Raw genomic sequence first — 230,686 nt, forward strand, 5'->3', positions numbered from 1 at the left:
TAAAAGACAGATTTTTTTACAATCATACGCTTATCTTCATAAACAGAAGCAAAAAAGTACAAATCTTTTCCTCTATAGTCAATAGGAAAAGAGTGAAGTGCATACCTGCCTAGTTTCTTTTGTATAACATCTAAATCGCTTCCATTAACTTTTTCACGTATATTTAAGGTTGTATTTTTGTACTCTTTATAAACATGTTCCTTTTGAGGAAGGGATGAATAGAATTCATCTACAGATTTTTCCTTTGCATTTACAATTGAAGAGATGTTCAAACAAGCGAAAAATATTAACAATATTAAATATAGCTTGAGTTTCAAGATATTCACTTCCTTTAGATTATTCACTTTCTAATTTTATAATGCCTTACTAATAAGAATTCATGCATATAGATAAAGGTTAAAATATGTCAATCCTGATTATGCAGCAACCTATTTTTTTATTTGAGAGAAAACAAGAGAATAGTATAAAAGAAATAAATACTTCAAAGGAGCTGGATATTATTAAAAGAATAAAAATAGTTTCTATAAGTATTTTGTATACATTAAGTCTATTATTATTTGGATGCTCTACAGAGGATAAAACAAATTGGACAGAATCACCAACTTTTAAATATGATCAGATGACAATGTATGGTACAGAAGGAAAGTTTGGAATTGTTAAGGCTAATGGAGAAAAAGATGAACCAGAATTTCCGGCTAAACAAGGTCGATTATATGATATCTATTTTCTAGATTCTTCTAAAGGAGTTCACGAAAATGATGGAAAAAAATATAAAATGACTGCTACCCATCAAAATAGTACAGAAACAGTGACTCTCTATGAATGGGACATCTGGAGTAATAAGAGTGGAGCAAAATTCGGCTTTGATAAAGAGGGGCTATGGAAAATAAACGTTACGATAGATGATAAGCCTATTACGAATTTCATAATAAAGGCAGAAGAGCTTAAATAATTTGATATATTATCTAAATGCTAGAATTCTGAAAATTAGAAGAACCATTAATAAGGTGGTAAAAGAAATGGAAATCTTATTAGAAAGATTAAATATTAGAGATGCTGAGAACTTATTTAACTTTGAAAGTGAAAACAAAGATTTTTTTGAAATATCAATACCGTCAAGAGGTAACGATTACTATAATTATGCAGTATTTTTGGATAGATTGAATTCATTATTAGATGAACAAACAAAAGGAATATCATATTATTATTTAATAAAAGATAAGAATGGTTCTATTCTGGGAAGGATCAATGTAGTAGATATTGAACAATCAAATGGACATGGATATCTCGGTTATAGAATAGGCCAATCATATACTGGAAAAGGAGTCGCGAGCAAAGCTTTGAAGTTACTTAAAGAGATAATTCTTGATGAAGGAATTGCAAATCAGTTGTCTGCGAAAACAACTATTAATAATATAGGTTCCCAAAAGGTCTTAGAAAAGAATGGTTTTAATCTTGTAAACAAAAATGATGAATCAACAGTATTGATTAATGGACAGAGCTTTAATTTTATTCATTATTACTGGGAAGTTCATAATTAGTATATTAATATGAAAGTTTGTTGAATTATTAGATATAATTTCTTGGGAGGGTATTAGTAATACTCCGTGAATCACAACATTTAGAAAGAAGGATCATCATGAAGAAATACATAGGGGAAATACTTTTGTTTATAACTGCTATTATATGGGGAAGCGGATATATTGGGATGGCAATTGGGCTAGAACATCTAACGGTATTCCAAATAATGGCGGGGCGTTTTATAGTTGCGAGCATTTTATTAACTTTAATTTTCTGGAAGAAATTAAAGTTGATAAGTAAATCAGTTTTATGGAAAGGAGCAATACTTGGAGGAATTCTATTTACTGCATTTACCGTGCAAACAATGGGGCTTGTCTATACAACACCGTCAAAAAATGCATTTTTGACGGCAATTAACGTAATTATCGTACCTGTAATTGCCTATATTATCTATAAAAGAAAATTTGATCGTTTTGAAATACTAGCGGCTGTGTTGGCTGTTGTAGGGATTGGTTTTTTATCATTACAAGGTTCAATGACGATTAATGTTGGGGATTTCCTATCTGTGTTGAGTGCAATTGGATTTGCTTTTGATATTTTTTATACAAATGTGTTTGTGAAAACAGAAGATGCATTAGCATTAACAATTGTTCAGTTATTAACAGCTTCAATATTAAGTATCTCAGCAGCCATACTATTAGGAGAGGTACCAACAACTATATCAACAGTAGAAATATCTGTCATATTTTACTTAGGCGTATTTTGTACGACCATTGCGTATGTTTGCCAAAATATCGGAATGCAGTATGCTAACCCAACGAAATCAGCCCTTCTTTTATCAACAGAGGCACTTTTTGGGACAATTTTCTCTGTCATGATCCTACATGAAATTTTAACAGGACGTATGATTATTGGAGGCATTTTAATTTTAGTGGCGATACTTGTTGCTGAATTAAAGCCGAGATTTAGACATCAAAAGAGTTTAGAAGGTAAAGTGCATGGCCAATGAATACAAACCAGCTAAAAGTAAAATGGGATGTTATGTAAGCTAGTTTAAGTTATAGTAGGAGCAAGACAGTTTAAAACGAAATAGAACTCTCACCACTATAGGTTTCTTGTTTTATATATACGAATACTGAAATGAAGAATGTGAAAAAGGAACTTATACGAAAGAAGCAGGCAAAAATATGCGGATGAAGCGTATTATAATAATTATGATAGATAACGATTCATCAGAAAAAGGCTGTTAAGGGGTAATTACGTAATCAAAACTAAATGTATATTTGTTTCATTTAAATAAAAAGACGCTTCAAATCCTTTAGTTAAAGGATTTGAAGCGTTTTTTGTTAAGTAATAGAAAGGTATATAAGATTAATAAGAAATCAGTGTTTTTTTACAAACTTAACATCAAATACTAAACGGAAAGTTTCTTTAAAAGTAGGGGAATCAATTAGCTATAAAATGGAGCATGTGACTTTATGGTTGATGTATATAAAGAGATTGAATATAGAAGCTCTTTATGGGAAAAGATTTCTGAAAGTGGAGTATTTAATGAATACGATATTTTTTGAATAGTATTCATCTTAGTATATTGACTAATGAAAAGGAGTAAAGTTATGTCATTTATTGCACAAAAAAAAGATGTGCCTATTTATTTTGAGGTAGCATGCGTAATTCTCGGAACATTAATTTCAGCATTCGCTTTGAACATGATTATTATTCCAGCAGGACTTCTATCAGGTGGAGTAACAGGGATTTCTCAAATTATTAAACATTTCATTCCCATAAATGTAGGGTATTTTTATTTTATATTAAATATACCACTCATGATTTTGGGATATAAATTTCTAGGGAAAAAATTCAGTATTTATACTATACTTTCCATTACATTAGTCTCTGTTTTCCTGGTTTTTATTCCTATTCGCCCCATCTTAACAAATAATATCTTACTTTCAGCTATTTTCGGAGGTGTGATTAACATGATTGGAAGTGCCATTTGCCTTCGTTTCGGCGGTTCGCAGGGTGGCTTAGATATACCTTCAAGAATCATTGCTAAATATAAAAATATTTCTGTTGGAAAAATAAACTTAATTATTAATATAGTGATTGTTACGATTTCTGGGTTTATATTCGGGAGTGAAATCGCCTTATATACTATTATTTCGATGACATTTTCTATGAAAACATCAGATCTTATTTTAAACCACGTTAATCGTATTACTTTATTGATTATTACAGATAAAGGAGACGAAGTAGCAGAATTAATAACCCATGATATACATCGTGGTACTACCTCTTGGCAAGCTAGTGGTGGTTATACCCATAAAGAAAAAACTGTTTTATTTTGTGTTATTGTTAAAGGAGAGTTAGCTCAATTAAAAAATATTGTAAAGAAAGCTGATCCACATGCTTTTGTCAGTGTGATTACAACGCAAAACGTCATTGGTCGCTTCCATCAGATTTGGTGAAGAATGACCTGTTATTTTTAAATTATTTGTGTATAATGTTGAAGTGTACTAAAAAATTATAATTATTGTTTATGAACTGGAAAATTGTAGATAGGGTTCCGCTATTTATATAGGACTGAGACCGAGGTCTACATCTTTTACGAATGTAAAAGGCACCTATTGACATAAAAGGTCCGAGGGGAAAGGTTCAGCGTATTTGTTATGCGTTGAAATCTTTCCACTCGGACTTTTTTTATTTTAAGGAGGATTTATAGGATGAAGAAAATTGATGAATTAGGCGCTGGTGTTGCTGTTATTATTTTTAATGAGGAGAATCAAGTTTTATTACAGAAAAGAGCGGATGTTGGGTTATGGGGTATTCCTTCAGGACATATAGAAATAGGGGAAACCGTTTCTGAAGCAGCAATTAGGGAAATAAAAGAGGAAACCAATTTAGATATTAAGATTAAAAAACTAATTGGTGTATACTCTGATCCAAATTCTCAAGTATTTGAATATCCAAATGGTCAGGTAGTACATTTTATAACAACTTGTTTCCTTGCTGAAATTATCGGTGGAGAACTTAAATGTAATTTAGAGGAATCACTAGAAATAAAGTTCTTTGACCAACAAAATCTTCCTCAAGATTTATTAAAAATGCATCCTCGATGGTTAGAGGATGCTCTTGCTGATCAAGAGTTAGCTTTTATTCGTTAATTTGGTTAAAAATGTATAAGAGTATTTACGAAAGTTAATGTATAATATGGTAAATTATTGTATCCTTTTATTGAAGGAGGGATAAAATGAGCAATACAAATACTAAATCGATAGCATCACTCATAATGGGCATATTATCTATATTTATACCTTTAGCAGGCCTAATTCTGGGTATTGTAGGAATTATCTTATCAAATATAAGTTTAAAAGAGATGAAAGTTTCAAGTGAAAATGGAAAAGGTTTGGCTATATCAGGTATGGTTTGTAGTATCGTAGGAGTCTTAATACAGATTATTCTAATTGGATTTATCATTTTAGGAGCATTAACATTTTCACAATTTAATGATACTGGATTTTAATAAGATATTATTAGAAATTTTTCTACAATATTAGTGCGTCTTTACAAAAATGTAGAGACGCTTTTACATTAATAAAAATACGTGAGCGAAGAAAGCATTTGTTTATCGAGGTGAAAAAACAAGATACAAATACTAGACTTGTAATACATATAATGGGGTGTTATGAGACATTCTGATGCTTATTCTAATTGGTGTAAATAATATACAAAAAATGAAAAGAGGGAATATAAATGGATAAGATTAGTATTGAAGAATATCGAGCAGATTATCAACAAGAAGTAGTAGAATTAATTCTACAAATTCAACAACAAGAATATGGTATTCAAATTACAAAAGAGGATCAACCCGATCTATTTGAAATCGAAAGTTTTTACCAAAAAGGAAATGGTAATTTCTTTGTTGCGATAAGGAATAATGAAGTTATTGGTACAATCAGTCTTCTAGACATAGAAAACGATCAAGTTGCACTTCGAAAAATGTTTGTAAAAAAAGAATATCGAGGCACATTATATAAAACAGCATCTTTTTTATTAACAAGAGCAATGGATTATGCGAGTGAAAAGGGCATAAATCAAATTTATTTAGGTACAACACCAGAATTTCTGGCAGCACATCGTTTTTATGAGAAAAACGGCTTTATACAAATTTATCAGGAAAAACTGCCATCTAAATTTCCTCTAGTAAAAGTAGACAGACTTTTTTATCAATATACGTTTTAATTGGTTGTTGTTTTTTTCTATTATAGTTGGTGATGTATAAAATCATTCCAGTAGAGGTGTATTATGAAATCATTCAGTCTTGGGTCGATCGGCTTAATAATTTTAGGATTACTTATTTGGGGATTAAATTGGATAAATGAGGGTTATTCTGAGGCTATTGTATTTATAGGTTTAATTTTATTATTAATGGGTACTGGATTTAGTTTAATCGCTATCGCTAAAAAAGAAAATGGTAGTATAAAATTTATATCTCTCACTTCTTTTTTACTTATCCTATTTTTAGTAACTTTGTTTGAACCGTTCCAAGTTATTCGTATAATAACATGGCTTAAAAATATTTCTTAACCTAGTTGCGATTGGTATTAATCAGGAGCACTGATAACAGCCCGCTTGAGATATGAAGTTATCTAGGTTCCTCACATTCTATTTTTATAAGTTTAGAATTTCTAAATTGAATCAATTTCATATTTCAAAGATTTAATAAAATACACGAACATAAAATGGGGCATTGTTATATGCCATCTCAATTAGAAAATTGTCTATCAAGCGGAAGATGGCGACTCCTGCGGGAAAGCGAGACAGGTGAGACCCCGCAGTGAAGCACGGTACGGGCTTCCGAGGAGGCTCAACGCTCGCCCGCGGAAAGCGTCATCTGGAGCGGCTTACTAAGTACATACCGTGGATGGAATATTATCGGAATTATTGAGTTGTTTATTTAGAAAATAATCGTATTTTGTAATTGCAAAAGCATTTATGAAATTGATTCAATTGTGAATAAAGGAATTTAGATAATTACTAACGAACTTTAAGAATAATGCTCTTCATTATAGAAAGTGGGGAAATTAATGCAGCTATCGATTATAAATACTTTTACAGAACAGCCCTTTAAAGGAAATCCAGCGGCTGTTTGCTATTTAAGTGAAGAAAAAGAAAGTAACTGGATGCAGCAAATTGCAAAAGAGATCAATTTACCAACTACAGCTTTCATCAATTTTTTAAATAATAAGTATTATCTTCGATGGTTTACTCCTACCACCGAAATACCAATTTGCGGGCACGCAACACTGGCAAGTTCATATTTTTTATGGGAAAAGGGATTATTTGATAAAGAGAAATCTATTACTTTTCAAACTAAAAGTGGAGTACTCGAAGCGCAGTTAATCGATGATTGGGTTCAATTGCAGTTTCCTACAATGATTCAAGAAAGGACAATTGCTCCTGATTTATTAATAAGGGCTCTGGGAGTTAATCCTACTTATGTTGGTAAAAACAAACTTGATTATTTAGTCGAAGTGGAATCAGAAGATGTTGTTAGAAATTTGAAACCGAATATAGATTTGATTACTCAATTAGGAGTTCGAGGTGTGATTATAACTAGTAAATCTAATACAAATGAATTCGACTTTGTTTCACGTTTCTTTTCTCCATCTCAAGGGATAAATGAGGACTTTGTAAATGGCTCATCACATTGCTGTTTAGGACCTTATTGGAAAGATAAATTCAAAAAAAATGATTTGACAGCATTCCAAGCTTCTGAAAGAGGGGGAATATTAAAACTTAGAGTATTAGATGACGAAGTTTTAGTATCTGGTAAGGCAGTAACTATTTTTGAAGGAAAGCTAACAGTTTAATATTAAATTCTTTGAAATCGGGGGATGGTAGTATGACGAGTTCTACATTAGAAAATATTTTAGAGTTAACAACTACTCAGGAGTGGGTAGAGGCTTTTCCTATTATGAACCAATTGAGAACCGACTTAACCGAAGAGAGTTATTTGGCTTTACTTCAAAATATGAAGGAAGAAGGATACAAGCTATACGCATTGTATACAGAAAATAAAATGGTATCCGTAGCTGGGGTGTGTTGGAGAACTAATTTTTACAATAAACGCCATGTTTTTATTTATGATTTAGTAACAGATATTTCATATCGTTCATATGGTTATGGTGAAAGATTATTGAACTATATACACGACTTGGCTCGTGAAAATGGAGCAGAGTATGTTGCATTAGAGTCAGGACTTCAAAGAGTCGATGCTCATCGATTTTATGAAGAAAAATTAGAATACGATAAATGGTGTTATTCATTTAGGAAATCATTGTAATTGATTTTTTGATTGTTAATTATTTTATTTACTCAACTAATGGGTGCCTCTCTACAAAGAGGCACTTTTTTTCATAAGAAAGTAAAAGATTCGTTTGAATATAGAATACATGATAAAATGATGACAATTGAAGAAAAAAGTACAAACTTAATATTGATAAATATTAAGGATATAGAAAGAAAGGAGCGGGAGTACATGGACATAGAAGTAACTCACAAGATGATCAAAGAAATGTGCGGTACCGTTGCCTTCAAAAGAGGAGACTCTTTTTATCGATCAAATAAAGTTACGTTTAATGAATTTAGAAATGATTACTGTGATGTAATAGTAAATGGAACGGAAGATTTTCAAGTCACGATAGAAAATGATTCAGCGGGCAAAATGAAAACATCATGCAGCTGTCCTAAGTTAGAGAATTTTCAAAAAAGTTGTCAACACATAGCTGCTGTTTTATTAGCTATTTGTGATTTTCAACGACTTGGAACAAGTCCGATAAATGCAAATAAAAAACAATTTAAAAATAGTGAAATTACAGAAGACTTCATTAAAATCTTTAATCATCCAACAAAAAGAACTAGCGGACATCAACGTCATTTTGAAAATAGAGAAGTACTGGATCTCCTGTTTATACTTAAACCATTATCTATTAGTAAGGATCAGCATTTGTTTGGATTAGAACTGAATATTGGGCATTTGAAGGTGCAAAACATTCGAGCATTCTTGCAAGATGTAAAACAAGGAAAACCTAGTAGGTTATCTCCTACAACTTGTTATGATCCAAACATACATTGCTTTATAAACAAATCAGATGAAGTGATTCAACAACTTATCGAGATCTTAGAGGATGAAAAAACCTTTTTTAATTCATTTCCAAACGATTTTGATTGGGGAGGTAGTAATAAAACATTACTGATTCCGCCATCTATTTGGGACGGATTCATCAGATTAATCGAATATGCCCCAATCAAACTTGAATATAATGGGCAATCTTTTGAGCGTTTGCAAGTACTGAATGGACCTCTTCCACTTCAATTTACTTTAGAAGAAATAAAAAGTAATGGTTATCAACTTACGATAAAAGGTTTTGAACAACTGACCATAATGGCTGCTTATAAATGTGTATTATATGAAGGGAATGTATACTGTTTAGAAGATAATGATTCAGAACGATTAATTGAACTTAAGAGAATGTTACCATCTATAGATTCAAATCACATTTCGATTTCACATGAACAGATTGATTTCTTTCTAAACAAGATAGTACCTGGCTTAAAAAAAATTGGCGAAGTACAAGTGTCTAAAAAAGTTACCCAGAAGATCTTGGAAGAACCATTAATTGCCAAGTTGTACTTGGATCGAGTGCACAATCGCTTACTAGCAGGATTAGAGTTCCATTATGAAAATGCCATGATTCAACCACTAGAAAGCCGTGATTTTACAACAGGACCAATGATAATTAGGGATTTAGAAAAAGAAGAAAAAATACTTGAACTCATGGAGAACAGCAGTTTTTCTAAAACAGAAGGCGGCTATTATATGCAAAATGAGGAACTAGAGTATGAATTTTTATATCATGTTGTTCCAGAGCTTCAACAATTGGTACAAATTTATGCGACAACAGCTGTTCGGAATCGTATCGTTACAAAGAATGCCTTCCCTAAGATTAGAGTTAAGCATCAAAAAGACCGAATGAATTGGTTGGAATTTAAATTAGAGATGAATGGTATTGCTGATGACCAGATTCGAGAGATATTAGCGGCACTTGAAGAAAAACGAAAATTTTATCGCCTACGTGATGGATCACTATTATCGCTTGAAACAAAAGAAATGGAAGAACTGCATCGTTTTCTAAATGAAGTACCTATGCAGGAAGATGGTTTTGAAGAAAGTCTTAATCTGCCTGTTACTCAAGGTCTTAAATTCCTTGATATTCTGGATGGGGAAATCTTCACTATAGAGGAATCCTTCCGCCAGTTTATTGATCAATTAGTTCATCCAAGTTCATTGGATATAGAAGTTCCACAAAGTTTAAATAATGTATTAAGAGACTATCAAAAAGATGGATATAAATGGTTGAAGACACTTGCTAGCTATGGTTTTGGTGGAATTTTAGCAGACGATATGGGGCTTGGAAAAACTGTTCAAAGTATTACATACATTGTTTCTGAACTTTCAAGCATTCGTGATAAAAGTCTCCCTGTTCTAATCGTGTGTCCTTCATCTCTAACTTATAATTGGTTACATGAAATAATGAAATTTGCCCCTGAAGTTCAAGTGATTGTAATGGATGGAAATAAAGTGGATCGAGAACATCTTCAAAAGAATATCAAAGGTGTAGATGTCATTATTACATCCTACCCTTTACTTCGGCAAGAAATAAAGTGGTATGAGAATCAAAAATTTCATACTGTATTCTTTGATGAAGCACAGGCTTTTAAAAATCCGACAACACAAACGGCGCGTGCCGCTAAAAAAATAAAAGCAGATCATCTTCTCGGTTTAACTGGTACACCAATTGAAAATTCACTTGAAGAACTATGGTCAATATACCATATTGTCTTTCCACAACTTTTCCAAGGGCTAAGGGAATATAGCTACCTTTCCAATAAAGCAGTTGCCAGAAGAGTACGTCCGTTTATGTTACGAAGATTAAAAGAAGACGTGTTAGCAGAGTTGCCCCCCAAAATTGAGTCTCTTGAATCATCAGAACTATTACCTGAACAGAAGAAACTTTATGCAGCCTATTTAGCGAAGCTCCGTCATAAGACTTTAAAACACCTTGATAAAGAAACTATTCGCAAGAATCGTATTAAAATTTTAGCGGGATTGACAAGGTTAAGACAAATTTGTTGCCACCCAGCATTGTTTGTAGAAGGCTATAAGGGAAGCTCGGCAAAATTCGAACAGCTTCTGAAAATTGTAGAGGAAGCTAAAGTTTCTGGAAGAAGAGTACTGATCTTTTCTCAATTTACGAAAATGCTGAAGATAATAGGGGAAGAACTTACAATGCGAGGTCAGACGTTCTTCTATCTAGATGGACAAACGCCTTCAGAAGAGCGAGTAGAAATATGCAATCGATTTAATAATTACGAGCGAGACATATTTCTTATCTCCTTAAAAGCAGGAGGTACTGGGTTAAATTTAACAGGTGCGGATACAGTTATCTTATATGATCTTTGGTGGAATCCTGCTGTAGAGGAACAAGCTGCTGACCGAGTCCATCGAATTGGGCAGAAAAAAGAAGTTCAAGTGATTAAGCTCATGGCACGTGGCACAATTGAAGAAAAGATGAATGAATTACAAGAAAAAAAGAGAGATCTCGTTTCAAATATTATTGATGGGGATGAAAAAATTTCAGCAACACTAACTGAAGAGGATATTCGAGAAATTTTGATGATTTAAAATAAGCCAAGTTCTCTGTAATATTGAAAAAAGAGGCACAACTGTAGAGTTGTGCCTCTTTACTTGTTTATTTTGAATTAAGGATACTGTTATTTTGAATTTTAGTCATATATAGTGTTAATCAATTAAAGGAAAATTAAATTAATGGAAAGGGAAATTTACATTGATTAAATTGAGGGAAAATGTTAAATTAGTATAGAAACACTTTTGTTTTAAAAGAGTGCATATTTTATCCAATTTAATTATACAATAAATATTCTCTTTTGTCAAATTAAACTTTTCATTTTTAAGGAGTGAATGGTATGAACACAGATCTTCGTCAGGAGCAGGAACGATTGGATAGTGTAATGGAGACGATCAAGGAGCAAATCATCAAGATCAAAGATGATACAGGCAATCGTCGAAAAGAAGTGGTAAATATCCGAAAACATTTTTGGGATGAAGTCAAGGTTAACACTGATTCTTTTGATGATTATCTCGAAACAATTATTGGCTTAAGACAACAGGCTCAAAACTTGTCCGTAAGTCAAAGTATCCACAGACACTCCTTCGATAAATTGAATATATTGAATCGCATGAAAGAATTACCGTATTTTGGAAGAATTGATTTTCTCGAAAAAGGAACTTCTGAAGTAGAAAGTATCTATATCGGAGTCTCTACGCTAATGGATACAGTTGGAGAAAATTTTCTAATCTACGACTGGCGGGCGCCTATATCAAGCGTTTACTACGATTATTCACCTGGTCCAGCCTCTTATGTTACACCAGGAGGAGTCGTTCATGGCTTGTTGGATCAAAAGTGGCAATATATCATCAGTGGAGGAATTATCGAATCAATGTTTGATACGAATCTGACTATTGGAGATGAGATTTTACAGCAGGTACTTGGTAAAGGTACAAACAAACATATGCAAAGTATTGTAGCCACCATTCAACAGGAGCAAAATCTGATCATTCGACATGATCATGACCGACTACTTATTGTTCAAGGTGCTGCTGGCAGTGGCAAGACTTCCTCAGCCTTACAGCGAATTGCTTACTTGCTATACAAGTATCGAAATAAATTGAAAGCTGATCAAATCATTCTTTTTTCACCGAATTCTATGTTTAATAGTTATGTATCCCATGTATTGCCGGAACTCGGTGAAGAAAATATGCAACAGGTAACATTCCAAGAATACGTAGATCAACGGTTGAGCAGTTCATTCCAAGTTGAAGATCCTTATAAACAATTGGAATATGTGTTAACCGGAATGGATGATCCCTACTACCAGACTAGAATCTCAAGTATTGAATTCAAGGCATCGAACAGTTTTTTTGAAACAATTAAAAGATATAGACAGTCTCTTGAAATATCCGGCATGTTATTTAAGGGAATAAAATTCAGAGGTATAACAATTGTCTCAGCCAAACAAATCATGGATAGGTTTTATAGCAGCAACACCTCTCTATTATTTCAAAACAGGCTTGAGAAATTAAAAGAATGGTTAAAAATACGAATTGATGAAATCGAAAAGCTCGAGTTAACAAAGCCATGGGTTCAAGAAGAGATGGAATTGCTTAGCAAAGACGAGTATCAAAAGGCATTTACTTATTTACAGAAAAAAAGAGGTATTACTGAAGACTCGTTAGATTATTATGAAAACGAAAGCAAATTATTAAGACAAATGATTGTTCGTAAGAAGTTAAAGCCTCTCCGCAAATGGATACAAACTTTTCGTTTTGTCAATTTTATAGGAATATACAAACAGCTTTTCACTGATCCTACAAGCATCGAATTGTGGAATCCCGAGAAAATACCCGAAGAGTGGGAAGATATTTGCACTTTGACAATGAAGACGCTGAATGATGGGGAACTGTATTACGAAGATGCTACTCCGTTTTTACTTCTTAAAGAGTTGATTCAAGGGTTTGAAACAAATCGAGCAATTAAGCATGTACTTGTAGACGAAGCGCAAGATTACTCATTATTTCAATTTGAGTTTTTGAAGCAATTGTTTCCTGCTGCAAAAATGACTGTACTTGGAGATTTTAATCAGGCAATATTTGCACATGCTAGTGAAATGGTTGATTTCCATACACTTTCAAGTATATATGGAAAGGATGAAACGGATACGTTTAACTTGAGCGTAAGCTACAGATCCACAAAATCTATCACTGAATTTACACGTGGACTTATACCTGGTGGTGAACGGATTTCCGCATTTGAACGTGGTGGTGAGCTTCCAGTTCTTACTTTAGTATCCAACATTACTGTATTACACAACTCTATTGTTGCCAAAGTCGAAGAGCTACTGAAACAGGAGTATAATACGATAGCAATCATATGTAAATCTGCTGCCGAAAGCACTGTCGCATATGATGCCCTCAGTGACATCGATAATATTAAACTCGTGAAGACAGGATCAATTGAATATGAACAAGGTGTTGTTGTCATACCGGCATATTTAGCAAAAGGCATCGAATTCGACGCAGTCATCATATATGATGCATCGGCACAAGTATATGGAGATGAAAGTCTTCGTAGGCTGTTTTATACTGCCTGCACGAGAGCTATGCATTATTTGCAGCTATATAGTATAGGTGAACCGAGCCTCTTTTTGCAAAACGTTGCACCGGAAAATGTGGTAATTCAAAATTAATGATATAAATAAAACAATTCTTTTTGAAGATGAATAAAAAGCGGCACTACTTTATTTAAAGTAGTGCCGCTTTTAAGTGTGAAGAGGATTTATATGATAGAGATTAAATCGAATTTCTTTCCGACATCTTGTATGTAGAGATGATGCTTCTTTTTACCTGAGTATTTCAGTTGTATTTCTAATATAGTTAAATTGTGGTATATTAAGAAATGAATATTTGGTAATATTTGTGGTACTTAATTTAATTCTGATGTTTTTAAGCATTAATAGGGCAGACAAAATTTAATATAGAATTAAATTGAATTTGGACGTGAGAGGATATAAATAATATGAATAAATTTATGTTTTATTTCTGGATATTCGGTATTGCATTTATTGCATTTTTCACAGGAGAAATTGCAACGGTTATGATGTTGTACTTAATTTTAATTACTTTAAATGCAATACATACAACCATTAAAGATTTTTATAATGAATGGAAAAGGAAAAGTAATTATTAACATTGGGACGCTATTTTCTTTTTTCTTTATATAACTATGGTGGAATCTTAAATATTTTGAAAACTGGATTGGGAAGAGTCGAAAAAATATATTGGAATAAGAGGTGATTTAATATCTCACAAAAATATCTTTTATAGGTTTTAATTGAAGGAATATTGTCCATATTTATATGGATAACTTTGTCATCAATAATCCAAATTTAGCAGGTCTATTGCCATATTCATTTTCTTATTATTTCTTCCAGCATGAGGCAAATACACGAACATTAAATGGACCATTATTATGAGACATATTAAATTAGAACACTGTCAATGAAGCGGAAGATGACCAGTTCTGCGGAAAAGCGAAGATACTCGTCAGTTCGCCCGCGGAAAGCGCAATCTAAAGAGGTATAATGCGTATTAGAAAAGTAAATGATTAATAGACTTAATTTCTATTCAGGTTCATAAATTTTATAAAAATGATTAAATAATTTAAAAGAATGGAGAGGAGGAGTTTTTTATGGATAATTTAAATGTTTTTGGTCCAGCGAATTGGATTGGATTACTTTCATCAGTATTTATTATATTATGCTTATATTTTACATTAACTTTCTTTCAAAAACTAAAAGCTGAGGATGAGCGGGGAATAAAGCAAAACAAATTTGCCGCAATAATTTGCCTAGCTTTTGCTATTCTTATGCCGGCTCTTTATAATCTTTACATTTTTTCGCAAATGATGGAATAAGAGGAGCAAAAAATAGATAGAGGTGAGGTAATGCAATATAAAAAGATTATTATTTATCTGTTTGTTATTTCTATCTTTTTAATTGGATGCGGGAACAAGGTGAAGACTACTGAGCATAAGACTCCAGCACCATCGGCAGAAGAAGAATTAAAATTAGATAAAAATGCTGATATTTTTATGTTGGGTGATAGAGTCTATAAAACCGATATTGACTGGGTAAATCAATTAAAACTTACAAAAAAGAACGAAATAGGCGAAATTGAAAGTAAATATTCAATATCTTCAGACGAACCATTCAAAAATAAGATGGCTACTAAACTGCCTGCTGGAAGTAAAATATTCTCAACGAATGAGAGAGAAGATGTTTTGATTGTTCAATATAAAGGAATTGAAAAAAAATATTACGTATTATCGGAAGGGTAATAATAATCAATCAGTATTATTCCAGCATATTTCATATCAGGTACTATCAATTTAAGGAGATGATTTCTTTGCTTGGCTTACCTAGAGGCGAGGTGTTTTTAATTCCTTGGACTAGTGAGTGGGAAAAAGAATTCTTAGTAGAAAAAAGACAAATCGAAAATATTATTGGTCAACATACTGTAGCAATTCACCATATTGGTAGTACTTCGGTGTCTGGATTAAGTGCAAAACCAATAATTGATATAGCGATTGAAATAGAAACATTTGAAGAAGGCTTAGCGTGTGTTACAGGGTTAAAAACACTAGGCTATAAATATAGAGGAACTGCTGTATTACCTGAAAGACATTACTTTAATAAGGGAGAACCAAGAACCCACCGAATTCATATGTATGAAAGTGGCAACAAATACTTGGTGGAGCAGCTACAGTTTAGAGATTATTTAAGAAATAATAAAACTGCAAGAATAGAATATGAAAAATTGAAACAAGAGCTTTCACAAATGAATATACATGATAAACATCAATATGCAGAGGATAAATCAAATTTTGTAATGTCAATTCTAAATAGAATAAATAAAAAGATGTAAATTATTCAATTTTGAAGCTTTAGCTCAGATGTGGTAGTTAGAGGGTGGAAAATATTAATAACAGTTTTAAAGCTATATGGTTAAGTAGTGCAACTTCTGAACTGGGAGGTGCATTTTTTACATTTTGTAATTCTGTATTAATTTATAAATTAACGGGTTCGCCTACAAAACTAGGATTAGTATGGTTAATCTATTATGTCCCATCATTTTTCATGCAACTTTTTATTGGTCCCTATATCGATCGTTGGAGTCGAAAACGGACAATGATTATTTGTCATTTGATACGAGCTTTTCTTGCTTTAACATTGTCTGTTTCTTTAATAGGAGAATTTTTTTCAATCAGTTTAATATTCTTGGTTCAAGTTATTGTTGGAATCGTAATGCCAATCTTTACACCAGCAAATCAAGCTATTTTGCCAACAATTATTGAAAAAGAACAGCTAGGCAAGGCAAATGCTACCCTTGAAAGTATCCGGCAAGTGATGGCAATTATGGGGCCGATCCTTGCAGGAATAGCTGTTGAGTTTATTGAAGTAAAGTGGTTGTTACTTGTAATTGGTTTTGCCTTTTTAATTAGTACATATGCTTTATCAAAAATTAGCGAAAATTTTAACCCACAGCAAATTAGAAAACCATGGCTTACAGATTTTAAGGAAGGATTGCATTCGTATTTTGATCATCCACTAATTGTATGGCTTGGAGTCTTTTTTGGATTTGTTCAATTTGGAGTAGGGGTTACAACTGTTACAACATTACCATTTATCACTACTGTTTTAGACTTACCCTATACAGCGTATGGGTTGTTTATGGCTGGATTTCCAGTAGGTTATATTCTTGGCGCTTTATTAAACTCTAAACTATCAAAAAATAAAGATTTTGGAATATTGTTCAGTTCTTTATTTATAGGTGGCTGTACATACATTTCATTAAGTTTAACACCATGGTATTTTCTCGCTATTATAACAGAATGTATTGCAGGCATTGTTATTGCTATATTCAATATTAATAATATTACTCTTATCCAGCAATCCATTCCCAATCATGTTATGGGAAAAGTAACATCTGTTCGATTATTGATTATGCGAATAATGCTTCCTTTAGGAATTCTATGTGCATCGTTCTGTGTAGAGTTTATAACTATAAGGGGACTGTATTTCATAATTGGGACTATTATTTGTGGAACATCTGTTTTTGGGTATCTATATTTGAGACATAAATCTATTAAATCATATTGTTGATTGTCTTATTTTTACTATCTATGCTCATCTAAAAAAGATTTTATAAAATTTACATAGAATTTAGTACATGTAAAAAGTAGGTTTTAAGCACAAGTTGATACGGATGTTTATTATTGATTAGAAATAAATTATTTATTTAGAAGGAGGTAGAATCTTATCTATAAGTTAATCGTTCAAATAGTCTTTGCATTTCTAATGTTTTTTGGATCATCGTTAATTGCTTTCTACGAAGGTAGCGGTATTGTTGATAATCCTTGGGAATGGGCATATTCAACACCATTTTCGCATTTTATAGGCGGGGGAGTTCAGCAAGCTTCTGATATTTCAATATTCGATTATTTTGTGTATGCAGCAAAATTCCATCCTGCTTATCCATTAATGATGATGTTAAGTATAATTTATCTATTTATTTTACTCGGGGTCATCTTATCTAAAAGAAAAAAGAGCATCACACCTTTATATTTTGGCCTATTTAGTTTTATAATGCTTGCATTGGCGTTTGTACTGCTTAATGCATCAACACTTGGAGGAAAAGTATTTTCGTATCTCTTTTTAGCAGTTGGAATTGCTTTACTTGTCTTCTCCTTGATTGTTAAGAAGAAATTGGTAGAACAAATTTAGTTAGAATAGGATATAAAAAATAAGTTTCGAATAATAACAAATTAATCGAACAATCTCTTTTAATGATATAGCACAATAATTAGAAAATCTTGAATGCAAAAAGACTTGATTCTACACCTATACATGTAGATCCAAGTCTTTTAATTTTCACAAAATACGAACAGACATCCAAAATGAGATGTAAAACTTTAATTAGAAAATCATTTTACTGAATTAGCAATTTCAATTAAATTTTCCATAGTGATCTTTTTTTCACTTTCTTGATCCATACTTAAGATATATTGCCAACCATTCTTTTCGAAAACTAAAGTATTGAAATCTGTAAATGTTTTGCTAAAAACAGCTTCACTTCCATCTTTAAGCTTCACTTTTTGCTTAATATGTTTTTCTTCAAAAGGCAGTTTATGTGCGATTGGGTTGATGAGAATTTTGTAATGATTGTGTGGTGAATTTTCATTTATAAATTCGAATTCTAATCCATCATTTTCTTCGCCTTCCAAATCGTTAAGTCTACCAAATGCATGTGTAAAAGATACTTCAGGTAATTGTGATGGTAGAGATATATTCGTTTTATAATGTTTATTGCTATCTAATAAGGCATTAGAAATATCTTTATATCCGATATCGTAGTAAAACTTTTCAAAATCATTCTTTGAAGCATTCGCAATATATGTGTTTATTTGGAGTAACAATAATAAAGAAAATATGGTTATGATAAATTTTTTCATCTAAAATCATCCTTATATTAATTATTTACACTAATAGGTTGATTCAAAATAAAATTTTTATGCATAAAATCATATTATATATACCTCGATAGTCTATATAAAAAAATCAAAACATGGCAATAAAGAAATTAAAACATTGACTAGTTTCTTAAAAATACTAAATCATTTTAAAGATATTTGAATTGATTATTAGTATTAAGTTGTTTGAAAGGTAAATACTATTGTTGAAGGTGGTGGAATAATTGATAAAAAATCTATTATTAATTTTGCTGACGACTACATTGCTATTGAATATTGCACCTGCTGCACTTGCAAAGAATTCACAAATTGATGAGTTCTACAAATATTTAACTGATGAGAAGATCTATAAAGAATATAAAGATGCTACTATAAATGTTCGAAAGAAAATGAAAATAACTGCATATAAGGATATAGAAAAAGAATTAGGGAAGTACTCATTTGACGTTGGATTTTTACCAAATAGTATTCCAAAAAACGATGTGTATTTTTTTGCATCCATTATTGAGGATAATAACCGAATTGTAAAAAAATTTGCGATTTATCAACTAGACGGTGAGCTGTTTACATCTGGATATAGTAGTAGAACGAAAGGAACAACCGGATTAGACGACGATTTTAGTTCTTTGAAAAGCTCAATCGTAAAAGAAGAACTTGCGAGTGATAAGCCTTAAGGATATATAATTTCCTTTCTTGAATTAGAAGACATCTTTCAGTAAAAAAATCTGAAGCTGTTTTTTAAAATTATAGTTCTGATTAACTTGATTGGAATATCTTCAAATTAATAAGCATATTCGAGTATTATTTCGAATATGCTTATTTTTTCGAGTGGCGAATAAGTATGAGTATGTCACCTTTTGAGCATCTATGTAATATTTTTATCAAACAATTCATTCCAAAATTTTGAGCAATTCTTTTACTGTAGTTCCACTTACAAGTTCATATTCACGACCATTAATATTCATAAGTCCATCTTGAGTAACTCGTATATTGAAAGTTTCGATAGTTTCGCCATTATAGTAAAAATCAAATTTATAAGTAAATTTATAAGCGTCTTCACTGTAATTAATGTTTTTAAATGTTCTCCTCACCTTCCAAAGAACTGCCTTTTTCTAAACTAAAACTTTCAAAGCATTACAATGAACACAGTAAAGACCATTCTTCGCCTTTTTTAGTTTACTTTTTGAAAAAAAGGGCGAGTATCGTAAATGGGCATTAATAATAATTGAAAATGTAATAACACATGAAACCTTATCCATCGTAGATAATTACATTACAATATTTGTATTTAATACCAAATATAATTTATAATTCAATTATATAGATGATTTATAAGGGGGCATTATTTGAGGAGTTCATGTTTTGTCTTTATTTTATTAGTTATAATGGTTAGCTGTTTTGGGTGCACTCAAAGCAATTCAAAAACTAATACCAATTCTCAAAACAAACCTTATACTTCTGAAGAAGCTATTAAAAGAGGGGATGTGGTTCAAACTAGTATTTCGGTTAATAATTTTGACCGGTTTATAAATTTTTTTAGTAACTATAATGATGAAAAAGCAGACAAAATAAGAATAACTGGATATACCATTGAAGGAGATCCAATCTTTACTGATTTGAATTACGATGGAAAAAAGATTCTCTATACCGAAGATAATTCTAATGATGCTTACGGGGCAAAGGAAATTATTAAGGATGTATGCAATAAGATTATAGAGGAAAAGAAAGAACAACGTACAATTTGGTACTCATTAAGTAGTTGTTCTAAAGACAAGTCATATTTACTTATTAGTATAGATCAGAATGATTTTCAATATAAACAAGAATAGTAACTAAAATTGAATACAGAATGATAAGAGAGCATGAAAATAGATTTGAATAAAGCTAAAACAATACAAAAAATGTAGGAGCGTGAATGTATGAGTCTTGCAATGTGTATGATTTCTATTAAGGTTAATGATATTGAAAAGGCTAAACGTTTTTATTGTGAGGGCTTAGACCTTCAATTGGAAAAAGTTTATAGTGAAAGTATAGTAGAGCTAAACTTTGATGGACTCCCAATCATACTTGAGAAAGTATCTGAATTGAATACATTAGATTATTACGATAATTCTCAAATAGTTATGGGTTTGCAAACAAAGGATTTAGTTTCTGAAATGGAAATACTTCAGGATAAGGGGATTGAATTATTATTTGAAGAGCCTCAAAAATGTCCACCGGGCTTGTTTAATGTAATTAAAGATCCTTTTGGAAACTTTATAGAAATATTAGAGTTTCAGTAAATAATGTCATACTATTTGTATGTGAATAAATTTCTGATTTTCTAATGTTCTTGGAAACCATTTTGAGTAAATATAAATCAAATGGTTTCTTTTTATTTTTAGTTTTTGAATTAATTTCATAGTGCAAAATTAAGTGCGAATAAATGAGAAAACATTTTCTTGTTTTTCATAAAGGAGAAACTAAAGATGAAAGCAGTTATTCAAAATGAATTCGGGAATTCTAGTGTTTTAAAATATACGAACATAGAGAAACCGAAAATTGAAGAAAATGAAGTATTAATTCGTACAGCTTATACAAGCGTAAATTATGCGGACATAAAAAATCGCTCTGGCAATAAAGCTAAAGGGAAGTTCCCGATGATATTAGGTTTAGATATGGCTGGTACTGTTGAAGAGGTCGATGAAAATAGTCCTTTTTCTATTGGGGATCGCGTTATTGCATTTCCTAAATATGGATCCTATGCAGAATATGCTGTTGCGAAAGAATCACTTGTTTATAAAATTCCAGATTCAGTATCTTTTGAGGATGCTGCAGCATTTCCAACTGTTGCGATCTTATCGTATATTTTAATCCATGAAATTGGACAAGTGAAAGAAACAGATACAATCGTTATACATAGTGCAGCTGGCGGCGTTGGCTCAATGCTTGTACAATTAGCAAAGTTAGCCAAAGTAAAGCAAATAATAGGTGTTGTTGGAGACATCAACAAAGCTACATATGTGAAAGAGCTTGGTGCTGATGAAGTCGTTACATATGATACATTTATTGAAACCGTGTTGAAAATGACTAATGAAGAAGGTGCAAATGTAATATTCGATTCGGTTGCTGGTGATGTAACGAGTCAAAGCTTAGATTGTTTAGCGCTTTATGGGACCTTAGTCCAATTTGGTAACAGTAGTGGGAAAGCTGGCAACTTCAAAACGAGTGATGTGCATTCAAGCTGCCGAAGTGTAAAAGGTTTTAGCTTAGGTACAACAAGAAAACATTATCCAGAAAGATTAGCTCCAGTGGCTGAGATGGTATGTAAGTTTTTTGCTGAGGGAAAATTGGAACTTCCCGAGGTACATGTATTTGAATTAAGTGATGTAGCAAAAGCGCATGATTTAATGGAAAGTAGGAAATATCAAGGCAAGATATTGTTGAAAGTGTAAAACCTCTAAAGAACCATACGACGAATAAAAGCTCATACTACGTTAACGTAGTGTGAGCCACTATGGTTTTTATGCAATTTATTATTATGGTTTATTCCAAAGTAAGGTCATCACAACAAATAAAACAATAACGACTAAGGATATGAATACTAGCCCAACTAAAGAAACTTTTTTCCATATTCCTTTTTCAGATAGTAGAGCTAATAACCATGCCACGATATACGTAATAATCATTATTTGCAGCATATAATCTGCGAAAAAAGGAATATATTTCGCAAAATATATTGTACTTACACCAAATAATAAGAATAAGATTGATAGAATCCCGCTGTATTTTCTCATCCATTTCCCCCTAATCGTAAATCATAAATGGCTCTATTTAGTATATTCAATTATTATAGTACATTAAACATATATATTTACATTAATATGGTGAAATGATGATTCGATATTTGAGATAGTATATGTATGAATCAATTTAACTTTGAATGATGCGATGGAAGAAGTTAATTAGACCGAGATGATAATTAATCAACTAACAAAGGTCTACTATACAAGGGGGATCATAATGTCTGTTTTAGGTGTGAATCATTTTCTATTTTCTGTATCAAACTTAGACAAATCAATTGAATTTTATCAGGAAGTATTCGAAGCTAAATTATTGGTAAAAGGACGTAGCACAGCGTATTTTGACTTAAATGGACTTTGGCTCGCATTAAATGAAGAGAAAGATATTCCTAGAAATGAAATACATGAGTCCTACACACATTTTGCTTTTACAATTGAAATATACAAATATGATGAGATGCTAAAGAAACTACAGGATTTAAAAGTAAACATTCTCCCTAGTCGACCAAGAGATGAAAAAGATAAGCAATCCATCTATTTTACGGATCCTGATGGACATAAATTTGAGTTTCATACCGGTACTTTACAAGATAGATTAGAATATTATAAACAAGATAAAAAACATATGACGTTTTATGAGTAATATTAGATTATTTGATTGTAGAAATTTGAAATAAATTCTTATTGTGGTGCTTAGCTTGCTGGTACTCTGGATAATAATATAACTTTATAAGCGTTTTGGTTAGGCTAAAGAGGAAGAATATTCTTCTGTAATCTTACATTCAAGGTACTTGTGTCTTATTGTTTTATTGATTATAGCGGAGGATTGATCGACTCCCGCGGGAAAAGCGTGGCAGCTGAGACCCTGCACGTAGCGTAGCGAAGGAAGCGGCTCAGCGCACGCCCGCAGGAAAGCGAGCAATCCGTAGCGGGTATCGGTTGATCATCCATTTTTTAATAAATAAAACTGGATGATCGACGCGTATGATTATTTTATTCAAAGTCTCTATTTTGAAGCAGCCGATGAAAAAAATAAAACCCGCTGATTCATTTCTCGTGTGATCATTTATTTTTTTAAAATCAAATGCTATTTCTCCATAAACTTCGCAATCGCTTCATTCGCAAATTTTGTTTGAATTACATCTGACATTGGTGGGTTGTACAGACCAGCACGAACATTTAAGAAATAGCGGTGCATTGGATTTGATTCGGATAATGCTCTTGCACCTACAATTTGCATAGCAAGGTCGACTACCTTCATTGCTGCGTTTGTTACTTCAATTTTTGTTACATCCAGTGGTTCTTTAAATGCTGTTTTGTCTTCGCAATGTTCATAACGTTCAACTGTTCCATATAACATATGTCTTGCAGTAGTTAGAGTAAGTTCCATTTCACCAATCAATTGTTTAATATTGGGTGCTTCAGCAATTGGTTTACCAAGTGATGAAGGAATATAAGACGTCGCAAAGTTTAAAGCATAATTTCGTGCTGCTTTTGCTATACCGATGTAACATGCAGGGATATGCAATAGCCAACCTTTTGCTGCATTTAGTTGAGGTGATCTTGTTTGCAATACGTATGTATCTGGCACACGAACATGATCCAGAATCACCGTTTGACTAGCTGTACCCCTCATCGCTAGGGAATCCCATGTATCTTTTAAAGAAACACCTTTTGTGTTACTAGGTACTAAAATCATTTCAATTTCCTTTTTTTCATTTGTCGCAGTAATGATGAAATGAGTTAATGCTGGAGCAGCAGTTGTGAAGATTTTTTCTCCTGTTATAACAAGATCATCACCATCACGTACAACAGACGTTGTTGGAATTGCGCCTCGTGTAGGACTTCCGGCATTATTTTCGGATGAAGCCGTATTAATAAGTCCTCCATTTGCAATCGCTTTTAATACAACTTTGGCTGCTTCAGAATTCCAATGATGACTTTCTACATATTCTAAAATCGTACCGTTCGTCCACCCAATTGACAAAGCTGTTGAACCGCAGCCTACAGCGATTGTTTCTTGAGCTAATATATATTCATATAAGCCTAGACCTTGACCACCAAATTCAGTAGGTAATGTTAGTTTGGTATAATTAATTTTTTTTAAATCTTCAATGTTATCAAAAGGGAATGAACCAGGAGCATCTAATTGTGGTTCTCGTTTTTGAAAAACTGGAATTAGTTCTTCTATTTTAGCGAGTAGTTTGCGTTGTTTTTCTGTACGAATAAAACTTTCCATTCTAACGCCTCCATATCTTTATCCATATCATACATCTAATTCCTACTGATTTTCTATGACAAAACTGAAATTTGTCGAAATCGAGAAAGCTTATTGGGAGTTTAGAAAATAGTATGGTATCATAAAATGAATTTATCTCGAAAGGAAGATATTATGAATTCTCCATTTACATTTATACATTCAGCTCCTAAGAATATGGAGCATGGCAAATTATATCCAGCAGTTTTCCTTATGCATGGCATGGGAAGCAACGAACAAGATTTACCAGGATTACTTGATGAAATAAAAGATCAATGCCACATCTTTAGCCTGCAAGGACCTATTATTCAACCACCTGGTTATGCATTTTTCACAATCGAAGAATTTGGCAAACCACATCGTAATGTATTTGATCAAGTCATTATTCATATTATGAATTTTATAGAAGAAGCCATCACCGAATACCCAATTGATGCAGAGAAAATCTTTTTGATGGGCTTTAGCCAAGGAGCAATCTTATCAAAATCTTTAGCTGTAGCGATGGGTAAAGAAAAACTAGCAGGAATCGTTGCTTTAAGCGGTTATACTCCTGATTTTGTAAAAAATCAATACCAAAAACACTCTGTTCAGGACATGCCTGTTTTCATCTCACATGGCACAATGGACATGGCTCTTCCATATCAATGGGGGGAAGCTAGTCGTGATTTCTTCACTGAACAAGGTTCGAATGTAACATTTAAAAGTTTCGAAGATGGACATGGTGTAACACCTGAAGTTCAGGAATCGTTAATTGCATTTTTAAAAGAGAACATGTAGAAAGCTAATATCTAAAAAACTATTTTCTCAGAAGGAAAATAGTTTTTATTTTTGCCATAAATATCTACTTGATTAATACCAATTTAATTGTTATATACATAAAATTACATGATAATAGTGCTATACTATTATTTGTAATAGATTTAAAAGTATTTAGGAGGAAGAAATAACAATGTTTTTAAATAAACTAATGAAAACAATAGTTGTAGGGAGTATCGCATTTTCAGCGGTTTCTTTTACAACTCATTTTGAAAATGAACCTCTACATGCGAAAGCAGCATCTGCAATCTATGAAACAACAGATAAGGTGAATTTGAGAAAAGGACCTGGCGTTGATAAAGAGTTAATTACAACTTTAAAAAAAGGAAATAAAGTTACTTTAATTACAACTAAAAAAGTCAATAATGTAAAATGGGCAAAAATTAAGTGGAATAATACAATAGGGTGGATTTCATCAACTTATTTGAAAGTAAGTAAAGATAATAGCCCTGTTGTCCAAGATAAAGTCACAATAGAAAATGTTAACGAAAAATATATAACAACCGCTAATGTGAATATGCGAAAATCAACTTCAATGAAAGCAACAATTTTATCAACATTACCAAAAGATGCAACTGTAACAATAACTAAGATCAAATCAATCAATTATGTCAAATGGGCATATGGAAGTTATAATGGGCAAAAAGGTTGGATTTCATATGCTTACTTAAAGAAAGTGAATGAAAAAACAACAAAACCGGAAAAGCCTGCTACCACTTTAGATAGTATCATTTTAGATGAAGATACAGATTTATATCCCAATGCAAATGATAGTGAAGAAGTTGTAGCAATAATTCCAGCTGGGATTGAACTACAAATCGAAAAAACAGTAATAGTTAAGAAAGTTAAATGGGCAAAGGTACAAAATGAATACGTACGAGGTTGGATTGTTGTTCCATCAGTTGATGAATAATCCAAATAAATAAAAACATAAATGATTTCAAATAATCGTTGACATTTGTAATTATTATCTTTAAGATTACAATAAATAAAAGGTTCGAAGAGGTAGCAGCTTCGGTAGCGAAGTTGGCCTTATGAGTTGAGATTAGAAATGATGAGCATAGCCGAGAAATTGAAGAATAAGAGCAGTAGCATATTGAACATTGCTAAGAGAGTCAGCGGTTGGTGCAAGCTGATCAATGTCTTATGTGAATGGACTTATGAGAGCATCCGTCAACACATTGTTAGTAGCGGATGACGACTAATCCTCGTTACGGATAGTTAAGCGGAAGTTTTTTAAACTTCAACTTGAGGTGGCAACGCGGTCTATATCGTCCTCATGAAAGAATTCTCTTTCATGAGGGCTTTTTTTATTTAGGCTCTATAATTTGATATTGTTAAATTTCTTTGGCTTCTTACTTGTGCAAAAAGCAACGATACGTGCGAGAATGTGACGAGGAAAGCGTCCGCCTGTAACGAAAGCGAAAAGGTTGAAATAGAAACAGTATTGTATTTTCTCAACAATCGACCTAATTAGGAGATGATTAATTGATGATAGAACAAACAAGTTTCCGTACAACAATTAAGAAGATTAATGGTGATTTGTTGACACCTATTTTGATTTTTCAAAGATTAAAAGGAAAACGAAAATTTTTACTTGAGTCAGATTCAAAGTTTAAAGATTCAGGTAGATACTCAATGATTGGTGTAAATCCAATTAAATCGTATAGTGGCAGTGGCAATACATTAATCGAAAAACAGTTCAATACAGAAAAAGAGTATCACTACGATGGTGATTTATTGACATTGTTAAAAAGAGTAATGCCTAGGATTACTGGGCCAACAGAATTTCCGTTTGCTGGTGGTGCAGTTGGATATATTTCATATGGTGCATCAGTAAAATCACGACATCCAAATACTTTGCAAATTCCAAATGTACATTTTTATATTTATGAAACAATTTTAGTATTTGATCATTTACAAGATGAAGTAACGATTATTCATACGGAAGTAAATCCTGAACAGCAAAAAGTAGATTTAGATAAGATTATTAATGAAATTCAAACACAACCGTCAGATATTGAGGATGAAGATTATCAACTTACGCAGTTTTCAAGTGAATTGTCAAAAGAGACTTTTGTCGATCAAGTTGAGAAAGCAAAGGAATATATCAATGATGGCACAGTCGATCAAATCGTATTATCTAGACCGCAACAGGCTACTTATAGTGGAAATCCATTTTCTATATACAGAAAATTAAGAAAACAAAATCCGTCTCCATATATGTATTATATGGATTTCGATGACCATATCATTTTGGGTACATCACCAGAAAGTCTTATTAAAGTAACAGATGAAGCTATCACGATAAATCCAATTGGTGGAACAAGGAAAAGAGGGGCAACGGAAGAAGAAGATCAACTATTAGCAAAGGAACTTCTAAATAGCACAAAAGAGCAACAAGAACATGCCATGATAGTAGAAGTTGCAAAAGAGGATTTAATGGAAGTAGCCCAGCCAGGAACTTTGCAACTGCAACAATACATGAAACTTGAACGATTTGAACATGTTATGCATTTGGTTTCTTCCATTCAAGGAAAGCTTTCACCTGTTTATCATTCTTTAGATGTACTAATGTCTGCATTTCCAGCTGGAGCAATCACAGGCTTACCTAAAGCAAAGGCGATTAATTTAATTGATGAAATTGAAACATCTCATCGGAATATATTTGGTGGAGCGATTGGTTATATCGGTTTTAACGGCAATGTAGATTTTGCAATAACCATTCGTTCTATGCTTTTAAAAGATGGTATCGCGCACATTCAATCAGGTGCTGGAATTGTGGAAGATTCAATTGCAGTTAGAGAATTTGATGAGACCCTTGAAAAAACAAATTCTTTAACTGCATTAGCAAATATTGAGTAGAGCTAAGAGATGAGATAGGAGAGATGAGCATGAAACTAGCAATTGAGAAAGTAATAAATAAGAAGCATTTATATTATGAGGAAATGTTAGATGCCTCTATTAAAATGTTCCAAGACAATACACCTCTTGAAGAAATAGAAGAGTTTTTGTTCGCGTTATCTAAAAAAGGTGAGACGGCACAAGAAGTTGCAGCGCTTGCCACAGTCATGAAATCTTTTGCAATAGAGGTACCTGCACCAGGAGAACGCTATATGGATAATTGTGGTACAGGTGGGGATGGATGCAATAGCTTTAATATCAGTACAACTTCAGCACTTGTATTAGCCGCAGCTGGCGCGAAGGTTACAAAACACGGTAACCGCAAAATCTCAAGTGCAGCTGGTAGTTCGGATGTATTGGAAGCATTAGGAATCCATACTGATTTCACTATTCCGGAAACACTTGAATTATTGGAAAAAGAAAACGTCACGTTCCTATACGCACCAAATGTGCATCCAAAATTAAAACGAATCGGTCAAGTTAGAAGAAAGATTGGAAAACCGACAATCTTTAATCTAGTTGGACCTTTAACGAATCCTGTTGATTTAGAAACTCAATTCACAGGTATTTATCGGAGGGATTTTCTAATGGAATATGCAAACGTTATGAAAATGCTTGGCCGTAAAAGAGGAATTGTCGTAACCGGTTCAGGAGGTATGGATGAGGCATCACTTGCAGGTCAAAATCAGTTTGTACTAGTTGATCATGATGACTTGATTCCGTTTTCATTGCGTCCAGAAGATGTTGGTTTAAACGAAGCACCACTTGAAGCGATTAGAGGCGGGAATCCAGATGAAAATGCCATTATTTTAAGAAAATTATTAGCAGGTAAACGAGATGCCTATTTTGATGCAGTGGCATTAAATACAGGAATTGGCCTATTTTCATATGGCAAAGTTGATAGAATTCAAGATGGCGTGGAATTGGCAATTGATACTATCTTATCTGGAAAAGCTCTCGATAAATTGGATGCAGTGATTGCTTATAGTGAAGCACATCGAAAGGAGAAAATTTCATGACAACAATCTTAGATAAAATCTTAGCTGAAAAAGAAAATGAGGTTCAAAGATTGAAAGGATTAACCTTGCAACAAAGCTTTGAACCAGAAAAGAGACCTTCACTTTATGAAAAGCTTAAAGGGGCTAATCATTTACAAATCATTTCAGAAATTAAACGAGCTTCTCCCTCAAAAGGCATTATTAATAATGGGGTAAACCCTGTAGATCAAGCTTTACAATATGAAAAAGCTGGAGCAGCGTGCATTTCTGTTTTAACAGATACACCATTTTTTAAAGGAACGTTTGAAGATTTAAAAGAAGTAACGCAAGCTGTTCAAATCCCTGTACTTTGCAAAGATTTTATCATTTCTGAAATTCAAATAGATTATGCAAAAGTAAATGGAGCATCCGTCATCTTATTGATTGTAGCTGCACTATCAAAAGAGAAATTAGTATCCCTTTATCAATACGCAACGAAACATGATCTCGAAATATTAGTTGAAGTACATGATGAACAAGAACTTCAAATAGCTTTAGAGATTGATGCCAGAATTATCGGAATTAACAATCGAAATTTAAAAACATTTGAAGTCGATTTACAACATACCGCAACAATTGCACAACATTTCCCATTTCATGAAAATCGCGTGTTGATCAGTGAAAGTGGTATTAAAACAACAGATGATGCAACATATGTTGCTGGTCTAGGGGCAAGTGCAATCCTAGTTGGAGAAACATTAATGCGTAGCGGTGATATTGAAAGAACAATGCAATCTTTACAAGTTCAAAAAGGTGTTGTGACGCCATGACTAAAGTAAAAATATGCGGTTTGATGAAAAAGGAGAATGTAAAAGCTGCAGTAGATTCAGGTGCCGATGCCATAGGATTTGTTTTTGCCAAAAGTAAGAGGGAAGTTTCAATAGAAACGGCTCATCAATTAGCAAAACAAATTCCTCAACAAATAATGAAAATTGGTGTTTTTGTTGATGCTCCTGTTGAAATCATTTTGAAAGCTTATAGGGAAGTGCCCCTAGATTTGGTCCAGTTACATGGACATGAAACGAACGAAGAAATAAAGAAAATGGGAGTTCCTACTATTAAGGCATGTTCAGTAAAAAATGAAGAAGATATCAAATGGGCATTGTCCTATGATACAGATTATTTATTACTAGATGCCCCTGGTATCCAATTTGCGGGTGGAAGTGGTCAGACATTCGATTGGCGTTTATTAGACCATCCAAAATTAAAAAAACGAAAAGTTATTCTAGCAGGTGGATTAAATCCATCAAATGTTGAAAATGCAATCGAAATTGCACAACCCTATATGGTGGATGTCTCTAGTGGAGTAGAAAACAAAGGGCAAAAAGACAATAAACTTATCACTAACTTTATAGATACTGTAAAAAGGAGTGTTTTATAAATGGTAAAAGAATTCAATGAACAAAAACCAGGTCGTTATGGTAAATTTGGGGGCCAGTTCGTACCTGAAACCCTAATGAAAGCCTTAAATGAATTGGAAAAGGCTTATGACAAAGCAATTGTTGATCCTGAATTTCATAAAGAACTACAATACTATCTAAAAGATTACGTAGGACGTGAGAATCCGCTATATTATGCAGAACGTTTAACGAAACAATTAGGTGGAGCAAAAATTTACTTAAAGCGTGAAGATTTGAATCATACGGGCGCACATAAGATTAACAATGCTTTAGGGCAAGCACTTCTTGCAATAAGAATGGGGAAAAAGAAAATTGTTGCTGAAACAGGAGCAGGTCAACATGGTGTAGCAACCGCAACTGTTTGTGCTCTTTTTAATTTAGAATGTGTTGTCTTTATGGGTAAGGAAGATGTTAAAAGACAAGCATTGAACGTATTTCGCATGGAATTATTAGGTGCAACCGTTGTTTCTGTAGATCAAGGAGGTGGTACGCTAAAAGATGCCGTGAATGAAGCGCTTCGTTACTGGGTGACAAATGTTGAAGATACACATTATATTTTGGGATCGGCGCTTGGTCCACATCCTTTCCCAAGAATTGTACGAGATTTTCAACGAATCATTGGTGTAGAAACTAGAAAACAGATACTTGAAAAGGAAGGTAGACTACCAGATGCTATAGTCGCATGCCTTGGAGGCGGTAGTAACGCAATTGGTATGTTCCACCCATTTGTCGAAGATCAATCTGTCAAATTATTTGGAGTAGAAGCTGCAGGAAAAGGTATTCAAACTGGACTTCATGCAGCAGCATTTGCTGATTTAAAAGAAGGTGTCTTACATGGTGCATATATGTATTTACTGCAAGATGATAATGGTTTTATACAAGAAGCACATTCTATTTCGGCAGGGCTCGATTATCCAGCAATAGGACCTGAACATTGCTATTTACATGATATTGGCCGTGTTAAATATTCTTCAGTTACAGATGATGAAGCTTTAGAAGGATTGAAATTATTATCTCGTGCAGAGGGGATCATTCCAGCTTTAGAAAGTGCTCATGCAATTTATCGTGCTGCTGAAATCGCAAAAGAAATGCAACCAGAAGAAATACTTGTGATTTGCTTATCTGGTCGTGGAGATAAAGATGTTGAGACAGTAAGAGCTGCACTAGGAGGCGAAAAAAATGACGACTAAACCATTACAACTAGCAATTGAAGAGAAAGTAAAAACAGGGCAAAAGGCATTTATTCCTTACATAATGGCAGGGGATGGGGGACTTAAAGCCATTCGTAAGCAAATCTTTTTCTTACAGCAAGTTGGTGTAACTGCAATTGAATTGGGAATTCCATTCACAGATCCAGTAGCTGATGGTCCAGTTATTCAAGATGCAGGAAATCGTGCGTTAAAAGAAGGAGTAAACTTAAAAGCGATACTAGATGAAATTGAGCAATTTAAAAAAGAAGTTCATGTTCCTTTAGTGATCATGAGTTATTTAAATCCAATTCTAGCTTTTGGTATAGAAAAATTCATAGCAAAATGCGAAAATGTAGGCATCGCTGGTTTGATTATTCCAGACTTACCAATTGAAGAAGCAGATATTATCCAATCCAAACTCACAAAATCATCAATTGCACTCGTTCAACTTATTTCATTAACTAGCCCAATAGATCGTATTGAACGAATTGCAAAAACGGCAGAAGGGTTTATATATGCTGTAACTGTGAATGGAATTACTGGTGTCCGAAATGAATTTGGCCAATCTTTAGATGAACATTTACACAATCTCAAAGAAATCAGTGATATTCCTGTTTTAGCTGGTTTTGGTATTTCAACACCTGAACAAGTAGATGAACTTAGTACGATGGCAGATGGGGTAATTGTCGGAAGTGCAATCGTAAAAGCCTTTCACGAAGGTAAAGAAGAATCTATTAAGAATTTATTGCCTAAAGTGACAGTTGGAGAATAATAACTTTTTTGCAGAAAAGGAACTTTCTAATATGCTCTTAACATGGTTGAAGAAATTAATTTAGCACTCCCGCCGTGTATAAAGGTGGCCTCTGAAAAAGTCAATACAATACAATTTTGTGATGCAATTTTTGTTGAAGTGGAATTAGCGAAGACTCCTGCGGGAAAGCGAGCCAGAGAGGCCCCACAGCGAGATTTTCTCTGCGACGAAGCTAGCGAAGCGATGCAGGAGCACAAGCGAGGAGGCTCGTCGGTTCGCCCGCGGAAAGCGAAGCTGATACCACTTCATATTAAAGAACATTTATATTATAAAAATTAGGGTTAAAATCGTTTTTCAGTGCACTTTGCGGTGGTGCCTAGCAGAATAAATAGCAGAATTTTTTTTAAGTAAGAAGGCTGTTCAAAGATGAATTATTAATTCACCTTTTGAACAGCCCTTTTAAACTTGAATTAGAAGCTATTGGGTAACTTTCATTTCAAGTATGCTATTAAATTTTCTTTATCTCTTGGAAAATCTTCAATTTTATCAATTACATTTTTAGATTGTAATACCTGAGCCAATTCAAATACCCAAGGCTTTTCTAAATGAGATTTTAATAACAGTTGCTCTTGCTCAAAAATACCAAAAGGATCCCCATGATAGATAACTTCTCCACCACTCATAACAATGATTTCATCCGCCCATTCATATGCAAAATTCACATCATGAGTAGAAAGAATAATGGTTTTATCAAGCTCATGAATTGTATTAAGCAATTGCAAAATTTGCTTTGCATAATAGGGATCTAGTCCTGCAGAAGGTTCATCTAAAATAAACACGTCAGGATTCATTGCCAACACACCAGCAATTGAAACCCTTTTTTTCTGGCCAATACTTAAGAAATGAATGGGTTTATCTTGTAAAGTAGACACTTCTGTTTCAGACATTGCCCATTCAACCATTTCAGTTACTTTTTCAATGGACCATCCGAGATTTATAGGACCAAACGATATATCTTGACGAACATTACCAGCAAAAAGTTGAGAATCAGGATCTTGAAAAACAATCCCTACATGGGAGCGTAATGCCAGCAATGATTTGCGGTTATATTTCATCGGTTGATTTTGAAAGAGAATTTGCCCGGAAGTCGGTTTCAGAATTCCATTTAAGTGCTGAAATAATGTAGATTTTCCAGCACCATTATTCCCGAGCAACGCAATCTTCTTACCTTTAGCAATTTTCAAAGATAAATTATTTAAAGCTACAGTCCCATCAGCATAACGATGTGTTAAATTTTGAATTTCAAAGAATAAATCATTCAAACTAGAATGCCCCCAAACTGAATGTAGACCGCAATGATTAACAAAATGATAATAAAAATGATCGCCCAATTTCTAGCAGAATATTGGTAAGGATCCTCAAGATAAACCATGGATTCATCGTAACCACGAGAATTCATAGCCATTGATAATTCCTTAGAACGCTGAAAAACATGGACAAATAAAGAAGAAATAAGCATTCCTAAAGAATGCAACCCTCTTTTAATTGAAAGATATCCAAGTCTTGAATTTTGTGATTGGAAAATTTCAAATGATTTCTCTAAAAAAACGAATATGAATCTATACGTAAGTTCGATTAATTCGATTAATAATTGAGGTACTCTACATTTTTTTAATACTTGCATTAAATCATGTACCGGTGTTGTTAAAGTTAAAAAATATAAACAACTTATACTGCTTAACACAGAAAAGAATAACTGAATGCTCATTTTGACACTTTGTGATGAAATATAAACAGACCAATCGAACAATTGAAATTGCCAAATTGCAGTATGAATAAGCTCAGGGTGTCGGGTAAACGATAGTAAAATACCAATCATACTACTTATCAGGAAAACGCCAGGGATACATAACATTTTCAAATAATATTGCCATGGAATTTTAGCTACCAATATTGTAAGTGAACTCATAACAAAAAATGTGATGAGTGAGATGAGCGCATCTTTTACGGTTAATGAAAATAATAATAGAAAAAAGGATAAAACGATTTTTTCTACTGGATGCGTCTTTACTAGGCGATTGATATAAGCATATTGATCAATGAGTAACATGCTTACCTTTGCCTTCTTTACTATCTTCTTTTTTGTGTCTTCCACGTGAGAAGCCGATGAAATAGCCGATAAAACCAGCACCTATAGCAGCTTGTAAACAAAATAATAAACTTTCAATTTCGCCACTTGGCGGTTCCCAAATGCTTGAGAACCAAGGTTTATAGGAAGAATCAATTTTCGTAATTGCTGCTTCAGCCTGATCATCCGATCCACCAAATTCCGCCCCTTTTTGGAAGAACAGTGGCAGAACAGCCAATATAACTACCATCGCGATTAATATTATATTTTTTTTCATGATTGTTCAGCACCTTTTTTAAAGACTTTCAAAGCTTTTAATTCTGCTAAATTGTATTTTTGTAAGAAGTTCATAATCACAACTGTAAGAATACCTTCACTAATTGCTAAAGGAATTTGAGTGAGAGCGAAAATACTGCTAAATTTAGTGAATGAAGCAAAGAAACCACCAACTTCAGATGGGAAAGCAAGTGCTAATTGGATAGATGTTACAACATAGGTACCCAAATCGCCAAGTGCAGCAGCTAAAAACACTGCCCAAGAAAATGAGAATCCTATTTTGGTAACACCCTTAAATACACCATATGAAATAAGTGGTCCTACGATTGCCATTGAAAAAGCATTAGCACCTAAAGTAGTTAGTCCACCGTGAGCTAGCAACAAAGCTTGGAATAAAAGTACTATAAAACCTACAATACTCATTGCAAACGGCCCAAATAAAACAGTACCAAGGCCAACACCAGTAGGATGAGAGCAGCTTCCTGTAACAGACGGAATTTTCAATGCAGATAATACGAATGCAAAAGCGCCTGATAAGCCTAACATCATTTTTGTTTCTGGGTTTTCTGCAATCGTTTTTCTAATAGAACGGAATCCAATTATTAAAAACGGAATGGTAACAGCCCACCAGAAAATTACCCATTCAACGGGTAAAAAACCTTCCATAATGTGCATGGCGAATGCAGGTTTTGGTATGATCAACAGTGCTAATAGGAAATATATTAGCTTCCAGTTTACTAAGTTCTTAAACTTAATCATTTAATCTTTCCTCCATTTTTATATTCAATTGTTCGTGAATTAACGAGATACACCTCCTAATAAACCAAACAGGACATAAAAAAACACTTCTTCCAACAGAAGAAGTGTTAACGAATAGTAAAACAATGCTTTGCAAAAAAGCATAGCTATACTCACACCTATCCTCGTAGGCTGATACAAATCCACACTTTATGGCAGGTCTCCTGGCTTAGAGTCTTCATTATGTTTTTACCTTCCCATCGTTGACAGTGGCATAGAAAAACATAACTCGTCTTTACAGTGGCGGGACCGCGTTTGTATTTCACAAACTTCCCTTTTCAGCTAAATCTCAATATTTAGCACCATAAAGTTTATTGAATTGTTAGATTACTAATCTAGTGTAGCATGGTTATATTTCCAATACTACTATATTTTTTACAAAGAAATTTTGCAAAAGAAAGATTGTCTTAAAAAAGATAAACTAATATAGTATTTAGAAATATTGTGCATAAATTTCAACAGTAACGTTCTGTAAAATGGACTTGAATAAAAAAATCTATTTCAAATTGTCTGGAAATAGTATATGATTATGTCAGTTTTTAATTTTACTATATTATACAATTTCATATTATTTTAAAAGTGCCCTTGTAATTTCACAAAGGGATAATAGGGAAATCGGTTAGAATCCGATGCAGCCCCCGCTACTGTAACATGGATGAAATGATACATACTCACTGGTCGAAGAAGACTGGGAAGAGATCAGAGTAAGATGAAGTGTAAGCCAGGAAACCTGCTTTTAAAAACAGAAGTACGATACTTTTCGGAGGGAAAGGTAAAGACTATAAGAGCAGAATGTCATTTTATATTTGGCTATTTTTCTGAATTATCTAGTTTTTAAACCTTAATTCTTGGAATTAAGGTTTTTTATTTTCCTTTTTTCTCCATCTTATTTTAATTAATTGGAGGTTGAATATGACAACTTGGAATTTATCTGGGATGAAAAGTCATTTATTCATTTGTAATGGAAGTTCTTGCATGAAGAAAGGTGCAGAAGAAATTACGCTAGCAATTCGTGAAGAAATTGCACAACTAGGTATGGATGAACAAATCCATACCACTAGAACACGATGTAATGGCCGTTGTAAAGATGCATGCATTGTAATTGCTTATCCACAAGGGAGTTGGTACAAAGCATCAACAACTGATATTGGCCGTGGGATTGTAAAAGATTGTATAGAGCAACAAAATGAACAACATACAATTTATCGTATGGAAAATGGTGAAATGATATTAAATCCAGAGGTCGCGTCCATTACAGGAATCGATAAAAACAAATAATTTGTAAAGGAGAGGTTTGCATGACATCACAAGGGAAACTTTATGTCGTTGGTTTTGGTCCTGGGGATTTTAAACATATTACAACGAGAGCAGTGGAAGCGCTTCAGGATAGTGATTTTATCATCGGTTACAAAACTTATGTAGAACTGATCCAAGATTTAATCACAAATGACACATCAGTGATTAGTACAGGAATGACAGAGGAAGTTTCAAGAGCTCAGGAAGCTGTCCGCCAAGCAGAAGCCGGAAAAAAAGTTGCAGTTATTTCAAGTGGCGATGCCGGTGTTTATGGTATGGCTGGTCTAGTCTATGAAGTTTTAATCGAAAAAGATTGGACTGAAGCAAATGGGGTACCAATTGAGATTATCCCAGGTATTTCAGCCATCAATTCATGTGGATCATTGTTGGGTGCTCCTATTATGCATGATTCTTGTACGATAAGTTTGAGTGACCACCTAACACCATGGGATTTAATCGCTAAAAGAGTGGAAGCTGCCGCAATGGCTGATTTTGTCATTGCACTCTATAATCCTCGCAGTGGACGTAGAACTCGCCAAATTGTAGAGGCACAACGTATTCTTCTACAATACAGATCACCTGATACACCGGTTGGCCTTGTAAAAAGTGCATATCGTGATCGTCAACATATCATTATTACAAATCTAAAAGAAATGCTAGATCATGATATCGGTATGTTGACGACAGTCATCATTGGGAACTCTTCAACTTTCCTTTATGACAATAAAATGATTACTCCACGAGGTTATCAAAGAAAATATACATTAAATAGCGAGAAGCAAGCATTAAAACCACATCAACGTTTGAGAGAAGAAGCGGAACCTTGGGCTATGGATCAAATGACTGGTGTTCAACGAGTACAATCTTCAGTAAATGAAAAAATTGAAAAAGATGAGAAGCACCAAATAGTTGAGTACATACGACCTCAATCACCTAAAGTAAGCTCATATAATATGGCAATGGAAGCGTTAAAACGTGTTACTGGTAAACAACCAAAAACCACAAATTATGTTCATCAAGATTTTGAAGAAATTTTCGAATTAGCAGTTAGTCCTGGTGTTGCAAATAAAAAATTCACACCTGAACAAATGATGACTTTAGCAATGGTTGTTGGCGAAAAAGGTACCATGGAATATACGCCGAACCATCAAATCGTATTGAAGATTCCAACTTCTAATCCTGATGCGATTACAGCAAAACTAAATGGTGTTGGATTTTTACTTTCACCTATTGGAGATGTCTTAACTTTAAAGGCTTGTGATTTCTGTGACGGCGAAAAAACAGGTGGCATTCCTTATGCTGAGGAGATCCAAGAAAAATTAGGTGGTCTTCAGTTACCGAAAGAATTAACAATTGGATTCAATGGTTGTGGTATGGCTTGTTACAAAGCCGTTACTGAAGATATCGGAATTATTTATCGTAAAGGGAAATTTGATTTGTTCCTAGGTGCTAAGCCTGTTGGAAGAACAGCTCATGCAGGACAACCTGTGGCAGAAGGCATTGAGCCAGAGAAAATAGTTGATGTTATTACGAATATTATTCAAGAATATAAACAAAATGCGCATCCAAATGAGCGACTATTTAAATATTTTAAAAGAGTGAAACAAATACAAGGATTTGTGTACAAAGATATTGCACCCAAAATTAACATAGAACCCGCACCATGTGGGGACTGATTATAGGAGGAAAAATATGAAGGCCATTTTATTTGTAGGTCATGGTAGTAGATTAGTAGCAGGTAATGAGGAAGTAACAAAATTTATAGAACAGTTGAAACCAACTTTAGATCAAGATTTATTAGTTGAAAGTTGTTTTCTAGAATTTGCAGCACCAGATATTGCTCAAGGTATTGACAATTGCGTTGCAAAGGGAGCAACAGAAATTCATGTAGTTCCTATTATTTTATTGCAAGCAGGCCATTCTAAAATACATATACCTGCGGCAATCGATGAAGGTAAAGCAAAATACCCGAATGTGAATATCGTATATGCTAGACCTCTTGGGGTCCATGAAGGAATTTTTGATATTTTGAAAGAACGACTTACCGATACAGGATTTGCTATCGAGGAAAAAAATGAAGATACTGCCATTCTATTAATCGGACGTGGTGGTAGTGATGTAGACGCAAATAGTGATTTCTACAAAATCTCTCGTATGCTCTGGGAACAACTTGATGTACTATCAGTTGAATGTGCATTTATGGGCGTTACATACCCAACAGTTGATGAAGGTATCGAGCGTTGTGTGAAACTGGGTGCAAAGAATATCATCATGCTTCCTTATTTCTTATTTACAGGGATTTTAATGGAAAGAATGCAAGGTATGCGTGAGGGATATGCCTCAACATACCCAGAGGTTGAAGTAAAATTAGCGAACTATTTCGGCTATCATCCAGCACTTAAAACTGTGTTAAAAGATCGTATTGCTGAATCTTTGCAAGGTGAAGTGAAGATGAATTGCGATACTTGCCAATATCGTCTAAATGCGGCTGAATTTGTAGAGCATCACCATCATCACGACCATCACGACCATGACCATGACCACAGTCACGAACATCATGATCATGACCACCACGATCATCTAGTTGGTGCTGAAAAATGATCTTCATGTTAGCCGGTACAAGTGATGCAAGGGAGCTAGCAATAAAATTAGAAGAAAATGGTCGTAAGGTAATAGCAACTGTCGTAACTGAATCTGCTGCTAAAAGTTTAAGTGAAGCTGGTATAAAAACAAATATCGGTCGTTTAACTACAGAGCAAATGACGGATTTTATCAAAGAAAATCAATTTCAAGCAATCGTAGATGCTAGCCATCCTTTTGCTGAAGAAGCTTCAAAAAATGCACTGTCTGCAGCAGAGGCTTCTGGTATTCCATATATTCGCTATGAAAGAGCGAGTCAAACTTTTAGTAACCCGCTAGTAACTATGGTTCAAGACTATGAGGAAGCAGCAAAATTAGCTAGAGAAAAACGTGGCGTTATTATGCTGACAACTGGTAGTAAAACGTTAGGGATTTTCACAAAACATTTATTAGGTTTAGAAAATACAAGAGTGGTTGCTCGTATGCTACCAAGACTTGACAATATGGAAAAATGTCAAGCTTTAGGTGTAGAACAAAAAGATATTATTGCAATGCAAGGACCATTCTCGAAAGAGCTAAATATCGCACTTATTCATCAATACAAAGTCACGTTAATGATTACAAAAGAAAGTGGCAAAGTAGGATCAGTCGATGAAAAATTAGAGGCTGCACTAGCGTGTGGTATTGAAACGATCATGATTGCAAGACCGAAAATACAATATGAAAATATGCATTCTAGTTTTGAGGGAGTTATAGAAGATTTAACTTCAAAACTAACTATCTAGGAGGAAATAAAATGGATTTTAAAACAGACTTCAAACCACTTACAGTTGACCCAGATAAAATTTATGAACATAGCTTTGAAACAATCGCAGAAGAATATGGCCCACATGATTTTACTGAAGATGAGTGGAAGATCATTCGTCGTATTATTCATGCTTCAGCAGATTTTGATTTAGGTCGTAGTGTGATGATTCATCCAGATGCTATTGCAGCTGGGATTAAAGCCATCCGTGCAGGAAAACCAGTTATTGCAGATGTACAAATGATTCAAGTGGGTACCGGTCATAAACGTTTCCAAAAATATGGTGGTGATGTTTATTGCTATATTTCTGATGAAGATGTATCTAAGGCTGCAAAAGAAGCAGGAGCTACTCGTGCCATTATGTCAATACAAAAAGCAGCTCATTTACATGATGGCGGGATTTATGCAATTGGTAATGCACCAACTGCACTTTTAGAACTTATTCGATTAATTAAAGAAGGCGAAGTAAAACCAGATCTAATCATCGGTATGCCTGTAGGCTTCGTTTCAGCTGCTGAATCTAAAGATGAATTGGCAAAAGTTACAGAGGTACCATTTATCACTAATTTAGGTCGTAAAGGTGGAAGTACAGTAACTGTAGCAGCATTAAATGCCATTTCCATATTAGCTGATCAAGCTTAATGCAAAAGAAAAATAAAAAAGACCCATCGCAAATGCGTCATGGCTACACAACAGGCGCTTGTGCGACAGCCTGCACAAAAGCTGCGTTAACGGCCCTAATTACTGGTGAGGCACAAGAAACAGCTACGATACATTTACCAATTGGGCGAGATGAAACATTTACAATTGAAAAGAATTCATTTACTGACAAAGAAGTAAGTTGTGAAACAATCAAAGATGGTGGAGATGATCCAGATGCTACGCATGGTGCTTTAATTATTTCAACTGTTAGTTGGCAAGATGAACCTGGTATTTGTTTGGACGGAGGGATTGGTGTTGGTCGCGTGACAAAACCCGGTTTACCGGTAGCAGTTGGTGAAGCAGCGATTAACCCTGTACCTCGCAAAATGCTCTATTCAACAGTAGAAGAAACATTAGCCGAGTTCAAAATAACCCGTGGTGTTAAAGTGATTATCTCAGTTCCAGATGGAGAGGAAATCGCTAAGAGCACATTAAATGGGCGACTTGGAATCATCGGTGGAATTTCAATCTTAGGTACAAGAGGAACGGTTGTACCATTTTCAAGTTCAGCGTATATGGCAAGCATAGAAGAAGCCATTAGCGTAGCGCATGCAACAGGTAACGATCATGTAGTCATGACAACAGGTGGTAGAAGTGAAAAATATGCTATGCAACAATACGAAGGTTTACCTGAGGAAGCCTTTATAGAAATGGGCGACTTTGTAGGTTTCGCCGTAAAACATTGTAAAAGACTGGGCATTAAAAGAGTTTCTCTTGTAGGAATGATGGGGAAATTTTCAAAAGTAGCACAGGGTGTGATGATGGTCCATTCAAAAAGTGCTCCTATTAACTTCGAATTTTTAGCACAATTAGCAGAAGACGTTGGAGCAACTAGTGAAATCGTTCAACAGGTTTCTGCTGCCAACACAGCTTCACAGGTCGGAGAGATTATGCTTGAGACTGGTAATAAGCGGTTCTTCGATCATTTATGTGAAGCGTGTTGTACATCCTCATTAAATCATGTAAAAGGTGGCCTCGTGATGGATACCGCTATTTACTCGATGAAGGGTGAATTATTAGGAAGGGCTGATGGAATTGACACAATCGATTAAATTAATCGGTATAGGAGACAATGGCCTAGCAAGTTTATTGCCCCAATATGCTACGTGGATAGAAGAAAGTGAAGTCCTCATTGGTGGCGAAAGATTGTTAGAGTTCTTTCCTTATTATATAGGTGAAAAAATCACGGTAAAAAGCAGTTTAAAGAAACTTGTCGAAATTATCCAAAATGAAACAAGAAATATCGTCATATTAGCTTCAGGAGATCCACTGTTCTATGGACTTGGGAGCTATCTATCAAAAAAAATCCAATTAGAAGTATATCCGCATGTAAGTTCTATACAATTGGCATTTTCTAAAATCGGGGAAAGCTGGCAAGATGCCTATATTACAAGTGTTCATGGTCGATCAATGAAAGGATTAATTCAAAAGATTGATGGCCACGACAAAATTGCGTTATTAACGGATGCTGAAAATAATCCTAGTGCTATTGCCGACTATTTAATTCAGTTTGGCATGACTGAATATAAAGCTTTTGTTGCAGAAAACTTACAAGGTGAGCACGAAAAAACAGGCTGGTATTCATTGGAAGATATGAAAGAAAGTACTTTCGCTCCTTTAAATGTTGTGATTTTAAAACGAATTGCACCATCTACTAAATGGTCTCTCGGAATTGCAGATGATGAATTTTCTCAACGACGTCCTGATAAAGGCTTAATCACCAAAAAGGAAATTCGTGTGCTAAGTCTTCATGCAATGCATTTAGAAAAAGACAGTACTGTATGGGATATCGGAACATGCACCGGTTCGATGGCAATAGAAGCTGCAAAAATTGCTCGTGATGGACAAGTATTTGCAATCGAAAAAAATGAAGGTGACCTAGCAAATTGTATTGAAAATCAACATAAATTCCGAACAGACATCACTGCAATTCATGGCAAAGCACCAGAAGGTTTAGAAACTTTTCCAAATCCAGATGCAATTTTCATCGGTGGAACTGGCGGCAATATGAAAGACCTATTGCAAGTTTGTTGTGATCGATTAAATCAAGGTGGTCTAATCGTTTTAAATGCAGCAACTATTGAAAATTTATATAAAGCTCTTGAATGCTTTAAAGAATTGAACTTTGAAACAAGCATCTTACATGCACAATTGTCTCATAACAAACCTATATTAGGGATGAATCGATTTTCACCATTAAACCCAATTTATATCATTACAGCAGTGCGAAAGGAAGAGAAGAATGACTAATATCGGCACATTATATGGTCTCGGAGTGGGGCCTGGGGATCCCGAGCTTATCACTGTAAAGGCTTTTCGAATAATTCAAGAAACACCAGTAATTGCGTACCCTCGAAAAAGAAAAGGAAGTAAAAGCTACGCACAACGAATTGTTGATGTTTACATTCAGCCGGGTGAAAAAGAAATGCTTGGTTTAGTTTTTCCAATGACGAAAGACCAAGCAATCTTAGATGCAGAGTGGCGCAATACAGTAGACGTAGTTTATAGCAAATTACAAGAAGGCAAAGATGTTGCATTTGTAACGGAAGGTGATCCTCTCTTATATAGTACATTCATTCATATGATGAAATTAATGCAAGAACTTCACCCACATGTAGACGTAAAAACAGTTCCAGGTATCTCAAGTTTTAATGGTTCTGCATCTAGATTAGGTATTGCATTAGCAGATGGAGATGACCATGTTGCAATTATTCCAGCACGTGATGACTATGCTGAAATGCGTAAAGCGATTGAAGACCATGATGCAGTCGTGTTTATCAAAGTAGCAAAAGTAATTGACTTAATGATTGTAGTACTCAAAGACTTAAATCTACTAGATAAAGCATCAGTAGTGACAAAAGTAACTTCTGAAGAGGAAGTCATTTGGTCAATGGATGAGTTAGATGGAGTAGAGTTAGAATACTTAACATTAATGGTGGTGCGTAAATAATGAAGAAAATTTATATCGTCGGTGCAGGTCCTGGAGATCCAGATTTAATCACAGTTAAAGGATTACATATTTTACAAACAGCTGATGTTGTTATGTATACTGATTCACTAGTAAATGCAGAGTTGATTGCTAAAGCTAAGCCTGATGCTGAAGTTATAAAAACAGCAGGTATGCATTTAGAAGAAATGGTAGAAACCATCATTGATCGAGTCAATGAAGGAAAAACTGTTGCACGTATCCATACTGGAGATCCAGCCATGTATGGAGCGATTATGGAACAAATGGCATTACTAAAAAAAGAAGATATCCATGCAGAAATTATACCTGGCGTTAGCTCTGTATTCGCATCTGCAGCAGCAGTTGGTGCTGAATTAACCATTCCTGATTTAACACAAACATTGATTCTAACTCGCGCAGAAGGTCGTACTCCAGTACCAGAATTCGAAAAATTACGTGACTTGGCAAGCCACCATTGTACAATTGCGCTATTTTTAAGTGCTACTTTAACGAAGAAAATCGTGAAAGAATTACAGGATGCTGGTTGGACAGATGATACACCAGTAGCTGTTGTGCAAAGAGCTTCATGGCCAGATCAAAAAATCGTTCGAACAACATTAGCTAATTTAGATGAAGATATGCGTAAAAATGGTATTCGGAAACATGCAATGATTTTAGCTGGTTGGGCATTAGATCCATCTATCCATGACAAGGATGAGTACCGTTCAAAATTATATGATGCTACATTTACACATGGTTTTAGAAAAGGCGTGAAACCACAATGATCGAGTTACAAGAAGGTATCATTCCGGAAATTGAACAGCAAAATCCATATGCAATTGTGGCCATTACAAAACATGGTGTGCAACTTGCACGGAAACTAAATAGTTCCTTTATCCATTCAGATGTTTACTATATGAGTAAATTCGAACAAGGAGATGAAGAAGCAAAGCACATTCAATTATTTTCAGGTAGTGTTCGAATGCTTCTACCATCTCTTTTCAAACAGTATAAAGGTATCATACTTATCATTTCACTTGGTGCAGTAGTTCGAATGATAGCACCAATCTTAAAGGATAAAAAGACAGACCCTGCTGTTGTTGTAATAGATGATCGTGGTGAAAATGTAATTAGTGTGCTTTCAGGTCATTTAGGTGGAGCGAACCAATTAACACATGAAGTTGCTCATGTCTTAGACGCTCGTGCTATTATCACCACAGCTTCAGATGTACAAAAAACAATTCCGGTTGATTTATTTGGTTCACGATTTGGATGGGAATGGGATTCTGATGAAAAACTAACTCCTGTTAGTGCATCGGTGGTAAATGAGGAGCCCGTTGCTATTGTACAAGAATCTGGTGAAACAAATTGGTGGCATTTGGATAGCTCTATGCCTGAAAATTTAAAAACTTATGCATCCATTCAAGAAGCATTAAACGCAAAGCCAAATGCAGCTCTCGTTATTACTCATCGAATTTTATCGAAAGAAGAAGAACAAATTCTTAAAAATGGTGTACTTTACCGTCCTAAAAATGTTGTAATTGGTATGGGATGTAATCGAGGAACTTCTGCCGAAGAAATTGAACAAGTTATTCAAAATACGTTAAATGAACTTCAAATTTCGATGAAAAGTGTTAAAGCACTTTGTACAATTGAATTGAAAAAAGATGAAGTTGGTTTATTAGAAGTAGTTTCAAAATATGGTTGGGAGTTTGTTTATTATAAACCAGAAGAGTTAAACGCACAGAATATCGAAGCACCTTCAGATACTGTATTTAAATATACAGGCGCTTACGGTGTAAGTGAACCGGCCGTAAGAATTTATACTGGTGCAGAAAATCTAGAGCTAGTTAAGAAAAAATCTGGCAATACTACGATTTCTGTTGCATTAATGAAACGAGTTTAGGAGGAAATAAGATGTCAGCACATAGATTAGTAATTGCTGGTACTGGTAGTGGTGTCGGTAAAACAACATTTACAATTGGATTAATGGCTGCATTACAACAAAAAGGTTATCAAGTACAAGGATTCAAATGTGGACCAGATTATATTGATCCCACATTCCATACTGCAGTTACAGGTAGACCTTCTCGTAATTTGGATAGTTGGATGTTTGATGATAAAACGGTTATAGATATTTTGGAAAGAAACAGCAGAGATGTAGATATTTCTATTATTGAAGGCGTAATGGGTTTCTATGATGGAAAATCTCCTTTAGAAGATCGAGGTTCAACAGCTGAAATAAGCATCTTAACGAAAAGTCCTGTATTACTAATTGTCAATTGTGCAAGTATGGCTCGTAGCGTAGCTGCTATTGTAAAAGGTTTTCAACTATTAAACGAAAACGTCAATATAGTAGGTGTTATTGCTAATCAGGTTGGAAGTGAAGGACATTATAAAATAGTGAAAGCTGCTGTTGAACAAGAATGTGGTATTCCAGTAGTTGGCTATTTAAAAAAAGAACAGAATATCCATATGCCAAGTCGCCATTTAGGGTTAATTCCTGCAATCGAACGAGGAGAATTACAGCCTTACTTCCAAGAACTAGGTGATTTAATCAGTGCAACCGTCGATGTAGAAAAAATTTATCAACTATCATCTACTAGTCATCTATCAACCATTCAGCCAAGTATGTTCGAACAAAAAATGAATAAACAAGTTAAAATTGCAGTAGCTAAAGACGCAGCATTTAACTTTTACTATGAGGAAAATATCGAATTACTACAAGCGAATGGGGCAACAATTGAGTATTTCGCACCGTTAAAAGGGGAAGAAGTACCTTCTGATGCAAATGGGCTTTATATTGGTGGAGGTTTTCCAGAAGAGTTTGCGAACGAACTATCACTACAAACTGCAGTGAAAGAATCAATACATAACGCAATTTCGAAAGGTGTTCCAACATTAGCTGAATGTGGAGGTTTTATGTTCTTAACGGAGGCAATTTTCACTACTGATGGAAAACGCTTTGAAATGGTTGGCGCTATACCAGGAACAATAGAGATGCAAACCAAAAGAGTTGCATTAGGATATCGTGAAATTTTTGGTGTAAAAGGGAATTTCTTAATCGCAGAAGGTCAAGAAGCAAAGGGGCACGAATTTCATTATTCTACCTATTCACAACCAGAAGACATCAACTATGCCTATGAAACAAAAAGCCGTTTTAAAAAACAAGGTGAAGGTTATATGCATGAAAACTTAGTCGCAGGATATACACATTTCCACTTCGCTTCCAATCCACAATTAGTTGTTCAATGGATTGAGCAGTGTAAAAACTATCAGAAGAAAGCTGTGGATTTAAATGGCTAATTATTATCCAATGATGTTGAATATTGAAAATCGCCCTGTTGTAGTTGTTGGCGGAGGAACAGTTGCTTCACGTAAGGTTGTAAGTCTATTAAAAGCTCAAGCACATGTGACTGTTATTAGCCCGGAATTATCGCCAAAACTCCAAATCTTAGCTGAAGAAAACACAATTCAATGGAGAAAGAAAACCTTTACACCAGATGATTTAAACGATGCATTCTTGATCATTGCTGCTACCAATTCTTCTAAAACAAATGAACTGGTAGCTAAATCAGCTAATAAACATCAGCTTTGTAATATCGTTGATCATGAAGAGCTTAGTCAATTTATTGTGCCATCAGTGGTTCAACGTGGTCCATTGACAATTGCTGTTTCTACATCAGGTGCAAATCCAAAACTCGCAAAAGAGATAAAAAAAGAATTAGAAGCGCAGTATGACGATTCTTATGAAGATTATATATTATTCTTGCAAAAGGCAAGACGTCAAATTATTGATGAAGTAAAGGATCCGAAACTTAAAAGTGAACTCTTAAAAGAACTCCTAGATTCACAGTTTTTAACATTGACTAAAACAAAACAAATAGAAGAACGTGAACAACTATTTGAGAAATTAATACAAAAGGGGACAATTCAATGACTACAGGAAAAGTCTATTTAGTAGGTGCAGGCCCAGGAGATCCTAAACTAATTACTGTATATGGCCTAGAGTGCATTCAAAAAGCAGATGTCATAGCATATGATCGTCTAGTGAATCCATCATTATTGGAACATGCAAAAGAAGGCGCAGAACTTATTTTTTGTGGTAAATCCCCAGGAAAACATCATTTCATCCAAGATCAAATTCATGATTTGTTAGTTGAAAAAGCACTTGAAGGTAAAATTGTTACACGCTTAAAAGGTGGAGATCCATGCGTTTTTGGCCGAGGCGCGGAAGAAGCAGAAGTGTTAGTTGAACATGGTATTGAATATGAAATTGTTCCTGGAATTACAGCAGGTATTGCGGCACCAGCTTATGCAGGTATTCCTGTTACTCATAGAGAGTTTGCTTCAAGTTTTGCGATTGTAACTGGACATGGCCGTGAAGAGAAAGGGCAAGATCACTTAAACTGGGATGCATTAGCAAATGGGATTGATACGATTGCTTTTTATATGAGTGTTGGAAATCTTGAGCATATTAGTAAAAAGCTTATTGAAAATGGCAAACGTGCAACTACGCCTGTTGCGGTAATTGAATGGGGAACAACAGAACATCAACGTACGATAACAGGAACTTTGGAAACAATTCACGAACTTGTTGTTCAAGAAGAATTTCATAATCCATCGATGGTATTAGTTGGGGAAGTTGTTCAACTACGAGAAAAAATTCAATGGTATGAAAAGCAAATTTTTTTAATTTAAGGAGAAACAAATATGACGATTATTGAAGCTATTCAAGAGCGCAGAGCAATTCGAAATTACGCAGATCGACCTGTTGAAAAAGAAAAAATTGAAAAACTGTTAGAAGTAGCTACATATGCACCAAATGATCGATTACGTCAGCCATGGCATTTCTATGTGATACAAGGCGAGGCAATGAAACGTTATGAAGAAATGGCGACGGAATACTTACAACATCGCTTTCCAACAAAACCACATTTAGTAGAAAGTTCTTTAAAAGTAGTAACTACTACACCCGTTGCAATTGTTGTTACTTCCTCATTAATTCCAGATAAACCGGATGATTCAGAAGATAATATTTTCGCAACTTGCTGTGCAATCCATTCGATGTGGTTAGCAGCACAAGAATTAGATTTAGGCTTTGTATGGAGAACCAGAGGAGTAGGCTTAGTCCATGATCAACGCATGCATGATTTTATCGGAACACCAGAAAATGAAAAAGTAATTGGTACAATTTTCATTGGTTATCCCGAAGAAGGCACAGAAGTTCCTGCAACTGCAAGAGTTCCATTTGAAGAGAAAACTACTTGGTTATAAAAAAGGAGAATGGAAAATGGCACGTCAAGGATTATTTTTAATCTACACAGGTGATGGAAAAGGAAAAACAACTTCATCACTTGGTGTTACATTACGAGCAATCGGTAGAGGTTTACATGTAAAATATATGCAATTTATCAAATCACCTGAACGTACATATGGTGAAGCATTAGCCCTTCGAAAACTCGGTGTAGAAATGGAACAAATGGGCATTGGTTTTACTTGGACTAAGACACCAGAAGAACATCGTAAAGCTTTACAATTAGCCTGGCAAAAAGCTAAGACTGCACTAGCAGATCCTTCTATTGATTTACTAGTTCTTGATGAATTAAATAATGCTTTATCTATTGATAAATTCCTAATCGATGATGTTCTTCCATTGCAAGAAGTAATTGAGGCGATTCAAAATCGTCCTTCAACTATGCACCTTGTCATCACGGGTAGAAATGCAAAAAATGAACTGAAAGACTTAGCTGATTTAGTATCAACGATAGATGCAACAAAGCATTATTACGAAAGAGGAATACCAGCAGTAAAAGGGTTAGAATTTTAAGGGAAGAAGGTTAGCTTATGACTGCAAAAGCACTAATGATTCAAGGTACCGCTTCAGATGTTGGTAAAAGTATGATATGTACCGCATTTTGCCGCATTTTTTCTGATGATGGATTGAAAGTTGTTCCCTTTAAATCTCAAAATATGGCACTCAATTCGTTTGTTACAATTGATGGTGGCGAAATTGGTCGTGCGCAGGGTGTACAGGCTGAAGCTGCTAGAGTCATAGCAACTACAGATATGAACCCCATTTTACTGAAACCAAAACAAGATATGGTCTCAGAAGTCATCGTACATGGTAAGCATTTTATGGATATGAGTGCGACAAGTTATCGAAATAATTTTGTTGAACAAGCGATGCCGATTGTAGAACAATCAATACATAAATTACAAAATGAATATGACCTTATTGTATTAGAAGGTGCTGGAAGTCCTGCTGAAATTAACTTAAAGGATCGAGATATAGCCAATATGCGTATGGCTCACGCTACAGATGCTGCAGTGATATTAGTTGCAGATATAGAGCGAGGAGGTATGTTCGCATCAATCATAGGAACATTAGCACTTCTTGATGATTCAGAAAGAGCACGAGTTAAAGGAATCATTATTAATAAGTTTAGAGGAATGCGTGAGTTACTAGATGATGGTGTAGAATGGCTTGAAAAAGAGACCGGGATTCCTGTTCTCGGTATCATTCCTTACATTGATATTAATATTGAGGCAGAAGATTCCTTAGCATTATCCTCTTTACGTTTTAAAAAGCCAAAACAAGATGAATTTGAAATCGATATAGCAATGATTCGTTTACCACGTATTTCTAATTTCACTGATGTTGATCCATTTTTTGATGAGCCAGAAGTAGGCGTTCGCTTAGTTCGTAATATAAAAGAGCTAGGTAATCCAGATTTGTTGATAATACCAGGTACAAAAAATACAATTGAAGATTTACAGTGGTTAAAGGATGAAGGATTTGAAACGGTTATCCATAAACTCGTCGAAAAAGGAACGCGTATTTTCGGAATATGTGGTGGCTTTCAAATGCTAGGACACTCACTTCAAGATCCTCATGCAGTAGAAGGGGATGGAGGAAATGCAGTAGGCCTTTCATTATTACCCGTAACAACCATATTTAATAAAGTGAAAAAGACCGTACAAATGACAGGGAAAGTTTCTGTAGATGTCTTCGAAAAAGATATGGAATTAACAGGTTATGAAATACATCTTGGAAAAACAGTTATAGAAAATGAAAATTGTTCACCCTTTTTAGCGTTATCAGATGGGCGAAATGATGGAGCCGTTACAAAGAATGGACAAATAATTGGGACATACTTTCATGGTATCTTTAATAATCGAGAGTTTACTAGAAAAATAGTGAATGAACTACGATTTAAAAAGGGACTTGATCCAATTGATCAGAAAGTAAAGACAGATGCTGAAAGACGAGAAGCTGCCTATCAATTATTAGCTGATCATGTGAGACAAAATATTGATTTGGAAAAAGTATATAGGATGCTTCAAACCACTATCTAATCAATTTAACAAAAAATGAGAAAGACAGAATCCATAAAGATTCTGTCTTTTTAATTATTTTCTAAAGAGGGAAACAGATTTAACAGAAAAAGAAATGTATATTCTGTATCAAAAATATTAAACATTAAATGACTTTCTATTAATATGATAGAAATTGAATGAACCAATTAGACAAAAATGGAAAGTTCGTTTCATTTAAGAGTGAGAACAGCATACAAATAGTAAGTTAGACTCGATAGTGGTCATGTCTTTTACCTAGACTTCTACCGCCGTCGTTTTCCCAACGATCAATGTCCCCTCCATAATCGTCCCGGACGTCGGGTATTTCTCCGCCTCTAGGAAGGGGAACAGTTCTTGCTATTGAAATACTCACAATATCATCAATGACATTTTATATATCATCCTTTTTTTATAAATATTTCATATCAATATCTATATTATGCAATGTATATGTGGTGGATGCCTGCACAGTTCATGAATATCTTCGATTGCTGTACGCTTTCTATATTTCTTTAAAATTTTTGGTGAATTACTTAATTGCTTTACAAAAAATTAATATCGTTGTACAGTTGAATAGTCGAGTATACAAGTGAACATATATATGAATTCGGAGGTGAAACGTTGAAGCCATCATTAGATGAAAATCAACCACTTTTTCAACAAATTGCACAAATCATATTAAATGACATCGTAGAAGGGCATTTAAAAGAAGGAGAACAATTGCCCTCCGAGAATGAATTGTCTCGCTTTTACAATATTAATCGTGCAACAGTAAGAAAAGGGCTTCAATCTTTAGTGGATGATGCTTTTGTTTATAAAAAAAGAGGTATCGGAATGTTTGTGAGTGAAGGAGCTTATCTAAAAATAATAGATGAACGGCAGAAACAATATCGTCAGAATTATATAATCCCTCTATTAGAAGAAGGAGCTCGTTTAGGGATGGATGTCCAAAAGATTATCCAACTAATTAAAAAGGAGGATCAATCATGATAGAAATCAATCAGGTTCACTTTAGTTATGATACAACCAAAATATTGGATGACTTTAATCTGTCCGAGAGAGAAAAAATCATTGTTGGACTTTGGGGGCGAAATGGAACTGGGAAAACAACCTTTATGAAGTTGTTAGCTGGGCATTTAAAACCTGATCAGGGTGAGATAAACATAATGGGATTTAATCCTTATAACCATCATCAAACATCTAATCATTTATGTTATATGCAAGAAGAGCATCCATTCAGTGTAATTTGGAAGGTAAAAGATGCGTTACGCTTTGGTAGTTATTACAATCCAAATTTTGATATGGATTTCGCTAAAGGGCTTTTAACTGTTTTTAATTTGGATGAAAGCAAAACTGTGACTAAGCTCTCTAAAGGTATGAAATCAGCACTGCAATTTATTATAGGTATTGCTAGTAATGCTGAGATAACAATACTTGACGAACCGACCAATGGCTTAGATGCAGGTATGCGTAAGAAATTTTACAAAGTATTAATGGAGAGTTATGAAGAAAACCCGAGACTTATTTTTTTATCCTCCCATCATATCGAAGAAATTCAAACACTATGTGATGCGTTGGTGGTGATTCATGATGGTAGGGTAGTTCTCCATGAAACAATGGAAACGATGAGGGAAAAAGGTATTTGGTTAAGTGGGGAGAAGACTTTTTTATTAAATATAATCCAGTCGCATACTGTGTTAGAGCAACAAGAAATGGGTACTAAAATGAAAGTCATGCTTGATGAACCTTATACTGACGAATGGAAGCATATTGCTCAGACCAATGGCATATCAATTGAACCAGCATCCCTACATGATTATTTATTAAATCGAACGGAAGAACGAAATGAGGTGAGCATATGAACTTAAACAGTGGGACATTTAGGTTGGTTTATGAGAATGCATTATTTACGTTCGGGAAGATGATTTTACTATATTTCACAATCCCATTATTTTTGTTATGGTTATTCATTGGCTATTTCTTCACCTTGGGAGAAGATGTTGTAGCCGCCATCTCAGGACCAGCTTATGTTATTATTTCTTTGTTTGCAATTACAGGATTCAAAAATATATTCCCTGTAGCAATAGGGATGGGAAGTACAAGAACTAATTTGTTAAAAACCTTTTCTATGGTGAGTTTAGTAAGTGTCCTAGTCACCGTATTTTTTTTAAACATCTTTCAATGGATGCTCTTAACGCTTTATGAGCGCTGGAATGTAGCTGCTAATATATTGCATCCAGCAATCTTATTTAAACAGGAATATTCATTTATTTCTTATTTTCTAATAGATCTTATGTTTGTAACATTTATCTTTTCCATCACCTTCCTATTATTCACTATTTATTATAGATTAGGATTAAAGAAGAGTGTAATTTGGTTAATGGTTTTGTTAATTATCGGTACGTTGCTAAATTACAGTGGAGTAGTTAATTTTTCATTATATAGTTGGTTAACAACTAAGGATTTAAATGTTACAATTTTGTTTACTTTTATCACTATAATAAGTTTAATAGCGCTATTAATGACGTATCCAATTATGCGAAATGCTCCATTACAACCAAAATCCAAGAAAGATTAATGTTTGCAATAAAGACAGTCGGTGATTTTTTGGAAACCTTAAAGAGAATGCTTACATTGGGCAATCCCTTATGTTTATGGATTTTTTGATAGGTACCCATATAAATAACAATTGAATGAAGGAAAAATTTATTGACCGAAACTTTTAGTTTAAATTTATTGGGCAGATCATTTTGTAGCGAGTTTTCTTAAAACAACAACTAAAAAAACTTAGAATGGGGTATCTTCAAGAAAATGCGGGTAGACAACGCTAAGCAAATTACGGCATAGAAAAAAATCGATTCCTTTTATTTTTTGGAACCGATTTTTTAATTTGGCTTATTAAGCTAACGCCCTCGTTAGTTTAAGTGGAAATTCACAATTTTCCCTTTCTGGATCTTCCCTCTACTAAATTTATATTTTTCATCACATTCTTATACCCGCTTTTTATAAGAACTCATTGCAAAGATATAAGCCACTATCATAATCCCAACACACCAAGCAAGAGCAATCCATATATCATTACCCACTGGCTGACTTGACAACAACGCACGAATGGATTCAACTATCGAGGTTACCGGTTGATTTTCGGCAAATGCGCGAACTGCCGACGGCATAGAATCAGTTGGTACAAACGCTGAACTGATAAACGGCAGGAAGAGTAACGGATAGGAAAAGGCGCTTGCACCTTCCACCGATTTTGCAGACAGTCCAGCAATCGCCGCGATCCAAGTCAGGGCGAGTGTAAACAGCACGAGTATTCCGGCTACGGCAAGCCATGACAGCACCCCCGCCGATGATCGAAAGCCCATAATGAGCCCAACGAGAATGATAACGACAATAGAAATGGCGTTGGATACAAGCGAGGTTAACACATGCCCCCACAGCACGGTGGAACGCGAAATCGGCATGGAGTGAAACCTCTCAAATATACCCCTTTGCTTATCTAAAAACAGGCGGTAAGCCGTATAAGAAATACCACTCGCAATCGCTATTAGCAATATGCCGGGCATCAGGTAGTTCACATAGTTATCTGTACCGGTTTTGATTGCACCACCAAACACATAGACGAACAGTAGCATAAGTGCAATCGGCATGATAGTGACCGTAATGATAGTGTCTATGCTTCGCAGAATATGGCGCATGGAACGTCCAAGCATAACGCTCATGTCGCTGAAAAAATGTTTATTCATTGTTACTTTTCCTCCTTTTTATTGATGATTGTGAGGAATATCTCCTCCAATGAAGGTTGTTTTTCCACATACTCCACCTTTGCAGGTGGAAATAGTTTTTTCAGTTCCTCAAGCGTGCCATTGGCAATAATCCTACCTTCATGCAGAATAGCAATTCTATCAGCAAGCTGTTCAGCTTCCTCCAAATACTGAGTAGTCAAGAATACCGTCGTGCCGCTGTCAGCAAGTTCTTTGACTACCTTCCAAACCTCGATTCGAGCCTCGGGATCTAGCCCGGTAGTCGGTTCGTCGAGGAAAATGAGCTGCGGTTTTCCCACAAGACTCATGGCGATATCGAGCCTGCGACGCATACCGCCTGAATAAGTAGAAGTCCTGCGATCAGCGGCCTCAATCAAACCGAAGCGTTTTAACAACTCATCCGCAATTTGGCTTGGATGTTTAAGGTGCCGCAGCTTGGCAATCATTATAAGATTTTCCCTCCCGGTCAAAACCTCATCCACAGCGGTGAATTGCCCGGTGAGGCTGATCGACTGCCGTACATTATCGTCCATTGACACAACCTCGAATCCGTTTACGAAGGCAGTCCCTCCATCCGGTTTCAGCAGGGTGGAGAGGATTTTGACAATCGTTGTCTTACCGGCACCGTTAGAGCCAAGCAGAGCAAAAATATTTCCCTTTTCCACCTCGAAATCTACACCCTTTAGGACCTGAAGCTTCTTGTAGGATTTTTGCAAACCTTTTACTTCAATTGACATTTTTCGCATATTCATCTCCTCCTTATATAACAGTAACGTTTGATAAATCTACTTCCATTCCTTTTAGCGCAGCGTAGGTCAGTTTATCCATCATTGCGCCATCAAAACAGATGGATTTAATAGCACGGTAATATTTCTTAGATAAGGTAAACCCTGAAATGAAAGACACATTTTTGAGTGTTGCGCCTTTGAATGAAACTTCTTTTAACGCCGCCTTGTCAAACTTAACGCCGATAAATGTCTGACCATCTAAACAAAGCCCTGTCAGGTCAGAATATTTGAAGTCCACACCGTCAAAGATACAATTTTCAAAGATTGTTTTTCTTAGGTCGGTCATGGTTAACTTAACGTCGGTCAGTTTTACATCTATAAATTTTGTTCCGACCAGCCACGACTTGCTGAAGTCGGTACGTACAAGAGTGGATTTATTGAAGCTCGAATCCGCAAGGTCAATAGCAGATAGGTTGCAATCAGTCAGATTTGCATTGTCAAAATTGGCTTCACGCACATCACTTGCTTTAAATAAGCTGCCGGTCAGGTCTGCGCCGGAAAAGTCGGAACCGTGCAATGCACTTGCCACAAATTTTCCTTTATGTGCGGTAACACCCACGAAGTCACTATTTGGTAAATTGCTTGCGCTGAAGTTTGTTAGTACCTGACGCTCCAATGAGCGGGAGAGGTTGGCAACCTCCTGTACCGTTTGTTCGATGTCGCCGATGCTATAAATAGTCATCTCAAAGGCTGTATCATCGGCCTTACCTTCTTTTTTTAGTTCACTAAACCGCTCCTGTAGATCGGAGAGTAGATCAACTTTTAGTTCGTCAACACTTTTTACCCCATTATATGGAGCAAAAACACCATTCACGTATTGGGTTAATTTCTCGTTCATCACATCACATCTCCTTACAATAATTTTTCTAGTACATGCTTTGCATACTCCCAATTGCTTTTGTTGTTGGCATAAGTAGATTTACCCTTTTCGGTAATCTTAAAATACTTACGCCGTCCTCCCTGAGATTCATCGCCCCAGTACCACTCGATATCGCTGTCTGCTTCAAGTCGCCGAACGCTTGAGTACATCGTGGCTTCCTTTAACTCATACTTGCCGCTAGAGCGTTCAGAAATCTGCTTAACAATCTCATATCCATAGCAATCAGCTTCAGATAAGAGCCGTAAAATCATCGTATCAGTATGGCCACGAAGCAGGTCGGATGTGATTTTGTTTTCGCTCATATAACCACCTCCATTCATATAATATGCAACACAGCAAACTACTGTGACTGTCAAGGTAATATAATAATCATAATAATTTAATTAAAGAGCCGTAAAATCATCGTATCAGTATGGCCACGCAGCAGGTCGGATGTGGATTTACACTTGCTCATATAACCATCTCCAAACATATAATATGCAACACAGCAAACTACTGTGACTGTCAAGGTAATATAATAATGACAATAATTTGTTTTAAAGATTAATATTTGCAAATATACACTAAATCAATTTTGGTAATCATCTCTAAATGGTCAGTTCTTATTCGTTTGTTTAGACAAAAAAAGACCCCAAATCCTTTAACCGGGAGGGCCATTAAATACCTTTATTACTATATACATATACATTTTTAATTGAACCTCATAAAAATCTTTACACCATATCAGAATAATTACGTGAGATGGGACAAATAGAAAAAACAATCTTTATTCTTAATTATAAATCGGATGAATATTTAAGAAGGAAAATATGAAAGGTTTGAATAAAGGAGAAGCCATGGATGGACTGGCAAGAGCTATTTTCTTCTGAAAACAAGGGGAACTTCGGGAGCAAACCATACAGCATAAATCGCAAAGGGCTTTCTAAAAGGTATTAAAAGAAGGATAGTAAAGCAAAAAAAATATTTGCATTAATCTATCCTTTTTTAAAATTTTTAATGACCTCATACTACTACAATATCAAAGTATGATCACAACAAATATTAAACCCCATAAATTAACTTCTTATTTAATAAACTCTTTTAGAATAATGTCTTTGCAGTTTATTTCAGAAAGCAATTCATCTAAATCAATTATTTCAAATGGGAAGACTATGCCATTTAGTTTTTTATGTACTGTAACTTTTGCCAATACGGCTGTAACCATTGCGGTTGTATGATAATCAGAAAAGGTAGATAAGGTTAATGTCTTTATCCTTTCTTTATTGTCGATTGTTCCTTTTACCTCAACAGTAATAAGAGCCTTTTCATTTTTAGAAGGATTATGTTTAACAATTTTTGAAAGGAACTTATTGTTATCTAACTTAACTATAGTATTAATTATCCCAAGATTTTTAAGTAAGGAGATTAGTTTATTAAAAAAATAATTATTCCAGGAAGTCCAATAGTTTATTTTTTCAACCTTTATTTTTTGTTTTAGAAAATTCTTTTCAGCATGATCTATTAATCTTACTTCTTTATCATTGTAATGTTCAAAATGCATTATTCTTTTTTTGTTGAATCCTAATAAGTTTACTATTTTGTCATCTTCGTAATAATCAACATCTTGAGAAATGATCTTTAACATATCTAAAATACCAGAGACTCCAACTTTTGCGTTCGTATTTTGCAGTAATCCAATATTCACTTCTGTTACTTCTTGAAAATTTGAAACGGCTTTTTTAACCATTATTCCAGATAATCCAGGAAAGAATCCAGACATTACAATCGAACCAGCCTTATTTTTTTCTGAATCTTGATATAATGATTGTATTTTCTTTGCAAAATCAGAGAACGGAGTTACATCTATACAATTAATATTATTATCAATACAAGCTCTTTGAATATCTGGGTCTTGTTGTTTTAATACAACGACTACAACATCAATATTTTTAATTACCCTTGATATATTCTCTTTATTTGTTATATCTAAATATTGAAATATAACTTCCTGATTAAAAGACTTTGCTAATTTCTTTCCTCGTTCCTCTTGATAATCTGTTACTACTAAAGTTACTTGATTATTAAATATTCGAAGTACCTCCTTACAAACTAACCTACCAAGAACCCCGGAGGCTCCAACGACCATTACTTTTTGCATAATAATAACCCCTCATTACAAATTTTCTATATATGTACAGCAAAAAAAGCTATCGATTTAGTAAATTATACCATAGACATATTTATTAAAAGCTCTATTCATTCATTTTTAGGAGGGGCAGGGGTAAACGGAAACATCACCTTTTCTTAATATACAATCCTTTTACATTGCGTTAATGTGGGTTTTACAATGTGGATTTATACTGAAACAGTAAACAATCAACACAAAACAACACCAATTGGAGGAAAATGTTAATGAATCAAAAATGGAGCAAGAAATCTATTCGATCTATTCAAGCAGCGGTGTTAGGGATAAGTTTACTAGGCTTAGCTGGATGTGGAGCCAAAGAAGATTCTGCTGCTCCAGTTATTAGTGACCCAAATAAGTTAACAATCGGAGAAATTGAAGCAAAAGCAAAAAAAGAGGGGGAAATTAATAGTGCTGGTATGCCTGACTCATGGGCAAACTGGGGACAAACTTGGGGCGACATTACCAAAAAATACAATTTAAAACACGCTGATACTGATTTGTCCAGTGCCGAAGAGATTGCCAAATTTGAAGCAGAAAAACAGAATGCAACAGCTGATATCGGTGACATGGGGATGTCTTTTGCTCCAATTGCAGTAGAAAAAGGATTGGCTCTACCGTATAAAACTTCTCATTGGAATGATGTACCTTCATGGGCGAAAGATGATAAAGGGAATTGGGTCGTTGGATACCAAGGTACGATTTCCTTTTTAACAAATAAAAACTTGGTAAAAAACCCTCCAAAATCCTGGGATGACATATTAAAGGGAAATTATAAAGTATCGATTGGAGATGTTCTGAACGGAGCACAGAATCAGATGGGTGTGCTTGCTGCAGCAATGGCTTACGGTGGTAGTGAATCAAATATTCAACCTGGGATCGACTTTTTTGCGAAGCTTGCCAAACAAGGACGTTTAAGTCTAACAGATGCAAAACCGGCCAATATTGAAAAAGGTGAGGTACCAGTTGCAATTGTTTGGGATTTCAATGCGCTAGGTTATGCTAACCAAATCAACCGTAATCAATTTGATGTAAGCATTCCAAAAGAAGGTTCCGTAGTAAGTGGCTACACGACTATTATTAATAAATATGCAAAACATCCATATGCTGCGATGGCGACTAGAGAATATATCCTTAGTGACCAAGGACAAATTAACTTGGCGAAAGGATATGCTCGTCCAATTCGTGATGATGTAAAACTTCCAAAAGATGTTGAAAACAAATTAATTCCAAAAGCAGAATACAAAAATGCAACACCTATTAAAGACCCTAAAGCTTGGGAAAAAACGGCTAAAACGTTACCACAATTATGGCAAGAGGAGGTAGTAGTAAATGTCAAATAAAGTTATAGCGATTGTTGTTGATGGCATGCGATACGATAAGGGGTGTGAAACATTTGGATTTGTTCAGCACCTGGTTGAAACGAATCAAGCGGCACTTTATAAAGTAAAGTCAGAGCTTCCTAGTCTTTCTCGCCCATTATATGAAGTGTTACTGACTGGTACACCTGCATCAATGAATGGTATTACATCAAATCTAGCTGTTCGTCTTTCTTCACAGAAAAGTATTTTCCATCTTACTAAAGAAAATGGCCTAAGAAATGCAACGGCATCTTATTACTGGGTAAGCGAGCTTTATAATCGTGCTCCATTCAATTATATTGAAGACCGTCATCAAGATGACGAGTCTAAACCAATTCAACATGGATCATTTTATTGGGATGATGATTATGCAGATAGTCATGTCCTAATGGATGCAGAAGCATTACGTAGAAAGCACGATCCACACTTTTTATACATTCACACATTGGGAGTTGATGTAAAAGGTGAAATTTTCGGATCAGAATCAAAAGAATACCGTGAACAAATTTTAAAAGTGGCAAGCTTGTTAGCACAGCTTTTACCTACTTGGATCTCAGAAGGTTACCATATATTAATTACATCTGACCATGGTATGAGTGAAACAGGTAACCATGGAGGCATCACTGATGGTGAACGTGACGTACCGCTTTTCATCATCAGCCCAAGAATTGAAACTGGTATTCACGAGGAAGTCGTTCCACAATTGGCCTTTGCACCTCTTGTTTGTGAACTCTTAGGTATTGAACAAACCGAAAAAATGATTACTTATCCATTCCCTGGGTTGAAAGAAGAGATCGTCCATTAAAAATTACAGATTATCTATTATACGATTAAGGAGCTAAACTTTGTAAAATATGCTTTTATGTCTTCTGTACTTTCAGAAGGGAATTCCCCAAATATTGTTTGAATCGATTTAGCATATTTAGCTAAATCGATTCAAATAAATTGCTAGCACAATAGAGGAGAGAAAAATCTTGCTCAAAATAAAAAAACAAAAGCTGTTTTTATTAGCTCTTTTACTGCCATTTTTCATTCTGGTAATTGGCTTTGAAATTGGACCGTTAATTTCCATGGTGAAAGATAGCTTCTATGCAGACGATGGAATCAAATTTTCATTGGATCAATATATAACTATATTCAAAAGTAAATTTTACTTACAAGGGATTCAAAACAGTGTTCTTATTTCAATATTTTCTGCAATAACTTCTATCATTGTGGCGATTGTTTTGGCTTATTCCTTTACAAAATTCTCAAAGAAAGCTCAAAACCGGCTACTCATGATTGCTAATATGACTTCTAATTTTGAAGGAATTCCTCTTTCATTTTCATACATTATTTTACTCGGAAACAATGGGCTATTTACTTTACTCTTCGCCAAACTTGGAATGGATGTTTTTGCCCACTTTAATTTATATTCCTGGACAGGATTAATTCTCGTTTACGTTTACTTTCAAATACCATTGGCTATTATGCTTCTTTATCCCTCCTTTCAGGGGATTAAACACCAATGGAATGAAGCTGCAGCGTTATTAGGAGCTTCTAAACTTAAGTTTTGGATTCATATCGGACTACCAGTTTTGTTACCTAGTATTGTTGGTATATTCAGTATTTTGTTTGCGAATGCCATGGGGGCTTATGCAACAGCCTATGCCTTAGTCGGAAGCAACTATAATCTATTATCATTGCAAATAGCAAATCTTGTTTCTAGTGAAGTTACATTAAATCCACATCTAGGTAGTGCACTGGGTGTTCTATTAGCATCAACTATGATCGTAGCAATGTGGTTTAATCAGCGAATGATGCGTCGAGTTAGGAGAGATTTACGATGAAGTCTTCTATGAAATTTCATAAATCTGCCGTAGGGTTATTAATCATTTATTTGTTAATTCCGTTACTGGGTACATTTTTATTTTCCATAGCTGGTACTTGGGATCATACCATTTTACCTGAGTCTTGGACAATGAAATGGTATATTGAATTATTTCAAGATCCACGATATTTTGCTGCATTTCTACGAACGCTATTTCTGATTGTTATGACAGTAGGACTCAGTATGTTAATCATGATACCTACCATTTTTATCATAAATGTCTATTTACCTAAATTGGAAGGATTGCTTCAAACCCTAGCCATGCTTCCTTATGGAATTCCCTCAATTGTTGGGGCTGTTGGGTTAATTAAGTTATATTCCAATGGACCGATTCAAATTTCCGGTACACCGTGGATTTTGATTGGTGCTTATTTTGTAACGATTTTACCATTCATGTATCAGGGGATTAGCAATAGTCTTCGGACCATAAATGCAGTAGAACTTGTTGACGCCGCTGAATTACTGGGGGCAACAAAATTTCAAGCCTTTCGATCAGCAGTGTTACCCAATATTTTATCTGGTATTTTAGTATCTACTCTTTTATCCATTGCTCTTTTATTTGGTGAGTTTTCTTTTGCTAAGCTACTTGTTGGAGGGCAATTTGAAACTCTGCAAATTTATCTTTCTAACCAAATGATTAGTAGTGGCCATCTTTCAAGTGCAATTGTCATAACGTATTATTCAGTTATTATGATTTTAACATGGGTAATTTTAAAAATTACGTTTAAAGATCCAAAAAAGACTATTTCTACTAAATAAGAAATGAAGCTTAAGCAATATTCTAAAAAAATAACTTCTTTAGAAGGAGATAACTTATGACATATGTAACGATTGATCAAGTGACCAAAAAATATGATAATCAGGTGGTTTTAAATAATATTTCCTTAACATTACAAAAAGGCGAATTTGCTACCCTTCTCGGGCAAAGTGGATGTGGGAAAAGTACATTATTACGTTCGATAGCAGGACTTGAAGAAGTGGATGTAGGAAATATCTTAGTCGATCAAAAGAACATTACGAACTTATCATCACGCCAGCGTGAGGTTGGTATGGTGTTTCAGTCTTATGCTCTTTTCCCTAATATGAATGTTTTTGATAACATCGCATTTGGTCTTAAAATGAAAAAAGAGAAAAATATAAAATTAAAAGTGCAAAACATGATTGATATGGTTGATTTGACAGGTAAAGAAGGTTCCTATCCTCATCAATTATCTGGCGGACAACAGCAGAGGGTTGCACTTGCACGTGCACTTGTGATGGAACCGAAAGTATTACTTTTGGACGAACCATTAAGCGCGTTGGATGCAAAAATCAGAAAAAACCTACAAAAGGAATTAAGAAGAATACAAAGAGAATTGGATATTACAACAATCTTTGTTACCCATGATCAAGAAGAAGCGATGACGATGTCTGATAAAATCTTTATTATGAATCAAGGAAACATTGTTCAATCTGGTACACCTTCAGACATTTATGTTTCTCCGGTCAATACATTTGTTGCAAAATTTATCGGAAACTATAATGTTATGAACTTGAACGCTTTTAATCAGCTTGTCAGTGGTAGCGAATTGAAGGGACAGGATGTAGCAATTCGTCCGGAAGTTTTACAATTGGTACCTGCTGATCGCGAACTCCCTGCACAATCAGATAATTGGAAAGCCAAGGGATCTATTAAGGATATTTCCATGACAGGGAATGTGTTAAGATATGAAGTGGAAGTGGATAGTTCAATTTTCCACGTGGATTCGCTTCACCATCAAGGCGGAATTCTTGATAAAGGCACATCTGTTCAAATTCTTATACCCAAAAAAGATTGTATCGCTTTATAACTTATGAGTATTTAGGAGATATTAGGACTTATGACCATTTTACCCGAGGAAAGAAAGCATGAAATATTAAATTTACTTAAAAGAGATGGGAAAGTAAAAGTCGCTGATTTAGCTAAACAATTTAGTATTTCTGAGGAATCCATACGGCGCGATTTGACGATGCTTGAAGAGAAGGGGTCCCTAAAAAAGGTTTATGGTGGGGCGATTGCAACCATCTTCCAATCAGGAGAGCCTCCATTTGAACAGCGAACAACAGTAAATCAAGCAGAAAAGATTATAATAGGAAAAAAGGCAGCAGAACTTATTTCCGATGGTGATGTTATTGCGATCGATGTCGGCACCACCACGCTTGAATTTGCACATTTTATTCAAAATCGAAAGAACTTGACCATTCTAACAAACTCTATTCCTGTCTCTACTGTATTAATGGAATCTCTCAATCAAAACAAATTTACAGGAGAGATCTTATTGCTGGGGGGACAAATTGACCCTAAACAGCAGTCTGTAAGTGGGCATCTAACCGAACAAATGTTGAACCAATTCAATATTGATAAGGCGTTCATTTCAGCCGGTGGTGTATCGATCCAGAATGGAGTAAGCAATTATCATTTAAACGAATCGTTCGTTTCTCGAATCATGGTCGAAGTGTCAAAACAAATCATTCTATTAGCTGATCATTCTAAATTAGGTGTGGATACCTTCAATAAAGTTTGCCCATTAAATAAAGTCGACATGATTGTCTGCGATCAGACATATCCATATACCTGGAAGGATGACTTAAAGGCTTACGAAACCGAATGGATTAAAGCATAGGAGGAGCCAAACAATATGAGTTTAATTGCAATCGATTTAGATGGAACACTATTAAACCATCAAAATGAAATTAGCAAAGAAAATTTAAGCGCCATCAAGAATGCTCAAGAAAATGGAATAGAAGTGGTCATATCAACAGGTCGAGCCTATTTTGATGTGAAAAATATTTGCAAAAAGGCCGGACTATCAACCTATGTAATCGGAACAAATGGTGCAACCATTCATTCAAAAGATGACAAGCGGATTGATGTCACTACGATAGATAAAAACAGTGTCCTTTCTATTCTCCAGTGGCTAGATGAACGTGAATATTACTATGAAGTTTTTACAGATAAAGCTATTTATGCTCTAAAAAAACACAGAGAGCATTTTCATAATGAAATTCAAATCCTAAAAAACAGTAATTTAGACGAAAAAATGAAGGAAATTGTTGATGTAGCCGAAAGGCAATTTGATCAATTTGGTTATGTTTTAGTTGAAAACTATCATGATATCTTAAATATAGAAGAAAACTTTTATAATATATTAGCATGTTCCTTTGATCAAAAGAAATTGATAGAAGCAAAAGAACTTATCAAAAGTATGGATGGTGTAATGGCCGTCTCATCAGCCGACCATAATATTGAAATAACAAATAATAACGCTTCAAAAGGAATTGCGCTTGAAAAATTAGCTACTTTATTGAAGCTTTCCCTTAATCGTTCAATGGCTATTGGTGACAGCAACAATGATTTATCCATGTTTAAGAAAGTTGGCTACAGTATTGCAATGGGAAATGCAAAAGATGAGATAAAAGAAATTTGCACCGCAACCACACTAACAAATGATAAAAATGGTGTAGCTCACGCTATTTACCTATACCTTGAAAATATCGTATTACAAAAATAACATGCTAATATGGTAGATTAATATCTTTATATGCATGACAATTGTGATTTTGAAAAGAAAAGCGGGCGAAAAAAAGGAAATTTGAGTTATATTTTTTGAATTTTTAAAAAATATAGGTAAATTTTCCGTATTAAAGAATCGTAAGCAATTAATAATGGAACTACAAAAGGAGATCCATCAGATGGCATGGATTTATTTGATCATTGCAGGATTATTAGAAATAGTGTGGGTTGTAGGCCTAAAATATTCACAAGGATTTACTGTACTAATCCCTAGTGTTTTAACGGTGGGAATCATTATTTTTAGTTTTTTCTTATTATCTAAAGCAATACATTCCATACCAATTGGAACTGGATATGCTATTTTTACAGGTTTAGGTACCATTGGAACTGCTGCAATTGGCGTCATTTTTTGGGGAGAACCCATCAATATGTTAAAAGTGTTCTTTATAATGTTAATGATTATTGGAATCATTGGATTGAAAGTTATACCAGAAGGTGTCAAGAGAAATGTACAGAGGTAGGTAAATAAAATGATGTCTTGGTTTTTACTTCTTATCGCCGGCTTAGCTGAGATAGGTAGTGTCATAAGCCTTAAGAAAGCTAATGGATTTACAAAATGGTTCCCTTCAATAACCTGTCTTTGTTTTGGAAGCTTAAGCTTTTATTTTCTTTCACTTTCCTTAAAAACACTCCCCATCGGGCCAGCATACGCAATTTGGACAGCCATTGGCTCTGTAGGAAGTGTACTATTTGGAATGATATTCTTCCAAGAATCTAGAGATAGGAAACGAATTGCTTTAATCATTTGCATTCTAATTGGAGCAATTGGTGTTAAAATAACCTCTGGACATTAAACCATTAGGACCCTCGAATTCCAATTTAAAAGGAGAAAAGTGATGAGTGCATTTCAGATAGATGGAAAAACAGTAGAAGATTTGAAAAATGAGCACCCTTTACTGAAAGAGTTAATAGCAACAAAGGAAATATTTTGGACAAATCCTAAATATGAGTTGTTTCAAAATGGAATGAAGAAAACAAAGCTAGATGAAGTAGATGTAAAAGGGGCGGAGGAGAGATTAAAACGATTTGCTCCTTACATTGCTAAAGTTTTTCCAGAAACAAGTAAGTCTAATGGAATTATAGAATCTCCAATAGTTAAAATTCCATCAATGAAACAACATTTAGAGCAAGTTCATGATCTTCAAATACCAGGAGAGTTTTTACTAAAATGTGACAGCCAGCTACCTATTTCAGGCTCTATAAAAGCAAGAGGTGGTATTTATGAAGTTCTAAAATATGCAGAAAAATTACTTCTAGAAAAAGAAATGATTACGATGAAAGATGATTATTCTTTAATTGATAATGAGGAATTCAGAAACTTCTTATCACAATACTCCATTGCAGTGGGATCAACTGGTAATTTAGGACTTAGCATTGGAATAATGAGTGCAAAAATGGGTTTTAGCGTAACAGTTCATATGTCTGCAGATGCAAAAAAATGGAAAAAAGATCTCCTTAGAACTAAAGGAGTAACCGTGATTGAATATAAAGAAGATTATAGTCAGGCAGTAGAAGAAGGGCGAAAGCACGCCAATAGTCAGCCAAACTGCTACTTCATTGATGATGAAAATTCTAGCGACTTATTTTTAGGTTATGCAGTGGCAGCTTCACGATTGCAAAGCCAACTAATCGACATGAACATAACTGTTGATGAAGACCATCCACTATTTGTATACCTGCCATGTGGAGTAGGGGGAGGTCCAGGTGGAGTGGCATTCGGTTTAAAATTAGCTTATCAAGATCATGTCCACTGTTTCTTTGCGGAACCGACCCATTCGCCTTGTATGTTACTTGGATTAGTAACGGGATTACATGATAAAGTTTCTGTTCAGGATATTGGTATAGACAACCTAACAGCGGCAGACGGGCTTGCAGTAGGAAGACCATCTGGTTTTGTTGGCCAAACAATGGAGCCATTTTTAAGTGGTTGTTATACGGTAAGTGATGATAATATGTATAAACTACTAAGTGCTATGATTGATTCAGAAAATATTCACCTTGAGCCATCTGCACTTACAAGTGTGTTTGGCCCAAGCCAATTACTTAAAGAAAAATCAGGACAAGAATATATCAAGGAACATAACTTAGAGGGCATATTGAAAAATGCCACACACATCATGTGGGCTACAGGCGGCAGTATGGTCCCTAAAGAAGTGATGGAAGAATATTATAAAAAGGGATTGGGTTGTTAAGATACACAATTAATTTTCTAGAGAGAAACAAGATACACATCTTTTATAAAAAGCATTACCTATATACATTTTCAAACATGACAAATTCAAAGTTCTTACTTAATAAACAAGGATAATGCCTCTATCAATGTCTAAATCCAAATACGCAAAATTATTAGACCCTAACAATATTATCATAATATGTTAGGGTCTTTATGTTTACTAATGTATATTAAACCGAATTTAGATAAAATTATCTCTAGATGGATTTTTTGATAAAAAGATATTATGAACTAAACAAAGCGGAGCATTTGTAGAATACATTAATTATTTTGATGTCACTCAAAAAATAAAATAGATAAAAATTGATAATAAAAAACTTATATATCTATCTATGTTGATGTGGAATTAGCGAAGACTCCTGCGGGAAAGCGAGACAGGTGAGACCCCGCAGTGAAGCACGGTACGGGCTTCCGAGGAGGCTCAACGCTCGCCCGCGGAAAGCGAAGCTAATTCCACATCATGCAAAATTAGAGATTAATAAATGTTCGTATATATATTATGAAATTGATTATATATATCTTTACAATTAAAAAAGTAGTTGGAAGGAAAGATATTCCCTCATCCAACTACTTCTTTATTTTTATTGCAAGCTAATTTTTATAAGTTTGGTTTTAAACCCGTATTTGCTTTAACTTCAACTTCAGCATATTTTTTAGCATCTGCTTTTTGGCCAACAAGTGAACCAATCCAACCTGCTAAGAAACCAAGTGGTACAGAAACAATTGCAGGATTTGTAAGAGGGAATAATGGTGTACCTGTTAGAATTGCGGCACCATCTGGATTCCAAATGTTAGGACTTAATGATACAAGTACTAAAGCAGAAACTAAACCTGTTACCATTGCAGAAACTGCACCAGTTGTATTGAATTTTTTGTAATAGATTGTGTAAATGATAACTGGTAAGTTCGCACTTGCTGCGATACAGAATGCAAGTGATACTAAGAACGCTACGTTTAAAGTTTGTGCACCTAAAGCAAGTATGATAGAGAATACTGCTACACCGATTGATGCAAAGCGAGCAGCTTTCATTTGTTGCTTTTCAGTAACATTGCCTTTTTTAATGATTTGTCCATAAATATCATGAGCGAATGCAGATGCACCTGATAGTACTAAACCTGCTACTACTGCAAGAATTGTTGCGAATGCAACAGCACAAACAAATGACATTAGTAAGTCGCCACCTAAAGCTTCAGCAAGTAGGGGAGCAGCCATGTTACCAGCAGGGTTTGCTGCTATAATTTTCTCAGCTCCAACAAATTTTGCTGCACCGAATCCTAAGAAAATAGTTAAGATATAGAAGATACCTACAATCCAAGTTGCAGTAACTACTGAACTACGTGCTGTTTTTGCATCTTTTACTGTGAAGAAACGCATTAAGATATGAGGAAGACCTGCAGTACCCAAAACTAATGCGATCATCATTGATAAAGTATCAACACCATTTGAATATTTTACGCCAGCATTCAAGTATGCTTCTCCATGAGGAGTTGCTGTTTTAACCGATGAGAACATTTCTAAAATATTGAAATTGAATTTCATTAATACAAGGAATGAGATAATGACAGTACCAATCATTAATAACACAGCTTTAATAATTTGTACCCAACTTGTTGCAGCCATACCACCCCAAAGAACATAGATTGTCATCATGATACCAACAAGTAAAACTGCTACCCAATAATCAATACCTAATAATAATTGAATAAGTGCGCCTGCACCAACTAACTGTGCAATCATGTAGAACAATACAATTACAATTGTGCTAACTGCTGCTGTCCCACGAACTTTTTTCTGATCAAAACGTGCAGTAATCATATCTGCTAAAGTATAACGTCCAAGATTTCGTAATGGTTCAGCCACAATATATAAAACTACTAAGTAAGCAACTAAATAACCAATACTATAGAAGAAACCATCAAATCCAAATAGAGCAATTGCACCAGCAATACCTAAGAATGAGGCTGCTGATAGATAGTCACCTGCAATGGCAATACCATTTTGCCAACCTGTAAGTCCACCACCTGCAGTATAGAATTCACTTGCAGAATTAGTTCGTTTAGAAGCAATATAAGTTACAACTAATGTTAAACCTACGATTGCTAGGAAGAATATGATTCCAACTGTGCTCATTAATAACCACCATCCTTAGCCTTTTCAATGATTTTATTTGCATCTTCATCAAATGAAGCTGCTTTTTTAACATACGTCATACATAAAATCCATGTCATGATGAATAGACCTAACGAATAAATCCATACCCATGTAATATCCCCAATTGCTTTCCCATCCAAAACTGAAGTAAAAGAAGTTAAAATAGGAAGTAAAATATAAAGTCCTAAAAATAAAATGGAAATAGGTAATATAAATCCGGTTTTCTTCTTTACAAGCGCTTTGAATTCAGAACTTTCTGAAATCGATACATACTCTTCAGGAGTATAATCTTTTTTAGTTCCTTTCCCCGATTGCCTTGTAGCTTTCTCTTGTCCCAAAGCATGATCTTTTTGTAACGTATTTGATAGATCTTGACTCATATCAAATCCCCCTTTGTTTATTCGTGACTTTGGAAGTGCTTCCAAATCCTTAAAATAATAATATTCAAATTTGACGAAAATAGCAACATTTTTTTTAGAAAAAATAATTATTTTTCTATTTTAAGTATAATATTTTCTCCTTAAAGTAAATAAATCCACCATCCTAATAATAAAGGATGGTGGATTTATTGAGGTTTATCACAATATTTGATATTTTTTGTTTGTATTAATAAGTAAATTGTATTACAAATAAAGTTAAAAAGCAATTTATCGTTTAATCGAGAAGAAATCTATTGTATTACAGATTGTTTTTCTTCGATTGTTGATGAATTAGTTGAGCGTATTGTACTGGTTGACCATTTGAAAATGATAATACCTAATGCAGTCAATCCTTCTGCAATTGGAAATGCTAGCCAGATACATTTACTATTGAACATTGAAGGTAAAATATAAAGTAAAGGTAAAAAAATCACTAAACTTCTCATGACAATTATAATCATGGATAGCTTTATTTTTTTAACTGCTTGATAGAATTCTGCTTGAATTAAATTAAAACTCATAAATAGATATCCAATAAAGAATAAGTAAATACCGTTTTTGGTGTATTCTATTACATCTGGTTCCGTTATACCAAATAATGCGATTAATTGATCTGCAAAAAACCAACCTATTAATAAAATTAATACACCAAAAATCATCCCAGTTTTAATCCCTAAATTTAATACTTGTTTAATTCGTTCTTTTAAACGTGCACCAAAGTTAAAGCTCACAATCGGTTGAATGGCTGCACCTACACCAATGAAAATCATAATGAAAACCGCATGTAAATAGTTTACAATTGCATAAGAAGAGACACCGATTTCACCAACAAAGTGACTAAATGCAATATTATAACCTATAACAACAATCGCTGTTGATCCTTCGGTTATAAAACTTGGAGAACCTATTTTAAGTATTTCTGAACAGGTAGCCATGTTAAAATGTAAGTGAGTAAATTTCAAATTACTCTTTTTGTTAATTAAATGATAGAGAAGTACAAGTAGTCCTACAACTGTTGATAAAGCAGTTGCATAAGCAGCACCTTTCACACCCATATTCATTTTAAAAATGAATATATAATTAAGGATAATATTTAGTACTGAGGTAGTGATTAATGCTATCATGGCTAATTTTGGATTACCATCATTTCGCACAAAAATACTTAAGATATTTTCTAATACATAAACAAGACCAAAAAGTAAGATGACATGTAAATAATCTTCTACATATGGAAGGACTTTTGGACTTGCACCAAACAAATTAGCAATCTGTTCTTGCTTCCATAAACAAAGTACAACCAAAATACTAACAATTGAAACTGTCATCATAACACTCTGTGTAAAGATTGATCTTGCTTTGTCAACATTGTTTTTTCCCATTTCGATTGAATATAAAGTTGCACCACCAATTCCAATCCATAAAGATATGGAAAGTAAAATGGAGAAAATCGGTACTGCAATATTAACACCTGCAAGCGCTAAAGCTCCAACACCGTTGCTAACAAATATTCCGTCCACCAAAATATTGATAGCCATTAAGACCATGCCTAATAAAGATGGAAATAAATACGATAAAAATAATTTGTGAATGGGGGTTTCCTGTAATTTTAATGTGGTTTCACTCATAATATTCTCCTTTTCGGAGCAACACGACCTTTCTTTTACATACAATTTATGTTCTAATTAAATTCTATAGTATATGGTTACCGTATAGTCAACAAAGATACTGCCAATATTTTAAATTAATTTTGAGGTGTAAAATGACACAGCCAATGCATAAATTTTTTACAACGGGTGAATTTGCCAAAATATGCCACGTTAAGAAACAAACATTGTTTCATTATGATGATATCGGTTTGCTTCAGCCCGAGATCAAAAAGGATAATGGTTATCGATACTATTCTTATCAGCAATACGAAGTTTTCATTGTCATTGAATTAATGAAGGATCTGAATATGCCTTTAAAAGAAATCCGTAATTTTTTAAGTAATAAAACGCCTGAAGAAGCTGTTCAATTATTGCAAAATCAATTGACACAAATTGAAAATAAAATTAAGAAATTGAATCATACAAAGACAATAGTCAAAACAAAAATGGAAAAGATTCAGAGCGCAATGAATATTGATATTGAAGGTATTACAGTGGAAGACTTAGAACAAAGTGTTCTGCTCATAAGTAATAATATATTGGACGTTTCAGACAAGGACTATTTAAATACAGTTTCAGATTTCATCGATTTGTGTAACAGAAATGAGTTATATACCGGCCATCCAATTGGTGCCATTCTTTCAAAAGAAGAAATGATTAAAAAACAATTTGGTAATTATAGTTATCTTTATACAATGATGCCACAAGATTTCTTCAGTCCTTCAACGATTGAGCAGCCTGCTGGAAAATATGTAATTGGATTTCATAAAGGGGATGATGAAAATATAGCATCATCATACATGCGAATTTTTGAATTCATTGAGCAGCAAAATTTAAAAATGAAAGATTTTTCATATGAAGAGTTTATATTTGATGAAATTTCAGTAAATGGGGAAGAGAATTACGTAACGAAAATAATGATTCAAGTGGAAAATGAAGAATCGTAAAAGTTTTTCAAGATTATCTTCTTTGAACACAATAAACGCTCGATATCATAGATAATTTCTGTTATTTTTAGAATTCCTTAAATAATGACATTTTGAGCGGTTTGCAATATAGTTATTCGTTAAAACGCGAAATTTAAATTACAAAAAATTGAAATGAAATAGGGGATTGGATTCTACAATTAGAATTTGATCCTTTTTTGTTTGGAACTAAGTATTATTTTTAAAAAGGTTCCCAAATGTATATTTGGGAACCTTTTTTATGCTAAAATAATAGTAATTGAGGTGGATATACGTATGAATCAACAAAAGCCAAAAATTTTACGTGATTTTCTTATTTATTTAACAGCAATCAAAGGTAAATCAAAACGCACAAGAGATGAGTATGATTATGATTTATCACTATTTTTCAAATTCAGCATTGCCGTTCAACAAGATTTAGATTTTGAACATATAGATACGATTGATATTCATGAAATTAATCAAAACTTTTTCAGAGAGATCTCATTAGAAGATATGTATTTGTTCTTGGAGTATTGTGAGGAACGAAGAAACAACTCCGCTTACACAAGAGCTCGAAAAGTCGCAACTTTAAAATCCTTTTTTAAATACTTAAAATCAAAACGACATATAATAGAAGAAAACCCTGCAGAAGATCTAGAAACACCAAAAGTAAGTAAAAGACAACCTATATATTTGAGTTTTGATGAAGCAAAGACTTTTATGACTGGTATTCAATCAAAAACTCATCACGATCGAGATTATTGCATGATGACCTTTTTCTTAAATCTAGGTATTCGCGTTAGTGAACTGTGTAATTTAAATTTAGATTCGATTCAAGAACGTTTTATGACTGTAAGGGGTAAAGGGGATAAAGAAAGAACCGTTTATCTAAATGATGCTTGTATGGCTACTTTAAAAGTGTATTTGGATAATGAAAGACCCCATATCAAGGATTCTGTTAATCACCAAGCATTATTCCTTTCTCAAAAAGGGACTCGGTTGACAAGACAGCGAGTAGCTAAAATCGTCAAGCAAATCAATCATACATCTGGTTTAGATAAGAAGAAATTATCTCCACACAAACTTAGACACACATCAGCAACTATGATGTATAAAAGTGGAGCGGATATTCGAAGCCTTCAACAAATACTAGGACATTCTAATGTATCGACAACGCAAATTTATACGCATGTCGAAGATAAAGAAATCCAACGCGTAATTGAAAATAATCCGTTTAATATTTAGTTTATAAATAACATTATTATGTAAACTAATTTAATATAATAATAATTTGCAAAATGTAGAAGTACTTTTTCGGAGCTACGTAAGGCTACCAAGTGAACTTAAAATAGGCTGTTCTTATTAAAAGAGCATGCCTATTTTTATATTCTATTATCGTTGAACTGCTGTTAGGAGAATAGGTATTGCAAAGAACATGATTGCATTACAATGACGTTTGTGGAAATTCCAATCCACAGCTGCTAAAAAGATTTAATAAGTATAAAGCTTAACCTTTTGACTAAATAATAAAAAGGCCACTAATTTACTTGATAATAGGAGAATAAAACTAATACCATTATGTCAAAAATAATTGACTGGACACCAAATAGTGTCATATAATAAAGGCACCAATTGGTGTCCGATTAATAAGGGGAGGGTGATTTTGAACGATAATAATCAAGAACGTGATGTTTATGTAGCCATTGCTGACCCAACAAGACGTAAATTGCTACGTTTGTTGGCAGATGCGGATGAGTTACCTCTTCACGAATTAACTTCTCAATTTCAAATGGGGCGTACAGCAGTTTCTAAACATTTGGCTATCCTTAAAGATGCTGATCTCGTAATTGCTCGAAGGGTTGGTAGAGAAACAAGGTATCGGTTGAATGCCAATCCACTAAAAGAAATTCAAGATTGGGTATCTTTTTACGAAGGATTCTGGAAACAAAGAATTGCTAAATTAAATCTTTTATTGGAGGAAGAAAAATGAAACCAGATGTATCATTAGATTTTCAATTTACAAGTTCAATTGAGCAGGTGTGGAACGCTTTAACAGATTCGGATACTCTTGCGAAATGGATATGGGAAAATGATTTTAAACCAGTCGTTGGACATAAATGTCAATTTCGGGCAAAGCCTTCCGAATGGTGGGATGGAATTGTAAATTGTGAGGTGCTAGTAGTAGACGAACCTCATACATTATCTTACACTTGGGTAAGTGCCGGAGAAAGCACTACTGTTACATGGACTTTGACAGAAGGTTCAGATGGAAATATCCATCTACATCTCGACCAAACTGGATTTAGCGAAGAAACAAAAGCCCGCGAAGGAGCTATCGAGGGAGCTAAATATGGTTGGACGAATATGGGTAATCAGCTCGAAAAAGTGTTAGCATAAATGGAAAAATAATTTCTTCATTCTCTAGGATGTTTGCCTTATAAGACCAACAATTTGAGTGGATCCTTTCTATAGATCAATCAAGTAGAGATTGATAAAAATTGTTTAAAACAAATTAACAATTCTTCAACAATAGGGCGCTTTTCCGGTACATGGAAAGCGTCATTTTTAATGAAATAAAGGATTAGTACTAATATCAAGTATTGTATTTTATCAAACGGTTGTAGAATCATTGAGTCTATTGATTTGAAAAAACACAATAAATCCAACTAAAGTTTTACTAATATGGCAATATTATTTTTAGAGAACGGAAAGGATATACTATGAAAATAAATCAATTAATTTCGAACAATATTAACAAATTAGATACAGTTCTACCAGTAGATAAATCGTTAGGAGTTGCTGGTTTGTCTGGATCTGGTAAAACAACTTTTTGTCAAACAATTGGTGAAGAATCCAAGAAGCGTCTCATTTCCTTATTGCCAAAGGCTGAATATCAGTATTTATTTCCTGCTATTATGGACACCAATTTCAGTGCCATCAAGATGGAAGAAATGCCTCTAGTACTTTTTCTCGGAAAATCATCAATTTCTTCCAATCCACGTTCAACAATTGGCACACATACGGGAGTGTTTACAGATATTCGTGTTACTCTTGCCGAAAAATATGGCCTTTCTCCGGAAGTTTTTTCGTTTAATAATCCATTAGGCTGGTGTCCGGGTTGTAAAGGGCGCGGAACAACAAAAAATGTCGAATGTAAAAAGTGTAAAGGGAAACGCTATAATCAAGAAGTTGAGCAGTATAAAATTGAATTATTTGATAATGCACAGGATATTACTGATATCAACGACTTAAGCATTGAAGCCATTTTGTCACTAGCAGAAGTTTTAAATATTAGTGAAGGTAAACAACATATTCTAAAGAATATGATCAATATGAATATTGGTTACTTAACATTAAATCGTATTATGGGTACATTGTCAGGTGGAGAATTAACACGACTTTACTTAGCAGAATTTATGGCAACAAGTGAAAATACGGTTATTATCATTGATGAAATCTCCGTGGGTCTTGATCACCAAACACTATTGAAAATATTAGAACAGATAAAACAATTGGGGAATAAGAATCAAATTTGGCTCATTGACCATTCTGACACGGTGTTAGACACAGCGGATGAGCCATTGTTCTTTGGACCTGGTAGTGGTAAATACGGCGGGAAAATTGTTGAAGAATCACCACGTCCAAAACCAATCACTTGGGAAAGAAATCAGGTACTAACAACTGAATACTACCAATTTCAAGACCTTTACTGTCGTAATATTCAAATGGCTGAAATTCAGATTCCAAAAAATAGGCTTGTAACTTTTACGGGTGAATCTGGATGTGGTAAATCTACACTTGTTAATGATTGTATGGCCAAAGATTTTCTGAAGAGATATCCAAAAGATAAACTAGTAATGGTTGGTCAAGATCGAAACCAATCCATTACCAGTCGGTCAACAGTAGCGACTTTTCTTGATATTAAAAAGAAAGTCACAAAATATAGTGAAGATATTGATGATATTTTTCATCGCTCGATTGAAGATATTATTGATGAACTCCCAGAAGAAGACATCGTTCATAAACGTTTAAGCTTATTAATCAAACTTGGCCTTGGTTATCTGACGTTGGAAAGAAAAACACAGTCTTTATCGACTGGTGAATTTCAATGTGTCCATTTAGTTTCAGAGCTTTTTTCCAACTCAAGAAACCCACATACGCTTTTTATTTTTGACGAGCCATCAAAAGGTTTATCACAAAATATATTAAATCAATTCATTGATAGTATCAGGGGCATTCTACAGGATGAATCTGTCTCGATGATCATGATTGAACATAATTCTTATATGCTAGAAAACTCTGATTTTATCGTTGATTTTGGCAAAAGACAGCTTACACCTGTGGAGCAACTTGATGTTGTCAGTCATGATGATTATTATCGTCAACAACCTCTTACTGATAGAGCTGTTCCAGTGCAAATTCCTTCAACGATTAATCAGCAAAATGGCATTCACTATTTAAAAGAAAATCATATTGCCTATTTTAAAAATGCAGAAAACGTTTATAAAGGTGGTATCTTAAAAAGTTTATCATCAATGGCTCGATTGATTTACGGTGAATACGAATCTGAAACCATTGCACCCGTCATCGCCATTGACCTCGAACGGCACTTGTATAGTCAATATAGTTTTCTCTATGAAATTGGTGGCTTGATCAACCATATTGTCGCAGCTCATCCAACCAATAAAGATACAAATAGCTTTGATTTCTATAATCAAGAAAATCATTGCCCATACTGTTCTGGTCGCCGGGTAATTGAAAAATTTGATATTGATGTTGTTATTCAGGATAAAACCGTACCTTTCTGGGATGGCTTATTACATGGGGAGGTAATGGAGGTATTAAAACACTATCAATATTCGAAATTACAATTTCTTTTTGATGAGATTAAGAATGAACTTGGTCAAGATATTAGTAAAAGCTACAATGAGATGACAGAAGCAGAGAAGCATACCTTTTTATATGGGTATTGGGAGACGTCATTCTATGATAAAGCAGGCAAGACACGGAGAACATGGGATGGTTTTAATAAAATCATTGGGATGTATATGGTCATTGCGAAATCGGTTATTAAAGAGCATATAAAAGAATCCAAAGAAATGATTACCTGTCCAATCTGTAGAGGAACCGTGTTAAATCATCATAAAAAGCTAACATTTGGCAACAAGGATATTCGTGAGATTATTCAACAGCCTCTAGATCAAGTCATGAAAATCGTTGGGAAGTTACCGGTACTAGAAAAAATGAAAGCCATAGTCGGTGGCAATATGGTTTTAACGGAAGATGTCTCTTTGTTACCTAGGGAAACACAAGTTGCGCTGAAAATGCTTGAACTAGAGCTAGCAAGCTTTGCCCACTATGAAATCGTTTTACAAAATGCCCTTCCATTCTGGGACAGTATTAGTGGCAATATTGAATCGATCTGTATGACTAATCGAATTACTATATGTGATTTTGACAATATCACAGAAACGAGAGAAACCATCATTGATAAGTATTTCACTAATGGAAAATACAAAAAACTGACTTATGTTTATGAAGCGTTGGGTTACAAAAAAATTGTCACCCAAATTAATAAGATTAAAAAAAGTCAGCCATGCCCATTCTGCAACGGGAAGAAAGTCATTTCAGAAGATAATATCCATGATGGCGTGTATAAATTATCCGTACCATGTGTTAGTTGCTATGCAAGTGGCATCAATGATGAAGGGCAAAAGGAAATCGTCGAAGGCATAGACGTGCATACATGGCTTACTGGCAAAGTAAGTGATGTTGTAACTGAAAGCTTAAATCTTGCAGCAGTTGCAGATATTCCAATTTTCAATCGTATTCGTGAGTTGAATAAACAAGAAATGATGGCGATTTACCAATTCCTTGAGGAAAATAATTAAATTAGAATTATTAAAACAAGTGATATTTAAGTATAGAGAGCTGTCATTCAATGAAGAAAACTCATTTGCTAAGGTAAATTGCAAATGAGTTTTTATGTTATTTTGAAGAAGTCATTGTTGTTTAAAAGAATAATAGAGTGTAAATCTAGATAGACGAAAGAACGGAGAAAATCAACCTACTATCATAGCACGCCAAACAAAATAAAAGACTTTATGAATGATTTCAATCAATTGTTATAAAAATTAATAGAGGAACGGACAAGCCCACTTTTTCTATTTTAATTTGCAGGAAGATGGAGTTTTAATTTGGAATCCCTATTAATACAAAATAATTATATTATGTTAACTAGATATAATAGATTCTCTAAAGGATATAATGTTTGTATTTTTTAACTAGAGAAGATTTTAGGAAATTGATTCAAACGAATTTAATATAACTATATTCTCGTGATAAAAATCTTGATGTTTTTCTATTCCTCTATCTACACACCAACCGATTGAAGCCATAGCGTTATAGAGAGTATAAAATGGTTGGAACAGTTCCAATTCGATCATTGGGCGAATGCTTTCATAACCTACTATGTAGCCTTCTTTCGTTGAAGGAAATACATTCCATACTTCTTGCTGCATTTTGACAAAATCAATTTCTGTTGAGGCAAATTTGGATGTTTCAAAATCAATGATGCCACTTATGTGATGATCTTCAATGATTAGATTGGCCAATCTGAAATCAAAATGTACAACACAAGGGCCATCAGGGGACGGCAAACTATTGAACAATTGATTGAAATGCTGATGAGCCAAATCACTTTGTTTTATATTTAGAAACGGTTGTGATTTTTCCAGTGCAATAACGAATTTTTCTTTTATATAGCTACGCCAATCATTATTTTTAAGTTTTTGAAAACCTTCCTCAGTTCTGTAACCATAATGTTGTGAAGTGTGAGAATGCATTAGCGCATGATATTTTCCGATTTCAAAAGCTAATGTAGAATCTATTTTCCCTGTTGCAGGTTTTCCAGGTAATTCAGATAACAGTAGGGCACCATTGAAATCAGCTTCACTTGGTAAAAAGTCTAGAATTTTAGGAACAGGCAGATTACCCTGAAGTAGGGTCAACATATCATGTTCACGCCATAACTTGTCTTTGTTATATGGGATTATCAAATAGGCATTTTCTCCATTTTTTAAATGTAGCAAAAACACTTCAGATCCATATGAGTTTTGTGGTATTTCATAAGACTCAATTTGTAATTTCATTTTATTTACTACTTCGTTTAAAGAACTAATAATTATCACTCCTCTAACACCGTATTGTCTTAATGAATATTGTATATTATTTCAATTAATTGAATCAATTTCATAATTCAAAAATTTGATAAAATACAAGAACATTAAATGTGCCTTTGTTTTATGCCATATCTATTAGAACATTGTCTATGCAGCGGAAGATGGCGAGTCCTCGAAAATGCATTCGCATTTCCTTCGTGCGATGTTAATTCAGGGAGGTACATTCAAAGTCCTGCGGGAAAGCGAGACAGGTGAGACCCCGCAGTGAAAATTCTTTTTGCTCTGCAAAAGCAAAAAGAATTTTCTGCGACGAAGCTAGCGTAGCTATGCAGGAGCAAAGGCTTCCGAGGAGGCTCAACGATCGCTTAGCACGGCGCCATCTGGAGCGGTATACTAAGTATAAAATTAATTTAATGAGGTAATAATTTTGAAACGATTTTGAAGATAGATAATTTTATTATGTAAACTAAGTGCTTTTAGTGATTATTCTTTTTCATTGACACTTTCCTTTTCTTTATCAAAAAAGTAAAATAGTAAAGTATTCGAATTGATTGAAGGGGAGTAAATATGAAAGATAAGCGTTTTAAAACAGCTCATCGCGAAGCCTTAATCGGTGTTGCATTAGTTATTATCAACTTTGCAATCTGGTTTGGATTTGCATATGGGCTTGGCTCAGGGGATCCGAAAGAGTATACATATGTTTTCGGCTTTCCAGCATGGTTCTTTTATAGCTGTATAGCTGGAACAATTTTTATGATTGTATTAATCTATGTTGTCATCAAATTCTTCTTTAAGGATGTACCGTTTGATGAAGAAGAGGATGGTGAAGATCGATGATGAATTGGCAAGTTATTATTCCACTTGTTATTTTTCTTGTTATCATCTTTTTAATTGGATTTTGGGCGAATAAGCATGTTATGCAGTCTGATTCTTTCTTACAAGAATATTTCCTTGGTGGTCGAGAGATGGGCGGCTTCTTGCTTGCGATGACGATGATGGCTACATATGGAAGTGCCTCTAGTTTTATTGGTGGCCCAGGGGTTGCATATAATACCGGTCTAGGATGGGTGCTATTATCAATGGCGCAATTACCTGCAGGGTATTTTGTTTTGATGATATTAGGTAAAAAATTTGCAATTATTGCACGAAAATATAAAACGATTACATTGATCGACTTTTTAAGAGAACGCTATCATAGTAATGTGGTTGTTATCGTTTCTGCAATTAGTATTATTATCTTTTTGTTTTCTTCAATGGCAGCACAATGGATTGGTGGCGCCCGATTAATCGAGTCATTGACAGGATTACATTATTCTACTGCACTATTTATCTTCGCGACTGTTGTACTTGTTTATGTTATTATCGGTGGCTTCCGAGCAGTAGCTTTGACAGACGCTGTGCAAGGTTCTGTCATGTTAGTAGGTAGTATCATCTTGCTAGTAGGTACAATTATAGCTGGTGGTGGCATTTCAAATATTATGTCCGACCTAGTAGCTGAAAATCCAAAACTTGTTTCACCTTTTGGAGCAGATGGAAGCTTAACACCGTTGTATGTATCTACATTTTGGATTTTAATTGGGATTGGTGTAATTGGTTTACCACAAATTGCAGTACGAGCAATGGCATACAAAAATTCTAAAAGTATGCATACAGCAATTATAATTGGAACAATTGCAATTGGTACCGTGATGTTCGGTATGCATTTAACGGGGGTATTAGCACACCCTGTGTTACCAGGTATTGAAATTGGTGATAAAGTTATGCCACTTCTAACACTTAAAGTACTGCCTCCGCTTTTAGCTGGTATCGTATTAGCTGCTCCAATGGCTGCTATTATGTCAACGGTAAATGCATTGTTAATGCTTGTGAGCTCAACAATTGTAAAAGACATTTACTTAAACTTTATCAAACCTAAGGCAACAGATAATGAAATTAAGAAAATTAGTTTCATTGTCACTGCAGTTATCGGTATTGCAGTCATTATCGTTGCTTTAAGACCACCAGATTTACTCGTGTGGCTGAACCTATTTTCATTTGGTGGCTTAGAATCTGTATTTGTATGGCCTGTTATTTTCGGTCTATATTGGAAAAAAGGCAATAAATACGGGGCAATTACATCGATGATTGTAGGCTTAACTAGTTATATTTTGATTAATCAGTATTGGCCGAATGTATTTGGAATGCATACAGTGACATTACCAATCTTATTATCGCTAATTAGTTATGTGATCATTAGTCTAATAACACATCGAAAATTTAAAGATTTTGAACATATTATATAAAGTAAAACCCAAACTTCTGTATTATAGGAGTTTGGGTTTTATTTATTGAAGTTAAATCTATTATATTTTCTTTACGAAAATGAAACATAAACTTCACCTTTTATGTTCATGAATGCAAGTTATTTTTAAGCCTCCTTCTCTAAAGATTTTACCATTCTTACTAACCAATACAACAATATCCAAGGGAGAATAAACTTTGTCGCCCATTCGATTACACTAAATAGTACGAAATATTGAATTCCGCAAAAATATAGAATAAGTTCAAATAAAACAAACAACACAACACCAATTATTAAATTTCTTATTTTAATCACCTCCATTAAGATTAGATTATACTGAAAATTAAAAGTTCCTTTTACATAACTATAGAAAAGATTCCCACTTTTTTGCAATTATTTTTAAATTGTTTTCTGACAATTCAGTTGACAGAATTTTATATCTGTTATATATTAATAACAACAAATAAATTTGTTATATAACAGGAGGAGATTTCATTGGATATGTATCGAGACGGTTATGAACGATATTGTAGCGCTTGTGAAGAATTTGGATTAGAATCGAGAGACTTTTACTTTTTTATTAACAATTTGACGGAAGAACAACTCAATGCATTCAAGGAGCATTCAAAAAGGAGCGAAGAATTAAATGCCTGATGTCGTCGCGAGTCACTTATAAAACCCCTACTAATCAAATTAATGATTGGTAGGGGTTTTATTGCGTTTACATCAATATCTATTTAAAAAGTGAAATAAGATTCATGTTGTGTAGTAATAATAATCTTGTAAACCAACACTTATTCAATAAAGTTATTTGTTGCTTTAGTTTATAACTTGTTCTTTAACAAGATTATTCACAGCTTTTATTTCTGAAACTAAGACAGATTATAAAGTTGTTTAATTCTTAGTGGAACTAATGCTATTTTTTAAATCAATAAGAATTCACGAATTCACTTGATGACTTGTTAAAAATACTTTTCCTTCGGTTATTTTAGAAGATTCGATTACATCAATAGCCTCTTTTACATTTAATAAGTCGTATTGAAAATCAGCCATCATCAAACTTAATTTTTTATCATTTATCAACCTTATCAGACAATTAAAAGTCTCTTGCCATATATGTGCTGATACATTTTTGTTCCAATGCCTTAAATGAAACATATTAGCATTCACTTTTGCTTTAGTTACAATGTCCTTCCAATTTACTTGTATCCCAGATAAAAGACCAATCGTTAGAAAATTGCCATTAGGATGTAAACAAAAAGCTATTTCATTACCATCAGAACCCCCAACAGCGTCAATAGCAGCATCAGCACCAATTCCATTCGTTAATTCCATAACCGTTTCATTTAGACGACTTTTAGATGTATCAATCACATAATAAGCTCCAAGATGAAGTAAATCCTCGGTATACTTATTATTTCTAGTAACTGCAATCAATCGAAATCCTAAAACTTTTGATAATTGAGCAAAAATGCGGCCAATAGAAGAACCACATGCATTAACCAATAAAACATCATTTGGTTTTAATTTTAAAACTTCCGTACAAACCACCCATGCTGTAATTGGATTGATATACATTTGAGAGGCTGTAAAATTATCAATAGAATCAGGTATTGGAACTGCAAATTCTGCTGACGTTTTAACAAACTCTTGCCATGTACCTTCCCCACGCAAAGGTAAAACACGTTTACCGATAAGATGTTGAGAAACTAATGGTCCCACATCTTCGACTATACCAACTCCTTCATAACCAGGTATATTTGGTAAGGAAATCCGATGAGAATAAGATCCTCTAATCGGTATTAAGTCAGAAGGATTAATAGGACGAGCTAGCATTCGAACAAGGACCTCATTATCTTTTGGTAGCTCGATGCTTTTAGATTCAACTCTTAATACATCTTTTGGGCTACCGAATTCGTAGAATTTAATACATTTTGCATTCAAAACTATAAGTCTCCTTAGTATATAAATTAGATTTATTTAAGTATGCTCCTTCATAATGGAATAACATGACTGACGTTTTAAACAACTTTATTATTTATTAAACAATTTTAATGTAATTTAAAGAACTTTATTTAAATACCTCACATCTTTATGCAGAATGGTGAAAAATTATCACGAATAAAAATAAAATATGGACACTTAGAAAAATAGTAGAAAAATACTGTTTTTTATGTTGAAATACATTTAAACGGTCTTTTTTCTATTATTTAGGGCATAATATAATATAAAACATCGTTTTATTATACTAGTATAAGTTTAAACTAATCTTTTAGATAGAAAAGGAGAGTGATTTCTTGATCAATTGGCAAATATTTATGAATTTAAAGATAAAAATATTATCATTCATATGTGTAACTAGTTGCTGTTTCATCTTACAAATACCTAGTGTAGATGCAAAAAAATCTACTGAATTAACCACAGATATGATGATTTCCTACAAAAATGATGCAGGAAAAAAGTATATTTTAAAGAATGTTACAAAGGTTGAGAAAGTATTAAATAACGTAGAAATGGTCAGAGCTTCTATCACAAAACAGCAATATGACCAATTAATAAATAATAAAAATATCGAATTTATCAATCAAAGCACAAAGAAAATGCTAGTATCAACTGAATCGGTAGTGAATACTGGTGGTCAAATTCCCGCATTTAAATCATACTGGAATTTAGATTATGTAAAAGCTCCAACTTATTGGAAAAACGCCTATCAAGGGAATGGTGTCAAAGTTGCGGTAATCGATACTGGAGTAAATGCTATTCCTGATTTAACAAATGTAGTGAAACGAGTATCTTTTGTTAAAGATAACCCAAATACAAAAAACATCGATGAATCAGATGAATGGGATCGAGGTAATTATGGTGAAGGCCATGGCACAAGCGTTGCAGCTGTTCTTGGGGCACAAATAGGCGGAGCAACATTTGATAATTCAATTTCGGATGTAATAGGCGTTGCTCCTAATGTTCAGATTTATTCTTTAAAATATGCTGATGGGACAAGGGATGGGCGTATTGCAGAAGTGATTGAAGCAATCAACTGGTCAATTAAACATAAAATGGATCTTATTAATATCTCGTCTAGTATTTACGAAGATGATGCTTCATTAAAAAAAGCAGTAGATCAAGCTGTTAAAGCAGGGATTATTATTGTCGCCTCTGCAGGCAATGATGGAAATTCAAATAAGCCGACTTATCCTGCACGATACAGTAATGTCATTGCTGTTTCATCTATAGGAAAAAACAAATTATGTAGTAGCTTCTCAAACACAGGTACTTCTATTGACTTTGCAGCGCCTGGTGATTACGTACCTACAATTAATAGTAAAGGGGAGCTATTTCATGCTTCAGGAACATCTTTTGCTGCTCCTCATGTAACTGGTCTACTCGCAATTTTAAAAGAAAGATATCCGTATAGTACATCAAGTGAAATTATTCAAAAACTGAGAAGTAGCGCCTTAGATTTAGGTACCAAAGGTAAGGATGATAAATACGGTTATGGACTAGCTCAATTACCTAAGTTTTCTATGGCAAAACCGAATGAGTTGAAAAGCGTTACCATATCTAAGATAAAAGATCATAATGCAACAATCTCTTTTAAGCTTCCAGTGGATACCTCTTTCAACAAAGTAGCGATTATTATCAATGATAAAACAATAAAATATACGACTCATTCGACATATACATTAAAGAATTTAGATTCTGATAGAGCATACAAAGTTATATTAAAAGTCATCAATAAAAACGGAGATAGTTCAGATGGAGTTCAACAATCTTTTCGAACATTAGAGGATATAACATCTCCAGCTGATATCGATGAATTAAAAATTAAAAACCTTAAAATAGATTCATTCAATCTATCATGGATTAATCCAATTGATGAAGATTTTAATGGAACACAAGTGTATCTTAACGATCAACTTGTAGAAACTACAAATAGTGAAGAATATTCATTTAATAATCTAAAACCAGATTCAGATTATCGATTGAAATTAATCACTGAAGATACCTCAGGGAATATATCTGAAGGTGTAGAATCTACCATTCATACACCGGTAGCAAAAAAGATAACAACACCAACTGTAGAAACTGTTACAACAAGCAGCCATACCATTTCCGGGAAAGCAACACATAATTCAAATATAGTAATTAAAAACGGTTCAAAAACGGTTGTTAAAGGACTTTCTAGTAAAGATGGTAAATTCCATCTAGATCTTCCATTTCAAGCTGTAGGTACAATCTTGAAAGTGACTGCAGAAGATTCAATAGGGAATATCAGTAAAGCTAAGGATGTAACTGTTAAACAATCTAAAACAACAGCACAACCAATTGTGGGCCAAGTTTATACAACAACAAAATATATCCGTGGGAAAGCAGAGCTTTCTTCTAAAGTCTCCGTTTATCGAGGCAAAACTTTATTAGTTTCCGATCAAGTAGATTCAAAAGGTCACTTTTTCTTATTTATGGGTAACCAACAGCGAGGTACGATCTTAACTGTTTATGTTACAAATAAACAAGGTGTGAAGAGTATACCCCTGAAAATTACAGTTAAATAATACTATTTGGGGAGTCTTATCGACAAAAAGTTGAAAACATACCCTAAGCAAATTTCAAGATAAAAAAGCCGAAGATCCTTACACTAAGGAAGCTTCGGCTTTTATGATTATTTGATATAGGACGAAGTGAATGTAAAATTGTTACAGCTAATGGAATTTATTTAATAAAAATAGAGAAAAGAAATAATGAAGAAAAATTAATTATTACATCTGAATTACCTTGATCGTAGTATTCACTCAATTTAATTATAATTTTCCGTAGTAATAAAGTAGATAATTCTTTGATAAATAAGGGATTGACTTTTATTGTTAGGTATTTCCATCTATTGTTTAACCGAAACATTAATGAATTACACCTAATTTTAATCAATATACCCTTTTATAAGTGATATAGATTTTTTTCAAGAGAATTAATGCTAAAAATTGAGTAGCATATTTCCACTATCTAGCAATATATTTGGTATAATATTGTTAATAGCCCAAAAGGAGGTTCATCATGAAAGAAAAGAATTTTCAACAATCAGTAGGCTTTAGCGTGAAAGACACTTTAGCACTTTATTGGCTTTATTCAACTCAAGATACGGAAAAGTACTCTGTAGAGATCCATCAACAGTTTCAAGATGAATTTCCAGGACGCAAAGTTGGCTATGAATATGTTGCACGAATCGCAAAACAGCTAGAAGCTGAAGGTGCATTATCATCCAGACAAATTCATAAAAAGGTGCTTTATACGAGTACAGAACTTGGTACAAATCGATTAAATCGTTATAATGAACTCTATTTTGAACGTTTCCATGAAATTGTCCTAGTATTAGACCGCTTCTATTATGAATTAACGAAAAACGGAGAGAAACCACCTAAGCCGGAACATCCATTACCAGAAGAGTTTCGGAGCTATTTTTCTAAACTCATTTCAGTCAAAGATGCTGTACGTTATCTCGCGTTAAAGCTTTCTCAAACTCGTTCCAGTTTTTATATGGCAGAAGTTGGCCAACAATTAGAAGATTTATTTGGTTGGTGTCCATCAAATGGTTATTTATATCAAATTGCATGGGAGCTTGAAGATAAAGACTATTTAGTTGGTTCATGGCCTGATGAAAAGAGAACTGTTCGAAATTTAAGAAGTACTGATGAAGGTGTATCATTCTATCAAACGATTGCTGCATCACTAGAAGAACGCATCACGACTATTCGTCGTTATTTACGCTATATGCTTAAGTTTTTTTCTAGAATACATGTTGAACAATAATTTATTGAATATTCCAGCATCATTCTTTATAATATGTAACATACTTACAATTTCAAATTGAAATCGTTGAACAGGAGTAGTAGATAAGCACAAAATGGTACAGAGAGTCGACACTAGTGGAAGTCGATCCATTTCCTTATTGAATGGACCTGTGAGTGATTACTTGAACAAAGTAGGGTAATCCGGCACATACCGTTATATGTGAGTGGTAGCTAATCGCTACAAGTAAGGTGGTACCGCGGATATCCGTCCTTCATAGAGTGTTTTCTCTATGGAGGACTTTTTTATTTAAGGTTGAGTGAAAGGCGACGTCTACTGCGGAAAAGCGAATGAGGAGAAACCACAAGCATAGGTTCATATGAGGTAAAGTAGCCGGTGAGAGTTGAGTAGAGCTTAGTAAAGGAGTTAAACAAATGACAGTTGAGACGAGAATGTATGAAATGAAGACAATCCAAGGTGATATGCTAACACCTATTTCGATTTACCACGCTTTAAATGGGAAGAAGAAAATGTTATTTGAATCATCCGCAAAGCATGAAGAAAGCGGTCGATATTCATTTATTGCAATCAATCCTATAGCAGAAATGGTTGCATCTAAAAATGACTATCAATTATTTAATAATGAGCATGAACTAGTTATTCATGGTGCAAATGCATTTCACAAGTTAAAATCATTGCTACCCACAGAGAACGCGAAACTGCCTTTTTCATTTTTCGGAGGAGCAATTGGCTATTTTGGTTATGAAACGGCGTTTTATCATGAAAAAATCGGTGACATATTAAAAGATAACCTACACATGCCTGATATGCATGTACTATTTTACGATACCTTCATAGTCGTAGATCATTTAATGCAAAACGTGCATATTGTAGCAGTTGATTTATTGAAAAAAGGACATTCGCAGCAAGAATTACGAAAGAGAATAAATGACATTGAGAAGCAGCTGAAAACGACTATTTTAACACAGGCTGAAGATGATTCAGACACGATTCAATTCCGATCTACTATCGAAAAAGAAGAATTCTGTGAGATGGTGAAACAAGCAAAACAGCATATAGAGCAAGGAGATATTTTTCAAGTTGTATTATCGCAACGATTTGAAGCAGATTTTACAGGGAATCCAATGAATCTTTATCGAAGACTTAGAACAACAAACCCTTCTCCATATATGTTTTATATGGATTTTGAAGAATATGTAATTTTAGGGACATCACCAGAAAGTCTAGTCAAAGTAGAGGGCCGCGTTGTCACAACAAATCCAATTGCAGGTACTAGACGACGTGGATATTCTGAGCAGGAAGACGAATCACTAGAACAAGAACTCCTACAAGATGAAAAGGAACTTGCTGAACATCGAATGCTCGTTGATTTAGGTCGAAATGATATAGGTAAGTTAAGTAAAGTTGGTTCCGTCAAGCTACCGAAATTTATGCAAATAGAGCGTTATAAACATGTGATGCATATTGTTTCTGAAGTGACGGGTGAGTTAAAAGACGACATTCATCCTCTGGATGTTTTAGCTACAGCTTTACCAGCAGGCACTGTATCTGGTGCTCCGAAAATTCGTGCGATGCAAATTATCAATGATTTGGAACACGATAAAAGAGGTGTATATGCTGGAGCAGTCGGCTATGTCTCGATAACCGGTGATATGGATATGGCACTTGCGATTCGAACAATGGTCATTACGAAGGGTAAAGCCTATGTTCAAGCTGGAGCCGGTATTGTATATCATTCCGATCCTGAGAAGGAATATGAAGAGACTCTGAACAAAGCTAAAGCATTGCTGGAGGTGCGCGCATGATTTTATTAATCGATAATTATGATTCATTTACTTATAACCTATTTCAACAAATAAGTAGTTTAGGTAAAGAAGTCAAAGTTGTTCGTAACAATGCTATTACAGTAGACGAGATTCGAAAAATGCAACCTGAAGCAATTGTCATTTCTCCGGGTCCTGGAACTCCTTCTGAAGCAGGGATTTCAATTGAGGTTATAAAAAACTTGTATACTGAATTCCCGATTTTAGGGATTTGCTTGGGTCATCAATCAATAGCAGAAGCATTTGGAGCGAAAATTATTAGAGCTCCACAAATTAAACACGGGTTATATTCAACCGTTAAACATACTCAAACAGGACTTTTTGAGAAATGTCCAGAATCTGTTTCCGTCATGCGTTATCACTCTCTAGTGATTGACAAAAAAACCCTTCATCCTGAATTGCAAATTATAGCGATTGCTGAAGATGATCATGAGATTATGGCCATTCAACATCAGGAATATCCGGTATTTGGGCTGCAATTTCATCCAGAGTCAATAGGTACAAAAGATGGAGACTTGATGATTCAGATGTTTTTAGATTCTTATTGTAAAGAAGTTGTTTAAGTAACTTCTAAAAATCACTGTATATAATAAAACCCTTGAGACTATAGACAAACTTGAAAAAATTCGAGTTTGTCTACAGTCTTTTTTCTATTAGAGGTACCGCCAACAACGTGCGGATTTTGTACGCTAAGCCCTGATTAACGAAAAAAACGCCGGTATCCTGTACGCTAAGGATTACCGGCTTAGTGGCAACAATGATTTTAGGCTGGCATTTCCGGCAATGACTTTTTCTCCTTGTTCTGAAATCACGTTTCCAATCAACTTGAGAACCTCCAAATTTTTGACTAACATTAGGGGACATGATAATCTCACCTTATCTTAGACATTAGCTGACATCAATGATTAAATTAAAATCTCCATCATGTCCACTAACACTATTTAGCGAACATTAGTCCAATGAGCCATTTTCATGATAGGCGCGGCAATGTTATCTGATTACATATTTAGAGAGAGGCACTTGATAACATTAGTTTGAGAAGATCTACTACCTAGTCATTTGCCTAAAAAAATCATCACATTAAGTGAGGGAGATATATGTTCACAATTAGCAGATTTTCTCAACTTTGCAAAATGAGTGCTCGTATGTTACGACACTATGACAAGGAAGAACTTTTGAAACCAGTACATATAGATGCAACGAATGGTTACAGATATTATGAGAAGAGTCAATTAGAAACAGCGTTACTAATCAAGAAACTGAAAGAATATAGATTTTCCTTGCCGGAGATAAGAACAATCCTTCAGACGTCAGACAGGAAATTGTTTATCGGATTCATAAACTCGAAAATAAATGAACTTACCAATGAGATGAATCGATATAGACAGATCATTACAGAGATGCAAGAGATGGTTGATAAAAAGGAGGATTTCAGTCAAGGAGAAAGAAGATCGTATGATATATTGCTCGGGATAAGAAACGAGATAAGTGTCGTATCTCAAAGATTGCAGATGAATATTGCTGACATGGACAGGCACATTGATTCCTTTTACGATAAGGCGGAAGAAAGTAATATTCAGTTTCTTGGTGTTCCGTCTGCCATTTTTTTTGATGAAGAGTTTACCCCTGACCACAGCGATATTGAATTAATGATCCCGATCATTCATAGGAATGACGAAAAAATATCAAGGGAATGGCAGATAAAAAAACTCCCCCAAAAGATTATTGCTACTACTTTACACATCGGAAGTTATGACTATATAGGATACGCACATATAGCACTTGAAGAGTGGGCCGAAAGCAACGGCTACTGCTTGGATGGTCCGCCTTATGAAACCTACTTGAAAGGTTCAGAATGTGACTGTCATGTAGAGGAGTATGTGACGCAAATTAGCTTTCCCGTCATCAAAAAAAGCAATGCAATAATTCCTTGACCTTGACACTATGTCAAAGCTTATTCTAATTCCAAGAGAAAGCTATCACAACATAAGGAGATTTTGCATATGAAAAAGATAATTGTGCTTTGCACAGGGACTATATTAACGGCTGGGATCATAATGGGGGGATGTAATCCAAGTAAAGTTGAGGGGAGTCAATTTGTGGAAAAACAATACGTAGGTAAGTACACAATGCCCGATGAAAGCAGCAAACATGAAGGCACGTGGTTGCAATGGCCTCATACCTTTACATATGGAAAAGGATATGAAGAAAAGGTTGAACCAATTTGGATCGAGATGACAGCTGCCCTGAGCGAAGGAGAAAATGTTCATATTATCGCATATGATAAATATGAAAAGAACTATATTTATAATTTGCTGTATGATGAGGGCATCAATATGGACAAAATTGATTTCTATATAGTTCCTACTGACGATGTATGGGCAAGAGATACTGCACCGATTTTTGTATACGACAAAGATAAAAATATGAAAATGATGGATTGGGGATTTAATGGGTGGGGTAAGAAAACTCCGTATAAAAAAGATGCATTAATGCCGAGCGTACTTAGTAAGCAGTTAGGTATGGATAGAATTGATCTAAATGCCGTGGTACTTGAAGGTGGAGCGTTTGAACTAGATGGAAATGGAACATTTTTATCGACACGTAGTGCAGTTCTTAATAAAAATAGAAATCCCAATATTACAGAAGCAGAATTTGAGAAGTATATAAAGGAATATCTTGATGCGACTAACTTCATTTGGTTAGATGGTGTTCCTGGTCTGGATATTACAGATTTTCATATTGATGGTTTTGCTAAATTTTATGATAAGTCTACAATTATTACAATGAAAGAAGATGATTTGGAAGATTGGGGTGTTTCAAATAAGGATATTAAAACATTAATGAATGCTAAGAATGCCTTTGACAAGCCTTATCAGTATGTGTATTTACCGCTTAGTAAAAACAATGTAATTTTAGATAATGGAAAGAATTTGAGATACAAAGGTTCATATATCAATTTTTATATTGGGAATACGGTTGTATTAGTTCCAAATTATAATGATCCTAACGACAAAATAGCAAACGATATTATCCAAAAACTATATCCCGATCGTGAAGTGATTGGAATAGATGTAAGAGAGCTTTATAAAAATGGTGGTATGATTCATTGTGTTACACAACAACAACCCGTCAGTTTAAAGTAATCGTGTTTGTTGCAGTGGATTTCAACAGATTCGAAAACTAAGTTGCAATTAAAATTCCATTTTTTCCTCATTGTTTATGAGGCAATAGAGCGATGTACATCGCTTCTACTTTTCCCCTTGGACAGTGAATGTAACCACCCATGGCCGGTATCCTTAGCGTACAAAAACCGCGTTTTGAAGGCGGTACCCCTATTAGGCTCTGTTTTACTTAATAGTAGAATATTCTCAAATCAATAAGCGTATTCGAAATGGATACGCTTATTTACTATTTCTTTAATCCAGATTTAGCAAATCCGAAATTATCTCTGCACTTCCATCTGTAAACATAAAAATTGACAATGATATACATAATAGTCCTACAAATACAAAACTAATTTTTTTAATTAACAAAGATGGCTTTATTATAAATAGTCCTTTAGTTATTAAAAACAATCCTAAAATTAAAATTAGGAAATACCAGAACCCCATTATTCCACCTCTTCTGTATTATTTTTAAATAAGACGTTATCTTTCGTGGAAGGTTCTTCCTTTTTGAATTAGTTTACAAGGAAATAAATGAATAAATTTTTTCAACGTTATCTTCAAATCAGATTCATATTTTTGTTGCAAAAAAGCAACATTATTTAAAGTGACATAAACCAATGTTTAAGTATTACAAAATATTCATTCTTAATTGATGAATAAATGCCACACAAAGATGAATATAGTGAACTAGCTAAAAAAGTGATCAAAAAACTTATCAAATATTCTATGAAAAACTGTTGCTTTTTTGCAATAAGAAAGGGGATAAGACATGACACAAATAGAAATCATACAACATTTTGGCAAATATCAGTTGCAACTACCCCTTCGAGAAATGATAAGCAATTTTGTGACTAACAAATATGATTATGCTGTTATTTTAAGTAACAAAAATTCAATTGAAGGATTTTTTACCAACCAAATACTATTAGATTATTGTTACAAACTTGGGTTTAGCCAAGTAAATGCCCTTGATTCACTTAGATCGTTCTCAAAAACATTAAACAAAAATTTTTCCTTACTTTCTGACATACCCACAAGCTTACACTTCTTCAATCATAAAACAGAGCTTTATTTCATTCGCGAAAATGAGAATATTATTGGACTTATTGATAATGCAGTTTTTCTGCAATATTTTTCTAAAAAAATGCAATCAGAAAAGCATCATTTTGACACTGTATTTAATGCTGTTCCTAGTGGCATCATGTCTGTCAATATTGAAGGCCATATAACCATGATGAACCCCGCAGCCGAGAAAATCTCAGGTGTAAAAAGAAACAAGGCTGTTGGAAAATTTATCACAGATGTTGTACCGCCTAGAGGGCTATTAAGGGTATTGCAAACAGGTAAAGGTCATGTTGAGAAATATCAAGTAGGAAAACGCTGGTATATTTCCAATAGAGAACCGATTTATGATGGAAAACAGCTAACTGGAGCAGTTGGAATATTTGATGATATATCCAAGATGGAAATGCTTTCAACTGAACTAGAAACTGTTAAACGATTGGCTAAAGAAAATGAAACCTTATTAGCAAATAGTTTAGATGGTGTTGCGATCATTGATGAAAAAGGAACTATATTACAACAAAACACTCGATTTCACGAGATGAATTTAACGATTCTGTTTAATAAGCAACAGCACTTAAAATTATTTGAATTACTTCAAGAAGCCTTAAGAACAAATACACACCACGTTTATGAGGAGTACATTATCAAAATTAATGCCATTTATCGGATTTCTTTTACTCCGATTAAAGAGGAACAAAATGAGCAACCATCACAAATATTCGTACGCATTCAAGAAATAACTGAGCAAAAGAAAGTAACAGAACAACTAAATAAATTACAAGAAATGAACGATTACTTTTTACAATTAAATCCAGATGAGTCTTTTATCTATTCATCAGATGAAATGAAAGCATTAGCAAACAACATTAAAAAAATTGTAAAAGTTAACGCACCGGTTCTTCTAAAAGGAGACGTCGGTTCCGGTCGTTCAACAATAGCACGTCAAATTATTCTTCAAAGTGGCAGAAGAAATGCACCTTTTCTTGAAATTGATTGTCGTGGTAAAAGTTATAAGGAATTAGAAAATCTATTATTTGATTTAACGTCAAATAGGCTATTAAGTGTGTTATCGGGTGGTACGATTTATTTCAAAAACATCGACTTTCTCCCACTACCTTTACAAATAAAATTGGCAGATTTATTGTCACATCCATCAGTAAGCAATCAACTTGATCAAAATGAAAGAGTAATCGATATTCGCCTCATTGCTTCAGTTAGAAAAGATATTCACCTATCTGGAGACATGCCAATTAGTGAACAACTCTATTACTTACTAAATGCTTTTACCATTGCTGTTCCTTCTCTAGATAGTCGTAGAGAAGACGTAAGGCTAATCATGGAACATTTTGTTGATGTGGTAAATGAAAAATACAATACAGAAACATTGATAACTGAAAATGCTTTAGATTTTATTTCACGCAAAAAATGGAAAGGTAATTTACTAGAAATTAAAGAAATTCTCGAACAAATGATGGTAATGAATCCCAATCAATTGATTGATGAGAGTTGTATCATCAATTTTCTACAAGAATCAGAGCAAAAATTAGATAAACCCATTATTGTAAATCAAATCATACCGCTTAAACAGGCAAAAGAAGTGGTAGAAAAAGAACTAATTGAAATGATGAGCGAGCAAAATATTTCGTATAGAAAAATGGCGAAAATACTTGAAGTGAATCCATCAACGATCATTAGAAAAGTTCAGAAAAATAAAATCCAACCTAACTAAAATGAGCAACAAAATGGTTCATAACATTAGTGTTGTTTGTTCATGAATTTTTGGGAGTAGCATTCCATTTAACTATTCACTAACACACTTTTCAAATAAATAGGAGGGACGCGATTGAATTATCAAGTTACTGAAGAAGTGGAAGAACTAAAAGCAATTGCCCGTAAATTTGTAAAGGAAAAAGTGGAACCTTTTGTTAACCAAATTGAAGAAGAAAATATAATCCCTTCACATATTGTGGAAATGTCAAAAGAATTAGGTTTTTTCGGCATCAGTATACCAGAAGAATATGGTGGTCTAGGACTCGATATGGTTGGTAAATGTCATCTGTTAGAAGAACTTGCAAAAACGCATAATGGCTATACCACGTTAATTTCATGTCATGTTGGTATTGGCTCCGTTGGAATTGTTGAATTTGGGAATGAAACACAAAAGAAAAAATACTTGCCTAAAATGTCTACTGGCGAATGGATTGGTGCATTTGCATTAACTGAGCCCAATGCTGGATCAAACGCAGCAAATTTAAAATCCACTGCAAAACGTCAAGGTGATAAATACATCTTAAATGGTATGAAGCACTATATTACAAATGCACATGATGCTCACGTATTTACTGTAATGGCCGTAACAGATCCTACTAAAGGTGGACGAGGCATTACATCATTCATTGTCGAAAAAGGAACACCTGGATTTAATATAGGTGCACCGGAGAAAAAACTTGGGCTAAGAGGTTCAAATTCAGCTGAGCTCTATTTTGATAATGTCGAAATCCCTATTGAAAATCGTTTAGGAAATGAAGGAGAAGGCTATATTAATGCACTAAAAATTTTAGCCAATGGCCGTGCAGGTATGGCAGCCCGTTGCTTAGGTTCATCAGAACGCTTACTTGAATATTCAATGCAATATTCGAAAGAACGGGTTCAGTTTGATCAACCAATCTTTGAATTTCAGATCATTCAACATATGTTAGCGGATATCGCTTTGCAAATCGAAACACTTCGAGCATTTACGTATAATGTTGCGTACAAAGTTGACCAAGGACAGCGTGTCGTAAAAGAAGCAGCAATGGTGAAATTATATGGTTCAGAAGTATACAACAAAGTGGCAGATCTCGCACTTCAAATCCATGGTGGTCTTGGTTATATGAAGGATTACCCAATAGAAAGGTATTTCCGAGATGCACGTATTACACGTATTTATGAAGGCACCTCTGAAATTCAACGTAACATAATTGCATCAGAACTAAACCGTGAATACGAAGCTAAAGGGTAACTGAAGTGCAAGATGTTTTTATTGTAGATATACAAGTGAATAGGACTAGTACAAGCTTCTATAAAAGCATTGAAGCAACAGGCCGGATTTCAGCTTTCAGATATCGATGTGATCGAGTTAATTGAAGCAATTGCTCTTGGACATTTAATTGGTGCAACAGGGACCATCTTAATGACGAAATTAATTTACGAATTACAGCTCAAGATCCGAGGTACGATTTAGTTACCTTCTGTATCGGTGGCGGGCAAGGGATTATATCCATAATTGAAAATTGCCAACAATAGAAGTAAAGAGGGGGAAACGAAATGTTAGATTACACATTTACAGAAGAACAAGATCAATTCCGTAAAATTCTACATGATTTCGCCAGAGACGAATTACTTCCAAACTATACAAAATGGGATCGAGAGACTACAACACCTCGTCACCTTTGGAAAAAGCTTGGCGATTTAGGTGTCAATGGCTTACGCATTCCTGAAGAATATGGTGGAAGCGGTGCAGATTGTGTAACAACAGGAATCGCTGCAGAGGAAATTGGGAGAGGAGACTTCAATTTAACATATGCTGTCATGTTGAATGGTCTTGTTGGTGAAATTTTGGCTAAACATGCAAGTTCAGCTATTAAGAATGAATGGTTACCTCAAATTGCTAGTGGAGATAAAATCGTAGGTATCGCGATTACCGAACCTTCTGCTGGTACTGATGCTGGAGGTATAACATCAACTGCTATAAGATACGGAGATTACTATATTTTAAATGGTGAAAAATCAGGTATTAGTGTAGCAACTTGCGGCGATGCATTCCTTATCTTTGCTAAAACAGATCCAACTCAAGGAAACCGTGGCATTAGTGCATTTCTCGTTCCTTCAAACTTAGATGGTTTATCAATAAAAGGTTATGAGGATATGGGCAATATTCCCGTTGGGCGTGGTTCAATTTATATGCATGATGTAAAAGTACCGGCAGCCTATCTTGTTGGTGAAGAAAATAAAGGCTTTTCGCAAGTAATGAACGGCTTTGATTTGAGTCGATTACTGATAGGGTTACAGTGTGTTGGTGCAGCAATGCAAAGTATTGATGAAACAATTGAACATGTAAAGTTACGTCATTCATTTGGAAAGCCACTTGCTACCTATCAAGGTGTTGCTTTTCCAATCGTCACACATCACACACAATTAGAGTTGATCAAGTGGCAAGCCTACCGAGGATTATGGCTTCGTGATCAAGGTATGAAGCATTCCCAAGTATCTTCAACAGTTAAATGGTTGGGACCCAAATATAGTGTAGATGCCATTCATGAGTGTTTATTACTTAATGGTCATTATGCATACACAAAGGAATTGCCACTAGAGCAACGTTTACGTGATGTTATTGGGCTAGAGATTGGCGATGGAACAGCACAAGCAAATCAGATGGTTATTGCAAAAGATATTATTGGAAAAGAATACCGTTCTTATTAAAAAGGAGGATTAACCATGGTACAACCTACTAATTATGTACTGACAAATAGTGGCGTAACACCTTTAACTGATATTTTATATGACAAGAATGATGGTATCGCTAAAATTACAATTAACCGTCCACAGGTTTACAATGCTTTTCGTGCGCAAACAATCCAAGAGCTTATTTTGGCTTTAAGAGATGCTTGGGATGATAACCGTATTGGTGCGGTCATTTTAACAGGTGCTGGGGATAAGGCATTTTGTGTTGGTGGTGATCAAAAGGAAAAGGGTAATGAAGGTGGCTATAACTACAACGGAGGTTTAGGTGGGGGAATTGGTTTAGAAATCGAAACACTTCATCAAACAATCCGTAATATTCCTAAGCCTGTCATTGCAGCAGTGAATGGATTTGCAATTGGTGGTGGACACGTCTTACATGTTATTTGTGATTTAACCATTGCTGCTGATACAGCAATGTTCGGACAAAGTGGACCAAAAGTTGGAAGCTATGACGCAGGATTTGGTTCTGCATATTTAGCACGGATTGTTGGAGAAAAGAAAGCTCGTGAAATTTGGTATTTATGTGAGCAATATACTGCACAAGAATGCAAAGAAATGGGCCTAGTCAATAAGGTAGTCCCAGCAGATGATTTACAAACAGCTGCGGAAGAATGGGCTAATAAAATTATTGAGAAAAGTCCTACTGCTATTAAAATGCTAAAATATTCATTTAATGCAGATAGTGCAAATATTCAAGGAATCTCATCATTGGCAATGGGAAGCCTGGCAATGTTTTATAACACACTAGAATCTAATGAAGGCAAAGAAGCATTTCTCGAAAAACGTCCAGTTAACTTCAAAAAATTCCGTGTAAATAAAGGGGGAACAATATGAAATTTGAAATGGCTATACAAGATTCTTATATTGAACAGAATCAAAGCCTTTGGCCAAATAAGACGATATTGAATTATTTAAATGATGCGATACAAAAATATCCAAATAAAGTAGCAATCATCGATAAGAAGAGTCGTTATACGTATGCAGAACTTGGCAAAATGGTTGATCGTGTTGCACTTGGATTATTAGAACTAGGCATTAAAAAGGATGACGTTATCTCTATTCAATTGCCAAATTGGAATGAATTTATCATACTTCATTATGCCATTACTAGAATTGGAGCGATCACAAATCCCCTTATTCCAATTTATCGCGAACGTGAAATTTCATATATGGTTAGTTTAGTAGAATCTAAAATGATTGTTATTCCAGATGAATTTAGAAATTTTGATTATACAAAAATGGTATCTGAATTAAGCCATCAATGGCCATTTTTACAACATGTTTTTGTAATCGGAGAAAATGTTCCGGATTCGATGCAGCCACTTAGCTATTTATTTAATACACCATGGGAAGAAAAACGAAATGTTTCAGAATTAGATAATATTAAACTTCAGCCGAATGATATAACAGAAATTATCTTCACATCTGGAACGACAGGTAAACCAAAGGGCGTAATGCACACACATAATACATTATGTGTATCAGCTGATTCTTTGATAGAACATTTACAACTAACAAATGATGATGTTCTGTTTATGGCTTCCACTTTTGCACATCAAACTGGATTTGGGTATGGTGTTCGCCTCCCGACACATCATGGTGGGACTGCTGTTTATCAAGATGTATGGCATCCAGAAGAGTTTTTCCAACTTGTTGAAAAAGAAAAGATTACGTATACAGCAGGGGCCACACCATTTTTACAAGATACCATTCAATTTCCTCATATTAAAAAATACAATTTAGAGTCACTCCGAGCATTTTTAGCGCTCGGTGCACCGATTCCAAGAATTCTTGTTAAGGAAGCAGCAAACGTAGTGAATTTTAATATTTTAGCTGGTTGGGGACAAACTGAAAATGGCCTTGTAACACTTACAAAATTGTATGATTCAGAAGCAAAATTAACAGGTACGGATGGCGTTCCATTAACAGATATGTTTGTAAAAGTTGTAGATGCAAATTTTGATGAAGTATCTCCTAATACGGAAGGAAATTTACTAGTTAAAGGACCCTCTCTATTTGTCGGATATTATAAACAAATTGAAGAAACACATGCAGAATTCCATGGCGATTGGTTTATTACTGGAGATCGTGCAGTTAAGGATGAAGATGGCTATATCAGAATTACAGGTCGCAACAAAGATATTATTATGAGAGGTGGTGAAAATATTCCGGTGGCTTATATTGAAAATGTGTTATATGAGCATCCAGATATTTTTGCTGCACAAATAGTTGCAATGCCCGATCCACGATTACAAGAAAAAGCATGTGCCTGTATTTGTTTAAAGCCTGAATCACCTGAATTAACTTTTGAAGCAATGCAACAATTTTTAGAAGAAAAAGGTGTCGCTAAACAATATTGGCCAGAGCGTTTAGAACTTTTTGAAGAATTCCCTCGAACGCCAAGTGGCAAAATTCAAAAGTTTAAATTAAGAGAAATCATTGGAGGTTAATTCTATATGACAAAAAAAGTTGCGTTCATTACAGGTGCAGGAAGAGGAATTGGGCGCGAAATCGCTCAGAAATTAGCTCATAAGGGCTTTGCAATCGTTGTTACTGATGTTCATTTAGAAAATGCAAATGAGACAGTCTCACGAATTGCGGAAATAGGTGGAGAAGCAGTTTCTGTATTATGTGATGTTACCAAATTAGAAAGTGTTGAAAATGCAGTACAAAACGCTGTAGAGAAATTTGGTAAAATTGATGTTTTAATCAATAATGCTGGTTGGGATAAGATTGAACCTTTTTTAAAAAGCGATCCTTCAACATGGGAACTTATCTTAAATATAAATTTAATGGGGCAAATTCATACATGTAAGACAATTTTGCCACTTATGATTGAGAATGGGTATGGCAAAGTAGTTAATATCGCATCTGATTCTGGTCGAGTAGGATCGAGTGGAGAAGCAGTGTATTCTGCAGCAAAAGGAGGAGTGATTGCCTTTACGAAAACGCTAGCACGTGAAATGGCACGTCACAAAATTAATATTAATAGCATTGCACCAGGTCCTGCTGATACTCCTTTATTTAAAGAAATTGGTGAGTATAACGAAGGGATTGCAACAGCTTTAGTAAAAGCTATCCCATTCCGACGTTTAGCACAGCCATCTGATATCGCAAATGCAGTAGCTTTCTTAGCATCAGATGAAGCTGAGTATATTACTGGACAAACTCTTTCTGTAAACGGTGGATTAGCAATGGTTTAACACTCTATTTAGCAGGGGCCTTCGGGTTTCCTGTTATTTTTGTATATATTAATTGGTAAATATTTTTCTATTTTAAGATATACTATAAACTAGTATTGAAGTTTGTTTTGGATGATATATTCTGGGGGATGAATATGTTTAAAATCAGATACATGAGAGAAAATGAGAAAGATTTTTTTATGAAGATGCTATACGAGTCTATTTTCATTGAAAAAGAGAAAAAACCACCTATTGATAAACTGCTTTATTCTGATGGTTTGAAGAAATATCATCAAAATTGGGGCAGAAAAGGGGATAAAGCGTTAATTGCTGTTGATCATACAGATACCCCAGTTGGTGCAGTTTGGTACAGATTATATAGCAGTAAAGAAAAAAGTTATGGCTATGTGAACGATGATACACCAGAATTAGGAATTGCTATTGAAGAAGCAGCAAGGAATAAAAGTCTTGGAACCAAATTAATGAATTCGATTCTAGAGGAAGCAAACAATGATGGATTTGAAGCTGTATCGTTAAGCGTAGATGCTGATAATACAGTTGCAGTAAATCTTTATCTTAGATTAGGTTTTATAGTAGTTGGGAAAGACGAAACATCTTACATTATGCTATTAAAGTTATAGATAATTTAAAAGAGCAATCAACATCTAATTTTAAGTTGTTGATTGCTCTTTTTTCATTTTTAACCTAATTAATCTAAATATTGATTCAGTTTGATAGAGCATTTTAAGAATATTGTGATTGTAAAATATTAGAATTTATTAATTTTAGGAAAGCGAAGCTAAAAGGTAAATAAAGATTTTTCGATAATATAATTATGTAAACTTAAATTTTATCCTTTTATTTTGGCTCTGTTTAAACATAATTATTGATTTTCATCAAATAAATAAGCGTATTCAAAATTAAATTTTCGAATTATTCAAGAGGTACAACTAATTTCAAATTCTAAGAAAAAACAAAAGGAGTTATCGCATGTAAATATTACATCGCAATAACTCCTGATAATTTCATTAAATTAGCCGCATCTTATAAAAATTACTTATTTGAATCAATTTCATAAATCCATTTTTAGTTTTTAAATGCGAACATTTTAACGCATTTACTTTTCTATATTCAGATGAGTATGTTCCGCTCCAGACGGCGCTTTCCACGGGCTTGGCTTCAATCTCCTCGTCACTACGTTCTTGCGGGGCTTTCAGCTCAAGCTTTTCCCGTAGGAGTTGCCGTCTTCCGCTCCACAATTAACAAAAATGGATATCATTAAATGTTCGTATATTTTTATGATATTTGCATTATGAAATTAATTCATTTAAAAATACAAATGTCCAACATCTAAACTAGCGAGATGGTCCCATTTGATCCAAGCAAGCGCAAGTTCTTTTCCAATTTGAATATAGAAAGTGGATTCTTGTTCTGTATAGTCGCTTTCGGTGCGATTATAAATAGCTAAAATTTCTGCTAAATCTTGATCACCTTTGAGATTAGCTGTGTAAATTTCTTTATATGCCACAAGTTCTGGTTCCTGATTTAATGCATTGTCGTCAAAATCAGCAATAGCGTGAGCTAAATGGCGCAATGTGTTCGTATCATAATAAATAATAAATGCACCCTTCACTGGTAAATCCTTTGTTAGTGCTTCAGGCAGCTGGTCATACATTTTTTGCGTTTCTTCATTCAAACCAAAATGTTCAATTTTGGCAATCTCAATATGTAATGCAGATAAATACGCAGATACAGCAAGTTTACTTTGTCCCATTAGATAAGCGATTTGACCAATTCCTCGATATAAATTGCTATTAGATGGTTCTTCCTTAATTGCAGCTGTATACATATTTATGGCTTGGTCGTATTGACCTAAGCTTTTTAACTCAAGAGCGTGATTAATCATTTTTTCAACATTCGACATAATTCTCAACCTTTCTCAGTGGATGTTACTATTATATATTATTTGAGATGAATAGGGGGAAATACACAAATTAGAACATTTGTTCTTTATTGTGAAAAATAGCATATTTAATAAAAATCACTTTTAACTTATGTTCTATATCATTTTTTTAATATATATTAAGTGATATGCGGTGTAATGAATGCCCCTTTTCAGCATATAGAACATTCGTTCTCACATAACTTTCCTTTATGGACATAACAAAATAGTTGAATTATCCTTAAGTTAAACATTTATTTTTTACATACTAACTATCCATTCGATTTAATCCTTTAAGAAAAATAGAAACGAACAGTTCTGCTTCTTTATTCAATTGAAAATCATTCCCGAAAGATAGCCAATCATATAGTGTTCCACGCATACATCTTGAAATAAGCATACCTGTCTTTTCAATGTTTGTAGTAGGCGGTAGCTCACCATTGCTAACAGCTTCTTGTACAAATGTATTTAAGATTTTATATAAACTCCGCTGTGAATTTGCAAAGAAGTTTTCTTCACTTTTGATCAAACCGCTTGTATAAACACTTCTCATTAAATCTTCACCTAAATCTTCTTTTAAGTACGTCATTTGTGCATTAAATAGTGCAATAATCTTGTCTTCAAATTTTAATTGAGGAGATAACGTTTGAACAAACGCTTCATAAAATGAATCTATTTCTTTGAATTTTTCTAAGAAAATATCGTATTTAGAAGTAAAGTGGCCATAAAAAGCCCCTTTAGAGCTTTTGCTTTTACGAACAATTTCATCGACGCTAACATGATTAAATCCCTTAGTTTCAAATAATTTCAATGCGGTAGTGTAGATTCTCTGTTTTGTTTCTTCTGCTTGTTGCTCTCTAGTTTTCTTTATCATGATCAACACCTACTTTTTATTCTTAATAACTAATTTAACATAGATCTATATAATTATTATTTTTTAAATTTACTAAATAGTCTGAAATTTATATTGACAAATAAAATTCAACTATATTATCTTATAGACTATAGTCTGTAAAGATGTAAGCGTTTAAACAAAGGGGTGTAGAGCAATGGATATTTTAGGTAATCGAACGTTACGTTCATTATTAGCGGATAAGGTCAAACAACACGGGGAGAAGTACTTTATTCACTTTGAGGATGCTAATGAGGAACGATTCCAAAAATCATATAAAGAGTTTCAAGCTGAAGTGAATAGATTAAGTAATGCTTTTATGAACTTAGGTCTTAAAAAAGGCGATCATGTTGTTTTACATTTGCCGAATAATATGGAATTTTTCACAACATGGTTTGCATTAGCAAACATTGGTGCCATTATGGTTCCTACAAATATTTTATCAACAGCGGATGAGATGAAGTATATTATTAATCATTCTGAAGCACTAGTTTTAATGACTGAAATTGAATACTTGGATAAATTTCAACAAATTCGCGAAGAAACTTCAACTATTCAAAAAATCATCGTTACAAGATGTACCTGTGCTATAGATCATGTACTAAATTTTGATGATTTATTAGCAAATGCATCTACTAACACGCTAGATTTACCTGAGATTGTTTCAGAAGATGTCGTAGCTATGCTTTACACTTCAGGAACAACGTCTAAACCTAAAGGTGTACAAGTAACAAACGCAAATTATATTTATGCTGGTGAACTATTATCTAAATCGATTAACTTGAGCGAGAATGATCGTCCATTCATAGTTTTACCTTTGTTCCATGGCAATGCACAATATTACTCAACTATGTCAGCACTTGTTGTAGGTGCTAGTATCGCAGTAACTGAGAAATTCAGCGCATCCCGATATTTCAAACAAGCAAAAGCATTAGGTGGAACAATTGGATCATTATTTGCTGCTCCTATACGAATGATACTTGCAAAAGAATATGACAACGCAGATCAAGATAATTCAATTCGTTTAATCCTATTTGCACAGTCAATAGCGGACTATCAAATAACTTCATTTGAAGAAAAATTCGATGTAAAGCTTTTACAAATGTACGGGATGACAGAAACAATCGGCGTCCCATTAATCAATCCAATCAACGATATTGCAAAAAATTTAAGCATCGGAAAACCTAGCATTGGCTATGAAGTAAAACTACTTGATGAAAATGGATATGAAGTAAACGATGGAGAAGTTGGCCAAATAGCTGTCAAAGGTATACGTGGTAGAACATTAATGAAGGGGTATTTTAAAAATGACGATGCAACAAAGCAAACATTCCAAGGGGATTGGTTATTAACAGGGGACAATGCACGCATCGGCGAAGATGGTTATTTCTATTTTGTTGATCGAATGAAGGATATGATCAAACGTTCAGGAGAGAACGTAGCAGCAAATGAAGTTGAAAGTGTTCTTGTAGAACATGAAGCAGTTTATGAAGTAGCTGTGATTGGTACTCCAGATGATATGCGTGATGAAGCGATTAAAGCCTATGTCATTTTAAATAAAAATGCAAAGGTAACTGAAAACGAACTAATCGAACACTGTAAAGAAAGATTGGCAAAGTTTAAAGTTCCGGATGTTATCGACTTTGTAGAGGATTTTCCACGAACACCTGTAGGGAAAATTCAGAAACATATTCTGCGAAATTCGATTTCAATATAAGAAAGAAGGGGATCATATGAAAAATTTTAGGGTTTTATTAGCAAGTGTAGCTGGTTCTATTATTGAATGGTATGACTTTTACCTTTATGGTACTGCAACAGGACTTGTATTTACTACATTATTCTTTCCTTCTTCGGATCCATCTGTATCCATATTAATTGCTTTTGCCACATTTGGTGCAGGTTACGCAGCGCGACCTCTAGGAAGTATTATTTTCGGCCACATGGGCGATAGGATAGGTAGAAAGGCATCGTTAATGCTGACATTGATTGGGATGGGCGGAAGTTCATTTTTAATTGGGTTACTTCCTACTTACGCACAAGTAGGGTTAGCCGCTCCCATCATGCTCGTAGTATTACGGTTACTACAAGGGATTGCACTCGGTGGTGAATGGGGAGGAGCTGTACTTCTTGCAACCGAAACTGCAACAAAAGGTGTTCGCGGATTTTTCGGTTCTATTCCACAATTAGGGGTACCAATTGGTTTAGTATTAGGAACTTTTAGTTTTACATTAATTAGTTCATTAACAACAGAAGCACAATTTATGTCTTGGGGTTGGCGATTACCGTTTTTATTTAGTGCCGTATTGATTATTTTAGCTGTTTGGATTCGTAGTGGTATTGAAGAAACGCCAGAATTCAAACGTAATAAAGAGCAAGGTGAGCTTGCAAAAGTACCTATTTTTGAGGCATTTAAATACAACAAAAAAGATATCTTTCGTTTAATCGGTTTAAAAGTAGGGGACGGACTTTTCAATGTTTTCCTTATGTCCTTTATCTTGGTTTACGCAACTACACATCTTGGATACAGCCGTGATGTGGCCTTATTTGCTTTGACAATTAGCTGTGCAACGATGATCATTTCAATTCCTTTAGTTGGCTATTTATCTGATTTTATCGGTCGAAAAACAATTTATATCAGTGGTATTGTTGCGATGTTATTATTAGCTATTCCATATTTCACAATGATTCCTCAAAGTACAACTTGGTTTTACGTAATGCAAGTTATCTTATTAGGTGTAATATGGGGTTCCATTTTCTCAACACAAGGAACACTTTTCTCAGAACTTTTCCCAGCAAATGTACGTTATACAGGACTTTCACTTGGATATCAAGTAGCTGCCGCCATCTGTGGATTTGGCCCAATGCTTTGGACTGAATTGGGAGCTAAATACGGTGCTTCACCATACTTGTTTGGTGGATTGATGATTGCTGGGTTATTGATTTCACTCACTTTAGCCATTTTCGCACCAGACACACGAAAAGTAACGCAATATGCAGATCAGCCAGAAGCTACTGAGATCTCGCAACAATCAATAGATAAAGTATCTGTTTAATCTTTTCAAATAATTTAAAAGTAGAGACATAGCCCTCTACTTTGTTACGGGGTGAGAATATGTTAAAACAAGTAGCCATAGTAACAGGCGCGGCAAGTGGCATTGGTCAAGGCATTGCCATAGCTTTAGATCAAAAAGACATTCAAATCGTATTAGTAGATAAGAATTCTTGCAATGACACGATGAAACTATTGCAAGGTGACGGGCATGTTGAACACTTAGGTGATATTAGAGAGGTAGAATTTATTAAACAAGTTGTGCAAGAAACGGCTAATACTTTTGGTCATATCGATATTTTAGTTAATAATGCTGGTACAGCTAGTCGATTAAATTTAGAAACAATGACAGTGGATGATTGGGAACGGGATATTAACACGAATTTATTAGCAACTTTCTTATTTACACAGGCGGTTGTTTATCCTTATATGAAAAATCAGGAAGCAGGTCGAATTGTTAATATTAGCTCTATTTCCGGCATGAACGGTGGCGCCAAATCTGGTGATGAAACAATCGGAAGATCTGGACCTGCCTATGCAGCATCAAAAGGTGGAGTTATTGCGCTAACGAAGTGGGTAGCGAGAGAAATTGGACAATACAATATCACCTGTAATTCCGTCGCACCAGGAGCTACGGAAACAGGTATTACAAAAGGTGTTCCATATGATACGATCCATCAATCCATTGATCGAATGGGACAACCCTTTGAAATCGCTTCAGCTGTTAGTTATCTAGTTTCAAAAGAAGCTAGTTATATTACCGGACAAGTCATTGTAGTCGATGGTGGCGCTTATATGTAACGTGAAGCATGCTAACTTATTTGCAAATTGGCAATACCATTTCCGTAAAAAATGTGCAGTTTGAAGAAATTACAGAAGTCAAGTAATCAAGACAAAGCTATAATTCAACAAGCCAATGAAGTTCTTAAAAGCTTCATTGGCTTGTTTTAATTTAACCTTTATTCACTCTAAATAAGTACTAGTAGAATACTCATTACCTTTTTCATCCATTACAATTCGGGGGGCAATGATTTGAAGCGTCATAGAGAAGTTTTCATCACCCGTAATATAAAAAGTATCGCCTTTTGTATTAATCTTAATATTTGAAATAACCTTTATGTTGTTTTTCAATCCAGCTAAGTCTTCTGTATCCATATTAGGCTTTATCGCGTTATATATTTCATTGTTAACAATCGTTAATTTTCCTTTTGAAAAATTTAACGTATTTCCTTTATGAATACGATCAACAAATTGAATTTCTTTTAAATATACTGCTTTTGCTTCATACGTGCCATTGACTGTATGTGAAGGCGGCGGAGTACTATTAAAATTAAGATAAAGAAAACCTGATAAAGTTACTAAAAATAAAGCCAAGACAATATAGGGTACTAGATTATAACGCCGTTTTTTTTGCAACTTGTTACGAATGTTGGATTTTTGAATAATTGTAAAATGACTTTCATTGAAGATATTTTTTTCTAAGGAACTCCGAATTTGCTTATAGTCGTTCATAATAATCACCTCTTTCTAATAATGTTTTTAGTTTTTCTCTACCACGGTTTAATCGAGTCTTTACTGTGTTCTCATTCATATTAATAAGCTCGCTTATTTCTTGAATAGATAGTTCTTCATAATAAAAGAGCATGATCATTTCGCGATATTTAAGAGGTAATTGCATAACAGCTTTTGCCAACTGTTTACTTGTTTCGTTACTTACTAAGTTTCGTTCAGGTGTTGATGTATTCGAAGTTAAATGTGCAAAGAGCTCATTTTGAACAATCACACGTTTAAACCAGGCTGATCGAAGAAAGTCTTTAGCTCGATTAATAGTAATTCGATAGATCCAAGCTTTATACGATTTAATTTTATGACGGCTTTTATATTGATGAAAACAGGTTATGAAAACATCCTGAACAATTTCTTCTGCTTTTCCCCAGTCTTTACAGTAACCATAGGCCAAATTCGTTAACTTCTCACCATATTCATCCATTAAATAGTTAAGCCACTCATATGAGTTAGAAAAATCCATCGTTTCTGCGTATGTATCCATTTTTTCACTCCTTTCTTTTTCCATTTCCCTAAAGACGAGTGAAAACCTCACTACGTTTCAAAAAATTGTAAATATACCATAACAATAAAATTCTGGAGATAAGGAGTTAAAATGCACTTTTCTTGGACATCATTCATTTCCTTTTTCAAGCAAGTCACAAAATTCTTCTACCAGTTTATTACATTATGATGCGTCATTAGATATATAGATACATAATTTTGTTGAGATAATGTAAATTATCGATAATATATTTTGATTCGCTATTTCTTTTTTTATAAAAATATTATATTATCTAATCTGTGTTAGAAAAAACAATGTAAACGCTTCCTAATTACATCATAGAACTGGAGAATATTATTATGTTAACGACAGAATTTCGTATTGAAAAAGATTTTTTAGGAGAAAAAGAAATTCCGAAAGATGCTTATTATGGTGTTCAAACAACAAGAGCAATTGAAAACTTTCCGATTACGGGATATCGAATTCATCCTGAACTAATTAAATCTTTAGGTATTGTGAAAAAAGCTGCAGCACTAGCAAATATGGAAGTGGGCATGCTGGAAAAAGAAATTGGACAATACATTATTCAAGCATGTGATGAAGTCATAGCAGGAAAATGGAATGACCAATTTATTGTAGATCCTATTCAAGGCGGAGCAGGTACATCTATTAACATGAATGCAAACGAAGTAATTGCAAATCGTGCGCTTGAATTGATGGGAGAAGAAAAAGGGAATTATAAATTAATTAGCCCAAATAGTCATATTAATATGTCTCAATCAACAAATGATGCTTTTCCAACTGCTACTCATATCGCAGTTTTAAGTTTATTAAATAAATTACTTGATGCTTCTAAAACAATGCAAAATGCATTTATTTCTAAAGCAAAAGAATTTGCAGGTATTATTAAAATGGGTCGTACACATCTTCAAGATGCTGTCCCAGTATTACTTGGTCAAGAATTTGAATCATATAGTCGTGTAGTTTCTCGTGACATTGATCGTATTTCACTGTCAAGACAACACCTATATGAAGTAAATATGGGAGCAACTGCCGTTGGTACAGGATTGAATGCAGATCCAATTTACATTGATGCAGTCGTTCGAAATCTTAGCGAATTAAGTGGCTTACCATTAAAAGGTGCAGAACATTTAGTTGATGCAACTCAAAATACGGATTGTTATACACAAGTTTCAGCAAATTTAAAAGTTTGTATGATTAATATGTCTAAAATCGCAAATGACTTACGTTTAATGGCTTCTGGACCACGTGATGGCTTATTTGAAATCGTACTACCAGCACGTCAACCAGGATCATCAATTATGCCTGGTAAAGTAAATCCTGTTATGGCTGAAGTCTTGAACCAAGTTGCTTTCCAAGTTATGGGTAATGATTTAACTATTTCAGCAGCTTCTGAAGCAGGTCAATTTGAATTAAATGTAATGGAACCTGTATTATTCTTTAATTTAATTCAATCGATTTCTACAATGAGTAATGTATTCACAGTATTTACAGAAAAATGTATCGTAGGTATTACAGCAAATGAAGAGCATCTAAAAGAATATGTTGAAAAGAGTGTTGGGATTATCACAGCGGTAAACCCACATATTGGATACGAATTAGCTGCACAAATTGCTAAAGAAGCTATAGCTACAGGTGCTTCTGTACGTGAACTTTGCATAAAATCTGGGGCTTTAACAGCAGAACAACTAGATAAGATTTTAGATCCTTATGCAATGACACAACCTGGTATTGCTGGTGGTAAATCTTTAGTTAAATAAGTGAGCTCTTTGTATAAAAGACTCTACTAAAATAAATTACAAAAAAAGTGAACGAAATGATTCGTTCACTTTTTTTGTGCATTATAGAGCTTTTTTCCAACTAAATGGGAAGTTTAGTTGGAAAAAAGAATGGAATACAATAGAATGATTTTTTGTAAATAAGATACTATATTGGTAGACTGCATATGAAACAATTAATTTTATTGTACGAAGGAGGATAACAATTTGGAGCAAACAATATGTTTAATTAGACATGGGGAAACAGTTTTTAATTCTCAAGGGAGATACCAAGGACAACTTGATTCACCATTAACTGATGATGGAATAGAACAAGTGAAAAATATATCAAAGTTATTAAAACTTGTAATTGATGAGCCTAGTGAATGGGAAATTATTTCGAGTCCATTAGGAAGGACTTTGCAAAGTACAGAAATTATTTGCGAAATATTGGGATATGACTTGAATAAAGTGACTACTGACAGTCGATTAAAAGAGGTTTCAGTAGGTTCTTGGGAGGGTTTAACCATACAAGAAATTGAATCTTCATGGCCTGAATTGCTTGAAAATACTGATACTTACAATTGGTATTTCAATTCTCCAGATGGGGAAAGCTATGATTCAGTTGTGATGAGAATATCAGAATGGTTAGAAAGTATAAAGGATAAAAAGAAAGTTATTGCTGTATCGCACGGACTAACAGGAAGAATAATTAGGGGAGTTTATCAAAATTTAAAAAAAGATCATTTATTAAGATTGGAGGTATCTCAAAATACCTTCTTTAAATTGAACAATAATAAAATTGAAAGATTTTGTTACGAATATGATGAATTCTGAGTGTAGATGTAACTAACGTGCTTTAATTGTATCTTGAAAAAGAAAGGTTTTCTAATAGTCGGCATACACTAGTTGATTGTATTAGAAGGGGGCGACTTCAGTCGAAACGAGTAAGTGAACGACATATCGTTCACTTACTTTGAAATCTCTTTGAGGACTTTTCAGTGCCCTCGAGCTTGACGAAGTATATAATCTTTGGGCACGATGATAATGCCCATCTCAAGTATTAAGAAAGTCAATTAATTAGACGTTTGTTGGTTTTTTCAGATCGTAGCGAATAATGTCTGATGGCATTTTAGGATGTGGGAATGTTAAATTGTTATAAACAGGAGCTTGTGAAATATCATTTACATAACATTCATCTACATTGCAGCCATCCTCTTTAAATTCTTTTAACATTTTTAAGAAGCCAAACATGCCAAATGCACCTGTCTCTCGAACACGGCGTACCTCTTCAAAATCAACGTAAATAAATGTAAAGGACTCTTGGATGTTTAATTCTTCGATAATACGTCCTTCAGGGTCAACTGCTACCGTATTTCCCATTCCGGCCGGTCCAGCTTGATTCACACTAATTACATAGCATTGATTTTCCACTGCTCGCGTAATGGCAATCGGTGTATGATTTCGTAACCCACCTATCCATTCACCTTGAAGAGTAGGTTTAATAATCAATTCTGCACCTTTCATTACTAAGTTACGTATTGATTCTGGATAATGTCCATCGGCACAAATGACAAATCCTACTTTTCCAACCCCAGGAATCTCGAATACAGGGAACTCATTTCCAGGTGATGAAACCTCTAATGGATATGGAATAAACACTTTTCGATATTTAAGCTTAATCTCACCCTCAGGAGAAATAAGTAATGTCGTATTATACAGTTTTCCATCATTCCCACGTTCAACAAGTGAACCTGGAACAATCCATTTCTGCACTTCTTTTGCTTTATTACATAACGCTTGAATCGTAGGTCCATTTGGAATTGGTTCAGCCATTTCATCCCAAATCGTTGAATCATAACCGTTTAAAAATAACTCAGGAAAAACAATCATATCAACCGTTGGATTCATGAAAACTAATTTCTCAATATTACTGAAAATCGTCTGCAAATTTGTATCCTTTGTTTTAGCACCATCCCCAGGTTCCATAAATGAAGCTACTTGAACAACCCCAATGTTTAATGAACTCATAAAACATTCCTCCTTTATACGATTAGTTCAATTGTAAAGTGAAAATAGTAGCAAATCTATTACCTTAAATGATAATATTTTAGATAATTCGGAATATTTGTAGGGGAGGTTTGAAAATGAACTTAAACATCGAAAAATTGAAATACATTTTACATGAACTTCACCATATCCATCAAATTGAAGATTTCCGTTCACAAGTTTTACAGCTATTTAACCAAGTATTCCATTTAGAGCAGTCAATATTTTGGCTGTGTAATGAGAAAGGGGAAATTACACAGCCTTTAATACTTAACCAAAATGAGAGTGATATTGAATTTTATCAGAAGAATTATATGTCCCAAGATTATTTGTTACCAATAAATGTGAAAGATCAAATAATCTCTAAAAATACTCTTAATTTACAAGATATTGTAACGACTTCAGAATATGAAAAAAGTGCGTATTATAATGAGTTTATGAGAACGAGAGGAATATATCACGAAATGGGGATGTATTTAAAATATGATGGCAAACTTATTGGTGGTATTTCATTCATTGGTGAAAAAGGTCATACTGCATTTTTGAATGATACAATACTTTATTTAGAGCTCCTTGCCTATAATATTGCATTACAATGCAAACATCTTCAGCCGAATATCTCGAAAAACTTGTTAACAAAATCGGAGAAAATAGTTTGCGAACTTATAGGGAAGGGTTATTCAAATTCCATCATTGCGCAAAAACTTTTTATAAGCGAAAACACAGTAAAAAAGCATATACAAAATATTTACAAAAAACTAAACGTAAATAACCGTGTTTCATTATTGAAAAAGATCGAATAAGGATAACGGATGAGTTTTATTTTATATTAAGGAGGGATAGTATGGTTGAAATTATTGATGTAGATGCTGAAAATGTTGATAAATACGGCTTTTTTTGTATGCGGAGTAAACCGAATTCTGATGGTTATCAGAAAAAACTTAATTGGGTAAAAGAAAGATTAAAAGAGGGATTAAAAATTAAAATAATCCAAGAGAATGGAAGGCAAAAAGGATTTATTGAATATATTCCTGGTGAATTTACGTGGAGAGCTATAAATGCTAAAGAATATATGGTTATTCATTGCTTTTGGATTGTTGGAAAGGGTCAGGGAAGAGGATTTGGCAGTCAACTATTGAATGGATGTATAGATGAAGCCAAACAATTAGGGCTATCGGGCGTTGCTTTAGTCACAAGTGAGCAAGGATGGTTACCTAATAAAAAGTTTTTTGAAAGAAAAGGCTTCAAAATGGTTGATAAAATTGATGAATTTGAACTTATGGCTCTTAGTTTCAATGAAAACTCTAAACCACAATTTTATGACTGGAATGAATCTGCAAAAGAATATAAAGAAGGAATTACTGTATTTAAGTCTGATCAATGCCCGTATATTCAAGATGCTGTTAGAAACATAATTGAGGCTTCTAAAGATTTAAGTATTAGTGTTCAAATAGTTGATATGGATAGTTATGATGTAGCTCAAAAAAAATCGCCTACACCATTTGGAGTGTTCACTGTTATATACAATGGAGAAATTATTACATATCACCCTGAAACAAAAAATAGATTTATAAAAATGATTAATAAAAAGAACTTATTAACAAATAGTTAGTACTTATTCAGCAATCTGGCGCGATTCTTGAATAGAATCGTGATATATACATAAAACTAGTGAAGATTGTTTGAGATAAACACATATCAGCGAACGATTTTATATTAACACAATTCGAACGTTCGTATTTAAATAACAAAAGTGCGATTCCTCCACTGGCTGGACACTTTAATAATTGAGTAAAACACGAACATTATATACAATCGTAATTTTTTGTGATAAAAGGTGTATACCTTAAATAATGCAGTGTTAAACGGGTGAGGGGAGGTCAGACTTTTTCAACATATATTTGAAAATGACATGCAAACCACGCTGATCAATACTTTATTGTTTTTATTCAGGAAAACAAGCTCACATCAATTCGAATTAATTCACTTACAAAACCAACTTGTTCTCATGTTAATGAAACGAGCTCAGAACGTCTTAAAACGGTCGTAGATAATAGTTAGACAATTACCTCATTTCGTGTCGCAAAACGTGAATGAGTGTGTTCTAGATAGCGAAATAACTGTTGTAGATCCGTCAAGGTCATATAGACAAGGAGTATACTATCGATTTTTGGTGATTTAATGTCGTGTATTGAATAAATTGAGTACTTGGTTCTAGGTAATCTCATTTAACAAGGTTGAACAGCCATGATCCGTCAAAAACGTTAAAAAGAGCTGCAAATCGTATTCATAGCTGGTGACTGTATGATAGTGAATAATTTTTTCAATCTCATAATACAAAACAACTTATCGATATCAGCATGTAGTTGCAAGAATAAAATCTTCAGATAAAATATTAAACATTCATCACATTATCGTAAAAGGAGAGTTATCGTTCACATGAATTATAAAGAACTTCACAATCGTAAATCGAAAAGTACAAATAATAATGGGGAATTGATGTAATCAAGCCCTCTTTCTTATTTTTCTTTTTAGTTTACATAATATAAATTCTAGGAAGTTACGTTTCATTGGATAAGTATACTTGAAACAGTGAGATATTTGAGATTTTTTCAAAGATATCATGATTTTTATGCATTAAAAAAACTTCAGCCTTGATAACTGAAGTTTTTAACGTTTTGCTGATCTAGTTGTTTGATTGTTAATACTGCGATTTGTTCTGTTATTTTTTGACTTTCTCAAATGATGCATTTTGTCCCACGATTCCTTCATTTTACGCTTCAATGATTTGCTACTATCTAATATTAATGTATATCCACTAATAAGTATTTTTTTTAGATATTTACTATTTAATTTTGTTTGTATTTTATTCCAATTTACTAATTTAAGTTTAGATAATCGTTGTTTTGTATTCATACGATTTTGAGCTTTGTTTGATAGTGTTTCTTCTGGTAATTCTAATGAACGAATTGCTAAATCATATTGAGTTTCTGATACCTTGATTTTTATATCAATTAACACCAATGGAATCAAGGCTAACGATAAAATAAGTGTGATAAAAACAAATATCAATTCTAACCCCCCTGTCCTTTGTTTCTACAACACACTATTCCCTATTTATATGCATTAAAAACATTTAAAGCACAAATTTATTTGAACATTTTGGCAATAATAAAAAGCAACCACAAAAATGGTTACTTTTTATACATCAGCTAGTATTTAACAGCCTTTCTAAGTTAAATTGACACTTTTATCGAATTGGCAAAAAAAGTAAATATGATATGTATCCACTTATTTTCCCCATACAGCAGCCATTTTATCGATTGTTTGGATAAAATCATGTTTTCCTTGTATGTACTTCTCGATATCAACTGGATTTTCTTGTGCTAATTTTTTCTTTAAAGCACCATATTGAAGTGCTTCATGATGATTTGCTATTAGAAAATCACGAAAAGCTAAATGTCTATTAATTTCTTTGTCTCCTGATTGGAACATATGGATATGATGTGTGCGATTTGATAAGGTTCCTTTAACAAAAAAACGTCTGCCTGGTATGCCATTCTCACCAAAAGCTCTATAACCATTGGTAGCAAGCCGCTCCGTGAAATCATCAATCTGTTGAATGTTCTTAACTTCCACAAGCACATCAATAATTGGTTTTGCAGGCATATCTGGTATCGCCGTACTACCAATATGATAAATCTCGATTATTTCCTCGGGTAATAGCTTTTGCAAATTCTCTGCTTCTAAATTAAACATTTCTGGCCAATTTTCATTGTAAGGAACAACCTTCACTTCACGCATCTTTTCATCTCCATTTCAATTATTTCTTCATTATCTTTACTAGTGAATTAATCGATATTGATTAACAGGTCTTCCGACTCCGCCATATTGAATATCGATTTTCACTTTATCTTGTTTTTCAAGATAATCCAAATAACGACGAGCAGTTACTCGAGCAAGACCAACGCCATTTGCCACCTCTTCAGCAGAAACAGATTGCTCTTGCGTACCGATAAATGTAACAATTTTCGCTAGTGTTGCAGCATTCAGACCTTTTGGTAAGTGTTCATCTGAAATTTGAGGTGAGCTTTGTTGCTTGTGTAAAAGAGTATCAAGCTCACTCTGAGTCATCTCATTCTTTTCTTCAATTTTCGCTTTAAAGAGTCGATAATTTTGTAATGTATGCTTCATTCGTTCAAATGAGAATGGCTTCATAATGTAATCAAATACACCGAGTTGTAGCATTTTCTGAATAGTTTTCATATCATTTGCTGCGGTAACAGCGATGACATCGACTTTTAAACCCTTTTCGCGTATCTTTTTTAATGTCTCGATACCGTCTTGCTCGGGCATAAATATGTCCATAAAGACAAGATCCGGTTTTAGCAGTTTAATTTGTTGAATGCCTTCAATGCCATTCTTAGCTGTACCAATTAGATGATATCCAGCTACTTGTTCGATAAATTGACGATTCACTTGTCGAACCATTGGATCATCTTCGACTAATAATACTTGAATCGGTTGCATATCATTCATCCCCTTTTATAAATAAAACGTAACAAACACGCTTGTCCCTTCTCCTGGGGAACTCGTTACATCAATTGTACCATCTAATTTTCTAACAATGTCTTGTATTAAATAAAGACCTATTCCATGATTTTCATTTCTCTTTGTGGTATAGCCATTTGCAAAGATACGCGAAATCACTTTTTCGGACATACCGACACCGTTATCTTCGACTAAGATAGATAAAGTCTCCTCGTCTTGATCGATACTAATTAGAACTTTCTTATCGTCTTTATCTATCAATTGAAGTGCATCAAAAGCATTTTCGATTAAATTCCCAATTATAACAACAAAATCATTAAAGTCTAATTGATCTGGTAAATACGTAAGTTGACTATTCATATCAATTTCTACATCGATTCCGAGTTCTTTTCCGTGATTAATCTTACTTAGTAACAGACCAGAGATGTTTTGATTCTTGATACGATCATTTAAAAAATTGGCAATCTCATCTTGCTTTTCTTTTACTTCCTCTATATAAGACAATGCCTGTTGATAATGACCAAGCTGTAATAACCCAGCTATTGTATGAATTTTGTTTTTGTGTTCGTGGTTTTGAATACGTAATGCCTGTACAAATTCTTTCACACCTGTAAGTTCTTCAGCTAGCTTTTTCACTTCTGTACGGTCTTGGAAAATAGCGATTGCACCAACTATTTCCCCATCAACCTCTATTGGTACACGATTACTCATAATATTGTGCTGGTTGATAAGTAGCTCTTTATTATAGATAGGGATATTATAATCTAAAATTTCAGGTAAACGAGTATCTGGTAAAATATCATAGATTTTTTTACCGATTAAATCTTGCTGATCTACACCTAATATTTGTTTTGCTTTCGTATTGAAAATAGTAACCGTAAAGTCATTATCAATAGCTATAATCCCCTCGTGCATGGCATTAAATGTTTCTGTTCGTTCTGTATACTGCTTAGCAATTTCATGTGGCTCTAAATCAAACATCTGTTTTTTCATATTTCTACCGAGCATCCATGCACCCCAAGCACCGAATAAGAGTGATAATAACGTTGCAACAAAGATTTCTTTACGAATACTATATAAAATTTCCATTATTGTCGGAAGACTGTACCCTACGATCACAACGCCAACTTGTTGATGCTTGTCATTCATAATCGGTACAAAAGCACGCATGGTTTTTCCGACCTCACCTTTTGCTTTAGACAAGTAATAGTGTTCAGCAAAAGCTGCATTTTCATCGCTCGTATTAGATTTCTTACCGATTAAGGCTTTTACAGGATGAGATAAACGTATATGATCCATATTTAATACAACAATATATTCTGCTTTGTTAATAATACGTATGCCTTCTATTGTTTCATTGATGACCTTTGCTTGATCCATAGGTTTTTTATCTGTTGATAGTTCTTTTTGAACTTCTGGAAGTTTTGCAACGGTTCTTGCAATAAGCATCGCTTGATTACCTAACTCTTTTTCCTTTGTGGACAGAATATTACCTAAAACAAAAATTCCTGCTACTAAAAATGAAAATACGATGATGAAGAAGGTGAGCAACATGATTTTGCCGTTCATTGACAGATGCTTCTTTTTCACCGTTCTTCCTCCTATCTGTTAGTATACGAATATTGTATCACTTGAAATTATGTTAGAATAGAAAGAAAATGTCAGAATGTTGGTGATTGCATGAAAGTCTATATTACAACCGCCATTTTAACAATTGTGCTGCTTCTAGGTGCCATTGGCTATAAGCAGCAATTTTGGCAAACAGCATCGTTACCGGTTGATCATGAACAGCAAGGGTTAAATCAACAAATTGTGATCAACTTTAGTCATGTAGTTGCAGAAGATACACCAAAGGGTCGTACAGCGATAAAATTTGCTGAGCTTTTAGAGCAAAAGACAAATGGTCGTATACATGTCATTATCTATCCAAATGGAATGCTTTATAACGATGATAACGAATTAAAAGCATTGCAAGATGGAGATGTACAGATGATTGCTCCAACTTTCTCTAAAATGACAAAAGTAATCCCCTCTTGGCAAGTATTAGATTTGCCATACTTGTTTCATACAGATGAAGATGTAAAGAAAATACTAAATGGTCGTGTAGGTGAACAATTACTTAACCAATTAGGTCATGTTGATATAAAAGGTCTAGCTTTCTGGAATAATGGCTTTAAACAAATGATTTCGGAGAAAAACCCATTAGTAAAGCTAGAAGACTTTCAAAACTTGAAAGTTCGTTCTATGCCAAGTAACGTATTACAATCACAATTTGAACTACTTGGGGCAAGTTCCATCACCACTTCATTTGATGAACTGTATTCTGAAATCGAAAATCATGAGATTGATGCGCAAGAAAATACAATTTCAAATATTTATTCAAAAGGTTTTTATAAAGTTCAAAATCATATTACATTATCGAATCATGGATTACTGGGGTATGCAGTTTTGATGAATGAAGACTTTTGGAATAGTCTTCCACCAGACCTACAAGAAGATGTGACAGAGGCTATGAGTGAAGCAACCGAATGGAATTTTCAAATGGCTAAAAAAATGAATAAAGTTGACTTAGAAAAATTAGAAAAAGAACCGAATATTGATATCACTTCCCTATCTGTTGCAGAACAGAAAAGATGGGAGCAGAAATTCCAACCGTTATATACATCTTATAAGGATGAAATCGGTTCCGTCTTCTTAAAAGAAATCCAATCTGAGGTTAATCATTAATATCTGTATTAGTACAAAAAGACCTTAATTCTTAAATTATCTAAAAATTTTTTAAACCGAGAATTTATTCTCGGTTTTTTCTTATTCAGCGCTATGACTGGCTTTGCGATACATTTGAGTACCCATCAAAGCTTTTTGACCAAAATGACCAAAAAGAGTTTTATCACCATAATAATGGTTTTCAGTTTTTATAGAGTATTATGTTCCATGTAAGCGATAACAATTTGCAGAAATAAACTTCACACAAAGAGGGTATGACTATGAGAATTAACTTTAAAAACTTAACCGTTCAAGTAATTTGTGCAATTATCCTGGGGATTATCGTTGGTGTCCTTTTCCCTAGTTTTGGTGCTCAATTAAAAGTATTGGCAGATATCTTTATTAAACTTATTAAGATGCTAATTGCTCCAATTATCTTCCTTACAGTTGTTACTGGTATAGGCGGAATGGGCAACTTAAAAAAAGTTGGTACAATTGGTGGTAAAGCACTTATTTACTTTGAAATCGTTTCTTCTATTGCTTTAGCAATCGGTTTAGTTGTTGTTAACATTATCCAACCTGGTAAGGGCTTAGATACTTCACATATTAAAGGTGGAGACATTTCACAATTTACAAAACAAGCTACTGAATCTGATCATGGTTTTGTAGCATTTATCTCGAATATTATTCCAGATAACTTTTTCGGATCACTTGCAAACGGCGAATTGTTGCCAGTATTATTCTGTGCAATTCTATTTGGGGTAGCCGCTGCATCAATTGGAGATCCAGTAAAACCAGTCATTAAACTTTGCGAACAAGTATCTGAAATCTTCTTCAAAATTATCGGAATGGTTATGAAACTATCTCCTATTGGGGCATTTGGCGCAATGGCATTCACAATTGGTAATTTTGGTTTAGGTTCATTAAAATCTTTAGGCTTACTAATGGCTTCTGTTTACATTACAATGTTTTTATTTGTTGTTATCGTATTAGGTCTAATCGCAAAATTCTTTGGATTTAACATTTTTAAATTCATTGCTTATATCAAAGATGAATTGTTCGTTGTGCTTGGTACTTCATCATCTGAATCAGCATTACCATCTATTATGCGAAAACTTGAACGATTCGGATGTTCAAAACAAGTAGTTGGTTTAGTCGTTCCAACTGGTTATTCATTTAACTTAGATGGTACATCTATCTACTTATCAATGGCAGCAATGTTCATTGCACAAGCTTACAATGTCGATTTATCAATATGGCAACAAATTTACTTGCTAGGGATTTTGATGATTACGTCAAAAGGTGCTGCAGGGGTAACTGGTTCAGGTTTCATCACATTAGCAGCGACAATTGCTGCATTCCCAATGATTCCTGTAGAAGGTATAGCATTACTTATAGGTGTTGACCGCTTCATGTCTGAAGCACGTGCCATCACAAACATCATTGGTAACTCAGTTGCTACAGTCGTAATCGCAAAAGTGGAAAAAGAATTCGATCCTGTTAAGCATAAGGAATTGGAAAAAGAAATTGCCTTAGCACATCAACAAACACACTCTCATTAATAGCAGAACGTCATAAAAGGAATTCGATCTCCTCGACAATGGCTTTCGATATAACCACCCGCTCTCCTCGTTGCGGGTGGTTTTTTATTCTTCTAGATTTGCTTTAAACTTAATTTTTGTAGCAACTCAGATAAATCGATTTCCGCCATAGAATTAATTCTCATTGCAACTTGATGATCAAAAACTAAATTTTGCGTTGCAGCATTTGGAACAACTACGCATGGAATATTAGCTCGAATAGCCGCAAGAGAACCATTTGGAGAATCCTCAAAGACAACTGCTTCATTTGGCTGAATTCCAAAGTGTTCTAAAACCTTTAAATAAAGCTCAGGATTTGGTTTCACCTCAGTTACATCATCCGCTGTATAAATTAAATCAAAATACTTTTCCAAATCAAGCATTTCTAAAAACCTATAAATCCATTTTTTAGTTGAGCTTGAAGCAAGCGCTACCTTTAATCCTAATTCCTTTGCCTGTTCAAAATAAAGAATCACACCATCTCGAGGAGATTTCTGTAATATTGAATCCTCAAAAATGGCTGTCCTTTCTTTACAGATTTCATTTTTGTCTAATTTAGTATCACTGTGTATAAGATTTTCGTAAGGATCGAAAACGAAATTAGTTCCGATTGACTCATACCATCGTTGCAATGGAAACTCTACATTATATTTTTTATAAATAATTTGATAAGATTCTAATTCGTATGTCTCCGTATCAAAAATTAATCCATCAAAATCGAAAATAACAGCTTTAATCATCGAATCTCTCCCCTATGTATACTTCTAAAAATATAACCATGATATAAAATTTTAATCCAATATTTGATATACATTCTAGACATATTTCAATAAACCCTTTTATTTTGAAATATTCAAAAGCCATTAAAGACTGACGAAATACTAAATACTAAATCCTTCTACGTATTAAAATAATCTGTATAGCCAAACATTTTTCTTTTGTTTTGAAAATACAATAGTAATTAAGTGAAAAAATATGCTATGGGAGATGATTAAATGTTAGTGACCACAACAAACAATCTTGATGGCAAAAGAATTCTAACCTATCATGGAATTGTTACAGGTGAAGCGATTATGGGTGCCAATATTGTACGTGATATCTTCGCTTCAATAACAGATGTCATTGGAGGACGAAGTTCAGCATATGAAGGCAAACTCGCTGAAGGACGTGAAATAGCTATATCTGAAATGACAGAGCGTGCTGAAAAACTAGGTGCTAACGCAGTAATCGGTGTGGATCTAGATTTCGAAACAATTCGGGATGGCATGTTAATGTGTGTCGCTACTGGTACGGCAGTCACTTATGCATAATACTGATATTTAACGTTCATCTACTAAAGTAGCATTATATTCGTTTAGAGAAGTATCCGCTCGACTCCAACAGAAAAAGTGAGACAGACGACGAGATCCTACTGGAGTGTAACGACGAAGCAGCTCAGAACGCTAATTTGATATAAATAAATAGACCTCATTTTGATTAAAGATTGATCAAAATGAGGTCTTCCTAATAAATTCATCATTACTTTTTATAAAAGGATTAATTATTATTTACTGCTCATATATATTTTCTATTCTTTCTGCATACATACCCTATTCCTTATGCATTCAATGGACTTATCTAACCTCAATCGAGTAAATACCTGGATGAAATCAAGATTACAACCAACTTTTTGCTAGTTGAGATACTCCTTTTATTATCTTTTCTTCACTTAAATTACCCAATCCAAGTTGAATGTGCGGATATTGTGGTTTATATTTCGAGAAATAGTTTGAGCAAGGATAAACTACAATTCCGTGTTCAAATGCTCTTTCAATTAGCATTTCTTCACTCATATTTGTTTTAACTTCAATAATAACGAAAATTCCAGAGCTACCACCTTTTATTTCAACATAATTCTTAAAGTGTTTTAGTAATTCTCTATTCAATAGATTCATTTTACGTTTATACAAAGCTTTCATCTTCCTTAAGTGTGAGTACCAATATCCTTCATTCATAAAGGCCGCCAGTGCCCTCTGATGAATAGATGAGGATGTTTGCTCAAGCAAAGGGAGTATCTTTTTATATTCACTTACTAGCCTCCTAGGTAAAACCATATAACTTACACGGATAGAAGGAAGCAATGCTTTTGAAAAAGTTCCTAAATAAACCACCCTATCATTAGAATCTAAACTTTGAAGAGACGGTATAGGTTGATGGATGTATCGAAATTCACTATCGTAATCATCCTCAATAATATATCCTTCCACCCTTTTTGCCCATTGAATTAACTTTAATCTTTCATTGACTGGGATCGTTACTCCATATGGAAAGTGGTGAGTAGGAGTGACATATAAAAGTCTAGAAGGCGACTTTAAAAGGCGATCAACTTGGATGCCATGTTCTTTTACCGGGATCGGATCAATGATAAATGACTGAAGAGCAAATAGTTCCCTTGCCACATTATATCCAGGGTCTTCAACTGCCAGATAATGATAGTCTTTCTTAAGCAACAGCGACAATAGTAATAACAAGTGTTGTGTGCTACTGCCAATAATAATCTGTTCAGCAGAAGTATTAACCCCTCTTGATTGAAACAAGTAATCTGCTAGTGCCTTTCTTAATTTAATATCGCCTTGTTTTTCTCCGTATGAAAACATGGTAGAGTCTTTAACGATTTTGTTTGTAAGCATTCTCCATTTTTTCAAAGGGAAGTTCTCTTGATCCACCGTTCCAATCTTAAAGTCGATAGTTTTTATGTCAGTTTGATTTCTTTCGTGATGCTGTTCTCTAATGGGTTCATAATTAAGCGTCTCATCCGATATAGTTGCCTCTACAAAAAATCCCTTTTTGATCTCACTTCGAATATATCCTTCCGATTGCAATTGTTCATAGGCTACCTGGCTTGTGTTTCTGCTGACCTCTAATTGGAGAGCAAGTTGTCTAATCGATGGCAACTTTGTATTCTTTTCTAATTTACCAGATAAAATCTGAGTACGTATGTATTGATAAACTTGTTGGTACATAGGAGTGTTACTTTCTCGATTAATATTAAATATTAGTTCATTCATCATTGAAGTACCTCATCTGTCATTTGTGTTTATTGTAAACTGTACCTTTTAGAAATGACAGTATAAATGAATAATGAATTTAGAAAAAATTTTGATCTGGGAGAGAACATATGACAATTTTTATGTACATATTTTGTTTGATTGTATGGGGACTCAACTTTATAGCAGTAAAAATTCAAGGAACTCCTGTCAGCTTGGAATTATCCTTAACTTATCGTTTAGTTATGACAGCCTTTTTATTTTTGATTCTTGTTTGGTTCCTTCACCCAAAAGGGAGGCCAACAAGAAAAGATATCCCATTTGTAATAGTTTTTGGTGTATGTAACTTTGCATTAAGCTACTTATGCCTTTATTACGCCACAACTTTGAGTTCTGCAGCAATCGTAACAATGGTTTTTTCATTAAAGGTGATTTTGACCCCGATTACTCTCCGGATTTTTTTAAAAGAAAAGTTACATTTACGCGTTTTGTTTGGGGGGATTTTAGGTGTATTAGGTGTATGTATTCTCATCTATCCGAATTTGAACAGCTTTCAAGGGTCCAATGACATAAAAGGAATTATGGTTGCAATCTTAGGTACGCTTCTTACAGCAGTAGGTGATGCCAGTTCAGCACGAAATGCAAGTCATAATGTGAATCCTATCTACGCAAATGCCATTGGATTTACAGTCGGCAGTTTATTGATGGGAGTAATTGTATTATTTCAAGGTCAAGAATTTATATTTCCAACATCGATTTCATACTTATCTGGGTTGCTATATTTAACTCTGGTTGCTTCATTTGTTGCATGGTTATTCTATTTGAAGCTTGTTGAAAAAATTGGAGGAGCTCAAAGTGGTTATATGGTTGCGCTTTTCCCGGTAATAGGAGGAATAGCTTCCGTACTAATCGGTGAGTCAAATCCATCATTGTTTTTGTTTGCTGGTTGCCTTTTTAGCTGTATTGGGGCTGCCATCGCATTAGGGTTTGGATCTTGGAGGCATAATGCGAAATTGCCTCTAAAAAGAGCTAATTAAGAAGGACTGAGTCTTGTGAACTTGGAAATAGAGATCATTTTTTTGATTCTCAGCTTGTTGACCAACAGCAATTCGGTGATTCCCATATTATTTTTTCACAAGTATTTTTGCAAATAAAATACAAAACACAATTTATAGATTCTTTAAAAAGGCTAAACAAGAAAAATAATTCTTATGCTTATTTTCAGATTTCGGTCAAACATCTAGTATAATAAGTTAATTAAGAAAATAAGGAAGGTAAACTAAATGAAAATTCTTGAAACAAATCGACTTATCCTTCGACTGCAAACAGCAGATGATGCGGCATTTATCCTTGAGCTTATGAACGATCCTTCCTGGTTGCGCTTCATAGGTGATCGTGGTGTAAGGACACTAGATGATGCAAGAGCTTATATTATGAATGGACCTGTTCAAATGTATGAACAATTCGGTTTCTGCCTTTATTTGGTGGAAAGAAAAGAAGATCATGCACCGATTGGAATATGTGGTTTGGTAAAAAGAGATTCCTTGGAAGATGTTGATATTGGATTTGCCTATCTCCCAAAGTATTGGTCAAAAGGATATGCTTATGAAGCAGCCTCCGCAGTAATGTCTTATGGAAAAGATAAATTAGGGTTAACTCGCATTGTGGCAATCACGTCTCAAGAGAATCAAGCTTCAGAAAGTCTGCTCAAAAAAATTGGTTTTCAGTTTGAGAAATTGATTCAGTTAGCCGATGACCCCGAAGAGCTTAAGCTTTTGATATTTGACAATACAGAAAACGCTATAAAAAAATAACAGGAAACCTAAGAAGCAAGTAGCTCGTGATTAATCATAGAAAGGGAGTGTTATATAAATTTTAATATAAAAGAAGCCATCGAGATTCTGGATCGTACACCACATACATTTGAGTGTTTTTTATCAGGTTTATCTGATGAATGGTTGCAATGCAATGAAGGTGAAGGGATATGGAATGTCTAAGAAGTAATTGAGCATCTTATTTTGGAAGAAAAAAATAATTGGATTCCAATGTTAGAAAATTAAAACTGTTGATATAAAAAGGACCACACATATCAAATATGTATGGTCCAATTCATTTTGTTGTTGAACTAACGCACCCTTTAGTTCGATAACAAAATTTATTATTATCCTATTCCTTCTCCCAAAGCTCTATACGTCTTCCCTCTGGATCTTCAATCCAAACAAACTTTCCAAATTCATGAATCGTCTTTTCCTTAGCAAGGGGAACACCTATTTTTTCTAGATGTTTGATACTGTCATCCAAATTTTCAACTTGAAAGTTTAACATCACTTGTTGTTCTGTTGGAAAATAGCGGTCATCTTCAGAAAAGAAGGAAAAGATAGTTTCATTTCCTGATTGTGGTGTAATAATGGTACCATTCCAATTTTCAATTTCTATATTTAGGACTTTACTGTACCATTTTTTTATATCTTCTAGATTTTTAGTCCTCCAAAAGATTCCTCCAAAACCCTTTATTTTCATAAGAATCTCCTTCCTATCCCATTAGTTATTTAATTAAATTCTAGTTTTGAAAGCGAATTCCTTCTTTCACTAAGCTTCCCGTTAGCTAGATAAGAAAACGCTCCTTGTTAAAGCGCGATTTATGAATGTTCATAGTAATATCCAAAGATAGCCAAAATAGCACATGCAAGAATTACGGCAATTGCTACTCTTATTGGAGAAATAGGTGCACGACCGCCAACTTTACCCGTCTGTCCATTCACCATAAATTGATAAACTTTGTTTTTATATTGAAATGATGATAGCCAAATAGGTAGCATCAAATATTTATACGTGATGTCATCATGTGTTGTAGAAAACTGGATACTTCCAACTTGATCTGCTCCACGTTCAAAGCGAATCTTTGATGATATTTGTTGTCGAATATGATTCTTTATATCTTGCTGTGCAATTTTCCATCCATCTTCTAAACCGATACTATATCGTTCTGCCAAGAATCCAGAAACATATTCAGGTTTATAGGATTTATTGTCCAGTAAATTAAAAGGTTCTATTTTCCTCATCATATCATGGTCATACCGTGTTGTTGCACTCACTAATTGATCATCTATAAATTCTTGATAAAACCCAGAGGTAGTATACCAATCTGTTTCGATATATGTATCCCCGTCTTTATCTCTCATGACACGGTTAATACCATAATTTGCTGTGTAATAGGATCCTGTATTTGTATCAAATGTCCAATAAGGTAAATAGACACCTTTAAAAGCATCAGGCTTAGCACTTAGTTTTGCAGCACGTGGTGAAAACCATCTTCCTTTAATCCAGCGTTGGAAATTTGAACCTGCTTCTTTATCAGTTACTTCAAATGTACAAACACCATTTGGAGCTAGTGTATCTACCGTCGCTGCTTCCATTACTTGATGTGAACCACAATAGGGACAGGTATCCGCAACTTGTAGCGCATCATAAATTGTCTCAGATGCACATTCACTACAGATAACTGTTTTCTTTTCAACACCCCAGTCAAAATTCCCACGTTTCTCAGCTGCAAAGAAATCCATTTCCTGTGCTACTTTGTCGTTTTCATCTTCTGGTTTTGCAATTTCTGTTTCATAACCACAATAGGGACAGCTTAACTTACCGTTTTTAGGATTAAATTCAATAGATGCACCACATGAGGGACATTCAGCATCAAAATCGATTTTTGCATCTTTTACAGTTTCGCTCACTGTATATCCCTCCTATTGTTTGTCATTATCATCAAAGAGGTCGCCACATTCAGGACAGAACTTTGGTGGGTTTGAAGGATCTTCTGGTTTCCAACCACATTTGTCACAAATATAGGTTGGTGTTCCTTCTGGTTTTTTCGATCCACAATTTGAACAGAATTTACCTTTGTTGAAAGAACCACATGTACAAGTCCATCCTTCATTTGTTGGTTTTGGTGTTCCACAGTTTGAACAGAATTTCCCCGTATTTGTTTGGCCACACGCACAATCCCACTTATTTGCAGATGTTTGATTGTTTTGAGGTACTTGCTCACTTTGTTGAGTTTGTGAAGCCATTTGGAAAAGTTGTCCTGCATTCACACCGCCAGCCTGTGAAGCCATATTCATCCCCATAAATCCACCAAGTGCTCCATTTTCATTTTCTGCAGCTTTAATCATAGCATCTGCTTGAGCTCCAGTAATTTGAGCAGCAGCCATTGATGTATTACGAAATACTGCATTTTTTTGCAATTGTTTAATCATTGCTTCATCTTCTTCTGAAGCTTTTAGCGAGCTAACACCAAAGGTACCCACAGCTAAACCACGTGATTCCAGCCATTTTTCTGATAATACTTGGTTCAATGCTGTTGCCAATTCGATTGTGTGCGCAGGAATTTCACTGTAACGAACACCTAGTGCTGAAATTTTGGCAAAAGCAGGTTGTAATGCTGTCATTAATTCGGTTTTTAATTGGCTATCAATTTCATCTCGATGATATTCTTGTACAACATTTCCACATACATTTTTGTAAAACAATAATGGATTGATGATACGATACGAATATTCACCATGACAGCGGATTGAAATATCAATATCTAAACCGATATTTCGGTCGATTACTCGAAATGGTACTGGACTTGGTGTACCGTATTTATTGCCCATAATTTCTTTTGTATTAAAGTAGTAAATACGTTGATCCTTAGGTGGCTCACCGCCGAAAGTAAAACGTTTCCCAATCTCCATAAATGTTTGAAGAATATTTTCTTTAAAATCTCCTTCGAACAAGATGCTCGGTTCAGTTGAAGTATCGTATACATATTCGCCTGCTTCGGCACTAACTTCTACCACTTTCCCCTGTTCAACGATCATCATGCATTGTCCTTCGTTTACTGCAATGATGGAGCCATTTGAAATAATATTGTCATTGCCTTTGTTTGAGCCTCGTTTTGTTTTTCGTCTGACACCTTTTGTAACCAGAACTTCCTTCGAAAGCCCTTCACAGTAAAAGTATTCGCGCCATTGATCCTCTAAAACGCCTTTTGCAGCGCCGATTCCCGCTTTAATTAAACCCATGAGTATCCCATCCTTTTTTATGTAATAAAATTTATTCTATCATTATGGGAATATAGAATGTAATTCACTTAACATATACGTTTTATACCTAAAAAAGTTTCATACTGTATAATGTATCCAGAATCATTATTCCAAATTCATAGTTCCTTAAACATTTGATTAAATATACTATCCCTTAATTATTATTAGATTTTTTATCAAACTCAATTCATAAGATTAATTTTGATAAAAGTATAAATATTATCAATCTGCATAAACAAAAAATAAAACGACATTCTTAAATGAACATCGTTTTATATGTTTTTATTTGGCTACAGAAACACTTCTATGGAGTAAAAGTATATTTCTTTTTCGTTCCATCAGAAAATTTAACATCTAACTCTACTTTTTTATAATTGGAATCGAGGTTAAATACTTTAAGAATTTGTTTCTTTACTTCTGCATCTGGTGTATTGACATCGAATTTTAACTGTTTGAATAATGGTTCAAGTTTTGTATAAGCTGCGTTACCTTCAATTTTCTGATTTTTACGTTGATCTTCCATTGAAGCATCTGCACCATTATTTCGATTTTCAAAATCAATCTCATATGATTGATTAGAACCATAGTCAGCGTCTAGTTTGAATTCAGAAAAATTAAAAGCTTTATTTTGTGTATTATCATTGGTTTTAGTCGTATCAGTTGATCTATTTGTTGAATCATACGCACTGCCTTCCGAAGTTGGAACATTACTTTTTACATTTGATGCATTATCAGATTTATTTCCACTTCCACAACCAACTAATATAACTGTTAGAATTGATACCGCTAAAAAAGTTGACCATCTCATCATTTTACAATCAATCCCCTTTCTAATAAGTATGGTTAGCATTCCCGATTCAAAAACATTAATTCCAAATTAATTTAAAAAAGATGAAATTTGAGATTAAAGAATTTTTAACTGATGAATTAAAAAAGCAGCATGCTCAATATTTGCATGCTGCTCCTGAACTCTATTCACTATATTTAAAATCTTGATTTAACGGCTTTAAACGAAACAAAGCTTTGGCACGGACTTCTTTATGGAAGTCAATTGTTCCAAAATCTCTAGAATCCATTGAATGGTTTCGGTTATCTCCCATTACGAAAATTTTACCTTTATCAACCTTTATATCTAAGTCATTTGTGTCCATTGGTTCCTTAATATAGGGCTCATCAACTGCTTTGCCATTTCGGTAAAGAACATTATCCTTAATCTGAATATGATCTCCAGGTAAGCCTATTACACGTTTAATAAACAAATCTTGTCCAGCTACGAGCTCTGCATCAAAGCTCACAATATCGTCGTAGTGAGGCTTTTGATACTTATATGCAAGTCTACTAGAAATTAAGTAATCCCTTTCATGTAAGCTGTTTTCCATACTATCCCCTATTACAATTTCAGGAGAAATAACAGCACGAAAGCTAATCGCTAAACAGATCATCACAATCAATATTAGAAAAAATTTTCGTAAATCCTTTAGTAAACTTGAATACTTGCCCATAAATTCACTCGCCTAATTTCTTTATATAATCATCTGAATCTATTATCTTAATAATCATATTTTTTATGGAACTTTGTCAATTCAAAAATGAATAAAACCTGCATTCTTTTATGAATGCAGGTTTTTGTATACCGATAAGTTTAATATAAATAAAGCAAAAAATGAAACTTACTGTCAGAATGATTTGAAATACCTTATTTCCATTCTTTCAACGTTTTCTCATACGTTACTTGATTCATTATTCGTTGAATCCCTCTTGATTTGTCGATTGCAAGTTGCATTTCTTCTTTATAGCGATCCAGTTTATGCTGCTTTTTTGCAATGACTGCTTCGATTGAGTGTGGCATCCAAGGTTGATAGAACGGATAATTTCTTGCATTACCGTATTTTCCTGATAATGCTTCAACATATGCCATATTATACGTTTTAAGCGGACCGTTTTTCATCGAATTTACGATTTCTCTAGCGCTAGCAAGCTCCCCTAAACGAACTGCCCGTTGAAATTTGTAATCTTGCTGTCCATCTGGTTGATTTTTGAACTTTTCGATTAGTCTGTCCAGTGCTGCAATTTCATCTTCCTTTGAACCTTCTTTAATCGCAAGAGCATAGGCGTATGTTGGATTTCTTTTTTGATTACGTACTTGGCGAAGTATCGCTTTTGTATTTTTTGAAGATGTCATTGTATAAGCATAGTAACCAACTATCGCTACTGCAAGAATTGTAAAAAATGCAACAGAAATACTAGTTGGTACTTTTAGCCAAATAAAAATTGCACCTATTACCAATACAACTAGGTAAAACATTAATAGTCTTAAAATATTCATATCAATTCTCCAATACTAATAAAGTGAAACTTTACACAGTGTGGGGTTCTTTATCCCTACTGTGTGTTAGTTGAACCAATCGGACATTTATGAACAGTTGATCTCCTAACCATAGTCAAGCGTTTTACTTGAGCTTTGAAGTGTGGGATCTTACTGCCATTAATGCAGGATAAAATGGTGGATAACCATCATTACTATATTAACAACGTCCTACGAAATGAGCAATGAATAGGGGTGACTAAGTTTAAAAACATTTTAGTACATTTCAATAAATGTACAAGAGTATAATTTTTCAATACATCTGGATGGGCTTTCTTATCTTTTCCTTGAAATATAAAAAGACGCTGTAGAAACAACAGCGTCCATAGTTTTATGCCTTTTCAGATTTTAAATCAACAATGATTTTCCCAACAGCCGTTTTTAAACGTACTTTTGGTAGACCATTTCCATATATATAATTTCGTCCTGATTGACCGAATACTTCAATTTTCCCCAAATCAGAATCAGCCTGTATATGACCATTTGTCAGAACTTGATCTGTTAACAGTTGAATACGCCCCATACTTGTTTCAAGATGAATAGTATCTTCGATTGTCGGTACATACATTTCAATGCGTCCATTATCCGTTTTGGCATCCACGTCACCGTGTAATGATTTCAATTCAATGCGTCCATTGTCTGTACGTAATTTAGAAAAAGTTGATCGCGAGTTTGTCATTTCAATACGGCCATTATCAGTCTCGGAATAGAATTTTGTGAATTGACATTGTTCAATCAAGATATCTCCATTATCCGTTTTGGCATTCGCTTCGTTTGCTAAAACCTTTTCGAGTTCGATACGTCCGTTATCTGTTTCTACTGTAACGACCTTAGATTGTTGGTTACTTAGTTTAATATAACCATTATCATTATCAATAGAAATCTGGTCATATATCCGTTCAGGTACTTGTATTGTAACCGTAGCATTTCCGCTTAATAGCATTCCTACTCGGAAAAATAGAAACTTACGGTAGCTCTCTTCTCTATCAATGGTAATATGTAATGTACCGTTAACATTTTTCATTTGAACTTTAGTCTTACTATCCTGATCTTTTATACTTGAATACACATTATGGTCAGGTGAAGGTTTAACAATCACATTTACATCCTTAACTTTAATTTGTACTTGTTGAAAATATTCAACATCTAATGGCTCTATTTGGTTATTTGCGACAAATTCATCTTCTGTATAAGCTTTTAATAATTCCACAGCTATTTCTTCTGCAGCGCCTAATGATGAAATGATTTCCTCATCGCTTTTACCTTCTTTTCTTCCATTTTCAAAATAATCTTTAAAATCTCGTAAAATATCTCGTCTTTCTGAAGGATTTAGTTTCTGTAAAGCAACCTCCAGTTGAATCAAATATTTTTGTTCAGTCATAAATTATCCCTCTTCTCTTTTTCTTTTAAACAAAATAGATAATTGATAGTTTCCCAACATATACTGCTTTGGAAAGAGAAAATCACAAAAATTGATTTAGATTATTCTTCATTCAACATAAATATATGCAACCATTAAAGTTACTCTTTCTGAATATGATTCAAAGGAGAACGCCATGAAAATTTCAGTAAATTATTCTGGAGACTACTCAGCGATTGTAACCACAGAGATAAAACATAAAATTCAGACAATTCATCATGGAATCTATACAAAGAAAGCTGTTGGAGCTGATTATTTAGGCTGGGTTGATTGGCCAAGCTCTCTACGCCAAGATTGGTTAAAGGAATTACACGATACCGCTAATGATATTCGAGAAAAATCAAATGTTTTAGTCGTAATTGGAATCGGTGGATCTTATTTAGGATCAAAAGCAGTGCTAGAGGCATTATCAAAAAATTTCCATCCCTATAATAAGTTAGAGGTGATTTTTGCTGGTCATCTAGTAAGTGGTTCTTATTTAAAACAGTTGATGCAATATTTGAACAGTAAAGAAGTCACCATCAATATTATTTCCAAATCCGGTACAACGACTGAACCCGCAATTGCCTCACGCTTCTTAATACAGTATATGGAAAAACGTTATGGAGAACAAGCTTCATCTAGAATAATTGTAACAACTGATGAAAACAAAGGGGCTTTACGCTCATTAGCAATTGAAAAGGGCTATAAACGATTGATCGTACCAGAGGATATTGGTGGCCGTTATTCCGTGTTCACAGCAGTTGGCCTATTACCGATTGTAGCTGCAGGTTATGATATAGCAGAATTTATTAATGGGGCGAAAATGGCTGAACAAGATTTTAGAACTTTAGATATTGAAAATAATCCTGCTATTAAATATGCCATAATTCGAAAACATTTATATGATTCGGGCTACCCTTTAGAAATTCTCGCTACTTTTGATGATAAATTAAAATATGTACAAGAGTGGTGGAAGCAGCTATTTGGTGAAAGTGAAGGGAAAGAAGGGAAAGGAATCTTCCCTACCTCTGTTCTCTACTCTACTGATTTGCATTCATTGGGTCAGTATATTCAAGATGGCAAGCGAATTTTATTTGAAACATTTCTATTAACTGAAAAAGCAGATGAAGATTTGACGGTTTTCGAATCCCCGCAAAATGGAGACGAATTGAATTATTTAAGTGGTTTAACGTTACATGAATTTAATCATGTGTGCTACGAAGCTACCTCAAATGCACATCTTCAAGGTGGGGTCCCACAAATTTCGATTACCATTGAGCAAGTAGATGAAAAACATCTAGGGTATCTCTTATATTTTTATATGATGGCGTGTGCTTTTAGTGCTTATCTACTTGATATTAATCCGTTTGATCAGCCAGGTGTGGAAGAATATAAAACGAATGTTTTTAAATTTTTGAAGAAGCCAGGATATTGTTGAAAGATTTGACAGTAAAATAAATGTATGTGCTATTCAAAACAACAAAATAATGTTGTTTTGTAAAAAGTATGAATAAAAGAATGCTACAAACATTGATTTTATATATAAAGGAATAACCCGCATTTTGAAAAGGAGATTGATCAAAATGTGGGTTTTATTTGTGTGATGAATTATATATCATGGAATACCCCAATATTGCGTGTGGGACAATGATTTTTGGTGTTCATTATTTAAAATAGCAAGCGTCAGACTAAATTACTTAAAAAAAGTCGTTAATTCTATCTTTTTAGTAGCAACAGCATTAACGAAATATTCATTATGGTCTACGCCAATCATTGTGGGTTGAAATTTCTCGATTGCATCTATCAACTGATTAATTACAAACATATCTAAATAATTGGTTACCTCGTCCCAAATAAATAACTCATTTTCACCTAATATTGCATTCGCTAAGAATACTTTTTTCTGTTCGCCAGCGCTCCAATTTTTACTTGATTTATCGGAAAAACTAGAACGTTCTATTCCTAATTGATATAAAAGATGCCAATATTCTTCTTTTGCTTCTTTCGTAGATAATTGATTTAGAAATGAGAAATAATTTACATCCTTTTGATTTTTTTGGCGCAGTATCGAAAGATGTTCAGGTAGATTTATTCGATACTCACCAATTGTTTCTAGCTGTTCTGTTCCAAGTATAAAATTTAATAGAGTAGATTTACCGACTCCATTTTTCCCATTAATAAAGAATCGATCAGTTGGATATACATCTATATTTATCGGTTCAAAGAGGGGTATCCCATCTCTTAAAATTGAAAAATCACGAAAGAATAAAACCGGTTTTCTTGGCTGTCCAACAATCATTTTAAGCTCAGAAACACTTTCGATATTATGAATAAGACTTTCCTTTTCTTCAATCATCGCCTCTGTTCGTTTTTTAATTGCTTTCCCTCTTTTCATTTGTTTCGCAGCTAGTCGCCTTTCTGCAGCATCTCTTGTACTATTCTCTCTTTTTAACCCCCAAGTATTCACTTGTCTTGCAACATCATGAAGCCGTTTAATTTCCGATTTGAGCTTTGCATTCTTTTCTTCTGAAAGCATATCTGCATTTACTTTTTCGTATTTCCACGTATCTACATTACCGTTAATCAAGTCAATTGATTCTTTATTGATTGCTAGAACATGATCGACGAATTGATTTAAAAAAGACTCATCATGGCTAATCACAATAAAACCTTTTTTCTTCTTTAAGTATTGCCCAACGATTTTTCTGCCATGTAAATCTAAATTATTAGTCGGTTCATCAATTAAAGGAAATGAATTTTCGTTCAAAAATAGCTCAATCAGTAAGAGTTTTGTTTGTTCCCCACCACTTAATACATTAAATTTTTTATATAAAATGTCTATCGATAAATCCATATAGGTTAACTCACGCTCAATTTGCCATGTATCGAAATGCGGATTTTGTTTCAGTAACACTTCTAAAACAGTTAAATCTTCATGAATACCTGGATATGATGGGAAGTATTTAAAATCTAATGTTGAGTGTATAGAACCTTCATATTCTATCTGGTTTAAAAGAAGTTTTAAAAATGTTGTTTTTCCTTGACCATTCCTTCCAACAATCCCTAATTTCCAACTTTCATTGATATTTATATTCACATTCTTAAAAATCGGTTGAATCATCGATGCATATTTAAATGTCATATTTTTTATAAGAATATTACCTGTCATTCAAATCACCTCTAATAAGGGAGGAAACAAAAAATCCCCCCATTAATTTGGAAGGATTAGTCAATTCATATATGTTTTCATTTAACATGACAAATAAACCTATTTTTAACGTATTAGGTTCTTCGAAATATGATAAATGAGTGGACTAATCCTATTTTGCAAGTAAATGCGTATACATTTTTACTAAAAATAGAATTAGTTTAACATTGTCCACTCATCATCCCTTCAAAATTATTATACAAAAAATATCATAAAGTGTATTTAATTGCCAATAAATACCCGATACATTTCAAAAATTCAATCAATAATTATTCTATATATAAAAGGACCAACTACATTGAGATGATCCTTTTTTGTTTATATCGTGTTATTTTTATATTGTATATATCCTTGCTTCATACGCCGTTAGCTCTAATGAAGTTTTATTTTCATGTTTTTCAACTTCTTTATTGGCTAACAAAAGGTTTTCACTCTTATAAAAAATTCCATCTGTCTTATCAACTAACGTAGTCTCACCTGAAAGATTACATAGAATCATCACTTTTTCATCGTTAAAAGTTCTTGTATAGGCATAAACAGAAGGATGTTCTTCAAATACCAGCTCATATTGTCCATATATGAAAACATCTTTCACATTCCGTAATTGAATCATTTTTTTATAGTGATTTAGTACGGAATTGGGGTCTTGTTGCTGTTTCTTTACATTGATTTCAATATAGTTTGGGTTTACACCAATCCACGGTGTTCCTGTTGTAAATCCTGCATTTTCTTCAGCGGACCATTGCATAGGTGTACGAGAATTACCACGACTTGTTTGCCAAGCAACTTCCATTAATTCTTCGTGAGACAGACCTTTTGAAAGACCTTCCATATAATTATTGCTCGTAGCAACATCTCTATAATCATCAATGGAACCGAAATGTACATTTGTCATCCCTAATTCTTGACCTTGATATATAAATGGAGTCCCCTGCATAAAGAAGTACATTGTTGCTAAAGCTGTAGCACTTTCCCGCCAATATTTTTGATCATCTCCTAAAGTTGAAACAACCCGAGATTTATCATGATTTTCTATAAATAAGGCATTCCATCCTTTATCCTCTAGCGCTTTTTGCCATCTAGATAAAATGCTTCGTAATTCGTTTACATCAAGTTTATTTTTCATGTTTTTTTCCCAAAGACTTAAATGTTCAAATTGAAAAATCATATTGAATACGCCATCTTTTTCACCGACCCATTCATCGACCTCATCGATTCCAACACCATTTGCTTCTCCGACTGTCATAATATCGTATTTTGCAAAGGCTTGTTGTTTTAGTTCCTGCAAAAAATTCGTAATTCCAGGTACATTCATATATTTTCCCCATGCTTGAACATATGGAAGGTTTAATGGATTGGGCATATTTAAATAAGATGTGTCCTTTTTTATGTGACTAATTGCATCGACCCTGAATCCATCAATTCCTTTATCGAGCCACCAATTGACCATTGAATAAAGTGCATTTCTTACATCTTTATTTTCCCAGTTTAAATCGGGCTGTTTTTTTGAAAATAAATGGAGGTAGAACTGATTGGTCTCTTGATCGAACTCCCAAGCAGAGCCCCCAAATATACTGCCCCAGTTGTTTGGTTCTTCACCATTTGGACCATCTCGCCAAATATACCAGTTTCTTTTATTATTTTCCCTTGATGAACGTGATTCAATAAACCAAGGATGCTCATCACTTGTATGATTGATCACTAAATCAATAATTAGTTTCATATTACGACGATGCACTTCTTCTAGCAATTCTTCGAAATCTTCCATCGTCCCCAATTCTTCTGAAATGGATTGATAATCACTAATATCATATCCATTATCATCATTTGGCGAACGATACATCGGACAAATCCAAATGACATCAATCCCTAAGTCTTCAAGATAGTCGAGTCTACTGATTAACCCCCGAAGATCCCCAATTCCATCGCCATTCGAATCTTGGAAACTTCGCGTATACACTTGATAAGCAACTGCTTCTTTCCACCATGCCTTTTTCATGATTCACCTCTATTACTTAATCGTTTCATTTCTTAACGCTTTTGTGGATTGTCGTTCAATTAATGTTGTAGGTATGAAGCGATTTTTGATTGGTGCTTGCGTGTTACATATTTTTTCAAATAGGTAGTTTGCCGCTTCTAGACCCAACTGAAAAATCGAAATATCAACAGTTGTTAAAGGCGGTTTTACAAATGCTGATAAAGCGTGGTTATTAAAACTAATGATTGAAATGTCATCAGGAACTCGGATAGACAGTGCCTCTAAATGCCGAATAATTTCATAAGCTACTGAGTCATCGTGAGCGATAAGAGCTGTTGGCGGGACTTCTAAATTCATCAGCTTTCTAATAGAGTCAATATCATTTGTCACTTGATTATGATGATGAATGATATATTCCTCAATATACTGGAGCCTCATATCTTTTAGAGCAGATTTGAACCCTTCTAAGCGATCTAATGAAACAATATATTCTAGATTCCCACCTATAAACGCAATTTGCTTGTGGCCCAAGTTAACAAGATAGTTCACTAATTCATAAGCAATTTTCCGATTATCGTTATCAATATATGTAATTTCATCTTCATATTGATATGGACGTCCTACCATCGTAAATGGAAAATCAGCTTCTTTTAAAAATGCTAATGTGCGATCATTCATTTTTGAGTAGAGTAAAATAATACCGTCCACCTTTTTACTTTGTACCATTGAAACAACTTCTTGATAGATTTCTTCTTCGGTACCTCCCGTTGAGAGATACATTCCATATTTGTTTGAATGTGCACTTGTACATATTCCCCGAATGACTTCTGGGAAAAAAGGATTTTGAAAAGCAAGAGAGGTGGAATGAGACATGATTACTCCTATTGTCTTTGTACTCTTTGCAGCTAAATTTCTCGCTTGGAAGTTTGGATGATAGTTTAATCGATCCATCACTTGTCTTACTTTTCGTTTTGTTCTTTCACTAATTCTTGGACTATCTGAAATAACCCGAGATACAGTCGATGGTGACACATTTGCTTCTCTTGCAACATCTATGATTGTAACTGCCAATGAGCATCCATCCTTCCATTGATTATTTAACGGCACCTTCAGATACACCTTTAATAATGGATTTCTGCGCAAAGAAGTATGCAATGATGACCGGAATGATAGCCAACGTTAAACCCGCTAATGCAAGATGCCACTGTTTTGTATACTCTCCGAAGAAAAAGAACATTTTTAATGGAATCGTCTCCATACCTTTTTGGTTAATCACTAATGATGGTAATAAATAATCGTTCCAAATCCAGATCGTATTCAAGATCCCAACTGTGACTGTTATTGGTTTAAGCATTGGGAAGATGATATACCAAAATATTTGAAATTTATTGGCTCCATCAATTGTTGCTGCTTCATCCAAGGATTTTGGAATCGAATTTAAAGCACCATGGTATAAGAAAATGGATAAACTTGCTCCGAATCCTAAATACATAAAAATTAGGCCTAAACGATTTAACATTTCAACTTTCCCGAAAATAGTAATAAGAGGAATCATGACAGACTGAAAAGGGATTAACATAGCAGCTACAAATAGAAAGAAGATTACAGTACTAGTACGACTCTTTACCCGAGATAATGCATAAGCTGCCATCGAAGAGAAAAAAATGATCAATGCGACACTAATCACGAGAATTAATAACGAATTTCCGAACGTTCTTAAGAAATCTAATTCTTTAAAAGCCTGCACATAGTTATCAAATGTAACTGAACCCGGTGGCTTTAATGTATCCTCGAAAATTTCACGTTTTGATTTTAACGAATTGACAAGCATTAGATAGAATGGAAGTAGCCAAATAACCCCTAATGTAATACCGATGATTTCAAGGGGAATTAAATAAGTTTTCCGCATTACATTTCCACCTCACGCTTCTTATTGATATAAACTTGAACTAAAGCGATAACTGCTACTATGATGAAGAAAATGACTGCTTTTGCTTGAGCATAGCCCATATCATATTTTGTAAATGCTGTATTAAAGATCTCCATTGCGACCATTTGTGTTGAGTTAAAAGGACCACCAGCTGTTAATGATAAATTTTGGTCGTACAGTTTAAAGGAATTGGATAGGGTTAAAAACATACTGACTGTAAAAGCGGGTGCAACTAGTGGAAATAGCACGTAACGGATCTTTTGTAATGCATTGGCACCATCTATTTCTGCAGCCTCTAGTAATTCCTTAGAAACCCCTTCAATGTGAGCAATATAAATAACCATAATATAACCAGCCATCTGCCAGCTCATTAATATAGCAAGGCCCCAAAAACCCGTACCTGGAGTAGATAACCAACCTTGTAAACTTTCCATACCGATTAGTTCCCCAAAGCTTGCAAAGACCTTTGTAAAAACAAATTGCCATATGAATCCGAGAATTAAACCTCCGATTAGATTCGGCATGAAGAAGATCGTACGTAATAAATGATTGGTTTTTAGTTTTGCCGTTACAAGTAGGGCAAGTCCAAGTCCAATTACGTTAATTAAAATTACTGAAACAATAGAGAATTTTATCGTGAACCAAAGTGAATCTAGGAATTTTTCATCTTGAAATAATGCTTTATAATTATCAAAGCCAATGAATTTATTTGTTTGAATACCATTCCAGTCTGTGAAAGAATAATAGACACCGACCAATAATGGCACAATAATCACTAAAGTTAAGGCTAATAAAACGGGTGCTAGAAAGATCCAATAGGATACATTTTTTATTCGCATTTACTCACCTCCGATTACATAAAGCAAAATGAGTTTTATCGATTCATTAAAATCAAAGCTGCTCAAAAAGTGATGGATTGTTTATTTTTGAGAACAGTATTTTTGTTATTAAGAAATTATAATTTTATGTCCATTTTTTGAGATGCCATGTCAGGTAGAATTTATCGAAAAAAATAAATATAACTGGTTTTTAAAGTAATTATTTTTTGTGACCATCCTATTTGAAGTGGAATTAGCGGAGACTCCTGTGGGAAAACGAGCTAGACGAGACCCCGGAGCGGAGCGAGGAGGCTCGTCAGTTCGCCCACGGAAAGCGGAGCTAATTCCACTTCATGTGTAATCTGTTTTTAGTATCCTCACTCAATTCAAAGTATCATTATTTCCGATCTTTTTCCCATGTTTTCTTCGTTGCGTCGATGACTTCATCCCATGATGCTTTTTTGCTTAAATATTTTTGAATTTGAACACCTAACTCATCCTGACCCCAACCTGTTGGGTATCCCATGAATGTCCAACCAATTGTTTTTCCTTCGCTAGCATATTCATAAACAGCTTTTGAAAGTGGATCTGAAATCTTAGATGAATCATAACCATTGTAAGCAGGGATAAATTTGAAATCATTTAACACCGTTTCTTTACCTTCATCAGATGTGTATAGCCAATCTAAGAATTTCTTGGATTCAGCAATCACTTTTTCATCTGCGTTACTGTTTACGCCCCAATACATTGGAATCCCAACCGGCACACTATCACCTTTATAGCCTTCAACAGGAATTGGTAGTAAACCAATACCATTGTTCGCAAAGTCTTCATCAATTCCAGCAATTGAACCATATACCCAGTTACCCTGTTGAATAATCGCTACTTTTTGAAGTGAGAATAATTCTTCAACTTGTTTGGAGTAGTCTAAACTTACTGTTGGTTGTACAGAGTATTGATTTTGTAAATCTAGCACTTTCTTAAATGCATCTTTATATTTGAAGTCTACTTTTTTCGAATTAAAAGCTGTTAATACGTTATTATCAAACTCTGGAGCCAGAAATGCATTTGATAGATGTAACCCAGTTACCCAAGTTTCTTTACCTGGTAAGGCAAATACAGCTTTTAGACCTAATTCTTTTTTCTTGCTATCTAATTCTTTTACAGCTTTTTCAAGAGAAGCGAAATCTGTAATGGTGGATGGATCAATTCCCGCCTTTTTGAAAACATTTTTATTATAGATAAAACCATAACCTTCTTGATTGTATGGAAGTCCTAGTACTTTACCATCAACTGAAACACCATCAAGTGTGCCATCTAAAGCAGCTTTTGCTGAAGCAGTATCGGATAAATCTGCAAGTTTATTGTTCCAGTCGGCTACATCCTGTGGTCCCCCGATATTATAAATTGCGGGTTCTTTGCCTGATGAGAACTTCGAGCGAAGTGCTGCACCATAGTCTTCACCACCACCAACTGTCGTGATATTAATTTTGACATTTTTATTTTCCTCTTCATATTTCTTCGCAACTGCTTCAAATTGATCTTTGAATTCTACCTTAAATTGAAAGACATCTAATGTTACTGGCTCCACTTTTTGTTCTTTCGGTTTTTCTGCTGTTTTCTCTTTGTCAGAAGCACCACAACCTGTTAATATTGCCGCTACACCTAAGGAAGCAGCAAGTATTCCTGCACGCCACATTTTTTTCATCTTTTCCCCTCCGAATTTTCAAATATCGTGCTTAGTGAAAACGTTTGCACAAAACTACGTGAAGCGTAAGCTAACATATGGTCTATATTATGAATTTTTTCACTGTATTCGTAATTCAGAATTTTTATCGAAAAAGTGAGCAAATTCTAATTGCATCGAGAAGTTCATTTGGTCATCAGGACGAAATGCCTCTTTTGAATCGATTTTCCCTACAAAAGATTGACCTTCGATGGATGAAAAAACCATTTGTTCAGAACCGGTTAATTCTGTCATTTCAACTTGCGATGCAAATGTAAATAGTTTGCTCTGAGCTGAATTAGGGATAGCTCTTGCAATATATTCTGAACGAATACCCATGACAATTTCTCTTCCAGTATGTGCATTTAGAATTGCATGGTGTACCTCTGGTAAGGGTATTTTTAATGCACCCATTTGGAAAATACCTGATTCATATGTTCCGTTAAAGAAATTCATAGAAGGTGAACCTATAAAACCTGCAACAAAAATATTGGCAGGAATATCATAGACTTCTCTTGGCGTGCCAATTTGTTGAATGACTCCATCCTTCATGATGACAATTCGAGTAGCCATTGTCATCGCTTCCGTTTGATCATGAGTAACATAAATCGTTGTTGTTTTTAAGCTATTGTGCAATTTAATTATTTCCGAACGCATTTGTACTCGTAATTTGGAATCTAGGTTTGACAAAGGTTCATCCATTAAAAAGATATTGGCATCACGGACAATTGCTCTACCTAAAGCAACACGTTGACGCTGACCACCAGAAAGAGCTTTTGGCTTACGCTTCAAATAAGGGACCAAATCTAGAATTTTTGCTGCATTTTCAACTCTTTCTTGAATCTCTCTTCTCGGAACTTTTCTCATTTTCAGCCCAAATGCCATATTGTCAAAGACACTTAGATGTGGATATAATGCATAGTTTTGAAATACCATGGCAATATTTCGATCCTTAGGTTGAACGTCATTCATCCGTTTTCCATCAATGAATAATTCCCCTTCTGAAATATCCTCAAGACCCGCAATCATTCTTAATGTTGTACTTTTACCACAACCTGATGGACCAACAAACACGATAAATTCTTGATCTTCGATTTCTATATTAAATTCAGTTACTGCTTTAACTTTTGCTTCATAAATCTTGGAAACTCTCTTTAGCGCTAATGTAGACATTCTTTATCACATCCTTTTTACTTAATCCTGTACAAGTAAGGCTGCTCCAAGCATTCCAGATTCATTGCCAAAAATGGCTCTTCTTATTTCAAGTGGTTGCAATTTTAGAGGGTTTACTTTCTCAATCAACAAGTCCCACCAATCATTAGCGGATTCTGAAACGCCACCGCCAATAACAACGCAATCAATATCTAATACAGCCTGCAAATTGGATATGACGAATGATAAGTCTGTTAAAAATCGTTCTCTTACTTCAACTGCATTTCGCTGTCCATTAGCTGCTAATCGAAATAGTTGCTGAGGTGTAACGAATGCATTAGTTACGGGATCAATAACACGTTTTTCTGCAATCAATCTTCTTATCGCTGTGCCTGAAACATATTGTTCGCTACATCCTTTTCTACCGCAACCGCACTGTAGACCATGTGGATACAAAATTAAATGACCGACTTCACCTGCACCACCATGAGCACCATTCATCACCTTGCCATCAAATACAAATCCACCACCTAGACAAGTGCCTATTGTTAAACAGATCACATGGTCGAATGCCTTTCCAGCACCTAACTTTGCTTCAGCGAGTGCGGCACAATTTGCGTCATTATTCACTTCTACTCGAATTTTGGTAGCAGCTTCTAGCTGTGACTTTACTTCTGTCCCTTCCCAGCCTTCTAACTCCTTTTCATAAAGGATAATTCCTCTTTCGTAATCAACCATTCCCCTTGTGCCAATTCCAATTCCAATGACATTCGGAAATTCGGCTAGTAACTTCTGAATTTCATTTTCTAAATAGGGATACACCGGTATTTTAGTAGGAATTGTAACATCTTTGAGTACTTTTTTTGTTTTCGAGATAACACCTAACCTTATTTTAGTACCTCCAATATCAACACCAATTATTGAGCCCATCTTATTCACCTCCAACTTCGATTACAAAGGCTTCGTACGGTCGAACGATGATCGTGCCATAGGCAATTAAGGGACATTCATAATTAGCAATGATGACATTCCCTTGTTTATCGCTTACTTCAAAGTTCTCCCAAGATATTTGCTCTGTTTCTCCATAAAAATTGGCTACTATAATCCATTCCTGTTTTCCTAATTTTCGTTTATAAACAAAAAGGCTTGGGTGTTCAAGTAATAATAATTGAAACGATCCATATGTCAGAATGTCATGCTCTTTTCTTAACTGAATTAGTCTTTGATAGGTGTAAAAAATGGATGAAGTCTTTTTTAATGCATTTTCTACATTGATTTTCGAAGTATTTTCATTTATATCAATCCATGGTGTACCTATTGTAAAACCACCTGATGAAGTCCATTGCATTGGTGTCCTTGCATTATCGCGGCCTTTTGCGTAAATGCTTTTCATGATTTCTTCATGTGAATTTCCTTGTTGACGTTTGGCGCGATACATATTTAATGTTTCGATATCACGATATTCTTTAATATCTTGAAATCTCACATTTGTCATCCCAATTTCTTCACCTTGATAGATAAAAGGTGTCCCTTGCATCATATGAAGGCAAATCGCCAACATTTTCCCTGATAACTCTCGATACATCTCACTATCATTACCAAACCTTGATATAATGCGAGGCTGATCGTGATTATTCCAATACAAACTGTTCCAACCAACATCATGGAGTTCGAGCTGCCATTTTTCCATAGTACGTTTTAAACTAATAAAATCTAAAGGCTTAAGATCCCATTTTTCAAAAGGGCCACTATCTAAATCCATATGTTCAAAAGTAAATATCATCTGAAGTTCTTTATTATCTGGATTTGTATATATTTTGGCACCTTCAGAAGTCGTACCAGGCATCTCCCCGACAGTTAATACATCATACTGCTGCAAAACTTTTTCATGCATCTCTTTTAAATAGGAATGAATCTTTGGACCATTTATAAAAAATGGACTACCATCACCAAATTGTTGATTAGGCTGAATTTCTCCATCTAGTAATCTACTATCTTTTGATAAAAAGTTAATGACATCCATACGGAAACCACCAATTCCCTTATCAAGCCAAAATTTCATCACATCAAATACTTCATTTCGTACTTGTGGGTTTTCCCAGTTTAGATCTGGCTGCTTCATCGAAAATAAGTGTAAATAATATTCACCTGTCTGCTCATCCCTTTCCCAAGCACTACCTGAGAAAATAGAGCCCCAATTATTAGGAGGCTGTTCGTTTTGACCATCACGCCAAATATAGTAATCACGGTACTTTGAGTGGAGTGAGGAACAAGATTCTACAAACCAAGCATGTTCATCTGAAGTATGGTTAACTACAAGATCCATGATAATTCGGATTCCATGCTGTCTACCTTGTACTATCAATTCTTCAAAGTCTTCCATCGTTCCGAATTCTTCCATGATATTGAAGTAATCTCGAATGTCATATCCGTTATCATCATTTGGAGAATCATAGATAGGACTAAGCCAAATGACTTCAACTCCTAAACACTGTAAATAACACAGTTTTGAAATGATGCCGCGTAAATCACCGATTCCATCACCATTCGAATCCATAAAACTTCTCGGATATATTTGATAAACTACACTTCGTTTCCACCAAGGTTCCTGTAACTGATCCATCCCATCACTCCAATCTAAACCGTTAAGAACGATGACCAATTGTAATTACCTATACTTATGCAAACGATTGCACATCCATGATAAATAAAAGAGCATAATTTAGGGTTTCGATTTTGTAGATGTAGGTACCTATTATATTTATGCATAAAAAAAGATTGATACGATTTCCCGATATCAATCCATATCCAAGTCTTTTAATGATGAAATCAATGTCATAATAGTGGGAAAGAGAATAATAAATGCAAGAATAATCCATATTGCTCCTTCTAAAACAGCCCTATTTCCTTGTGCAATATGAATCGTTTCCCAAATAACTAATGCAAAAAAAAGAAAGCTCATGTTTCTAATAAATGATAGCATTAGAATACTCTGTTTAATAATCCGTTCCATATTTGAATCGTTCTTTCCAATTGGAGAATTATGCCATTCTGGATGAGTTTCTAAAAATTGAAGTGCAATACCAACTAAAAGAGTAATAAATGGTAATAAAAACAATTCCCATTTCGGTCCATACCGATCGATTTCTCCTTTAAAACCAAAATGTGTCGGAACTTTAGCAGGAAGATTGGACCAATTAAGAATTAAATAGGCTAAAGACGCTACAAACAATGCAATTCCGACAGTATCCATCAAATGCATTAACGTCGTCTTTTTTATAATAGTTGTCGTTCCTTGCTCCATTTCAAACCCTCCTTTAAATTATTTAGAAGTAGCACTAGAAAAAGAGGTTATCTTATTCAGCTCTACTGAGAAATTTTTGTCTACTTATAATTATGTGCAAAAATATGAATATTTATGTATTGAATTATTGTAACGAATAAAACTAACGAAAATTTAGTTTTTCATATATTTCTTAAGGATAACTATCTGAATCAATTTCATATTTTCTAAATAAGCAATTCAATAATTAGGATAAATTTTTATTTCTAGTATTTACTTAGTATTTCGCTTCAGATGGCGCTTTCCGCGGGCGAGCGGTGAGCCTCCTCGGAAGCCCGTACCGTGCTTCGCTGTGGGGTCTCACCTGTCTCGCTTTCCCGCAGGAGTCGCCATCTTCCGCTTATTAACAATGTTCTAATTGATAAGGCATATAACAATGGCCCATTTAATGTTCTTGTTTTTTATCAAATTCTTGAATTATGAAATCGATTTATCTAAAAAAAATAAGATTACAGCAAAAAACATCATAGCCTGATGATTTTTGAAGTAATCTTTAATAGTGATTGCAATCCATAGTATGTGTGTTCAATCGATTACATAGTTGTAAATTAATACACTTCTCCAAATCTTAAACTCCTTTTTTAGAGAAATCTTCAATTTTTCAGCATATTATCCTCCATTCTCCTTTTAGCTTTTCGCTTGAACGTCCATGCTTTTAAGCAATTGGAAAAATTCAAGGAGAAGAATATTTAGGCCGATCCACACGCCACCAAATACATACCCAGCCGCCACATCACTTGGAATTTCCATTTTAAGATATATAAAACTTATACCAATAAAGAATAGAATAATTAGTCCAACAATTGAAACGAATGTTTTTACCCAAATTTTACTTACTATACGAACAAATAGAAAGATAAAGAAGCCATAAATCACCATAATCATTAAGGATTTTTCACTTGGAAAAGCAGGAATAAGATTATTTATTAGAAAATTATGATTAGGAGAAAAGGTATGGAAAATTCGCGTTAAACTATCTTCATAAAGTTCGCCACCAAGTACAACAACCACAAGGGCTGTTATATACATGATTCTATCTTGTTTTTTCAATACAATACAAATTAGTGAGAAAAGTATTAGAACAATCAGAAATGGCCAAGACCCCATAGATGAGAATATAAGCATGAATTCAGTCCATCCTTTATTAAAAATCAAAGGTATCAATGTCGCTATAAGTTCGTTAAAGTCCTGAAATTCATTTCCGAGAAAGTCTTGAATCATTCCAATCATTAAAATAATTAGTGCTAAAGTGACCAAAGCTGTAAAAGATAAAAATAACGCAGCTCGTTTTCGGGTATGAAATATTTGTAAAGAAAAATGCAGAATTCGAATTGCTGTATTTTTAAGTTGCAATTTATATTTTTTGTATATATAAATTGCTATGAGGACAACAGCTGCTACAATTCCACCTATGATCAAATAATTTTTAATTGAACTTTGAAACTTATCCCACTGAGGACCTAATATCTTTCCAAAGGTGATAAACACTGTTACCCACAGAAACGCCCCACTGTACGCAAACAGTGCAAATATACGAAACGGTATCCGAGTAGCTCCTGAAAAATAGCCAGTAATATGTCTAACCCCAGGAATGAAAAAAGCAATAATCAACAACTTATTCCCATGTACACTAAACCATTGAGATGTTTTCTTAATTCTCTCCGGTCCAAAATGAAGATAATGGCCATATTTCTCGAAAAAAGGAGTACCTAACTTATAACCTACCCAATAAGAAAAGGTCATTCCAGTAGATGCTCCAAGTCCAGCAATCAAGATGCTAAGAATCCAGTTCAAATGACCTTGGTATACAAGAAACCCACTGTAACTCATAAGAACTTCCCCAGGTAATGGAAAGGCAATCAATTCCAAAAAAAGTGCGACAAATAAGACAATATATCCGTACTGATCCATATATCCAGTAATATTATCCATGATTTATCCCCCCCTTTTTTAATACAGCTTTAAGTTGATATTTAGAGTATTTTCATTTGCTTGTTTAATTAAACAAAAAAACAATTCAGTAGCCCTGAATTGTTTTTTAATTTCATTTATTTTAAATTGAGTTAATATACTTAATTGCTTCTTCGATATGGACTTATTGGTTGAGGTCTTTATCTTGTACAATTGAAGTACCTGAGCCAAGACTAGTTAAGTCTTTGATTGTTTCTGTATTTATATTTAATTAAGAATGGAATAACTGCGATAGTATAAATCACTACCATGCGTTGTCCATTCTTTTGATGCATTTTCTACTTTTTCGTTAGGGTTAGAAGAGATCAATTCTGTACTCTTTTCATCCTTACTGTTTTCTGTTTGAGCTGCTACATTTTTATTTACCTGAGCAACTTCTTCTTTTCGAACATTAGCTTAGGAAGTCGCAATCCAAGCAAAGACGAACAGTATAATTAGACCAATAACTGAGGCAAAACCCATCGTCTTCCATAAAGTTTTATAGTCCAATAAACATTCCCCTTTCTTTCTCAAAATGTAAGCGCTTAAATATCTTAGTATCAAGACATTCAATACTAATTACATTAAACTATGATTCAAATGACATTGCTATGTATAAATAAAAAAGGATGTTAATATGATTGTTTATTTCACAATTGAATACAAGCTGATTATAAAGGACGAGCAATTAACTAATTTTTACTTTTTGTATACATTTATATCGTAAATGAAATCTAACAATTTAGATATAGATTCTTAGATTTCTAATTCAATACATGGTAAGATATGTATTTAGAAAAGGAGAAGTGATAATATGACAAATCAAACAGTTACATTAAACAACGGAGTACATATACCTGCAGTTGGTTATGGAACTTTTCGTGTAAAAGATAGTGATGAGCTTGCTGAAAAGGTTACACTAGCAATCAAAGAAGGCTACCGACATATTGATACAGCACATATTTATGGTAACGAAGAAAGTGTTGGTCGTGGTATCAAAAAAGCCCTTGATGAAGGTATCGTGACACGAGAAGAGTTATTTGTCACTTCTAAAGTTTGGAATGACGGACTTACTTATGATGAAACTATTGAAGCTTACGAAGAAAGTATTCGAAAATTAGGGTTAGAATATTTAGATCTTTATATTATTCATTGGCCTGGACAAGATGATAAATATATTGATGTGTATAAAGCCCTTGAAGAACTTTACAATAATAAACGAGTAAAAACAATTGGTGTAAGTAATTTCCATGTACATCACCTTGAAAAGCTTCTTGAAAATACAACAATCGTACCAGCAGTTAATCAAATTGAATTCCAACCTCGTCTAACACAATTGGAAGTTCGAGAATACTGCAAAAAACATGGGATTCAAGTGGAAGCGTGGTCACCTCTTATGAATGGTGAAATTTTAAATGATCCAACACTTGTTGAAATCGCTGAAAAGTATAACAAATCTACAGCACAAGTAGTTCTAAAATGGGATGTTCAAAATGATGTCATTACCATTCCAAAATCGATGACACCATCTCGTATTCGTGAAAACATAGATATCTATGACTTTACCCTTTCAGGAGAAGAACTTGAAAAAATTTCTTCATTAAATGAAGATTTCCATTATGGCCCAAATCCTGAAGCTTATAATTTTAAATAAATTTAATCAAAATCAAAAGCACAAACATTTAGTTTGTGCTTTTAGATTGTTTACAAAAGAAAAATATAAACGCTTTTTGTATTAAATGATAAATTTTAACATAAATCGATTACATATTATCAACTGCTATAAAGATTTCAATATCTCCATTAGGATAATATTTTTCGTAATCAAAAGTGTAGGCACGTTTTAAATGTCCTTCCTTTTCTTTATCCCAAATTTCCATCCAAGTATTTAAAATCCCATTTTCCAATTTGGTACTTACTTTAAAAACTTCATATTTAATGTTGTCGTTTAAATTAATTGTCCCATTTACTTCATCTTCAATAGCTACTCCTAAATGATAGTCACCTTTATAGTCCGTTTCATAATCAAAATATAACCCATATATACAACCATCAATGTTCGAAAGTTCTATTGAGGCTTCTTCCCACATATTTTTTATTTTTCCCATGACATTTTCATCATTAAAGTTATTCGTTCTTATAGTTTTAATTAATTTTAAATTCATTATACTCACCTTCTTATTATCATGATAAAGACTTCGTTAAATTGTTTAAATTTCCTTCAAAGAAATTCAAATTTATAAACTGTGACAAAACTAAATAACTCAACTAATTGCCCCTATAATGCGATAAGATAATTGATATTACTTAATTTTACTATTCCACTTCATATAAGGTCTTTATAAATCCAGTAAACTTTTCAATATTAAAATTTACTGATGGGCGAATAAATACTTGATAAATATATCTCCCAATCTTCCAATGAGCATACCAACCATAATATTGTGCATTTTGTTTATGTAAAAACATTGTTATTTCTATATTCCCTATTTGGAATTTTTCTTTTTTAACATTCCAATTTTGTCTTACTCCTATATTTTCCCCCTCTTTATATGAGAGGTTTTCAATCATTTCTTCTGGAGCTAACCAAAACCATATCCCGTCAGTATAATTAGAATTTGATCTATATAGGAAATGAGTTTCTACACCGAATTTATTTTGATTATATCCTATTGAATCCAGGAAAAATTCTTGATATTCAAATGCAGGAATATAAATGTTTTGAGATGAAATCATTTGGTTGATATCGAAATCATTTTCATACCATTGCACTCTTGAAATCTCATCTTCTTGCCACTTAGGTATTCCATATCTTGCTGTATAACTCGTTGTTGAAAATGACTTTTTACCCCAATTTTCAATAGTATACGAATCTAATGGTGTTAACGATTCAATTATACTTATAAGTTCAAATTCTTCAAATTTTCCTTTTAAAACAGATAATTCTATATTAGTAAACCATCTCGAGTAGCAAGCAGCTTGATTTCCTTTATAATCTGTACCAATAAAACCAACGATACCATCAATTTCAAACGATTTAGCTGGAGAAACAAGGTTTGTATCCGCATATACCGTTGGAATTCCCCAATCATAATAAAACTGTTTTACTCTTACTACCCTATTTTTACTTAAAATTTCAAAACGTAACGAAGAGCGAGAACTTCTTGATTCTTCTTTTAAAGAAACATTATTAACAGAACAACCATTAGGCAGGTTAAAAGGATATAATATAACAAAATTCACAGCTAATTGTGCTAGTTCAAATGATGAAACATTAACATTTAGATTCAATATAATGTCCTCCATTAAATTTATTACGAAAAGCATTTTTACGTAATTCAATTGCTATTAATCTTTATATAAATAATCACTTATAAGTCATTAACTCTGTGCCTGCATATAAACTTCTTCATAAGGCTGAACAATGACAAATCCGTCTCCTTCAAACCTCATTTGAATCGATTCTCCACTGCCTCTTCCAATGAAGGTTTTTAGTGAAATATCCGTTTGAAATTCAGGTTGAAGGTTCCCTGACCATGCTACAGTTGCATTTGGATCTGTTATAACCGGTTTTCCTGGGGTTACACGTAATGTAAGTGGTTCATGATGTGCTGTAATGGCAATCATACCAGTTCCTTCACACCGTACATTAAACAATCCACCTGCCATCATACCTGCTACCTTTTTCATAAGCTTTATATTGTGTTTGATAGATGGTTCGAAAGCAAGTAGGTCATTTCCATTTACATAAACTGCTTCGTCCTGTAAATAAAGAATAATTATTTTTTTCCCACTGTCAGCAAGATATAATTTTCCTTGTCCATTTGCTTTCATGAGAGCAGCACCCTCACCAGTAAAAGCCTTTTTGAACATTGCACCTATTCCATGTTCTAAAACACCCTCTCGCTCAAACTTAATACTTCCATTGTAAGCAACCATCGAACCAGCCTTTGCCCAAACGAGTCCATCAAGATTAACCTCAAGCATTCGAGGTGTCTCTAATTCAAAAAAGCCTTCTCCTTTATCTTCTTGCTCTGTGTTCTTAATAAATTCAGCAACCGAGTATTTATTCATACTACACACCCTTTCATTTATTAACATATACGTAAAAATATGAAACCAGGTTTCAAATAAAGTAGCTTTTAATTGAATAAAAAATATCTAGTTCTTATTTCCTTCTAAATCTTTCATTTTTTTTATTTCTTTAAGTTCGGACCGTAAAGCTTTACTTGTTTTGAAGAGTCAATACCAAGTCGAACTGCATATGCAATTATAAGAAAGAGTACAGTTAAACCAACCAAGCAATAAAAAATTATTGCAATCACCTTTTCACTACCAATCTATATTTAGCTTCACTTAAATCTCTATTGTTTTATCATTTCTTTTTCAACTAAACTTCCACAATAGTGAAATAAAATGCCAACTAATCTACAGCTGACTGTTATCTTGTTTATTTAACTTAAGCACCTGTTTGTTAAAGAAAATTCTTTCACGTTTAAAATTTAGTATGCTACCACTGTTACTTAATCAAGCACACCTCCACTTTATCATCAAACGCGTGCTTAAAATCAAACGCATAAGGAGTGGGGCCATGCTGAATATAATAGTTGTATCTCTCGAAAGCCTCCTCCCATGTTACATCCTTCATCTTCGCTGTCCACCAGACTACATATGATAAATGTTTTTCTTGATAAGGTTCCATCCATTTACTCCTATCTCGCAACGCTTGCCTATGCTGACCTGAATAGGTAAAATGATATAAGGATTGAAGACTTTTCCATACCGTTAGAGTAAGAATAGGGAAACCATACCCCTTTTTGGCTTCTTCAGGAAAAGGGACTCCATCAGGTGAAAACACCTCTATAAGTTGACCCGATTTAGCTGTCTCACGAATTACTGCGTTTCCCACTTCAAAAAATTCATGAGTGAAGGGTGATCATAGGGATGATTTAGCCTACCAACAGTATAGATCGATACTAATGCCATAAGCAGTCCTCCTGTAATTTTAGTATTCTGATCGTTCAAGTTCGATAAAAAGAAGCGTTAATCCTTCTAATCTTTAGAACATATTCCCTTTTTAATAATATAAGCACCACATTCACAATAAAATATATTTGGAGCATTATTTGATTGTTCTGAATGGGCTTACCAATGGACAGCACATGAACAAAAAGATAATTTAACTATATAGGGTTTATTTATCTTCAAACAATTTATAAGAAAGATGGCCTTTTTGGATTGTTTCGAATAACTGCTTTTTTTGAACTTTCTATTGAACTCTTTACATTATAAAGGCTCAGTTCCACTAAAACAGGAACCGAGCCTTTATCTTGTCATTCACAATATCAGTGCCATCGATATTTCTGGTTGATCTTTTTATAAAGATTCTTATTATACTAATCTAGTTGTCATTGGTTTGCGAAGGTGCTTGCGGAAACTCAGGAACTTTCGTTTGATGATTCGCACGTATGATCATAACGTTCGTGCTGGTAAGCCAGTGTCGCAGGGTTCGTATTTCCAAAAGTCAGATACCATGGCTCCCCTAAAGGTCCTCCTCCTAAAGCAGGTGGTACGAACACATCAAATGTTATCTTAGGATGATTGACGTTGTATCGCCGCACCGAACCTGAGTCAGGACCGTCGCCTGTAATAGGAACAAACAGTTTTCCATCGGGACCGAACAGGAGTGCCTGTGCAAAAGCGCGTGGTTTTCCAACGACATCGAGATCAATCTTATTAAGAAACTTACCCGTTTTACCGTCAAAAATCAAAATTTTGTCCGTGTCTTTATCATCTTTTCTGAAACTGGTGATATAGAGATTGCCGTCTGGACCAAAGACTAAACCTTCTGGACGGTTTAGGTCATTGACAGCATTGCTTTCAATGAACACTCCAAGGAACTTCCCTGTTTTTGGGTTAAAGCGCAACACCGAGCCTCCTACCGGGTCAGGAAGGTTCCGTACGGAAACATATAGGAATCCGTCGGGACCAATGACCACTGCACGTGGATGGAACTGTCCGCTCAAGCCGGAGTGGTTGAGGTTTCCTAGAAACACCCCTGTGTTTCCATTATACATCCGAACTTCTCCCGGCACTTCTATGTCATTCGCGAAGTCACCCAAGTCTGCCACAAATAGGATATTTTGTTTTGACAATACAATTCCACGCGGTGCTAAAGGTGCTCCTGGTTCATTAGATTTTACAAGCTCTCTTAGAAACGCACCAGTTTGACTATTGTAATTCAACACGGCACCCTTATTCTGGGTCATATCTGCAATTTGGTTGGTGACAAGAAGATTGCCTTTATGGTCAAAGATAAGTCCTCTGGGACCGAACAAACCGTTACTTCCTGATGCAACAAAACTACCAAGGAACCTACCCGTAACCGCATCGAAAGTCTTTACAGTGTTATCGGAACCGTCACCAATGTAGAGAAAGTCATTTCGTTTTATCGATTTATTCATAAAAACCTCCCTATTTAACATTCATTAAAGTAAAAAACTATCTTTCACTTTAATATAATTTATTCACAAGGGAGATTTTTTTATAGACGACCATACTGAAAAAATAAATAATTCACCAAAATTAAGAAAAATGAATGTATCAAATTTTAACTACTAGGACGATGATCCCAGCGGTATAATCATTATTCGTTCAGTCTTAAGACCTCACTACGCGTCCCATTGCGGGCTACCTCAAAAAAACAGTTCCAATTAAAAAAAGAGGATATATGCTCATAAATTGAACAAAATATCCACTTATTATTATTGAGTTCCTACTTTTAACTTAATGCAATTAATACAAGTAATTCGATTAAACAAAAAGACCGTGAACTGCCCCTAGTAAAGTGAAAATGATTAAATGATCACCGATTGCAATCAAAAAATTCTTCTTATTTACAAGTCCAAATAATGAATTTTTCAAATATACAATTGAAATTAGAATGCCAATGATAGCACCTACCATAGCTCCTTCTAACCAATTACTAGAGTTAGTTGCTTGTACGAGTATAGCAATAAAAATAGAACTAATAAATGCAACGATTACTGAGATCACATATTTTAATGCACCCTTACTTTGATTTTCCTTCCCTACTAATATCGAATAATAGATGGCTCCATAAATCATATATAAGATACCACCTACAAGAATTGCAAAATAATTTAACGCACTTAAATCAATAGACATACATTTACCCTCCGGTTTTAATTAGGCTCAATAGCTAAAGTGATTGCACTGATCTTACAAATAAGATTGAGTGTCCTACTCACTTAAGTTATTCCAATTTTAACAGATGCACCTGATTTTCACATCATCATCCAATGGTGAAATGGAGTAAATACACACCATTCTAAGCTAAATCCTAAGCAAACAAACAGGATTAATGTTAAAATAATTTCATTCTATCGCTAAAGGAGTTTTAGTTTTGAAAGCACTTGTTTTCAACGAATTTGGTGGCTCTGATGTTCTACATTATGAAGAAATTCCAAATCCAGAAATTAAACCAAATGAAGTTTTAGTTCGTACAAAAAGTATTGGATTAAACTTTGCAGATATTTATAGAAGAAAAGGAAATTATCATTTAGCTGGTGAACCACCTTTTATACTAGGTTATGAAGGTGCTGGTGTTATTGAAGCTATTGGTAATGATGTAACAGAAGTACAAATTGGTAATCGTGTAGCATTCGCAGATGTTCCATTCGCAAATGCTGAACTTGTAGCAGTACCGGTAGAAAAATTAATATTGTTACCGGAGGGTATTTCATTTGATGTAGCTTCCTCTGTCCTTTTACAAGGTTTAACAGCTCACTATTTAACGAGTGATAGTTATCAAGTTCAACCAAATGATACAGTAATTGTACATGCAGCATCTGGCGGTGTTGGACAAAATTTAATACAAATCGCAAAAATCTATGGTGCAAAAGTAGTTAGCCTTACTTCTACTAAGGAAAAAGCTAATAAAGCTTTAGAAATTGGTGCAGATGTAGCTTTTACATATGATGACAATTGGGTACAATCAGTCATTGAATTCACAAATGGTAAGGGTGCAGATGTAGTTTACGATTCTGTTGGCTCTACTCTCCAAGATAGTTTTCAAGCAACTCGCATTGGTGGGACAGTCGTATTCTTTGGAATGTCAGGCGGTGACCCTACTCCAGTAGATCCTCGTATGTTAATGGATACATCCAAAACATTAACAGGTGGCGATTTATGGAATGTTCTTACATCATTTGAAGAACGCCAAAAACGTTCTAAACAATTATTTGATTGGATAATTGCCGGAAAACTTCAACTTCAATCTCCTACTGTGTTCTCTCTTGAAGAAGGAGCAAAAGCACATGATTTACTTGAAAGTCGTAAGAGTACAGGAAAAATATTATTAAGACCATAAGCACAATTACTTTTAATAAGAATCATCCGATATGGATGATTCTTATTTTATTTAAGACTTTATAAATTGTCATGGTTATGATTTTCCCTGTAAAGAGATAAGTAATCATTTCATTTCTGAAGGTGAATAATAAACCTCGCCTTTGTTTCATATCCCTTTTTAATAGAAGTGGGAATATCTTATTTTGTCTAACAATGGTATAATTTGATCGTTTTCTTTAAAATATTTCATATATAAATCAACGGTAGGTAATTCAAATAAATCAAAATCTATTATATTAAACCTTCCTTCCATCATTTCTTTATAAATAATGGATTTAGGTAAAAATGCCATTCCTAAACCGTCTTTTACAAATCTTTTAACTATGTAGCTTTGAGATATAGACATCAAGCGAACTGTGCTAAGATGCTTTTGTAATAATGGTTCAATTAATATTGCTTCTTTTAAATGCCCCGTAAATAATGGATATTTAGCGAACAAATTCTGTAATTCATAGTATCTCCCTGTTTCATCATCTTGGCTATCAAGAGGAAAAACTAACTGCATTGGACTTGAAATAATTTTTTCTGCATGGATAGAACTATGCTTGCTTTTTCCAATTCCTATGCCAATATGCGCTTTATTAGAAAGCAGCTGCTCATCAATCAATTCCGAATCTTCAACAATAATCCGAATATCATACTCTGGATGCTCCATTAGAAATTGATAAATAATATGGGGTAAATTCGTTTCAGTTAATAACGGCGATAAAACAACCGTTATTTCAGTTTTCTTTTGCTTTGAAAATAGCTGTGTTGTTCGTTTACTTTCCTCTACTTTTTTTAATATTTCATTTGCTTGTTTTAAAAAATATTGCCCCTCCTCGGTTAAAGAGATTTTCGTATGCTCTCTTTTAAATAACTTAACTTGAAGACTTTCTTCTAGTTGATGAATATGAACAGTAATACTCGGTTGTGAAATAAACAATTTTTCTGCAGCTTCCCGAAAATTTCCTGTTTCAGCAGCCACTACAAACGATTGAATCCATTTTAATTCCATATCACACCTCTAATTAAAAATATTAATCGATTTAAATTAATTTTATCAATTCTCTTAATTTATAATATATTTTATAGTAACTAAAATTATAAGAGGTCACCATAATGAATTCGCTTATCCAAGAATTAAATTGTATTGCAGAAAATGCAGTTAGAACAAGTAGTCCACTTATTATTACTGTAGCAAAGAAATATGAAGAGATAATGGTTAAGGAGAATAGTATTTAAATTCAGGACTTTTGTTGCTATAAAATAAAGTTTTATCACGGATACTTGACAAACCAATATTTTACGATAAATAAAAAGAATCCATTTTTAAAAAAATCAAAACGGATTCATATTCAGCAGATTTAAGTATCGTTTTTATAAAAAAGTTGGACATTTTTTACCTGTGTTGCTTCACAATCTCGCCCGATTGCTGTAGATCATTATTATTCAAGATCAGCATCTGCCATCCATTTTTTATGAAAAAAACTGGATAATCAACACCAAGCTTGCTTATATTATAATTGGATTTCAATACTTGTCCCACAGTCAACCATACTATCAATTGTAATCACACCATTATGGGTTCGAATAATATCATTGGCAATGGCCATTCCCAATCCAGACCCTTTATGTGACTCTCCAGTATTTGTTCCGCGGTAGTATCGGTCAAAAATGTAATCGAGTTCTTTGCTCTTAATACCTATTCCATTATCTTTTATAATGATTTGAACTCGTTCTTTTTTCTCGATAGATACAATTATTTGGATATTTTCATCGTTATGAACTATAGCGTTATAAATCAAATTATTGATGGCTCGGCGAATCAATAATTCGTCAACCTCCATTTCAATTTTTTCTTCCGTATATTGAAAGTCGATATGTCTTGTTGAATACTTTGCGTCATTTAAAATATCGATTACGATACTTCTTAATAATGCAACAAGATTCGTTTTTGTTTTATTTAAAGATAGCTTTTCATTTTTCAGCCTTATTGATAAATTTAGATCTTCAACGACATCTTTTAAATAGTGTGACTTTCGTTCAATTATTTCCGCATATTCTCTCATCTCTTCTATGGAAAAGTCGTATCCTTTATCCTTCATCATCTCAGCATAGCCTTGAATGGAGGCAAGGGGTGTTTTAATATCATGTGAGATGTTTCCAATCCATTCTTCTTTCATCTTATCTAATTTTATCCTTTCCTTATCAATCGCTTTCAACTGATAAGATAAATTATTAACATTATAAAAAACATCCTTATAAACCCCTTCAGGTTCATAATTTAGATTATAATCCTTATTTGCCAGTCGTTGAATTCCATTAATTAATGTATAGAGTGGCTTTGTTAGTCTTTTGCTAAAAAAATACCCAATCAATAAAGCAATGAGTCCATCAATCAGTAATAAAAGAATACTGCCTATTTTAATATTGTTCATAAGATCCCGGGAATCATAAGACCACGTAATTTTCTTAATATTAGGGCTCTCAAACCCTATAAGATAACTAGTATTGTGATGGTTCAATTCTTTTCCACTAAAATAAACCGTTGCATATATATCCGCTTCTACATATTTATACGTATTGACAATCTCTAAAGGAGTGTACTTTTTCTTTATCGCTTTAGGCAGTCTATAGCCATATAGTTCTTTTCCATTTTCATCTAAAATTTGTATCCATGCTTTACGATCAATAAGTTCCCTTTTTCCTTTATCGCTAATGATTGGTTTATTATTGGAGAACGTTATATATTTCTGAAAATCCCTTGTAAAAGATTCGGCAGATTCAACTTTTTCTCCCTTGAAAACCGGTATATGAAAAGCACCTTGGACAATATACAATGTCAAAAAGGTGACAATATTTATGATGATAACCAAAATAACAATTAAAACAACTGAGAAAAGGAATCTCCCTGTTAATTTCCATTTCATGCATTATTCATCCTTTATAACAAGTTTATAACCTAACCCTTTAACTGTGACTAAATATTGAGGGTTTGAAGCCTGCTCTTCAATTTTTTCACGCAATCTTCTAATATGGACCATAACTGTATTATCAAAGCCGATAAAGTCCTCGCCCCATACTTTGTTGACAAGGCTTTCTTTACTTAGAATTTGATTAGGGTTTTGAAGAAGATAGGTCATCATGCCAAGCTCTTTCGGTTTTAATTCAATCTTTTCTCCATTCTTTTTTAATTCAGCTCGTTGTTCATTTAATTCGAAAGGACCTGCCTTTATAATCGGATTTTCTTCCTTCTCCACTTGAAGAAAATCTGACCTTCGTAATTGTGCTTTTACACGATAGGCAACTTCTTTAGGGCTAAAGGGCTTCGTAATATAATCATCCCCACCTATCGCAAATCCAACAATTTTATCAACTTCCTCTGATTTTGCTGATAAGAAAAGTATAGGTACGTTTGAAATATTTCTTATTTGTTTGCACACATCATAACCTTCTCCATCAGGTAACATAATATCTTGTAAAACAAGATCAGGCTGTATTTCTTGAAATTGATGCCATCCATCTTTAGCTGTTGTAGCAGTATAGATATTTTCTAGACCTTCTTTTAGCAAAACGGTCTTAAGTAATTTCAATAAATCTTCTTCGTCATCTATTATTAATATTTTTTTATTTATGAACGACATTTGATCTCCCCACTCTCTTTCATTCGTTTATTATATAAAAGAAAGAACCTAATTGAAAATCAGGTTCTCTCGGTATCGTTTTTACTTTAATTTTTCTTTTGCTTTTTTAGGAATTTCATTTAATTGAACTTCTTGATAGGATGTGACACCTTTGTCTTCTTTAACAAACAAGTTTAAATAGGCATCCTGACGCAGCTGCTTAATTGCTGTAAATGTAAGCTTTTTTTCATTTCCTTCTTTATCATAGCCATATAATACATATTTGTAATCGACATAGTCTTGACCACTATCAGATCTTCCTTCAATCTTTTCACCTGGAGCTTTGATTTGGACGTAATAGCTATCTGAACCAAGTCTATTAATATTAACATTTTGAATAAACAAGATAAAACCTACTATCAATACTAGGATAACTCCAGGAATAATTAATTTTTTCATATATATCAACCTTTTCTATTTATTTGTTTTAGTCACAATTTTGTAGTAAGCATTTACTGTTAGGAAATAATATACAATATATATACATGTATAAATTCCCATGCAAATTGCTACTGGAATAACTAAGTTTGATTGCATTAATCTTGATAAAGCGGTTAATGCTATGGAACAATGGACAATACCAGCTACCAAAGGCAAAGCGAAGATAAACATTACTTGTTTAGCGATTGATTTCTTAATCTCTTTTTTGTTTACACCAATTTTGTAAAGTATCTCGTAACGCCCTTTGTCTGAGTTTGCTTCTGTTAATTGTTTAAAGTAGATAATACTACCTGTTGCTGCAAGAAATACAAGACCTAAAAATCCACCCATGAAAATCATTAAGCCTGATGATTCTAATCCAGCTGCATAATCAGCATAAAAGCTTGATAATCCCGTTTTATCCGATACAACCTTTTGAATGTTATTTGTTAATTGTTTCGCTTCCTCTTGATTAGAAATATGATATACTTCCATATTCTCCAACTTTGCTTCTTTTTTCATTTTCGCGAATAATTCATCACTGACAACAATGGCAGAATAGGCAGTAGAATAATTTAAAACACTGTATTTTTTTAAATGCTTAAAAGTCATGTCCTCATTATGTCTTTCCAAATTAAACGTAATGGTTTTACCAACATATTTTGGGGATATTCCTTCCATATAAACCGGTTCTAAAGCAGCTCCTTCATTCCCATGCAATGTCATTAAGTCATTTCTCTTTTGATCCTTTGCTAATTTATTAAAGTTGCTGTTAGAAATAATGGTATATTGCATTTTATTATTCGAGAATGGCATTTTTAGATTTGTTATGTCTGTATTTACTCGAAGTGTTGGAATGGTTTCATGATATTCGATTTTATGATTTTTATCGTTCGTAATAAGTTTCTTTATTTGTTTTGTTACGTTCTCATCATTATCGATGAACATCATGCTATTGGGATTTGCTTTTTCCGCATTACTTCGATTGTTATAATAGAAACTGTATGCTGTTCCTACCGCAGTTAAAGTTGTAGCACTAAGAATGGCAATAATCGTTAATGTACGAGCATTCCCTTTAATTCGATAAAGAAGCTGGGAAGTTCCGATTAAGTTTATGCCTTTCCAGTAATTTTTTTTATTTTTTTGTGCTATTTTTAGTGCGTACACCGTTAATGTACTGAACAATAAATATGTTCCTAAAATAACCGTTCCAAGGATAATTAAAGGTGTTACCATGAAGCCTAAAGCTTTCCATACATTTGAAGTCGCTAGGTTTTGTAAGGCCAGCCAATAACCAAAGCCGATTAAAATGATGGATAGTAATGCTATCATGATTGATGCTTTTGGTTCTTGTTCCCCTACTTTATCTGCTCTGAATAGTTCTATTAATTTAAAACGGTAAATTAAGCGATACCCTTGGAAGGAAGTAATCATTGTAATGATCAAGAACACGATGACAGTATTGATGATGCTATCATAAGAAATAGTGAAATTTGTAATTGCTTCATAACCCATGATTTTCATTAATAACTCTACAAAGAACGAAGATAAAATTGCCCCAAGCACAATCCCGATGATTAGTGCCAAAATCCCCATTATAAAGTTTTCATAAAATAGCATGCGACCGATTTGTTTTTTACGCACACCTAGTAATGAATAAAGCCCTACCTCTTGTTTGCGTTTCCTAGTAAAAAAAGCGTTTGAGTACCAAATAAAGATAGCCACGAAAATCATTAATACTACAGCAGCTCCACTAAATACTGAATTGATTTTTGGTGAAGAATCAGAAGTCGCTTGGATCGTTTTATCATACTTTAGTGAAACAAAAGTAAAGTAAATAACGATACTGAAGATCATCGAGAAAAAATATAAGAAATAATTCGTAAAGTTTTTTCTTATATTCTTTCTTGCGATACTAAATAAGGTCATCCTGTTCACCTCCAAGTGAAGCGAGGATATTTAATATTCTTTGGAAGAATTCTTTACGGGATTGCTCTCCTTTATAAATCTCAGTAAAGAGTTGTCCATCCTTAATAAATATCACTCGTTTACAAAAGCTAGCAGCAAATGCATCATGAGTTACCATCATAATCGTTGATTTGTTCTTTTCATTTAATGCACTTAAGCTTTGAAGTAAACTTGTTGCTGATTTTGAATCAAGCGCACCAGTAGGCTCATCAGCTAGAATCAAACTTGGATTCGTAACAATCGCTCGAGATGCTGCTGTTCTTTGCTTTTGACCACCAGAGATATGATAGGGATATTTATTTAAAATTTCACGGATTCCAAACGTATCAGCAATCTCATCGACTCGACGATTGATTTCACTTACTGCTACTTTTGATAAAGCAAGTGGAAGTAAAATATTTTCTTTTACAGTTAATGTGTCAAGTAAGTTATAGTCCTGAAAGATGAAGCCAAGTTTATTCCGTCTAAAATCTGATAATTGCTCTTCCTTCATTGTTACAATGTTTTGACCATCAATAATTACATCTCCTGATGATGGTGTATCGATTGTTGAAAAAATATTGAGAAGTGTTGATTTACCAGCACCAGACGGCCCCATGATTCCGACAAATTCTCCTTGTCGAATTTCTAAATTAATATCTTCAAGTGCTTTATAGCGATTTTCTTTATCTCCAAATACCTTTTGAACATTTTTGGCTTGTAAGATTGTTTTCATTAGTAATCCTCCTTGTATAGCAACAAAGATGATTATATTCACTGAACCTTACACCATTTTAATTTAAACCTTAAATAAACCTTAAAAACAGAAAATCGTTGAATTTGCGTTTTATTAATACACTTTATTTTTCCTCAGTATTAAATTCACAAAATTGCCAAGGTAAACGATAAGTTCATAAAAATAAGCAAAGGTAGCTTCTATCACTATTTTCGTGACCATCAAGAGCTTTTAGATTCTATGCTCGACTTTTGGGAAGTACATGCAACAAAGCTGATTGTTCAAAGTATGGAGCAACAGGATGCCTCTTTAGAACAGCTATTACAGATTAGTTTTAATCGAGATAAAAAAATTGAGAATAGTATTTATACTTGGGCTAAATATGATCCTGTTGTGGCAGCACGTTTAGTAGATATAGAAGAACAGAGAATTTCTTGTGTTGCAAAATTGTATCAAAAAATGGGCATAAACGAAGCTGAATCAGTTGATCGAGCGAGACTTGCCTATTTAACGTATGTAGGATGGATGACAAGGTTTGAAGCAAATCCTAATTTTGATATGGATAAAATGGTAGAGCTTTTAACTTCTTTCAGCGGGTGTCCAAACATCCGCTGAAATAGATGAACTTAGGCTAAAAGCGCTGCTTCCTGCAGCAACGCCTAAGTAACCAACATCCTGTTGGCCCAAAGCCTCCGGCGGATGTCACGGAATCGAAAAGGAGTTCTTTATGCAAACAAAATCCGATTCCGGACGCAATTATGCCGAGGTATAATTGATTATTCGATAATAAATGTCCCTCATATGGTTATAAAACCTGAAGGGACAAAATTTTCACTAAAACATACGGTAGTGTATGTTTTATTTGAAGTTACGAAATTGGGGGCGAATAAATGAAATTACTATTCATATTAGTAGCTGTAGGGCTTCTGTGGTTTATCAGCTTTTTGCATATATATTGGGCTTTTGGAGGTCGATGGGGTTCTGCCGTTGTTCTCCCAGTAAAAGAGGGAGAACATAAGCCTGCTTTTACTCCGAGAACAGGGGGAACATTATTCGTAGCCATTCTTATTCTAATGGCTAGTGTCATTATTGTTGTTCAAGGAGGTTATTTGCAGGGATTCCAAGCAAATAGTTTATCTAAAATCGGAAGTATTGTCTGTGCTTTAGTTTTCATTATTAGGGCAATTGGTGATTTTAAGTTTGTTGGATTTTTTAAAAAAATTAAACATTCTCAGTTTGCTAGATACGACACTTGGTTCTATAGTCCATTATGTTTATTCTTTGGCTTTGTCTATATCATGTTGTTGTTTTAATAAATATAGGAATTTTTTATAAAACCTTTAATATATACAACTATTTTACAAAACCACAACTGTTCATAATTTATTTCATTTCGAGCATAAACAGCTTTTATTGTATCTGTATATTTCCGTCCATTATCGAAATACTTATATAAAAAGGAGTTCGGTTAATTAGAAAATATCGTTATAAATAATAGAACTAACAGTATCTATTTCATAGATAGGAGTGTGAGTTAAAAATGTTTAAAAAAGTTTATTATATGATATCTATTATCAGTATTATTATTTTATTCTCGGTAAATGAAGGTGTATTGGCAAATCAAAACAATACACCACCTTCAATTGAGGAAACATTTACTGAAGCGGGATATAAATCTGTAGAAGAGTCAGTTAAGGAGTTTGAAAATTATTTTAAATGTGAGGTAAAATTACCCAGGCTGACGCCTTCTATTTCTTTCACACATAAATTCGGGAACTTTTATGAAGATAAGCAATATAATATGAATCATTCCCTATATATCATGTTTGTTAATAAAGATATAAGGGAAAATATTTATAAAATTGATATTCGTCCTTTAAAAAATAAATTGCACTTCAATAATAAATTAAAATTGAATGGTAAAGAGTATACACTTCAAGATGGTAGTAAAGCCATTTATTTTGAAGATCTCCTATTTAACTTTTTGGTCTTTGAAAAAAACAATTTGCAATATCTGCTCGGAATTTATAGAGAGGTATCAAATTTAGATATGCCCGACACATTAGTTCGGATAGCTAACTCTGTAGAATAAATTCCTTAACAGAATATTTCTATTAAAATTGTTTTCGGGTAGAGATATTGTAATCCGAGTATTTGTCTAAACGATTCCTTTTGTAATAGCTAAACAAAAAAGATATCAAAATTTCCACTTCAATTTCCCCTCTATTTTATATCGCTATTAAAAGGCTAAGGAGTTTAATTCACATTTTTAGCAGCTAGTTCTTGCTGTTGTAGTACTTTCGCAATATATATAAATCCGTAAATTGATATTCCCCCTATGCTCCATCCAATAAGTTGTCTAATAACAATTCCTTTGTCAAAAGCATCTACTCCATATTTAGAAATCAGCCAAATCTTGATCGTTGCCAGTAATATGTCTTTAAAAGCAAAACCAAAAGTAATCCATTTAAAAATTTGTAATATCTTCTTTTGAAAAAATAGTTTTTTCATCAATTTTCGGTTATACCCCTGCATTTCTACAAAATCTAATGAAAAATACACATAGATTGGGCGATTCACTAAAATTGTAACGATAAATACGATTCCAAAGAAATAGGAGTAATATACATTATTCCAAAGCAATTGAATAGCAGATCCAGATAAAACATCAATCAATGAACCAACAATCAAATTACCAATCATAAATAAACCCAAGAAATTGATTTTCTTTAATAGAAAGAAACGAATCATACTATAGACGATTCCAGGGACAGAAGAAATTAACATAGCATAGTAATCATCAATATACTTTCTACTGAAATGCCAAATAATCAATGGGAAAACTCCATAAAATATTAAATCAAAAATACCTACATTCTTTTGCAACCTTTTCCCCTCACTTATGAATAAATCATAACAGTAATAGATTTGAAAATTTTTTTAGCTTGAGAAAATAAATAAAATAGGATAATAGAGAATGTGAGCGCTCTAGCTCTCGCTTTTCTTTCTATATGCTGTAATACCAAAAGATATTACCCACAGATGGTTAGTTGAACGTTGAATCAATCTGGCTTTTACAGGCAGTTATCCCCATTCTCTTCTCTCTCAATTTTCAGGCAGGATCTTACACCTGTTAATGAAAGATTGAATTTTCAATAAATTAAATTAATTCCAATATAATACAAAAAAGCATCCCAATTCAATAATAAATTGAGATGCTTCTTATTCTTAAAGTATTTCTTTAATGATTTTTTTATAATAGTTTGATGTAAGGATCGCAAAGACTGAATAAAGGAGAATATAAATTCCCATTGTAATAAGGAGTGGTACCACTAATTCTGTACCAAAGAACATCCAGCCTGATTTTACTGCAAAATAACTATGGCAAATTCCTATCAATAATGGTAACCCAAAACTAAATAATTGTTTTCGACGGATACCTTTCATTATTTCATCAGTTGAAAAGCCAATTTTACGCAATGTCATAAATGATCCACGTTCTTCTTCTGCTTCTGTCATTTGTTTAAAGTAAAGAATACTACCTGTTGCAAGTAAGAAAGCCATTCCTAAAAATCCTGTAATGAAAATCATTAACCCCAAACTTTCAAGTTGCATTTTATACGACTCTTCTTTTGCTTCTAATTGGAGTGTTTCACGATCCCCTTTCTTCTTCACACTTGCCTTAAATATACCATCATTCGTTGTTTCTTTAAAAATAGATATTGCCTTTTCCATTTGTTTACTATTTGTAATCGTATAACCAGTATAAGAAGTCCAAAGTGTGTTTTTTTGGATTGCTTTATTTTTTTGAAGTTGTTTAAATAATTCATCTTGAATGATAACTGCTGGTGCACCATAAGTAAGAATTGAATCAATACTAGCCTGTTTTTCAATGTCTACTAAAGTAAGATCTTGTTTGGAATGATCCGTATGAAGAATCATTTTCTTTCCTACTTCAAAAGGTATAAATTTTTTCATTATATCACTATAGCCCGACATGACAGCTTCATTTTTATTGAGATGAATATTTGGAATAAGTTGTTTGGCATCACTTTCTTTTATTACCATTGTATCCATTTTCGAATTGTTTTGATTAGCTGGTACTGGTTCTTTTAACAATGGATTTAAATCTATTTGCGCATTCAAAAGTTCATAATGATTGGCTTTGAATTCGATATTTTCCTTTTGTAATGCTTTTTCGAACGCTTTACCTTCATTATTAACAACAGACATGTCGTAAGGAGTAAATTGCTCAGTTCTAGCTTCCACAGAATAATAGGATATATATGAAAGTGAAAGTATTGCTAGTGCCATCGCTGTCATAATTGTAATGATTGACAATGAAAGCGTATTGCTCTTCATACGATGCATTATAGGTGTTATTGATAGTACATCATTTAATGATAAATGACCTTTTCTAGACATTCGAATCATATTCATGATAAATGCGATTGAATATCTAAACATTAAGAATGTACCAATAATAACACTTCCTAATACCATTCCCATTCTTTTATATAATTCATTTATTGTAGCTGTTTTGTCCATTTCAAAAAGGATTGTAGAAAGGTAATATCCATAAATGATTAAACCAATACCGACGATACCTAATAGTAATTGGAACGGATTCATCTTTTTCATCTTTTGTTCTGCTTTACTTGTTGCTTTAAATAAATCTAATAATGATGTACGATGAACTACCCACATTGTTTGAAGTAAGACAACGATTAATAATCCTGCAAATACCATTAATGTTTGGAATAGAGCCTCTGTTGAGAAATCTAATGATACCTCTCTCTTCGTCTCAATCACCTTTAAGAAAATTAATGCGAAAAATCGTGAGAAGAAAAATCCGATGAGAATACCAATAAGTGTTGCACCAACCCAAAGTATAATATTTTCAATCGTTAACATATACGAAATAGTTGATTTAGGGATTCCAATCATTTGGTACAATCCAATTTCCTTACTACGTCTTTTCAAAAATAATTGATTTGCATAGAATACAAAGAAAAATACAATGATTAACAATAAAATGGATCCTACTCTAAAGGCAGCTTCAGCCTTCATACTTGAATGAGTTAGCTTAACAATAGCTCCATTATGCTGTAATGTAACAAATGAAAAATATAAACCTGCACTAAATATAAGAGCGAAAAAGTATAAGTAGTAGTGTTTTATATTTTTTCGCATACTACGAATGACTAGAGTACTAAGCTTCATAACCGTCACCGCCTAGTACACCTTGCGTTTTCATAATTTCTTGGAAGAATTGAGTGCGGGTTTTATCCCCTTTGTATATTTGAGTATAAATTTGTCCGTCTTTTAAGAAAAGGACACGACTGCAATAACTAGCTGCTACTGGATCATGTGTAACCATCATGATTGTAACTCGATTCGATTTGTTTAAAGTTCCTAAGTTCTCAAGTAATGCTGCAGCTGATTTGGAGTCGAGCGCACCAGTAGGTTCATCAGCAAAAACAATACTTGGCTTAATAATAAGTGCACGTGCAGAAGCTGTACGTTGTTTTTGTCCACCTGAAATCTCATTTGGATATTTGTTTAAGATTTCATCGATACCTAATTGTTTCGCTAATTGAAGGCAACGTGTTTCAGCCTCTCGTTTGTTTGTTTTTCCAACAGCTAAAGGTAAAAGAATATTTTCTTTCACTGTCAATGTATCGAGTAAGTTATAATCTTGAAAGATAAAACCCATTTCAGTACGTCGGAATGCGGACAGTTGTTTAGATTTCAACTTATGTAACGATTGACCATTTATTTCTACGATTCCTTCTGATGGACGATCAATTGAACAAAGAACATTTAATAAGGTAGTTTTACCAGAACCTGAAGGTCCCATAATCCCAACAAATTCTCCTGTTTCAACTTCTAAATCAATTCCTTTTAGTACTTCTTGAGCGAACAGTTTTTTTCCGTATACTTTTTTTATTTTACTTGCTTTTAATATGCTCATTTAATTTGATTCCCTCCTGCATTTGTTAATACTATTTTATAAAGAATAGGACGTGGAATCGTTCGATTGACGTGACAATTTGTATTCGTAAATGACATTTTTGTCACTTTGATATTGTTTTTACAAATTCATTGGCTATTGGGAATGTTAATGTGAATGTACTCCCTGTATTTACGATTGAATGAACATCGATTACAATACCTAATTTCTTTGCTGAATTATGAGCTAAATAGAGCCCCATACCAGTTGATGCACTTTGTTTACGACCTGTTGAACCCGTAAAGGACTTGTGAAAGATTCGAGGTAAATCAGCAGGATCAATTCCTTCTCCTTTATCTTGAATATGTAATTTTTGATGTCCTTCTTCATCTTTTGTTACATAAATGGTGATGGTATCTCCCTTATGACTATACTTCACTGCATTTGAAAGAATTTGCCGTATTATAAATGACAGCCATTTTTGATCTGTTAAAACTGAAATTTCGATATCATCTACATCTATAGCTAAATTCTTTGCAAAACACCATGATTGTAGCTCTTTTATTTCTTTTAAAACGATTGGATATAAAGAGACTTTATCCAGAACAGTATCTTGCTCAATACTTCTAAGACGTAATGTGTGTAGTGTTTGGTCGAGTAATAGGTGGATACGCAACCACTCTAACTCTAAAGGTTTTCTTGTCTCTAAAGGTAAATCTTCAATCATTAGCTTCATAGCGGTTAAAGGTGTTTTCACTTCATGAATCCACGCTAAGTGTTGATCTCGATCTTCTGAAAATTGTATCGTCAATTCATTCTTATATCGTTCCAGTTCTAGTTCTGATTCATGCAATTTGGAAAGTATAAGGTCTTCAAAACGATGAAATTCTTCTGGTGATTCCATAATCACCTTTACTACTTTCATTTCTTTTATATAGCGCCAAATTAAAAAACATACAAAGAAGAATAGTAATGTAGCATTCAGATACATAGTTGAAATACTTGTAAATCCTACATCTAAATTTAAAAGTAAGTTCATCCAAATCATGCAAAATACAAAAAATAGAATCCACGAAAGTCTTTCTCTCAAAAACAATCGAATCAACTATTGCACATCCTTTGTAACCGCCATATATCCGAGGCCTTTCTTCGTGACAATTACATCAGTTAATGAAAGGTCTTCTAGTTTACTTCTTAATCGATTCACATTAACTGTTAATGTATTATCATTGACAAAACGTTCGTCATCCCATAATTTGCGCATTAAGTCATCTCTTGATACTATTTGGTCTTTATGTTCTAAAAGTACTCGAAGGATAAACTGTTCGTTTTTTGTTAATTCAATCGTTTTGTTATTTTTCGTAATAGTACTAGTTGAATATTCAATTGTTGCGTCATTCCAAAGTACATGCTCTACTGTTTCTTCTGTGTAATCATATGTACGACGTAGAATGGCTTGGACTTTTGCTATTAAAACGTCCATATTGAAAGGCTTTTGAATATAATCATCTGCCCCCATTTGCATTGCCATCACCATATCCATCGGTTGATCTCTTGAGGATAAAAAAAGAATTGGCACCTTTGTAATTGAACGTATTTCACGACACCAGTGAAATCCATCAAACGCAGGTAGTTGAATATCGATGATTACAAGCTGTGGTTGGATTTTATGAAATGTGGTCATCACATGTTTGAAATCATCAGGGCCTTCAACTTGCATATCCCATTGTAAAAAATGCTTCTTGATGAGTTGAGATATTGCCTCATCATCCTCTATTAAAAAAATATTAAATGCCATAAAAGAGCTCCTTACTAATTTGTACTAAAGACTATCATAACACTTTTGTGGAAATGGATGGAATAATTGTGTTGGTTCATTACTAAAAGAGTTTACATTATCTTTGGATTGTTAGATTTCTGTCCACGATACCGGCAATTTAAGTTTCAAACAAGCCGAATCTATATGTTCAATACACCAAAAAGCCCTCCTAATAATGTTGCTTTAGAATAAAGTTTGATCAAATTAATCCTAATAACTTCAATAAATGAACAAAAGGAAAGAGCATGTTTTGAAATAAGATTTATCAAAACACGCTCTTAATATATCCTGGTGAATCATTCTTATATAAAAAAGATTGATCATTTCTATGATCCTTATTCCTTTAAAGCGCCCGATTGTGAAATTGACAAAGGCAGTCTAATTTTCGAATAGCCCTCTTCCTCTTAGATTTGCCGTGACAGGCTCCTTTCCTATTTCACGTGCCCAAATAGATAACTGGCCGATATGGTGGATTTCGTGGACAATGACATGACGTATGATCTCTCCGTGTGTACATTCAATGACTCGGCGCCTTATTGGCGCGTCTCTAGAGCTAATCAGTTCTTCATTGAAATCAGTTTCTGAAAATTTCCGAGAATCCATTTCTTTCGTCCAAGATGCCACAAATGGCTTCACTTTCTCATGGTATTGAGCCGAAAGATTTTTCACTTTTTGTAAGCTAGCATAATCTTCAAATAATGGCTCCTCAGGCACTGGTTCACCTCGCAAACCTAAAACCCACATATATTCCACATCTACAATGTGAAATAGGGTATGTAGGATACTGCCGAACCCACCGACCCGTTTCTTTAATAGTTCTTCATCCGGTATGTCTTCGCACAATGTAAACCAATCATCACGAACTTGCCAGTTATATTGAAACAGTTTCAACATCACAACAACCTCCATCTTTTAAAGATTGACATTTAATCTGCACCAAAAGATTTCAAAATCCCTATTTATATAATAACTCTAAAAAAACCTGTTAAATTCAACAGGTCCTCCTTCAATAATGGTTATATCAAAAACAGACTTTTCATTTTTCATTTTTTCACCTCTTTCTATATTAAATAAAGATATGGTGATTAGTAGTTTTCTAATCAATATTCAAATTACTATGAACTTATGAATCTCGATCAACTATTGAGTTAAATGATTTAGTAATATCCTTAAAAAAAAGTTAACATAATTAGGTTAAAGGATACTATTGATTTTTTATCTAGTCAGTACGATATCTATTCTACTTTTCTAACTATATTCATATTTAACAGCTCTTTACATAAAGAAAGCCCCCATCTATCGTTTAAATCGAGGGATGAAGGCTTTTATTATTATTGTTTGTTAGCTCTACAATTTGTGCTGCAGAATCTTTTGATTCTACAGCAAGATTACGTACCTCATCAGCAATAGTAAAGCATTCACCATTTTTATAGATTATGTATTTTGCTTATTGCTTATCTTTTTTATTTTTATATAGACTAGCGAGGTATATATTACTATAAATAAATGGATATAACACATTTGAGTGCACCACAATTGTTATTTATTAGCAAATATAAAAACCCCATTTTGAAAAAAGATTAATCAAAATGGGGTTTCACTTACTAACTACGTATGTGATTATAATAAAAAAGTTTGATCTTATATATGATTGCTCTTAAAGAACAGCACCCATTTAAATAAATAAGCATGTTATATAAATTACTACTTTAATGGTTACTATTCGCTTTTCTTCACTCGACACGCTGTTCATTTATTCTAATCATTAAGACCTTGGAATTGTTATTTTTTTTGACTCACTACATCTAGGCACCAAGAGAAATTATCCCAAGCAGAGTACCAGCCGTTAAAAAGTTCGGATGAATCATCCCAACGGACATCGAATTTCTTCTGACCATCTACATCCACTAAATATAAAGAAAGTGTCTCATCCGCCTTAGAAACAGCTAACGCCATACCATTTTGAAGTTCTTCTTCAGTAAATGGAACGTCCGAAATCGAACGTAACTGTGCTTGTTCAAATACTTGTTTGTTCATAATTTTATAATTCATAATTATCCTCCAATAAAACTTTCTGTTATGTTAAGCTCCTACTTTACCTGTAAATCATAGGACTATAAAAGTATATCCTATATTCATTCAATATTGTAAACAATAAAAAATAAGCTTTAGTTCTTTTCAAGTGAACCTAGCTAAAGACGTAACTGTTCCTGAAATACATCACAAAAAAGAACGCATTCCTACATCTGGAAACCGTTCTAGAATCAATCACTATGATAACTCCAACCATACCAATATCTCATTGATAATGGTAATTTTACCAACTTTATCGAATAACTAATTTATGTTGAAATTTCATACCCTAAAGCATTTAGGTGTTGTAAACTGTTGCCTTTTGTAATATAAGGTTATAATTCTATTGAATTAATAATACCATAATATACTTGATCTTCATAACGATTTTCTTTCCGGTCAATCGATTAATACCCCTTCTTTTTTCATTCCTTATTTTTGAACTGTTCCAAGGAACTATTAAACAACAGCATTTTCAAATAAAACAAATCCCTCTGAATTAAATTCGGAGGGATTTGTTTTAAAATGTTTTTCATGAACCTATTAGCTGGTTTGGAGGGATAGTAAGTCTCTATAGATTTACCCGAAAACTAACTAAATCAATTTCATATATCTATTTTGCTTTTTAAATACGAACGTTATAATACATTACTTTTCAATATTCAGATTTGGATGCTTTGCTTCAGATAAAAGCGTCAATTTTTATCTCTTTCCATTAACTCTGTTATTTTATCCAATTTCTTTTCAAGTGTATTAAATTGATTTCTTTTCGCCTGTTGATTCAAAAGAAATCTCCTTATAAAAAGTGTAAACGATACTACAAATAAAACGATAAGTCCTAATACTATTATTTGATATATCAAGTCACCTACATTAAACATTAAAACAACTCCTTGTATAGAAATGGTCAAGAGCAGCGTACATCTATCTTCCAAAAAATTCATAATTTATACCATCATCCTGGTATGTGATAGGCTTCTCAGCTCTTTTAATCAACTCAATTGACTTAATTGTCACAGGCGATTCACCTGTCCATTCAATTGTGTTAACAAGATAATAAACTTCATTTGGCTTAAAAGTGAAACCAATATTCCATAAATCAAATTTACCTGTTACAGTCTTCTCCTTTTCACTACAACCAATTACTGGTACCAAAAAGAATAAGACACTTATACATAATAGTAGCTTTTTCATATAAACACCACCTACAATAATTCACCATAAAAACCATAATTTTAATCTGTCGTTTCTATAATTAAAATATGTATTGTATCAGCATCTCCGGAAATAAAAGGGAGTGACTCAAAATTTTTAGTTTAGGTAACTCTCCTTTTACTTTATATTTACATCAAAAATAAAGGTTTCTTTTCCTTTATCCCATGTTGTTTTAAGTTTATAAATATAATATCCCTCATCTGATGGCATAGTTATTTTATTATCTTTAATTTCAACATAATCACTTGTACCATCTTCATTCAGTTTAATTGCCTTTATGGAAGAAGGATTTCTTTCTATTTCAAGTTTTAATGTATCCCCTTTTTTTACTTCTAATGTTTTGAATTGATCCGCTAATTCATATATATCTGGAGAACTCTTTGTATTTATCTCAATGTTATTTCCTTTCCATGAATAATCACTTCCAATCATTGTATAATCTTTATTATCTACAACAACTTTTCCTTCGGGTTGAGATTCTATTGAGTGTGTATTGCATCCAGTTAAAAAAGTAGTAATTAATATGAATGAAAGTATTTTTCTCTTCATTTCTATAACATTCTCCTATTCACAAATAATTTTTATTTTCATATTGAGTGAATTTCATAATTCGATGTTTCGATATAAAAAACGAACATTAAATGAGGGAATTGTTTGTGCTATATCTATTAGAATATTGTCTAGTAGCGGAAGATGGTGACTCCTGCGGGAAAGCGAGACAGGTGAGACCCCGCAGGGAACGAAGTGAGCGAGGAGGCTCAACGCTCGCCCGCGGAAAGCGCCATCTGTAGCGGCATGTTAAACAAATAGTATATCTGAAGTCTAATCCGAATTATTGGATTGTACATTTAGATAATATTCGTGTTTTTTTGCCTAGGAAAGTATTTATAAAATTAATTCATTATATAATTATTTTCGTTAATTTATTTTTATGTAAAATAATTACATTTTATTATTATGAATATAATACCATGAAACTCTAAAATTTGTTTAGAAATCGATAATTTACAGGTTTAAAACAAAAGTTAAAGAGAATGAAGAAATAAATAATCAAAAAATAACTGAAATGGTAAAATAAATAAGAACGAAGAAAAAATAGAATAGAGGTGAAGATAGGGTGAAAATAAAAACAATTTTGTTTTTATTTATTTGTTCTTTGTGGTTAGTAGCTTGTAACAGCAATAAAGAAACAACAAAAACAATAGAATTTCAAGAAATGGTGAATTTCGAAGAAGAAAAACCCAATACACTACAAATAATATCAGATGCGGAAGATATTAAAATAATAGAGAAAACATTTAAAAAAGCTAGAAAATTAGGTGAAGTAGATAACACAATAGTTCCGCAATATAAGATCAAACTAAGCGATGGTGAGTATTATTTATGGATAGATAGAACAAATATAGGGACTATAGCAAACATAAAAAGTAGAAATATGTTTTACAATATCAATTCTAGCAAAGAATTTAAAGAGATCCTTAATTATCAAGTACAAAAATAAAAGAGAAAGAAAAATCAATTAAAATAAATAAATCCACTCCTTAATATCAGCTCAGTTCTAAATCAGGATTTTCATTATATTTTACTTGTTGAACTTACCTGCTATGTTTACACAATAAATTCATCAAAAATAGCGTCTAACCTTATTGAATCAACGAATCCGTTAGCTAAATAAGAAGAAATTCAATTATCTTTCAAGATGTTATATAGTTGTGCTGATTTGGATGGAACAAATACGATTGGATATTTTTCTCCTAATTGTTTCTTCACCTCTTGGAATAATTGTAACCCTTTTTCATTGTGATTTTTCTCTAGTTTTAATCCATTTTCTTTTAATGAATCTGTATCTAAATCAATCCATTTACCATATTCTGCTCCCCATTCCCATAGTTCCTGTTGTAGTTTATCTGATAATGGGAATTCATCTATATCAAGATTTTCACCACAATCTTTACACCAAATTGGGTCAGCCGTAAAATCAGCTTCGAATTTATATGAAGCATGTTCGCAGTTTTTCTTTTGTTTCCAAATCATTAGTTAATCTCCATTTCAAATATATAATTGTAAAATTGCATATGTATTTAATCTCAATTATATCACTTCTTGGATTAACGTTTTAGCTTGCTTCACTTCTTTTCGCATTAAGTTATTAGGAACATCTAATGTTGTTTTACAACTGAAAGGAAATTGAAAAAGAACTGAAACTTTTCTCATTAAACTTCAATCTTACATGAAAAATGAAACAAAAATGAAATTTCCCAAATGAAATACTTTGTTAAAATAATAAGCGTAAATACAAAAAAGTGTTGACACATGGAGAAGAATATAATCTTCAAGATATAGTGAGGAAAAATATGAGTTTAGAAAAACAATTAATAATAAAGAAATATTATGAAACATTCCTAATGGAGAATGAAACACACCCACCTCTTCAAGTACTTGGAGAAGCTTATTTAAACGAACAAAAAAATGAGAATTCCGATGGATCTAATATTCGTTTTGCACAAGGTGAATTTTATTATCACCATCAAGATTTTGAATCAGCTATTTTTAAATGGGAGAAAGTCAGTAATGAATTAGCACCATGGGCACAAAAAAATATTGCGGATGCCAACTTAGAACTTAACCAACTATCAGTTGCTGAAAAAGTTTATACCTCCATTACTACTGATAACAAAATACTTATGACTGAAATTGCACTGCAATTACTTTCTCTTTACATCGAGCAAAATAAACTTGATTCAGCTTTCACTGTTATTAAAGAAGCGGTTTCTTTAAATCCCGATTATCCAAACGTCACAACAATTGCACGTTCCTTTTATGAAGAGCAGCAAGATTTTAGCAGTGCAGTAGAGCTTGCTGTCAATGAGTTAATTCGAACAGAATCTATTCCATGGTTTGAGGTTCTAAAAGAATATATTGATAAAGGATTTACTAAGGCCATTTCACCAGAATATTTTTATGAAGTATTAGTTACATTAAATAATGTAGACCAAGTACAATTTACGCAAATTGTTTCATCGCTTTGGCACAGCTATAATAATGAACAAACTTATTTATTATGGCTTAAAACAATAAATGAATTTTTCTTACATATCGAAATAGAGTCGTCCGATATATGGGACAAAATTTCTTCTCTTTACGAAGTAACGTACTTTGACTTAATTCAAGGTGAATATATGCTGAGTCACTTACATGATATCATGCCGAATCTTTTAACAAATTGGTTAAAAGTAGCCAATCCGTCTAAGTCCGTTTTCCCATCTTCAGCAGTATTGGTATGGGATGAAATTTTCCCTTCCCAAATAGATTCAGCAGATATAAAACATGCAGAAAACTCCTTGTCATATTCTACTAATTTCACAGATGGATTAGAGTATAGCTTACACCTTTTTGATTCTATTACACAGTGGGCAGAAAAACATGATCTAGATATGGGTCATCGATTTAGATGGTTAGTTGGCGAGCTTGCAGATTTAAGAACAAATCGCATTTTAGTAACTGGTACTTCAGGAAACGGAAAAGCTTCATTTATTAACTCTTTACTAGGAGAAAATATATTAGAAAACTCAATTTCAAATGTAGTTGTCTTAAAAAATGACGCTCTTACAGAAATTAGCGCTATAACAAATTCAGCAATTACAACAACTGAGAATTTCTCTGATTACCATAACATGATGTCTCAACACCGCCAAACATATAGAGATAGAGCATGTGTTGAATTAAAATTACCATTCAGATTTTTAGGTGAAAATAGACTTACATTGGTTGTTACACCTAGCTTTAATAGGAACAACGACACTAGAGATGAGACTTTCGAATATTTAAATTCTGTAGACGAATTATTATTCGTATTGAATGTGGATTCACCTTTTACTGACAAAGAACGAGATATACTATTAAGTATTCAGGAACATACACCAAATTTACAAATTCATTTCTTATTAAATAAAATCGATAACATTTACAGTGAAGCAGAAGCAAAAAGAGTTATACATGATACACAAGCGAGAGTAAATGCATATTTCCCGCATGCGAGAATTTTCCCTTACTCTTCGTTATATACAAATAATCAACAACTAAACGATTTAACTGAGTTTATTCAATTCAACTTTAACCATAAAAATATCGATGCAGAACGTACTGAAAAATTATTGTTTTTCATTCGAAAAACAATTACATATCTTTTGGAAAAACGCATCGAAATGGAAAATAACCTAGTAGATTCTATTAAATGGAATGAAGATATGTTAGTTAAACTAAATGGTTTTATTAATAACCTAACTGATTTAGAGAAGGAAAAAATTCATTTAATTACAGAATCATATCGTACAATGAAAAACGAATTTACAAAAGATCTTGCAGAACATATTCCGAAACTATTGCAGAGTTGTTCTGATTTAATTAGTGAAGAAAGTGATTTTGGGCACATTGATATTGAATTAAATACAGCGATGAATGAAAGAGTTCAAGAATATCTAAACCAAACTGTGTTACCTAATCTTACTCGCTCTATGCAAAATTGGATCGAAACTTCTAATAATGAGTTCATACAAAGTCAATCGTACTTAGAAGAAATCAGTGAAGGACTTAATTCTTTATTTGGAGAAAATCGAATACAGTTAGAATGTGACTTTAAAGTGCTTGATGACTGGCGTAGAGATACTGATAGAATGACAACTAGCATTCAAATGGAAGAAGTAAATATCTTACGCCGATTTACACCAGCACAATTATTACTGAAAAGTGCCGGTAAATTATTTGGAGTTCTTCCTAAAAATAAAGCTATGCTATATAACAAATACAAACAGTATTTAGAAAATGAAGATTATATCGAAGTAACTGCTTCCATTATGAACAACTTCTTCTTGCAATTTGAGCTATTTGAAAACGCACTAGAGCGAGATATTAATATATTCTTTAGAAGCCCATTTGGCGCGTTGAAACAAGCTGTAGAAAATACTCATTTAGAAATACAAGAAAAACAAGATACACTGCAAATAATGAAATCAAATCCTGAAGTTTATTTTGATTCCATAACGCTCTTTGAATTGAGATTACGTCAATGTGAAGTAATTTTAAATATAGGTGAAGATAATTCCTATACAGATTTAACATTAGAAACAAATATAGAGTAAACGTAAAGTAACTCCAAAATCTACAATAAACGTTGATTTTGGAGTTATTTTTTGTTTGTATCACTTTTTTCGGTACTCTGAAACTAGATGTACTTCATTGCAATTACTAAATTCCTGTGGGTCTTTCAGCTCAAGTTTTTTCGTAGGGGGTGCCGTTTTTCGCTCCACAATGAACAAAATTGGATATCATTAAATGTTCGTATATTTTTTTGGAATTTGCATTATGAAATTGATTCATTTAGATATCATATTGACTTTTAAAATTGAAAATCTCATCAACAGCTTGGTGATACCCTCCCAATTCTTGAAAGGATCCCATTATATTTTCAACAGCTTTATGGAATGATGGATCGCTTAACACCTGATCTGAGGCTTCACGTAGTTGAGTTGCAGTCAAGCTTTGCATTTGTAATTGAATACCGGCTCCATTATTGGCAACTTGTTCGGCAATAATCGGCTGATCTGCACTTTTGCGGGATTACAATTAGCGGAACCCCGTTATAGAGACCTTCAAAGGTACTGTTCATTCCACCATGTGTGATAAATAATTTAGTGTATTTCAACACTTCAGTTTGTGGAACATAATTTTTTACAATGAAGTTATTGGGAATCTCTCCCAAATCCGATATTTGAGTTTTAGTCCCGATAGACATGACAACAGTATGTTCCATGTTCCCAAATGCTTTAAAACAAAGTTTATAGAAATCAATTGCTTGATTAACAACTGTACCCAGTGAAATATATATTGTCCTTTTCCCTTTGATTGCTGTAAGGTCGAAGTTTTCATGAGTTACACGTGAAGAGATGGAAGGACCCACAAATTTGTATGTTTGGTCAAATTCCTCACTAGAAGGTTGAAATATTCTAGTTGTATAAACAATTGTAAGTGGTGCAGGATTACAAAAAACTTCGTATGGAGAATGGATCTCCACACCATATTTTTCCTTCACTAATACCGTCAGTCTTTGAAATTCATCGAATTTAGATTTAACGATTTCTGAAGGATTTTTTTCAGAAAACTGTACTAACGTTTTATCGAATGATTCTTTTGTCTGAGCAAAAGTAGTACACGAATTAATAGACAGAAGCTTAAGTTTTTGTGCAAGTAAATACCCACAACCAAACATGGAATCATGGATTATATAGTCAAAGTTTTCCCCATCGATTTGCTCCAGGACACTAGGTATCATGATATCAGCAGTAAGTAAAAGACCGTTGACTCTTTCAAGAATCGAATTTCTTCCCCCTGAGATAAAGGCTTTTATAAATTTTTGAACATCAAATGTTCGCACTGTAGCACCTGTCTTCTCAATACGCTCTCGAAAATCTTCGTATGTAAAGTACACTACTTCTTCTCCACGCGAAATAAGCTCTTGCACAACACCAATAGTTGGATAAATATGTCCTTCTGATCCCCCGTTAATAAATAAAACACGTGCCATTATAACCGCTCCTTAAGTAAAATGTTCTCTATATTGTCTTTGAGTATGAGTCACTGTCCCATACTATCGCTCGACTCAAATAATTGAATTATTCTTATCATAGTACATTACTTGAAAATCACAAATTATTAATAACTCCCTTTTTGAGTTAACCTGCCATTTTAATCAATAAGCGATTACATAGTGAAAAAGTTTAGAACTAATAAGGTGGTAATTAACTCCAGCCTCATTTTCTGCATAATAAAAACCTCCCACAATGATTTGTGGAAGGTTTATAGTAAGCACACCTGTTGTAATTGTGCTTATTATAATGTTATTTTTTAATTGTTTTCTTTAAATTTGAAATTATATTGTTTATTAATCTTTTGAGCAATTTGTCCAAGAAACTCTTGAACAGTCATTTTCTCAACTTTTTGCGTATACCAAGCTAATTTTGCTCCCTTATCTTCTTTATTATAATTAACTTCAAACGGCATAAAAGTCTTATTTTTATACGTGTAATCGAATTTAATGTAAAGCTTATTTTCATTTGGGCATTCGAGTATTACCTTATAAATTGGATTTTTATATTCTGGTTGAAACTTAACTTTTCTAATTTTGGTTAGCATGAATATCCCTCCCTACAACCACATTAGTAACATTATACCATAAATAGATATTTTAAAGGATAATTATGCCTTTTTCTTATAAGATACTTCTTTTTTAGAAATTTTAACATTTAATATCTTTCAAATAGACATTTGTATTCTTTTTATGAGCAATGTAAAATAAAATGGAAGAAATTTATGTACATCACAAATGAAATGAGGTTATACTTTGTCATCAAATCAACAATCCTCTCAAAATCCAGCTGAAAAGAAACAATTTACTCCTGAAGAAATGTTACAGGAGATTCAACGATTAGCGGGTTTGCTTCAAAGAGCAGATATTACTGAAGCTGAATATTTAAAGGAAAAAGAAAAATTAATTAATATGATGAAATAATATTAATCCTAAAAAGCTGACTCTAAATTTTGAGTTAGTTTTTTTCTTTTAGCAAAAGCTAAAAACTAAGTTAATCAAAGTAATTAATCAAAGTAAATGGGTTCTAGTGGATTGCAAAAATAGTATTCGAGACTTATCTTACAGGCTGCTTCAAATTTCTAAACATTGAAAGCGTCTTTTGAATATGTTAATCATGCTTGCTTGTTCATCGATTGAAGCTGTTTCACCAAATTAAGTTATATGGGTTTTGTCATCAATATTCTCTTTAGATGAATCACATTTGTTTGCCCCTTATTCCCTAACCTACCCTTTCGATTAATAAGAGTGAATGGATTTAAACTTTCTTCCAATAAAGTTAGCAGGTACAGGGTTGAGATCTAATTCTCTTGACCAAACAGAGAGTTGACCAATGTGGTGAATCTCATGAGCAATTAAATGATGTAATATTTCCTCAACAGTATATTTATCTTCATCCCAAGGAACACATACAACTTTCTCTTTTAATTCATCTAAATTGTTTTGTAGAAATTCAACTATTTCATTTCGAAATCTATCTGAAAGAGATTTAACCTTCTCAGGCGTATCATAATCACCAAATTCAACTACTACGTCTTCTTTGTCTTGAATACCTCGGAGCCAACTATATTCAACATCAATAATATGAAAAAGGGTATATAAAATACTTTCTACTCCACCTGTTCGGTCTTTTAATAACTCTTCATTTGATAGTTGATTGCACCATTCAAACCATTCATCTCTTACTTGCCAGTTATATTCAAAAAACTTTATCAATGTGAACACTCCCCTATACAATTATTTATTACAATTAATTTCCATTTTGCATAATTGTTACACTATATTGATTTCTTAATAGAGTAATAGTAATATTAATTGGAATTATTTGAAATTAATAAATATTATGTAAGAATCACTCATACAGATTAGAGAATGAAGATTTAAGCATTATGTTACTAAATGGAGGTAAAAGATGAAATCGACTCTTTATAAAGTATTAAAAAGTAAAACTTGGGATATCGTCTGGTTAATCGTTGGGATCGTTTTAGTTCTTTGGAGTACTTATTATAGCTACGAAGGCTCAGTTAATCTATTACTTGTTACATCTTGTGTAGGTGGAATTTTAGGATTAGTTATCGTGAACTTATTTGCTAATCAAAAAGGTCAACTAGCCAGTGCTCTTGGTGTTGTTGGTGCTGGGTTTGATACATTCAACAACTATAAATTTGGCCTACTAGGAAATGTTTTTGTTGGGGTATACTGCGGTATTCTTTATTTAAAAGGATATTTTACACTAGATAAAGAAATAGAAGTTACTAAAGTAACAAGATCTAATTTATATATATCGGTAATTATTAGTATAGTTGGTGCAATTGTTCTTTATTTTTATAGTGGTACAATATTACCTGAAAACGCACCTCTATGGGTTATCGTTCTAAATATTGCCGTATTCTTGGTGCAGGTAATTTCTCAATATTTAATGGTAGAGGGTAAGGCTGTCTCTTGGCTGGGTTGGATTTTGGCGAATTTTATAAATATCATTCTTCAAGTTTATATTATATTCCAAGTTAATGAGCCAACGGCAATGATTTATCTTGCCATGACAATTATGTACCAATTGAATTCATTTAAAGCTGCTATTCTATGGTATGGTTATGGTGAAGAAGAATAGATACGATTTCATTTACAAATTTTATCAATTACTTAGTCGACGCTCAGAGAAAATATCCCTCTGAGTGTTTTTTATTGTTACACTATAAAGCTCCCCTGTTCATTTAAGTACATTACTTCAAAAATAATTAGCATTCGCCTTCCCTAGTTAGCAATAACCTCCATAAAAAAATCTCAAATTTATCTAGAACTTAACTTAAGTTAATGAAAAGTTTTAGTCTCCTTATTACAATTAAATAAAAATAAATACAAGGAGATTATTATATGAATAATTCTGAAAGAAGTAAGGAATGTGCCTATTGCACAATAAGTGTTGACCTGAATAACGAAGAACCAAAACTGAATACTTAAAAAAAGCATCACGTTAAATTAAGAGGAAAATAAAATAATGATAAGTATAAGTGGCCCAATTCAAAAAGACTCCTTCTTACTTTAAGAAAAGCGCTCATTCAATACAGCTTTGTAAATCCGTCGTTACAAGAAACATGAAAAGACAACGCCTACATGTACACAGTCAGTTTATTATTCGAACTCTAAAAGTTGTTTAGGTTCTATGAAAAAAAGTTGATAAGATCATTGAGATTAATAAGATGGCCAATAAATATTGAGTGACTGCTCAATATTTATTGGCTCCAAGCAAGAATTTTCTATCCTTGTTTTACACTTGCCACTACAATTTGATTGAGAAACTGTTCAACCTCTTCCTGACTTTTTCCAAGTTTACTTACAAAGCGGTCCAATTCCTTCCCTTCTTGAAAAGCAATAAAGCTCGGGATTCCGTACACATCCAGCTTCTCTAATACCTCTGGAAAATCTTCTCGATTTACTGCAATCATATCTACTTTTTCTTTATACGCTTCTTCCAAGATGGGCATAAATAAATCGGTATGCTGACAGTCTGGGCAATATTCGGCATAGAATTTGGCCATAACTGGTTTTGTTGATAAAATTGCCTCTTCAAACTCTTGTTTTGTTTTAATTTCTTTCATAATTAAAATCCTCCCTATATTTGGTTCTCTATGATAGATAGATTGTTTTCACTACATAATTCACTTGCATCAAGATATTTTTCACAATCCAGAGCAGCCATACAACCACTTCCTGCTGCCGTAATGGCTTGGCGGTATTTATGATCTTGAACATCCCCACAGGCAAATACACCTGGAATATTAGTTTCGGTTGTACCAGGATTCACCTTGATATATCCCAAATCGTCCGTTTTGATTTGATTGTCTAAAAACGCTGTGTTCGGTTTATGGCCGATGGTAACGAAAATCCCATCTGTTTCCAGAACTTCCTCTTTTCCAGTTTCGCTGTTTTTTACTTTCAAACCAGTAACGTGTCGTTCCCCTGCAATCACTTCTTCAGGAATGGAATTTAAGCTCCACGTAATTTTTGGATTCTTTTTGGCACGTTCTTGCATAATTTGGGAAGCGCGAAGCTCCTTTCGGCGGTGGACAACCCGAACCTCCGAAGCAAACTTCGTTAAAAAATTTGCCTCTTCCATAGCAGAATCCCCGCCACCGACAACAATAATTTTCTTTCCTCTAAAGAAAAATCCATCGCATGTTGCACAGGTGCTTACCCCACGCCCAATATTTTCTCTTTCCCCTGGAATCTCCAAAAGTTTCGCTGAAGCTCCCGTTGAAATTATTAAAGATTGCGTTTTAAGCTCCCCTATTCCTTCCACCGTTAAAGTAAAAGGGTTATCGGATAAATCGACTTTTTTTACCCAGCCTCTTTTAAACTTTGCTCCAAAAACCTCAGCTTGCTTTCGCATGTTCTGCATCAACTCTCGTCCCAAAATCCCTTCTGGAAATCCAGGAAAATTCTCGACATCTGTTGTCAAGGTCAATTGCCCCCCTGGTTCAGGCCCTTCAATAACTAAAGGACTTATGTTTGCACGTGCTAAATAGATGGCTGCGGTTAACCCAGCAGGTCCAGTCCCTAGAATAACGGCTTTATACATCACTTACCTCCTTTTCTCTTATTCATGAATATATATTTGCAACATTCGTGCCAATCTTTAATTCCTTGTAAAATCACTATTTTTTCTGCCTCTTTTAGGTTCATCATCCCTATTTCCTATCACGTTTGAGAAAAATTTTTTCAAGACTAAGAAAACATGTACCCACTCAAATTTCAAAACGTTTGATTAAAAGCCAAGAAAGTTTAAAAGGAAAGAAAGAAGATAGTTGTTGTAACTACTTGAACAATCATTAGAAATTTATTCAATCATCTTTCTAGGTAAAACTATATAAACTTCTTTACAGGGAGCTACTTAAATGAGGATTTTGGAGTGTTCTTAAAAAGGAGGAATTTTTAGAAATTGGCTTTGTTAAAGACTGTTGTTGATATTTGCACTCTGTTGAATGGAGCGGAGGGCGCTCGACTCCTGCGGAAGAGAGGTTACTGGAGACCCCGCAGGCTCAAAAAGAGCCCAGGAGGCTATATATCGAGGTACGACTGCCTGTCACACAAACAATAAGAGGGATTTACCCCTCTTTCCTTTTTACCGGTTACCGAAACGGACAATAAACAGGTCTCCCCCGAACCTATCCTGAGTGAGCGACTCCCCCACAGTTTTTAAAACTTCCCCACTGATTACCAACCAGCCAATCTAGTTCATTTAATACAATGGTAGATAAAAGGGATGATAAAATGCCACCTTAGGTGTCCATTGGTTAGGATGACTTCTCCAAAAATTCCAACCTTTAAAAGACGTGAAATAATATAGAGGAGAGCCTTGTCACGAATACCTTGCGACCACATTTGTTTGATTAATTTGGCGTGATCTACATTGTCAAAAAATCCTTATATCTCCACTTCTACACAATGATATAATCACGCCCGATTGATGAGCGTTTCAAACCAAGCTTACGCTTGTTGTCCTATTAAGATTTGGTCTGAAACCATAGCAATGGTTATAGAATTTTGCTTTCCAAATAGGCTCGAGCACTTGTAGGATAATAGAATTGTCATACATTTACAAACTAATTTCTAAAAGGCTGGATAAAATCATGGCAAATATATAGACAACTTACTAAATATGAAAAGACGATTCCTATAAATGTTATCAGGAATCGCCTATATAAAAACCTCATTTACTTAGATTGCTTTAGATGTTGTTTCAACATCCTCAAGCTTCTCAGGCTTCTCAGGCTTTAACTTCTTTATTGCAAATCCAGTGGCACCATAAACTAAATCGAATAATGGGACAAAGAAGGCTAGGAAGACATATGGGAAATATGCATATGGTGATACCCCCAACATCTGAGAACAATATATTGCGTTGGAATTCCACGGGATAACTGGTGCGCCCATCGTCCCAACATCCTCGATATTACGCGAAAGATTTTCTGGTGCCAAATTATTATTTTTAAAGACATTTTTCATAAGTGAACCCGCTACAATTGCAGTTAATAACATCGATGAGCCAATCATATTTGTGATTAATGCGATTACCATTGTAGCTAGTGTTATTCTAAATGTAGAGCCGTGGGTTCGTTGGACTAATGGCTCCACTAAAGAACTCAGAATCCCAGATTGCTCCAGCATTCCCGTTACACACATAGCTAAAAGGACAACAAGGAATGAGCTCATTAAACTGTAGAGCCCGCCTCTGCTGAGGATGGGGTCAACTAACGTACTGCCGCTTTTAAACACAAATCCATTGGTCATGATATCAAACATTGTTGCTAAATTATATCCCTGAGCAAAAACAGCGACTGCCATGCCGCTAAACACTCCCATTAATAGCGAGATAATAGATGGAATACCCTTTATGAGCATCACTAGTACAACCAGAAGAGGAATCAATGAAATCCAGGATAAATTGAAATGCTTTGATATTACATCAGTGATTTGTTGAATCTCCTGCATATTCGATCCGTTTTTTCCATACTTTGAGCCTAACATGATAAATATAATTGCTGTTAGAATATAAGCCGGGACAGTTGACCATAACATATGTTTTACGTGTGACATTACATTAGTGCCTGCAACCGTAGCTGCTAAAATTGTACTATCAGACAATGGCGACAACTTATCTCCGAAGAAAGAACCACAAATAATGGCACCTGCTGTCATTGCTTGGGGAACTCCAAGTGCATTACCAACTGTCATTAAAGCTAAACCCACTGTACCCAAGGTCCCCCATGAGGTTCCGGTTGCAAGGGATGTTGCTGATGTTAGGAGCAAGGCCGTGATTAAAAAGTATTGTGGCGAAATTAATTCTAAGCCCCAATACATAATATAAGGGATTGTACCAGAAGCCAGCCAGGTAGCAATCATGACGCCAACTATTAAAATAATCGTATTCGGCTCAAAAGATTGCTTCCCCGTCTCCCAAGCCATATTTTGTACTTCATTATATTTGTATCCTAGTTTCATGACAAGCAAGGCCACGACAATCCATAACAACAAGAACATTAATTCCAGGGATGCACCAAAAGCAAGTGTTCCCGTAAGCAGCAATCCGAAAAAGATTAAGACAGAAATCACTGCATATTTAAATGACACCGGAAATTTATACGATTTATCATCCCACGTAACAGTTGCATTTCCTTGATTTTCAGGTTTGTTCCCCATACGCAAAACCTCACAATTAATTAGTTTTAAAAACCATTTCTGTCATAGTTTAGCTTAATCTGTTTCAATGCACGTTCTAGTAAAGATCTTGTACAAGCAATATTGACTCTTACAAAGTTACCACTTTCTTTTCCGTATGAACCCCCATCATTGACTCTAATCCCTGCCTCTGTAAAAAATTCAGCCAAATCCGTACCGTTAAGTCCTAGCTCTTCACAGTCAATCCATAACAAATAGGAACAATCAGGATACTGAACTTTTAACTTTGGTAAATATTTATGGATATAATCAATCGAAAAATCAATATTGCCCCGTAAATAAGCATTTAATTCATCCACATAATAATTGCATTCATTATAAGCAGTGATTAAAGCCTCGACTCCTAAATAGTTATAATCAAAGTGATATTTTGCATAAATATCATCGAATGCTTTCTTCATATTTTTATTTTTTATAATTACATAAGCACTAAAAAATGATGCTAGATTAAAGGTTTTACTTGGGGAGTTCATCACCACAACATGTTGATCCTCTTCCTCGCAAATCTCTAAAAAGGAGTGAAAAGAGAACTCTTTGTGAATCATGTCGCTATGAATTTCATCACTGATAATCATCACGTTATTCACGCGACATAAATCATACATTTTCTTCATTTCCTCTATTGTCCATAACCGCCCAATTGGATTGGCAGGATTACATACAAGGAGTATTTTCACATCGGGCATCTTTAGTTTTTCTTCTAAATCTTCAAAATCAATCTGATAACCATCACCTTTGTGGTAAATTAATCGATTGTCGATTGCTTTTCTATTAAAATTCTCAATTACCTTTTTAAAGGTGGCATAAACAGGAGGCTGTATCACTACTTTATCTCCCGGATTGGTATAGGCATCTAAAAACATCCATAACGCCCCTGTCATTAATCCAGGCGCATAACTAATTTCGTCTTTTCTTATATCAATTTTATGATGGTGACCATACCAACCTTTAATAGCATCAGTAAATCGATCACGAGGAAAATATCCATAACCAAATACGCCAAAATCCACCTTTTCCTTTACAGCATCTAATACTTCACGTGGTGCCTTGTAATCGGTATCGGCAATGCCCAGCGGAATTAATGTGCCACCTTTCCCTTCATTGTCCCATTTATCGGAATCAGAACCAATTCGATTAATCGTTTCATCAAAGTTGTGAATCATGCTTATCCCTCATTTTTCTAAAAATCGCTGTGAATGCGTTTACATTTCGCGTTGACTAATAACACTATCCATTTAAAACTTTCTAAAAGTTCTTTGGACATATCACGAGATATGTCCAAAGAACCGACAATTTTAAATAGCTCCATACAACATCTTAATCTTTTCATCCATCCAGCCAAAAATCCCACTGGAATGAATGCTTCCCTGAAGTTTTCCATTTTTAAGTTCGTGGTACAAACTATACATCATTGTGCGAATTTCTCTATAAATCTCAGTTCATCCAATTGACTCTTGCCGTAGCCTAAACCGATAGAGAGATCTATCATGTTGATTTCCTCATCCGAAAAACATAAATGATTGTCTCTAAATTGATTCATATTTTCTAAAATGTGTAATAGATTATGAACTGCTTATTCCTTCCAATGATTTCCTTATAGGATAAATAGGCACGAATAAGTTTCCGGTATGTAGATCAGTCAAAGGGCTGCCGTGAATTAATTTTAGTATCCAGTTCCATTTTTATTTATCCATTACCGCAACAACTTCTATTTCAACTAAGGCGTTTTTAGGCAGTTTTTCTACCGCAACAGCTGTTCTTGCAGGGTAGGGACAATTAAAAAATTCTTTATATACTTCATTCATGGCATTGAAATCATTCATATCATTTAGAAAAACGGTTGTTTTTACTATATCATCCATCGACGCGCCATTTTCTTTGAGTATTGCTTTTACATTTAATAGGGATTGTCTTGTTTGATCTTCAATTTTATCGCTGGGAAATTCGTTTATTTCTGGATCAATTGGAAGCTGTCCAGACGTATAAATCAAATTACCTACTTTACGGTATACCGAATAAGGACCAATTGCTTCTGGATATTTTTCCATTAAAAACACTCTCCTTAATAATTTTTTATTATCATAATAATATTATATTATTATGATAATCTAATTGCAATGAAATTTTATAATATTGAGAATATTTTTTAAATTACAAATATACCTTAAGAGATTTGGAGAAAATATAGCTAAAATCACCAAACTATACTAATATTCATATAAGTATCCTTGGTATCATTTTAATGACTATCATTTTCCATCTGGAAAATTTATTCAAATATTGTTAAGCTTTTAAGATAAATAGATTGGGATCTTTATACCTGTTCCTTTTGATTTTTTAAGAGCAATTATACAAATCTATTATTGTTAATGAGGAGTAATAATATGAATAAAAAAGTTAAGAAAAAGGAAATTATTGATCACTATAAAAAACTGGTGGAATTTTTGGGTAAAGTCCTTGGTGAAAACTATGAAGTGATTTTACACATTATTGAGAAAGGCAATTCTTATGTCGGAGCTATCGCTAATAATCATATTAGCGGCCGAACAGTTAATGCGCCATTAACAGGACTTGCACTTAAAATGATGAAAGACAAACTATATCTAGATAAGGACTATGTTACAAACTATAAAGGATTTACAAAATTAGGTGCAGAAATTCGAGGTTCTACTTATTTTATCAAAGATGATAACAATGAATTAATTGGAATGCTTTGTATCAATTTTGATTCTAGTAAACATAAGAAGATTACCAATGATATTCTAGATTTAGTTCAAACTCAACTAAACATGATTAGCCCAATAGAAGTTGAAACGGCTCTTTCAAATAAAGAAGAAATAGAAGAACTCCATGAACATGAAAATATCGAATATTTTTCAGACTCTATTAAAGAGGTTGTACACTCAATCGTCGACCCATCCCTTTTAAATCCGAACATTTCCCTAAAGCAGGAGCAAAAAATAGAGATCATAAAACAGTTATTCAAGAAAGGAATTTTTCAGTTAAAAGGTGCCGTATCCGAAGTCGCTGAGTTATTGAATATATCTGAACCTAGTGTATACAGATACTTAAAAATGATTGATAAGGATAAAAAGTAAAGAAGTAAAGAAGTAAATGATTATGACATAGAGATTGATAAGATGGACAAAAATGGGTAATTTGTAATTTAAAAATAAAATTAATGTTAAAACGACAGCGAAATCGCTGTCGTTTTCTTGCTACCGTACATTCCCTTTAAGTTTATTCGATTAAATACAATTGGGCTTATTCATGATTTGACAAATCAATAAGTAGGTCTCCTGGTTGGATACCTTCTCCATTTAATACATAGATATTTCTGATAATTCCGTCGAATGGAGCTTGAATGGTGGTCTCCATCTTCATGGCTTCTGTAATGATTAGATGATCACCTTTCGATACTTTTTCTCCTTTTTGGGCTAGTACTTTGATAACTGTACCGGGCATAGTAGCACCTAAATGGTTCGAATTGGCTGAATCAGCCTTCAATCTTGATGCAACGGTTGTCTTAATACTGTTATCCTTAATGATGACTTCACGGGATTGGCCGTTTAGTTCAAAGTACACCGTACGTGTGCCGTCTAGTTGTGCCTGTCCAATGGAGACCAGTTTGACGATCAACGTTTTCCCTTTTTCAATTTCCACCTCGATTTGTTCCCCAAGACGCATCCCGTATAAGAAAGTAGGAGTATCTAGTACTGATACATTTCCATATTGTTCAACAATCTTATGATAGTCCATAAAGACTTTTGGATATAAGGCATAAGCAATTATTTCATGACTCGTAACAGGGCGGTTGAGCGTATGGCAAAGTGTTTCTTTTATTTGTTGGAAATCAACATTCTCCAGCAGTTCCCCCGGGCGAACGGTAATAGGTTCTCTTCCCTTTAGAATAATATGTTGAAGTTCTTTCGGAAAGCCTTCATATGGCTGGCCCAAGTAACCTTCGAACAGTTCAATCACCGAATCCGGAAAGTCCAATGTTTCACCTCGCCCGTATACTTCTTCCTCAGTCAAGTTGTTTTGGACCATATAAAGAGCCATATCGCCGACTACTTTTGAAGAAGGGGTGACTTTGACGAGATCACCAAACAAATGATTCACTCTTGAATACATCTCTTTCACTTCATCCCACCGATCGCCCAAACCTACTGCTTTGGCCTGTTGCTGCAGATTACTATATTGGCCTCCTGGCATTTCATGTACGTAAACTTCTGTATGAGGGGAATTCATACCACTTTCAAAAGGTTGATAGTATTTGCGAACGTCTTCCCAATAAGTTGAGAGTTGTTCCAGACCCAGAATATCGATATTCGGTCTGCGTTCATAGCCATTCAGGGCATAATAAAGGGAGTTGGCGCTCGGCTGGGAGGTTAGCCCCGCCATGGAACTGACGGCCACATCGACAATATCCACACCAGCCTCAATGGCTTTTGCATACATGAAAATTCCGTTACCGCTTGTATCATGGCTATGCAGATGAACCGGGATACCGACTGTTTCCTTTAAAGCGGAGATTAACTCATATGCTGCCTGTGGTTTTAATAATCCAGCCATGTCCTTAATTCCTAAAATATGAGCACCCGATGCCTCGAGTTCTTTGGCCAGCTGCTTGTAGTAGTTCAAGTCATATTTTCTTCTCGTCGGATCTAATATGTCTCCTGTATAACACATGGCAGCTTCGGCGATCTTACCGCTTTTTCTAACAGTGTCAATAGCCAATGTCATTCCCTGCACCCAGTTTAAACTATCGAAAATCCGGAACACGTCAATCCCGGCTTCGGCTGATTCTTCAACGAATGTTTTAATTACATTGTCCGGATAGTTTTTATAACCAACCGCATTTGAAGAACGAAGGAGCATTTGGAATAATAGATTGGGCATTTTTTTACGTAATTGGGATAATCGATCCCAAGGATCTTCATTTAAAAATCGATACGAAACATCAAATGTGGCACCACCCCACATTTCTACCGAAAAAAGTTCAGGGGTTAAGCGAGCTGTCGGCTCTGCAATCCTTACTAAATCATTGGTCCGCATGCGGGTTGCCAGCAGGGATTGGTGAGCATCACGGAAGGTCGTATCGGTTAACAATACTTCTTTTTGTTCCTTAATCCACTTGACGACACCGTCAGCACCTTCAGCATCTAAAATTTGTTTCGTACCAGATGGAACGGGCTCTCTGCATATGGTTTTAGGTATGGAGGGTTTTGTAAATACAGTCTTCTTCTTTTTACCGATGCCAGGGAACCCATTTACTGTAACATTCCCGATATAGGTCAGCAATTTTGTACCGCGGTCCTTGCTTTTTGGAAATAAGAATAAATCTGGTGTTGTATCAATAAAGGATGTGTCAAAGTCGCCCTTTAAAAACTTTTCATGCTTTACCACATTTTCTAAAAAGGGAAGGTTCGTTTTAATCCCACGAATACGAAATTCCCGAAGGTTACGCAGCATTTTAGAAGCCGCTTTCTCAAACGTATCTGCCCATGTCGTCACTTTTACGAGTAATGAATCATAAAAAGGAGTAATGACGGCCCCTTGAAACCCATTTCCAGCATCAATACGAACACCAAACCCGCCACCTGAACGGAATGCCATAATTCTCCCAGTGTCCGGCATAAACTGGTTGATTGGGTCTTCTGTCGTTACGCGTGATTGAATCGCAAAACCATTGATTTGTATGTCTTCCTGAGGAGGAATGCCAATTTCATTACTATGCAAGGAGTATCCATCCGCAATGAGAATTTGTGCCTGAACAATATCAATCCCTGTAACCATTTCGGTAATCGTATGCTCTACCTGTACCCGTGGATTGACTTCAATGAAATAAAACGTATCGCCTGACACAAGGAACTCTACGGTTCCGGCATTTTGGTAGCCAACGTTTATCATTAATTGAATAGCTGCATCGCAGATTTGATTGCGCAATGTTTCGGTTAAAGTAACACTCGGTGCGATTTCCACTACCTTTTGATGTCGGCGCTGGATCGAGCAGTCACGTTCATATAAATGGATGATGTTGCCGTCCTGATCACCCAAAATTTGTACTTCAATATGCTTGGGGTTTTCAATACATTTTTCAATATAGACCTCATCATTACCGAACGCAGCCTTCGCTTCAGACTTGGCACGTTCAAATAATTCTTTTATTTCATCTGCACTTCGAACGATCCGCATGCCGCGGCCGCCTCCACCTAATGCGGCTTTGATCATAAGGGGATAACCATGTTCTCGACCAAACTTTTCCGCCTCTTCCAGACTTGAAATTGGGCCATCGCTCCCGGGGATCACGGGAATATTAGCTTGAATCGCTTGATAACGAGCTTTTACCTTATCACCAAACATATCAAGATGCCTTGATTGTGGACCAATAAAGATTATTCCCTCTTCTTCACAACGTTTGGCGAATTGAATATTTTCCGACAAAAACCCATATCCTGGATGAATGGCATCTACCTCATGTATTTTAGCCAATTCTATGATTCCTTCAATATCTAAATAGGCTTCAATAGGTTTTTTCCCTTTTCCGATTAAATAAGCCTCATCCGCTTTGTAGCGATGAAAAGATCCTGCATCTTCATTTGAATAAATGGCTACCGTACGTATATTTAGTTCTGTACATGCGCGAAAAATGCGAATCGCAATTTCTCCTCGGTTTGCCACTAATACTTTTTTAATTTTTCGAGTCATTTGATCCATTTTTAACTCCCCCTTTCAAGGATAAAAAACCGAAAGGAATCAATGTTTTTTATCTTGACCTCTATGTTCATGAGTCCTGAACGTCTAAGTGACAGACCGGACCACACTTTCACTATTTAATTGATTCTAAGAAGGTGAGTATTCAATCTGCTTTTCTTCTGCAAGATATAGTCCTTCTTCTTCTAAAGGAGAGAATACCCGAAATTTCCTCAATTGTTTTCCATAAACATGTATCGTAATAGCCGGTTTATCGCCTACCCCTTCAAGGATATGACAGTCTGCGGGAGGCAATAACTTTCCTGTATTCTGCTCGTTTATAACGATGGAATCCGTATGCTGTAACTTAACGATTTTCCCTCCTGATAATTCCTCTAATCGTATATAATTCGTCACTTTGACCTGACCCGCGACAACTCCTTCTGCTCCCCATGTATCATCGTGATCATGAAGAGTGGTCTTCTGGCCTGGCTTCCAGACAAGTGCGATCACTTCGAAGCGATCCTTTGGATCACAATACAGCGGATGCCGCGAGTATCCTTCATCACTTGGTCTTCTTTTCTCAGCAGGAAGCCATGATTGGGATTGAATTAATTTACCAACTAACTTTTCCGCCTCTACAACACATTCGTCTTCATTCTGAATCTGTTCCACCATAACCGTCATATCATGAACAAAATTTTTGAAATCATATTCATTCTTGCAATCCATCCTAATTCCTCCTCAATATTCTGATGTTTTACTTTCCTGTAGGGGAAAGTTGCTTAACCGCTTCCTCTAACTGAACCAGAGCTTTTTCCATAGTAGTGCGGGGACATGCAATATTCATTCTCATAAATCCTTCTCCCCCTTGACCAAAAATGTGACCTTCATTCAAGGCCAATCTTGCTTTTTGTAGCATAAACTGATCTAATTCTTCCATATTAAATCCAAGTTCCCGGAAATCCAGCCATAACAGGTAAGTCCCCTCCGGTTCGATAAGTTTGATTTGAGGGATATTATTTTTCAAATATGATTCAACAAAATCAACATTTCCTTTTAAATAATCCATCAGCTGATCCAGCCATTCTTCCCCGAATCGATAGGCACTTTCCAAAGCTGCTATGCCAAATGGGCTTGCCCATCCAATCGCCATACTGTTGATTTCACGATTATAACGTTCTCTCAAATCACGATTTGAAATAATGACAACAGAGGTTTGTACTCCCCAAATATTAAAAGTCTTACTTGGCGAAAAACATGTAATGGTCTGTTGAGCTAGCGCTTCTGAAATCGAAGCGATTGGTATGTGTTTATACTCGTTGTAGACGAGATCAAAATGAATTTCGTCCGAAACAATCAAAATATTATTTTTAATACAGATTTCCCCAAGACGTATAAGCTCTTCTTGTCTCCATACCCTCCCCACGGGATTATGCGGGCTGCAAAGGATTAACATTTTTACTGAAGGATCAATCTGAGCATCTAAATCTGCAAAATCCATCGTGTAACGTCCATCCTTGAAGGAAAGAGGGTTGTTCAAAACCGTACGTCCATGTGATTCAATCACTCGGGAAAACTGGTGGTAGACCGGTGATTGAACGATGATCTTATCACCCTGCTGTGTTAATGAACGCAGGAGTAATGCCAAAGCCGGAATAACGCCAGGGCTATGGGTGATCCATTCCTTTTTAATTGACCATTGATGCCTTCGTGACACCCAATTAACAATGGTTTCAAAATACGAGCTCGGGTGATAGGTGTAACCATATATCCCATGTTCTACCCTTTCCTTTAAGGCATCAATAACAGCAGGTGGTGCCTTAAAGTCCATGTCGGCCACCCACATTGGCAGGACATCATTCACACCAAAACGTGTCTCAAGACCATCCCACTTATCGCAAGCCGTTTTCATCCGGTTAATTTCCTGATCGAAGTTGTAATTCATCTCGCTCCCCCTAACTAGTAACCCTTACACCAAACTTCATTGCAAAAATCATGCCAAAACAAAAACTTCCCTTAATCAACCTGGAATTGGGTTGATTTTTTTTGATACAACACTGTTTGATCATTTTCTGTCATTGGAATAACCCATTACTTTTACTAGAATTTTTGCAAATGTGAAAAAATTTATCTCACATCCGATAAAAAACCTTCCTTGTACATAAAAGGAAAGGTAGGATATCCGGGGAACGTCATCGCATGCAAGGCGCAACTTGAGTATAAGATGCAAAAAAATAATACGATAACTCTTTCAATTCGTTCTGACAAGAAGCCTAAAGAAGAAACTTATGTACGTTCGTAAAGGTCTCATAGGTGATTTAGGCAAAACTAGAGACTAAAAAATTAGCCTAATACCACCTATGAAAATACAGATTCCCTTACCTATGAACAAAGTTTATTGAGAAATTGTAATGTCCGTTCATTCCCTGTATGTTCAAAAATTTGTTGAGGTGTTCCTTCTTCAACGATTACACCTTTATCAATAAATACGACTTTATCCGCTGCTTCACGTGCAAAATTCATTTCATGTGTCACTATAACCATGGTCATTCCTTCTTTTGCAAGTTCCTTCATGACCTTTAGAACCTCACCTACTAACTCAGGATCTAACGCGGAAGTAGGTTCATCAAAAAGCAGGACTTCAGGTTCCATTGCCATCGCACGTGCGATTCCTACACGTTGCTGTTGTCCACCGGATAGCTGGGATGGATAGTGGTTTGCCCTTTCCGATAATCCTACTTTTTCCAGCAATTGAAGAGCCTTCGTACGAGAGGCGTCCTTGTCTTGTTTACGAACGTAAACAAGACCTTCCATAACATTTTCAAGTGCAGTCATGTGAGGGAACAAATTGTAACCTTGGAAAACCATACCTGTTTGTTGACGGAATTTAATCACTTGATCTTTTGGAACTGGTTTTTTTTCCTGAAAATCCATAGAAAACTTTCCGAGCTTAATGGTCCCTTTTGTAGGCGCTTCCAATAAATTCAGACAACGTAACAAAGTTGTTTTCCCTGAACCAGAAGGCCCAATTATACAAACTGTATTGCCTTCCTCAATTTTTAGATCGATTCCCTTTAAAACCTCTGTTTCTCCAAATTGTTTATGAAGGTTCTTTATTTCAATCATGTAATATTCCCCCCTATCAAATTAGCTCACAACATAACGATCAAGTCGTTTTTCCATACGTCCTTGAGCGTTAGAAAGAACAGTACTGAAAATCAAATAAATAAATCCCGCTAGACAATAGAGTATTAATGGTTCATAGGTTGTTGCGGTAATTTGCTGAGCAACTCTAAACATTTCAGTCACCGTAATGGTAGCGGCCAACGATGTATCCTTTACCAAGCTAATAAAACTGTTTGCCAAAGGCGGCACAGATACCCTTGTCGCCTGAGGGAGAATAATTCTTTTTAATGACTGCGGATAGCTCATTCCAATAGAATAAGCTGCCTCCCATTGACCTTTAGGTATGGAGAGTATTGCCGCACGAATAATCTCTGAATTATAGGCGCCAACACTAATCGTAAAACCGATAATCGCTGCAGGAAGGGGGCTAATCGTGATGCCTATACTCGGAAGGCCATAGAAAATGATAAACAACTGAACAAGCAGCGGTGTTCCTCTAATCACCCACACATAAAATCTTGCAATACCGTCAAGAAGTTTAATTCCCGAGATTCGGGCTAATGCCGTAAGTAAAGCGAGAAGGAGGCCCAGAAAAAAGGATATTAATGTCAATGGAACTGTAAACGCAACCCCAGCTTTTAACATCGGTAAAAAGGAATTTACAATGATGTCAACAATTCGATCCATTCTTTCATCAGCAAACATGTAGACCCCTCCCTATTTTGAAACATCTTTTCCAAAGTATTTTTTTGAAATACTTAAATATTTACCATCCTTCATCATGTCGGAAAGCGCTTTATTTATAGCCTCTACCAGTTCTTTATTCCCTTTTCTCATCATGATTCCCATTATTGCCGGCTCATCAAGTTCTGCTACAGATTTAACCGGTGCATCAGGTCTTTGCTTTTTGAAATCCAGGAAGGATAGTCCGTCATTTACAACTGCATCCGCACGTTTTGAAAGTAATAAATCCATGGATTGATTAAAACCTTCTACTCCAACGATCTCAGCACCATAAGATGCTGCTATATCTTTATAGTTACTAGTTAATGTCTGACCTGATTTTTTCCCTTTCAAATCTTCAAATTTTTTAATCGTATTATTGTCCTTGTGAACAATTAAGAAAGGTTTTGACAAAATATACGGCTCGGAAAAATCGTATTTTTTTTGGCGGTCAGGAGTAATTCCTACATTATTGGCAATAATATCGAACCGCTTTGAATCGAGTCCTGCGAACATACCGTCCCATTGGGTTTCAATGAATTCTGGTTTTACGCCAAGTCTTTTTGCAATTTCCTCCGCGATTTCAACATCAAAACCGGTTAACTTCCCTGAAGAATCATGGTAGCTAAAAGGTGCAAAGGTTCCTTCTGTACCAATTTTAATGGCCCCACTCGATTTAATTTGCTCTAGCAAATTCTTACTCTCATCTGCCTTTTTGCCTGGTTGACTTGCTGTCTGCGTTTCGGAATTTCCGCATGCAGATAATACAAATACTACCAGTATCGAAAAAGCGATGATGATAAAACTCTTTTTCATAAATAATTCCCCCCTAAAATTTTTAATAGAATGGATGATTTGTAAAATTCCAACTTTACTTTTCTGTATAGTTTTAATATTCAGAAAACTTTAACTATACTTTCAAATGGACACCACCTCCTTCTTTTCGTTTACTTATAATGCAAGAGTCATGCCAAAATTAAATCCTTGTTAATTCAACATTCCTACCATCGAACGAGTTGAGAAATTCCTATTTCCGCGAAGAATATAGTAAAGACCTACCGCTCCGTACTGTTTTTCGGTTCCCAAATTCGAAAAAAATATTTCTAATTAATAGAAATATTCCAAGTTAAGACGAAAAAAGATTGCAAATTAAATTTGCAATCTTTTATAAAGTAATCAAACTTTTAGATTATATCGTTCTAGCTTACGATAAAGTGTCGATAAACTAATTTTCAATTCTTCCGCTACTTTTTCTTTTTCTTTTCTATCTTGACCACCTAGGAAGAAACTTTGGATAATGGATTTTTCATATTCGGCCACCATCTCATCTAAACTTAACCCGCCGGTATGAATAGGTGATAGAAATTGGTACAAATAATCCGGAAGATCATGAAAGAAAAGTACATCCGATTCTGCCATATTCACCATATACTCCACAACATTTTCCAGCTGTCTAATATTCCCGGGCCAATCATATTGGATTAGCCATTGTTCTAATTGCGGATCCATCGTTAAGTACGGGCGACTTAAGTTCGAACAATACTTACAAATGAAGTACTGGAGAAAGAAGGGAATGTCGTCCCTCCTATCCTTCAATAACTTTGTATCCAGCGGGATCACATTGATTCGATAATATAAATCCTCACGGAAAGTACCTTTTTGAACCATTTCTTCTAAATTGCGATGTGTTGCCGTTATCACACGAACATTTACAGGCAGTGATTTGATTCCTCCGACTCTTTCAATCTGTCTTTCCTGTAATACCCTGAGAAGTTTAGGCTGCAGGGAAAGAGGAAGATCTCCTATTTCATCAAGAAAGAGGGTTCCATTATTCGCCAGCTCAAATTTCCCTGCTTTTCCTTCCCTGCTTGCCCCGGTAAAAGCCCCACCTACATAGCCAAATAATTCACTTTCTATTAAACTCTCCGGTATTGCGGCACAATTAACCGCAACAAAGGGGTGGATATTCCGATTCCCTTCATAATGAATGGCCTTTGCCAATACCTCTTTCCCCGTTCCCGTCCCTCCTCTAATTAAAACATTTGCCGTGCTATTTACGATACGCTTGGCTTTACGTATCACATCTTTCATATCCTCATTTTTGCTGCTTAAGTTTTCAAAGGTAATGACTTTATTTGTATTTAAAGTATCTTCGTATAAATGGCATTGTCCTTGGAATCTACCATTCTGCGAAATTAACTGGGATTCAACTACAAGACTTAGATGCTGAAGAAATTTCTTGAGTGATTCTGCATTTTCGATCATCTTTTCTTTTTGTTCTATCGAAAAGCCCATGAGCCCAATGGCTCCTAATGTTTCACTTCCCTTGACGATTGGAAAACCAATAGTTGCTGTCTCTTTACATTCCTTAAAAAATTTACAGTTCATACAATGGGAATCATTTTTAATGACATCATAGGTCATATCGGGTCTGCCAGTCTTCATTACAGCCCGCAACAAGGAGCCATCAGGTGCGGGTTTGCCAATTTGATGTTGATAACTTCCTGTTCCACTAACCCGATTACCTTTTCGATCAAGTATGGTTATATCAAAACCAAGTACCGCTGTAAGGTTTTCTGAGAATATTTGAATAAATTCCTGATTTTGAGTGATCCCTCTCACATTTTCTCCTCCTACGAGCTTCAAGTGCTTTTAAATTTTTTCTTGTGATATTTCTCTACGCAATTTTCAAGCCAACTTTAAATCCCAAAAACTTTTTTTGTTTTTTCGTTATATAAATGATTATACTAAATTTCGCAATAATGAAAATACTTTTCAGGAAGTTGATAAAATTTTCAGACGCTTGAGTAACTAAAACATCAATGAAAGAGCGAAGTTTTTGCATATAACGCTGTGGATCCTCCAGAATGCACAAATAGGATATTATCTTCAGGCTTAAAGAAGCCTTTCTGGATTAAATCAATGAGTCCCGCCGCAGCTTTACCAGTATAGACCGGATCCAGCAATATCCCTTCCGTTCTTGCCATGAGCTTGACCGCCTCCACCATTTCAGGCGTAGGTAAAGCATACCCTGGTCCAACATAATCATCAAAACACATAATAGCCTCACGAGGGATTGAACTTGGGATTCCAATATGTGCTGAAGTTTCTTTAACAAGCTGATAAACTTTCTCTTCTTGTTCTGCCTTACCTCTGCTTACGTTTATTCCAATTATCGGTATATTAGTTCGGTTTCCATAAAAGCCCGTCACCAAACCTGCATGCATTCCTCCACTGCCGCTTACACAAACAACAGCATTCATGGAGACTCCTTGATCAAAGGTTTGTGCCAAAATCTCCTGAGCGCACGCAGCATATCCTGTTGCCCCAATACGATTCGATCCCCCAACCGGAATGATATAAGGTGTATGTCCTTCTTCCGTTACATCTTCCGCTACTTTCTGCATTTCTTTCATCAAGTCTGTCCCATTCGGTACAACCTTGACTTTTTCAGCTCCCAATAAATGATAAAGAAAATAGTTCCCATTAAAATCCGGATCAGATTCGGATAAAAGCCCCTCTTCCAATACAAGAATGCACTTCATTTTCTCTTTTACCGATGCGGCCAGCGTCAAACGGCAATGATTGGATTGAATGCCTCCACAGGTAATTAATGTATCCGCACCTTTTTCCATTGCATCTGCAACAAGGAATTCTAGCTTTCTTGTTTTATTTCCACCAGCCGTCAGCCCAAGTAAATCATCCCGTTTCATATAGATGGAAGGACCTCCAAGAACCTCGGATAAATGGGTTAATTTTTCAATGGGTGTATAGGCGGTTGTATATCGTTTTCTAGGGAATTGTGCTAAATTCATATAAAATCTCCTTCTGTAGCCTCTGTTAAAGGCTAGATATATTTAAATGGACGAAAAGAATGATGGAAAACCTTCTGAAATATCATTGCTTTATATAACATTGATTTAATTCTTTACAAGACTGATAGATAAGTTCAAAAAGGAGGTCTAGATCCTTTAATTCGACACAAGAAAATGCAATCCGAAGGTCTGTCTTGGCAAGGGAGATGGTACCCACGCCGTACTGATTGAGCAAGTGGATTCTAAGTGTTTCAGCATCAGAATGCTTTATACGAAGGCATACGAAATATCCAGAGTTGAATGGATAAGGTTCAAATTCATCCGCATATTTCCCGTCCGCTAAGATTTCTTTGACTCGTTTGGCCCTGTCTTCCATTACATTATTTCTCAACTTGCGTTGCATATCAAATTCAGGATGTAACAAGGCATCCAAAATGATTGTTTGGGAAAGGTGCGGACTGCATGAGATGGTACTTCGAATGGAACCCATCGTCTTTTGCTCCAACGCTTCTAATACCAGAGGATCCTGAATTCCAAACGTGAGAAATCCAACACGAAAACCCCAAGCATACTCTTCTTTCGTTGCCCCATCAATTTTAATGGGGAGGACACGCGGGTGTAATCCTACTAAACGAGCGAATATAGATTCCTTGATTGAATCTTCGTAATATAATCCAAAATAAGCATCGTCCATAACAGCAACAATATTAACCCCTAGATCCGCTGCCTTCTTGATGGCATCAAGAATTCCTTCTGCCTCTTTCTCCGTAGGAGTATACCCGGTAGGATTATTCGGAAAATTAAGTACAAGAATCGCTTTACCATTTTTGCAGGATAAAAGGGCATCCAGCAACCCTTCTACATTAAATTTGTTTGCTTTCGTAAATAAAGGGTAGGTCACGGTCCCACAGTCGTGGCGGATGTTGAAAAGTATGTGATAGTTATCCCAATACTTATCCGGCAGAATTATCGAATCGCTTTTTTCCACAAACAAGTCGGATACGATACTCAAGCCATGGGTCAGCCCATTCGTCACAATCGGGGTACCAAATTCCATTCCTTCAAGGGATGGATTATCCTTTAGAAGCTTTTTTCTCCAAACCTCACGCAACTCCGGTTTTCCCGTGGGTGGTGCATACGGATACAGGTCTTTCGGATTAAATGAGGAGAGGTTTTTATGAATTACATCAATATACATGGGTTGTCCACCCTCATAAGCCATCCCGATTGTTGCATTGAATCGGTCTCCTTTCCCCCTTGCCTCACCAGCTTGGCTGACAATCCCTTTTGGGAAATACAAGGATTTCCCTAACAATGAAAACATCTCATATACTGGTTTATTTCGTTCTTCAATAACATGATTTAATTCTAATGCCAATGGGTTTAGCATTGTACACACCCTCTTTTTCTAATTAGATTTTTCCAGTTCAAATTTAACCTTAACACTCAACAAATTCCTTAAGCCTTACCGCTATTCTAATCCCATTTCAAGATCCATCCATATATCTTCTACATCTTCAATTCCAACCGAAAAACGAACGAGTCCATCATAGAGACCTGCTTTTTCTCTTTCTTCTTTAGGGATGATCGCATGTGTCATTGAAGCTGGATGTTGAATTAATGTACCTACATCACCAAGGGAAACTGCTAACGTACTCAGTTTCACTGAATTCATCAGTTTAACACCTGTTTCGTATCCCCCCTTCAAGACAAAAGAAATCATTGCTCCAGGACCTTTCATTTGTTTCTCCATGATATTTTTGTCTTCAAAACTTGCTAGTCCTGGAAAGTAAACCTTCTCTACAGCCTTATGTTTTTCCAAGCGTTCAGCCAAAATTTGAGCATTTTCTTGTGAGCGATCCATGCGAATGTGCAATGTACGTATCCCTTGACAGAGAAGCCAGGCATCCATAGGGGCCAAATTAGCTCCCATAGTCTTCTGCACTTCTTTTCTCATCGGATCAATAATTTCCTTGCTGGAAATCACTAGTCCGCCAATAAGATATCCATGACCTGACAAATATTTTGTTGCACTATGGACGACAATATCAATGCCGCATAGAATAGGATTTTGCAAATATGGGGATAAAAATGTATTATCAACAACAGTCAAGATACCCTTTTGCTTAGCGATCGACGCTACACTCTTCATATCCACTAAGGAAAGCGTAGGATTGGAAGGAGTTTCAAAGTATACCACTTTCGTTTTATCTGTAATGTGTGGTTCAAGCTCATCCCCTGTCTTAAACGGTACAAATGTTACATCAATTCCAAATTTCTTTACCGTTTTGGTTAGAAAGGCGTGTGTCGCCCCATACAACGCTGTATGTGCAACAACGTGATCCCCTGCCTGCAAAATACCCAAAAGGCAACCAGTAATGGCAGCCATACCAGATGAGAAAGCCAAACAACCTTCACCAAATTCTAATGCCGCTACCTTCTCTTCCAGTTCTCTTACATTTGGATTTCCCAGGCGTGAATACATAAATCCTGGATCTTCTCCTGCGAAGCGTTGTGCTCCTACTTCTGCATTATCAAAAACAAATGTTGAAGTCATATAAACAGGGGTGATATGTGAGCCATGCCCTGGATCTTTATTTACTTTTACTAGTTTTGATGAATAGTTCATTATTATTTTACTCCTCCTAATTTTAGTAATCTGAAATGTTGCCTTTTTTATTTCTTCCTACTAGTTGTATATAAATCTTTAAATGCAAAATTCATGCCAACTCTGAAAACCTTATAAAATCTACAGTTTCATTATTAAAATCCTTTAATTATTTTCATTTTTGCAAAGGTGCACTGCAAAACATAGTAATGATCGAACTTACCAATTTAGCAATATTGATAATACTTTTCCAAAATTGGAGTTTAGCTCCCCTTCTAACTTCATGGTATTTCATTTTGCAGACAAGTAAAGAACTACTCGATGAATAAATCCTGGTGTAAAAATTGTGTAAAACTTGTATAAAAATCACCTCTTTCTTTCGAATTCTTTCTATTTCTTAAAAACTAAAAAACGCCCCAAACCTTGTTATATTAAGGTTTGAAGCATCTTCTTATTGTTTCATATTTATACTATCTGAAACCTTCGATGTCCCATAAGGGGTTCGAATCCCCGTCCAGAAACTCCAATATTCCAATATCTACGCTTGTAGTTTGCCAATTTGCAATTCAAGGGATAATAGAATATGATTTAACTGATTTTAAGATTACTTATATAATTTCGTCTAAAAAATCAGTAAGTTTTTCTTCTGAAATTACTCTTAAACCGTTTCTTTTTAGTAATGCAGTAGTAACACCATTTCCAACCATTTTCTTCCCTTTAAATTCACCGTTATAAATCATCGAACTGCCACAGGATGGACTATACTCTTTTAGAACTATGACTGTTGCATCAACCTCTAGAGCTTTTTCTAGTGTTAAGTATGCTCCTTTTATGTATAGCTCTGTTACATCTCTACCCGATTTTTCCACAACTTTGGCGTTTCCGTTTAGGACATCTTCACCGTCACCGCCAATTATCTCAGCTGGCTCTCTCGGAGTTAAAAAGCCTCCAAGTAATTCTGGGCAAACTGTGATTGCTCTATTTTCAATCAATAGTTTCTGAATTTTATTATCTAAACTGTGCGTACCGTTATATCTAACCTTTAACCCCGCTAAACACGAACTTACTAAAATCAATGTTTTCACCTCAATCTAATAAATGAGTATATTTATACAGCCGCTAAATCCATTAGTTTTTTTTAACATTCCAAACAATAAATTTCCCCAAAGTACACAAATAAATAGATTAAAGAGTTGTAACCATTTAGAATCAATACCTAAAAATACGGAAAGAACAAAACTAATTACCATAAAAATGAGTATAATTCCTAACAAAATCTGTTGCTTCTCACTCATCAGCTTCTAACTCTACCGTTGGATCTACTAAACGAATACTGTTATTCACCCTGCTCAAATCTATTGGTTTTAATGCTAGTGAATTACAAACGTTTTGTCATGTTATACCATACTTCTCCACCATGTGCAGATTCTGAAACACCATCGTTTTGATAGCCATGTTTTTCGTAAAAAGGTATTAAAGCATCTAAACATGTTAAAGTCACAGCTGTACGATTCTTCAAAGCTGCATCCTTTTCAAGATTAGATAATAATCTTGATGCAATTCCCTTTTTCCGATGAGTTGGATGTACGGCTAGTCCAAGAATACTTTGTACTCCGCCATTGTCTGGATTTTCTTTTGTTTCACTAAATAAATCATCGGTAATGTATGCATTGTCCATGACAGGGCCGTTTATAAATCCAACGATTTCTCCTTCTTCTACTGCAACTAAAAAGCTATCTGGAATCATACGAATACGATTAACGAATGCCACCTCTGTCGCTGCTTCTTCGGGTGTAAAACTTAATTGTTCTATTTCCATTATTCGATCAAAATCTTCCATTTCAACTTGTCTTATAATCACTTTTATTACTCCTTAACTATCTTTCCGTATTTGCAAAAAATCTTAATACTATTGTTGCGTAAAGGTTCTATTTTTGCAAATAGAATTTTTTATTTCCTAGGCTATTTTAACCAAAGTGCTCGTAAATAAAAAGACACCTTTAATCACAAAGGATTATTAGGTGCCTCTAATATTTAATTTCCATTACTACAATTATTATAGAACTTTTTCTAAAAAATCTTTCGCGCGTTGTGTAGAAGGATTATTAAAGAATTCTTGTGGTGCTGCATCTTCGATTAAATGGCCACCATCTAAGAAGAATACACGATCCGCCACTTCACGAGCAAAGCCCATTTCATGAGTTACGATTAACATGGTCATACCTGTTTTTGTTAAAGATTTCATAACTTCTAGCACCTCTTTTACCATTTCTGGGTCAAGAGCTGACGTTGGTTCATCAAATAACATAATATCAGGTTGCATAGCCAATGCTCTCGCAATAGCAACACGTTGTTTTTGACCACCAGATAGACGATTTGGATATTCGTCTTTCTTTTCAAAAAGACCAACTTGTTTAAGCAATTCCTCACCACGTTTTACAGCGTCAGCTTTGGATAATTTGCTTACTTTCATTGGTGCATAGATTAAGTTTTCCATTACCGTTTTGTGCGGGAATAGATGAAAATGTTGAAATACCATTCCAACTTTTTCGCGTACTTTCATCAAGTTCGTTTTTTTCTCGGTTACGTCTTGATTATTGATGAGGATTTTACCACTTGTCGGAGATTCTAGTAAGTTAATGCAACGTAAGAATGTTGATTTACCAGAACCAGAAGGACCAATGATTGCAATAACCTCGCCATCTTGAATCGTTGTTGAAATGCCTTTAAGAACGTCATTTTTACCAAACGATTTGTGCAAATCTTGAACATTAATCACTTATTCTCATCCTTTTCTCAACCAATTTACCTGCATTTGATAGAACTAATACAATAATATAATAGATTACACCAGCAATAAGTAAAGGTTCAATGTAGTGGAAAGTCGCACCACCAACAACATACGCACGACGCATAACATCAAGTGCACCAATTACTGTGACGATTGCTGTTTCTTTTGTTAATGAAACAAACTCATTTATTAACGCAGGTATAATATTTTTTAGCGCTTGTGGTAAGATAATATCTTTCATCATACTAGAATAAGAGACACCAAGAGCTTGTGCCGCTTCACTTTGCCCTTTATCAACTGCCATAATACCACCGCGAATAATTTCAGAGATATATGCTGCTGAATTTAAAGAGAATGCTAGAATTGCAGCTGGCATAGGGTCAATTTTGATTTCTGGGAACATTTGTGGAATCCCCATATAAATGATGATTAATTGTAATACAAGTGGTGTACCACGGAATACAGAAGTATAAAAATCGGCTAGCCATTTAAGTGGCTTAATGCCACTTAATTTGACTAGCGAAAGTAATACTCCCAGGATGAAACCGAGTACACACGCAATTGCAGCAATTTCTAATGTAACTCCGATCCCTTTAAGGATATAAGGGATCGAAGGTATAATTGGTGTGAAATCCAAATTCATCTAAATAACCTCTTTCCCTAAATTATTTTACTTTGAACCATTTTGCTTTCATTTTATCGATTTCTCCGGAATCTTTTAACTCTTTTACAGCTTTATTATATTCTTTAACCAATTTGCTTCCTTTTGGGAATGCAGCTGCTTTCTTTTGGTTTTCAACGCCTTCGATTTTTGAGTATTTCAAATCTTTGTTTTGTTTTACGTAGTTTTCTGCAACAATATCTTCAAGAACAATTGCATCTAGTCTTCCGAGTTTAACCTCTTGAATAAGTTCAGGTACTCGGTCACGTGTCTCAACGCTTACACCGCTCACTTTTCCGGAGATAGCCTTTGCAGTATCTTCTTCAATTGAAGAAACTTGAGCACCAATTTTTTTACCTTTTAAATCGTCAAGTTTTTTGAAATTAAAGTCTTTCTTTGTGATTAGATAATCATGTGTATCGTAGTATGAATCGGTAAAATCAACAACTTCTGCGCGCTTTTTATTTGGGGTAATACCAGCCATAGAAAAGTCGATTTTGTTGGCTTGTACAGCTGGAATCAAACTATTGAATTCCATGTCTTGAACTTTTAATTGATAACCCATTTTTTGTGTTACTGCTTTAGCTAGATCGACATCAAAACCGATAATTTCATTTGATTTTGTTGGATCAATATATTCAAATGGAGCAAAATCTGCTGATGTACCCATTACTAATACTTTTTTGTTTTGATCTGTGTTTTGATCTGTGTTTTTATCAGTTGCAGTTTTGGTTGAATTTGAACCACATCCTGCTAATGACAATGATAATACCGCTGCTGCTGCAAATAACCATTTCTTTTTCATGTTGAAATGCTCCATTCTGTTAATTGTTTTGTTATTTATCTATATATTCTTTTATTTGAGAGTTATAAAAATAATGCATAATAATACGGGTATCCTTCAAATAATGAATATATATAAATTTATATTTATGAATATAATAACATAAATATAAAAAAACTAAAGTCCTTTTTAAGTAAGAGTGCGCATTTTTTTTAGATTTATGATTAAAAAGTTCATTTTCAATAGAAAAATAAAAATATTGTCGAAAAAAATTATATAAACTCAAGATATTTGTCGCTTTTCCTTATTCCTCGGGCAATATTTATATTAGGAATATTTCCTATTTTCTTTCAATTATCAATAAATTCATTCTTCGTATACTCTCCAATTCAAAACAATTATTGGTCTTTTGTAATTGAATAAATGTTATGTAACTTGTTAAAAACGAAAGCCTCTTTTTCAAATAGAAAGCCTATCTTTTCTGCTACTCGTATTGACTGCTTATTTTGAGGATCAATGATACAGATTAATTTATTTAAACCTAATTGATTAAAGCCAAATTCTTTACAACTTGTAGCTGCTTCAGTAGCATATCCCTTTCCCCAATATTTTTTGTTTATGTGATATCCAATTTCAGCCTCAAATTTTCCATCTACTTGTTGTTTTGTAATGCCACAATCGCCTATTACTTCATTTGTATCTTTCAAGCATACAGACCACAACCCGTATCCATCTTGTATATATCTATTTTGATTTGTTTCAATCCATTTTCGAGTTTTTTCAATACTAAATGGTGCAGGATAATATTTCATCGTTTCAGCATCTGAAAAAATTACATGAAGCGATGGTAAATCTTCATTTTGATATTCTCTTAAATATAAATTTTTCGTTTTTAATATCATCATTTTTAAATCACCCCAATAAATTGTTTAATACCATAATAACAGCAACGCATAAAAAAGCCTCATTTCCCAATGTTTTACTTACATTAAGAAAAGAAGCTCTTATGCTTTTGAAGCAATGTGATTTTTAAATTATTTCACTTTAAACCATTTAGCTTTTAATTCATCAACTTTGCCTTCTTTATTAAGTTCATCTAAGGCTTTATCGAATTCTGCAGTCAATTTACTTCCTTCTGGGAATGCTGCTGCTTTTGATTGGTCTTCTTGGTTTTGAATTACATAGTATGATAGGTCTTTATTTTGTTTTAAGTAGTTTTCTGCAACAATATCTTCAGTAATTAATGCATCGATACGACCTAATTTAACTTCTTGTACTAACTCAGGAATACGGTCACGACTATCAAGTTGCATACCCTTAATTTTTTTGGCTAGAGATTTCCCTAAATCTTCTTGGATAGATGAAGTTTGTACGCCGACTTTTTTACCAGCTAGGTCAGCATCAGATTTAATGCCACTATCTTTTTTAGTTAACATATATTCTTTTGTATCATAGTAAGATTTAGTGAAATCTACTACTTCATCACGTTTCTTATTTGGTGTCATACCTGCTAAAACGAAGTCTACTTTTCCTGCTTGAAGTGCTGGGATTAAACTATTGAATTCCATATCTTTCACTTGTAGTTGATAACCCATTTTTTCTGTAGCAGCTTTTGCAAGATCAATATCAAAACCGATAATATCATCAGAAACTTTGGCATCGATATATTCAAAAGGTGCATAATCTGCTGCTGTACCCATTACTAAGACTTTTTTCTCTTTAGCATCACTAGAACCATTATCAGCTGATTTATTCGTATCTTTTGTTCCACAACCTGCAAGTGATAGTGCCAAAACTGCTGTTGCTAAAAATAACCATTTTTTTTTGATTTTCATATTAAAAACTCCTTTATTTCAATTCATTCGTATATTTTTGTAATGCTTGATCTAGCATGTTTATCCCGTCATCAATTTGTTCTTTAGTAATTGTTAGAGGTGGAATCATCCGGATTACTTCACCTTCGTTTCCACAAAGATAGAACAAAACACCTTCTTCAAGCGCTAGATCTAAAATTCGTTTAAGTGCATCGCCATCACCATGTCCTGTTTTTGGTTCAATAACATCGATACCAATCATCAAACCTGTTGCACGAACTTCCCCGATACAATCGTATTTAGTTTGAATTGTTTTTAGTTGCTCAACAGCGTATGCACCTACTACTTTTGAATTTTCAATGAGATTTTCTTCTTTGAAAATTTCAAGTGTCGTTAATGCAACTGAACAAGCAATTGGATTTCCACCAAATGTTGTACCATGAGAACCAATTGGCCATTTCTCCATTAAATTGTGACTAGCGACTGTTGCACTTAATGGTAACCCTGATGCAATTCCTTTGGCTATTGCCATAATATCAGGCGTTACGTCAAATGTTTGAGCTGCAAACCATTCACCAGTTCGTCCAAATCCCGTTTGAACTTCATCGAAGATTAGTAGCATCCCATGACGATCACATACTTCACGAATTTTATGTAGCCATTCTTTTGGTGGAATAACATAGCCACCTTCACCAAGTACTGGTTCAACAATAACGGCTGCTACTTCTTCAGGTGTTACTTGATGTTTGAATAATAGATCAAAATCATGTTCAAGCTTGTCTACAACATATTTGACAGGATCAACTCCAACAGGTGCTTCTTTCACATTTGCATACGGAATTTGGTAAGACAAATGTGATGGTTGCATAAATTTACGATACTTGCTTTTAGATGTTGTTACACCAAGTGCCCCCATTGAGCGTCCATGGAAACAACCTGTAAAAGAAATCACGTATGGACGTTCTGTAGTAAATTTTGCAAGCTTTAATGCTCCTTCAATCGCTTCTGTACCACTATTTCCATAGAAGAAACAATCTAAATCTCCTGGTAGTATTTCACCAAGTTGTTTGGAGAGTTCTAAAATCGATTCATACATGATAACACCAGATGGTCCATGTATTAATTGATCTGCAGCATCCTTAATGCTTTGCACGATTTTTGGATGACGATGTCCCGTGTTAGCAACGGCGATGCCTGATGTAAAGTCTAGATATTTTTTACCGTCTGCCCCGTAATAATAGCAACCTTCTTCTTTAACTACAGGTAGGTTGGGGTGATCTTTTGCCATACTCGGTGCTAAAAAGTTCCCCATATTGTCATATAAATCGATCCAACTTTCCAATAGTATTCCTCCAATAATTTTCTGAATATATATTAATTTATATTTATAAATATAATATCATAAATATAAATTTATGAAATAGTTTTTTATATAAAATTATTAAAAAAATATATCTGTTTTTTTATTTTAAATACATATAAATTCGTACATTTCCTATATTTAACTTTTGTGAATCAATTCCATAAATCCATTTGCATATAAATATCGTGCTTACTTTCCTCGCTTTCCCTTAGGGCAATGGAACGAAGGAAATGCGAATGCATTTATTAGCAGTCACCATCTTCTGTTCCTTATACAATCTTCTAATAGAAATGCCATTTAAGAATGTTCATTTAATGATAAATAAATGAATAAATATAAATAATAGAAAAAATTCTAATCAAGATGAGTTCATCGTAAAACTTTAAACTTAATTATTCTTTTTTTAGGATAACTTGTATATTTATGTAAAAATTTTTATGAGGATTTCAAAATTGAGGTGAAAATAAGTTGTTTAGGAGGGAGTCTATGAAATTTGTACATATTTTTGGACCACAAGCGGTTGGTAAAATGACAGTTGGACAGGAGTTAGCTAAAATAACGGATATGAAACTTTTTCACAACCATATGACGATTGACTTGGTTAGTCACTTTTTTGATTACAGTACAAAAGAAGGAAAAAGATTAGTGAATTTGTTTCGGCAGGAGATATTTGAAGAGGTTTCAAAAAGTAATTTGTATGGAATGATTTTCACTTATGTCTGGATGTTCAATCTGAAGTCCGATTGGGATTATGTTAAACAACTCTCCAAGCTTTTTGAGTCTAGAGGTGGGACTGTTTACTATGTAGAATTAGAGGCTGACTTAGAAGCTAGGCTTGAGCGAAATAAGACTCCAAATCGACTTGAACACAAACCTAAAAAAAGAGATATTGAATGGTCTGAGAATGATTTAAAAAGCACAATGGAGAAACATAGATTGAATTCATTAGAAGGTGAAATCAATTTCCAAAACTATATCAAGATTAACAATACAAACCTAAGTGCCGAAGATGTAGCAAAAATAGTTAAAGAAAGTTTTCATTTATAGAGCAATAATAAAAAACACCTGGAATGACCAAGTGTTTTTTATTTTGCTAAATTTACTATTAAATATTCTGTTATTTAATATGACATTTAAACCTAAGCTCTAATTTATCTGCCTATAAGCTACCTACAGAATAGAAAACTATTTACCAACAGTTAATAACATTTCACGAATTGTTTTACATGCCACTGCTGTTGATGCACCAGAAGGATCATACTGCGGTGATAGCTCAACGACATCTGCTGCAACAATATTGTTTAATTTTGATAATTGTTGCATTCCATTTAACAATTCTTTATACGTAATACCGCCTGGTTCTGGTGTTCCTGTGCCTGGGAAAGTACCTGGATCTAATACATCCAAATCAATTGTTACATATACAGGAAGGTCCTTTAAATCATTTACAACTTCGCTAAGTGTATCGATTGAAAAACGTTCCATATACGTATGCTCTTTTGACCATTCAAATTCTTCTTTTAAACCTGAACGAATTCCAAATTGAAAAATTCTTCCATCTCCTAAGAATTCATGGCAACGACGAATAACAGCTGCATGAGATAGCTTTTCTCCCATATAGTCTTCACGTAAATCTGTATGTGCATCAATATGAATCACATGTAAATCAGGATATTTCTCAAAAGCTGCTTGGATTGTTGGCAAGCTTACTAAGTGCTCTCCACCAACCATTACAAACTTTTTATTATCCTGTACTATTGAACGAGTATAATCTAAAATCTCATCCATTGTTTTTTGTGTATTACCAAGTGGTAATTCAAGATCACCACCATCAAAGATTGCAATATCTTCTAAATCGCGATCAAGGTATGGAGAATAAGATTCTAATCCATAAGAATCAGGGCGAATCGCTTGCATAGCAAAGCGTGTACCTGGTCTAAAACTTGTAGTTCCATCAAACGGAATACCAAATAGTACAACATCTGATTCTTCATAGTTGTTGTCGCATCCGATGAATGTTGATACATTTAATGGTTTATTTTGCATTGTGAGTTTCTCCTTTAGCTGTCTTATCTTTATATTATTTAACTAAATTCACTTAAGTTTTATTCTTTAACAACGGTGATATGATCTTTTAAATCAGATTCAGTAAGAACATTACCGAAAGTTCGAGAATAATAGTGATATTGTTGAATTACTTCTTCTGAAACTAGTTCTCCCGGAATAACAAGTGGTATACCTGGAGGATAAATCATCAATAAGTCTGCACTGATTTTCCCTTTAGCCATATCAATTGGCACTAATTCATGCTCAGCATAATGCGCATCTCTTGGTGTAATCATTAACTTATTTACATGTTTAGATGTTACATTTGTTGAATAAATCGGTTTTTTATTGCCATAATGTTTTTCAATTTCACAAAGAGCATACACTAATTTTCCTAATGAATTCTCGTCATCAGCAGTAGTAATAACTGCCATCACTACATAGCCTTCTGCTAATTCCATTTGAATTTGGTATTTTTCTTTTAAAAGTGTATAAACTTCAAAGCCTGTTAAACCACAATCATTCACACGAATCACAAGTTTCGTCCAATCATATGATTGAGAACATTTGTTTTTTAAATAATTGTTTTTCAATACCTCAAAACATGTGTTTTGTTCAATTTCATGTATTGCTTTTTCTACGATTGGTTTTAACGCTTTATAGCCCTCATATCCATATAACGCAAGCTCATGTCTTGCTACATCTAAAGAGCTCATCAACAAATAATTGGCACTCGTTGTTTGTAACAAATTCAGTGTTTTTTGCATCTTTTTAGCGGAGATACGACCTTCATTTAAGAGTAATATCGAACTCTGTGTAAGCGACCCACCCGTTTTATGCATACTCATTGTAACTATGTCAGCACCAGCTGTGAGAGGATCAATTTGCCCTGGCATAAATGGTAGATGTGCGCCATGTGCGCTGTCTACTATAACAGTAACATCACGATCATGTGCCAGCTTACAGATGGTTCTTAAGTCATTCATTGATCCAAAGTATGTTGGATATGTAACTAAGATTGCTTTTGCTTCTGGATATGCTGATAACGTTTTTTCTACGTTTTTTACTGAAATACCATGAGAAATACCAAAATGAACATCTACTTCTGGTTCAATAAATACAGGTTTTGCACCACTCAAGATAAGTCCATTCATCACCGATTTATGGCAATTTCGAGGAACGATTAATACATCATCTGGTTTACATGTTGCTAAAATCATGGCTAATATACCAGAAGTGGTACCGTTCACTAAAAAATAGGCATGATCAGCCCCAAATGCATTCGCTGCAAGTTGTTGTGCTTCTTTGATAACAGACTCTGGGTGACTTAGGAGATCCAATTCTTTCATGGAGTTAACATCCATCTTCATGGTCATTTCACCAAGTACATTTTTCAATGGACTTGATTGTGCGCCCATTTTATGACCTGGTACATCAAATGGTGTTGTTTTCTTTTTTGCATAGTTCACTAATGTTTCAAATAATGGCATACGCTCTTGTGTAAGGGCTAATTCTCTTATCTTTGTTTGTTCTTGTAAGCTATTCATTATTAATCACCCACCTCAATAAAATTTCCATTGATATCGAAGCGGTCATCTGTAGAACAAATTTCCATTAGAGATTCTAGCTCGATTTTATCAATATCATGTTGTATATCTGAAATTTGATCTGTCATTTTATCCCGATGTCCTTGCGACACGGAACCCGTTGTAAATAAAATTTTATCAGTCAATAAAATCATCTCCTACTAAAAAATAACATTTTTAGCATGCAAAAAAGCTCTCCAACCATTAGAAGGAAAGCTTCGATTAATATCAACTGCTTATCCTCTTATCGTTCACAAAACATTGTACATTTTGCGCTCAGGTTTAGCCCCAACATCTGTTTTTTCCAGACTGGTTTGCCACCGTATCCTAGACCCCTAGTCTCAACGGTTATTAATAAGAGCAACTTTATTTATGCTGAGGCTAATATTAATTGATTTCTTTAAAACTGTCAATTCGTTTTTATAAATTTTTTTAATTTCTACTCAACATTAATTTAACTTTAGAAACGTTAGAAAATTAAAAATTTTTCTGTATTACACCATTTCGAGTTTGTCTTAAAAAATGAACGAATTAACTTCTTCTTATATAAATGTATTTATATTTTACTTTTAAAATTAGCTTAATTATCGGGTATTGAATGAAATTTGACCGATATATGCTTATTAGGTGAAACTTCCATATATTTGGATTTTAAAGCATTAAATTTAATACAGATAAAGAAAAAAATCATATTGTTATATAACAATATGATTTTTCCTTAAAACTTAAATATTTTTTTACATCACAATTTTGCATTAATCTATTCCTAACTTCATTTGTATATTCAATATGATAAAGGTCGTACATTTGCTGGAAGTTTCCTGGCTTCTAAGAATTATTAGGTTCAAAGATGCTATATGCTACATCTACTTTATTTTACAGTTTACCGAGTAGATTCATTAAAAAAATTAACAATATCAAATAACAGAGCCAAAAAACAAAAGAAAAACAGATGATCTAACATTATCGAGTTAGACCATCTGCCTTATTGTAATAAAAGTAAGTTGATTATTTGATTGAGATGATACGGTTTAATCGGTAATTGTAATCTTGTGTTCATAAAGCTCTCCTGGATATTCAATTGATAAGAAGGATAACAATGGCAGGCTTAAATCTTGTGGGATACGAAAGTGAACATTATTTATATGGATACGTCGACCGAGTTTATAAATACTCTCATAAAGCGAATCCTTAGTATGCAGGACTACACCTTCTCCCATTTTAGAAACATACTCTACAACATAATGCATATTCTCCTTATAGATGTTAATTGTCATCATACACATCACTTCCCTTTCTTCCATTTACTATTTAAATTCATTTAAATAGTAATAACATTATAGCATAAAACAGAATTTTTATTACACTAATAAGCATTACAAACACTTTACGATTGGAATTTATTTTTGATATGTGTCGTGTTTCTTAATCTATGCTTCATTACAGTCAATTGTTCCTGATGTAACTTTGTAATGTATTCAAATGAAAATCGATACACTTTTAATGATTATTTTACGTAAAAAACCGCATCTTTTAGCAGATAGCTTCAAATTATACTACAGATTAATTATTAACTATTCTATTTTAGTAAATGAGTTTATAATCTCGAAAATCGATCATATACATCTTGCAACGTATCACACCCAATATTCTTTGCTCTTTCAATATAGAGACTCCAAAGTTCTGCAGTTAGGATTGCATCTCCTAATGCATTATGGCGATTGACGATTGGAATGTCATTATGGGTACAAAAATCCTCAAGTTTCACAATATCAAGATTCCGCTCAACGATTTTAAATAGAAAGGTTGTATCGATGATGCGATGTTTAAATGGCATTCTAAACAAACGATTAATTGCATACTGCATAAAACGCCTTTCATGATTTGCATGATGAGCAACTAGTGATGATTCTTTAACAAACCGCATAAATTCAATAAGCACATCAGATGCTGCTGGAGCGTTCTTTATTTCTTCATTTTGAATACCTGTTAGTTGTACTATACCCTGAGGAATTTCCTTTTCAACATGCATAAGCGAATAGTATATTTCTTCCCTATGAATTGAAGAACCACTCATTTTAATTGCACCAATTGACAGGATTTCATCTCCCTTTTCTGGAAAAAAGCCTGTCGTTTCAATATCAAATATAACCACATTTAGTTTAGATAACGGAATAGTTAATGCTTCTTCTAACTGCATTTCTTTTTGGAGTCCTCGCAAAAAAGCAATTTGTTGTGCATTTTGAACTTCTCCTAATCCCCCTGTATTACTTCTTCCTTGTATGGATCTTAGTAATTGTTGAAATGGTTCAAAAGCCATATTTAACACCCTTTTTCAATGAGCTCGATTATTTCATCATGTAGTCTTATGCCATTTTTAACAATTTGCTTAATTTCCTTTTTTTCCTTCCTCCCAAGCCTTGCTATTTTAAAAAAATGCGTGTCACTGTAACAATCTACTTTATTCAGAGATAGTCGATATTTTAATAGTTGATCAAAATCTCTTTCGCAATTTCTTAGAAGTTCTGCATATTCTTCTTTTTCAATCAAACGATACATACGGGCAAGTGTGGAAGTTTCATATACACCTTCTTTGATCGCTAATACTCTTGTAGCATTAACATACGGTACAAATGCAGAATATTTTATATCTAAATAACCTTGATATATACCGTATCTTTCTACTAAAAGTTGACCAAATGGCCCGATTACATTTTTTACATGCATAATATTAGCCGTAAATCGCTTTAGGAGATTCGGATTCGTTCGTTGGTATTCATAAATAACTGATTTCAATCGTCTGATATAATTTACTTTTCCTTCTAAAACTCGAGCATCAAAAAATATCTGCAAATAACGAATTGCTTCCCAACTTTCAGATTCCATCCAAGTAAGAAGTTGTTTTCTCCATGCATCAATTGATTTGCACCACAGCGGATTTGAACTCATAATATTCCCTTTACAATAAGGATAGCCAACTATTGCAAGACCATCCGAAAGCTCCTCCCCAAGAGCTTTAAAATAGCTACTACTTTCTTCAGTGTCTTCTTTATAAATGATACCGTGATCTTGATCACTGATAAAACCTTGCTCTAATCTTCCTCCACTCCCTGTCACAAACCACGAAAAGTTACAAGGTGGTACCCCTTTGTTTAACTTAATAATTGCCACCTGCATTACCTTTCTCATTACTTGATCATGAAATGAATTTAACCCTTTTAAATCATCTTTGAATTGAAAAATAGTTTGATCTTTCCAATCCTTAATCGTTTCATACGTTAACACCCCAGCGTTCAACAGAAACACTTCCTTTTCGTAAAAAGCCTGTATTTTTTAGGCTTTTTACTTATGAACTAATTTGAGTTTTACTAGCAATGACAGTTTCAGCTTTTTCTTGTGCCATTTGTTCTGGATAACCATAGCTACCATGTTCGCTAATATCTAACCCCATAATTTCTTCTTCTTCGCTGACACGAATTCCTCCCATCATTTTCTTCATTACCCAAAGAATTGCGTACGAAACAACAAATGCGTAAATCCCTGCTACAGCTACACCCATAAATTGAACTCCTAATTGGTGAAGACCACCACCATAAAATAATCCAGGTTTACCTACAGTAGCTAATTCTTTTGTTGCGAATAAGCCTGTAGATAATGTACCCCAAATCCCAGGGATACCATGTACAGATACTGCGAAGATTGGATCGTCTACTTTGCTCTTTTCTAAGAAACGAGCGCTGTAGAAGGTTAAGATACCTGCGATGAACCCAATAACAACAGAAGCCCAAACATCTACAAATGCACAAGAGGCTGTGATCGCTACTAATCCAGCAAGCGCACCATTTAAAATCGTTGGAATATCGGGTTTTCCTAGTACAACCCATGAAATTAATGTTGCTGCTACTGCACCAGCTCCAGCAGCTAAATTTGTATTAAGAGCAACGAAACCGAAGAAAGCTTTATCAACAGAAACTGTACTACCGGCGTTAAATCCAAACCAGCCTACCCAAAGAATTAATACGGCCAATGCAGTGTAAACTTGGTTGTGTCCTGCAATATTATTTGCTGAACCGTCTTTATTAAATTTACCAATACGAGGTTTTAAAAGAATCGTTGCGGCAAGCGCAGCCATCGCACCTGTTAAGTGTACGACTGTAGAACCGGCGAAATCTTGTTTACCATGTTCCGCTAACCACCCCCCACCCCAAATCCAGTGAGCGATAACGGGATAAACTAGAATACCAAATAGAATTGTAAAAACTACATAGGCTGAAAATTTCGCACGTTCCGCAAAACCACCGAGAGCAATTGTAATTGAAATTGCTGCAAACGCTAATTGAAAAAAAAAGAATACTGCTGTCGCTAGACCAGCATCTTTCACCTGATTTCCTGAGTAGAAAAAGTCTGTCATCCCTACAAAGAAATTTGCATTCCCTCCAAAAATCAAGCCATAGCCTAATGCCCAAAATACTAATGATGCTAACCCAAAAGTGAAAATTGTTTTACCAGCTACGTGACCAGCATTTTTCATTCTTGTGGAACCAGCTTCTAATAAAATAAATCCACCAATCATTAAAATAACTAAAACTCCGCTGACCATCGTCCACAAGCTATTCATCAGATATGTTGCATCCATGAATACCATCCCCTTTTCTTTATGTCACCTTATTTAATAACACATGTTAGATTTTATAACATGAATTATTATTTATTTATATTTTACACACAGAAAATGATTAGTCAATATAATTTTCAGAAATTTATAAATTCTATGTAAGGTTTTGTTACATTCGTTTTTGATAAAAGGCTTTCATCTGTTATATAAGTTATAAGAATATAACTTTCCCTTCAGTTATATTCTTGTTTTGTTTTCCAATAAGCAATAATAATTGGAATTCGCGAATAACCCTAAAATAATTTCACAAAAAACTGTCGATATGATACTTGCATCGTTATTTCAAACAATTATCCAATTGATGATTCAATTTGTGAAAGTAAACTATCTGGTGGAGAATTCGCTATATTCAAAGTTAAATAATCAGCGGAAGCCATTTAAAAAGCGTGGACTGAAATTCTTTCCTTATTTACTAAACAGTAGTTATCAAATTGAAATTTCAAAAACCTATCCATTCAAAAAATGAAAAAGCAATGCAAATCACCAAATTTGCATTGCTTTTCTTGTATTATTCTTTTTGACTAACATATTACAAGCGTTTTTTCATACCTTCAAAATGATCCTTTATTTTACAGTTACATCTTTTAAATCATCTGCTTCTGTAGGGTGTGGTTGATAATTCTTTACATTACTTCTAGCCCCAACAATCGGTGTTGAATGAACTAAAGGTAGTACAGGGATAATTTCGCGTAAACGATTTTGTATATCTGCATAAATTACTTCTCGTTTTGCATGATCAGTTGTGGAACGGGCTTCTGCTAACCATTTTTGTATTTTTTCATCATGTAATTGCGAATTGTTTAATGAACCTGATTTATAGAAGAATAAGGATAACAAATTATCAGGATCTCCATTATCACTCGTTCCACCTAGTAAGAATAATTGCGCTTCACCTTTACGTGTTTTTTCTAAATACGTAGCCCATTCATAAGTAACAATTTTTGTTTTCATCCCAATCATTTCTAAATTCTTTTGAATTGCCTCTGCAACTTTTTGACCATCCGGCATGTATGGACGCGGAACAGGCATTGCCCATAATTCAACTACTTTTCCATCATACGAAGATTCTTTCAATAAAGATTTTGCTTTTTCAACATCAAAAGTATACGGTTCTGTATTTTCGTTATAGCCTAGCGCTGTCGGCTGTAATGGATTTTTTGCTTCAGTAGCGAATCCCTCAAAGAAACTATTCACAATAGCTTGGCGATCTATGGCCATGCTTACTGCTTCTCGCACTTTTTTGTCATCAAGTGGCTTTTGTGTCATTGTCATTCCTAAATAACCTACATTAAATGATGGTCTTTTTAATAATTGCAGATTTTGATCTTGTTCAATTCGTGTATGATCACTAGGGCTTAATCCATCAGCAATGTCAATTTCACCTGTCACTAAACTATTTAATCTTGCTGAGTTATCAGGCAACGTACGATAAATCAACTTCGAAACTTTCGGATAGCCTTTTTGCCAATAATTTGGATTCTTTTCAAGTTCTATTGTATTGTTCCGTTTCCAACTAACAAATTTGAAAGGTCCTGTACCAACAGGATTTTCTCCATATTTGTCGCCCTCTTTTTCAATGGCAGTAGGGCTAGCGATTGAAAATGCAGTCATCGCAAGATTATTTAATAATGCTGCAGAAGGTTTTTTCAATTTTAATTCGAAAGTAGTGTCATCTACTGCCTTTACAGAATCGATCATATGGTTTTTTTCTCCTTTAAAACCACCAAACATATCTCCGTAATACGGAAATTGATCAACTGTACCATTCATCCATCTTTCAAAGTTTTTCACTACCGCTTCTGCGTTAAAATCCGTACCATCCTGGAACTTAACTCCCTCTTGTAGTATAAAAGTATACGTTAATTGATCCTTTGAAATTTTCCATTCTTTAGCCAAGCTCGGTTTAATTGATGTATCTTTTTCTCCAAACTGTACAAGTGTTTCGTAAATATTTCTTGCTACTTTAAATGATTCCCCATCCGTTATAGTGATTGGATCTAGAGAAACCGAATCAGTACCTCGTCCATATACAAGTGAGCTTTGTTTTTCTCCGTCGTTATTTGATTCCCCACTATTATTTGTAGAATCCTTTCCACAAGCGCTTAATACCACTAGAATAATTGCCATTAAACTATAGACTAACCATTTCCTCATAAAAATCCCCCTTTAAACATATACTGAATATTCAGAATTCATTATATATGAAAATATAATGAAATGATAGATGAAAAAGTAGCTGTTTACTAAATGAGACTACTAAAAAAGTTTCTAGTAATAAACTTAGCCAGTTAGAAAACGATTCGTCGTTTTCTAACTGGTTGTTTTCTTCTATGCCGTTGATTTTCGTTCCAGCGGTCGCTTTCCAGGGGGCATACCTAAAGCCGCTTCGTCGCGCTTACGCTCCTGCAGGGTCACAAGCTGTACAAGCATTTCCCCCTAAGAGTCGCCGCCTGCACTACAATCAACTAGATTACCTAAGAATAGAATGGATTTCCCTCGCATCTATAAAGCGACTGGAATGGAATTTGATCAGCATTTGATGACGCATGATCTCTGTTAACTAGGCTGCTTTTTGTGCCGTTTCTATATGAATATTATTCTTTTTCATTTGCAATAAATAATATAAAGTTATGCAAATACTTAATGTTCCAAAAAATAGAACCATATTTTCGAGTCCTATCAAATCTAAAAGCGCACCTGTTGAAAGAAGTACGATTTGGAATGAAGTACGATCTAACATATTACGGAATGAAAAGAAACGGCCATGATATTCTTTAGGTACTTGTTTTTGGAAAATGGTCATTACTGTCGGGAAGAAACATCCTACCGAAAATCCAAATAACCCAAATGTAATAAGCGACATAGCTGGAATATGAGCGAAGTGTAACAATAATTCTGCAGCTCCTATTACAAATAAGGAGAAAAATAATATACTATTCGTTTTCCATTTAGAACCAATATATTTTATCGCAACGGAACCTAGCATAAAGGAAATTCCTTCGACTGTATAAATAAGGCCTTTTATCGAAGATGAATCTTGTATTTCACTAATACTAATTACTAGTAGATTAAAAGAACCTATGAATAACACGGGTATATAAGATAAAATCAACGTATATTTTATACCTACATCCCGTTTCAACATTGGAAAGACTTCTTTAAAACTCCCTTGATCCTTATGCTCTTCCACTGAGTTCTGTTTAAGATCATCCTTCGTCTCAGGTATTTTAAGCATAAATGTAAGCAACAACAGAATTATATAGGCAATCATCGACATACCATATAGTGCACTAATTGGTGCATACACTAATACTAAACCTGCGAGTGCAGTACCTGCCACTCGTGCAATTGTTGAAATATTCATATCCCAGCCATTAAGTTGCAACAAATCTTTCTCTTCAACAATTAAGGGAAGAGCGGCTTGTAATGCTGGAAAATAAAAGGCTGCTGAAATTTGCATTGTAACTAGAAATACAATCATCCAGGATATCGAATCTGTTGCCAATGCAATAAACATAAATACCACACTAATCACTCGCCCCGCTCCAGATATGATTAATACGGTTTTTTTCTTTGATTGATCTATTATCCTTCCAGCATATGGCCCCACTAATATCCCCGCTAGTAATCCACTAGCTAGAATAAGTGATTTCATAAAGTCTGATGGAACACCTTCTTGCATAAACTCTAGATTGCCAATGATTCCAGCCCATAAACCTAGTCCAGCAATCAATTCACCTGAAAGTATTATCCAAACATTCCGACTTCTCCACATATCCCCACCTCCAAAAAAGAAAGGAACTGCTTCCAGTTCCTTTCTAGTTTAATAATGGTATTATTGTATCGTAAATCAAATATTTAGACTACCTAATTAATTAAATTAATTTTCAATTTCAATTGCAGGAAGTTTTTGCACATAGACAATAGCACCATCTGTATCAACATCAACAGCATATGAACCATTAGAGAATCGATCTGCTAATCGATATTGATCTTCCCGTAATTCTTCTGTTACGCCCTTTTCAGTGGTGATTTGAATACCTTCACCTTTTTCTACATAAACGACAGCAAAAATACGGTGTGGATTTTTCTTCAATTCATGAAGGGTAAGCACTCCTCGCAAAGCACGATTTCCAGTTTCTACTTCATCTAAAGCCATTTTCTTCACTGCTCCACGATGTGTGACAACCATTACTTTTCCTTTATGATGTTCCGGAATTGCATTGGCAGCTTGAATGTAGTCGTCGTCTTTTAGATTCATTGCTTTTACACCAGCAGTTTTAATACCTGTATCTTGCACTTCATCTAATTTAAAACGTATTGAATAACTACAATGAGATGTTAGTAATACTTCAATGGTTGGTTCCACAATATCCGCAAAAATAACGACATCTTCTTTTTTAATATTCATCATTTTTAATGGTTTTGTATACCGTTGTACAAGGAACTCAGCTAAAGCAGTACGTTTGATTTGACCATTTTTTGTAATTGTTAATACATATTTATTTGCATTAAAATCAGTAACTCCGCAAGCATTAATTATATTTTCATCAGAATCTAACGGCACAATACTTGAAATATGTTGGCCTAAGTCCTTCCAGCGGATGTCTGGTAGTTCATGCACTGGTTGGAAAATATAGTGGCCCTTGTCTGTGAATAATAATACATGCTGCTGTGTATTAAGATTCGATTCATACAATAAATGATCAGATTCTTTCATTTCAAAATCCTTACCGTTTGATGCATTGTATGAACGAATACTTGTTCGTTTGATATAGCCATCTTTTGTAACTGTAACAACTACATCTTCACTTGGAATTAATACTTCCATATCTACTTTGATGTCTTCAATTTCATCTTGAATTATAGAACGTCTTGACTCAGCAAAACGTTTTTTCACATCTTGTAATTCCTTTTGTAATACTTTTATTAATTTTGCATCACTACCTAAAATGCTTTCTAATTCTACTATTTTCTTATCAAGCTCTGCTTGTTCTTCACGTAATTCTGTAATATCCGTATTTGTTAATCGATAAAGCTGTAATGAAACAATCGCTTCGGCTTGTATTTCCGTAAAGGCAAATTTTTGTTGTAAATTGTTTTTCGCATCTTTTTTATCTTTTGAAGCACGAATTGTTGCAATGACTTCGTCTAAAATAGATAAAGCCTTCATCAATCCTTCAACAATATGTAAACGATCTTTTGCCTTTTTCAATTCAAATCGAGAACGTCTAGTTACAATTTCTTTTTGATGCGCTATGTAGGCATCTAAAAGAAGTGGTAAGCTCATCATCGTAGGACGGCGATTATAAATTGCGATCATATTGAAATTATAAGTGACTTGCAGGTCTGTATTTTTTAATAAATATTTCAAAATAGGTTCGCCACTAATATCTTTCTTGAGTTCAACAACAATTCGTAAACCTGTACGATCGGATTCATCACGAACTTCTGCAATTCCTTCTAATCGCTTGTCTAGGCGCATTTCGTCCATTTTCTTAACAAGATTAGCCTTATTCACTTCGTATGGTATTTCAGTAATGACAATTTGCTCTTTTGAACCTTTTAATTGTTCGATTTCTGCTTTTGCTCGAACGATAATTTTGCCTCTACCTGTTTCATATGCTTTTTTTATACCTTCGATTCCTTGAATAATACCACCCGTAGGGAAATCTGGGCCTTTAATTTCTGTCATTAACTCATCTATTGTAGCTTTCGGGTTCTTCAAACGCATAAGAACAGCCTCTAATACTTCCTCTAAATTATGAGGCGGAATATCTGTAGCATAACCTGCAGAAATCCCAGTTGAACCGTTTACTAGTAAGTTTGGAAAGCGTGAAGGTAACACAGTAGGTTCCATATCTTGGTCATCAAAGTTTGGTACGAGATCGACTGTGTCTTTTTGAATGTCACGAAGCATTTCAGCAGAAATAGTAGATAAACGTGCTTCTGTGTAACGCATAGCGGCTGGTGGATCACCATCTACAGAACCATTGTTACCATGCATTTCAATCAGCATATGGCGAGCCTTCCAGTCTTGACTCATACGTACCATTGCCTCATAAACAGAACTATCACCATGCGGATGATAGTTGCCAATTACATTCCCTACTGTTTTTGCAGATTTACGGAATGGTTTATCATGTGTGTTTCCTTCCATGAACATCGCATATAAAATACGTCTTTGTACTGGTTTAAGTCCATCTCTTGCATCTGGAAGAGCACGGTCTTGAATAATATATTTACTATATCGACCAAAACGATCACCAATGACTTCTTCTAAAGGCAAGTCTTGATATTTCTCTGATTGTGTCATTTAAGCTCTTCCTCCTCTTGTTGTATAAATTCACTTTCTAAAATGTTATCGTCTTCCTCAAGTCCGAAATCAACATGCGATTCAATCCATTTACGACGTGGTTCAACCTTGTCCCCCATCAAAGTAGCAACACCTTTTTCTGCGCGTTCTACATCATTGATTTTAACGCGTACCAATGTACGTGTTTCTGGATTCATCGTTGTTTCCCAAAGTTGTTCGGCATTCATTTCACCAAGACCTTTATAGCGTTGTAAAATATAGCCCTTACCAATTTTGTTAATCGCTTGTTGAAGATCTTTTTCAGTCCAAGCATATTCTACGACTTCTTTACGACCTGTACCTTTTGATACTTTA

Annotated in this window: 212 protein-coding genes, 3 pseudogenes, 2 riboswitches and 2 other annotated features (2 of these 219 running past the window's edge); of the genes and pseudogenes, 108 read left to right on the forward strand and 107 right to left on the reverse strand. The window is 34.2% G+C overall.

Translation table 11 applies throughout. The features are described from left to right. Positions 1–317, reverse strand: the 5' portion of a protein-coding gene (locus tag ACIQ4I_RS01685; protein WP_403092206.1) for a hypothetical protein. 136 nt of this gene lie to the left of the window's left edge; 317 of the gene's 453 nt are visible here — the first part of the coding sequence; it begins with the start codon at positions 315–317; the stop codon falls past the left edge of the window. A gap of 86 nt (positions 318–403) precedes the next feature. Here ACIQ4I_RS01685 and ACIQ4I_RS01690 point away from each other — a divergent pair, with 86 nt between their 5' ends. The 17 genes from ACIQ4I_RS01690 to ACIQ4I_RS01770 all read left to right on the forward strand — a co-directional run bounded on the left by ACIQ4I_RS01690 (position 404) and on the right by ACIQ4I_RS01770 (position 18,006). After that, complete coding sequence (locus ACIQ4I_RS01690; protein WP_403092208.1) at positions 404–952, forward strand: hypothetical protein; 549 nt, start codon at positions 404–406, stop codon at positions 950–952. 67 nt (positions 953–1,019) lie between these two features. Next, a complete protein-coding gene (locus tag ACIQ4I_RS01695; RefSeq protein WP_403092210.1) occupies positions 1,020–1,541 on the forward strand; it encodes a GNAT family N-acetyltransferase in 522 nt (173 codons plus the stop codon). A gap of 98 nt (positions 1,542–1,639) precedes the next feature. Next, complete coding sequence (locus tag ACIQ4I_RS01700; RefSeq protein ID WP_403092212.1) at positions 1,640–2,530, forward strand: DMT family transporter; 891 nt, start codon at positions 1,640–1,642, stop codon at positions 2,528–2,530. Between the two features lie 607 nt (positions 2,531–3,137). Continuing rightward, entirely contained in the window at positions 3,138–3,989 is an 852-nt protein-coding gene (locus ACIQ4I_RS01705) for a YitT family protein (RefSeq protein WP_403092213.1), read from the forward strand. 255 nt (positions 3,990–4,244) lie between these two features. Then, positions 4,245–4,685 (forward strand): NUDIX domain-containing protein, encoded by a 441-nt coding sequence (locus tag ACIQ4I_RS01710; RefSeq protein ID WP_403092215.1) that lies wholly within the window; start codon positions 4,245–4,247, stop codon positions 4,683–4,685. An 86-nt stretch (positions 4,686–4,771) separates the two neighbouring features. Beyond that, positions 4,772–5,044 carry a DUF4190 domain-containing protein gene (locus ACIQ4I_RS01715; protein ID WP_403092217.1) on the forward strand — a complete coding sequence of 91 codons (273 nt, stop codon included), beginning with the start codon at positions 4,772–4,774 and terminating at the stop codon, positions 5,042–5,044. Between the two features lie 230 nt (positions 5,045–5,274). Further along, entirely contained in the window at positions 5,275–5,763 is a 489-nt protein-coding gene (locus ACIQ4I_RS01720) for a GNAT family N-acetyltransferase (protein WP_403092219.1), read from the forward strand. A gap of 63 nt (positions 5,764–5,826) precedes the next feature. Then, the gene (locus ACIQ4I_RS01725) at positions 5,827–6,108 is read left to right on the forward strand and encodes a hypothetical protein (RefSeq protein WP_403092221.1); all 282 of its coding nucleotides are present in this window, start codon (positions 5,827–5,829) and stop codon (positions 6,106–6,108) included. A gap of 500 nt (positions 6,109–6,608) precedes the next feature. After that, positions 6,609–7,394, forward strand: a complete 786-nt coding sequence (locus tag ACIQ4I_RS01730) for a PhzF family phenazine biosynthesis protein (RefSeq protein ID WP_403092223.1) — start codon at positions 6,609–6,611, stop codon at positions 7,392–7,394. A 32-nt stretch (positions 7,395–7,426) separates the two neighbouring features. Then, a complete protein-coding gene (locus ACIQ4I_RS01735; protein WP_403092225.1) occupies positions 7,427–7,867 on the forward strand; it encodes a GNAT family N-acetyltransferase in 441 nt (146 codons plus the stop codon). 195 nt (positions 7,868–8,062) lie between these two features. After that, the gene (locus ACIQ4I_RS01740; protein WP_403092227.1) at positions 8,063–11,269 is read left to right on the forward strand and encodes a DEAD/DEAH box helicase; all 3,207 of its coding nucleotides are present in this window, start codon (positions 8,063–8,065) and stop codon (positions 11,267–11,269) included. Between the two features lie 302 nt (positions 11,270–11,571). Then, the gene (gene helD, locus ACIQ4I_RS01745; RefSeq protein ID WP_403092228.1) at positions 11,572–13,911 is read left to right on the forward strand and encodes an RNA polymerase recycling motor HelD; all 2,340 of its coding nucleotides are present in this window, start codon (positions 11,572–11,574) and stop codon (positions 13,909–13,911) included. 1,001 nt (positions 13,912–14,912) lie between these two features. Beyond that, the gene (locus ACIQ4I_RS01750) at positions 14,913–15,137 is read left to right on the forward strand and encodes a hypothetical protein (protein WP_403092230.1); all 225 of its coding nucleotides are present in this window, start codon (positions 14,913–14,915) and stop codon (positions 15,135–15,137) included. A gap of 30 nt (positions 15,138–15,167) precedes the next feature. Then, on the forward strand, positions 15,168–15,560 hold the full coding sequence (locus ACIQ4I_RS01755; protein ID WP_403092232.1) for a hypothetical protein: 393 nt from the start codon (positions 15,168–15,170) through the stop codon (positions 15,558–15,560). Positions 15,561–15,628: 68 nt separating this feature from the next. Next, entirely contained in the window at positions 15,629–16,147 is a 519-nt protein-coding gene (locus ACIQ4I_RS01760) for a GrpB family protein (protein WP_403092234.1), read from the forward strand. 44 nt (positions 16,148–16,191) lie between these two features. Further along, on the forward strand, positions 16,192–17,385 hold the full coding sequence (locus ACIQ4I_RS01765; RefSeq protein ID WP_403092236.1) for an MFS transporter: 1,194 nt from the start codon (positions 16,192–16,194) through the stop codon (positions 17,383–17,385). 177 nt (positions 17,386–17,562) lie between these two features. Then, on the forward strand, positions 17,563–18,006 hold the full coding sequence (locus ACIQ4I_RS01770; RefSeq protein WP_403093332.1) for a DUF4306 domain-containing protein: 444 nt from the start codon (positions 17,563–17,565) through the stop codon (positions 18,004–18,006). 200 nt (positions 18,007–18,206) lie between these two features. Here the strand turns inward: ACIQ4I_RS01770 and ACIQ4I_RS01775 are convergent, their stop codons facing one another. Continuing rightward, complete coding sequence (locus ACIQ4I_RS01775; protein ID WP_403092238.1) at positions 18,207–18,734, reverse strand: hypothetical protein; 528 nt, start codon at positions 18,732–18,734, stop codon at positions 18,207–18,209. Positions 18,735–18,976: 242 nt separating this feature from the next. On the opposite strand from ACIQ4I_RS01775, the gene ACIQ4I_RS01780 reads away from it, so the two are divergent. The 4 genes from ACIQ4I_RS01780 (at position 18,977) to ACIQ4I_RS01795 (ending at position 22,186) form a co-directional block, all read left to right on the forward strand. Next, positions 18,977–19,426 (forward strand): hypothetical protein, encoded by a 450-nt coding sequence (locus tag ACIQ4I_RS01780; protein WP_403092240.1) that lies wholly within the window; start codon positions 18,977–18,979, stop codon positions 19,424–19,426. A gap of 672 nt (positions 19,427–20,098) precedes the next feature. After that, positions 20,099–20,581, forward strand: coding sequence for a DUF4362 domain-containing protein (locus ACIQ4I_RS01785; RefSeq protein ID WP_403092242.1), 483 nt, complete (start codon positions 20,099–20,101; stop codon positions 20,579–20,581). A 90-nt stretch (positions 20,582–20,671) separates the two neighbouring features. Continuing rightward, positions 20,672–21,034 carry a VOC family protein gene (locus ACIQ4I_RS01790; protein WP_403092244.1) on the forward strand — a complete coding sequence of 121 codons (363 nt, stop codon included), beginning with the start codon at positions 20,672–20,674 and terminating at the stop codon, positions 21,032–21,034. 186 nt (positions 21,035–21,220) lie between these two features. Continuing rightward, positions 21,221–22,186, forward strand: coding sequence for a quinone oxidoreductase family protein (locus ACIQ4I_RS01795; RefSeq protein ID WP_403092246.1), 966 nt, complete (start codon positions 21,221–21,223; stop codon positions 22,184–22,186). Between the two features lie 84 nt (positions 22,187–22,270). Here ACIQ4I_RS01795 and ACIQ4I_RS01800 read toward each other — a convergent pair whose 3' ends face one another. Then, entirely contained in the window at positions 22,271–22,528 is a 258-nt protein-coding gene (locus ACIQ4I_RS01800) for a hypothetical protein (RefSeq protein ID WP_403092248.1), read from the reverse strand. Between the two features lie 226 nt (positions 22,529–22,754). On the opposite strand from ACIQ4I_RS01800, the gene fosM reads away from it, so the two are divergent. After that, positions 22,755–23,177: a FosM family fosfomycin resistance protein gene (gene fosM, locus ACIQ4I_RS01805; protein WP_403092250.1), complete on the forward strand. Its 423-nt coding sequence runs from the start codon at positions 22,755–22,757 to the stop codon at positions 23,175–23,177. Positions 23,178–23,621: 444 nt separating this feature from the next. On the opposite strand, the gene ACIQ4I_RS01810 is transcribed toward fosM, so the two are convergent. After that, a complete protein-coding gene (locus tag ACIQ4I_RS01810; RefSeq protein ID WP_403092252.1) occupies positions 23,622–24,773 on the reverse strand; it encodes an acyl-CoA dehydrogenase family protein in 1,152 nt (383 codons plus the stop codon). Positions 24,774–24,926: 153 nt separating this feature from the next. Between ACIQ4I_RS01810 and ACIQ4I_RS01815 the strand changes: the two genes are divergently transcribed. The 8 genes from ACIQ4I_RS01815 to trpA all read left to right on the forward strand — a co-directional run bounded on the left by ACIQ4I_RS01815 (position 24,927) and on the right by trpA (position 32,910). Further along, positions 24,927–25,568: an alpha/beta hydrolase gene (locus tag ACIQ4I_RS01815; RefSeq protein ID WP_403092254.1), complete on the forward strand. Its 642-nt coding sequence runs from the start codon at positions 24,927–24,929 to the stop codon at positions 25,566–25,568. A 172-nt stretch (positions 25,569–25,740) separates the two neighbouring features. Further along, complete coding sequence (locus tag ACIQ4I_RS01820; protein WP_403092256.1) at positions 25,741–26,520, forward strand: SH3 domain-containing protein; 780 nt, start codon at positions 25,741–25,743, stop codon at positions 26,518–26,520. 153 nt (positions 26,521–26,673) lie between these two features. Then, positions 26,674–26,889, forward strand: a binding site (T-box leader). 209 nt (positions 26,890–27,098) lie between these two features. Further along, on the forward strand, positions 27,099–28,472 hold the full coding sequence (locus tag ACIQ4I_RS01825) for a chorismate-binding protein (RefSeq protein ID WP_403093335.1): 1,374 nt from the start codon (positions 27,099–27,101) through the stop codon (positions 28,470–28,472). Between the two features lie 29 nt (positions 28,473–28,501). After that, positions 28,502–29,530, forward strand: coding sequence for an anthranilate phosphoribosyltransferase (gene trpD / locus ACIQ4I_RS01830; protein ID WP_403092258.1), 1,029 nt, complete (start codon positions 28,502–28,504; stop codon positions 29,528–29,530). Further along, positions 29,527–30,318 (forward strand): indole-3-glycerol phosphate synthase TrpC, encoded by a 792-nt coding sequence (gene trpC, locus ACIQ4I_RS01835; protein ID WP_403092260.1) that lies wholly within the window; start codon positions 29,527–29,529, stop codon positions 30,316–30,318. Before trpD ends, trpC begins: the two co-directional genes overlap by 4 nt. Then, a complete protein-coding gene (locus ACIQ4I_RS01840) occupies positions 30,315–30,929 on the forward strand; it encodes a phosphoribosylanthranilate isomerase (protein WP_403092262.1) in 615 nt (204 codons plus the stop codon). Before trpC ends, ACIQ4I_RS01840 begins: the two co-directional genes overlap by 4 nt. After that, entirely contained in the window at positions 30,930–32,138 is a 1,209-nt protein-coding gene (gene trpB / locus ACIQ4I_RS01845) for a tryptophan synthase subunit beta (protein ID WP_403092264.1), read from the forward strand. After that, on the forward strand, positions 32,128–32,910 hold the full coding sequence (gene trpA / locus ACIQ4I_RS01850) for a tryptophan synthase subunit alpha (RefSeq protein ID WP_403092266.1): 783 nt from the start codon (positions 32,128–32,130) through the stop codon (positions 32,908–32,910). The genes trpB and trpA overlap by 11 nt, the downstream gene beginning before the upstream one ends. Positions 32,911–33,380: 470 nt before the next feature. Here the strand turns inward: trpA and ACIQ4I_RS01855 are convergent, their stop codons facing one another. The 4 genes from ACIQ4I_RS01855 to ACIQ4I_RS01870 are packed head-to-tail and all read right to left on the reverse strand — an operon-like array spanning position 33,381 to position 36,052. Then, the gene (locus ACIQ4I_RS01855) at positions 33,381–34,211 is read right to left on the reverse strand and encodes an energy-coupling factor ABC transporter ATP-binding protein (RefSeq protein WP_403092268.1); all 831 of its coding nucleotides are present in this window, start codon (positions 34,209–34,211) and stop codon (positions 33,381–33,383) included. Next, positions 34,208–34,999, reverse strand: coding sequence for a cobalt ECF transporter T component CbiQ (cbiQ, locus tag ACIQ4I_RS01860; protein ID WP_403092270.1), 792 nt, complete (start codon positions 34,997–34,999; stop codon positions 34,208–34,210). The genes ACIQ4I_RS01855 and cbiQ overlap by 4 nt, the downstream gene beginning before the upstream one ends. Continuing rightward, complete coding sequence (locus tag ACIQ4I_RS01865) at positions 34,986–35,294, reverse strand: energy-coupling factor ABC transporter substrate-binding protein (protein WP_403092272.1); 309 nt, start codon at positions 35,292–35,294, stop codon at positions 34,986–34,988. The genes cbiQ and ACIQ4I_RS01865 overlap by 14 nt, the downstream gene beginning before the upstream one ends. Beyond that, complete coding sequence (locus ACIQ4I_RS01870) at positions 35,291–36,052, reverse strand: energy-coupling factor ABC transporter permease (protein ID WP_403092274.1); 762 nt, start codon at positions 36,050–36,052, stop codon at positions 35,291–35,293. Before ACIQ4I_RS01870 ends, ACIQ4I_RS01865 begins: the two co-directional genes overlap by 4 nt. A 176-nt stretch (positions 36,053–36,228) precedes the next feature. Then, positions 36,229–36,413: riboswitch (cobalamin riboswitch) on the reverse strand. A gap of 238 nt (positions 36,414–36,651) precedes the next feature. Then, a riboswitch (cobalamin riboswitch) is annotated at positions 36,652–36,843 on the forward strand. Positions 36,844–37,003: 160 nt separating this feature from the next. Here ACIQ4I_RS01870 and ACIQ4I_RS01875 point away from each other — a divergent pair. The 19 genes from ACIQ4I_RS01875 to ACIQ4I_RS01965 all read left to right on the forward strand — a co-directional run bounded on the left by ACIQ4I_RS01875 (position 37,004) and on the right by ACIQ4I_RS01965 (position 54,358). Next, complete coding sequence (locus ACIQ4I_RS01875) at positions 37,004–37,369, forward strand: (2Fe-2S) ferredoxin domain-containing protein (RefSeq protein ID WP_403092276.1); 366 nt, start codon at positions 37,004–37,006, stop codon at positions 37,367–37,369. A 20-nt stretch (positions 37,370–37,389) separates the two neighbouring features. Further along, positions 37,390–39,063 carry a precorrin-3B C(17)-methyltransferase gene (cobJ, locus tag ACIQ4I_RS01880; RefSeq protein WP_403092278.1) on the forward strand — a complete coding sequence of 558 codons (1,674 nt, stop codon included), beginning with the start codon at positions 37,390–37,392 and terminating at the stop codon, positions 39,061–39,063. Between the two features lie 16 nt (positions 39,064–39,079). Then, complete coding sequence (locus ACIQ4I_RS01885; protein WP_403092280.1) at positions 39,080–39,988, forward strand: sirohydrochlorin chelatase; 909 nt, start codon at positions 39,080–39,082, stop codon at positions 39,986–39,988. Continuing rightward, complete coding sequence (gene cobK, locus ACIQ4I_RS01890; protein WP_403092281.1) at positions 39,985–40,752, forward strand: precorrin-6A reductase; 768 nt, start codon at positions 39,985–39,987, stop codon at positions 40,750–40,752. Before ACIQ4I_RS01885 ends, cobK begins: the two co-directional genes overlap by 4 nt. 11 nt (positions 40,753–40,763) lie before the next feature. After that, the gene (locus ACIQ4I_RS01895; protein ID WP_403092283.1) at positions 40,764–41,414 is read left to right on the forward strand and encodes a precorrin-8X methylmutase; all 651 of its coding nucleotides are present in this window, start codon (positions 40,764–40,766) and stop codon (positions 41,412–41,414) included. Further along, positions 41,414–42,526, forward strand: a complete 1,113-nt coding sequence (locus tag ACIQ4I_RS01900; RefSeq protein WP_403092285.1) for a cobalt-precorrin-5B (C(1))-methyltransferase — start codon at positions 41,414–41,416, stop codon at positions 42,524–42,526. Before ACIQ4I_RS01895 ends, ACIQ4I_RS01900 begins: the two co-directional genes overlap by 1 nt. Further along, positions 42,504–43,724, forward strand: a complete 1,221-nt coding sequence (gene cbiE, locus ACIQ4I_RS01905) for a precorrin-6y C5,15-methyltransferase (decarboxylating) subunit CbiE (protein ID WP_403092287.1) — start codon at positions 42,504–42,506, stop codon at positions 43,722–43,724. Before ACIQ4I_RS01900 ends, cbiE begins: the two co-directional genes overlap by 23 nt. Further along, a complete protein-coding gene (gene cobI, locus ACIQ4I_RS01910; RefSeq protein ID WP_403092289.1) occupies positions 43,717–44,424 on the forward strand; it encodes a precorrin-2 C(20)-methyltransferase in 708 nt (235 codons plus the stop codon). The genes cbiE and cobI overlap by 8 nt, the downstream gene beginning before the upstream one ends. After that, positions 44,424–45,206 (forward strand): precorrin-4 C(11)-methyltransferase, encoded by a 783-nt coding sequence (cobM, locus tag ACIQ4I_RS01915; RefSeq protein ID WP_403092291.1) that lies wholly within the window; start codon positions 44,424–44,426, stop codon positions 45,204–45,206. Before cobI ends, cobM begins: the two co-directional genes overlap by 1 nt. Further along, on the forward strand, positions 45,203–46,327 hold the full coding sequence (locus ACIQ4I_RS01920; protein WP_403092293.1) for a cobalt-precorrin 5A hydrolase: 1,125 nt from the start codon (positions 45,203–45,205) through the stop codon (positions 46,325–46,327). Before cobM ends, ACIQ4I_RS01920 begins: the two co-directional genes overlap by 4 nt. Before the next feature lie 11 nt (positions 46,328–46,338). Further along, a complete protein-coding gene (locus ACIQ4I_RS01925; protein ID WP_403092295.1) occupies positions 46,339–47,727 on the forward strand; it encodes a cobyrinic acid a,c-diamide synthase CobB in 1,389 nt (462 codons plus the stop codon). After that, positions 47,720–48,361, forward strand: coding sequence for an NAD(P)-binding protein (locus ACIQ4I_RS01930; protein WP_403092298.1), 642 nt, complete (start codon positions 47,720–47,722; stop codon positions 48,359–48,361). The genes ACIQ4I_RS01925 and ACIQ4I_RS01930 overlap by 8 nt, the downstream gene beginning before the upstream one ends. Then, positions 48,358–49,122, forward strand: a complete 765-nt coding sequence (gene cobA / locus ACIQ4I_RS01935) for a uroporphyrinogen-III C-methyltransferase (RefSeq protein ID WP_403092300.1) — start codon at positions 48,358–48,360, stop codon at positions 49,120–49,122. Before ACIQ4I_RS01930 ends, cobA begins: the two co-directional genes overlap by 4 nt. Positions 49,123–49,134: 12 nt before the next feature. Next, the gene (locus ACIQ4I_RS01940) at positions 49,135–49,698 is read left to right on the forward strand and encodes a nitroreductase family protein (RefSeq protein WP_403092302.1); all 564 of its coding nucleotides are present in this window, start codon (positions 49,135–49,137) and stop codon (positions 49,696–49,698) included. 16 nt (positions 49,699–49,714) lie between these two features. Beyond that, complete coding sequence (locus ACIQ4I_RS01945) at positions 49,715–50,251, forward strand: cob(I)yrinic acid a,c-diamide adenosyltransferase (protein WP_403092304.1); 537 nt, start codon at positions 49,715–49,717, stop codon at positions 50,249–50,251. A gap of 17 nt (positions 50,252–50,268) precedes the next feature. Further along, complete coding sequence (locus ACIQ4I_RS01950) at positions 50,269–51,780, forward strand: cobyric acid synthase (RefSeq protein ID WP_403092306.1); 1,512 nt, start codon at positions 50,269–50,271, stop codon at positions 51,778–51,780. 621 nt (positions 51,781–52,401) lie between these two features. After that, complete coding sequence (locus tag ACIQ4I_RS01955) at positions 52,402–52,770, forward strand: GntR family transcriptional regulator (protein WP_403092308.1); 369 nt, start codon at positions 52,402–52,404, stop codon at positions 52,768–52,770. Continuing rightward, positions 52,767–53,642, forward strand: a complete 876-nt coding sequence (locus ACIQ4I_RS01960; RefSeq protein ID WP_403092310.1) for an ABC transporter ATP-binding protein — start codon at positions 52,767–52,769, stop codon at positions 53,640–53,642. The genes ACIQ4I_RS01955 and ACIQ4I_RS01960 overlap by 4 nt, the downstream gene beginning before the upstream one ends. Beyond that, positions 53,639–54,358, forward strand: coding sequence for a hypothetical protein (locus ACIQ4I_RS01965; RefSeq protein WP_403092312.1), 720 nt, complete (start codon positions 53,639–53,641; stop codon positions 54,356–54,358). Before ACIQ4I_RS01960 ends, ACIQ4I_RS01965 begins: the two co-directional genes overlap by 4 nt. 412 nt (positions 54,359–54,770) lie before the next feature. On the opposite strand, the gene ACIQ4I_RS01970 is transcribed toward ACIQ4I_RS01965, so the two are convergent. Genes ACIQ4I_RS01970 through ACIQ4I_RS01985 form a run of 4 tightly spaced genes read right to left on the reverse strand, consistent with a single transcriptional unit; the run spans position 54,771 to position 57,517 of the window. Further along, complete coding sequence (locus tag ACIQ4I_RS01970) at positions 54,771–55,529, reverse strand: ABC transporter permease (RefSeq protein WP_403092313.1); 759 nt, start codon at positions 55,527–55,529, stop codon at positions 54,771–54,773. 2 nt (positions 55,530–55,531) lie between these two features. Beyond that, a complete protein-coding gene (locus tag ACIQ4I_RS01975) occupies positions 55,532–56,293 on the reverse strand; it encodes an ABC transporter ATP-binding protein (RefSeq protein WP_403092315.1) in 762 nt (253 codons plus the stop codon). Positions 56,294–56,306: 13 nt separating this feature from the next. Then, positions 56,307–57,173, reverse strand: coding sequence for a pentapeptide repeat-containing protein (locus tag ACIQ4I_RS01980; RefSeq protein ID WP_403092316.1), 867 nt, complete (start codon positions 57,171–57,173; stop codon positions 56,307–56,309). 14 nt (positions 57,174–57,187) lie between these two features. Then, the gene (locus ACIQ4I_RS01985) at positions 57,188–57,517 is read right to left on the reverse strand and encodes a PadR family transcriptional regulator (protein ID WP_403092318.1); all 330 of its coding nucleotides are present in this window, start codon (positions 57,515–57,517) and stop codon (positions 57,188–57,190) included. A gap of 430 nt (positions 57,518–57,947) precedes the next feature. Here ACIQ4I_RS01985 and ACIQ4I_RS01990 point away from each other — a divergent pair. Beyond that, a pseudogene (locus ACIQ4I_RS01990) lies at positions 57,948–58,081 on the forward strand (Tn3 family transposase); the annotation flags it as partial. A 197-nt stretch (positions 58,082–58,278) separates the two neighbouring features. Here ACIQ4I_RS01990 and ACIQ4I_RS01995 read toward each other — a convergent pair. Then, positions 58,279–59,352 (reverse strand): saccharopine dehydrogenase family protein, encoded by a 1,074-nt coding sequence (locus tag ACIQ4I_RS01995; RefSeq protein WP_403092320.1) that lies wholly within the window; start codon positions 59,350–59,352, stop codon positions 58,279–58,281. A gap of 254 nt (positions 59,353–59,606) precedes the next feature. Between ACIQ4I_RS01995 and ACIQ4I_RS02000 the strand changes: the two genes are divergently transcribed. The 10 genes from ACIQ4I_RS02000 (at position 59,607) to ACIQ4I_RS02045 (ending at position 68,394) form a co-directional block, all read left to right on the forward strand. Continuing rightward, a complete protein-coding gene (locus tag ACIQ4I_RS02000; protein WP_403092321.1) occupies positions 59,607–60,722 on the forward strand; it encodes an ABC transporter substrate-binding protein in 1,116 nt (371 codons plus the stop codon). Beyond that, the gene (locus ACIQ4I_RS02005; protein ID WP_403092323.1) at positions 60,712–61,545 is read left to right on the forward strand and encodes an alkaline phosphatase family protein; all 834 of its coding nucleotides are present in this window, start codon (positions 60,712–60,714) and stop codon (positions 61,543–61,545) included. The genes ACIQ4I_RS02000 and ACIQ4I_RS02005 overlap by 11 nt, the downstream gene beginning before the upstream one ends. 169 nt (positions 61,546–61,714) lie before the next feature. Beyond that, positions 61,715–62,569, forward strand: a complete 855-nt coding sequence (locus ACIQ4I_RS02010) for an ABC transporter permease (protein WP_403092325.1) — start codon at positions 61,715–61,717, stop codon at positions 62,567–62,569. Next, positions 62,566–63,369: an ABC transporter permease gene (locus tag ACIQ4I_RS02015; RefSeq protein WP_403092327.1), complete on the forward strand. Its 804-nt coding sequence runs from the start codon at positions 62,566–62,568 to the stop codon at positions 63,367–63,369. Before ACIQ4I_RS02010 ends, ACIQ4I_RS02015 begins: the two co-directional genes overlap by 4 nt. Before the next feature lie 56 nt (positions 63,370–63,425). Further along, a complete protein-coding gene (locus ACIQ4I_RS02020; RefSeq protein ID WP_403092329.1) occupies positions 63,426–64,439 on the forward strand; it encodes an ABC transporter ATP-binding protein in 1,014 nt (337 codons plus the stop codon). Between the two features lie 30 nt (positions 64,440–64,469). Next, positions 64,470–65,252 (forward strand): DeoR/GlpR family DNA-binding transcription regulator, encoded by a 783-nt coding sequence (locus tag ACIQ4I_RS02025; RefSeq protein WP_403092331.1) that lies wholly within the window; start codon positions 64,470–64,472, stop codon positions 65,250–65,252. 15 nt (positions 65,253–65,267) lie between these two features. After that, positions 65,268–66,140, forward strand: a complete 873-nt coding sequence (locus tag ACIQ4I_RS02030; RefSeq protein ID WP_403092333.1) for a Cof-type HAD-IIB family hydrolase — start codon at positions 65,268–65,270, stop codon at positions 66,138–66,140. 181 nt (positions 66,141–66,321) lie between these two features. Next, positions 66,322–66,663 carry a DMT family transporter gene (locus ACIQ4I_RS02035; RefSeq protein WP_403092335.1) on the forward strand — a complete coding sequence of 114 codons (342 nt, stop codon included), beginning with the start codon at positions 66,322–66,324 and terminating at the stop codon, positions 66,661–66,663. Between the two features lie 9 nt (positions 66,664–66,672). Next, the gene (locus ACIQ4I_RS02040) at positions 66,673–66,996 is read left to right on the forward strand and encodes a DMT family transporter (RefSeq protein WP_403092337.1); all 324 of its coding nucleotides are present in this window, start codon (positions 66,673–66,675) and stop codon (positions 66,994–66,996) included. A gap of 42 nt (positions 66,997–67,038) precedes the next feature. Next, positions 67,039–68,394, forward strand: a complete 1,356-nt coding sequence (locus tag ACIQ4I_RS02045) for a D-serine ammonia-lyase (protein WP_403092339.1) — start codon at positions 67,039–67,041, stop codon at positions 68,392–68,394. Positions 68,395–69,033: 639 nt separating this feature from the next. Here the strand turns inward: ACIQ4I_RS02045 and ACIQ4I_RS02050 are convergent. The 3 genes from ACIQ4I_RS02050 to ACIQ4I_RS02060 all read right to left on the reverse strand — a co-directional run bounded on the left by ACIQ4I_RS02050 (position 69,034) and on the right by ACIQ4I_RS02060 (position 72,631). Continuing rightward, positions 69,034–70,566 (reverse strand): solute symporter family protein, encoded by a 1,533-nt coding sequence (locus ACIQ4I_RS02050; RefSeq protein ID WP_403092341.1) that lies wholly within the window; start codon positions 70,564–70,566, stop codon positions 69,034–69,036. Further along, complete coding sequence (locus ACIQ4I_RS02055) at positions 70,566–70,967, reverse strand: DUF485 domain-containing protein (protein ID WP_403092343.1); 402 nt, start codon at positions 70,965–70,967, stop codon at positions 70,566–70,568. The genes ACIQ4I_RS02050 and ACIQ4I_RS02055 overlap by 1 nt, the downstream gene beginning before the upstream one ends. Before the next feature lie 290 nt (positions 70,968–71,257). After that, positions 71,258–72,631, reverse strand: coding sequence for an MATE family efflux transporter (locus ACIQ4I_RS02060; RefSeq protein WP_403092345.1), 1,374 nt, complete (start codon positions 72,629–72,631; stop codon positions 71,258–71,260). Positions 72,632–72,765: 134 nt separating this feature from the next. Here ACIQ4I_RS02060 and ACIQ4I_RS02065 point away from each other — a divergent pair, with 134 nt between their 5' ends. From ACIQ4I_RS02065 to ACIQ4I_RS02085, 5 genes are all read left to right on the forward strand, one after another. After that, positions 72,766–73,599: a MerR family transcriptional regulator gene (locus ACIQ4I_RS02065; protein WP_403092347.1), complete on the forward strand. Its 834-nt coding sequence runs from the start codon at positions 72,766–72,768 to the stop codon at positions 73,597–73,599. Positions 73,600–73,893: 294 nt separating this feature from the next. Next, entirely contained in the window at positions 73,894–74,844 is a 951-nt protein-coding gene (locus ACIQ4I_RS02070; RefSeq protein ID WP_403092348.1) for a tyrosine recombinase XerC, read from the forward strand. Positions 74,845–75,262: 418 nt separating this feature from the next. Continuing rightward, positions 75,263–75,589 (forward strand): ArsR/SmtB family transcription factor, encoded by a 327-nt coding sequence (locus tag ACIQ4I_RS02075; protein ID WP_403092349.1) that lies wholly within the window; start codon positions 75,263–75,265, stop codon positions 75,587–75,589. Then, positions 75,586–75,996 carry an SRPBCC family protein gene (locus ACIQ4I_RS02080; protein ID WP_403092350.1) on the forward strand — a complete coding sequence of 137 codons (411 nt, stop codon included), beginning with the start codon at positions 75,586–75,588 and terminating at the stop codon, positions 75,994–75,996. Before ACIQ4I_RS02075 ends, ACIQ4I_RS02080 begins: the two co-directional genes overlap by 4 nt. 323 nt (positions 75,997–76,319) lie before the next feature. Next, the gene (locus ACIQ4I_RS02085) at positions 76,320–79,490 is read left to right on the forward strand and encodes an ATP-binding cassette domain-containing protein (protein ID WP_403092352.1); all 3,171 of its coding nucleotides are present in this window, start codon (positions 76,320–76,322) and stop codon (positions 79,488–79,490) included. Between the two features lie 405 nt (positions 79,491–79,895). Here ACIQ4I_RS02085 and ACIQ4I_RS02090 read toward each other — a convergent pair whose 3' ends face one another. Next, positions 79,896–80,789: an aminoglycoside phosphotransferase family protein gene (locus ACIQ4I_RS02090; RefSeq protein ID WP_403092353.1), complete on the reverse strand. Its 894-nt coding sequence runs from the start codon at positions 80,787–80,789 to the stop codon at positions 79,896–79,898. 558 nt (positions 80,790–81,347) lie between these two features. Between ACIQ4I_RS02090 and ACIQ4I_RS02095 the strand changes: the two genes are divergently transcribed. The 3 genes from ACIQ4I_RS02095 to ACIQ4I_RS02105 all read left to right on the forward strand — a co-directional run bounded on the left by ACIQ4I_RS02095 (position 81,348) and on the right by ACIQ4I_RS02105 (position 83,715). Next, entirely contained in the window at positions 81,348–81,617 is a 270-nt protein-coding gene (locus ACIQ4I_RS02095; RefSeq protein ID WP_397538610.1) for a YhdT family protein, read from the forward strand. Continuing rightward, positions 81,617–83,062, forward strand: coding sequence for a sodium/pantothenate symporter (panF, locus tag ACIQ4I_RS02100; RefSeq protein ID WP_403093336.1), 1,446 nt, complete (start codon positions 81,617–81,619; stop codon positions 83,060–83,062). Before ACIQ4I_RS02095 ends, panF begins: the two co-directional genes overlap by 1 nt. 500 nt (positions 83,063–83,562) lie before the next feature. After that, positions 83,563–83,715, forward strand: a complete 153-nt coding sequence (locus ACIQ4I_RS02105; protein ID WP_403093339.1) for a transcriptional regulator — start codon at positions 83,563–83,565, stop codon at positions 83,713–83,715. A gap of 285 nt (positions 83,716–84,000) precedes the next feature. Here ACIQ4I_RS02105 and ACIQ4I_RS02110 read toward each other — a convergent pair whose 3' ends face one another. Continuing rightward, positions 84,001–85,005 (reverse strand): zinc-dependent alcohol dehydrogenase family protein, encoded by a 1,005-nt coding sequence (locus ACIQ4I_RS02110; RefSeq protein ID WP_403092355.1) that lies wholly within the window; start codon positions 85,003–85,005, stop codon positions 84,001–84,003. A gap of 353 nt (positions 85,006–85,358) precedes the next feature. On the opposite strand from ACIQ4I_RS02110, the gene ACIQ4I_RS02115 reads away from it, so the two are divergent. The 14 genes from ACIQ4I_RS02115 to ACIQ4I_RS02180 all read left to right on the forward strand — a co-directional run bounded on the left by ACIQ4I_RS02115 (position 85,359) and on the right by ACIQ4I_RS02180 (position 103,247). After that, on the forward strand, positions 85,359–87,614 hold the full coding sequence (locus ACIQ4I_RS02115) for a S8 family serine peptidase (protein WP_403092357.1): 2,256 nt from the start codon (positions 85,359–85,361) through the stop codon (positions 87,612–87,614). Positions 87,615–88,110: 496 nt separating this feature from the next. Then, positions 88,111–88,863: a hypothetical protein gene (locus tag ACIQ4I_RS02120; protein WP_403092359.1), complete on the forward strand. Its 753-nt coding sequence runs from the start codon at positions 88,111–88,113 to the stop codon at positions 88,861–88,863. Between the two features lie 57 nt (positions 88,864–88,920). Next, positions 88,921–89,120 (forward strand) — a binding site (T-box leader). A gap of 156 nt (positions 89,121–89,276) precedes the next feature. Continuing rightward, the gene (gene trpE / locus ACIQ4I_RS02125) at positions 89,277–90,668 is read left to right on the forward strand and encodes an anthranilate synthase component I (RefSeq protein ID WP_403092361.1); all 1,392 of its coding nucleotides are present in this window, start codon (positions 89,277–89,279) and stop codon (positions 90,666–90,668) included. Beyond that, the gene (locus ACIQ4I_RS02130; protein WP_403092363.1) at positions 90,665–91,249 is read left to right on the forward strand and encodes an anthranilate synthase component II; all 585 of its coding nucleotides are present in this window, start codon (positions 90,665–90,667) and stop codon (positions 91,247–91,249) included. Before trpE ends, ACIQ4I_RS02130 begins: the two co-directional genes overlap by 4 nt. Before the next feature lie 534 nt (positions 91,250–91,783). After that, positions 91,784–92,620 carry a MerR family transcriptional regulator gene (locus tag ACIQ4I_RS02135; RefSeq protein WP_403092364.1) on the forward strand — a complete coding sequence of 279 codons (837 nt, stop codon included), beginning with the start codon at positions 91,784–91,786 and terminating at the stop codon, positions 92,618–92,620. Between the two features lie 69 nt (positions 92,621–92,689). Continuing rightward, on the forward strand, positions 92,690–93,832 hold the full coding sequence (locus ACIQ4I_RS02140) for an agmatine deiminase family protein (RefSeq protein ID WP_403092366.1): 1,143 nt from the start codon (positions 92,690–92,692) through the stop codon (positions 93,830–93,832). Positions 93,833–94,625: 793 nt separating this feature from the next. Then, on the forward strand, positions 94,626–96,650 hold the full coding sequence (locus tag ACIQ4I_RS02145; RefSeq protein WP_403092368.1) for a sigma 54-interacting transcriptional regulator: 2,025 nt from the start codon (positions 94,626–94,628) through the stop codon (positions 96,648–96,650). Between the two features lie 114 nt (positions 96,651–96,764). Further along, a complete protein-coding gene (locus ACIQ4I_RS02150; RefSeq protein WP_403092370.1) occupies positions 96,765–97,922 on the forward strand; it encodes an acyl-CoA dehydrogenase family protein in 1,158 nt (385 codons plus the stop codon). Between the two features lie 69 nt (positions 97,923–97,991). After that, on the forward strand, positions 97,992–98,144 hold the full coding sequence (locus ACIQ4I_RS02155; protein WP_403092372.1) for a hypothetical protein: 153 nt from the start codon (positions 97,992–97,994) through the stop codon (positions 98,142–98,144). Positions 98,145–98,227: 83 nt separating this feature from the next. Next, positions 98,228–99,382, forward strand: a complete 1,155-nt coding sequence (locus ACIQ4I_RS02160) for an acyl-CoA dehydrogenase family protein (RefSeq protein ID WP_403092374.1) — start codon at positions 98,228–98,230, stop codon at positions 99,380–99,382. 15 nt (positions 99,383–99,397) lie between these two features. Next, on the forward strand, positions 99,398–100,258 hold the full coding sequence (gene menB, locus ACIQ4I_RS02165) for a 1,4-dihydroxy-2-naphthoyl-CoA synthase (protein WP_403092376.1): 861 nt from the start codon (positions 99,398–99,400) through the stop codon (positions 100,256–100,258). Next, on the forward strand, positions 100,255–101,874 hold the full coding sequence (locus tag ACIQ4I_RS02170; RefSeq protein ID WP_403092378.1) for an AMP-binding protein: 1,620 nt from the start codon (positions 100,255–100,257) through the stop codon (positions 101,872–101,874). Before menB ends, ACIQ4I_RS02170 begins: the two co-directional genes overlap by 4 nt. 6 nt (positions 101,875–101,880) lie before the next feature. Further along, on the forward strand, positions 101,881–102,627 hold the full coding sequence (locus ACIQ4I_RS02175) for an SDR family NAD(P)-dependent oxidoreductase (protein WP_403092380.1): 747 nt from the start codon (positions 101,881–101,883) through the stop codon (positions 102,625–102,627). Between the two features lie 134 nt (positions 102,628–102,761). After that, positions 102,762–103,247, forward strand: coding sequence for a GNAT family N-acetyltransferase (locus ACIQ4I_RS02180; protein ID WP_403092382.1), 486 nt, complete (start codon positions 102,762–102,764; stop codon positions 103,245–103,247). A 686-nt stretch (positions 103,248–103,933) separates the two neighbouring features. Here the strand turns inward: ACIQ4I_RS02180 and ACIQ4I_RS02185 are convergent. Next, positions 103,934–104,530 carry a tetratricopeptide repeat protein gene (locus ACIQ4I_RS02185; RefSeq protein ID WP_403092384.1) on the reverse strand — a complete coding sequence of 199 codons (597 nt, stop codon included), beginning with the start codon at positions 104,528–104,530 and terminating at the stop codon, positions 103,934–103,936. A 286-nt stretch (positions 104,531–104,816) separates the two neighbouring features. Next, a complete protein-coding gene (locus ACIQ4I_RS02190) occupies positions 104,817–105,422 on the reverse strand; it encodes a TetR/AcrR family transcriptional regulator (RefSeq protein WP_403092386.1) in 606 nt (201 codons plus the stop codon). Positions 105,423–105,597: 175 nt separating this feature from the next. Here ACIQ4I_RS02190 and ACIQ4I_RS02195 point away from each other — a divergent pair, with 175 nt between their 5' ends. From ACIQ4I_RS02195 to ACIQ4I_RS02205, 3 genes are read left to right on the forward strand one after another with little or no spacing between them, the layout of a single operon-like run. Beyond that, on the forward strand, positions 105,598–107,157 hold the full coding sequence (locus ACIQ4I_RS02195) for an AMP-binding protein (protein ID WP_403092387.1): 1,560 nt from the start codon (positions 105,598–105,600) through the stop codon (positions 107,155–107,157). A 16-nt stretch (positions 107,158–107,173) separates the two neighbouring features. After that, positions 107,174–108,493, forward strand: a complete 1,320-nt coding sequence (locus ACIQ4I_RS02200; protein WP_403092389.1) for an MFS transporter — start codon at positions 107,174–107,176, stop codon at positions 108,491–108,493. A gap of 59 nt (positions 108,494–108,552) precedes the next feature. Next, the gene (locus ACIQ4I_RS02205; protein ID WP_403092390.1) at positions 108,553–109,290 is read left to right on the forward strand and encodes an SDR family NAD(P)-dependent oxidoreductase; all 738 of its coding nucleotides are present in this window, start codon (positions 108,553–108,555) and stop codon (positions 109,288–109,290) included. A 162-nt stretch (positions 109,291–109,452) separates the two neighbouring features. On the opposite strand, the gene ACIQ4I_RS02210 is transcribed toward ACIQ4I_RS02205, so the two are convergent. Beyond that, a complete protein-coding gene (locus ACIQ4I_RS02210) occupies positions 109,453–110,001 on the reverse strand; it encodes a hypothetical protein (protein ID WP_403092392.1) in 549 nt (182 codons plus the stop codon). Continuing rightward, positions 109,988–110,539, reverse strand: coding sequence for a sigma-70 family RNA polymerase sigma factor (locus ACIQ4I_RS02215; RefSeq protein ID WP_403092394.1), 552 nt, complete (start codon positions 110,537–110,539; stop codon positions 109,988–109,990). Before ACIQ4I_RS02215 ends, ACIQ4I_RS02210 begins: the two co-directional genes overlap by 14 nt. 359 nt (positions 110,540–110,898) lie before the next feature. On the opposite strand from ACIQ4I_RS02215, the gene aspA reads away from it, so the two are divergent. Together aspA and ACIQ4I_RS02225 are read left to right on the forward strand one after the other, a co-directional pair. Further along, a complete protein-coding gene (aspA, locus tag ACIQ4I_RS02220) occupies positions 110,899–112,320 on the forward strand; it encodes an aspartate ammonia-lyase (RefSeq protein ID WP_397538623.1) in 1,422 nt (473 codons plus the stop codon). A gap of 225 nt (positions 112,321–112,545) precedes the next feature. Next, positions 112,546–113,154 (forward strand): histidine phosphatase family protein, encoded by a 609-nt coding sequence (locus tag ACIQ4I_RS02225; RefSeq protein ID WP_403092396.1) that lies wholly within the window; start codon positions 112,546–112,548, stop codon positions 113,152–113,154. 243 nt (positions 113,155–113,397) lie between these two features. Here ACIQ4I_RS02225 and ACIQ4I_RS02230 read toward each other — a convergent pair whose 3' ends face one another. Next, complete coding sequence (locus ACIQ4I_RS02230) at positions 113,398–114,348, reverse strand: carbon-nitrogen hydrolase family protein (protein WP_403092398.1); 951 nt, start codon at positions 114,346–114,348, stop codon at positions 113,398–113,400. A gap of 116 nt (positions 114,349–114,464) precedes the next feature. Between ACIQ4I_RS02230 and ACIQ4I_RS02235 the strand changes: the two genes are divergently transcribed. Both ACIQ4I_RS02235 and ACIQ4I_RS02240 read left to right on the forward strand, forming a co-directional pair. Beyond that, positions 114,465–115,169, forward strand: a complete 705-nt coding sequence (locus ACIQ4I_RS02235; protein ID WP_403092400.1) for a response regulator transcription factor — start codon at positions 114,465–114,467, stop codon at positions 115,167–115,169. A gap of 41 nt (positions 115,170–115,210) precedes the next feature. Beyond that, complete coding sequence (locus tag ACIQ4I_RS02240; RefSeq protein WP_403092402.1) at positions 115,211–115,978, forward strand: GNAT family N-acetyltransferase; 768 nt, start codon at positions 115,211–115,213, stop codon at positions 115,976–115,978. Between the two features lie 1,058 nt (positions 115,979–117,036). Here the strand turns inward: ACIQ4I_RS02240 and ACIQ4I_RS02245 are convergent. The 4 genes from ACIQ4I_RS02245 to ACIQ4I_RS02260 all read right to left on the reverse strand — a co-directional run bounded on the left by ACIQ4I_RS02245 (position 117,037) and on the right by ACIQ4I_RS02260 (position 120,486). Next, positions 117,037–117,438 (reverse strand): hypothetical protein, encoded by a 402-nt coding sequence (locus ACIQ4I_RS02245; protein ID WP_403092404.1) that lies wholly within the window; start codon positions 117,436–117,438, stop codon positions 117,037–117,039. A gap of 219 nt (positions 117,439–117,657) precedes the next feature. Continuing rightward, positions 117,658–118,170, reverse strand: a complete 513-nt coding sequence (locus ACIQ4I_RS02250) for a GrpB family protein (protein WP_403092406.1) — start codon at positions 118,168–118,170, stop codon at positions 117,658–117,660. 39 nt (positions 118,171–118,209) lie between these two features. After that, positions 118,210–118,896, reverse strand: a complete 687-nt coding sequence (locus tag ACIQ4I_RS02255; protein WP_403092408.1) for a response regulator — start codon at positions 118,894–118,896, stop codon at positions 118,210–118,212. Between the two features lie 15 nt (positions 118,897–118,911). After that, positions 118,912–120,486: an ATP-binding protein gene (locus ACIQ4I_RS02260; RefSeq protein WP_403093342.1), complete on the reverse strand. Its 1,575-nt coding sequence runs from the start codon at positions 120,484–120,486 to the stop codon at positions 118,912–118,914. 111 nt (positions 120,487–120,597) lie between these two features. Here ACIQ4I_RS02260 and ACIQ4I_RS02265 point away from each other — a divergent pair, with 111 nt between their 5' ends. Both ACIQ4I_RS02265 and ACIQ4I_RS02270 read left to right on the forward strand, forming a co-directional pair. Next, the gene (locus ACIQ4I_RS02265) at positions 120,598–121,644 is read left to right on the forward strand and encodes a DctP family TRAP transporter solute-binding subunit (RefSeq protein WP_403092410.1); all 1,047 of its coding nucleotides are present in this window, start codon (positions 120,598–120,600) and stop codon (positions 121,642–121,644) included. A 260-nt stretch (positions 121,645–121,904) separates the two neighbouring features. Next, complete coding sequence (locus ACIQ4I_RS02270; protein ID WP_403092412.1) at positions 121,905–123,185, forward strand: dicarboxylate/amino acid:cation symporter; 1,281 nt, start codon at positions 121,905–121,907, stop codon at positions 123,183–123,185. Positions 123,186–123,277: 92 nt separating this feature from the next. Here the strand turns inward: ACIQ4I_RS02270 and ACIQ4I_RS02275 are convergent, their stop codons facing one another. Next, the gene (locus ACIQ4I_RS02275) at positions 123,278–123,943 is read right to left on the reverse strand and encodes an HAD family hydrolase (protein ID WP_403092414.1); all 666 of its coding nucleotides are present in this window, start codon (positions 123,941–123,943) and stop codon (positions 123,278–123,280) included. Positions 123,944–124,198: 255 nt separating this feature from the next. Here ACIQ4I_RS02275 and ACIQ4I_RS02280 point away from each other — a divergent pair, with 255 nt between their 5' ends. Beyond that, positions 124,199–124,513, forward strand: coding sequence for a YbjQ family protein (locus tag ACIQ4I_RS02280; RefSeq protein WP_397538634.1), 315 nt, complete (start codon positions 124,199–124,201; stop codon positions 124,511–124,513). Positions 124,514–124,858: 345 nt separating this feature from the next. Here the strand turns inward: ACIQ4I_RS02280 and pdxR are convergent, their stop codons facing one another. After that, positions 124,859–126,250, reverse strand: coding sequence for a MocR-like pyridoxine biosynthesis transcription factor PdxR (gene pdxR / locus ACIQ4I_RS02285; protein WP_403093344.1), 1,392 nt, complete (start codon positions 126,248–126,250; stop codon positions 124,859–124,861). A gap of 110 nt (positions 126,251–126,360) precedes the next feature. Between pdxR and ACIQ4I_RS02290 the strand changes: the two genes are divergently transcribed. The 3 genes and pseudogenes from ACIQ4I_RS02290 to ACIQ4I_RS02300 form a co-directional block, all read left to right on the forward strand. After that, on the forward strand, positions 126,361–127,266 hold the full coding sequence (locus tag ACIQ4I_RS02290; protein WP_403092416.1) for a DMT family transporter: 906 nt from the start codon (positions 126,361–126,363) through the stop codon (positions 127,264–127,266). 246 nt (positions 127,267–127,512) lie between these two features. After that, on the forward strand, positions 127,513–128,043 hold the full coding sequence (locus tag ACIQ4I_RS02295) for a GNAT family N-acetyltransferase (RefSeq protein WP_403092418.1): 531 nt from the start codon (positions 127,513–127,515) through the stop codon (positions 128,041–128,043). A 54-nt stretch (positions 128,044–128,097) separates the two neighbouring features. After that, positions 128,098–128,223: pseudogene (locus ACIQ4I_RS02300) on the forward strand (DinB family protein); the annotation flags it as partial. A gap of 172 nt (positions 128,224–128,395) precedes the next feature. Here the strand turns inward: ACIQ4I_RS02300 and ACIQ4I_RS02305 are convergent. From ACIQ4I_RS02305 to ACIQ4I_RS02335, 7 genes are all read right to left on the reverse strand, one after another. After that, complete coding sequence (locus tag ACIQ4I_RS02305) at positions 128,396–128,749, reverse strand: VOC family protein (protein ID WP_403092420.1); 354 nt, start codon at positions 128,747–128,749, stop codon at positions 128,396–128,398. A 119-nt stretch (positions 128,750–128,868) separates the two neighbouring features. Then, entirely contained in the window at positions 128,869–129,960 is a 1,092-nt protein-coding gene (locus tag ACIQ4I_RS02310) for a TFIIB-type zinc ribbon-containing protein (protein WP_403092422.1), read from the reverse strand. 12 nt (positions 129,961–129,972) lie between these two features. Then, positions 129,973–131,292, reverse strand: a complete 1,320-nt coding sequence (locus tag ACIQ4I_RS02315) for an SPFH domain-containing protein (RefSeq protein ID WP_403092424.1) — start codon at positions 131,290–131,292, stop codon at positions 129,973–129,975. 325 nt (positions 131,293–131,617) lie between these two features. After that, complete coding sequence (locus tag ACIQ4I_RS02320; protein WP_403092426.1) at positions 131,618–132,124, reverse strand: YusW family protein; 507 nt, start codon at positions 132,122–132,124, stop codon at positions 131,618–131,620. A gap of 160 nt (positions 132,125–132,284) precedes the next feature. Further along, the gene (lepB, locus tag ACIQ4I_RS02325) at positions 132,285–132,815 is read right to left on the reverse strand and encodes a signal peptidase I (protein WP_403092428.1); all 531 of its coding nucleotides are present in this window, start codon (positions 132,813–132,815) and stop codon (positions 132,285–132,287) included. Positions 132,816–133,009: 194 nt separating this feature from the next. Next, on the reverse strand, positions 133,010–133,639 hold the full coding sequence (locus tag ACIQ4I_RS02330; RefSeq protein WP_403092430.1) for a hypothetical protein: 630 nt from the start codon (positions 133,637–133,639) through the stop codon (positions 133,010–133,012). 370 nt (positions 133,640–134,009) lie between these two features. Further along, positions 134,010–135,059 carry a DUF4097 family beta strand repeat-containing protein gene (locus tag ACIQ4I_RS02335; RefSeq protein ID WP_403092432.1) on the reverse strand — a complete coding sequence of 350 codons (1,050 nt, stop codon included), beginning with the start codon at positions 135,057–135,059 and terminating at the stop codon, positions 134,010–134,012. 175 nt (positions 135,060–135,234) lie between these two features. Between ACIQ4I_RS02335 and ACIQ4I_RS02340 the strand changes: the two genes are divergently transcribed. Further along, a complete protein-coding gene (locus tag ACIQ4I_RS02340) occupies positions 135,235–136,518 on the forward strand; it encodes a glucose-6-phosphate isomerase (RefSeq protein WP_403092434.1) in 1,284 nt (427 codons plus the stop codon). A gap of 255 nt (positions 136,519–136,773) precedes the next feature. On the opposite strand, the gene ACIQ4I_RS02345 is transcribed toward ACIQ4I_RS02340, so the two are convergent. The 11 genes from ACIQ4I_RS02345 to ACIQ4I_RS02395 all read right to left on the reverse strand — a co-directional run bounded on the left by ACIQ4I_RS02345 (position 136,774) and on the right by ACIQ4I_RS02395 (position 151,167). Beyond that, positions 136,774–138,249: an ATP-binding cassette domain-containing protein gene (locus ACIQ4I_RS02345; protein WP_403092436.1), complete on the reverse strand. Its 1,476-nt coding sequence runs from the start codon at positions 138,247–138,249 to the stop codon at positions 136,774–136,776. 373 nt (positions 138,250–138,622) lie between these two features. Next, the gene (locus tag ACIQ4I_RS02350) at positions 138,623–140,287 is read right to left on the reverse strand and encodes a glycoside hydrolase family 13 protein (RefSeq protein ID WP_403092438.1); all 1,665 of its coding nucleotides are present in this window, start codon (positions 140,285–140,287) and stop codon (positions 138,623–138,625) included. Between the two features lie 12 nt (positions 140,288–140,299). After that, entirely contained in the window at positions 140,300–141,337 is a 1,038-nt protein-coding gene (locus ACIQ4I_RS02355) for a LacI family DNA-binding transcriptional regulator (protein ID WP_403092440.1), read from the reverse strand. A gap of 22 nt (positions 141,338–141,359) precedes the next feature. Then, positions 141,360–142,175, reverse strand: coding sequence for a carbohydrate ABC transporter permease (locus tag ACIQ4I_RS02360; RefSeq protein ID WP_403092442.1), 816 nt, complete (start codon positions 142,173–142,175; stop codon positions 141,360–141,362). After that, positions 142,175–143,035 carry a carbohydrate ABC transporter permease gene (locus ACIQ4I_RS02365; protein WP_403092444.1) on the reverse strand — a complete coding sequence of 287 codons (861 nt, stop codon included), beginning with the start codon at positions 143,033–143,035 and terminating at the stop codon, positions 142,175–142,177. Before ACIQ4I_RS02365 ends, ACIQ4I_RS02360 begins: the two co-directional genes overlap by 1 nt. 376 nt (positions 143,036–143,411) lie before the next feature. Further along, positions 143,412–144,722, reverse strand: a complete 1,311-nt coding sequence (locus ACIQ4I_RS02370) for an ABC transporter substrate-binding protein (protein ID WP_403092446.1) — start codon at positions 144,720–144,722, stop codon at positions 143,412–143,414. 99 nt (positions 144,723–144,821) lie between these two features. Beyond that, complete coding sequence (locus ACIQ4I_RS02375) at positions 144,822–145,913, reverse strand: ABC transporter ATP-binding protein (RefSeq protein ID WP_403092448.1); 1,092 nt, start codon at positions 145,911–145,913, stop codon at positions 144,822–144,824. Between the two features lie 21 nt (positions 145,914–145,934). After that, positions 145,935–146,822 carry an ROK family protein gene (locus ACIQ4I_RS02380; RefSeq protein WP_403092449.1) on the reverse strand — a complete coding sequence of 296 codons (888 nt, stop codon included), beginning with the start codon at positions 146,820–146,822 and terminating at the stop codon, positions 145,935–145,937. A 1-nt stretch (position 146,823) separates the two neighbouring features. Continuing rightward, on the reverse strand, positions 146,824–148,515 hold the full coding sequence (locus ACIQ4I_RS02385) for a glycoside hydrolase family 13 protein (RefSeq protein WP_403092451.1): 1,692 nt from the start codon (positions 148,513–148,515) through the stop codon (positions 146,824–146,826). A 174-nt stretch (positions 148,516–148,689) separates the two neighbouring features. Next, positions 148,690–149,196, reverse strand: a complete 507-nt coding sequence (locus tag ACIQ4I_RS02390; protein WP_403092453.1) for a DUF1648 domain-containing protein — start codon at positions 149,194–149,196, stop codon at positions 148,690–148,692. A 666-nt stretch (positions 149,197–149,862) separates the two neighbouring features. Beyond that, entirely contained in the window at positions 149,863–151,167 is a 1,305-nt protein-coding gene (locus ACIQ4I_RS02395) for a VTT domain-containing protein (protein WP_403092454.1), read from the reverse strand. Positions 151,168–151,999: 832 nt separating this feature from the next. On the opposite strand from ACIQ4I_RS02395, the gene ACIQ4I_RS02400 reads away from it, so the two are divergent. Further along, positions 152,000–152,839: an aldo/keto reductase gene (locus tag ACIQ4I_RS02400; protein ID WP_403092456.1), complete on the forward strand. Its 840-nt coding sequence runs from the start codon at positions 152,000–152,002 to the stop codon at positions 152,837–152,839. Positions 152,840–152,948: 109 nt separating this feature from the next. Here ACIQ4I_RS02400 and ACIQ4I_RS02405 read toward each other — a convergent pair whose 3' ends face one another. The 6 genes from ACIQ4I_RS02405 to ACIQ4I_RS02430 all read right to left on the reverse strand — a co-directional run bounded on the left by ACIQ4I_RS02405 (position 152,949) and on the right by ACIQ4I_RS02430 (position 158,373). Then, the gene (locus tag ACIQ4I_RS02405; RefSeq protein WP_403092458.1) at positions 152,949–153,350 is read right to left on the reverse strand and encodes an effector binding domain-containing protein; all 402 of its coding nucleotides are present in this window, start codon (positions 153,348–153,350) and stop codon (positions 152,949–152,951) included. Positions 153,351–153,501: 151 nt separating this feature from the next. Further along, on the reverse strand, positions 153,502–154,476 hold the full coding sequence (locus tag ACIQ4I_RS02410; protein ID WP_403092460.1) for a hypothetical protein: 975 nt from the start codon (positions 154,474–154,476) through the stop codon (positions 153,502–153,504). A gap of 90 nt (positions 154,477–154,566) precedes the next feature. After that, on the reverse strand, positions 154,567–155,259 hold the full coding sequence (locus ACIQ4I_RS02415; protein WP_403092462.1) for an AIM24 family protein: 693 nt from the start codon (positions 155,257–155,259) through the stop codon (positions 154,567–154,569). A 445-nt stretch (positions 155,260–155,704) separates the two neighbouring features. Continuing rightward, the gene (locus ACIQ4I_RS02420) at positions 155,705–156,094 is read right to left on the reverse strand and encodes a DUF3291 domain-containing protein (protein WP_403092464.1); all 390 of its coding nucleotides are present in this window, start codon (positions 156,092–156,094) and stop codon (positions 155,705–155,707) included. Between the two features lie 529 nt (positions 156,095–156,623). Further along, positions 156,624–157,649, reverse strand: a complete 1,026-nt coding sequence (locus tag ACIQ4I_RS02425; RefSeq protein WP_403092466.1) for an NHL repeat-containing protein — start codon at positions 157,647–157,649, stop codon at positions 156,624–156,626. A gap of 349 nt (positions 157,650–157,998) precedes the next feature. Then, positions 157,999–158,373, reverse strand: a complete 375-nt coding sequence (locus ACIQ4I_RS02430; protein WP_403092468.1) for a DUF1761 domain-containing protein — start codon at positions 158,371–158,373, stop codon at positions 157,999–158,001. A 238-nt stretch (positions 158,374–158,611) separates the two neighbouring features. Here ACIQ4I_RS02430 and ACIQ4I_RS02435 point away from each other — a divergent pair, with 238 nt between their 5' ends. Then, positions 158,612–159,577, forward strand: a complete 966-nt coding sequence (locus ACIQ4I_RS02435; protein WP_403092469.1) for a quinone oxidoreductase family protein — start codon at positions 158,612–158,614, stop codon at positions 159,575–159,577. Positions 159,578–159,736: 159 nt separating this feature from the next. Here ACIQ4I_RS02435 and ACIQ4I_RS02440 read toward each other — a convergent pair whose 3' ends face one another. After that, positions 159,737–160,615 (reverse strand): LysR family transcriptional regulator, encoded by an 879-nt coding sequence (locus ACIQ4I_RS02440; protein WP_403092471.1) that lies wholly within the window; start codon positions 160,613–160,615, stop codon positions 159,737–159,739. A gap of 104 nt (positions 160,616–160,719) precedes the next feature. Here ACIQ4I_RS02440 and ACIQ4I_RS02445 point away from each other — a divergent pair, with 104 nt between their 5' ends. Then, positions 160,720–160,842: a hypothetical protein gene (locus ACIQ4I_RS02445; RefSeq protein ID WP_403092472.1), complete on the forward strand. Its 123-nt coding sequence runs from the start codon at positions 160,720–160,722 to the stop codon at positions 160,840–160,842. Between the two features lie 275 nt (positions 160,843–161,117). Here ACIQ4I_RS02445 and ACIQ4I_RS02450 read toward each other — a convergent pair whose 3' ends face one another. The 5 genes from ACIQ4I_RS02450 to ACIQ4I_RS02470 form a co-directional block, all read right to left on the reverse strand. Beyond that, positions 161,118–162,530, reverse strand: a complete 1,413-nt coding sequence (locus tag ACIQ4I_RS02450) for a sensor histidine kinase (RefSeq protein ID WP_403092474.1) — start codon at positions 162,528–162,530, stop codon at positions 161,118–161,120. 3 nt (positions 162,531–162,533) lie between these two features. Beyond that, positions 162,534–163,244: a response regulator transcription factor gene (locus tag ACIQ4I_RS02455; RefSeq protein ID WP_403092476.1), complete on the reverse strand. Its 711-nt coding sequence runs from the start codon at positions 163,242–163,244 to the stop codon at positions 162,534–162,536. 81 nt (positions 163,245–163,325) lie between these two features. Then, positions 163,326–163,682 carry a YxeA family protein gene (locus ACIQ4I_RS02460; protein ID WP_403092477.1) on the reverse strand — a complete coding sequence of 119 codons (357 nt, stop codon included), beginning with the start codon at positions 163,680–163,682 and terminating at the stop codon, positions 163,326–163,328. A 15-nt stretch (positions 163,683–163,697) separates the two neighbouring features. Further along, on the reverse strand, positions 163,698–165,632 hold the full coding sequence (locus tag ACIQ4I_RS02465) for an ABC transporter permease (RefSeq protein ID WP_403092479.1): 1,935 nt from the start codon (positions 165,630–165,632) through the stop codon (positions 163,698–163,700). Next, the gene (locus ACIQ4I_RS02470; RefSeq protein ID WP_403092481.1) at positions 165,619–166,386 is read right to left on the reverse strand and encodes an ABC transporter ATP-binding protein; all 768 of its coding nucleotides are present in this window, start codon (positions 166,384–166,386) and stop codon (positions 165,619–165,621) included. The genes ACIQ4I_RS02465 and ACIQ4I_RS02470 overlap by 14 nt, the downstream gene beginning before the upstream one ends. 144 nt (positions 166,387–166,530) lie before the next feature. Between ACIQ4I_RS02470 and ACIQ4I_RS02475 the strand changes: the two genes are divergently transcribed. The 3 genes from ACIQ4I_RS02475 to ACIQ4I_RS02485 all read left to right on the forward strand — a co-directional run bounded on the left by ACIQ4I_RS02475 (position 166,531) and on the right by ACIQ4I_RS02485 (position 168,478). Further along, positions 166,531–167,001 carry a TetR/AcrR family transcriptional regulator gene (locus tag ACIQ4I_RS02475; RefSeq protein WP_403093346.1) on the forward strand — a complete coding sequence of 157 codons (471 nt, stop codon included), beginning with the start codon at positions 166,531–166,533 and terminating at the stop codon, positions 166,999–167,001. A gap of 275 nt (positions 167,002–167,276) precedes the next feature. After that, the gene (locus ACIQ4I_RS02480) at positions 167,277–167,699 is read left to right on the forward strand and encodes a DUF3995 domain-containing protein (RefSeq protein ID WP_403092483.1); all 423 of its coding nucleotides are present in this window, start codon (positions 167,277–167,279) and stop codon (positions 167,697–167,699) included. A gap of 227 nt (positions 167,700–167,926) precedes the next feature. After that, a complete protein-coding gene (locus ACIQ4I_RS02485) occupies positions 167,927–168,478 on the forward strand; it encodes a carbon monoxide dehydrogenase (RefSeq protein WP_403092484.1) in 552 nt (183 codons plus the stop codon). Between the two features lie 164 nt (positions 168,479–168,642). On the opposite strand, the gene ACIQ4I_RS02490 is transcribed toward ACIQ4I_RS02485, so the two are convergent. From ACIQ4I_RS02490 to ACIQ4I_RS02535, 10 genes are all read right to left on the reverse strand, one after another. After that, positions 168,643–169,272 (reverse strand): VC0807 family protein, encoded by a 630-nt coding sequence (locus tag ACIQ4I_RS02490; RefSeq protein ID WP_403092485.1) that lies wholly within the window; start codon positions 169,270–169,272, stop codon positions 168,643–168,645. Positions 169,273–169,614: 342 nt separating this feature from the next. Next, on the reverse strand, positions 169,615–171,609 hold the full coding sequence (locus ACIQ4I_RS02495; protein ID WP_403092486.1) for an FtsX-like permease family protein: 1,995 nt from the start codon (positions 171,607–171,609) through the stop codon (positions 169,615–169,617). Continuing rightward, positions 171,599–172,360, reverse strand: a complete 762-nt coding sequence (locus ACIQ4I_RS02500; protein WP_403092487.1) for an ABC transporter ATP-binding protein — start codon at positions 172,358–172,360, stop codon at positions 171,599–171,601. The genes ACIQ4I_RS02495 and ACIQ4I_RS02500 overlap by 11 nt, the downstream gene beginning before the upstream one ends. 103 nt (positions 172,361–172,463) lie before the next feature. Next, on the reverse strand, positions 172,464–173,378 hold the full coding sequence (locus tag ACIQ4I_RS02505; protein ID WP_403092488.1) for a sensor histidine kinase: 915 nt from the start codon (positions 173,376–173,378) through the stop codon (positions 172,464–172,466). Between the two features lie 66 nt (positions 173,379–173,444). Beyond that, on the reverse strand, positions 173,445–174,137 hold the full coding sequence (locus ACIQ4I_RS02510) for a response regulator transcription factor (RefSeq protein WP_403092490.1): 693 nt from the start codon (positions 174,135–174,137) through the stop codon (positions 173,445–173,447). Between the two features lie 399 nt (positions 174,138–174,536). After that, entirely contained in the window at positions 174,537–175,052 is a 516-nt protein-coding gene (locus ACIQ4I_RS02515) for a DinB family protein (protein ID WP_403092492.1), read from the reverse strand. Positions 175,053–175,940: 888 nt separating this feature from the next. After that, positions 175,941–176,210 carry a hypothetical protein gene (locus tag ACIQ4I_RS02520; protein ID WP_403092494.1) on the reverse strand — a complete coding sequence of 90 codons (270 nt, stop codon included), beginning with the start codon at positions 176,208–176,210 and terminating at the stop codon, positions 175,941–175,943. Between the two features lie 716 nt (positions 176,211–176,926). Next, entirely contained in the window at positions 176,927–177,112 is a 186-nt protein-coding gene (locus tag ACIQ4I_RS02525; RefSeq protein WP_403092496.1) for a DUF4083 domain-containing protein, read from the reverse strand. A gap of 43 nt (positions 177,113–177,155) precedes the next feature. Then, complete coding sequence (locus ACIQ4I_RS02530; RefSeq protein ID WP_403092498.1) at positions 177,156–177,425, reverse strand: hypothetical protein; 270 nt, start codon at positions 177,423–177,425, stop codon at positions 177,156–177,158. 138 nt (positions 177,426–177,563) lie between these two features. Continuing rightward, the gene (locus ACIQ4I_RS02535) at positions 177,564–177,995 is read right to left on the reverse strand and encodes a lipoprotein (protein ID WP_403092500.1); all 432 of its coding nucleotides are present in this window, start codon (positions 177,993–177,995) and stop codon (positions 177,564–177,566) included. A gap of 568 nt (positions 177,996–178,563) precedes the next feature. On the opposite strand from ACIQ4I_RS02535, the gene ACIQ4I_RS02540 reads away from it, so the two are divergent. Beyond that, a complete protein-coding gene (locus ACIQ4I_RS02540) occupies positions 178,564–178,947 on the forward strand; it encodes a YhfM domain-containing protein (protein ID WP_403092501.1) in 384 nt (127 codons plus the stop codon). Positions 178,948–179,129: 182 nt separating this feature from the next. Here the strand turns inward: ACIQ4I_RS02540 and ACIQ4I_RS02545 are convergent, their stop codons facing one another. Then, positions 179,130–179,480 carry a hypothetical protein gene (locus tag ACIQ4I_RS02545; RefSeq protein WP_403092503.1) on the reverse strand — a complete coding sequence of 117 codons (351 nt, stop codon included), beginning with the start codon at positions 179,478–179,480 and terminating at the stop codon, positions 179,130–179,132. 320 nt (positions 179,481–179,800) lie between these two features. On the opposite strand from ACIQ4I_RS02545, the gene ACIQ4I_RS02550 reads away from it, so the two are divergent. Beyond that, positions 179,801–182,584 carry a dynamin family protein gene (locus tag ACIQ4I_RS02550; RefSeq protein WP_403092505.1) on the forward strand — a complete coding sequence of 928 codons (2,784 nt, stop codon included), beginning with the start codon at positions 179,801–179,803 and terminating at the stop codon, positions 182,582–182,584. A 238-nt stretch (positions 182,585–182,822) separates the two neighbouring features. Here ACIQ4I_RS02550 and ACIQ4I_RS02555 read toward each other — a convergent pair. Both ACIQ4I_RS02555 and ACIQ4I_RS02560 read right to left on the reverse strand, forming a co-directional pair. Next, positions 182,823–184,026, reverse strand: a pseudogene (locus ACIQ4I_RS02555) (macrolide family glycosyltransferase). Positions 184,027–184,346: 320 nt separating this feature from the next. Continuing rightward, the gene (locus ACIQ4I_RS02560; RefSeq protein WP_403092507.1) at positions 184,347–184,634 is read right to left on the reverse strand and encodes a hypothetical protein; all 288 of its coding nucleotides are present in this window, start codon (positions 184,632–184,634) and stop codon (positions 184,347–184,349) included. A gap of 208 nt (positions 184,635–184,842) precedes the next feature. On the opposite strand from ACIQ4I_RS02560, the gene ACIQ4I_RS02565 reads away from it, so the two are divergent. Next, complete coding sequence (locus tag ACIQ4I_RS02565) at positions 184,843–185,010, forward strand: hypothetical protein (protein ID WP_403092509.1); 168 nt, start codon at positions 184,843–184,845, stop codon at positions 185,008–185,010. Positions 185,011–185,325: 315 nt separating this feature from the next. Here the strand turns inward: ACIQ4I_RS02565 and ACIQ4I_RS02570 are convergent, their stop codons facing one another. Next, positions 185,326–185,802: a DinB family protein gene (locus tag ACIQ4I_RS02570; RefSeq protein ID WP_403092511.1), complete on the reverse strand. Its 477-nt coding sequence runs from the start codon at positions 185,800–185,802 to the stop codon at positions 185,326–185,328. Positions 185,803–185,998: 196 nt separating this feature from the next. Between ACIQ4I_RS02570 and ACIQ4I_RS02575 the strand changes: the two genes are divergently transcribed. Beyond that, a complete protein-coding gene (locus tag ACIQ4I_RS02575) occupies positions 185,999–186,697 on the forward strand; it encodes a nicotinamide mononucleotide transporter (RefSeq protein WP_403092513.1) in 699 nt (232 codons plus the stop codon). Between the two features lie 646 nt (positions 186,698–187,343). Here ACIQ4I_RS02575 and ACIQ4I_RS02580 read toward each other — a convergent pair. The 5 genes from ACIQ4I_RS02580 to ACIQ4I_RS02600 form a co-directional block, all read right to left on the reverse strand. Continuing rightward, positions 187,344–187,685: a thioredoxin family protein gene (locus ACIQ4I_RS02580; RefSeq protein WP_403092515.1), complete on the reverse strand. Its 342-nt coding sequence runs from the start codon at positions 187,683–187,685 to the stop codon at positions 187,344–187,346. 14 nt (positions 187,686–187,699) lie between these two features. Further along, positions 187,700–188,665 (reverse strand): thioredoxin-disulfide reductase, encoded by a 966-nt coding sequence (gene trxB / locus ACIQ4I_RS02585; RefSeq protein ID WP_403092517.1) that lies wholly within the window; start codon positions 188,663–188,665, stop codon positions 187,700–187,702. A gap of 1,139 nt (positions 188,666–189,804) precedes the next feature. After that, positions 189,805–191,286, reverse strand: coding sequence for a Na+/H+ antiporter NhaC (gene nhaC, locus ACIQ4I_RS02590; RefSeq protein WP_403092519.1), 1,482 nt, complete (start codon positions 191,284–191,286; stop codon positions 189,805–189,807). Between the two features lie 26 nt (positions 191,287–191,312). Then, positions 191,313–192,488: a MalY/PatB family protein gene (locus ACIQ4I_RS02595; RefSeq protein WP_403092520.1), complete on the reverse strand. Its 1,176-nt coding sequence runs from the start codon at positions 192,486–192,488 to the stop codon at positions 191,313–191,315. Between the two features lie 519 nt (positions 192,489–193,007). Beyond that, positions 193,008–193,373 (reverse strand): RidA family protein, encoded by a 366-nt coding sequence (locus ACIQ4I_RS02600; protein WP_403092522.1) that lies wholly within the window; start codon positions 193,371–193,373, stop codon positions 193,008–193,010. Positions 193,374–193,709: 336 nt separating this feature from the next. On the opposite strand from ACIQ4I_RS02600, the gene ACIQ4I_RS02605 reads away from it, so the two are divergent. After that, positions 193,710–194,423 (forward strand): helix-turn-helix transcriptional regulator, encoded by a 714-nt coding sequence (locus ACIQ4I_RS02605; RefSeq protein ID WP_403092524.1) that lies wholly within the window; start codon positions 193,710–193,712, stop codon positions 194,421–194,423. A 166-nt stretch (positions 194,424–194,589) separates the two neighbouring features. On the opposite strand, the gene pyc is transcribed toward ACIQ4I_RS02605, so the two are convergent. From pyc to ACIQ4I_RS02695, 18 genes are all read right to left on the reverse strand, one after another. After that, the gene (gene pyc, locus ACIQ4I_RS02610; protein WP_403092526.1) at positions 194,590–198,045 is read right to left on the reverse strand and encodes a pyruvate carboxylase; all 3,456 of its coding nucleotides are present in this window, start codon (positions 198,043–198,045) and stop codon (positions 194,590–194,592) included. Positions 198,046–198,171: 126 nt separating this feature from the next. After that, positions 198,172–198,753 (reverse strand): cysteine dioxygenase family protein, encoded by a 582-nt coding sequence (locus ACIQ4I_RS02615; protein ID WP_403092528.1) that lies wholly within the window; start codon positions 198,751–198,753, stop codon positions 198,172–198,174. A 28-nt stretch (positions 198,754–198,781) separates the two neighbouring features. Then, on the reverse strand, positions 198,782–199,969 hold the full coding sequence (locus ACIQ4I_RS02620; protein WP_403092530.1) for a MalY/PatB family protein: 1,188 nt from the start codon (positions 199,967–199,969) through the stop codon (positions 198,782–198,784). Positions 199,970–200,406: 437 nt separating this feature from the next. Beyond that, positions 200,407–201,150, reverse strand: coding sequence for an amino acid ABC transporter ATP-binding protein (locus ACIQ4I_RS02625; RefSeq protein ID WP_403092532.1), 744 nt, complete (start codon positions 201,148–201,150; stop codon positions 200,407–200,409). 21 nt (positions 201,151–201,171) lie between these two features. Continuing rightward, the gene (locus tag ACIQ4I_RS02630) at positions 201,172–201,855 is read right to left on the reverse strand and encodes an amino acid ABC transporter permease (RefSeq protein WP_403092534.1); all 684 of its coding nucleotides are present in this window, start codon (positions 201,853–201,855) and stop codon (positions 201,172–201,174) included. A 12-nt stretch (positions 201,856–201,867) separates the two neighbouring features. Then, complete coding sequence (locus ACIQ4I_RS02635; protein WP_403092535.1) at positions 201,868–202,689, reverse strand: amino acid ABC transporter substrate-binding protein; 822 nt, start codon at positions 202,687–202,689, stop codon at positions 201,868–201,870. 360 nt (positions 202,690–203,049) lie between these two features. Then, entirely contained in the window at positions 203,050–204,495 is a 1,446-nt protein-coding gene (locus ACIQ4I_RS02640; protein ID WP_403092537.1) for a sigma-54 interaction domain-containing protein, read from the reverse strand. Positions 204,496–204,692: 197 nt separating this feature from the next. Next, positions 204,693–205,688, reverse strand: coding sequence for a D-cysteate sulfo-lyase (gene cuyA / locus ACIQ4I_RS02645; RefSeq protein WP_403092539.1), 996 nt, complete (start codon positions 205,686–205,688; stop codon positions 204,693–204,695). An 82-nt stretch (positions 205,689–205,770) separates the two neighbouring features. Next, on the reverse strand, positions 205,771–207,078 hold the full coding sequence (locus ACIQ4I_RS02650; RefSeq protein WP_403092541.1) for an aminotransferase class I/II-fold pyridoxal phosphate-dependent enzyme: 1,308 nt from the start codon (positions 207,076–207,078) through the stop codon (positions 205,771–205,773). Positions 207,079–207,159: 81 nt separating this feature from the next. After that, entirely contained in the window at positions 207,160–208,317 is a 1,158-nt protein-coding gene (locus ACIQ4I_RS02655; RefSeq protein ID WP_403092542.1) for a trans-sulfuration enzyme family protein, read from the reverse strand. Between the two features lie 587 nt (positions 208,318–208,904). Then, entirely contained in the window at positions 208,905–209,372 is a 468-nt protein-coding gene (locus tag ACIQ4I_RS02660) for a 2-thiouracil desulfurase family protein (RefSeq protein ID WP_403092544.1), read from the reverse strand. Between the two features lie 302 nt (positions 209,373–209,674). Next, the gene (locus ACIQ4I_RS02665; RefSeq protein ID WP_403093349.1) at positions 209,675–210,136 is read right to left on the reverse strand and encodes a GNAT family N-acetyltransferase; all 462 of its coding nucleotides are present in this window, start codon (positions 210,134–210,136) and stop codon (positions 209,675–209,677) included. Between the two features lie 216 nt (positions 210,137–210,352). Continuing rightward, a complete protein-coding gene (locus ACIQ4I_RS02670; protein ID WP_403092546.1) occupies positions 210,353–211,075 on the reverse strand; it encodes an amino acid ABC transporter ATP-binding protein in 723 nt (240 codons plus the stop codon). Then, entirely contained in the window at positions 211,068–211,730 is a 663-nt protein-coding gene (locus tag ACIQ4I_RS02675; RefSeq protein WP_403092548.1) for an amino acid ABC transporter permease, read from the reverse strand. The genes ACIQ4I_RS02670 and ACIQ4I_RS02675 overlap by 8 nt, the downstream gene beginning before the upstream one ends. A 22-nt stretch (positions 211,731–211,752) precedes the next feature. Further along, positions 211,753–212,553, reverse strand: coding sequence for a transporter substrate-binding domain-containing protein (locus ACIQ4I_RS02680; protein WP_403092550.1), 801 nt, complete (start codon positions 212,551–212,553; stop codon positions 211,753–211,755). A gap of 377 nt (positions 212,554–212,930) precedes the next feature. Next, positions 212,931–213,437, reverse strand: coding sequence for a GNAT family N-acetyltransferase (locus tag ACIQ4I_RS02685; protein ID WP_403092552.1), 507 nt, complete (start codon positions 213,435–213,437; stop codon positions 212,931–212,933). Between the two features lie 129 nt (positions 213,438–213,566). Continuing rightward, positions 213,567–214,367: a transporter substrate-binding domain-containing protein gene (locus tag ACIQ4I_RS02690; protein ID WP_403092553.1), complete on the reverse strand. Its 801-nt coding sequence runs from the start codon at positions 214,365–214,367 to the stop codon at positions 213,567–213,569. A gap of 13 nt (positions 214,368–214,380) precedes the next feature. Then, a complete protein-coding gene (locus tag ACIQ4I_RS02695; RefSeq protein ID WP_403092555.1) occupies positions 214,381–215,688 on the reverse strand; it encodes an aspartate aminotransferase family protein in 1,308 nt (435 codons plus the stop codon). Positions 215,689–216,195: 507 nt separating this feature from the next. On the opposite strand from ACIQ4I_RS02695, the gene ACIQ4I_RS02700 reads away from it, so the two are divergent. Further along, a complete protein-coding gene (locus ACIQ4I_RS02700; RefSeq protein ID WP_403092557.1) occupies positions 216,196–216,756 on the forward strand; it encodes an AAA family ATPase in 561 nt (186 codons plus the stop codon). Positions 216,757–216,894: 138 nt separating this feature from the next. Here ACIQ4I_RS02700 and speB read toward each other — a convergent pair whose 3' ends face one another. The 11 genes from speB to parE form a co-directional block, all read right to left on the reverse strand. Then, a complete protein-coding gene (gene speB / locus ACIQ4I_RS02705) occupies positions 216,895–217,755 on the reverse strand; it encodes an agmatinase (RefSeq protein WP_403092559.1) in 861 nt (286 codons plus the stop codon). Positions 217,756–217,814: 59 nt separating this feature from the next. Further along, positions 217,815–219,302: an aminotransferase class I/II-fold pyridoxal phosphate-dependent enzyme gene (locus ACIQ4I_RS02710; RefSeq protein ID WP_403092561.1), complete on the reverse strand. Its 1,488-nt coding sequence runs from the start codon at positions 219,300–219,302 to the stop codon at positions 217,815–217,817. A gap of 2 nt (positions 219,303–219,304) precedes the next feature. After that, positions 219,305–219,487, reverse strand: coding sequence for a hypothetical protein (locus tag ACIQ4I_RS02715; protein WP_403092563.1), 183 nt, complete (start codon positions 219,485–219,487; stop codon positions 219,305–219,307). 885 nt (positions 219,488–220,372) lie between these two features. After that, on the reverse strand, positions 220,373–220,618 hold the full coding sequence (locus ACIQ4I_RS02720; protein WP_403092565.1) for a hypothetical protein: 246 nt from the start codon (positions 220,616–220,618) through the stop codon (positions 220,373–220,375). 320 nt (positions 220,619–220,938) lie between these two features. Beyond that, a complete protein-coding gene (locus ACIQ4I_RS02725) occupies positions 220,939–221,661 on the reverse strand; it encodes an exonuclease domain-containing protein (protein WP_403092567.1) in 723 nt (240 codons plus the stop codon). A gap of 2 nt (positions 221,662–221,663) precedes the next feature. Then, on the reverse strand, positions 221,664–222,638 hold the full coding sequence (locus ACIQ4I_RS02730; RefSeq protein ID WP_403092569.1) for a DUF294 nucleotidyltransferase-like domain-containing protein: 975 nt from the start codon (positions 222,636–222,638) through the stop codon (positions 221,664–221,666). Positions 222,639–222,687: 49 nt separating this feature from the next. After that, on the reverse strand, positions 222,688–223,977 hold the full coding sequence (locus ACIQ4I_RS02735; protein WP_403092571.1) for an ammonium transporter: 1,290 nt from the start codon (positions 223,975–223,977) through the stop codon (positions 222,688–222,690). Positions 223,978–224,580: 603 nt separating this feature from the next. Continuing rightward, complete coding sequence (locus ACIQ4I_RS02740; protein WP_403092573.1) at positions 224,581–226,170, reverse strand: ABC transporter substrate-binding protein; 1,590 nt, start codon at positions 226,168–226,170, stop codon at positions 224,581–224,583. 406 nt (positions 226,171–226,576) lie between these two features. Continuing rightward, complete coding sequence (locus tag ACIQ4I_RS02745) at positions 226,577–227,791, reverse strand: MFS transporter (protein WP_403092575.1); 1,215 nt, start codon at positions 227,789–227,791, stop codon at positions 226,577–226,579. A 105-nt stretch (positions 227,792–227,896) separates the two neighbouring features. Next, entirely contained in the window at positions 227,897–230,332 is a 2,436-nt protein-coding gene (gene parC / locus ACIQ4I_RS02750; protein ID WP_403092576.1) for a DNA topoisomerase IV subunit A, read from the reverse strand. Then, positions 230,329–230,686, reverse strand: partial view of a DNA topoisomerase IV subunit B gene (gene parE / locus ACIQ4I_RS02755; RefSeq protein ID WP_403092578.1) — the end only. It continues 1,619 nt past the right edge of the window; the window shows 358 of its 1,977 coding nt (coding positions 1,620–1,977); its start codon lies off the right edge, out of view — the gene reads right to left on this strand; the stop codon is at positions 230,329–230,331. The genes parC and parE overlap by 4 nt, the downstream gene beginning before the upstream one ends.

The sequence above is a fragment of the Rummeliibacillus sp. NPDC094406 genome, assembly GCF_044763875.1.
Taxonomy (GTDB): Bacteria; Bacillota; Bacilli; order Bacillales_A; family Planococcaceae; genus Rummeliibacillus.

Excerpts from the sequence above, each read along its gene's own strand:
- parC (WP_403092576.1), bottom strand. The coding sequence starts at position 230,332 with ATGACACAATCAGAGAAATATCAAGACTTGCCTTTAGAAGAAGTCATT.
- ACIQ4I_RS02620 (WP_403092530.1), bottom strand. The coding sequence starts at position 199,969 with ATGAATTACAACTTCGATCAGGAAATTAACCGGATGAAAACGGCTTGC.
- ACIQ4I_RS02365 (WP_403092444.1), bottom strand. The coding sequence starts at position 143,035 with ATGCGAATAAAAAATGTATCCTATTGGATCTTTCTAGCACCCGTTTTA.
- ACIQ4I_RS01705 (WP_403092213.1), top strand. The coding sequence starts at position 3,138 with ATGTCATTTATTGCACAAAAAAAAGATGTGCCTATTTATTTTGAGGTA.
- ACIQ4I_RS02690 (WP_403092553.1), bottom strand. The coding sequence starts at position 214,367 with ATGAAAATCAAAAAAAAATGGTTATTTTTAGCAACAGCAGTTTTGGCA.
- ACIQ4I_RS02545 (WP_403092503.1), bottom strand. The coding sequence starts at position 179,480 with ATGATTTGGAAACAAAAGAAAAACTGCGAACATGCTTCATATAAATTC.
- ACIQ4I_RS02510 (WP_403092490.1), bottom strand. The coding sequence starts at position 174,137 with ATGGCATTTAATATTTTTTTAATAGAGGATGATGAGGCAATATCTCAA.
- ACIQ4I_RS02500 (WP_403092487.1), bottom strand. The coding sequence starts at position 172,360 with ATGAGCATATTAAAAGCAAGTAAAATAAAAAAAGTATACGGAAAAAAA.
- ACIQ4I_RS02580 (WP_403092515.1), bottom strand. The coding sequence starts at position 187,685 with ATGAAAGAAATTAAAACAAAACAAGAGTTTGAAGAGGCAATTTTATCA.
- helD (WP_403092228.1), top strand. The coding sequence starts at position 11,572 with ATGAACACAGATCTTCGTCAGGAGCAGGAACGATTGGATAGTGTAATG.
- ACIQ4I_RS02535 (WP_403092500.1), bottom strand. The coding sequence starts at position 177,995 with ATGAAGAGAAAAATACTTTCATTCATATTAATTACTACTTTTTTAACT.
- ACIQ4I_RS01825 (WP_403093335.1), top strand. The coding sequence starts at position 27,099 with ATGATAGAACAAACAAGTTTCCGTACAACAATTAAGAAGATTAATGGT.
- trpA (WP_403092266.1), top strand. The coding sequence starts at position 32,128 with ATGACGACTAAACCATTACAACTAGCAATTGAAGAGAAAGTAAAAACA.
- ACIQ4I_RS01755 (WP_403092232.1), top strand. The coding sequence starts at position 15,168 with ATGCAATATAAAAAGATTATTATTTATCTGTTTGTTATTTCTATCTTT.
- ACIQ4I_RS02130 (WP_403092363.1), top strand. The coding sequence starts at position 90,665 with ATGATTTTATTAATCGATAATTATGATTCATTTACTTATAACCTATTT.
- ACIQ4I_RS02665 (WP_403093349.1), bottom strand. The coding sequence starts at position 210,136 with ATGGAAGATTTTGATCGAATAATGGAAATAGAACAATTAAGTTTTACA.
- ACIQ4I_RS02635 (WP_403092535.1), bottom strand. The coding sequence starts at position 202,689 with ATGAAAAAGAGTTTTATCATCATCGCTTTTTCGATACTGGTAGTATTT.
- ACIQ4I_RS02350 (WP_403092438.1), bottom strand. The coding sequence starts at position 140,287 with ATGAAAAAGGCATGGTGGAAAGAAGCAGTTGCTTATCAAGTGTATACG.
- ACIQ4I_RS02025 (WP_403092331.1), top strand. The coding sequence starts at position 64,470 with ATGACCATTTTACCCGAGGAAAGAAAGCATGAAATATTAAATTTACTT.
- ACIQ4I_RS01750 (WP_403092230.1), top strand. The coding sequence starts at position 14,913 with ATGGATAATTTAAATGTTTTTGGTCCAGCGAATTGGATTGGATTACTT.
- ACIQ4I_RS02275 (WP_403092414.1), bottom strand. The coding sequence starts at position 123,943 with ATGATTAAAGCTGTTATTTTCGATTTTGATGGATTAATTTTTGATACG.
- ACIQ4I_RS01775 (WP_403092238.1), bottom strand. The coding sequence starts at position 18,734 with ATGAAAAAATTTATCATAACCATATTTTCTTTATTATTGTTACTCCAA.
- ACIQ4I_RS02120 (WP_403092359.1), top strand. The coding sequence starts at position 88,111 with ATGAAAGAAAAGAATTTTCAACAATCAGTAGGCTTTAGCGTGAAAGAC.
- ACIQ4I_RS02260 (WP_403093342.1), bottom strand. The coding sequence starts at position 120,486 with ATGAACGGCAAAATCATGTTGCTCACCTTCTTCATCATCGTATTTTCA.
- ACIQ4I_RS01985 (WP_403092318.1), bottom strand. The coding sequence starts at position 57,517 with ATGAGCGAAAACAAAATCACATCCGACCTGCTTCGTGGCCATACTGAT.
- ACIQ4I_RS01950 (WP_403092306.1), top strand. The coding sequence starts at position 50,269 with ATGACTGCAAAAGCACTAATGATTCAAGGTACCGCTTCAGATGTTGGT.
- ACIQ4I_RS02560 (WP_403092507.1), bottom strand. The coding sequence starts at position 184,634 with ATGCTAACCAAAATTAGAAAAGTTAAGTTTCAACCAGAATATAAAAAT.
- ACIQ4I_RS01870 (WP_403092274.1), bottom strand. The coding sequence starts at position 36,052 with ATGATTAAGTTTAAGAACTTAGTAAACTGGAAGCTAATATATTTCCTA.
- pdxR (WP_403093344.1), bottom strand. The coding sequence starts at position 126,250 with ATGAATGAACTAATATTTAATATTAATCGAGAAAGTAACACTCCTATG.
- ACIQ4I_RS02290 (WP_403092416.1), top strand. The coding sequence starts at position 126,361 with ATGACAATTTTTATGTACATATTTTGTTTGATTGTATGGGGACTCAAC.
- ACIQ4I_RS02280 (WP_397538634.1), top strand. The coding sequence starts at position 124,199 with ATGTTAGTGACCACAACAAACAATCTTGATGGCAAAAGAATTCTAACC.
- trpD (WP_403092258.1), top strand. The coding sequence starts at position 28,502 with ATGAAACTAGCAATTGAGAAAGTAATAAATAAGAAGCATTTATATTAT.
- ACIQ4I_RS02040 (WP_403092337.1), top strand. The coding sequence starts at position 66,673 with ATGATGTCTTGGTTTTTACTTCTTATCGCCGGCTTAGCTGAGATAGGT.
- ACIQ4I_RS02195 (WP_403092387.1), top strand. The coding sequence starts at position 105,598 with ATGGATATTTTAGGTAATCGAACGTTACGTTCATTATTAGCGGATAAG.
- ACIQ4I_RS02175 (WP_403092380.1), top strand. The coding sequence starts at position 101,881 with ATGACAAAAAAAGTTGCGTTCATTACAGGTGCAGGAAGAGGAATTGGG.
- ACIQ4I_RS01940 (WP_403092302.1), top strand. The coding sequence starts at position 49,135 with ATGACGATTATTGAAGCTATTCAAGAGCGCAGAGCAATTCGAAATTAC.
- ACIQ4I_RS01725 (WP_403092221.1), top strand. The coding sequence starts at position 5,827 with ATGAAATCATTCAGTCTTGGGTCGATCGGCTTAATAATTTTAGGATTA.
- ACIQ4I_RS02255 (WP_403092408.1), bottom strand. The coding sequence starts at position 118,896 with ATGCAACCGATTCAAGTATTATTAGTCGAAGATGATCCAATGGTTCGA.
- ACIQ4I_RS02295 (WP_403092418.1), top strand. The coding sequence starts at position 127,513 with ATGAAAATTCTTGAAACAAATCGACTTATCCTTCGACTGCAAACAGCA.
- ACIQ4I_RS02055 (WP_403092343.1), bottom strand. The coding sequence starts at position 70,967 with ATGAGTCAAGATCTATCAAATACGTTACAAAAAGATCATGCTTTGGGA.
- ACIQ4I_RS02625 (WP_403092532.1), bottom strand. The coding sequence starts at position 201,150 with ATGATTGAAATAAAGAACCTTCATAAACAATTTGGAGAAACAGAGGTT.
- aspA (WP_397538623.1), top strand. The coding sequence starts at position 110,899 with ATGTTAACGACAGAATTTCGTATTGAAAAAGATTTTTTAGGAGAAAAA.
- ACIQ4I_RS02030 (WP_403092333.1), top strand. The coding sequence starts at position 65,268 with ATGAGTTTAATTGCAATCGATTTAGATGGAACACTATTAAACCATCAA.
- ACIQ4I_RS02525 (WP_403092496.1), bottom strand. The coding sequence starts at position 177,112 with ATGTTTAATGTAGGTGACTTGATATATCAAATAATAGTATTAGGACTT.
- ACIQ4I_RS02460 (WP_403092477.1), bottom strand. The coding sequence starts at position 163,682 with ATGAAAAAATTAATTATTCCTGGAGTTATCCTAGTATTGATAGTAGGT.
- ACIQ4I_RS02265 (WP_403092410.1), top strand. The coding sequence starts at position 120,598 with ATGAAAGTCTATATTACAACCGCCATTTTAACAATTGTGCTGCTTCTA.
- ACIQ4I_RS02725 (WP_403092567.1), bottom strand. The coding sequence starts at position 221,661 with ATGGCTTTTGAACCATTTCAACAATTACTAAGATCCATACAAGGAAGA.
- panF (WP_403093336.1), top strand. The coding sequence starts at position 81,617 with ATGAATTGGCAAGTTATTATTCCACTTGTTATTTTTCTTGTTATCATC.
- cobA (WP_403092300.1), top strand. The coding sequence starts at position 48,358 with ATGACTACAGGAAAAGTCTATTTAGTAGGTGCAGGCCCAGGAGATCCT.
- ACIQ4I_RS02070 (WP_403092348.1), top strand. The coding sequence starts at position 73,894 with ATGAATCAACAAAAGCCAAAAATTTTACGTGATTTTCTTATTTATTTA.
- ACIQ4I_RS02425 (WP_403092466.1), bottom strand. The coding sequence starts at position 157,649 with ATGAATAAATCGATAAAACGAAATGACTTTCTCTACATTGGTGACGGT.
- ACIQ4I_RS01965 (WP_403092312.1), top strand. The coding sequence starts at position 53,639 with ATGAACTTAAACAGTGGGACATTTAGGTTGGTTTATGAGAATGCATTA.
- ACIQ4I_RS02270 (WP_403092412.1), top strand. The coding sequence starts at position 121,905 with ATGAGAATTAACTTTAAAAACTTAACCGTTCAAGTAATTTGTGCAATT.
- ACIQ4I_RS02210 (WP_403092392.1), bottom strand. The coding sequence starts at position 110,001 with ATGAACGACTATAAGCAAATTCGGAGTTCCTTAGAAAAAAATATCTTC.
- cuyA (WP_403092539.1), bottom strand. The coding sequence starts at position 205,688 with ATGAATTTAGCACAATTCCCTAGAAAACGATATACAACCGCCTATACA.
- ACIQ4I_RS01815 (WP_403092254.1), top strand. The coding sequence starts at position 24,927 with ATGAATTCTCCATTTACATTTATACATTCAGCTCCTAAGAATATGGAG.
- ACIQ4I_RS02515 (WP_403092492.1), bottom strand. The coding sequence starts at position 175,052 with ATGTTGAAACTGTTTCAATATAACTGGCAAGTTCGTGATGATTGGTTT.
- ACIQ4I_RS02465 (WP_403092479.1), bottom strand. The coding sequence starts at position 165,632 with ATGACCTTATTTAGTATCGCAAGAAAGAATATAAGAAAAAACTTTACG.
- trpB (WP_403092264.1), top strand. The coding sequence starts at position 30,930 with ATGGTAAAAGAATTCAATGAACAAAAACCAGGTCGTTATGGTAAATTT.
- ACIQ4I_RS02335 (WP_403092432.1), bottom strand. The coding sequence starts at position 135,059 with ATGACTGAACAAAAATATTTGATTCAACTGGAGGTTGCTTTACAGAAA.
- ACIQ4I_RS02740 (WP_403092573.1), bottom strand. The coding sequence starts at position 226,170 with ATGAGGAAATGGTTAGTCTATAGTTTAATGGCAATTATTCTAGTGGTA.
- ACIQ4I_RS02385 (WP_403092451.1), bottom strand. The coding sequence starts at position 148,515 with ATGGATCAGTTACAGGAACCTTGGTGGAAACGAAGTGTAGTTTATCAA.
- ACIQ4I_RS02065 (WP_403092347.1), top strand. The coding sequence starts at position 72,766 with ATGACACAGCCAATGCATAAATTTTTTACAACGGGTGAATTTGCCAAA.
- ACIQ4I_RS01945 (WP_403092304.1), top strand. The coding sequence starts at position 49,715 with ATGGCACGTCAAGGATTATTTTTAATCTACACAGGTGATGGAAAAGGA.
- ACIQ4I_RS02405 (WP_403092458.1), bottom strand. The coding sequence starts at position 153,350 with ATGAATTTAAAATTAATTAAAACTATAAGAACGAATAACTTTAATGAT.
- ACIQ4I_RS02340 (WP_403092434.1), top strand. The coding sequence starts at position 135,235 with ATGAAAATTTCAGTAAATTATTCTGGAGACTACTCAGCGATTGTAACC.
- ACIQ4I_RS01900 (WP_403092285.1), top strand. The coding sequence starts at position 41,414 with ATGCAAAAGAAAAATAAAAAAGACCCATCGCAAATGCGTCATGGCTAC.
- ACIQ4I_RS02480 (WP_403092483.1), top strand. The coding sequence starts at position 167,277 with ATGAAATTACTATTCATATTAGTAGCTGTAGGGCTTCTGTGGTTTATC.
- trpE (WP_403092361.1), top strand. The coding sequence starts at position 89,277 with ATGACAGTTGAGACGAGAATGTATGAAATGAAGACAATCCAAGGTGAT.
- cbiE (WP_403092287.1), top strand. The coding sequence starts at position 42,504 with ATGGAATTGACACAATCGATTAAATTAATCGGTATAGGAGACAATGGC.
- ACIQ4I_RS01925 (WP_403092295.1), top strand. The coding sequence starts at position 46,339 with ATGTCAGCACATAGATTAGTAATTGCTGGTACTGGTAGTGGTGTCGGT.
- ACIQ4I_RS02400 (WP_403092456.1), top strand. The coding sequence starts at position 152,000 with ATGACAAATCAAACAGTTACATTAAACAACGGAGTACATATACCTGCA.
- ACIQ4I_RS02170 (WP_403092378.1), top strand. The coding sequence starts at position 100,255 with ATGAAATTTGAAATGGCTATACAAGATTCTTATATTGAACAGAATCAA.
- ACIQ4I_RS02105 (WP_403093339.1), top strand. The coding sequence starts at position 83,563 with ATGTATCGAGACGGTTATGAACGATATTGTAGCGCTTGTGAAGAATTT.
- ACIQ4I_RS02085 (WP_403092352.1), top strand. The coding sequence starts at position 76,320 with ATGAAAATAAATCAATTAATTTCGAACAATATTAACAAATTAGATACA.
- ACIQ4I_RS02745 (WP_403092575.1), bottom strand. The coding sequence starts at position 227,791 with ATGTGGAGAAGTCGGAATGTTTGGATAATACTTTCAGGTGAATTGATT.
- ACIQ4I_RS02430 (WP_403092468.1), bottom strand. The coding sequence starts at position 158,373 with ATGTCTATTGATTTAAGTGCGTTAAATTATTTTGCAATTCTTGTAGGT.
- ACIQ4I_RS02190 (WP_403092386.1), bottom strand. The coding sequence starts at position 105,422 with ATGATAAAGAAAACTAGAGAGCAACAAGCAGAAGAAACAAAACAGAGA.
- ACIQ4I_RS02205 (WP_403092390.1), top strand. The coding sequence starts at position 108,553 with ATGTTAAAACAAGTAGCCATAGTAACAGGCGCGGCAAGTGGCATTGGT.
- ACIQ4I_RS02390 (WP_403092453.1), bottom strand. The coding sequence starts at position 149,196 with ATGGAGCAAGGAACGACAACTATTATAAAAAAGACGACGTTAATGCAT.
- ACIQ4I_RS02530 (WP_403092498.1), bottom strand. The coding sequence starts at position 177,425 with ATGAAAAAGCTACTATTATGTATAAGTGTCTTATTCTTTTTGGTACCA.
- ACIQ4I_RS02735 (WP_403092571.1), bottom strand. The coding sequence starts at position 223,977 with ATGGATGCAACATATCTGATGAATAGCTTGTGGACGATGGTCAGCGGA.
- ACIQ4I_RS02450 (WP_403092474.1), bottom strand. The coding sequence starts at position 162,530 with ATGAAATGGAAATTAACAGGGAGATTCCTTTTCTCAGTTGTTTTAATT.
- ACIQ4I_RS02710 (WP_403092561.1), bottom strand. The coding sequence starts at position 219,302 with ATGAATAGCTTACAAGAACAAACAAAGATAAGAGAATTAGCCCTTACA.
- ACIQ4I_RS02675 (WP_403092548.1), bottom strand. The coding sequence starts at position 211,730 with ATGAATTTGGATTTCACACCAATTATACCTTCGATCCCTTATATCCTT.
- ACIQ4I_RS01885 (WP_403092280.1), top strand. The coding sequence starts at position 39,080 with ATGAAGGCCATTTTATTTGTAGGTCATGGTAGTAGATTAGTAGCAGGT.
- ACIQ4I_RS02485 (WP_403092484.1), top strand. The coding sequence starts at position 167,927 with ATGTTTAAAAAAGTTTATTATATGATATCTATTATCAGTATTATTATT.
- ACIQ4I_RS01995 (WP_403092320.1), bottom strand. The coding sequence starts at position 59,352 with ATGCAAAAAGTAATGGTCGTTGGAGCCTCCGGGGTTCTTGGTAGGTTA.
- ACIQ4I_RS02615 (WP_403092528.1), bottom strand. The coding sequence starts at position 198,753 with ATGGATTGCAAGAATGAATATGATTTCAAAAATTTTGTTCATGATATG.
- ACIQ4I_RS02000 (WP_403092321.1), top strand. The coding sequence starts at position 59,607 with ATGAATCAAAAATGGAGCAAGAAATCTATTCGATCTATTCAAGCAGCG.
- ACIQ4I_RS02650 (WP_403092541.1), bottom strand. The coding sequence starts at position 207,078 with ATGCTAAACCCATTGGCATTAGAATTAAATCATGTTATTGAAGAACGA.
- ACIQ4I_RS01715 (WP_403092217.1), top strand. The coding sequence starts at position 4,772 with ATGAGCAATACAAATACTAAATCGATAGCATCACTCATAATGGGCATA.
- ACIQ4I_RS01790 (WP_403092244.1), top strand. The coding sequence starts at position 20,672 with ATGAGTCTTGCAATGTGTATGATTTCTATTAAGGTTAATGATATTGAA.
- ACIQ4I_RS02720 (WP_403092565.1), bottom strand. The coding sequence starts at position 220,618 with ATGACAATTAACATCTATAAGGAGAATATGCATTATGTTGTAGAGTAT.
- ACIQ4I_RS02700 (WP_403092557.1), top strand. The coding sequence starts at position 216,196 with ATGAAATTTGTACATATTTTTGGACCACAAGCGGTTGGTAAAATGACA.
- ACIQ4I_RS01840 (WP_403092262.1), top strand. The coding sequence starts at position 30,315 with ATGACTAAAGTAAAAATATGCGGTTTGATGAAAAAGGAGAATGTAAAA.
- pyc (WP_403092526.1), bottom strand. The coding sequence starts at position 198,045 with ATGGATCAAATGACTCGAAAAATTAAAAAAGTATTAGTGGCAAACCGA.
- ACIQ4I_RS01865 (WP_403092272.1), bottom strand. The coding sequence starts at position 35,294 with ATGAAAAAAAATATAATATTAATCGCGATGGTAGTTATATTGGCTGTT.
- ACIQ4I_RS02315 (WP_403092424.1), bottom strand. The coding sequence starts at position 131,292 with ATGGGTTTAATTAAAGCGGGAATCGGCGCTGCAAAAGGCGTTTTAGAG.
- ACIQ4I_RS02330 (WP_403092430.1), bottom strand. The coding sequence starts at position 133,639 with ATGAATATTTTAAGACTATTAATGTTTTACCTAGTTGTATTGGTAATA.
- ACIQ4I_RS02045 (WP_403092339.1), top strand. The coding sequence starts at position 67,039 with ATGAGTGCATTTCAGATAGATGGAAAAACAGTAGAAGATTTGAAAAAT.
- ACIQ4I_RS02495 (WP_403092486.1), bottom strand. The coding sequence starts at position 171,609 with ATGAAGCTTAGTACTCTAGTCATTCGTAGTATGCGAAAAAATATAAAA.
- ACIQ4I_RS01920 (WP_403092293.1), top strand. The coding sequence starts at position 45,203 with ATGATCGAGTTACAAGAAGGTATCATTCCGGAAATTGAACAGCAAAAT.
- ACIQ4I_RS02200 (WP_403092389.1), top strand. The coding sequence starts at position 107,174 with ATGAAAAATTTTAGGGTTTTATTAGCAAGTGTAGCTGGTTCTATTATT.
- ACIQ4I_RS02680 (WP_403092550.1), bottom strand. The coding sequence starts at position 212,553 with ATGAAAAAGAAATGGTTATTTGCAGCAGCAGCGGTATTATCATTGTCA.
- ACIQ4I_RS02305 (WP_403092420.1), bottom strand. The coding sequence starts at position 128,749 with ATGAAAATAAAGGGTTTTGGAGGAATCTTTTGGAGGACTAAAAATCTA.
- cobM (WP_403092291.1), top strand. The coding sequence starts at position 44,424 with ATGAAGAAAATTTATATCGTCGGTGCAGGTCCTGGAGATCCAGATTTA.
- ACIQ4I_RS02445 (WP_403092472.1), top strand. The coding sequence starts at position 160,720 with ATGAATTCGCTTATCCAAGAATTAAATTGTATTGCAGAAAATGCAGTT.
- trpC (WP_403092260.1), top strand. The coding sequence starts at position 29,527 with ATGACAACAATCTTAGATAAAATCTTAGCTGAAAAAGAAAATGAGGTT.
- ACIQ4I_RS02550 (WP_403092505.1), top strand. The coding sequence starts at position 179,801 with ATGAGTTTAGAAAAACAATTAATAATAAAGAAATATTATGAAACATTC.
- ACIQ4I_RS02520 (WP_403092494.1), bottom strand. The coding sequence starts at position 176,210 with ATGAATTATAAAATTATGAACAAACAAGTATTTGAACAAGCACAGTTA.
- speB (WP_403092559.1), bottom strand. The coding sequence starts at position 217,755 with ATGCAAAATAAACCATTAAATGTATCAACATTCATCGGATGCGACAAC.
- ACIQ4I_RS02395 (WP_403092454.1), bottom strand. The coding sequence starts at position 151,167 with ATGGATAATATTACTGGATATATGGATCAGTACGGATATATTGTCTTA.
- ACIQ4I_RS01875 (WP_403092276.1), top strand. The coding sequence starts at position 37,004 with ATGACAACTTGGAATTTATCTGGGATGAAAAGTCATTTATTCATTTGT.
- ACIQ4I_RS01730 (WP_403092223.1), top strand. The coding sequence starts at position 6,609 with ATGCAGCTATCGATTATAAATACTTTTACAGAACAGCCCTTTAAAGGA.
- ACIQ4I_RS01960 (WP_403092310.1), top strand. The coding sequence starts at position 52,767 with ATGATAGAAATCAATCAGGTTCACTTTAGTTATGATACAACCAAAATA.
- ACIQ4I_RS01720 (WP_403092219.1), top strand. The coding sequence starts at position 5,275 with ATGGATAAGATTAGTATTGAAGAATATCGAGCAGATTATCAACAAGAA.
- ACIQ4I_RS02685 (WP_403092552.1), bottom strand. The coding sequence starts at position 213,437 with ATGATGATATTAAAAACGAAAAATTTATATTTAAGAGAATATCAAAAT.
- ACIQ4I_RS02050 (WP_403092341.1), bottom strand. The coding sequence starts at position 70,566 with ATGAGCACAGTTGGAATCATATTCTTCCTAGCAATCGTAGGTTTAACA.
- ACIQ4I_RS02095 (WP_397538610.1), top strand. The coding sequence starts at position 81,348 with ATGAAAGATAAGCGTTTTAAAACAGCTCATCGCGAAGCCTTAATCGGT.
- ACIQ4I_RS02240 (WP_403092402.1), top strand. The coding sequence starts at position 115,211 with ATGGTTGAAATTATTGATGTAGATGCTGAAAATGTTGATAAATACGGC.
- cobK (WP_403092281.1), top strand. The coding sequence starts at position 39,985 with ATGATCTTCATGTTAGCCGGTACAAGTGATGCAAGGGAGCTAGCAATA.
- ACIQ4I_RS02380 (WP_403092449.1), bottom strand. The coding sequence starts at position 146,822 with ATGGGCTCAATAATTGGTGTTGATATTGGAGGTACTAAAATAAGGTTA.
- ACIQ4I_RS02060 (WP_403092345.1), bottom strand. The coding sequence starts at position 72,631 with ATGAGTGAAACCACATTAAAATTACAGGAAACCCCCATTCACAAATTA.
- ACIQ4I_RS01800 (WP_403092248.1), bottom strand. The coding sequence starts at position 22,528 with ATGAGAAAATACAGCGGGATTCTATCAATCTTATTCTTATTATTTGGT.
- ACIQ4I_RS02600 (WP_403092522.1), bottom strand. The coding sequence starts at position 193,373 with ATGGAAAAATATCCAGAAGCAATTGGTCCTTATTCGGTATACCGTAAA.
- ACIQ4I_RS02320 (WP_403092426.1), bottom strand. The coding sequence starts at position 132,124 with ATGATGAGATGGTCAACTTTTTTAGCGGTATCAATTCTAACAGTTATA.
- ACIQ4I_RS02360 (WP_403092442.1), bottom strand. The coding sequence starts at position 142,175 with ATGCGGAAAACTTATTTAATTCCCCTTGAAATCATCGGTATTACATTA.
- ACIQ4I_RS01740 (WP_403092227.1), top strand. The coding sequence starts at position 8,063 with ATGGACATAGAAGTAACTCACAAGATGATCAAAGAAATGTGCGGTACC.
- lepB (WP_403092428.1), bottom strand. The coding sequence starts at position 132,815 with ATGGGCAAGTATTCAAGTTTACTAAAGGATTTACGAAAATTTTTTCTA.
- ACIQ4I_RS02005 (WP_403092323.1), top strand. The coding sequence starts at position 60,712 with ATGTCAAATAAAGTTATAGCGATTGTTGTTGATGGCATGCGATACGAT.
- ACIQ4I_RS02235 (WP_403092400.1), top strand. The coding sequence starts at position 114,465 with ATGAACTTAAACATCGAAAAATTGAAATACATTTTACATGAACTTCAC.
- ACIQ4I_RS01975 (WP_403092315.1), bottom strand. The coding sequence starts at position 56,293 with ATGCGAAAAATGTCAATTGAAGTAAAAGGTTTGCAAAAATCCTACAAG.
- ACIQ4I_RS01710 (WP_403092215.1), top strand. The coding sequence starts at position 4,245 with ATGAAGAAAATTGATGAATTAGGCGCTGGTGTTGCTGTTATTATTTTT.
- ACIQ4I_RS02630 (WP_403092534.1), bottom strand. The coding sequence starts at position 201,855 with ATGTTTGCTGATGAAAGAATGGATCGAATTGTTGACATCATTGTAAAT.
- ACIQ4I_RS01700 (WP_403092212.1), top strand. The coding sequence starts at position 1,640 with ATGAAGAAATACATAGGGGAAATACTTTTGTTTATAACTGCTATTATA.
- ACIQ4I_RS02035 (WP_403092335.1), top strand. The coding sequence starts at position 66,322 with ATGGCATGGATTTATTTGATCATTGCAGGATTATTAGAAATAGTGTGG.
- ACIQ4I_RS02575 (WP_403092513.1), top strand. The coding sequence starts at position 185,999 with ATGAAATCGACTCTTTATAAAGTATTAAAAAGTAAAACTTGGGATATC.
- cobI (WP_403092289.1), top strand. The coding sequence starts at position 43,717 with ATGACTAATATCGGCACATTATATGGTCTCGGAGTGGGGCCTGGGGAT.
- ACIQ4I_RS01690 (WP_403092208.1), top strand. The coding sequence starts at position 404 with ATGTCAATCCTGATTATGCAGCAACCTATTTTTTTATTTGAGAGAAAA.
- ACIQ4I_RS02230 (WP_403092398.1), bottom strand. The coding sequence starts at position 114,348 with ATGAGTTCATTAAACATTGGGGTTGTTCAAGTAGCTTCATTTATGGAA.
- ACIQ4I_RS02215 (WP_403092394.1), bottom strand. The coding sequence starts at position 110,539 with ATGGATACATACGCAGAAACGATGGATTTTTCTAACTCATATGAGTGG.
- ACIQ4I_RS02440 (WP_403092471.1), bottom strand. The coding sequence starts at position 160,615 with ATGGAATTAAAATGGATTCAATCGTTTGTAGTGGCTGCTGAAACAGGA.
- menB (WP_403092376.1), top strand. The coding sequence starts at position 99,398 with ATGGTACAACCTACTAATTATGTACTGACAAATAGTGGCGTAACACCT.
- ACIQ4I_RS02595 (WP_403092520.1), bottom strand. The coding sequence starts at position 192,488 with ATGATTCACAACTTTGATGAAACGATTAATCGAATTGGTTCTGATTCC.
- ACIQ4I_RS02180 (WP_403092382.1), top strand. The coding sequence starts at position 102,762 with ATGTTTAAAATCAGATACATGAGAGAAAATGAGAAAGATTTTTTTATG.
- ACIQ4I_RS02605 (WP_403092524.1), top strand. The coding sequence starts at position 193,710 with ATGAATAAAAAAGTTAAGAAAAAGGAAATTATTGATCACTATAAAAAA.
- ACIQ4I_RS01810 (WP_403092252.1), bottom strand. The coding sequence starts at position 24,773 with ATGGAAAGTTTTATTCGTACAGAAAAACAACGCAAACTACTCGCTAAA.
- ACIQ4I_RS02140 (WP_403092366.1), top strand. The coding sequence starts at position 92,690 with ATGAAAAAGATAATTGTGCTTTGCACAGGGACTATATTAACGGCTGGG.
- ACIQ4I_RS02250 (WP_403092406.1), bottom strand. The coding sequence starts at position 118,170 with ATGCGTGAAGTGAAGGTTGTTCCTTACAATGAAAATTGGCCAGAAATG.
- ACIQ4I_RS02185 (WP_403092384.1), bottom strand. The coding sequence starts at position 104,530 with ATGTCGAATGTTGAAAAAATGATTAATCACGCTCTTGAGTTAAAAAGC.
- ACIQ4I_RS02370 (WP_403092446.1), bottom strand. The coding sequence starts at position 144,722 with ATGAAAAAAATGTGGCGTGCAGGAATACTTGCTGCTTCCTTAGGTGTA.
- ACIQ4I_RS01970 (WP_403092313.1), bottom strand. The coding sequence starts at position 55,529 with ATGAATAAACATTTTTTCAGCGACATGAGCGTTATGCTTGGACGTTCC.
- ACIQ4I_RS02415 (WP_403092462.1), bottom strand. The coding sequence starts at position 155,259 with ATGAATAAATACTCGGTTGCTGAATTTATTAAGAACACAGAGCAAGAA.
- ACIQ4I_RS02135 (WP_403092364.1), top strand. The coding sequence starts at position 91,784 with ATGTTCACAATTAGCAGATTTTCTCAACTTTGCAAAATGAGTGCTCGT.
- ACIQ4I_RS01695 (WP_403092210.1), top strand. The coding sequence starts at position 1,020 with ATGGAAATCTTATTAGAAAGATTAAATATTAGAGATGCTGAGAACTTA.
- ACIQ4I_RS02145 (WP_403092368.1), top strand. The coding sequence starts at position 94,626 with ATGACACAAATAGAAATCATACAACATTTTGGCAAATATCAGTTGCAA.
- ACIQ4I_RS01820 (WP_403092256.1), top strand. The coding sequence starts at position 25,741 with ATGTTTTTAAATAAACTAATGAAAACAATAGTTGTAGGGAGTATCGCA.
- ACIQ4I_RS01735 (WP_403092225.1), top strand. The coding sequence starts at position 7,427 with ATGACGAGTTCTACATTAGAAAATATTTTAGAGTTAACAACTACTCAG.
- ACIQ4I_RS01930 (WP_403092298.1), top strand. The coding sequence starts at position 47,720 with ATGGCTAATTATTATCCAATGATGTTGAATATTGAAAATCGCCCTGTT.
- cbiQ (WP_403092270.1), bottom strand. The coding sequence starts at position 34,999 with ATGTTACTCATTGATCAATATGCTTATATCAATCGCCTAGTAAAGACG.
- ACIQ4I_RS01895 (WP_403092283.1), top strand. The coding sequence starts at position 40,764 with ATGGATTTTAAAACAGACTTCAAACCACTTACAGTTGACCCAGATAAA.
- nhaC (WP_403092519.1), bottom strand. The coding sequence starts at position 191,286 with ATGGGGAACAAACCTGAAAATCAAGGAAATGCAACTGTTACGTGGGAT.
- cobJ (WP_403092278.1), top strand. The coding sequence starts at position 37,390 with ATGACATCACAAGGGAAACTTTATGTCGTTGGTTTTGGTCCTGGGGAT.
- ACIQ4I_RS01980 (WP_403092316.1), bottom strand. The coding sequence starts at position 57,173 with ATGAACGAGAAATTAACCCAATACGTGAATGGTGTTTTTGCTCCATAT.
- ACIQ4I_RS02020 (WP_403092329.1), top strand. The coding sequence starts at position 63,426 with ATGACATATGTAACGATTGATCAAGTGACCAAAAAATATGATAATCAG.
- ACIQ4I_RS02375 (WP_403092448.1), bottom strand. The coding sequence starts at position 145,913 with ATGTCTACATTAGCGCTAAAGAGAGTTTCCAAGATTTATGAAGCAAAA.
- ACIQ4I_RS02345 (WP_403092436.1), bottom strand. The coding sequence starts at position 138,249 with ATGACAGGTAATATTCTTATAAAAAATATGACATTTAAATATGCATCG.
- ACIQ4I_RS02015 (WP_403092327.1), top strand. The coding sequence starts at position 62,566 with ATGAAGTCTTCTATGAAATTTCATAAATCTGCCGTAGGGTTATTAATC.
- ACIQ4I_RS02655 (WP_403092542.1), bottom strand. The coding sequence starts at position 208,317 with ATGAACTATTCATCAAAACTAGTAAAAGTAAATAAAGATCCAGGGCAT.
- ACIQ4I_RS02080 (WP_403092350.1), top strand. The coding sequence starts at position 75,586 with ATGAAACCAGATGTATCATTAGATTTTCAATTTACAAGTTCAATTGAG.
- trxB (WP_403092517.1), bottom strand. The coding sequence starts at position 188,665 with ATGTATAAAGCCGTTATTCTAGGGACTGGACCTGCTGGGTTAACCGCA.
- fosM (WP_403092250.1), top strand. The coding sequence starts at position 22,755 with ATGTCTGTTTTAGGTGTGAATCATTTTCTATTTTCTGTATCAAACTTA.
- ACIQ4I_RS02160 (WP_403092374.1), top strand. The coding sequence starts at position 98,228 with ATGTTAGATTACACATTTACAGAAGAACAAGATCAATTCCGTAAAATT.
- ACIQ4I_RS02505 (WP_403092488.1), bottom strand. The coding sequence starts at position 173,378 with ATGAACTTACTTTTAAATTTAGATGTAGGATTTACAAGTATTTCAACT.
- ACIQ4I_RS01795 (WP_403092246.1), top strand. The coding sequence starts at position 21,221 with ATGAAAGCAGTTATTCAAAATGAATTCGGGAATTCTAGTGTTTTAAAA.
- ACIQ4I_RS02470 (WP_403092481.1), bottom strand. The coding sequence starts at position 166,386 with ATGAAAACAATCTTACAAGCCAAAAATGTTCAAAAGGTATTTGGAGAT.
- ACIQ4I_RS02455 (WP_403092476.1), bottom strand. The coding sequence starts at position 163,244 with ATGTCGTTCATAAATAAAAAAATATTAATAATAGATGACGAAGAAGAT.